At 64.4% G+C, this 230686-nt stretch carries 202 protein-coding genes, 2 tRNA genes and 1 riboswitch (2 of these 205 cut by a window edge); of the genes, 112 read left to right on the top strand and 92 right to left on the bottom strand.

Going from position 1 to position 230686, the window contains the following annotated elements:
* The 3 genes from AAFG13_RS33735 to AAFG13_RS33745 form a co-directional block, all read left to right on the top strand.
* A protein-coding gene (locus tag AAFG13_RS33735; protein ID WP_212313290.1) for a DUF4231 domain-containing protein crosses the window boundary here: on the top strand, window positions 1–735 show its 3' portion. 159 nt of this gene lie to the left of the window's left edge; only the last 735 of its 894 coding nucleotides appear in the window; its start codon lies beyond the left edge, outside the window; it ends in the stop codon at window positions 733–735.
* 84 nt (window positions 736–819) lie between these two features.
* Window positions 820–1626: a lytic murein transglycosylase gene (locus AAFG13_RS33740; protein WP_212313288.1), complete on the top strand. Its 807-nt coding sequence runs from the start codon at window positions 820–822 to the stop codon at window positions 1624–1626.
* 115 nt (window positions 1627–1741) lie between these two features.
* Entirely contained in the window at window positions 1742–2587 is an 846-nt protein-coding gene (locus tag AAFG13_RS33745; protein ID WP_342709451.1) for an FRG domain-containing protein, read from the top strand.
* A 177-nt stretch (window positions 2588–2764) separates the two neighbouring features.
* Here AAFG13_RS33745 and AAFG13_RS33750 read toward each other — a convergent pair whose 3' ends face one another.
* Window positions 2765–3631, bottom strand: a complete 867-nt coding sequence (locus AAFG13_RS33750; protein ID WP_212313284.1) for an SDR family oxidoreductase — start codon at window positions 3629–3631, stop codon at window positions 2765–2767.
* Window positions 3632–3791: 160 nt separating this feature from the next.
* Between AAFG13_RS33750 and AAFG13_RS33755 the strand changes: the two genes are divergently transcribed.
* The 8 genes from AAFG13_RS33755 to AAFG13_RS33790 all read left to right on the top strand — a co-directional run bounded on the left by AAFG13_RS33755 (window position 3792) and on the right by AAFG13_RS33790 (window position 11669).
* Window positions 3792–4193, top strand: a complete 402-nt coding sequence (locus AAFG13_RS33755) for a response regulator (protein ID WP_212313282.1) — start codon at window positions 3792–3794, stop codon at window positions 4191–4193.
* 119 nt (window positions 4194–4312) lie between these two features.
* Window positions 4313–5206, top strand: a complete 894-nt coding sequence (locus AAFG13_RS33760; RefSeq protein WP_212313280.1) for a dienelactone hydrolase family protein — start codon at window positions 4313–4315, stop codon at window positions 5204–5206.
* 51 nt (window positions 5207–5257) lie between these two features.
* On the top strand, window positions 5258–5869 hold the full coding sequence (locus tag AAFG13_RS33765; RefSeq protein ID WP_212313278.1) for a LysE family translocator: 612 nt from the start codon (window positions 5258–5260) through the stop codon (window positions 5867–5869).
* A 636-nt stretch (window positions 5870–6505) separates the two neighbouring features.
* Complete coding sequence (locus AAFG13_RS33770; protein ID WP_342709452.1) at window positions 6506–7720, top strand: GGDEF domain-containing protein; 1215 nt, start codon at window positions 6506–6508, stop codon at window positions 7718–7720.
* Between the two features lie 36 nt (window positions 7721–7756).
* Window positions 7757–8374, top strand: coding sequence for a peptidoglycan recognition family protein (locus tag AAFG13_RS33775; protein ID WP_342709453.1), 618 nt, complete (start codon window positions 7757–7759; stop codon window positions 8372–8374).
* A gap of 223 nt (window positions 8375–8597) precedes the next feature.
* Window positions 8598–9383: a L,D-transpeptidase gene (locus AAFG13_RS33780; protein ID WP_342709454.1), complete on the top strand. Its 786-nt coding sequence runs from the start codon at window positions 8598–8600 to the stop codon at window positions 9381–9383.
* Between the two features lie 210 nt (window positions 9384–9593).
* Entirely contained in the window at window positions 9594–9974 is a 381-nt protein-coding gene (locus AAFG13_RS33785; protein WP_212313261.1) for a hypothetical protein, read from the top strand.
* Between the two features lie 1089 nt (window positions 9975–11063).
* Window positions 11064–11669: a CarD family transcriptional regulator gene (locus tag AAFG13_RS33790; RefSeq protein ID WP_212313257.1), complete on the top strand. Its 606-nt coding sequence runs from the start codon at window positions 11064–11066 to the stop codon at window positions 11667–11669.
* A gap of 554 nt (window positions 11670–12223) precedes the next feature.
* Here the strand turns inward: AAFG13_RS33790 and rpoH are convergent.
* Both rpoH and AAFG13_RS33800 read right to left on the bottom strand, forming a co-directional pair.
* The gene (gene rpoH / locus AAFG13_RS33795; protein WP_021077401.1) at window positions 12224–13120 is read right to left on the bottom strand and encodes an RNA polymerase sigma factor RpoH; all 897 of its coding nucleotides are present in this window, start codon (window positions 13118–13120) and stop codon (window positions 12224–12226) included.
* A gap of 217 nt (window positions 13121–13337) precedes the next feature.
* The gene (locus tag AAFG13_RS33800) at window positions 13338–14318 is read right to left on the bottom strand and encodes an RluA family pseudouridine synthase (RefSeq protein WP_342713448.1); all 981 of its coding nucleotides are present in this window, start codon (window positions 14316–14318) and stop codon (window positions 13338–13340) included.
* Window positions 14319–14381: 63 nt separating this feature from the next.
* Between AAFG13_RS33800 and AAFG13_RS33805 the strand changes: the two genes are divergently transcribed.
* The 3 genes from AAFG13_RS33805 (at window position 14382) to AAFG13_RS33815 (ending at window position 17289) form a co-directional block, all read left to right on the top strand.
* Window positions 14382–14717 (top strand): hypothetical protein, encoded by a 336-nt coding sequence (locus tag AAFG13_RS33805; protein WP_050402671.1) that lies wholly within the window; start codon window positions 14382–14384, stop codon window positions 14715–14717.
* A 126-nt stretch (window positions 14718–14843) separates the two neighbouring features.
* Entirely contained in the window at window positions 14844–15491 is a 648-nt protein-coding gene (locus tag AAFG13_RS33810) for a Rieske (2Fe-2S) protein (RefSeq protein WP_342709456.1), read from the top strand.
* 67 nt (window positions 15492–15558) lie between these two features.
* Entirely contained in the window at window positions 15559–17289 is a 1731-nt protein-coding gene (locus AAFG13_RS33815; RefSeq protein ID WP_342709457.1) for a methanol/ethanol family PQQ-dependent dehydrogenase, read from the top strand.
* Window positions 17290–17445: 156 nt separating this feature from the next.
* Here the strand turns inward: AAFG13_RS33815 and AAFG13_RS33820 are convergent, their stop codons facing one another.
* The 4 genes from AAFG13_RS33820 to AAFG13_RS33835 all read right to left on the bottom strand — a co-directional run bounded on the left by AAFG13_RS33820 (window position 17446) and on the right by AAFG13_RS33835 (window position 21690).
* The gene (locus AAFG13_RS33820) at window positions 17446–17718 is read right to left on the bottom strand and encodes a hypothetical protein (RefSeq protein WP_212313249.1); all 273 of its coding nucleotides are present in this window, start codon (window positions 17716–17718) and stop codon (window positions 17446–17448) included.
* 34 nt (window positions 17719–17752) lie between these two features.
* Window positions 17753–18701, bottom strand: a protein-coding gene (locus tag AAFG13_RS33825; RefSeq protein WP_342709458.1) for an IS630 family transposase whose coding sequence is annotated in 2 segments (ribosomal slippage) — window positions 17753–18364 and window positions 18366–18701 — 948 coding nt in all. Because the reading frame shifts where the segments join, the coding sequence is not laid out codon by codon here.
* A gap of 207 nt (window positions 18702–18908) precedes the next feature.
* Window positions 18909–21236, bottom strand: a complete 2328-nt coding sequence (locus tag AAFG13_RS33830) for a molybdopterin cofactor-binding domain-containing protein (RefSeq protein ID WP_342709459.1) — start codon at window positions 21234–21236, stop codon at window positions 18909–18911.
* A 1-nt stretch (window position 21237) separates the two neighbouring features.
* Window positions 21238–21690, bottom strand: coding sequence for a (2Fe-2S)-binding protein (locus AAFG13_RS33835; protein WP_092124185.1), 453 nt, complete (start codon window positions 21688–21690; stop codon window positions 21238–21240).
* Between the two features lie 288 nt (window positions 21691–21978).
* On the opposite strand from AAFG13_RS33835, the gene AAFG13_RS33840 reads away from it, so the two are divergent.
* From AAFG13_RS33840 to AAFG13_RS33850, 3 genes are all read left to right on the top strand, one after another.
* Window positions 21979–22107 carry a hypothetical protein gene (locus AAFG13_RS33840; protein WP_342709460.1) on the top strand — a complete coding sequence of 43 codons (129 nt, stop codon included), beginning with the start codon at window positions 21979–21981 and terminating at the stop codon, window positions 22105–22107.
* An 81-nt stretch (window positions 22108–22188) separates the two neighbouring features.
* A tRNA-Glu gene (locus tag AAFG13_RS33845) sits at window positions 22189–22263 on the top strand.
* Between the two features lie 223 nt (window positions 22264–22486).
* On the top strand, window positions 22487–25270 hold the full coding sequence (locus AAFG13_RS33850) for a UPF0182 family protein (RefSeq protein ID WP_342709461.1): 2784 nt from the start codon (window positions 22487–22489) through the stop codon (window positions 25268–25270).
* Between the two features lie 137 nt (window positions 25271–25407).
* On the opposite strand, the gene AAFG13_RS33855 is transcribed toward AAFG13_RS33850, so the two are convergent.
* The 3 genes from AAFG13_RS33855 to AAFG13_RS33865 form a co-directional block, all read right to left on the bottom strand.
* Complete coding sequence (locus AAFG13_RS33855) at window positions 25408–25761, bottom strand: hypothetical protein (RefSeq protein ID WP_212313103.1); 354 nt, start codon at window positions 25759–25761, stop codon at window positions 25408–25410.
* A gap of 75 nt (window positions 25762–25836) precedes the next feature.
* The gene (locus tag AAFG13_RS33860; protein WP_342709462.1) at window positions 25837–30669 is read right to left on the bottom strand and encodes an NAD-glutamate dehydrogenase; all 4833 of its coding nucleotides are present in this window, start codon (window positions 30667–30669) and stop codon (window positions 25837–25839) included.
* A 360-nt stretch (window positions 30670–31029) separates the two neighbouring features.
* On the bottom strand, window positions 31030–32325 hold the full coding sequence (locus AAFG13_RS33865; RefSeq protein ID WP_342709463.1) for an MFS transporter: 1296 nt from the start codon (window positions 32323–32325) through the stop codon (window positions 31030–31032).
* Window positions 32326–32419: 94 nt separating this feature from the next.
* Between AAFG13_RS33865 and AAFG13_RS33870 the strand changes: the two genes are divergently transcribed.
* Entirely contained in the window at window positions 32420–33016 is a 597-nt protein-coding gene (locus AAFG13_RS33870) for a TetR/AcrR family transcriptional regulator (protein ID WP_342709464.1), read from the top strand.
* Window positions 33017–33207: 191 nt separating this feature from the next.
* On the opposite strand, the gene fabF is transcribed toward AAFG13_RS33870, so the two are convergent.
* From fabF to AAFG13_RS33895, 5 genes are all read right to left on the bottom strand, one after another.
* Window positions 33208–34470: a beta-ketoacyl-ACP synthase II gene (gene fabF / locus AAFG13_RS33875; RefSeq protein ID WP_342709465.1), complete on the bottom strand. Its 1263-nt coding sequence runs from the start codon at window positions 34468–34470 to the stop codon at window positions 33208–33210.
* Between the two features lie 618 nt (window positions 34471–35088).
* Window positions 35089–35610 (bottom strand): hypothetical protein, encoded by a 522-nt coding sequence (locus tag AAFG13_RS33880; protein ID WP_342709466.1) that lies wholly within the window; start codon window positions 35608–35610, stop codon window positions 35089–35091.
* A gap of 7 nt (window positions 35611–35617) precedes the next feature.
* On the bottom strand, window positions 35618–36058 hold the full coding sequence (locus tag AAFG13_RS33885; RefSeq protein ID WP_342709467.1) for a helix-turn-helix domain-containing protein: 441 nt from the start codon (window positions 36056–36058) through the stop codon (window positions 35618–35620).
* A 272-nt stretch (window positions 36059–36330) separates the two neighbouring features.
* Window positions 36331–36597 carry an HGGxSTG domain-containing protein gene (locus AAFG13_RS33890; RefSeq protein ID WP_342709468.1) on the bottom strand — a complete coding sequence of 89 codons (267 nt, stop codon included), beginning with the start codon at window positions 36595–36597 and terminating at the stop codon, window positions 36331–36333.
* Complete coding sequence (locus tag AAFG13_RS33895; protein ID WP_342709469.1) at window positions 36594–37253, bottom strand: hypothetical protein; 660 nt, start codon at window positions 37251–37253, stop codon at window positions 36594–36596. The genes AAFG13_RS33890 and AAFG13_RS33895 overlap by 4 nt, the downstream gene beginning before the upstream one ends.
* A gap of 416 nt (window positions 37254–37669) precedes the next feature.
* Here AAFG13_RS33895 and AAFG13_RS33900 point away from each other — a divergent pair, with 416 nt between their 5' ends.
* The 3 genes from AAFG13_RS33900 (at window position 37670) to AAFG13_RS33910 (ending at window position 42041) form a co-directional block, all read left to right on the top strand.
* On the top strand, window positions 37670–39991 hold the full coding sequence (locus tag AAFG13_RS33900; RefSeq protein ID WP_342709470.1) for a molybdopterin guanine dinucleotide-containing S/N-oxide reductase: 2322 nt from the start codon (window positions 37670–37672) through the stop codon (window positions 39989–39991).
* A gap of 103 nt (window positions 39992–40094) precedes the next feature.
* Window positions 40095–41138, top strand: a complete 1044-nt coding sequence (locus AAFG13_RS33905; protein ID WP_342709471.1) for an alpha/beta hydrolase — start codon at window positions 40095–40097, stop codon at window positions 41136–41138.
* A 27-nt stretch (window positions 41139–41165) separates the two neighbouring features.
* A complete protein-coding gene (locus AAFG13_RS33910; protein WP_342709472.1) occupies window positions 41166–42041 on the top strand; it encodes a PhzF family phenazine biosynthesis isomerase in 876 nt (291 codons plus the stop codon).
* Between the two features lie 13 nt (window positions 42042–42054).
* On the opposite strand, the gene AAFG13_RS33915 is transcribed toward AAFG13_RS33910, so the two are convergent.
* Window positions 42055–42567, bottom strand: a complete 513-nt coding sequence (locus tag AAFG13_RS33915; protein ID WP_176529401.1) for a helix-turn-helix domain-containing protein — start codon at window positions 42565–42567, stop codon at window positions 42055–42057.
* A gap of 208 nt (window positions 42568–42775) precedes the next feature.
* On the opposite strand from AAFG13_RS33915, the gene AAFG13_RS33920 reads away from it, so the two are divergent.
* The 12 genes from AAFG13_RS33920 (at window position 42776) to AAFG13_RS33975 (ending at window position 55246) form a co-directional block, all read left to right on the top strand.
* On the top strand, window positions 42776–43414 hold the full coding sequence (locus tag AAFG13_RS33920) for a 2-hydroxychromene-2-carboxylate isomerase (protein WP_212313061.1): 639 nt from the start codon (window positions 42776–42778) through the stop codon (window positions 43412–43414).
* A gap of 49 nt (window positions 43415–43463) precedes the next feature.
* The gene (locus tag AAFG13_RS33925) at window positions 43464–45011 is read left to right on the top strand and encodes an AMP-binding protein (protein WP_342709473.1); all 1548 of its coding nucleotides are present in this window, start codon (window positions 43464–43466) and stop codon (window positions 45009–45011) included.
* Window positions 45012–45059: 48 nt separating this feature from the next.
* A complete protein-coding gene (locus AAFG13_RS33930; RefSeq protein ID WP_092116714.1) occupies window positions 45060–45797 on the top strand; it encodes an SDR family oxidoreductase in 738 nt (245 codons plus the stop codon).
* 12 nt (window positions 45798–45809) lie between these two features.
* Window positions 45810–46991: an acyl-CoA dehydrogenase family protein gene (locus AAFG13_RS33935; RefSeq protein WP_342709474.1), complete on the top strand. Its 1182-nt coding sequence runs from the start codon at window positions 45810–45812 to the stop codon at window positions 46989–46991.
* A 71-nt stretch (window positions 46992–47062) separates the two neighbouring features.
* Window positions 47063–48193, top strand: a complete 1131-nt coding sequence (locus AAFG13_RS33940) for an acyl-CoA dehydrogenase family protein (RefSeq protein ID WP_342709475.1) — start codon at window positions 47063–47065, stop codon at window positions 48191–48193.
* A gap of 15 nt (window positions 48194–48208) precedes the next feature.
* Complete coding sequence (locus AAFG13_RS33945) at window positions 48209–49396, top strand: acetyl-CoA C-acyltransferase (protein ID WP_342709476.1); 1188 nt, start codon at window positions 48209–48211, stop codon at window positions 49394–49396.
* A 21-nt stretch (window positions 49397–49417) separates the two neighbouring features.
* A complete protein-coding gene (locus AAFG13_RS33950; RefSeq protein WP_342709477.1) occupies window positions 49418–50428 on the top strand; it encodes a nitronate monooxygenase family protein in 1011 nt (336 codons plus the stop codon).
* 12 nt (window positions 50429–50440) lie between these two features.
* Entirely contained in the window at window positions 50441–51214 is a 774-nt protein-coding gene (locus AAFG13_RS33955) for an enoyl-CoA hydratase-related protein (RefSeq protein WP_342709478.1), read from the top strand.
* Between the two features lie 41 nt (window positions 51215–51255).
* The gene (locus AAFG13_RS33960; RefSeq protein ID WP_342709479.1) at window positions 51256–52416 is read left to right on the top strand and encodes an iron-containing alcohol dehydrogenase; all 1161 of its coding nucleotides are present in this window, start codon (window positions 51256–51258) and stop codon (window positions 52414–52416) included.
* Between the two features lie 26 nt (window positions 52417–52442).
* On the top strand, window positions 52443–53249 hold the full coding sequence (locus AAFG13_RS33965; RefSeq protein ID WP_342709480.1) for a glutathione S-transferase: 807 nt from the start codon (window positions 52443–52445) through the stop codon (window positions 53247–53249).
* A gap of 39 nt (window positions 53250–53288) precedes the next feature.
* Window positions 53289–53990: an SDR family NAD(P)-dependent oxidoreductase gene (locus tag AAFG13_RS33970; protein WP_212313045.1), complete on the top strand. Its 702-nt coding sequence runs from the start codon at window positions 53289–53291 to the stop codon at window positions 53988–53990.
* A gap of 53 nt (window positions 53991–54043) precedes the next feature.
* Window positions 54044–55246 (top strand): ABC transporter substrate-binding protein, encoded by a 1203-nt coding sequence (locus tag AAFG13_RS33975; RefSeq protein WP_342709481.1) that lies wholly within the window; start codon window positions 54044–54046, stop codon window positions 55244–55246.
* 29 nt (window positions 55247–55275) lie between these two features.
* Here the strand turns inward: AAFG13_RS33975 and AAFG13_RS33980 are convergent, their stop codons facing one another.
* Together AAFG13_RS33980 and AAFG13_RS33985 are read right to left on the bottom strand one after the other, a co-directional pair.
* Window positions 55276–56832, bottom strand: coding sequence for a hypothetical protein (locus AAFG13_RS33980; protein WP_342709482.1), 1557 nt, complete (start codon window positions 56830–56832; stop codon window positions 55276–55278).
* 15 nt (window positions 56833–56847) lie between these two features.
* Window positions 56848–58038: a glycosyltransferase family 4 protein gene (locus tag AAFG13_RS33985; protein ID WP_342709483.1), complete on the bottom strand. Its 1191-nt coding sequence runs from the start codon at window positions 58036–58038 to the stop codon at window positions 56848–56850.
* A gap of 277 nt (window positions 58039–58315) precedes the next feature.
* On the opposite strand from AAFG13_RS33985, the gene AAFG13_RS33990 reads away from it, so the two are divergent.
* Complete coding sequence (locus tag AAFG13_RS33990) at window positions 58316–60421, top strand: GumC family protein (protein ID WP_342709484.1); 2106 nt, start codon at window positions 58316–58318, stop codon at window positions 60419–60421.
* Between the two features lie 85 nt (window positions 60422–60506).
* On the opposite strand, the gene AAFG13_RS33995 is transcribed toward AAFG13_RS33990, so the two are convergent.
* Window positions 60507–61853 (bottom strand): polysaccharide biosynthesis C-terminal domain-containing protein, encoded by a 1347-nt coding sequence (locus tag AAFG13_RS33995; RefSeq protein ID WP_342709485.1) that lies wholly within the window; start codon window positions 61851–61853, stop codon window positions 60507–60509.
* A gap of 485 nt (window positions 61854–62338) precedes the next feature.
* Between AAFG13_RS33995 and AAFG13_RS34000 the strand changes: the two genes are divergently transcribed.
* Window positions 62339–63559 carry an FAD-dependent monooxygenase gene (locus tag AAFG13_RS34000; RefSeq protein WP_212313028.1) on the top strand — a complete coding sequence of 407 codons (1221 nt, stop codon included), beginning with the start codon at window positions 62339–62341 and terminating at the stop codon, window positions 63557–63559.
* 28 nt (window positions 63560–63587) lie between these two features.
* Here the strand turns inward: AAFG13_RS34000 and AAFG13_RS34005 are convergent, their stop codons facing one another.
* Window positions 63588–64718: a GNAT family N-acetyltransferase gene (locus AAFG13_RS34005; RefSeq protein WP_342709486.1), complete on the bottom strand. Its 1131-nt coding sequence runs from the start codon at window positions 64716–64718 to the stop codon at window positions 63588–63590.
* 495 nt (window positions 64719–65213) lie between these two features.
* On the opposite strand from AAFG13_RS34005, the gene AAFG13_RS34010 reads away from it, so the two are divergent.
* The 4 genes from AAFG13_RS34010 (at window position 65214) to AAFG13_RS34025 (ending at window position 69820) form a co-directional block, all read left to right on the top strand.
* A complete protein-coding gene (locus AAFG13_RS34010; RefSeq protein WP_212314277.1) occupies window positions 65214–66026 on the top strand; it encodes a WecB/TagA/CpsF family glycosyltransferase in 813 nt (270 codons plus the stop codon).
* Window positions 66027–66100: 74 nt separating this feature from the next.
* Entirely contained in the window at window positions 66101–67390 is a 1290-nt protein-coding gene (locus AAFG13_RS34015; protein WP_342709487.1) for an O-antigen ligase family protein, read from the top strand.
* A complete protein-coding gene (locus AAFG13_RS34020; protein WP_342709488.1) occupies window positions 67387–68412 on the top strand; it encodes a cellulase family glycosylhydrolase in 1026 nt (341 codons plus the stop codon). The genes AAFG13_RS34015 and AAFG13_RS34020 overlap by 4 nt, the downstream gene beginning before the upstream one ends.
* A 118-nt stretch (window positions 68413–68530) precedes the next feature.
* Window positions 68531–69820 (top strand): MFS transporter, encoded by a 1290-nt coding sequence (locus AAFG13_RS34025; protein WP_342709489.1) that lies wholly within the window; start codon window positions 68531–68533, stop codon window positions 69818–69820.
* A 9-nt stretch (window positions 69821–69829) separates the two neighbouring features.
* Here AAFG13_RS34025 and AAFG13_RS34030 read toward each other — a convergent pair whose 3' ends face one another.
* The 5 genes from AAFG13_RS34030 to clpB all read right to left on the bottom strand — a co-directional run bounded on the left by AAFG13_RS34030 (window position 69830) and on the right by clpB (window position 75078).
* On the bottom strand, window positions 69830–70021 hold the full coding sequence (locus AAFG13_RS34030) for a hypothetical protein (protein ID WP_097672779.1): 192 nt from the start codon (window positions 70019–70021) through the stop codon (window positions 69830–69832).
* An 85-nt stretch (window positions 70022–70106) separates the two neighbouring features.
* Entirely contained in the window at window positions 70107–70922 is an 816-nt protein-coding gene (locus AAFG13_RS34035; RefSeq protein WP_342709490.1) for a family 1 encapsulin nanocompartment shell protein, read from the bottom strand.
* Entirely contained in the window at window positions 70915–71976 is a 1062-nt protein-coding gene (locus tag AAFG13_RS34040; RefSeq protein ID WP_342709491.1) for a Dyp-type peroxidase, read from the bottom strand. The genes AAFG13_RS34035 and AAFG13_RS34040 overlap by 8 nt, the downstream gene beginning before the upstream one ends.
* 117 nt (window positions 71977–72093) lie before the next feature.
* Window positions 72094–72363 carry a DUF2171 domain-containing protein gene (locus tag AAFG13_RS34045; RefSeq protein WP_050628119.1) on the bottom strand — a complete coding sequence of 90 codons (270 nt, stop codon included), beginning with the start codon at window positions 72361–72363 and terminating at the stop codon, window positions 72094–72096.
* 102 nt (window positions 72364–72465) lie between these two features.
* A complete protein-coding gene (clpB, locus tag AAFG13_RS34050) occupies window positions 72466–75078 on the bottom strand; it encodes an ATP-dependent chaperone ClpB (protein ID WP_342709492.1) in 2613 nt (870 codons plus the stop codon).
* A gap of 655 nt (window positions 75079–75733) precedes the next feature.
* Here clpB and AAFG13_RS34055 point away from each other — a divergent pair.
* From AAFG13_RS34055 to AAFG13_RS34075, 5 genes are all read left to right on the top strand, one after another.
* Window positions 75734–77137: a hypothetical protein gene (locus AAFG13_RS34055; RefSeq protein ID WP_342709493.1), complete on the top strand. Its 1404-nt coding sequence runs from the start codon at window positions 75734–75736 to the stop codon at window positions 77135–77137.
* 86 nt (window positions 77138–77223) lie between these two features.
* Window positions 77224–77406, top strand: coding sequence for a hypothetical protein (locus tag AAFG13_RS34060; RefSeq protein WP_092116659.1), 183 nt, complete (start codon window positions 77224–77226; stop codon window positions 77404–77406).
* Window positions 77407–77529: 123 nt separating this feature from the next.
* Complete coding sequence (locus AAFG13_RS34065; RefSeq protein WP_212319352.1) at window positions 77530–78432, top strand: J domain-containing protein; 903 nt, start codon at window positions 77530–77532, stop codon at window positions 78430–78432.
* Window positions 78429–78704 carry a chaperone modulator CbpM gene (locus tag AAFG13_RS34070; RefSeq protein ID WP_092116655.1) on the top strand — a complete coding sequence of 92 codons (276 nt, stop codon included), beginning with the start codon at window positions 78429–78431 and terminating at the stop codon, window positions 78702–78704. Before AAFG13_RS34065 ends, AAFG13_RS34070 begins: the two co-directional genes overlap by 4 nt.
* 40 nt (window positions 78705–78744) lie before the next feature.
* The gene (locus tag AAFG13_RS34075) at window positions 78745–78969 is read left to right on the top strand and encodes a hypothetical protein (RefSeq protein WP_021081495.1); all 225 of its coding nucleotides are present in this window, start codon (window positions 78745–78747) and stop codon (window positions 78967–78969) included.
* 5 nt (window positions 78970–78974) lie between these two features.
* Here the strand turns inward: AAFG13_RS34075 and AAFG13_RS34080 are convergent, their stop codons facing one another.
* Together AAFG13_RS34080 and ybaL are read right to left on the bottom strand one after the other, a co-directional pair.
* The gene (locus AAFG13_RS34080) at window positions 78975–79208 is read right to left on the bottom strand and encodes a hypothetical protein (protein ID WP_212319354.1); all 234 of its coding nucleotides are present in this window, start codon (window positions 79206–79208) and stop codon (window positions 78975–78977) included.
* Between the two features lie 39 nt (window positions 79209–79247).
* On the bottom strand, window positions 79248–80981 hold the full coding sequence (ybaL, locus tag AAFG13_RS34085) for a YbaL family putative K(+) efflux transporter (RefSeq protein ID WP_342709494.1): 1734 nt from the start codon (window positions 80979–80981) through the stop codon (window positions 79248–79250).
* Between the two features lie 115 nt (window positions 80982–81096).
* On the opposite strand from ybaL, the gene AAFG13_RS34090 reads away from it, so the two are divergent.
* The 9 genes from AAFG13_RS34090 to AAFG13_RS34130 all read left to right on the top strand — a co-directional run bounded on the left by AAFG13_RS34090 (window position 81097) and on the right by AAFG13_RS34130 (window position 90715).
* Window positions 81097–81762, top strand: coding sequence for an HAD family hydrolase (locus AAFG13_RS34090; protein WP_342709495.1), 666 nt, complete (start codon window positions 81097–81099; stop codon window positions 81760–81762).
* 9 nt (window positions 81763–81771) lie between these two features.
* Window positions 81772–82725: a sugar-binding transcriptional regulator gene (locus tag AAFG13_RS34095; RefSeq protein ID WP_342709496.1), complete on the top strand. Its 954-nt coding sequence runs from the start codon at window positions 81772–81774 to the stop codon at window positions 82723–82725.
* A 396-nt stretch (window positions 82726–83121) separates the two neighbouring features.
* Entirely contained in the window at window positions 83122–84435 is a 1314-nt protein-coding gene (locus tag AAFG13_RS34100; protein ID WP_212319362.1) for a sugar ABC transporter substrate-binding protein, read from the top strand.
* Between the two features lie 135 nt (window positions 84436–84570).
* Window positions 84571–85443, top strand: a complete 873-nt coding sequence (locus tag AAFG13_RS34105; RefSeq protein ID WP_171947724.1) for a sugar ABC transporter permease — start codon at window positions 84571–84573, stop codon at window positions 85441–85443.
* Between the two features lie 4 nt (window positions 85444–85447).
* On the top strand, window positions 85448–86278 hold the full coding sequence (locus AAFG13_RS34110) for a carbohydrate ABC transporter permease (RefSeq protein ID WP_092116645.1): 831 nt from the start codon (window positions 85448–85450) through the stop codon (window positions 86276–86278).
* 16 nt (window positions 86279–86294) lie between these two features.
* Window positions 86295–87302 carry an ABC transporter ATP-binding protein gene (locus AAFG13_RS34115; RefSeq protein ID WP_212319364.1) on the top strand — a complete coding sequence of 336 codons (1008 nt, stop codon included), beginning with the start codon at window positions 86295–86297 and terminating at the stop codon, window positions 87300–87302.
* A gap of 11 nt (window positions 87303–87313) precedes the next feature.
* Window positions 87314–88087, top strand: coding sequence for an SDR family oxidoreductase (locus AAFG13_RS34120; RefSeq protein ID WP_212319366.1), 774 nt, complete (start codon window positions 87314–87316; stop codon window positions 88085–88087).
* 27 nt (window positions 88088–88114) lie between these two features.
* Window positions 88115–89767 (top strand): FGGY-family carbohydrate kinase, encoded by a 1653-nt coding sequence (locus tag AAFG13_RS34125; protein WP_342709497.1) that lies wholly within the window; start codon window positions 88115–88117, stop codon window positions 89765–89767.
* Between the two features lie 9 nt (window positions 89768–89776).
* A complete protein-coding gene (locus AAFG13_RS34130; protein WP_342709498.1) occupies window positions 89777–90715 on the top strand; it encodes a carbohydrate kinase in 939 nt (312 codons plus the stop codon).
* A gap of 27 nt (window positions 90716–90742) precedes the next feature.
* Here the strand turns inward: AAFG13_RS34130 and AAFG13_RS34135 are convergent, their stop codons facing one another.
* The gene (locus AAFG13_RS34135; protein WP_342709499.1) at window positions 90743–91627 is read right to left on the bottom strand and encodes a LysR substrate-binding domain-containing protein; all 885 of its coding nucleotides are present in this window, start codon (window positions 91625–91627) and stop codon (window positions 90743–90745) included.
* Window positions 91628–91749: 122 nt separating this feature from the next.
* On the opposite strand from AAFG13_RS34135, the gene AAFG13_RS34140 reads away from it, so the two are divergent.
* The 8 genes from AAFG13_RS34140 to AAFG13_RS34175 all read left to right on the top strand — a co-directional run bounded on the left by AAFG13_RS34140 (window position 91750) and on the right by AAFG13_RS34175 (window position 101476).
* Window positions 91750–93180 (top strand): amidase, encoded by a 1431-nt coding sequence (locus AAFG13_RS34140; RefSeq protein WP_342709500.1) that lies wholly within the window; start codon window positions 91750–91752, stop codon window positions 93178–93180.
* 76 nt (window positions 93181–93256) lie between these two features.
* Complete coding sequence (locus AAFG13_RS34145) at window positions 93257–94207, top strand: ABC transporter permease (RefSeq protein ID WP_212319376.1); 951 nt, start codon at window positions 93257–93259, stop codon at window positions 94205–94207.
* A complete protein-coding gene (locus AAFG13_RS34150) occupies window positions 94204–95097 on the top strand; it encodes an ABC transporter permease (protein WP_342709501.1) in 894 nt (297 codons plus the stop codon). Before AAFG13_RS34145 ends, AAFG13_RS34150 begins: the two co-directional genes overlap by 4 nt.
* Before the next feature lie 2 nt (window positions 95098–95099).
* Window positions 95100–96104 (top strand): ABC transporter ATP-binding protein, encoded by a 1005-nt coding sequence (locus tag AAFG13_RS34155; protein ID WP_342709502.1) that lies wholly within the window; start codon window positions 95100–95102, stop codon window positions 96102–96104.
* Window positions 96101–97135, top strand: a complete 1035-nt coding sequence (locus AAFG13_RS34160; protein ID WP_342709503.1) for an oligopeptide/dipeptide ABC transporter ATP-binding protein — start codon at window positions 96101–96103, stop codon at window positions 97133–97135. The genes AAFG13_RS34155 and AAFG13_RS34160 overlap by 4 nt, the downstream gene beginning before the upstream one ends.
* Before the next feature lie 56 nt (window positions 97136–97191).
* Complete coding sequence (locus AAFG13_RS34165; RefSeq protein ID WP_342709504.1) at window positions 97192–98682, top strand: ABC transporter substrate-binding protein; 1491 nt, start codon at window positions 97192–97194, stop codon at window positions 98680–98682.
* 428 nt (window positions 98683–99110) lie between these two features.
* Entirely contained in the window at window positions 99111–100820 is a 1710-nt protein-coding gene (locus tag AAFG13_RS34170; protein ID WP_342709505.1) for a PQQ-binding-like beta-propeller repeat protein, read from the top strand.
* Window positions 100821–100909: 89 nt separating this feature from the next.
* Window positions 100910–101476: a c-type cytochrome gene (locus tag AAFG13_RS34175; protein WP_342709506.1), complete on the top strand. Its 567-nt coding sequence runs from the start codon at window positions 100910–100912 to the stop codon at window positions 101474–101476.
* Window positions 101477–101591: 115 nt separating this feature from the next.
* On the opposite strand, the gene glyA is transcribed toward AAFG13_RS34175, so the two are convergent.
* From glyA to bla, 3 genes are all read right to left on the bottom strand, one after another.
* A complete protein-coding gene (gene glyA, locus AAFG13_RS34180; RefSeq protein WP_342709507.1) occupies window positions 101592–102869 on the bottom strand; it encodes a serine hydroxymethyltransferase in 1278 nt (425 codons plus the stop codon).
* A 34-nt stretch (window positions 102870–102903) separates the two neighbouring features.
* Window positions 102904–102989, bottom strand: a riboswitch (ZMP/ZTP riboswitch).
* 83 nt (window positions 102990–103072) lie between these two features.
* A complete protein-coding gene (locus AAFG13_RS34185; protein WP_212319390.1) occupies window positions 103073–103987 on the bottom strand; it encodes an ankyrin repeat domain-containing protein in 915 nt (304 codons plus the stop codon).
* Between the two features lie 96 nt (window positions 103988–104083).
* Window positions 104084–105001, bottom strand: a complete 918-nt coding sequence (bla, locus tag AAFG13_RS34190) for a class A beta-lactamase (RefSeq protein ID WP_342709508.1) — start codon at window positions 104999–105001, stop codon at window positions 104084–104086.
* A gap of 99 nt (window positions 105002–105100) precedes the next feature.
* On the opposite strand from bla, the gene AAFG13_RS34195 reads away from it, so the two are divergent.
* The gene (locus AAFG13_RS34195; RefSeq protein ID WP_342709509.1) at window positions 105101–106075 is read left to right on the top strand and encodes a LysR family transcriptional regulator; all 975 of its coding nucleotides are present in this window, start codon (window positions 105101–105103) and stop codon (window positions 106073–106075) included.
* A gap of 169 nt (window positions 106076–106244) precedes the next feature.
* Here the strand turns inward: AAFG13_RS34195 and AAFG13_RS34200 are convergent, their stop codons facing one another.
* The 6 genes from AAFG13_RS34200 to AAFG13_RS34225 all read right to left on the bottom strand — a co-directional run bounded on the left by AAFG13_RS34200 (window position 106245) and on the right by AAFG13_RS34225 (window position 113891).
* Window positions 106245–107213 carry a dipeptide ABC transporter ATP-binding protein gene (locus AAFG13_RS34200; protein ID WP_342709510.1) on the bottom strand — a complete coding sequence of 323 codons (969 nt, stop codon included), beginning with the start codon at window positions 107211–107213 and terminating at the stop codon, window positions 106245–106247.
* The gene (locus tag AAFG13_RS34205) at window positions 107210–108190 is read right to left on the bottom strand and encodes an ABC transporter ATP-binding protein (RefSeq protein WP_092116610.1); all 981 of its coding nucleotides are present in this window, start codon (window positions 108188–108190) and stop codon (window positions 107210–107212) included. Before AAFG13_RS34205 ends, AAFG13_RS34200 begins: the two co-directional genes overlap by 4 nt.
* The gene (locus AAFG13_RS34210) at window positions 108187–109104 is read right to left on the bottom strand and encodes an ABC transporter permease (protein ID WP_212319396.1); all 918 of its coding nucleotides are present in this window, start codon (window positions 109102–109104) and stop codon (window positions 108187–108189) included. Before AAFG13_RS34210 ends, AAFG13_RS34205 begins: the two co-directional genes overlap by 4 nt.
* A complete protein-coding gene (locus AAFG13_RS34215; RefSeq protein ID WP_212319398.1) occupies window positions 109070–110026 on the bottom strand; it encodes an ABC transporter permease in 957 nt (318 codons plus the stop codon). The genes AAFG13_RS34210 and AAFG13_RS34215 overlap by 35 nt, the downstream gene beginning before the upstream one ends.
* Before the next feature lie 244 nt (window positions 110027–110270).
* A complete protein-coding gene (locus AAFG13_RS34220; RefSeq protein WP_212319400.1) occupies window positions 110271–112061 on the bottom strand; it encodes a peptide ABC transporter substrate-binding protein in 1791 nt (596 codons plus the stop codon).
* A gap of 411 nt (window positions 112062–112472) precedes the next feature.
* Window positions 112473–113891: a M20 family metallopeptidase gene (locus AAFG13_RS34225; RefSeq protein ID WP_342709511.1), complete on the bottom strand. Its 1419-nt coding sequence runs from the start codon at window positions 113889–113891 to the stop codon at window positions 112473–112475.
* Between the two features lie 315 nt (window positions 113892–114206).
* On the opposite strand from AAFG13_RS34225, the gene AAFG13_RS34230 reads away from it, so the two are divergent.
* Complete coding sequence (locus AAFG13_RS34230) at window positions 114207–115568, top strand: metallophosphoesterase (RefSeq protein ID WP_342709512.1); 1362 nt, start codon at window positions 114207–114209, stop codon at window positions 115566–115568.
* A gap of 54 nt (window positions 115569–115622) precedes the next feature.
* Here the strand turns inward: AAFG13_RS34230 and AAFG13_RS34235 are convergent, their stop codons facing one another.
* The 4 genes from AAFG13_RS34235 to AAFG13_RS34250 form a co-directional block, all read right to left on the bottom strand.
* Window positions 115623–115835, bottom strand: coding sequence for a hypothetical protein (locus tag AAFG13_RS34235; RefSeq protein ID WP_212319406.1), 213 nt, complete (start codon window positions 115833–115835; stop codon window positions 115623–115625).
* Window positions 115836–116331: 496 nt separating this feature from the next.
* Window positions 116332–116706, bottom strand: coding sequence for a LuxR C-terminal-related transcriptional regulator (locus AAFG13_RS34240; protein ID WP_342709513.1), 375 nt, complete (start codon window positions 116704–116706; stop codon window positions 116332–116334).
* The gene (locus AAFG13_RS34245) at window positions 116703–117569 is read right to left on the bottom strand and encodes a S1C family serine protease (protein ID WP_342709514.1); all 867 of its coding nucleotides are present in this window, start codon (window positions 117567–117569) and stop codon (window positions 116703–116705) included. Before AAFG13_RS34245 ends, AAFG13_RS34240 begins: the two co-directional genes overlap by 4 nt.
* A 97-nt stretch (window positions 117570–117666) precedes the next feature.
* Window positions 117667–118680, bottom strand: coding sequence for an AraC family transcriptional regulator (locus tag AAFG13_RS34250; RefSeq protein ID WP_342709515.1), 1014 nt, complete (start codon window positions 118678–118680; stop codon window positions 117667–117669).
* 263 nt (window positions 118681–118943) lie between these two features.
* On the opposite strand from AAFG13_RS34250, the gene AAFG13_RS34255 reads away from it, so the two are divergent.
* Window positions 118944–119393 (top strand): cupin domain-containing protein, encoded by a 450-nt coding sequence (locus tag AAFG13_RS34255; RefSeq protein ID WP_342709516.1) that lies wholly within the window; start codon window positions 118944–118946, stop codon window positions 119391–119393.
* A 115-nt stretch (window positions 119394–119508) separates the two neighbouring features.
* Complete coding sequence (locus tag AAFG13_RS34260) at window positions 119509–121002, top strand: NAD(P)/FAD-dependent oxidoreductase (protein ID WP_342709517.1); 1494 nt, start codon at window positions 119509–119511, stop codon at window positions 121000–121002.
* Here AAFG13_RS34260 and AAFG13_RS34265 read toward each other — a convergent pair.
* Window positions 120999–121724, bottom strand: a complete 726-nt coding sequence (locus tag AAFG13_RS34265; protein WP_342709518.1) for an alpha/beta hydrolase — start codon at window positions 121722–121724, stop codon at window positions 120999–121001. The genes AAFG13_RS34260 and AAFG13_RS34265 overlap by 4 nt on opposite strands.
* Before the next feature lie 153 nt (window positions 121725–121877).
* On the opposite strand from AAFG13_RS34265, the gene AAFG13_RS34270 reads away from it, so the two are divergent.
* Both AAFG13_RS34270 and AAFG13_RS34275 read left to right on the top strand, forming a co-directional pair.
* Window positions 121878–122858 carry a helix-turn-helix domain-containing protein gene (locus AAFG13_RS34270; RefSeq protein ID WP_342709519.1) on the top strand — a complete coding sequence of 327 codons (981 nt, stop codon included), beginning with the start codon at window positions 121878–121880 and terminating at the stop codon, window positions 122856–122858.
* Between the two features lie 20 nt (window positions 122859–122878).
* Window positions 122879–123946, top strand: a complete 1068-nt coding sequence (locus tag AAFG13_RS34275) for a maleylacetate reductase (RefSeq protein ID WP_342709520.1) — start codon at window positions 122879–122881, stop codon at window positions 123944–123946.
* Window position 123947: 1 nt separating this feature from the next.
* On the opposite strand, the gene AAFG13_RS34280 is transcribed toward AAFG13_RS34275, so the two are convergent.
* Window positions 123948–125402, bottom strand: a complete 1455-nt coding sequence (locus AAFG13_RS34280) for a GH1 family beta-glucosidase (RefSeq protein WP_342709521.1) — start codon at window positions 125400–125402, stop codon at window positions 123948–123950.
* A gap of 246 nt (window positions 125403–125648) precedes the next feature.
* Here AAFG13_RS34280 and AAFG13_RS34285 point away from each other — a divergent pair, with 246 nt between their 5' ends.
* The 6 genes from AAFG13_RS34285 (at window position 125649) to AAFG13_RS34310 (ending at window position 136112) form a co-directional block, all read left to right on the top strand.
* Window positions 125649–128315, top strand: a complete 2667-nt coding sequence (locus AAFG13_RS34285) for a M1 family metallopeptidase (protein WP_342709522.1) — start codon at window positions 125649–125651, stop codon at window positions 128313–128315.
* Window positions 128316–128393: 78 nt separating this feature from the next.
* Complete coding sequence (locus AAFG13_RS34290) at window positions 128394–130046, top strand: acetolactate synthase large subunit (RefSeq protein WP_342709523.1); 1653 nt, start codon at window positions 128394–128396, stop codon at window positions 130044–130046.
* Between the two features lie 138 nt (window positions 130047–130184).
* Window positions 130185–131825, top strand: a complete 1641-nt coding sequence (gene pgm, locus AAFG13_RS34295; RefSeq protein WP_342709524.1) for a phosphoglucomutase (alpha-D-glucose-1,6-bisphosphate-dependent) — start codon at window positions 130185–130187, stop codon at window positions 131823–131825.
* Window positions 131826–131848: 23 nt separating this feature from the next.
* A complete protein-coding gene (locus AAFG13_RS34300; RefSeq protein WP_342709525.1) occupies window positions 131849–132805 on the top strand; it encodes an NAD(P)-dependent oxidoreductase in 957 nt (318 codons plus the stop codon).
* Window positions 132798–133673, top strand: coding sequence for a dihydrodipicolinate synthase family protein (locus AAFG13_RS34305; RefSeq protein WP_342709526.1), 876 nt, complete (start codon window positions 132798–132800; stop codon window positions 133671–133673). The genes AAFG13_RS34300 and AAFG13_RS34305 overlap by 8 nt, the downstream gene beginning before the upstream one ends.
* Before the next feature lie 111 nt (window positions 133674–133784).
* Window positions 133785–136112, top strand: a complete 2328-nt coding sequence (locus AAFG13_RS34310; protein ID WP_342709527.1) for a xanthine dehydrogenase family protein molybdopterin-binding subunit — start codon at window positions 133785–133787, stop codon at window positions 136110–136112.
* 123 nt (window positions 136113–136235) lie between these two features.
* Here the strand turns inward: AAFG13_RS34310 and AAFG13_RS34315 are convergent, their stop codons facing one another.
* The 3 genes from AAFG13_RS34315 to AAFG13_RS34325 are packed head-to-tail and all read right to left on the bottom strand — an operon-like array spanning window position 136236 to window position 139454.
* Window positions 136236–137432 carry an acyl-CoA dehydrogenase family protein gene (locus tag AAFG13_RS34315; protein WP_212319434.1) on the bottom strand — a complete coding sequence of 399 codons (1197 nt, stop codon included), beginning with the start codon at window positions 137430–137432 and terminating at the stop codon, window positions 136236–136238.
* 13 nt (window positions 137433–137445) lie between these two features.
* Window positions 137446–138591 carry an acyl-CoA dehydrogenase gene (locus AAFG13_RS34320; protein ID WP_342709528.1) on the bottom strand — a complete coding sequence of 382 codons (1146 nt, stop codon included), beginning with the start codon at window positions 138589–138591 and terminating at the stop codon, window positions 137446–137448.
* A 5-nt stretch (window positions 138592–138596) separates the two neighbouring features.
* Window positions 138597–139454 (bottom strand): enoyl-CoA hydratase, encoded by an 858-nt coding sequence (locus AAFG13_RS34325; RefSeq protein WP_342709529.1) that lies wholly within the window; start codon window positions 139452–139454, stop codon window positions 138597–138599.
* A gap of 159 nt (window positions 139455–139613) precedes the next feature.
* Between AAFG13_RS34325 and AAFG13_RS34330 the strand changes: the two genes are divergently transcribed.
* Genes AAFG13_RS34330 through AAFG13_RS34340 form a run of 3 tightly spaced genes read left to right on the top strand, consistent with a single transcriptional unit; the run spans window position 139614 to window position 141649 of the window.
* On the top strand, window positions 139614–140228 hold the full coding sequence (locus AAFG13_RS34330) for a LemA family protein (protein ID WP_342709530.1): 615 nt from the start codon (window positions 139614–139616) through the stop codon (window positions 140226–140228).
* Window positions 140229–140250: 22 nt separating this feature from the next.
* Window positions 140251–141147: a YgcG family protein gene (locus AAFG13_RS34335; RefSeq protein ID WP_342713449.1), complete on the top strand. Its 897-nt coding sequence runs from the start codon at window positions 140251–140253 to the stop codon at window positions 141145–141147.
* Window positions 141148–141151: 4 nt separating this feature from the next.
* On the top strand, window positions 141152–141649 hold the full coding sequence (locus tag AAFG13_RS34340) for a TPM domain-containing protein (protein ID WP_212319442.1): 498 nt from the start codon (window positions 141152–141154) through the stop codon (window positions 141647–141649).
* Window positions 141650–141847: 198 nt separating this feature from the next.
* Here AAFG13_RS34340 and AAFG13_RS34345 read toward each other — a convergent pair whose 3' ends face one another.
* From AAFG13_RS34345 to AAFG13_RS34355, 3 genes are all read right to left on the bottom strand, one after another.
* Window positions 141848–142462: a glutathione S-transferase family protein gene (locus AAFG13_RS34345; RefSeq protein ID WP_342709531.1), complete on the bottom strand. Its 615-nt coding sequence runs from the start codon at window positions 142460–142462 to the stop codon at window positions 141848–141850.
* Between the two features lie 152 nt (window positions 142463–142614).
* Window positions 142615–143424: an MBL fold metallo-hydrolase gene (locus AAFG13_RS34350; protein ID WP_342709532.1), complete on the bottom strand. Its 810-nt coding sequence runs from the start codon at window positions 143422–143424 to the stop codon at window positions 142615–142617.
* Window positions 143421–143795 (bottom strand): cyclic nucleotide-binding domain-containing protein, encoded by a 375-nt coding sequence (locus tag AAFG13_RS34355; protein WP_212319448.1) that lies wholly within the window; start codon window positions 143793–143795, stop codon window positions 143421–143423. The genes AAFG13_RS34350 and AAFG13_RS34355 overlap by 4 nt, the downstream gene beginning before the upstream one ends.
* Before the next feature lie 204 nt (window positions 143796–143999).
* Between AAFG13_RS34355 and AAFG13_RS34360 the strand changes: the two genes are divergently transcribed.
* The 3 genes from AAFG13_RS34360 (at window position 144000) to AAFG13_RS34370 (ending at window position 146964) form a co-directional block, all read left to right on the top strand.
* On the top strand, window positions 144000–145061 hold the full coding sequence (locus AAFG13_RS34360; RefSeq protein ID WP_342709533.1) for a hypothetical protein: 1062 nt from the start codon (window positions 144000–144002) through the stop codon (window positions 145059–145061).
* Between the two features lie 90 nt (window positions 145062–145151).
* Window positions 145152–146699, top strand: a complete 1548-nt coding sequence (locus AAFG13_RS34365) for a hypothetical protein (RefSeq protein ID WP_342709534.1) — start codon at window positions 145152–145154, stop codon at window positions 146697–146699.
* A 100-nt stretch (window positions 146700–146799) separates the two neighbouring features.
* A complete protein-coding gene (locus AAFG13_RS34370) occupies window positions 146800–146964 on the top strand; it encodes a hypothetical protein (protein ID WP_342709535.1) in 165 nt (54 codons plus the stop codon).
* A gap of 4 nt (window positions 146965–146968) precedes the next feature.
* On the opposite strand, the gene AAFG13_RS34375 is transcribed toward AAFG13_RS34370, so the two are convergent.
* Window positions 146969–147613, bottom strand: a complete 645-nt coding sequence (locus AAFG13_RS34375; protein WP_342709536.1) for a glutathione S-transferase family protein — start codon at window positions 147611–147613, stop codon at window positions 146969–146971.
* Window positions 147614–147831: 218 nt separating this feature from the next.
* Here AAFG13_RS34375 and AAFG13_RS34380 point away from each other — a divergent pair, with 218 nt between their 5' ends.
* A complete protein-coding gene (locus AAFG13_RS34380) occupies window positions 147832–148428 on the top strand; it encodes a TetR family transcriptional regulator (protein WP_342709537.1) in 597 nt (198 codons plus the stop codon).
* Between the two features lie 154 nt (window positions 148429–148582).
* Here the strand turns inward: AAFG13_RS34380 and AAFG13_RS34385 are convergent, their stop codons facing one another.
* On the bottom strand, window positions 148583–149788 hold the full coding sequence (locus tag AAFG13_RS34385) for a CoA transferase (protein WP_342709538.1): 1206 nt from the start codon (window positions 149786–149788) through the stop codon (window positions 148583–148585).
* A 304-nt stretch (window positions 149789–150092) separates the two neighbouring features.
* Window positions 150093–153104: a bifunctional proline dehydrogenase/L-glutamate gamma-semialdehyde dehydrogenase PutA gene (gene putA / locus AAFG13_RS34390; RefSeq protein WP_342709539.1), complete on the bottom strand. Its 3012-nt coding sequence runs from the start codon at window positions 153102–153104 to the stop codon at window positions 150093–150095.
* Window positions 153105–153239: 135 nt separating this feature from the next.
* Here putA and AAFG13_RS34395 point away from each other — a divergent pair, with 135 nt between their 5' ends.
* Both AAFG13_RS34395 and AAFG13_RS34400 read left to right on the top strand, forming a co-directional pair.
* Window positions 153240–153704, top strand: a complete 465-nt coding sequence (locus AAFG13_RS34395) for an Lrp/AsnC ligand binding domain-containing protein (protein WP_212319462.1) — start codon at window positions 153240–153242, stop codon at window positions 153702–153704.
* 175 nt (window positions 153705–153879) lie between these two features.
* A complete protein-coding gene (locus tag AAFG13_RS34400) occupies window positions 153880–154446 on the top strand; it encodes a hypothetical protein (RefSeq protein WP_342713450.1) in 567 nt (188 codons plus the stop codon).
* Between the two features lie 316 nt (window positions 154447–154762).
* Here AAFG13_RS34400 and AAFG13_RS34405 read toward each other — a convergent pair whose 3' ends face one another.
* The 5 genes from AAFG13_RS34405 to AAFG13_RS34425 all read right to left on the bottom strand — a co-directional run bounded on the left by AAFG13_RS34405 (window position 154763) and on the right by AAFG13_RS34425 (window position 159113).
* Window positions 154763–154963: a cold-shock protein gene (locus AAFG13_RS34405; RefSeq protein ID WP_021079749.1), complete on the bottom strand. Its 201-nt coding sequence runs from the start codon at window positions 154961–154963 to the stop codon at window positions 154763–154765.
* 281 nt (window positions 154964–155244) lie between these two features.
* Entirely contained in the window at window positions 155245–155556 is a 312-nt protein-coding gene (locus tag AAFG13_RS34410) for a cytochrome c (RefSeq protein WP_212319466.1), read from the bottom strand.
* Window positions 155557–155567: 11 nt separating this feature from the next.
* Complete coding sequence (locus tag AAFG13_RS34415; RefSeq protein ID WP_342709540.1) at window positions 155568–156767, bottom strand: molybdopterin-dependent oxidoreductase; 1200 nt, start codon at window positions 156765–156767, stop codon at window positions 155568–155570.
* Window positions 156768–156986: 219 nt separating this feature from the next.
* A complete protein-coding gene (locus AAFG13_RS34420; protein WP_176529489.1) occupies window positions 156987–157214 on the bottom strand; it encodes a hypothetical protein in 228 nt (75 codons plus the stop codon).
* 162 nt (window positions 157215–157376) lie between these two features.
* A complete protein-coding gene (locus tag AAFG13_RS34425) occupies window positions 157377–159113 on the bottom strand; it encodes an adenylate/guanylate cyclase domain-containing protein (RefSeq protein WP_212319470.1) in 1737 nt (578 codons plus the stop codon).
* Between the two features lie 226 nt (window positions 159114–159339).
* Between AAFG13_RS34425 and AAFG13_RS34430 the strand changes: the two genes are divergently transcribed.
* Entirely contained in the window at window positions 159340–160857 is a 1518-nt protein-coding gene (locus AAFG13_RS34430) for a glycosyltransferase family 39 protein (protein ID WP_342713451.1), read from the top strand.
* 115 nt (window positions 160858–160972) lie between these two features.
* Here AAFG13_RS34430 and AAFG13_RS34435 read toward each other — a convergent pair whose 3' ends face one another.
* Both AAFG13_RS34435 and AAFG13_RS34440 read right to left on the bottom strand, forming a co-directional pair.
* The gene (locus tag AAFG13_RS34435) at window positions 160973–162004 is read right to left on the bottom strand and encodes a TIGR01620 family protein (RefSeq protein ID WP_212319472.1); all 1032 of its coding nucleotides are present in this window, start codon (window positions 162002–162004) and stop codon (window positions 160973–160975) included.
* A complete protein-coding gene (locus tag AAFG13_RS34440; RefSeq protein ID WP_212319474.1) occupies window positions 162001–163464 on the bottom strand; it encodes a YcjX family protein in 1464 nt (487 codons plus the stop codon). Before AAFG13_RS34440 ends, AAFG13_RS34435 begins: the two co-directional genes overlap by 4 nt.
* 182 nt (window positions 163465–163646) lie before the next feature.
* Between AAFG13_RS34440 and AAFG13_RS34445 the strand changes: the two genes are divergently transcribed.
* Both AAFG13_RS34445 and AAFG13_RS34450 read left to right on the top strand, forming a co-directional pair.
* Window positions 163647–164339: a hemolysin III family protein gene (locus AAFG13_RS34445; RefSeq protein WP_212319476.1), complete on the top strand. Its 693-nt coding sequence runs from the start codon at window positions 163647–163649 to the stop codon at window positions 164337–164339.
* A 248-nt stretch (window positions 164340–164587) separates the two neighbouring features.
* A complete protein-coding gene (locus AAFG13_RS34450; protein ID WP_212319477.1) occupies window positions 164588–165382 on the top strand; it encodes an SDR family oxidoreductase in 795 nt (264 codons plus the stop codon).
* 166 nt (window positions 165383–165548) lie between these two features.
* Here AAFG13_RS34450 and AAFG13_RS34455 read toward each other — a convergent pair whose 3' ends face one another.
* Complete coding sequence (locus tag AAFG13_RS34455; RefSeq protein ID WP_342709541.1) at window positions 165549–166169, bottom strand: helix-turn-helix domain-containing protein; 621 nt, start codon at window positions 166167–166169, stop codon at window positions 165549–165551.
* An 81-nt stretch (window positions 166170–166250) separates the two neighbouring features.
* Between AAFG13_RS34455 and AAFG13_RS34460 the strand changes: the two genes are divergently transcribed.
* Window positions 166251–167798 (top strand): 4-hydroxyphenylacetate 3-hydroxylase N-terminal domain-containing protein, encoded by a 1548-nt coding sequence (locus AAFG13_RS34460; protein ID WP_342709542.1) that lies wholly within the window; start codon window positions 166251–166253, stop codon window positions 167796–167798.
* A 107-nt stretch (window positions 167799–167905) separates the two neighbouring features.
* Here AAFG13_RS34460 and mdlC read toward each other — a convergent pair whose 3' ends face one another.
* The 4 genes from mdlC to AAFG13_RS34480 form a co-directional block, all read right to left on the bottom strand.
* Window positions 167906–169534, bottom strand: coding sequence for a benzoylformate decarboxylase (mdlC, locus tag AAFG13_RS34465; RefSeq protein ID WP_342709543.1), 1629 nt, complete (start codon window positions 169532–169534; stop codon window positions 167906–167908).
* Between the two features lie 301 nt (window positions 169535–169835).
* Window positions 169836–170723 (bottom strand): BJP family subclass B3 metallo-beta-lactamase, encoded by an 888-nt coding sequence (blaBJP, locus tag AAFG13_RS34470; RefSeq protein WP_342709544.1) that lies wholly within the window; start codon window positions 170721–170723, stop codon window positions 169836–169838.
* A 129-nt stretch (window positions 170724–170852) separates the two neighbouring features.
* Window positions 170853–171236: a tautomerase family protein gene (locus AAFG13_RS34475; protein ID WP_212319487.1), complete on the bottom strand. Its 384-nt coding sequence runs from the start codon at window positions 171234–171236 to the stop codon at window positions 170853–170855.
* 115 nt (window positions 171237–171351) lie between these two features.
* On the bottom strand, window positions 171352–171849 hold the full coding sequence (locus AAFG13_RS34480; protein ID WP_342713452.1) for a helix-turn-helix domain-containing protein: 498 nt from the start codon (window positions 171847–171849) through the stop codon (window positions 171352–171354).
* 122 nt (window positions 171850–171971) lie between these two features.
* On the opposite strand from AAFG13_RS34480, the gene AAFG13_RS34485 reads away from it, so the two are divergent.
* The 4 genes from AAFG13_RS34485 to AAFG13_RS34500 are packed head-to-tail and all read left to right on the top strand — an operon-like array spanning window position 171972 to window position 174978.
* Window positions 171972–172577, top strand: coding sequence for a VOC family protein (locus tag AAFG13_RS34485; RefSeq protein WP_342709545.1), 606 nt, complete (start codon window positions 171972–171974; stop codon window positions 172575–172577).
* A gap of 57 nt (window positions 172578–172634) precedes the next feature.
* Window positions 172635–173285, top strand: a complete 651-nt coding sequence (locus AAFG13_RS34490) for an isochorismatase family cysteine hydrolase (RefSeq protein WP_342709546.1) — start codon at window positions 172635–172637, stop codon at window positions 173283–173285.
* Window positions 173282–174649 carry an epoxide hydrolase family protein gene (locus AAFG13_RS34495; protein WP_342709547.1) on the top strand — a complete coding sequence of 456 codons (1368 nt, stop codon included), beginning with the start codon at window positions 173282–173284 and terminating at the stop codon, window positions 174647–174649. Before AAFG13_RS34490 ends, AAFG13_RS34495 begins: the two co-directional genes overlap by 4 nt.
* 35 nt (window positions 174650–174684) lie before the next feature.
* The gene (locus AAFG13_RS34500) at window positions 174685–174978 is read left to right on the top strand and encodes a putative quinol monooxygenase (RefSeq protein ID WP_212319495.1); all 294 of its coding nucleotides are present in this window, start codon (window positions 174685–174687) and stop codon (window positions 174976–174978) included.
* Between the two features lie 35 nt (window positions 174979–175013).
* Here AAFG13_RS34500 and hisC read toward each other — a convergent pair whose 3' ends face one another.
* The 4 genes from hisC to AAFG13_RS34520 form a co-directional block, all read right to left on the bottom strand.
* On the bottom strand, window positions 175014–176066 hold the full coding sequence (hisC, locus tag AAFG13_RS34505; protein ID WP_342709548.1) for a histidinol-phosphate transaminase: 1053 nt from the start codon (window positions 176064–176066) through the stop codon (window positions 175014–175016).
* Between the two features lie 103 nt (window positions 176067–176169).
* On the bottom strand, window positions 176170–177024 hold the full coding sequence (locus AAFG13_RS34510) for a MaoC family dehydratase N-terminal domain-containing protein (protein ID WP_342709549.1): 855 nt from the start codon (window positions 177022–177024) through the stop codon (window positions 176170–176172).
* A 27-nt stretch (window positions 177025–177051) separates the two neighbouring features.
* Entirely contained in the window at window positions 177052–178152 is a 1101-nt protein-coding gene (locus AAFG13_RS34515; RefSeq protein ID WP_342709550.1) for a CaiB/BaiF CoA-transferase family protein, read from the bottom strand.
* An 11-nt stretch (window positions 178153–178163) separates the two neighbouring features.
* The gene (locus tag AAFG13_RS34520) at window positions 178164–179333 is read right to left on the bottom strand and encodes an acyl-CoA dehydrogenase family protein (RefSeq protein ID WP_092116491.1); all 1170 of its coding nucleotides are present in this window, start codon (window positions 179331–179333) and stop codon (window positions 178164–178166) included.
* 152 nt (window positions 179334–179485) lie between these two features.
* On the opposite strand from AAFG13_RS34520, the gene AAFG13_RS34525 reads away from it, so the two are divergent.
* Window positions 179486–180409 carry a LysR substrate-binding domain-containing protein gene (locus AAFG13_RS34525; RefSeq protein ID WP_092116489.1) on the top strand — a complete coding sequence of 308 codons (924 nt, stop codon included), beginning with the start codon at window positions 179486–179488 and terminating at the stop codon, window positions 180407–180409.
* A 13-nt stretch (window positions 180410–180422) separates the two neighbouring features.
* Here the strand turns inward: AAFG13_RS34525 and AAFG13_RS34530 are convergent, their stop codons facing one another.
* The 4 genes from AAFG13_RS34530 to AAFG13_RS34545 form a co-directional block, all read right to left on the bottom strand.
* Window positions 180423–181016, bottom strand: a complete 594-nt coding sequence (locus tag AAFG13_RS34530) for a thiamine pyrophosphate-dependent enzyme (protein ID WP_342709551.1) — start codon at window positions 181014–181016, stop codon at window positions 180423–180425.
* Window positions 181016–181576, bottom strand: a complete 561-nt coding sequence (locus AAFG13_RS34535; protein ID WP_212319506.1) for a thiamine pyrophosphate-binding protein — start codon at window positions 181574–181576, stop codon at window positions 181016–181018. The genes AAFG13_RS34530 and AAFG13_RS34535 overlap by 1 nt, the downstream gene beginning before the upstream one ends.
* Window positions 181577–181841: 265 nt before the next feature.
* A complete protein-coding gene (locus AAFG13_RS34540; protein ID WP_342709552.1) occupies window positions 181842–182645 on the bottom strand; it encodes an isocitrate lyase/phosphoenolpyruvate mutase family protein in 804 nt (267 codons plus the stop codon).
* A 69-nt stretch (window positions 182646–182714) separates the two neighbouring features.
* Window positions 182715–183614, bottom strand: coding sequence for an alpha/beta hydrolase (locus tag AAFG13_RS34545; protein ID WP_342709553.1), 900 nt, complete (start codon window positions 183612–183614; stop codon window positions 182715–182717).
* Between the two features lie 106 nt (window positions 183615–183720).
* On the opposite strand from AAFG13_RS34545, the gene AAFG13_RS34550 reads away from it, so the two are divergent.
* Window positions 183721–184230 carry a MarR family transcriptional regulator gene (locus AAFG13_RS34550; protein ID WP_342709554.1) on the top strand — a complete coding sequence of 170 codons (510 nt, stop codon included), beginning with the start codon at window positions 183721–183723 and terminating at the stop codon, window positions 184228–184230.
* A 238-nt stretch (window positions 184231–184468) separates the two neighbouring features.
* Here AAFG13_RS34550 and AAFG13_RS34555 read toward each other — a convergent pair whose 3' ends face one another.
* The 4 genes from AAFG13_RS34555 to AAFG13_RS34570 form a co-directional block, all read right to left on the bottom strand.
* On the bottom strand, window positions 184469–186304 hold the full coding sequence (locus AAFG13_RS34555) for a methyltransferase domain-containing protein (RefSeq protein ID WP_342709555.1): 1836 nt from the start codon (window positions 186302–186304) through the stop codon (window positions 184469–184471).
* Window positions 186305–186363: 59 nt separating this feature from the next.
* On the bottom strand, window positions 186364–187638 hold the full coding sequence (locus AAFG13_RS34560) for a cytochrome P450 (RefSeq protein ID WP_212319516.1): 1275 nt from the start codon (window positions 187636–187638) through the stop codon (window positions 186364–186366).
* 30 nt (window positions 187639–187668) lie between these two features.
* Window positions 187669–188940: a cytochrome P450 gene (locus AAFG13_RS34565; protein ID WP_212319518.1), complete on the bottom strand. Its 1272-nt coding sequence runs from the start codon at window positions 188938–188940 to the stop codon at window positions 187669–187671.
* Between the two features lie 239 nt (window positions 188941–189179).
* Window positions 189180–189539: a hypothetical protein gene (locus AAFG13_RS34570; protein ID WP_342709556.1), complete on the bottom strand. Its 360-nt coding sequence runs from the start codon at window positions 189537–189539 to the stop codon at window positions 189180–189182.
* A 302-nt stretch (window positions 189540–189841) separates the two neighbouring features.
* Between AAFG13_RS34570 and AAFG13_RS34575 the strand changes: the two genes are divergently transcribed.
* From AAFG13_RS34575 to AAFG13_RS34585, 3 genes are all read left to right on the top strand, one after another.
* Window positions 189842–191002, top strand: a complete 1161-nt coding sequence (locus tag AAFG13_RS34575) for a DUF898 family protein (protein WP_342709557.1) — start codon at window positions 189842–189844, stop codon at window positions 191000–191002.
* Window positions 191003–191107: 105 nt separating this feature from the next.
* Window positions 191108–192232, top strand: a complete 1125-nt coding sequence (locus AAFG13_RS34580; protein WP_342709558.1) for a M48 family metallopeptidase — start codon at window positions 191108–191110, stop codon at window positions 192230–192232.
* Between the two features lie 29 nt (window positions 192233–192261).
* Complete coding sequence (locus AAFG13_RS34585; RefSeq protein ID WP_342709559.1) at window positions 192262–192507, top strand: hypothetical protein; 246 nt, start codon at window positions 192262–192264, stop codon at window positions 192505–192507.
* A gap of 296 nt (window positions 192508–192803) precedes the next feature.
* On the opposite strand, the gene AAFG13_RS34590 is transcribed toward AAFG13_RS34585, so the two are convergent.
* Window positions 192804–193952 (bottom strand): ABC transporter substrate-binding protein, encoded by a 1149-nt coding sequence (locus tag AAFG13_RS34590; protein ID WP_342709560.1) that lies wholly within the window; start codon window positions 193950–193952, stop codon window positions 192804–192806.
* A 356-nt stretch (window positions 193953–194308) separates the two neighbouring features.
* On the opposite strand from AAFG13_RS34590, the gene AAFG13_RS34595 reads away from it, so the two are divergent.
* On the top strand, window positions 194309–194521 hold the full coding sequence (locus tag AAFG13_RS34595; RefSeq protein ID WP_342709561.1) for a hypothetical protein: 213 nt from the start codon (window positions 194309–194311) through the stop codon (window positions 194519–194521).
* Window positions 194522–194530: 9 nt separating this feature from the next.
* On the opposite strand, the gene lspA is transcribed toward AAFG13_RS34595, so the two are convergent.
* The 5 genes from lspA to AAFG13_RS34620 form a co-directional block, all read right to left on the bottom strand.
* Window positions 194531–195238, bottom strand: coding sequence for a signal peptidase II (lspA, locus tag AAFG13_RS34600; protein ID WP_342709562.1), 708 nt, complete (start codon window positions 195236–195238; stop codon window positions 194531–194533).
* On the bottom strand, window positions 195169–196164 hold the full coding sequence (locus AAFG13_RS34605) for a LysR family transcriptional regulator (RefSeq protein ID WP_342709563.1): 996 nt from the start codon (window positions 196162–196164) through the stop codon (window positions 195169–195171). Before AAFG13_RS34605 ends, lspA begins: the two co-directional genes overlap by 70 nt.
* A 77-nt stretch (window positions 196165–196241) precedes the next feature.
* The gene (locus tag AAFG13_RS34610) at window positions 196242–197273 is read right to left on the bottom strand and encodes a MerR family transcriptional regulator (protein ID WP_342709564.1); all 1032 of its coding nucleotides are present in this window, start codon (window positions 197271–197273) and stop codon (window positions 196242–196244) included.
* 425 nt (window positions 197274–197698) lie between these two features.
* Window positions 197699–198499 (bottom strand): DUF2927 domain-containing protein, encoded by an 801-nt coding sequence (locus AAFG13_RS34615; protein WP_342709565.1) that lies wholly within the window; start codon window positions 198497–198499, stop codon window positions 197699–197701.
* A 93-nt stretch (window positions 198500–198592) separates the two neighbouring features.
* Complete coding sequence (locus AAFG13_RS34620; RefSeq protein WP_212319538.1) at window positions 198593–199171, bottom strand: L,D-transpeptidase; 579 nt, start codon at window positions 199169–199171, stop codon at window positions 198593–198595.
* Window positions 199172–199492: 321 nt separating this feature from the next.
* On the opposite strand from AAFG13_RS34620, the gene AAFG13_RS34625 reads away from it, so the two are divergent.
* Entirely contained in the window at window positions 199493–201037 is a 1545-nt protein-coding gene (locus AAFG13_RS34625) for an acetolactate synthase large subunit (RefSeq protein WP_212319540.1), read from the top strand.
* A 195-nt stretch (window positions 201038–201232) separates the two neighbouring features.
* Window positions 201233–201769, top strand: coding sequence for a hypothetical protein (locus AAFG13_RS34630; RefSeq protein WP_342709566.1), 537 nt, complete (start codon window positions 201233–201235; stop codon window positions 201767–201769).
* Window positions 201770–202156: 387 nt separating this feature from the next.
* Here the strand turns inward: AAFG13_RS34630 and AAFG13_RS34635 are convergent, their stop codons facing one another.
* Complete coding sequence (locus AAFG13_RS34635) at window positions 202157–202387, bottom strand: hypothetical protein (protein ID WP_342709567.1); 231 nt, start codon at window positions 202385–202387, stop codon at window positions 202157–202159.
* A 180-nt stretch (window positions 202388–202567) separates the two neighbouring features.
* On the opposite strand from AAFG13_RS34635, the gene AAFG13_RS34640 reads away from it, so the two are divergent.
* A complete protein-coding gene (locus AAFG13_RS34640) occupies window positions 202568–202708 on the top strand; it encodes a hypothetical protein (RefSeq protein ID WP_171947715.1) in 141 nt (46 codons plus the stop codon).
* A gap of 67 nt (window positions 202709–202775) precedes the next feature.
* Here the strand turns inward: AAFG13_RS34640 and AAFG13_RS34645 are convergent, their stop codons facing one another.
* Window positions 202776–203147, bottom strand: a complete 372-nt coding sequence (locus AAFG13_RS34645; RefSeq protein WP_097677242.1) for a DUF4118 domain-containing protein — start codon at window positions 203145–203147, stop codon at window positions 202776–202778.
* 180 nt (window positions 203148–203327) lie between these two features.
* Here AAFG13_RS34645 and AAFG13_RS34650 point away from each other — a divergent pair, with 180 nt between their 5' ends.
* Window positions 203328–203627, top strand: coding sequence for a hypothetical protein (locus tag AAFG13_RS34650; protein ID WP_342709568.1), 300 nt, complete (start codon window positions 203328–203330; stop codon window positions 203625–203627).
* A 515-nt stretch (window positions 203628–204142) separates the two neighbouring features.
* Window positions 204143–205474, top strand: a complete 1332-nt coding sequence (locus AAFG13_RS34655) for an integrase arm-type DNA-binding domain-containing protein (protein WP_342709569.1) — start codon at window positions 204143–204145, stop codon at window positions 205472–205474.
* Here AAFG13_RS34655 and AAFG13_RS34660 read toward each other — a convergent pair.
* Window positions 205471–205788, bottom strand: a complete 318-nt coding sequence (locus AAFG13_RS34660) for a hypothetical protein (protein ID WP_342709570.1) — start codon at window positions 205786–205788, stop codon at window positions 205471–205473. The genes AAFG13_RS34655 and AAFG13_RS34660 overlap by 4 nt on opposite strands.
* 128 nt (window positions 205789–205916) lie before the next feature.
* Here AAFG13_RS34660 and AAFG13_RS34665 point away from each other — a divergent pair.
* Window positions 205917–206033: transfer RNA gene (locus tag AAFG13_RS34665), tRNA-Glu, on the top strand.
* A 27-nt stretch (window positions 206034–206060) separates the two neighbouring features.
* Here the strand turns inward: AAFG13_RS34665 and AAFG13_RS34670 are convergent.
* A complete protein-coding gene (locus tag AAFG13_RS34670) occupies window positions 206061–206858 on the bottom strand; it encodes a tyrosine-type recombinase/integrase (protein ID WP_342709571.1) in 798 nt (265 codons plus the stop codon).
* On the opposite strand from AAFG13_RS34670, the gene AAFG13_RS34675 reads away from it, so the two are divergent.
* A complete protein-coding gene (locus AAFG13_RS34675) occupies window positions 206838–207299 on the top strand; it encodes a hypothetical protein (protein ID WP_342709572.1) in 462 nt (153 codons plus the stop codon). The genes AAFG13_RS34670 and AAFG13_RS34675 overlap by 21 nt on opposite strands.
* Window positions 207300–208022: 723 nt before the next feature.
* On the opposite strand, the gene AAFG13_RS34680 is transcribed toward AAFG13_RS34675, so the two are convergent.
* The 4 genes from AAFG13_RS34680 to AAFG13_RS34695 are packed head-to-tail and all read right to left on the bottom strand — an operon-like array spanning window position 208023 to window position 216188.
* Window positions 208023–209240 carry a TIGR02679 family protein gene (locus tag AAFG13_RS34680; RefSeq protein WP_342709573.1) on the bottom strand — a complete coding sequence of 406 codons (1218 nt, stop codon included), beginning with the start codon at window positions 209238–209240 and terminating at the stop codon, window positions 208023–208025.
* Window positions 209237–213367 carry a TIGR02680 family protein gene (locus AAFG13_RS34685; protein WP_342709574.1) on the bottom strand — a complete coding sequence of 1377 codons (4131 nt, stop codon included), beginning with the start codon at window positions 213365–213367 and terminating at the stop codon, window positions 209237–209239. The genes AAFG13_RS34680 and AAFG13_RS34685 overlap by 4 nt, the downstream gene beginning before the upstream one ends.
* Complete coding sequence (locus AAFG13_RS34690) at window positions 213364–214671, bottom strand: TIGR02678 family protein (RefSeq protein WP_342709575.1); 1308 nt, start codon at window positions 214669–214671, stop codon at window positions 213364–213366. Before AAFG13_RS34690 ends, AAFG13_RS34685 begins: the two co-directional genes overlap by 4 nt.
* On the bottom strand, window positions 214668–216188 hold the full coding sequence (locus AAFG13_RS34695; RefSeq protein WP_342709576.1) for a TIGR02677 family protein: 1521 nt from the start codon (window positions 216186–216188) through the stop codon (window positions 214668–214670). The genes AAFG13_RS34690 and AAFG13_RS34695 overlap by 4 nt, the downstream gene beginning before the upstream one ends.
* Window positions 216189–216718: 530 nt before the next feature.
* On the opposite strand from AAFG13_RS34695, the gene AAFG13_RS34700 reads away from it, so the two are divergent.
* From AAFG13_RS34700 to AAFG13_RS34715, 4 genes are all read left to right on the top strand, one after another.
* Window positions 216719–217702, top strand: coding sequence for an ATP-binding protein (locus tag AAFG13_RS34700; RefSeq protein ID WP_342709577.1), 984 nt, complete (start codon window positions 216719–216721; stop codon window positions 217700–217702).
* A gap of 14 nt (window positions 217703–217716) precedes the next feature.
* The gene (locus AAFG13_RS34705) at window positions 217717–220176 is read left to right on the top strand and encodes a S8 family peptidase (RefSeq protein WP_342709578.1); all 2460 of its coding nucleotides are present in this window, start codon (window positions 217717–217719) and stop codon (window positions 220174–220176) included.
* A gap of 366 nt (window positions 220177–220542) precedes the next feature.
* The gene (locus tag AAFG13_RS34710) at window positions 220543–221655 is read left to right on the top strand and encodes a hypothetical protein (protein WP_342709579.1); all 1113 of its coding nucleotides are present in this window, start codon (window positions 220543–220545) and stop codon (window positions 221653–221655) included.
* A gap of 727 nt (window positions 221656–222382) precedes the next feature.
* Window positions 222383–223291, top strand: coding sequence for a tyrosine-type recombinase/integrase (locus tag AAFG13_RS34715; RefSeq protein ID WP_342709580.1), 909 nt, complete (start codon window positions 222383–222385; stop codon window positions 223289–223291).
* Between the two features lie 740 nt (window positions 223292–224031).
* Here AAFG13_RS34715 and AAFG13_RS34720 read toward each other — a convergent pair.
* Window positions 224032–225342 carry a type II toxin-antitoxin system HipA family toxin gene (locus AAFG13_RS34720; RefSeq protein WP_342709581.1) on the bottom strand — a complete coding sequence of 437 codons (1311 nt, stop codon included), beginning with the start codon at window positions 225340–225342 and terminating at the stop codon, window positions 224032–224034.
* Window positions 225342–225593, bottom strand: coding sequence for a helix-turn-helix domain-containing protein (locus AAFG13_RS34725; protein ID WP_342709582.1), 252 nt, complete (start codon window positions 225591–225593; stop codon window positions 225342–225344). The genes AAFG13_RS34720 and AAFG13_RS34725 overlap by 1 nt, the downstream gene beginning before the upstream one ends.
* A gap of 870 nt (window positions 225594–226463) precedes the next feature.
* Here AAFG13_RS34725 and AAFG13_RS34730 point away from each other — a divergent pair.
* The 5 genes from AAFG13_RS34730 to AAFG13_RS34750 form a co-directional block, all read left to right on the top strand.
* A complete protein-coding gene (locus AAFG13_RS34730; RefSeq protein WP_342709583.1) occupies window positions 226464–226670 on the top strand; it encodes a hypothetical protein in 207 nt (68 codons plus the stop codon).
* Window positions 226671–226909: 239 nt separating this feature from the next.
* Window positions 226910–228010, top strand: coding sequence for a dimethylsulfone monooxygenase SfnG (sfnG, locus tag AAFG13_RS34735; RefSeq protein ID WP_342709584.1), 1101 nt, complete (start codon window positions 226910–226912; stop codon window positions 228008–228010).
* 16 nt (window positions 228011–228026) lie between these two features.
* The gene (locus AAFG13_RS34740; protein ID WP_342709585.1) at window positions 228027–228944 is read left to right on the top strand and encodes an ABC transporter ATP-binding protein; all 918 of its coding nucleotides are present in this window, start codon (window positions 228027–228029) and stop codon (window positions 228942–228944) included.
* Window positions 228944–229834 (top strand): branched-chain amino acid ABC transporter permease, encoded by an 891-nt coding sequence (locus AAFG13_RS34745; RefSeq protein ID WP_342709586.1) that lies wholly within the window; start codon window positions 228944–228946, stop codon window positions 229832–229834. Before AAFG13_RS34740 ends, AAFG13_RS34745 begins: the two co-directional genes overlap by 1 nt.
* Before the next feature lie 3 nt (window positions 229835–229837).
* On the top strand, window positions 229838–230686 hold the 5' portion of the coding sequence (locus tag AAFG13_RS34750; RefSeq protein ID WP_342709587.1) for a branched-chain amino acid ABC transporter permease. It continues 192 nt past the right edge of the window; 849 of the gene's 1041 nt are visible here — the first part of the coding sequence; it begins with the start codon at window positions 229838–229840; the stop codon falls past the right edge of the window.

Below are 230686 nucleotides of genomic sequence, written 5' to 3' on the forward strand. Positions count from 1 at the left end.
ACGGCGCCGCGCACCACGGTTGCGATCGCAGGCGCCGTGAGCCTTGCCATCGCGACCTTCTTCACCCAGCGGCTGCTCGGCGCCGATCGTATCTCGTCCTGGGTGCGTGCGCGCGCGATCTCGGAGCGTCTGAAGCGGGAGGCCTATCGCTTTGCCGCCAGCGCAGCCCCCTATGACGACGCAGCCAAGGCGGACGCCTTGCTTGACGATGAGGGTCGAAAGATCGAGGCCGATGGCGAGGACCTGCTGCCGCAGCTGGTCCAGGCCGCGGGGCAGGGGTCGCTGCCCCGCCAGGGCCTGCAACAGCAGCAATACATCACGCAGCGCGTGCAGGGGCACATCGGCTGGTTCACGAAGCGGGCCGCCCGCTATCAGGTCATTGCATCGCGCCTGCGGCACGTCGAATTCGCGCTCGCCGCACTGGCAACCCTGCTTACCGCGGTTGCCGGCGTGGAAGCCAAGCCTGTGATAGCCGGTGTTCCGTTCGACATGGTCGCCTTCACGGCCGTGCTGACCACGCTCGGCGGTGCCGTGCTCGCCCATGTCGAAGCTTCGCGCTACGATTTCCTGGTCACCACCTATCGTGCCACGGCGCGGCGGCTCGAGGACTGCACCAATCGGCCGCGCTCGTCATGGTCGGACTTCGTCAACGAATGCGAGAACATCCTCGCGACCGAGAACATGTCCTGGATCGCCAAGTTCACCGGCAAGCCCGGGGCGACGTCGAGCCCGTGAGAGGTCAAGTGGCGGTGCCGACGCTTTGACTGCTTCGTTTGCTCCGTGGCATGATCGGCCATTCGAAGCAGGAGGGATTGTTGCATGCTGAGGTGTCGTTTGGCGGTTGTGTTCGGCGCCTTGCTGCTTGCCACCCCCTCTTATGCCGCCCGCTGCGGCGGCAGTTTCCCGACCTTCGTCCAGTCGTTCTCGCAGGAGGCGGCCGCGGCTGGCATCCAGCAGGACGTGATCGCGCAGGCGCTTGGCGGCGTGCAGCAGGATGGCGGGGTGCTCGCCTTCGACCGGCGGCAGCGCTACACCTTCAACAAGACCTTTGAGCAGTATGTCGCGACCCGTGTCGGCTCCGGGCGCATCAATGGCGGCCGCGCCATGTTGCAGCGGCATGCCGCGCTGCTCTCGAAGATCGAGCAGCAATACGGCGTGCCGCGCCAGATCCTGGTCGCGATCTGGGGACTGGAGACCGATTTCGGCAAGGGCGACATGGGCAAGCTGCCGGTGTTCCGCGTGCTCACCACGCTGGCGCATGATTGCCGCCGCACCGAGCTGTTCCAGGGCGAGCTGCTTGCCGCGCTCAAGATCCTGCAGCGCGGCGACCTCAGGCTCAACGACATGATCGGCGCCTATGCCGGCGAGATCGGCCAGACGCAATTCCTGCCGTCGTCCTACATCAAGTATGGCGTCGATTTCGACGGCGACGGCCATGTCGATCTGCGCCACTCGGTGCCGGACGTGCTGGCCTCGACCGCGAACCTGCTGCATACGAGCGGCTTCAAGATGGGCGCGCCCTACGGCGAAGGCAGCGCCAATTTCGAGGCGATGCGCGAGTGGAACAGGGCGGTGATCTATCGCAAGACCATCGGGTACTTTGCCGATCAGCTCATTGGGCGGTGAGGGCTCTTGCAGGGCGGATTAGCGTAGCGTAATCCGCCGCCATCCCACGCGCGATCGGCGGATTACGCCTTCGGCTAATCCGCCCTACGTTCTGACCGCTTGATGCGGAGCCCCCATGGAAACGATCGGCAGCCAAAAAATCTGGTCGTTCTTCGACCGCCGTGGCTGCCAGATCGCGAAGAACGCGGCGGTGCGGGAGGGGCCGGGCCATCGCGTCGCCTCCTATCTCGAGCTCGCGACCAAGATCGCCGAGCTGCAATTCCTCAACCGCGACCATGTGCTGCTGTTTCGCGGCCAGGGCGCCGACTTCAGGAACGTCAAGCGCAACTCGTCGCTGAAGCCGACGCTGTTCCGCGCCGGCCGTGGCAATCCGGACCGCGAGACGCTGGCGGCGCGGTTCGCGGCGCTGGCCCGCGCCGAGCAGATCCTGATTGCGGACTACGCGAAAGCAAAGCTGCTCGGGCTGGAGCGGCTGAAGCGGCATCGCATCCTGCGCTGGTCGATCCTGCAGCATTACGAGGTCTGCACCACGCCGCTGCTCGACGTCACCCATTCGATCCGGATCGCCGCGTCGTTCGCTTCGCTGGCGGAGACCGGCACCGCCTTCCTCTATGTGCTCGGTGTGCCGAACCTCAGCGGCGCGATCACCGCGAGCGCCGAGGCCGGCCTGCAGATCGTGCGGCTCTCCAGCGTCTGCCCGCCGGCGGCGGTGCGGCCGCATATCCAGGAGGGTTATCTGCTCGGCGAATATCCTGAAGTATCCGGCACCGACGAGAGGGAAAACTATTTCCCCTACGAGATGGATTTCGGCCGGCGGCTGGTCGCAAAATTCTCGTTCGCGCCGGCCTCGTTCTGGAAGAACGACAATTTTCCGCAGGTGACGCGAAGCGCGCTCTATCCGTCGGAGCGGAGCGATCCGCTGTTCCAGCTGGCGCTTGGGGTGAAGAAGCAGTTGGGGTGATCCGGTTTCGCAGGGCGGATTGCGCCGAGCTTGTTCTCAATCACAGCTGTCATCGCCCGGCTCGACCGGGCGATCCAGTCCGCCGCGGCCCTTCGATTCACGCACAGACGCCTCTGGAATACTGGATCGCCCGCTTTCGCGGGCGATGACACCCGATTACCCCGCGACGCCGCACATTCAACCGGCCCTCGCCGCCTCGCGCGCCAGCCGCCGCGCCGCCGTCTTCTCCATCAGCCGCTGCATCACCTTCCAGTAAGTCGCAGGACGGAAGCGTTGCAGCAGGTCCATGAAGCGGGCGTCCTTGCCGATCAGGATGCGCGGCTGGTTCTTCTCGATGCCGGCGATGATGCGCTGCGCGGCTGTGGTCGGCGTGGTCCTGGCCAGCGCGTCGAAACGCTCGATCGCTTCGGAGCGGCGGGCATTGTCAGTGATGCCGGTGCCGGTGCGTGAGTTGCGCGCGATGTTGGTGGCGACGCCGCCGGGATGCACGACGGAGAGCCGCACCGGGCTATTCGCCACCGCAAGCTCGTGGCGCAGGCTCTCCGAGAAGCCGCGCACCGCGAACTTGGCCGCGCAGTAAGCGCTCTGGCCGGGCGGCGCGAGGATGCCGAAGATCGAGGAGATGTTGACGATATGCGCCTCGCGCTGCCGCGAAAGCAGCGGCAGGAAGGCGCGGCTGCCGTGCACTACGGCCCAGAAATTGATGTTGAACAGCCACTCCATCTGCGCCTGCTCGATCTCGTCGAACTGGCCGAGCAGCGCGACGCCGGCATTGTTGACGACGATGTTGAGCCCGGGATGGGCGGCGCCGGCGGCCTCGGCAAACGCCGTGATCTGCCCGGGCTCGCTGACATCGAGGCGATGCACCGTGACCTTGCGCGGGCTCGCCTTGGCGATCTCGGCGGCGGCGGCCTGCAGGCCGGCCTCGTCGCGGTCGGCGATCGCCAGATCGCAACCGCGCAGCGCCAGTTCATGCGCGAGCGCGCGGCCGATGCCGCTGGCGGCCCCGGTTACGGCGGCGGCAGATCCAGAGATCGCGGTCATGTCAGGTCAGCTCCATCTCAACGAGGGGTGGCGGGAGCCGTGAGGAACACGGCCGGTTTCCCCAATTTTCTCAGATTGGAACCGAACTATCCAGCGCCCAGGTGTTTGACCTTCGTCACACTTCTCAAACCGAGGCATTCAATCCAAGGGAGGCCCAGCCATGGGACAATCGAGACCCTGTCGTGCGAAGGCCCTGGTTGTCGAAGACGACCCGATGCAGCGCGAGATGATCGAATTGCTGCTTGCGGAGAGCGAGTTCGAGGTCATCTCCTGCGAGAGCGCGGAGGCCGCAGAATTGGTGCTGCGGAGCAACGGCGACAGCGTCGTGCTGATGTTGACCGATGTCGAGCTGGCCGGAAACATGACCGGCGTCGAGCTCGCCTATGTCGCGAAGAAATACAGCCCCGATCTCGATGTGATCGTGACCTCCGGCAAGCCGCTGCGGCAGCGCCTGCCTGACGGCACCCTGTTCTGGCCCAAGCCCTGGGCGCCGCTGGACGTCATCCGCGTCGCCGAGATGAAGGCGTCGGAGCTGTCGGGTCGCGGGTCGCGCAGGTCCTGACACGGCAGGGGCTCGCGTAACTGAGCTGTCAGCGCGGCCGAAACGCGGACCGCCGGCGGCTGCTTCCGCCGGCCCGGGCACGGCTTCCGCCGACCCGGGCACCGTGATATTGGCGGCTTATGCCCCGCCCGTGGTCGGCCATCGGATTGGTCTGGTTCACGCTCGCGACCGCAATGGCGGGCGCGGCCGCGGTGCCTGCCGCGGCGGAGACGTTGGTCAATTTCCCCTCGCTCGATGGGACGACTGACCTGATCGGTCATCTCGACCGTCGCGAGGGCGACGCGCCGCGGCCGGCGGTGGTGCTGATGCACGGCTGCTCCGGTCTCAACGACAACAAGGGCCGTATGTTCGGCCTCTATCGCGCCTGGGCGCGGGCGCTGGCGGTGCAGGGCTATGTCACGCTGATCGTCGACAGCGCGACGCCGCGCGGGTTCGGCCAGACCTGCTCGAGCGGCCCCGACAGACTCCGGATGTGGCGCGAGCGGCCGAAGGATGCCTACGGCGCGCTGCAGTATTTGCAGGCGCAGCCGTTCGTGAGGCCCGATCGGATCGCGCTGATGGGGTGGTCGCAGGGCGGCGGGGTGGCGCTGCTTTCCATCAATGACAAGAGCATCGGGCGGCCGGCCGCGCTGGCGCAGGATTTCGCCGTCGCGGTGTCGTTCTATCCCGGCGCCTGCGCCGAGATCTACCAATCGAGGCCCTTTACCAATGTGGAGCCGAACAGCTGGACCACCAGGGTGCCGCTGCTGGTGCTGATCGGCGAGGCCGACGTCTGGACGCCGTTCAAGCCCTGCGATGCCTTCATCGCGGCGGCCAAGGCGCGCGGCAACCCGGTCCAGCTGAAGAGCTATCCCGGCGCGGTGCACGCCTTCGACGCGCCCAATCTGCCGCGCACCGAGCTGCCGGCCTATACGATGCGGGACAGCGCCATTCCCGTGATCGGGACCGATCCCGAAGCGCGCAAGGATGCATTTCCGCGCGTGCTGGACTATCTGAAGCAGCATCTGCAATGACGCGCCCCCAATGGACGTGCCCCATGACGTGCTCCCCTCCGAGGATTTGAAATGACCTGGTCCTTCCTGCTGACCACCCTGATCGTGGTCGCCTCGCCCGGCACCGGCGTGCTTTATACCCTGGCGGTGGCGCTGACCCGGGGCTCTCGCGCGAGCGTGGCGGCGGCGTTCGGCTGCACGCTCGGGATCGTGCCGCAGATGATCGCGGCGATGCTCGGCCTTGCCGCCATCCTGCACACCAGCGCCATGGCGTTTGCGGCGCTGAAATGGGGCGGCGTGGTCTATCTGCTCTATATGGCCTGGCAGGCGCTGCGCGAGCGCGGCGCGCTCGCCGTCGACACCGAGATCAAGCCGCGCTCGAGCGGGCGGGTGATCGTGACCGCCATCCTGATCAACATCCTCAATCCAAAGCTGTCGATCTTCTTCCTGGCCTTCCTGCCGCAGTTCATCGCCGTCGACGAACCCCACCCGCTGGCGCGGATGGTCGAACTTAGCGGTGTGTTCATGGCGATGACCTTTGCGGTGTTCGCGGTCTACGGGCTGTTCGCGGCGTCGGTGCGCGACCGCGTCATCACCCGGCCGAAAGTGATGGCCTGGCTGCGGCGAAGCTTTGCCGCGGGCTTTGCCCTGCTCGGCGCCAAGCTCGCCTTCGCGGAGCGCTGACGTCGCATTCCTTCGCGCCTTGCGGCAGGCAATAAAAAAGCAGGCCTTGCGCCTGCTGCCTTGCGTCCCTGCCTGGATGGTCCGGATCGGGTGCCCGGGCAGGGCAGGAGCCGCTACCCGGGCGAGAAAATTGGTTACTTCTTGGCGGCCTTCTTCTTGGTGGCCTTTTTCGCCTTCGCCTTCTTCGCCTTCTTCGCTTTCTTAGCCATAGTATCCTCTCAGGGTTTAATGGATTGAACGCGACTCCGAGGCATGCTTGGCGGAGGGCCAGCCTCGCAACATCCTCAGTATCAAACTCAGCAGATTCGGAGGCTGCTGCCGCGTGCTGTCACTGCGCTGTCATCGTGTTATCCACAGCTGTTACGTGTTTTCGCCAGTTTTTCGCCAGTGCGCGCGCGTCACGCGTCGCGGCGGCGTCGCATCCGTCATGCTTAACGACGCGCAAACGGCCGGTGCGCGGATCTTCATCAATTCAAAACCACAGCGCGGATTGGCGCGTGGCGGGTGAGAGTCCGTTAAGCGGCGCGGCCGCATCCTGTCCCGCAAGGCAACGGGGATTGCCATTGGGAGAAACGCCCCAGGGGCGGACGGTCATTTCAGGAGAGGCGAGGCCGATACGGGTCTCGAACAGGGGCGATGTTGAGCGTTCCGACGCTTTGGACGGTATTCGTTATCAATTTTCTCGCGCTCGGCCTGATCTGGGCCTATGTCGCGCGCAGCTATCCAGCTTTCGGTGCGGCGCGGTTCTGGACCGCGTCCACCTTCGTCGCGTCCGCCGGCGCCGCCTGCGCGATGCTCCGCGTCATGATGACGGACTCGCTGCTGCCGCTGCTTGCGGCAGGGACGCTGATGGTGTTCGCCGCCGGCCTTGCCGCGATGGGCATCGAGCGCTTCTACGGCAAGCCGGTCGGCTGGCGCAGCACCGCGCTGTCCACCGCATTCGCCTGCGTCGGCCTCGGCGTCTTCATCTTTGCCTACGACAGCATGCCGATGCGCATCCTGGTCTACACCATAGCCCAGGTCACGCCGCTTGCGTTGACGCTGAAGCTGCTGCTGTCGCCCGAGAACGGCCGCGTCAACCCCGGCGCGCGGCTTGCCGGCATCGTCGCCTCCGTGCTGATCGGCATTTATGGGCTGCGCCTCGTCGGCGCCTTGCTGCAGCCCGGCGAGTTCTCCTTCGTTCGCTTCAACGCGGGCCAATCGCTGGTGATCCTGCTGATGATATTCCTGTCGATGGCGCTCAATTTCGGCTTCCTGCTGATGGCGATCGACCGGCTGCGCAACGAGGTCGCCGACCTCGCGCTGCTCGACGATCTCACCGGCGTTGGCAACCGCCGCCATCTGTTGCAGCGGCTGACCGAGGAATGCGCGCGCTCCGAGCGCAACGGCGAGGCCTTCGCGCTGCTGGTGATCGACCTCGACGGCTTCAAGGGCATCAACGACACCCATGGCCACGCCGCCGGCGACGCCTGCCTGCAGCACTTCACGCTGATGGCGCAGACAAGGCTCCGCCCGGGCGATATGCTGGCCCGCACCGGCGGCGACGAGTTCTGCATCGTGCTGCCGTCCTCGACGCTGCGCGAGGGCGCGATGATTGCCCGCCGCGTGCTGGAAGTCTGCCGCGCCGACGCCGAGCAGTGTACCGGCAACGACATTCCGATCGCGGTCTCGATCGGCGTCGCGCAATGGACCCGCGAGATCGGCCAGCATCCCGACCGCCTGGTCGCCGCCGCCGACCATGCGCTCTACGACGCCAAGAAGGGCGGCAAGAACGGCTATGCGACCTATGAGCCGAAGCTGCCGCCCGAGATGGTCGATGTGCTGGAGGCGACCCTGCGCAAGCGCGCCTGAGCATGCTAACGAGGGGCGATACTGGATACTTCCGCGATGACGCCTCGCCTGCTCACCATACTCCTTGCGCTCGTGCTGTCCTCCGCCGTATCAGCCGAAACCGATCTTGCAGCGATCGCGCGATCGCAGGGCACGCCCGAGATTCCCGGGTTGAAGATGGTGTGGCTGTCGCCTTGGGGCGATGTCGCCAAATCCCACCCGTGGCGCAACATCATCGTGCACCAGACCGAAGGCCCGGCCGGCTCGGCACGAAATGGGGCCGCCGAGCAGCACAAGAACCCGACCCGCCGCGGCGTGATGGTCTGGGTTGAGACCGACGGCACGGTCTATTGGGCGGTCGCCGACAATCTGATCCCAACCCATACCGACGGTGCCGACCGCAACGACAACAAGTACATCAACAACAGCAAGACCTATCGGCAGGTGAACAAGGACACCTCGATCGGCGTCGAGTTCGCCGGCAACTATCCCGACGTCACCAAGGGACCGACCGATGCGCAGATCGCCGCCTGGCGCGTTCTGGTGAAGCTGCTGCGCGCGCGTTACGGCATCCCGCTGGAGCGGGTCTATGCGCACAACTGGATCGACTTCAAGGACGCCCGCTATTGCGAAGGCTGCGCGCTCGCGACCATGGCGCGAGAGTGGGGTGAGTAGGGCGGGTAGTCGTCATGCTTGGACGAGGACGCTCGGCCCAGCAGACAGCTGTCATCGCCCGGCTTGACGCCGCCGCGTACCGGGTTCCCCGCTTTCGCTGAGCCTTTCCAGAACCAGCGCCGGCGTTAACGACGCTTGGCGATTTCCGGCCTGAACGAAATCGCTTCGAAGCTTGTTAAAATTTGCTGGGTACCTGTTCGAAGCACAGGGATCGGGGGAAGACATGGCAAAGCGGGCCAAACGTAGGAAGACTGAAGCGCTCGCGCTACCGGTGGCGGGAAGAGTTGCAATTGGCGCCGTGGCGGCTGTCGCATTGGGGTACGGCTTGCTGTGGCGGCCGGCGAGCGTTCAACCGATACGGAAGCAAGCCGCGCACCAGGTCCCGGCGCCATCTAGTCCTACGCCGTCGACTCCCGCACCATCGACTCCTATTCACGTATCGGCGCCAGTGCAGGCACCAGCGCCAGCTCCGGTTCCAATTCCGGTTCCAGCGCCCGCGCCCCGGATCGAAACACCAAAAGCCGCTGACGCTCCCGGAAGATTTGTTCGGCAGGTGGTTGATTACGCCAGCCACCAGACGCCGGGCACCGTCGTCATCGATACCGGAAACACATTCCTTTATCTTGTTCTGAACGACGGGCAGGCGATGCGCTACGGCATCGGCGTTGGCCGCGAAGGTTTCACATGGTCCGGTGAACAGACCGTGGCCCGCAAGACAGAATGGCCGGACTGGCGTCCGCCGGCAGAGATGATTTCGCGCCAGCCTTATCTGCCGCGGTTCATGGCAGGGGGCCCCGGCAATCCGCTCGGCGCCCGGGCGATGTATCTGGGCGATACCGAATATCGAATTCACGGCACCAACAAGCCCGATACGATCGGGAAGCGGGTTTCGTCCGGCTGTATCCGGCTGACCAATGAGGACGTCGTGGACCTCTACGATCGGGTGAAGGTCGGAGCGAAGGTGATCGTGCTTCCGGCACAAGCTGCCCCCATCCTGGCCGAAAAATGAAACGTTCGGCTCTCCGGCTTGGACTGGAAGTCCCCCGGTTCGGTCGCTATGAGCGGCTTTTGACCCGCCGCCGACATTCGTTGCTCTATCGCGTTCGATCAGGCTATGGGTGGTCATCGAACTTGGCGGCGCTCGATGCTTCGATGGTTTTGGATTTGTACCGCGATACTGTGCGCTTTGGCTTCCCCTGCGTGGTCGGCAGGGTCGTCCGTGCCGTTTGCCGACGGTGGCTACATTCCGGACTTCTTGAAGATCGTTCGTCAATACAACGCGAGCGGCGATGAATTTCGCATCGAAGGGATTTGCAAATCAGCTTGCACGCTGTTCCTTGGCATCCGGAATGTCTGTGTTCAGCGCGATGCTCAACTGATGTTTCACGCTGGCCACGACCTCGCGGAAAACCGTACCGGTCCCGATACGCTTGCGAGCCGTGCGCTACTTTCCCAGTATGACGAAGGATTGCGGCGCTATCTGCTCGAAGGCCATCATATGGATAGCGATGCATTCCATATGCTGGAAGGTCACGTGCTGATTGAGCGCTTCGGCTATCGGGAGTGTCCACCGAGCGAGGGGACGCCCTCAACCCGATAGGCAGAGCGGGCATGCCTGCGGCTGCTTCTGGCCCTTGGCCGACATGGCCAGGAGCGCATCGGGCGAGCGGCGAGGGTGGGCCGAAGCACGCCTGAATCCGCCCACGGCTCCCCACTTTCGTCAATTTTGATCGCCATGTCAGATGTGGAATTTTTGCCGAAGCGTGGCGATCGCAGCCACGTGATCAATGTTTTCATTCCAAATGATTTGCAGGACGGGTTATGAAGAACGCAACACTGTTTGCCCTTGGTTTGTTGGCGGCGGGAGTTTGGTCACAAGACGGCGCGCGATGTCAGACCTCGCTTTCTCCTCCGCTTTCGATTGCGCCGCCGCCGTCGAATGAGGGAACGGCATCTACGGCCGCAACCAACAGCGTCTGGCCATCGCCGGCGACCGCCAAGAATTCGGCGCCCCGTGCCGCTAAAGATTTGCCGCCACGCCCGACTGCCCCACGATCTGCCACTGTCGAGCACACGCCGTTAGAGCCCGACAGCGTTTCGCAGGCACAAGTGATCGACAGGTCGCGGCCGTCGGCTAGACCTGTCCCCGATTACGATGGTTTTAGCGTCGGCATCGAGGACGACACGTCAAGCCGGCCGACGCGACCCGCCAAGTCGCACCGGGCAAAGCATCCCGCGCTCGATCAAGAAGCTGATCGAGTCTCTGACCACCAACCGGTCGATCCCGGCGACGATGACAAGCTAAAGAGCAAGCTTACGATTTGCCGCGGCTGCAAGTAACAGGTGACACTCCGGGCGGACGTTTTGATCGGCCCTTCATTCTTCTGGAAGTCTTGCGGAGCGAGAACTATCGCCCGCAGCAGATTTCTGAAGCTGCCACCGGGCGTCGCCTGTTGACCCAAAGGAGATCCGTTGATTCCTCGATAGGGAACAAGTTGCCAAGAAACCACAGCTATCGAAGGGAATGCCAGCTGATCGCATTTCTCGTGGCGACGCTCTCGCTCGCGGCCTATTAGTGAGGGACTGCAATTTATGATTTTGAGTCGAGCATTTTGGTTCTGACGTACTGATTGATCACGGCGGGAAATGGCGGTGGAGCCATTCCTAGAGCTGCGGGGCAAATCGCGAAATGAATTTTAGCGATCAAGCGCAATCCAATCGTTCGAATCCTGCGCATTCCATACCGGTACCCTCCGTCGATCAAACGAGTGGGAGCCGTTGCATCGAGACGCGCTTTGGATTCAAGGCAACCGATCTGATCGTGTACCCGGCTCACGGCGTCGGGCAGATTGTCGCGATCGAGGAACAGGCGGTGGCAGGAGCTCAGCTTGAGTTCTTTGTCGTCTATTTTGCGAAAAGCAAAATGACGCTGCGAGTTCCGACAAGAAAGGCGGCAAGTGTCGGGATGCGTGAGCTTTCCGATCCGGCGGCCATCCAGCAAGCGCGAAGTATCCTGAGTCAAGCGCCTCGCAGAGCGCGTGGTAATTGGTCCCGGCTTGCTCAGGAATATGAGAGCAAGATCAAGTCGGGAGATATTCTCGCCATCGCAGAGGCGATGCGCGATCTCTATCGGCCGGAGTTCAATTCCAGCCAAAGCTACAGCGAACGACAGCTCTATACGGCTGCGCTCGAACGCCTTTCGGGAGAGGTTGCCGTTGTCGACGGCGTCACCGAAGAAGCGGCCGTCAGAGAGCTTGAAAGTCTGATGATGACTACGGCAAGGCGAGGCGCTTAGAGCAGTCTGTGGAGATCGGGACGCTTCTGGCGAATCCTGCGAGACGGTCCGCCGGGGCTTGGGAGTGCGCTGGAGCTTAGCGGCGAGGCGGCTCATGGCTCTGCGATACTTCCGGCGTGCACGCGCTCCTCACACGAGACAAGCTTCGCGATGCTGATCGCTTCTCACTTGTCGAGCCTTGTCTCGGCCGGGTCCATCTTGCCGCGCACCGGTTACGACCAGGGCACAACGCCGCCCGCTTAAAATACACACGGGCAGCGTTGGCTCTAGCCCCAGGATGTAAAGTGCAAAATCCTGACGAATAGAAAACTGCGTTGTCCTGCAAACGTTGCTTACCCAGAAGGGGTAGCGGGGCGATCGTGAGATGCGACCAGTGCTGCCTTCGAAGCGCCAGCGCGCCAGCACCACCTGCATGTCAGCATTTGCCCCCTAGCCGACATGGCCAAGAGCGCGGCAGGATGCCGGGTATCGCTGCGCGCCACCCATCCTGCAGACAAAAACAAAAAAGCCGGCGTTGCCGCCGGCTTTCGTGTCTGTGGCTTGCCGCCGCGCGATCAGTGCGCGGCTTCGAGTGCGGCTTCCTGCCGGGCGATCGTGCCCTTGACGGCCGACTGCACCTTCTCGAACGCGCGGACCTCGATCTGCCGCACGCGCTCGCGCGACACGCCGAACTCGGCGGCGAGGTCTTCCAGCGTCATCGGCTCATCGGCCAGACGCCGCGCCTCGAAGATGCGGCGTTCGCGCGGGTTGAGCACGCCGATCGCACCGTTCAGGGCCTGGCGGCGATGATCGAATTCCTCGCTCTCGGCCATCAAGGCTTCGGCGTTGGGCGAGTTGTCGACCAGCCAGTCCTGCCATTCGCCGGCTTCGCCGTCGTCGCGGATCGGGGCGTTGAGCGACGCGTCGCCACCGAGGCGGCGATTCATGTCGACCACGTCCTGATCGGTCACGCCGAGGCGCTTGGCAATCAACTTCACCTGGTCGGGGTGGAGATCACCCTCTTCCAGAGCGGAGATCTTGCTCTTCGCCTTGCGCAGGTTGAAGAACAGCTTCTTCTGGTTCGCGGTGGTGCCCATCTTCACGAGCGACCAGGAACGCAGAATGTACTCTTGTATTGACGCCTTGATCCACCACATGGCGTATGTGGCGAGACGGAAGCCCTTCTCGGGCTCGAATCGCTTCACCGCCTGCATCAGGCCGACATTGCCTTCCGAGACGACCTCGGAAATCGGCAAGCCGTAGCCGCGATAGCCCATGGCGATCTTGGCCACGAGCCTGAGATGGCTGGTGACAAGCTTATGCGCCGCGTCGCGATCGTCATGCTCGCGCCAACGCTTAGCGAGCATGTACTCCTGCTGGGGCTCCAGCATGGGGAACTTGCGGATCTCGGCGAGGTAACGTGAAAGGCCGGATTCTCCATTGAGGACCGGCAACGTAGCTGTACGGGCCATTACTTGCGCCCTCCAGTGGTTCAGGCCCCCGATAGCGGCGGGCCCGGCAGGTGGCCGCTGGGTTAAAGCCGGCCAGGCTGCGATGTTCCGCGTTGGATATTCAACGCAGGTGCAACATACACCAAACTGTCCGTGATAGGGAAGGATTGCTGACGTCACGTCCCCGTGTGGCAGGTATAACCTGTTGTCATAACGGAGCTTTTCCGGGAGGGGTGCGTCATACCGCCGCTGCCAGCGCCCGCTGCAGGAGAAGCAAATCCTCCGGCAAGGCCGACTCCCAGTGTAAAAGTTCCCCGGTGCGGGGGTGTTCCAAAGTCAGCAGATAGGCGTGCAGGGCCTGCCGGTCGAGCGCGGTAAGTGCGTGCTTACCTTCCACACTCAGCTGTCCGGCCTTGGTCTTGAAGTGGGCGCCGTAAACGCTGTCGCCCATCAGGGGATGGCCGAGATGGGCGAGGTGGACCCGGATCTGATGGGTCCGCCCGGTCTCGAGCCGGCAGGCCAAGAGCGAGGCGACCGCCTTGCCGTCGCGGCCGGCAAAACTCTCTCGCACCTCGAAATGGGTGATCGCCTCGCGGCCGCCCTGGCGCACGGCCATCTTCTCGCGGGCATGCGGGTGGCGGTCGATCGGCGCGTCGATGGTGCCGTGGGGCCGGTTCGGCACGCCCCAGGCGAACGCCATGTAGCCGCGCTCCATCGGGCCGGTGCGGCCGTGGTCGGCGAATTGCGCGGTCAGCGACTGATGCGCCTGGTCGTTCTTGGCAATCACCATCAGCCCCGTGGTATCCTTGTCGAGGCGGTGCACGATGCCCGGCCGCTTGACCCCGCCGATACCCGACAGGCTCGAGCCGCAATGCGCGATCAGCGCGTTGACGAGCGTTCCCGTAGCATGGCCGGCCGCGGGATGCACGACGAGGCCCCTCGGCTTGTTGATGACGATGATGTCGTCGTCCTCGAACACGATATCGAGCGCGATGTCCTCGCCCTGAGGCTCGGCGGGCACGGCCTCCGGCACGTCGATTATGATCGTATCGCCCTTGGCGACATGATAAGCGGGGTCGCGCACGATGGCGTCCTTGACGGCCACGGAACCGGCGAGGATCAGCGCCTTCAGCCGGGACCGCGACAGCTCCGGCGTGCGCTGTGCGAGCACGCGGTCAAGCCGGGCCGAGCCCTCGTCGCCTGCGACGATGACCTCCAGCTTCCGACCGCCATTCGAAGAAACCTGATTCAAATCGACCTGTTGCAAAGATAGAGCCTTGTGATGACCGACACCGCTGTGACCGAACCGACCCCCGACCAGGCCGCGCTGATCGCGCGGGTGCGGCGCATGATGCTGATCGCGGGCCTGACCTCGGCCTTGGCCGTGGCCGTCGTGTTGATTGCCATCGGCTACCGCCTTTATCGCAGCGAGGGAAGCCCCGTTTCCGTCTCCGACGTCACTGCTGCGCTGCCGAAGGGCGCCCGTATCGTCGCAACCGGCGTCGCCGGCGAACGGCTGGTCCTCACGCTCGATATAGGCGGTGCAACAGAGATCCGCACATTTGATGCAAAGACACTGAAACCTGTCGGCAGGCTGAGCTTCGTCAACGAGCCCTGATCGAAGCAATCGCGAAGCGGTGCGGTCGATCAACCAAAAGCTGCAGCGTATTTTTTGCGCATGCGTTCGCGCATCGAGAATGTGTGCCGCCATCTTTTCGGCTGAGTTGCACGCTCAGCTTGCGCCATGTCGGAGTCCAACCCCAGCGCTTCCGTCGAACAGAGAGTTGAATCCGATGCATCGGGTTCGTTCGCGGACCCGACGCGTCGCGCGGTGTTGACCGCGCTTGCGGGCTGCGCCTGTCTCGCCGCGATCGAACCCGCAGCCGCCGACGATGAAGACCAGCCCGGCGCCAGTGAGCGACCGCAAAAAGCCGACGTGCTGGTGCGCGCCGAAGGCGACAAGGCCGGCCAGGTCATCAAGTCGGATGATCTGAAACTCGGCGGACCGCCCATTCGCGCCTGGCCGCAGGACCCGAAGACCTCGGTCGTCCGCAAGGGCTCGCGGCTCAACGAGGTCGTGATCGTCAAGCTCGATCCGAGCGAACTCGACGATGCCACGCGCGCCCGCGCGCCTGACGGCATCGTCTGCTACTCGGTCATCTGCACGCATGCCGGATGTCCGATCACTGCCTGGTTGAAGGAAGAGCAGGGCGACAAGAACGTTCTGAAATGCCTCTGTCACAACTCCGAATACGATCCGCGGCAGAATGCGCAGGTCGTGTTCGGGCCGGCGCCACGTCGCCTCGCGGCATTGCCGCTGACGGTTGCCGACGGCGCGATCACGGTCGCAGCGCCATTCGTCGGGAAGGTGGGTGCTCAGCAAGGAGGATGAGGCCACACCGGGATTTCTGCATGACCTAAACTGAAAAAATCAAAACAGAGCAGGGAGGTAGCATCTCATGACAAGCAAGCAGTGGTTACTGTCGAGTTGTGTCGCATTCACATGCCTCATTTCGACCTATGCCGTCGCGGGGCCGATCGAAAACTACAGTTCGGTGACCTCAGCGCGTCTCGAAAATCCCGAACCCGGCAACTGGATGCTGTATCGCCGCACCTATGACGGACAGGGGTACAGTCCGCTCAACCAGATCAACACCTCCAACGTCAAGGACCTCAAGCCGGTCTGGACTTTTTCGACCGGCGTCATCGAGGGCCATGAGGCGCCGCCGATCGTCAACAATGGCGTGATGTTCGCCGCGACCCCGATGGGGCAGGTGATCGCGCTCAACGCCAAGACCGGCGAGGAATACTGGCGTTACAAGCGGCAGCTTCCCGACGATCTGTTCCAGTTGCATCCGACCAGCCGTGGCGTCGGCCTGTGGCAGGACAAGGTCTACTTCGCTACCACCGACGACCATGTCGTCGCGCTCGACGCCAAGACCGGCAAGGTGGTCTGGGACACCAAGGTCCAGGACTACACGAAGGGTCAATATCTGACGCTGATGCCGCTGGTGGTCGACGGCAAGGTGATCGTCGGCGGCTCCGGCGGTGAGTTTGGCGTGCGCGGCTATGTCGTCGCCTATGATGCCGAGAGCGGCAAAGAGCTCTGGCGCACCTTCACCATCCCCGGCGAAGGCGAGCCCGGGCACGAGACCTGGAGCGGCGACGACTGGAAGTCGGGCGGTGGATCGGCCTGGATGACCGGCACCTACGACAAGGACAACAAGACGATCCTTTGGGGCGTCGGCAACGCTGCGCCGTGGCCGGGCTCGGCTCACGCCGGCGACAACCTCTACACCAGCTCGGTGATCGGCCTCGATCCCGAGACGGGCAAGATCAAGAAGCACTTCCAGTATCACCAGAACGATTCCTGGGACTGGGACGAGGTCGATGCGCCGATGCTGGTCGACCTGCAGCGTGACGGACGCTCGTTCAAGAGCCTGATCCACCCGGGACGCGACGCGATCTTCTGGGTGCTCGAGAACAAGCCCGACAAGATCAACTACGTGTCCGGCTGGCCGTTCGTGAAGACCAATGTCTGGAAGGGCATCGAGGCCGAGACCGGCCGGCCGATCGTCGATCCCGAGCACAAGCCGGTGATCGGCAAGCGGGTCGAGTTCTGCCCGTCGCTGTGGGGCGGCAAGGATTGGCCGTCGGCGGCGTACAGCCAGAGCACCAAGCTCGTCTACGTTCCCGCCAACGAGAACTTCTGCGGCGGCTTCACGGGCGAGAAGCAGCCCTTGGTTCCCGGCCAACTCTGGCTCGGCACCAAGCCGGAGGACATCGGGCTAACGCCGGCACCGAACGCCGATCATTTCGGCGAGTTGCAGGCGTGGGATCCGGCCACCGGCAAGAAGGTCTGGCAGCACGACTTCAAGACTTCGCAGCTGTTCGGCTCGGTGACGGCGACCGCGGGCGACCTGGTTCTCGCTGGCGGCACCAATGACCGGATGTTCCGCATCTTCAACGCCAAGACCGGCGAGCTGTTGTGGGAGCAGAAGACCAACTCCGGCATCATGGCGATGCCGATGTCCTATGAGGTCGACGGGACGCAGTACATCGCGGTCCAGTCGGGCTGGGGCGTCGACGCGCAGCGCATCCAGGACGCGCTCGCCGGCAAGGTTGCGGGCTTCGAGAACAACGTCCCGCAAGGCGGCGTGATCTGGGTGTTCGCGCTCGACAAGAAGTAGGGCGCACGATCAGAGCTTCGGTTCCATTGAAGCAGAACCGAAGCTTTAGAAAACGCGCCAACCGATAGGGGGCGATGCGATCGGGAAGCGGCGGTTGGGGAGACCGCCGCTTCCCGGTCCGCCTTGGCTTTCAGCATGATCCTTCCGGATCATGCGCTATTTGCCCTTGGTGTCGACCTTCTGCTTCTCGTCCTCGTTCATCTTCTTGATCGTGGGATCACGGGTGGCCTCGCCTGTGGTTTGGCCCGTGGTCGAAGGTGGGCCGCTGCTCGGAACCGAGGTCTGGTCGGGCAGCACTTTCGCTGGACGCGTCGCGGTCGTGCTCGGCGGCGAGGCGGTCTGCGCAAACGCTGCCTGAGTCGCAAAAAGCAAGACGCCCGCGGACAAGATCGCCGCGGGCGTCTGGAATTTTCGAGGTGGGGTTCTCATCGATCTGCTCCTCTAAAGCGCGATCTAGAGCGTTTCATTTTTTGATGGAAGCGTATCCGGCATTAACGAAGTAGTTGCTGCATTCGCCGGGCAGAACGCTTCTGACAATGTGGCCGATGTGGTCGCAAGCGTCGTCGATCGTGCGTTTCTGTGCGATGCGCATCCAGTGCTTGATCTTGGCGAAGACTTGCTCGATCGGGTTGAGGTCGGGTGAGTACGGTGGCAGGTACCACAGCCTTGCGCCGGCTTTCCGGATCATCTTGCGGACGGTCGGCGACTTGTGGCTACCAAGATTATCCATGACGACGATGTCGCCCGGTTTGAGCACTTTGACGAGTTGCTGTTCGACATAGGCGCGGAAGCTTTCGCCGTTGATCGGTCCGTCGAATACGCAAGGCGCAGTGAGCTGGTCGGAGCGTAGGGCACCGAGGAAGGTCAGAGTTCGCCAGTGACCGTGCGGCGCAAAGCCGCGCAACCGCTCGCCCTTGGATCCCCAGCCGCGCAGCGGGGCCATGTTGGTCTTGATCCAGGTCTCGTCGATGAACACCAGGCGGTTTGGATCGAGGCGATCCTGCAAGCTGCGCCAGCGCTGCCGCCGCCGCGCGACGTCGGCGCGGCCCTGCTCAAGGGCGAACAGTGTTTTTTTTGAAGCTGAGACCTTCGCGTCGCAGGAAGGTCCATACCGCATGGTGCGAGACTTTCACGCCTCGCGCGGCAAGTTCGTCCTTCAGCCCGTGCAGCGTTAGATGTGGCGTCTGCCTGATCCGCTCCACGATGAACGCTCGATGCGGTTCCAGAACCGGCTTACGGTGACCGCCCATCTTGCCCGGCGCCACCGAACCCGTCGCGCGATAGCGCTGCCGCCACTTCACGACGGACGACACTGCAACATCGAACCGGGCCGCCACAGCATGGCAACTCTCGCCGGATTCCACCGCTTTTACGGCTCGCTCACGCAGATCATTCGAAAGAGGTCGGACCATCCGATACTGGCCTCCGATCCAGCCAGCATCTTGAATCACAAACCGCCGCCCGACGGAATCCCTCCCGATTCAATTAATCGATGAACCGCTCTAGATCGCGCTTTAGCTGATTTGCTGGGGCATGATCTTCTCGGAAAACCGCTTCGCACTTTTCCGGATCATGCCTCGGATCGATGAGAACGGCCCGCTTCAGCTAACGTTCCTGTCTCACGTCTCCAGCTGCTTGCCGATCGGAAGGGCGCGGATGCGCTTTCCGGTGGCGGCAAAGATCGCGTTGCTCAGGGCCGGTGCGAACGGCGGCACGCCGGGTTCGCCGACGCCGCTGGGCGGGGTGTCCGCCCCAGGCGGCACGATGTAGACGTTGGTGATCACAGGCGACTCGTCGATCCGGATCACCGGGAAGTCGTCGAAATTGCTCTGCTGCACCTTGCCGTCCTTGAAGCTGATCTCGCCATATTTGGCGAGGCTCAGCCCCATGATCGCAGCGCCTTCGATCTGCGAGGCGATCCGCTCCGGGTTGACGTAAGTGCCGCAATCGATCGCGGTGTCGACCCGCGGCACCGTGAGCTTGCCCTTGTCGTCGATCGCCACCTCGACGATGGTCGCGATGTAGCTGACGAAGGAACGATGCACGGCGATGCCGAGACCATGGCCTTTCGGCACGGTACGGCCCCACTCGCCCTTCTCGGCGACCAGTTCGACCACCTTGCGCAGCCGCGCGGTGTCGATCGGATAGCTGTCATAGGGCTCGCCGTAGTTCCAGGGATCCTTCACCGAGGACAGGTTGACGATCCGCGGGCTTCCGATCAGCTCCAGCAGCATCTCCTTCTGGTCGCGACCCGTCGCATGCGCGATTTCCCCGACCATGGATTGCACAGCGAAGGCGCGCGGGATGTTGGAGACCGAGCGGAACCAGCCGATCCGCGTGAACGCGGCCGCTTCCGGATTCTCGCACTGCAGATTGGCGATCTCGAACGGGTTGTCGATCAGGCCCATGCCGAGCTCGAACGGCGCTTCGTGGTTGGCGCCGGCGGCGAAGGTCGAGGCGATGGTCGGCGCCACGCTGCGGTGCCGCCACGCGATGACTTTGCCGCTCTTGTCGAGACCGGCCTCGATCCGTTCCACGGAGACGGTGTGCAGGAAGTCGTGATGCACATCGTCCTCACGGGTCCACTGCACCTTGACCGGCGCGCCGAGTTCCTTCGACAGCAATGCCGCCTCGAGCGCGAAGTCGCATTTCGACTTGCGGCCGAAGCCGCCGCCGAGCAGTGTCACGTTGACGGTGACATTGTCCTCGGGGATGCCGAGCGTCTTGGCGACATCCTCGCGGGTGCCGCCGGGGCTCTGCACCGGCGCCCAGATCTGGGCCTTGTCGCCCTTGACGTCGGCAACCGCGACCGGCGGCTCCATGCTGACATGGGCGAGATGCGGCAGATAATATTCGCCCACGATCACCTTGTCGGCGCTCTTCAGGGCCGCATCGACGTCGCCTTCCTTGCGCACCACGAGGCCGGGCTTGCGCGCGGCCTCTTCCAGTGAAGCACGATACGTGACGGAGTCGTACTTGCCGTTGGCGCCGTCATCCCAGACGATCTTCAGCGCGTCGCGGCCCTTGATCGCAGCACCGGTGTTGCGCGCGATCACGGCCACGCCGCCGAGCGGCTGGAACTTGGACGGCCAGGGCCAGCCCTTGACCTCCATCACCTTCTCGACGCCGGGCACTTTCATCGCCGCGCTGTCATCGAATGACTTGACCTTGCCGCCGGTGACCGACGGACGGGCAATGACAGCATATTTCAGGCCGGGCAGGCGGGTATCGGCGCCGTAATGCGCCTTGCCAGTCGTGATGTCGTGCAGGTCGACGATCGAGACCTGGCCCTTGCCGAGATAGCGGAAGTCCTTCGGGTCCTTGAGCTTGAGGCCTTCAACGCTCGGCACCGACTCCTTGGCGGCATCGCCGGCGAGATCGCCGAAGCCGATCTTGCGTCCACTTGAGCTGTGCACAACCTCATGGTTCTGCGCCTTCACCTCGGTCACCGGCACGCCCCATTTCTTGGCGGCGGCGGCTTCCAGCATTGAACGCGCGGAGGCGCCGATCTGGCGCATCGGGATCAGATAGTGCCGCGTGCTGCGCGACCCGTCGGTGTCCTGGTTGCCGAACTTGACCTCGTCGCCATGCGCCTGCTGGACATGGACGCGCGACCAGTCGGCCTCCATTTCCTCGGCGACGATCAAGGGCAGGCTGGTGCGGACGCCGGTGCCCATCTCGGCGCGGTGCGCCAGGATAGTGACGACGCCATCGGGGGCGATCGCGACGAACACGCGCGGGTCGACCACGACGCCGTGCGGCATCTTGCCGGCGCCGGTCTCATAGGCGAACGCCTGGCGCGTCATCACGGGCGCGGCGAGCACGAAAGAGCCGGCGATGCCGAGACCCTTGAGGATGCTGCGGCGCGAAAGGTTCTCGACCTTCACGTGCTTCTCGAAGCCGCGGAGCTTGCGAGAATTGGTCGGTATGTTGGTGCGGATGTTCATGTCACACTCCCGTCGATGCGAGATGGACGGCATTCTCGATCCGCTGGTAGCAGCCGCAGCGGCAGATGTTGCCCGACATGGCTTCGCGGATCTGGTCGTGGTTGGGCTTCGGGTTCTGGTCCAGCAGCGCCGCGGCCTGCATGATCTGGCCGGCCTGGCAATAGCCGCACTGCGGAACATTGACCTGGCGCCACGCCTTCTGCACCGGATGGTCGCCGGTCGGGTGCAGCCCCTCGATGGTGGTGACCTCGCGGCCGGCGACGTCGGAGACCGAGGTGATGCAGGCGCGCACCGCCTCCTTGTCGATGATCACGGTGCAGGCGCCGCACAGCGCCTGGCCGCAGCCGAACTTGGTGCCCGTGAGCCCTGCTTCGTCACGGAGATACCAGAGCAGCGAAAGATCCGGGTCGCCGTCCCAATTCTGTTCCTGGCCGTTGATTTTTAGTTTGATCATGGTCTGTCCTCGCTCTGCTTAAGCTATTGACCGGTGCGGGCAGGGCGGAACGTCTTCCATGGCCTGCGGCCGCGTTGATGTTTGTTTTTGCCAAGATATTCGTGAGCCAAATTATCGTGCCTGCGGGCTTGCGCTTTGTTCCAAGCACTCCTCTCGCGTCTCGAGCGCCTTGCCCGGCGCAGCATGGTGAAGAGCTGCGATGTTAGCAGAGGCAGGCCGTCGGGTGACTTCACAGCCAGGTGTTTTGCATTTCCGTTTGGCGAAAGCAGGGCCGTGCACGATGCAGACATGACATCCGCAGGTGGCCATCATGCGCACGGCGCGGCCGCATCGCTGGTCCGTGCGCTGAAGCCCCGCAGGGCGCAGGGGGCGTTCCGGGGCCGCTCCGGTGCCGAAATCGCCGGCACGGCATGGTAAGCATGGATGACAAAATCCCTGCCGCAGCGCACAAGCCATCTTGCGGCAGGCCGATTTCAAGGCTATTGCCTTCCCCTCAACGCTCCCTTCGTCTAGCGGTTAGGACGCGGCCCTCTCAAGGCTGAAACAGGGGTTCGATTCCCCTAGGGAGCGCCAAATGTTCGCTTTTCCGCGACATTGTACGACGCGACTCCGTTCGCGAGCGTCCTCCTGCTCGATAGCTGATTGATCGTGCCGGCCTGTATCAGCTGAGTTTGGCGCTTGTGCTCATTGGCGGTCCCGGCGACGGAGCTTTGAGCATCCGCGTCGCCCGCCTTGGCGGGCAGTTCGGCCCGTAAATCAAGCGGCGAGCGTCCCTGATTTCCGCTATGATCAAGCCATGACGATCGGGATTACCGGACCCGGCCGGAAGGTACCACGGCAAAGTGGCGTGGTCAGGCTGATCGTTGCGGCCGTCGTCATCACGATTTGCCTGATCCTGCTCTCGTTCGCGAGCGACTTCCTGGTCGATTGGCTTTGGTTCTCCTCGATCGGTTATCTCGAGGTTTTCCTGACGGCGATCGGCGCCAAGGCAATCGTCTTTTCCGCGGTCTTGACGGCGACCGCCGTCGTCCTCTGGCTGAACGGAGTGCTGGCGGCGCGGTTTGCCATGCAGCAGCCGCGACGGATTCCGGCTGCCCCGTGGAAGGTGGCCGGTGTTACGCCGCCGCCCGATCTGTCCGCAATGCTGCGCGATCGACTAACACGGCCGTGGTTTGTCGCGCTCGGTGCGGGTTTGCTCGGTGTGCTGGTTGCCGCAGGCGAAGCCGGCAACTGGGGCATCTTCCTGCAGTTTCTCTACCATGTGCCCTATGGCGCGGAGGATCCGCTCTACAACAGGGACATCGGCTTCTATCTCTTTGCACTACCCGCCTATCTCGCGATCAAGAACTGGATGCTGCTCGCAATCGTCCTGAGTGCGCTGTTTGCCGGAGCGATCTACTGGGCGCACGGCGACATCGAGTACGATGTTCACAACCGATCAATCTCGCCGACGGTCATCGCACATGGCTCGGCGCTGGTTGGCCTTCTGTTCGCGGTGAAGGCCTGGTCCTATGGGCTCGACCGCTATCTGCTGCTCTACGGCGACAATGGTGTCGTGGTCGGGGCAAGCTACACCGATGTCCATCTGGGGCTGCCGGCGCTGTGGCTGATGATCGGGCTTTCGATTATCGCGGCGTTCATCGCATGGGCCAATTTGCGCGCCCGCACCTACCGGCTTCTTGCCGCCGGGTTCATCCTCGTCGGCGCCGGCTCTGTCGTGCTGTCGAGCGTCGTCCCTTCGCTGTTCCGGCACTTCGTCGTCAAACCGACGGAGTTGCAGCTCGAGAAGCCGTACATTGAACGCAACATCGCGCTCACCAGGCAGGCCTACAATCTCGACCGGATCGCAGCCAAGCCGTTTGCCGCCGAACAGCGGCTGACGTTCAAGACGCTGGAAGCGAACAAGGCCACCATCGACAATATCCGGCTCTGGGACTGGCTGCCGCTGTCGAATACCTACGCGCAACTGCAGGAGATCCGTACCTACTACAAATTCCACGATCTTGACGTCGATCGCTACTGGCTCGACGGCTCCTACCAGAGCGTGATGCTCTCGGCCCGCGAACTGCGGGCCTCCCTGCTGCCGGCAAACGCCCAGACCTGGGTCAATCGCCACGTGCTGTTTACGCACGGCAATGGTGCGGTGATGAGCCCGGTCACCCGCAAGAGCCCAGAAGGACTGCCGTTCTTCTATTTGCGCGATATTCCGCCGGTTGCGGACGGCGGTCCCAAGATCGAGGAACCGCGCATCTACTTCGGCGAAGAGAGCGACGACTACGTCATCGTCAAGGCCAGCATCCCGGAGTTCGATTATCCGAAGGGGAAAGACAACGTCTATGCGGCCTATGACGGCAGTGGCGGTGTTCCGATCGGAGCATTGGGATGGAGAACGCTGTTCGCCTACTACTTCAATGACGCGAATCTGGTCCTCTCAAGCTACATCACGGCCGACAGCCGGATCATGATCCGGCGCAATATCACGGAACGCGTGCGCACGATCGCTCCATTCCTCAGGCTCGATCATGATCCCTATCTGGTCGTCAGCAACGGGCGGCTGTTCTGGATGCAGGACGCCTACACCACGAGCTCCTATTTCCCCTCCGCGCAGCCCGTGCCGGAGCTCGATCTCAACTACATCAGGAATTCGGTGAAAATTGTTGTCGATGCCTATAACGGGACGGTTGATTTCTATCTGATCGACCCACGCGACCCCATTGCAGCGACCTACCAGCGTATCTTTCCGAGCCTGTTCAAGCCGTTCACGGCCATGCCGGCGGATTTGCAGAAGCACATTCGCTATCCGGAGGATCTGTTCCTGATTCAGGCGCGGCTCTATCAAACCTATCACATGGAGCAGGCCGAAACTTTCTATAACCGAGAGGACTTCTGGCAGTTTCCGCGACAGCCGGGCGGCGATGGCACCTCGGTGATGACCCCCTATTACATCATCATGCGGCTGCCCGGCGAGCCGCAGGCCGAGTTCTTCCTCATGCTTCCCATGGTGCCGAGTCGTCGCGACAATATGATCGCGTGGCTCGCTGCGCGTTGCGACGCCCCCGACTACGGCAAACTGATCGTCTACGAATTCCCAAAGGACAAGCTTGTCTACGGGCCGTTTCAGATCGAGGCGCGGATCAACCAGAACACCGAGATCTCGCAACAACTCACGCTGTGGAATCAGATGGGCTCGCGGGTGATACGCGGTGCGAACCTGCTGGTGATCCCGATCGAGAACTCGATCCTTTATGTCTCGCCGCTCTATATGCGCGCCGAGCTTGGACACCTGCCGGAGCTGAAACGCGTGATCGCAGCCTACGGTGAGCATGTCGTGATGAAGGAGACGCTCGCTGATGCCCTGGCCGCGTTGTTCGCAGAGCCCGGTGCGGTGCCGGCGGTTTCAAACGCAACGGACGCGGTGTCCCCTGCGGGCGGGGCGGCGAGCCCGGCGCAGCAGGCGCTCGATCGCTACAATCAGGCGGTGGAGCGATTGAAGGCCGGAGACTGGAAAGGTTTCGGCACGCAGTTCGATGCCCTGCGCGAGCCCCTGGAGGAAATGAACCGACGCTCCGTCGGTCACTGATGGCCGAGGGGAATTGAAAGCGCGGACGCGCGCCTCAATCGTATTGCTAAAGGTTGCATTGCAATTTCGATCGCACAGGGGCTCGCTGTTCTGTTCCGGGTGGCGCGCCACTTCCGCTTCGCGTGCGATACCGCCGATCAATCGTCGCAATTGCTGGTGCCTCCCGTGGCGTTCCGGATCCTTGCCACAACCTCCGGCCGGTTGCTCTCGAGCCAGGCCACGGCGTCGGGTCCATCGACAACGCACGCGAAGGTTTCCCAGGTTGGGTCCTCCAGGGATTCCGGTTGCAGTCGCTTCGCCGCATACTCAACGAGGTCGTGCAAGCGTTCATAGCCTCGTCGGCGCTCAAGGGAATCTGCAATCGCGGTGCTGGCCCATCCTCGCTGGGCCAAATCGATGATGCTCGGAGCGTCAGCCTCGCTGAACCAGGGTGTGGCATCGAACTCGATGCAGCGGACATTATCGGCGGTATGGCAAGTCGCGTGGATCATTGGATTCCTCCGTTCGCCGGCTAACAACCTGCGCCAGCATTGCTCCTGGAGTTTCACATCGCCGCCTCGCACGCCTCAGGCTTTGACCAGGTCCCCCAGCAGGTTCGCCGCCACCGTCAGCTTGGCGAGCGTCAGGCCGCTGGCCGCGATCTCCTCGACCGAGCGGCGGATGCGCGTCGCTTCGGGGTGGGCCGCGAGCCAGGTCTCGACAGCGTGCTGGCCGGACTGCCCGGTCGCCAGCATGTCCGCGGCCAATCTTCTCTCGGCGCCAGCGATCTGCTCAACGGCGCGATCAATCGCCATACGTTCGAAATAATCGTTTGCCGGCACGCTGCGCGCGGCGGCGACGATGCGGTCGAGGCGGAAATTCGCTTCGGCGGCGAAGAAGGTCGCGGCGGCGTCGCCGATGGGGCGGGCGGTGCGCTCGGCAACCGTCACGATATCGGGTGCCGGGACCAGAGCATCGAGATCGGCGAGTTCGCCGGCGAGGCCGGCCGGGACACCGGCATCGGTCAGGTCCTGTCGACGCTTGGCACGTGCGGCCTGCAAGTCCGGCGGCAGCGCGGTGTCGAGCCCGGCGACGACCTGGCGGATAGCCGGGCCGAAGCGCGCGACGACGGCCTCCAGCCCGTCCTTGAAATCGACATTGCGCACGTACCAGACCATGCGGGAGAGCAGGAGGTCCTGGACAGAAGCGTAGAGGGACAGCTGCACCCGCCCGTCGATGCAGGTATCGAGTGCATCGATCGCGTCACTGAGCCACTTGAGCCCGTAGCATTCATCGACCGCCACATAGGCCATGACGATGGTCGGGATATCGGCGTCCGTCTCGTCGATCAGCCGCACGACACAGGCCGGGCCGCCGCGGTTGATCACCGCATTGGCGAGGCTGGTCGCGATGATCTCCCGCCGCAGGCGATGGGATTCGATCGCTCTCGGGTATTTGTCCTGAACCTCCCGGGGAAAATACCGAGATAGTTCCCGGGCAAGATAGGGATCATCCGGCACGCTGGTGACGAGCAGGTCATCGTAAAGCGTCAGCTTGGCGTAGGCGAGCAGCACGGCAAGCTCGGGCCGTGCGAGGGACTGGCCGCGCCGTGTGCGCTCGGTGAGCGCTGCGTCGTCGGGCAGGAACTCCACCGTGCGGCTGAGCAAATCGCGCTGCTCGAGCGACTGCATCAGGCGCGTGAGGAAGCCGGTCTCGGCCACGCCCTTGCGTTCGGCGAGCGAGAGCGCCAGCGACTGCAGATAGTTGTTGCGTAGCACCAGCGTGCCGACCTCGTCGGTCATCGCGGCCAGCAGGCTGTTGCGGTCAGCGGGGCTGAGCCGTCCCTCGCGCTCGAGCCGCGCCAGCGCGATCTTGATATTGACCTCGACGTCGGACGTGTTCACGCCGGCCGAGTTGTCGATGGCGTCGGTGTTGAGCTTGACGCCCTTCTGCGCCGCCTCGATGCGGCCGCGTTGGGTGACGCCGAGATTGGCGCCTTCGCCGATCACCCGGGCCCGCACGTCGCTGCCCGTGATGCGGATTGGATCGTTGGCGCGGTCGCCGGCCTGATCGTCGCTTTCCGCGGCGGAGCGGACATAGGTGCCGATGCCGCCAAACCACAGCAGATCCGCGCGCGCCTTCAGGATTGCCGTCATCACCTCGAAAGGCGTCGCTTGCGGCTTGTCGAGATCGAGCAGGGCGCGTACCTCCGGAGCGAGCGGGATCGCCTTGAGCTGGCGCGAGAACACGCCGCCGCCCGCCGAGATCAGCGACTTGTTGTAGTCCTGCCAGCTCGATCGCGGCAGGTCGAACAGACGCTTGCGCTCGGCGAGGCTGATCGCAGGATCAGGCGAGGGATCGATGAAGATGTCGCGGTGATCGAAAGCCGCCACAAGCTTTGTCGCTGGCGACAGCAGCATGCCATTGCCGAAAACGTCGCCGGACATGTCACCCACGCCGACCGCGGTGAACGGCATGGTCTGAATGTCGGTGCCGAGCTCGCGGAAGTGGCGCTTGACCGCTTCCCAGGCGCCGCGCGCCGTGATCCCCATCTTCTTGTGGTCGTAGCCCTGGCTGCCGCCGGAAGCGAAGGCATCGCCGAGCCAATGGTTTTTCTCGGCCGAGATCGCGTTGGCGATGTCGGAGAAGGTGGCGGTGCCCTTGTCGGCGGCGACAACGAGGTAGGGGTCGTCGCCGTCATGGCGCACGGTGGATTCGGGCGGCACGACGATGTCGCCGTCGAGATTGTCGGTGAGCTCCAGCAGCGAGCGAACGAAGATGCGATAGGCTTCGGTGCCTTCCGCGAGCCAGGCGTCACGATTGGAAGGTGGCGGCAGGCGCTTGGGCACGAAGCCACCTTTGGCGCCGACCGGCACGATCACGGCGTTCTTGACCTGCTGCGCTTTCACGAGGCCGAGGATCTCGGTGCGAAAATCCTGCGGCCGGTCGGACCAGCGCAAGCCACCGCGCGCAACCTTGCCGAAGCGCAGGTGAATACCTTCGACACGAGGTGAATAGACGAAGATCTCGTAGAGAGGTCGTGGAGCCGGCAGGTCGTCGATCCGGCGCGCGTCGAACTTGAAGGAGATCACGGGACGCGGATGTCCATCCTCGCCGATCTGCCACAGATTGGTGCGAATCGTCGCCTGCACCAGGTTGGTGAAACGGCGCAGGATGCGGTCTTCGTCCAGCGAGGCGACGGATTTGAGTTGCTCCTCGACCTCGGCAAGCAGGGCCGTCTCGCGTGCCGAGCGCTCGGCTTCCGTGGAGGCGAGGCGCGGATCGAGGCGGGTCTGGAACAGCGCGACGAGGCTGGCCGTGATCGCGGCGTTCTTGCGCAAGGTCTCCCACATATAATCCTGGGTGAACGGCGCGCGGATCTGGTGCAGGTAGCGGGACAGTGCCCGGATGGTCGAGACTTCCCGCCAGCCCAGGGCGGTGCGCAGGATCAGGCCGTTGTATCCATCGGATTCGGCGTGATCGCGGACCACGGCCATGATCGAGGCTTCAAGGCGATGGCTGAATTCGGGGCTGATCGTGATCGGCTGGCCGTCGCTGGTCTCGATGGTCATCTCGTGGAGCCAAACCGGCGGAGGCGTCGGCGTGGCGCGCGGCGCGATCTGATAGGTGCGTTCGTTGACCACGTGCAGGCCGTGATTTTCGATCACGGGCACGCGGTAGGACAGCGACAGGGGCGCGCCGTGCGAAAACACCCTCAGTCCGAAGCGCTTGGGATCGGCCTCGCCTTCGTCACGGTAAACCGAAATCGCCACGGGGCGGGTTGGCGTAAGCTTTTCGATGGTGGCGATGTCGGTGATCGCCCGTTCCGCGCTGAACACCTCGGTATAGCCGCCGCTAAACGCCTGGGCATATCGGTTGGTGAGCATGCGTGCCCGCATGCCGTCGGTGGAGGCAGTGAGCGCGGCCTTCAGCTTGTCGGCCCAGGTCGCGGCAATGGCGCTGATCCCGGCTTCGAGCGTGGTGCGTTCGACGACGGGAGTTTTGCCGTCATAGCGTCCGATGATGTAGTGGACGCGCACAAGCGCCCCTTCAGGGAAGGAAACGTAGGAGGCCGACAGCGTTCCCTTGTAGACCTGCGACAGGAAGGCCCCGACGCGGGTGCGGACGCTCGTGTCGTATTTCTCGCGCGGAATGAAGGTGAGGATGGAGACGAAGCGATCGAACTTGTCCACCCGCGCCAGTGCGCGGACGCGCGGACGCTCGTAGAGGATCAGGATCTCCATGACGAAATTGTAGAGCGTGTCGACGTCGACCTGGAATAGTTCGTCACGCGGATATTCTTCGAGAATATGCATGAGGGCCTTGCCCGAATGGCCGTTCGGGTCGAAGCCGGCGCGTTGCAGCGCGCGCGTCACCTTGTGGCGGACATAAGGGATCTGGCGTGCGGAGCGGGTATAGGCGCCCGAGGTGAACAGGCCGACGACCCGCAATTCGCCCTCCAGCCGGCCGTCGGGCGTATAGAGCTTGATGCCGACATAATCCATGCGAATGCGACGATGAACGCGGCTGGAGACGTTGGCCTTGATGACGATGAGCAGGGTGGGGTCGTGCATGAACTCGCGTATTTCCGACGTCATCACCACCATTTCGCTTCCGCGGCGCAGCACCTTCGCATCCGGATCGCGGAGGACGCCGAGGCCTTTGCCGGTCGTGATGTCGTCGGATGCATCGCTGTCGGGCGAGAAGCGATATTCGCGCACGCCGAGGAAGGTGAAATTGTCCGCGCACAGCCATTGCAGGAACTGGTTGGCCTCGGCGACCTCGTCGATCGGCAGCGGCGGCGGATTGGAAGAAAAGGTCTTGATCGCGTCCTCGACCCGGTCGCGCATGGCACGCCAGTCGGTGACGCAGGCGCGGACGTCGTTCAACGTCCTGGTGAGGCCGTCGATCAGCTTCTGGCGATCGGCATCGGCGTCCAGGCGGGTGATGTGGAGGTGAATCAGGCTTTCCCGCGTGCCGTTTACTCCCTCCGGCAGCGCTTCGCCGTGGAAGCGCAGGAGCTTGCCTTGGCTGTCGCGCTCCACCGCGAGGATCGGGTGAGCGACGAGGGTGACTTCGATGCCTTGCTCGGCCAGCTCCGCCGTCGTGGAATCGAACAGGAAGGGCATGTTGTCGTTGAGAATCTCGAGCACGGAAATCTCGCGCCCGTCCGGCATCATCGGATTGACGACACGGATATCGGCGCTGCCGGCCGTACGCTGCTGCACGTGCTCCCAGGCTTGTTCCGCCAGGAAGGCCAGCGACTGGGCATCGTGATTGGCGAGGTCCTCGACATTGGTGTAGCCGAACAGAAGTTCGGCAAAGCTCCGGGGCGCCTTGCCCGGCTGCACGCTTCCCGCTGCATCGCGGATCAGGATCGAACGGGCCTTGTCGTCACGCCAAGCCATCATGTCCTCCATTTGCCGCGCCGTCCGATCGCAGCCGCGATCATCAGCTTGATTCTGGAGTGCATCGCTTCGAGCGCCACAGCCTTGACCGCGATCGAGCGCGTCCGCGAAATCCCCGGTCTCAAAGTTGCGACAACTCCCGTCGACAATACTCCGATCCCAAAGCTATCCAAGGCGCATGCTGTCGGGAGAAGTATTGAGATGCCCTGCTGCAGCGCGTGAGGCCGAAGCCGGCGCTGGCGGCCGACGGATCATGGGGTCAGACAAAATCACAAGCAATTTCAATTGTATATGAGTTCGCAATTGTATTCCGGGGTAGAGCGCCAGCCCACCCCGGACATGCTGCAGGGTCGCATCGAGGTCAGCGCGTGCTTACGCTGCGACCAGGACTGGTTGCGCCGGCCGCCGGGTGATCGTCAGTGACAGCACGGCCGCGACGATGCCGGTTAAGCCTGCGATCATGAAGGCCTGCAGATAATCGCCCTGGGCCGAGCGCATGAAGCCTGCAAAGAACGCGGCGCAGGCGGCGCCGAGCTGATGGCCTGCGACCACCCAGCCGAACACCAGCGGTGCGTTCTTGTCGCCGAACGCCTCGTTGGCGATGCGCACGGTCGGCGGCACGGTCGCGATCCAGTCGAGACCATAGAACACCGCGAACACCGACAGGCTCACCAGCGAGAAATCCGAGTAGGGCAAATAGATCAGCGACAGGCCGCGCAGCCCGTAATACAGGAACAGCAGCTTGCGCGGATCGAAACGGTCGGTGAGCCAGCCCGACAGCGTGGTGCCGAACAGGTCGAAGAATCCCATCAATGCCAGCAGGCTCGCCGCCTGCACCTCGACGATGCCATGGTCGCCGCAGAACGCGATCAGATGGGTGCCGACCAGGCCATTGGTGGTGAAGCCGCAGATGAAGAAGGTCGCGAACAGGAACCAGAACGCCCGCGTCTTCGCGGCGCGCGCGAGGTTGCTGATGGCGGCGACGAACGGGTTGCCTTGCGCCGGCGGCGCCGCGTGATCGTCGTGCGGGCTGCCGAACGAGCGCAGGCCGACCGAGGCGGGCCGCTCGGGCACCAGGAAGTACACCAGCGGGATCAGCGCCGCGCAGCACGCGGCCACCGTCAGCACCACCGGCTGCCAGCCGCCCCATTCCACCAGCGCCGCGAGGCCCGGCATGAAGATGAGCGTGCCGGTCGCGGTGCTGGCCGTCAGCAGCCCCATGACAAGGCCGCGATTGGTGGTGAACCAGCGATTGACGATGGTGGCGCCGAGCACGTTGGCGACCGCGCCCGAGCCGATGCCGGAGAGCAGTCCCCAGCTCATGAACAATTGCCACGGCGCGGTCATGAAGTAGCTGGCGCCGGTCGAGGCCGACATCAGCACCAGCGCGCCCAGCACCGTGCGGCGGATGCCGAAGCGCTGCATCACGGCCGCGGCGAACGGGCCGGCGAGGCCGTAGAGGAAGATGCCGACCGCGGCGGATGAGGAGATCACGCCGACGTCCCAGCCGAACGCCTTTTGCAGGGGCAGCATCAGCACGCCCGGCGTTGAACGCAGGCCGGCTGACGCGAGCAGCGCGAGAAAGATCACGGCGACGACGACGAAGGCGTAGTTCTGGCCGAATGGCCGTCTCGACACGGGGGCGGGTTGAATGGAGGCATTGGGCATGTTACTTACCGGTACGTATTGCGATGCGGTGTGTATACGTACCGGTCAGTAACATTGTCAAGCGTGCCGTGTGTAAAATCGGGAGGGAGCCGTCATGAAGAAAACCGCCGAACCATCCGCGGAACGCCCTGTGCGCGCCGCCGACCGGATCCGCGCGTCCGCGGCCGAGCTGTTCTATCGCGAGGGCATCCGCGCCGTCGGCGTCGACGAGGTGGTCGACCGGGCCGGCGTCACCAAGCCGAGCCTCTATCGCAGCTTCGCATCCAAGGACGATCTCGCCGCTGCCTATATGCGCGACTACGAGCTGGACTTCTGGGAGAGGTTCGAGAAGCCCGGCGGAAAATCCTATTCAGATGCGCGCGAACACGTGCTCGCCTACATTCGTGAGCTGTCGACGCGCGCCGTGCGCAAGGGCTATCGCGGCTGCGGCCTCAGCAATGCGACCGTGGAATATCCGGCGCGGGACAATCCCGCGCGGCAGGTCGCCGAAGCGCACAAGAAGCTGTTTCGCAAGCGCCTGCGCGAGCTCGCAGCCGGCATGGGCGCGCGTCACCCCGCCGTGCTCGGCGACGCCCTGCTGCTGCTGATCGAAGGCATCTACGTCACCGGCCAGCAGTCGGAGGAGGGGCCGGCGCAGTCGGCGCTCGCGGTGGCGAAGCTCGTGATCGATGCGAGCGTAGCGAAGGCGTGAGGTGCATGAGACGTTGGAGCTGCGTCGAAGGTCCACCTCTCCCTTGGGAGAGGTCGGCGTGCAGCGCCGGGTGAGGGGTTACGGTCCCTCGTGAGACCTGCGGCCCCTCACCCGATCTGCTCCGCAAATCGACCTCAGAGCGAGCTTCGCTCGTCTCGACCCCGCCGGGGAGAGGTGAGCCGCAAGTCGGTTCAAGACCACCGTCGAAAGACGACGCTGGCATTGACGCCGCCAAATCCAAAGCCGTTCGAGATCGCGTGTTCGATGGCCATCGGCCGCGCAACGTTTGCGACGAGGTCGATGCCCAGCGCGGCCGGATCGGCGTTCTCCAGGTTGAGCGTCGGCGGCGCGACCTGATCGCGCAGCGCCAAGATCGTGAAGATCGCCTCGACGCCGCCGGCAGCTCCGAGCAGATGTCCGGTCGCCGACTTGGTCGCACTGACGGCAATCCTTCCCTCGCGCCCGAACACGCGCTTGATGGCTTCGAGTTCGGAGAGATCGCCGACCGGCGTCGAGGTCGAATGCGCGTTGAGATGCTGGATCTCATCGGGCCGCAACCCGGCCTGCCGCAGTGCCGCCTCCATCGCCCGTCGCGCGCCCTCGCCGTCTTCGGGACCCGCGGTGATGTGATAGGCGTCCGCCGTCGTGCCGTAGCCGGTGAGCTCGGCGATCGGCCTCGCGCCGCGCCGCAGCGCGTGGTCGAGCTCCTCGATCACGAGCACGCCCGCGCCTTCGCCCATCACAAAACCGTCGCGGTCGCGGTCGAACGGCCGCGACGCCCGCGCCGGCGTGTCGTTGAACGACGTCGACAGCGCCCGCGCCGCCGCAAAGCCGCCAAGGCTCACCGGATCGATGCAGGCTTCACTGCCGCCGCAGATCGCAACGTCGGCCTCGCCCGACCTGATCAAGCGCGCGCCATCGCCGATCGCCTGGACGCTCGCCGCGCAGGCGGTCACCGGCGCGCCGATCGGACCCTTGAAGCCGTAGCGGATGGTGATGTGCCCGGCCGCGAGATTGGCCAGGAAGGAGGGAACGGTGAACGGCGACAGCCGGCGCAGCCCGCTTGTCTCCGCGGTGCGCACGGCATCCGCGATCGCGGGAAACCCGCCGATCCCCGATGCGATCACGGTCGCGGTGCGCTCCTGCGATCGCGCCTCGGCCGGCATCCAGCCGGCCTGCGCCACCGCTTCCGCCGCGGCCAGCAGCGCGAACAGGATGAACCGGTCCATCTTCTTCTGGTCCTTGCGCGGCGCCGCGAGATCGGGATCGAACCCGCCCTCGGCATCTGAGGCCTTGTCAGGGACCTGTCCTGCGACGCGCGCCGGCAGCGCCGCCGCCCACGCCGGCAATGCCGCAAGCCCGGAACGCCCCGCAAGCAGCCTCGACCAGACCAGTTCGGTACCACAGCCCAGCGGGGACACCGTCCCCAGGCCTGTCACAACAATTCGACGCATGGTTCTCCTGTCGCGCCCTTGGTGTGAACCGGCAGGGCCGGGACGCGAGACTGCCCGGGCGGCGGGTCATTTTATATGATGAATATCATCTATTATCTCGACCGGCCGGACGTCAAGATATTGACTCCGTCTGAACGGTCCCTTTGTCTCGCGGCTAAGGTGCAGCCCCTCAGGGCGGAAACAGGGGTTTGATTCCGGTAGGGAGAGCCAAGCCTACGCTTTTCGAACGGGTCTCTGAGAGGGCCGAAGGCTGTCCCTGCGCAGGTGCATTGCTTCTCGCTTTCCCAAAATGACTAATTCTAAAGGCCCGCAGTCTTCATAAAAACTAGGCGTTACGGTGACAGTGCACTCAATTGATGCCTGATACCATTGCTTGTAACGCGGTCATCCCGCCTCGCAAGTGTCGTCATTCCTGACTGACCGAACCGCGTCGCTTTGCGCGGCAACGCCACGCGCGGACGATTCCGAGAATGGAAACTAAGGGCACTCTCACCGTAACGCAGAGGGAGAGGGTTGCGGTGGCATTGGGGAAGAAGGGCGGGAAGGCGAGGGCAGAAAGCCTATCTGCCAAAAAACAAGAGCAATCGCACAGCTTGCGGCCAAAACGAGATGGCGCCGCTAAGCTTCCGAGTCCTTAGAACGCATGTCTTTTGCGGTCACCACGAACGACATGACGGGCAGAGGCCGAGACCCTAGGTTCGCAGACCAATCAAGCTGAGCGTACAGCGCTCGAAAGTATGCATAGGTGGCTGTTTTACCTACGTGGTCGATAAACCTTTTTATGATGTCTTCTGAGAAGTCTTTTAGGTCGTAGTAAAAGACCACATAGCTCGCCTTGCACCACGCGACCTTTTTACGCTTGTCGCGCAGAACTATGTCCCAGCTAATTGTAGCGATGCACTCGCCATCGGCGGGGTCATAGCGCAGTAATTCAGTTTCAACGTTCAACTCGCGCTTTAACGCGGCCGCCTCAACGCGAAGGGCGGCCGGTAAGACCCGGAAATCAACCTTCTCCAAGACAATTGAAGACAGCTTCGCGAGTCGCGTAGCTTTGTTGTACTGGCGAATGTTCTCGGTTACGGCCCCATCGAGCACCGGCGTTCCGGGCGCCAGCGCTTCGATTTTCTCAATGTCTGGCATTGTCTTCTTAAGCGGCTTTCAGCTTCAAAGAGCGCACGCTTCCGTCAACGGACATGTAATTGTCATTGGAGGCGCCAGACCAGTCGTTGCCGCGCTCGCGGGCGCGCGCCAATTGCCGGGCCGGAAGACGGGCCTCTTTAGACACATGACCGATCTCCCACTGCCCGTCACCTCTTTGTTGCGGGACGGAGGCGGGGTCGCTTCGATGGGAGGCAATTTTCGGCTCCACTTTTACGCCCAGGGCGTGAAAGAGACGCGCAAACGTCTTGACGCTGGGATTCGCCTCAGCACTCAGGATTTGGGAAAGGCGCGCCTTGCTAATCCCGGTCCGTTTGGCGAGTTCGGTCTTCGAAACGCCCTTCGCGTTAAGAACGTCCTGCACAAGGAACTGAAAATCGATGAGGAGGTCCTCTTCGGCTTCCACAAAATCGATGATGTCCTGGCTCATGTCGTTCTTCCTCTTACTCCCGGTATTCGATCAATTCGGCGATGTCGGCAGCGGCTATCCTAGCACCTGAAGCCAATTTCAGTTGAGCAGCGCACGATGAATTGCAGCTCTCACAGTAGAGTTTCCCCATCGGAACTACGGTGACAATGCACTCAAATATCTGTCGTCGCTGTGATCCATCTCAATCACAACTTCGCAACACATGCGGGGGTGAGCACACTCGGATTTACCTCTCACTTGCGCAAATTATGTTGGTGCACCGAACCGCAACATCACGTCATCCCCTCCAGCACCTTCCGCACTTCCCCCAGCAACGCCCGTATCTCCCTCCGCTCTTCGATCGCATCCCTCGTGAACAGCCCGTGCTTGCGCGCGTTCCGGTTTGCCCTTGGCGCGCCGGATCCCTCGGCGCCACCATGCATGCGACAGCGCGTCTTGCCGTGCACCGCCGGCGCGCGGCACGAACCGCCCGAGCGGATTTTGGCGCCGCAACGCGGGCTCGCCAGCATCGGACCGGTGGTTCTGGTGTGATCGTTCATGCCTGTGCGTCTTGCCTGGCATCGGCGGCATCATGCCGTCTCCTGGCGCCCGCGGGCCTCAATGCCCGCGCCGCGGCTGCCGGGGTCTGGTCGGAGACGATCACGCTCGCATGCTGGGTGACGTTGCCGACGATGGCGTTGCCGCCGTCCTCCACCTTCACGTTCTGCACGGTGATGGCGGGCTCGCGCTGGCTGCGATAGCGGGTCAGCGCGTCGATCTGGGCGGGAAAGGTGCGGGTGAGCCGGCCGAGCGCCCGCGCGGCGCTGTCGTGCTGGGCGAGGTCGTCGGCATGCGCGAGGTGATGGGCGCAGCGCATCGCCATCACATGCACCGACACCATCTGCGCCACCAGCATGGCCTCGACGGAATCCCGCGGGCCAATGCTCTTCACCATCGAGATCATGAAGGCGAGGTTGACCTCGCAGGGCTTGCCGCCGCTCACGCTGGCCTTGACCAATTGCCGCAGGATGCCGTCCATCGCGTCGCGATCGGCGGCGCCCAGCGCGTTCGCCATCAGCGCTTCGCCGAGCTTCCGGTCGGGATGGTCGATCGCGAATCCGCGCCGCGAGAGTTTTATGCGCGGCGTCGCGGTGGCGTGGCTCGGGGCGGTTGTGGCGGCCGTGGTCGGCGCGGTGGTTTCAAGCGCAGGTGTCATGTCGACGGTCTCCGGAACACGCGCGGCACGCGCAGGCGATCGCTCGCTGCGGGAGCCGGTGCGATGTCAATTGTGGGGAGGGGGTCGGTCGCAAGTGCATCCGTCGCGCCCGCTGTTGCGGGCGAAGGGGCGCTTGCACGATTTCGGAATATTGGAAATGTACCCCTGAGTTGCCCGACGTGTCAAGTTGCCTCGTCGAGCGTCGGCAGCCACCGCCTACTGTGCATGGGGTTGTTTTCGATATTTTGGCTGCGCGCCCCTGCGGCGGGTGCTCCGCCACCGTCGCCGCAGTTATGCCGGCAAGGCACGGGGCGATATCCGGTCAGCGGGTACCGCGCGCCGATTGGATCACTATACTGGCCGACGCGTTGCGACCGGCGTGGCCTGACCGCCGGCCCGCGGATGAAGGAAACTCGATGAGCGAAACCATTGGTTACCCCGATCCCGGCCTCGATCTGTCCGATGGTTTCAAGCCGCATACCTCGCATTGGGGCGTGTTCTCGGCCCGGCTCGGCAAGCAGGGTCTCGAAGTCCGGCCCTATCGCGGCGATCCCGATCCGAACGGCATCATCAACAACTTCCCCGGCGCGCTGCGCCACCAGGCGCGCATCGCCCAGCCTGCGATCCGCCGCGGCTGGCTCGAGCGCGGCCCTGGTCCCGATGATCGTCGCGGCCGCGATGAGTTCGTCTCGGTCAGCTGGGAAAGGGCGATCGACCTGCTCGGCGGCGAGCTCGCGCGGGTCCGCGACACGATCGGCCCGGGCGCGGTGTTCGGCGGCTCCTATGGCTGGTCCAGCGCAGGCCGCTTCCATCACGCGCAGAGCCAGGTGCATCGCTTCCTCAACATCGCACTCGGCGGCTATGTCCGTTCGGTGAACTCCTATTCCTCGGGCGCGTCCTCGGTGCTGCTGCCGCAGATCCTGACGGGCTACGAGGACATCACCAAGCGCAACGTCACCTGGGAGCAGATCGCTGCCGAGACCGACATCGTGCTGGCGTTCGGCGGCATGGCGTTGAAAAACTCCATGGTGGCCGGCGGCTCGATCAGCAAGCATGTCGAGCGCGGCGCGATGGAGGCGGCGCAGCGGCGCGGCTGCCAATTCATCCTGGTCAGCCCGCTGCGCGACGATCTGCCCGTCGAGGCCGGCGCCGAATGGATGACTGCCGTGCCCGGCACCGACACCGCGCTGATGCTCGGCATCGTTCACACCCTGGTCAGCGAAGGCCTGCACGATCAGGCCTTCCTCGATCGCTACACCGAGGGCTGGCCGGTGTTCCTGCGCTATCTGACCGGCGAGGCCGACGGTGAGCCCAAGAGCGCCGAATGGGCCGCCGCGATCTGCGGCATCGAGGCCGACGCGATCAGGACGCTCGCCCGTCGGCTTCCTGGCCGGCGCGCGCTGATCACCGTGTCGCATTCGCTGCAGCGCGCCGAGCATGGCGAGCAGCCGGTGTGGATGGGCATGGTGCTGGCGGCAGCGCTCGGCCAGATCGGCCTGCCCGGCGGCGGCTATGCCTATTCGCTGGGCGCGATCGGCTATTACGGGCGTCGCGTCAACGCGGTGCCCGGACCGACGCTGGGGCAAGGCCGCAACGGCGTCGCCGACTTCATTCCGGTGGCGCGCATCGCCGACATGCTGCTCAATCCCGGCACCACCTATCGCTACAATGGCGAGACGCGGACCTATCCGGATATCCGGCTGGTCTATTGGGCCGGCGGCAATCCGTTCCACCATCATCAGGACCTCAACCGGCTGCGCAAGGCCTTTGCGAAGCTCGATACGCTGGTGGTGCACGAGCTCGCCTGGACCGCCACCGCGCGCCACGCCGACATCGTGCTGCCCGCGACGATGACGCTGGAGCGCGAGGACATCGGCTATTCCAGCAACGATCCGCTGATGGTCGCCATGCACCGGATCGCCGAGCCATTCGGCCTCGCCCGCGACGACTACGACATCTTCGCCGATCTCGCCGAGCGGCTTGGCGCCCGCGAGCCCTTCACCGAAGGGCGCACGTCGCGGCAATGGCTGGAACATCTCTATGAGCCGACCCGCAAGGCGCTCGCAGCGCGCGGGCTCGAGGCCCCTCACTTCGAGGAATTCTGGGAGCGTGGCAGCCTGGTCGTGCCGCAGCATCTCGACGACGGCGGCTCGCTGCGCCGCTTCCGCGAGGACCCGGTGGCGCGGCCGTTGCCGACACGAAGCGGCCGCATCGAGATCTTCTCGCAGAAGATCGCGGATCACGGCGATGCCGATTGCCCGGGCCATCCGGTCTGGCTCGAGAAGACCGACACGCCAAAGCCGGATACGCCGTTCTTCCTTGTCGCCAACCAGCCGGTGACGCGCCTGCACAGCCAGCTCGATTTCGGCGGGCACTCGCAAGAGGCCAAGCATCGCGGCCGCGAGGTCGCGCGCATGAACCCGCGCGACGCCAAGGCGCGCGGCATCGTCGACGGCGACATCATCCGGATCTTCAACGCCCGCGGCGCCTGCCTCGCCGCGGTGCATGTCACCGACGGCATCGCGCCCGGCGTGGTGCAGCTGCCGACCGGCGCCTGGTACGACCCGATGGACCCGGAGGAGGAGGCGCCGCTCTGCGTCCACGGCAATCCGAACGTGCTGACCCGCGACATCGGCACGTCATCCTTCGCGCAGGGCTGTACCGGCCAGCTCACGACTGTCGAGGTCGAGCGTTTCAACGGCAATCTGCCGCCGATCCGGGCGTTCGATCCGGCGTAATTTCACCACCGGATCACGAACAAATCATCGCTGGGCGCTGGATGGCGCCCGACCGTTCGGCTACGGCATCACGACGTCGTCCCCGAGTTCTGGATTTGCCGAGATGCACCTGAAAGCCCTGTTTCATCTTGCCGTCGCCGCGACCGTCGCGCTCGGTTCGTGCAGCGCGTCGGCGCAATCCGCGGCCGAGCCGGCCTACGGACCGGAATTGCAGGGCTTCGACTATCCCTATCCGGTCGAGCATTATCGCTTCAGCTCGCAGGGGCAGGAGCTCGACATGGCCTATCTCGACGTCAAGCCGGCGACGCCGAACGGGCAGACCGCGGTGCTGCTGCACGGCAAGAATTTCTGTGCCGCCACCTGGGACGGCACCATCAAGGCGCTCAGCGGCGCCGGCTATCGCGTGATCGCGATGGATCAGATCGGCTTCTGCAAATCCAGCAAGCCGGAGCGTTATCAATTCACCTTCCAGCAGCTCGCCGGCAACAGCCGCGCGCTGCTCGCTTCGCTTGGGATCGAACACGCGATCATGGTCGGCCACTCGACCGGCGGAATGCTGGCGATGCGCTACGCGCTGATGTATCCGGAGGCCACCGACCGCCTGGTGCTGGTCGATCCGATCGGGCTGGAGGACTGGAAGGCCAAGGGCGTGCCGTGGCTCAGCCTCGACGGCTGGATGCAGCGCGAGACGCGCGTCACCGCGGACAGCATCCGGGCCTATGAGCGCGCCACCTATTATGCCGACACCTGGGATCCGTCCTACGAGACATGGGTGCAGATGCTGGCCGGCATGTATCGCGGGGAGGGCCGCGCCGCGGTGGCGTCGAGCTCGGCGCGGCTCTACGACATGATCGCGACCCAGCCGGTGTTCTACGAGTTCGAGCAGATCAAGCCGCCGACGCTGCTGTTTGTCGGCGACAAAGACACCACCGCGATCGGCAAGGACACCGCGCCGCCGGAAATCCGCAAGACGCTCGGCAATTATCCGGTGCTGGGCAAGGAGGCCGCGAAGCGGATTCCGCATGCGCAGCTGATCGAATTCCCCGACCTCGGCCATTCGCCGCAGATCCAGGCGCCGGCGCGCTTCCACGCGGCGCTGCTCGGCTGGTTGCAGCATCCGGAAACCGGCGCGACGCTGGTCAAATAAGAGTTGGTGGGACAAGCGAACGACATCATGACGACAGCCGAGATGGTCAGCGTATTCACGGTCGATGGGCAGGGCGGCAATCCCTGTCCGATCGTGGCCGATGCAAGCGGCATGAGCGCGTCCGAGATGCAGGACGTTGCCCGCCGCCATGGTCACGAGTCCGGATTCGTGTTGCCGGCGCAGAGTGACGATTTCGACGCCACGTTCCGTTTCTTCGTTCCGAACCACGAAATGGAGATGTGCGGCCATGCAACCATCGGTGCGCTTTGGCTGCTGGCGCGCCATGCAAAGCTGCCCGGCGACACGGTCCGGATCTCGACGCGCAGCGGCCCCGTCACCGGCTTCATCAGCCGGGATCGCAGCGGCGAGCCCAGTGTCGAGATCACCCAGCCGGCGGGGAAGACTGTTCCGCTCACCGATGCGCAACGCGATGACGTGCTGCGGGCGCTCGCAATCGGGCCGGATGCGATCGGCGGGGCTGCGCCCTGCAATGCGGTCACATCGCGGGTCAAGACCTTGATCCCGATGCGCTCACCGGAGGCGCTGAATGCGCTGGATCCGTCGGCTGATGCCGTCGAGGCGGTCTGCGGCCGGATCGGCTCGACCGGGCTCTATCCGTTCGCGCTGATCGACCGCGAGGCGCGTCTGTTCGAGGCGCGGCAATTCCCGCGCTCGTCCGGTTATCGCGAGGATGCCGCGACCGGCATCGCGGCCGCGGCGCTGGCATTCGGCTTGCTCGACAACGGCCTGGTCGCGCCGAACGACGAGGAGATTCGAATCCTGCAGGGCAGGGCGATGGGGCGTCTGTCGGAAATCCGCGTCCGCATCGGCTTTGCCGGTGGCCGTCCTGTCGGTTGCCTGCTCGGCGGCAATGTCGTGCTGATGGCCGCGCCGTCACACTGAAGCGAGCTGATCTCTAGGTCGATTCGGCGGCGCGCTTGGCGCGCTCCCGCGCGCTGGCGTGCACCGGCGACGATTTCCGAGCACCGGGGCCTGGATGCACATGGACCGCCTTCGCGCTCAGCGGCTCGCCGCATTCCGAGCAGACCATGACGGGATCGAACATCTTCCCACAGGTCTTGTGTTCGTGCAGCAACGGCCGGCCGCGGGCGTCGACCATATGGACGTTGCCCCAGTGCACGATCGACATGATGATCGGATAGAGGTCGAGACCCTTCTGCGTCAGGATGTATTCGTAGCGCTTCGGCGCTTCCTGATAGGGAATCTTGCGCAGCACGCCGAAGCGCACCAGCTTCTTCAGCCGGTCGGCGAGCAGATGCCGGGTGATCCCGAGCGATGCCTGGAAGTCATCGAACCTGCGGATGCGCAGGAAACACTCGCGCAGGATCAACAGACTCCAGCGGTCGCCGATCACAGCGACGGTGCGGGCCAGCGAGCACGGCTCCTCCTCGAGGGTATCCCATTTCATCGGCGTCTCCTGCGATTTGCGACGGCATCGCATATAAAATTCTAAAACAGAACTGACGTCATTTCAATAGGATGCCTGCGCGGTGGCTGCCGCACGGTCATTGGATGACAAATATCATATTGACAGTTCTAAAATAGAACTTATGGTCCGGACCACGATCAACCGGCGGCAACAGGCGATTGCCGCCCATCGAAGGGAAGGGCGTTCCATGGCTGCTCCGCTCAAGGTCGAATTCCACTTCGATTTCGGAAGCCCCAACGCCTATCTCGCCGAACTCGCGCTGCCCGGGATCGAGAAGCGCACCGGCGTCAAGTTCGACTACATCCCGGTGCTGCTTGGAGGCGTCTACAAGGCGACCGGCAACATGTCGCCCGGCGAGTCGCTGCGCGGGATCAAGAACAAACCCGAATACAACGCGCTCGAGACGGAGCGCTTCCTGCGCCGCCACAACGTCACGAAGTTCACCATGAATCCGTTCTTTCCGGTGAATACGCTGGCGCTGATGCGCGGCGCGGTGGCCGCGCAGTTCGAGGGCGTGTTCGAGCCCTATTTCCGGGCTGCCTACAACCACATGTGGGTTGAACCCAAGAAGATGGACGACCCGCAGGTCTTCCGCGAGGCATTTCTGTCCTCGGGTATCGACATCGATCGTCTGATCGCCCGCGCCCAGCAGGATGACGTCAAGAAGAAGCTGATCGACAACACCGGCGATGCGGTCGCGCGCGGCTCGTTCGGATCGCCGACGTTCTATGTCGGCAACGAGATCTTCTTCGGTAAGGACAAGGTGCGCGAAGTCGAGGAAGAGATCGTCGCGCAGCTGGCTGCGGGGCAGCGCAAGACCGCCTGAGCGGAAATTCCTCAACACAAGCCCGAAGGGCAGCGACAGGGAGGTTTGAGTGCAGGCGCCGATCCGGATTATCGAAGGAAGTGTGGAAGGCTTGCCGAACCGCCTCCACGAGGTGATCGATCACCACGTCGCGGCGACGCCGGATCATCCGGCGCTGATCGACGACAAGGGGCGGCTGACCTATCGCGAGCTCGATCGAACGGTCGGCCGTGTCGCCGAGGCCTTGCAGGGGCTCGGCATCCGCGCCGGCGACCGCATGATGATCGTGAGCGAGAATTCGATTCCGCTGGCCTGCCTGCTGCTGGCGGCGAGCCGGCTGGACGTCTGGTCGATCGTGGTCAATCCGCGGCTGTCGCCGCGGGAGCTGGATCAGATCAGGGATCACAGCGGCGCCCGCCGCGTGCTGCTGACTGCTGACGTCTCGCAAGAGGCGGCCACCCATGCCGCGCGCTATGAGGCTGCCGTGCAGGATGTCGGCCCGCTCCGTGGCGTTGCCGTCACCGGCCTGAATCTCGCGACCACGGCCGAGCCGGTCGAGGCCGACGGCGCCAACCAGGTCGCGGTCCTGATCTACACGTCCGGCACCACAGGCACGCCGAAGGGCGTGATGCTGACTCATCGCAATCTCCTGTTCAGCGCCCGGGGCACCGCGGGCTTCCGCAAGATGGCGGCCGACGACGTGCAATATTGCGTGCTGCCGATCTCGCATATCGTCGGCATCTCGCTGCTGACGATGACCCTGATGGTCGGCGCCACCGTGCGCCTGGTCGCCAAGTACGATCCGGCCGCGCTGGTCAGGGCGATGGCCGAGGAGGGCATCACGATCCTGAACGGCGTGCCCGCGACCTATCAGCGTCTGCTCGAATACCGGCGCAACGCCGGCCTGCCGAAGCTCGATCGCGGCCGGTTGCGCGTGATCTCGGTGGCCGGCGCGCCACTCGATCTCGAGCTCAAATCCCGAGTCGAGCAGGAACTCGGGCTGCCGCTGCTCAACGGCTACGGCATCACCGAATGCTCGCCCGGCATCTCCGGCGTCCGGCCCGATAACCCGCGGGCCGACCACGCGGTCGGCACCGTGATGCCTGGCCTCGAGGCGAAATTGGTCAGCCGCGACCTCAAGCCGGTTGCATCGGGCGAAGTCGGCGAGCTGCATGTTCGCGGCCCTAACGTGATGCGCGGCTATTACCGCGCGCCTGATCTGACCGCCAAGGCGATCGATCCCGACGGCTGGTTCAACACCGGCGATCTGGCGCGCTTCGAGAATGACGTTCTCTACATCGTCGGGCGCACCAAGGAGATGATCATCCGCTCCGGGTTCAACGTCTATCCGGCCGAGATCGAGGCTGTGCTGAGCACGCACGACGCCGTTGTGCAGTGCGCCGTGGTCGGCCGGCCGGTCGAGGGCAATGAGGAAATCATCGCGTTTGTGCAGCTGATCAAGGGTTCGACGGCCACCGTGCAGGACCTGATGGCCCATATTGCCCCGCAACTCACCTCGTACAAGCGCCCATCCAAGATTATCCTGATGGACGCGCTGCCCGCGACATCGACGGGCAAGCTCCTGAAGCACAAGCTCGCGGAGTCGCTGCGCAGCTGAGGCTGAGCCGCCGCAAGCCAGTTCACTCAAACAAGACCGGAGTACACCATGCAGAAGAGAAACAAGACGGTCGCCGTCATTGGTGCCGGTGATTTCATCGGCGGCGAGATCGCCAAGAAGTTCGCCTCCGAAGGCTTCACGGTCTTCGCCGGCCGCCGCAACGGCGACAAGCTCGCGCCGCTGGTCAAGGAGATCGAGGCCGCCGGCGGCGAGATCCACGCGCGTTCACTCGATGCGCGCAAGGAAGAGGAGATCATCTCCTTCCTCAACGACGCCGACAAGCATGCGCCGCTGGAGGTCTGCATCTTCAACATCGGCGCCAATGTCAACTTCCCGATCCTGGAGACCACCGAGCGCGTGTTCCGCAAGGTCTGGGAGATGGCCTGCTACTCCGGTTTCCTCGCGGGGCGCGAGGCGGCGCGGCTGATGACGGCGCGTGGAGAGGGCAACATCTTCTTCACCGGCGCGACCGCGTCGCTGCGCGGCGGCAGCGGTTATGCCGCCTTTGCCAGCGCCAAGTTCGGCCTGCGCGCCGTGGCGCAGGCGATGGCGCGTGAGCTTGGACCGAAGAACATCCACGTCGCGCATCTGATCATCGATTCCGGCGTCGACACCGAATGGGTGCGGCAACGCCGCATCGAGGCGCTCGGCCCGAACGCGCTCGACAATCCGGACCTGCTGATGCCGCCCGCTTCGGTCGCCACGTCCTACTGGCAGCTCTACCAGCAGCCGAAGAGCGCCTGGACCTTCGAGCTGGAAATCCGGCCCTTCGGCGAGAAGTGGTAGGGAGCACGGCAGATGGAGCTCGCGCTATCTCCTGAAGACGCGGCGTTTCGCGACGAAGTCCGCGCATTCATCAAGGACAATTATCCGGCGGAGATGCGCGTCCCCAATCCGGAGACCGATCTCTCCAAGGAGCAGATGCTGCTCTGGCATCGCATCCTGCACGAGAAGGGCTGGATCGCGCCGCTCTGGCCCAGGGAATATGGCGGGCCCGGCTGGTCGATCACCCGCCGCTTCATCTTCGAGCAGGAGACGACGCGCGCCGGCACGATGCCGCCGCTGGCGTTCAGCGTCACCATGGTCGGCCCTGTCATCTACACGTTCGGCAACGATGCGCAGAAGAAGAAATTCTTGCCGCGCATCCTGTCCGGCGAGGACTGGTGGTGCCAGGGCTATTCGGAGCCGGGCTCCGGCTCCGACCTCGCCAGCGTTCGCACCAAGGCGGTGCGCGACGGTGACCACTATATCGTCAACGGGCACAAGACGTGGACCACGCTGGCTCAGCACGCCGACTGGATCTTCTGCCTGGTCCGCACCGATCCGGCCGCCAAGCCGCAATCCGGCATCTCGTTCCTGCTGATCGACATGAAGTCACCGGGCGTGACGGTGCGCCCGATCATCACCATCGATGGCTCGCACGAAGTCAACGACGTCTTCCTGGAGGATGTCCGCGTTCCGGTCGAGAACCTGATCGGCGAGGAAAACAAGGGCTGGACCTACGCCAAATTCCTGCTCGGCAATGAGCGCACCAGCATGGCCGGAATCGGCCGCTCGACGCGCTACATCGCGCGGCTGAAGAAGATCGTGAAGGCCGAGATCCCGGAAGACGATCCGGCGCATCTCGAATTCATCAGGGATATCGCCCGCGTCGAGCTCGACGTGCTGGCGCTGGAGGCGACCGAGCTTCGGGTCGTCGCGCAGATGGCCCGCGGCATCGATCCGGGGCCAGCGGCCTCGCTGTTCAAGATCCGCGGCACCGAGATATTCCAGGACATCACCGAGCTGACGCATCGGGCGATCGGCAATGACGGCCTTGCGATCCGCGAGCATCCGGTCAGCGCCAATCACTTCATGCCGGGTCCGGACTACGGCCACACGGCGTCGGAGAAATATCTCAATTCGCGCAAGCTCTCGATCTACGGCGGATCGAACGAGATCCAGCGCAACATCATCGCGAAGGCGGTGCTTGGTCTCTAGAGCATGAAGCTTGGACAGGGAGCCAAAGCGCATCGCATCGCGCTTTAGCAACAGCGGCACGAGAGGATCGGATGGATATCCAGTTCACGGAAGAGCAGGAATTGTTGCGGTCCAGCGTGCAGCGGCTGCTGCGTGAACGGTATGACTTCGATGCGCGCCGCAAGATCGTCGCGAGCGAGGACGGCTTCAGCCGCAAGCATTGGGCCGAGTTCGCCGAGCTTGGTCTGTTCGCCGCGCCATTCTCCGAAGCCGTCGGCGGGCTCGGCGGCGGGCCGCTGTCGACCATGATCATCATGCAGGAGTTCGGTCGCCATCTCGTGGTCGAGCCGTTCGTCGAGACTGTTGTCGTTGCGGGTGGATTGCTCGAGCAGGCAGGTTCCGACGCGCAGAAGCAGGCCTACATCGCCGACATCATCGCGGGGACCAAGCTTTGGGCATTGGCGTGGACCGAGAGGGGCTCGCGCTTCGATCTCGCCACGGTCACCACGACAGCGCGCCGCGACGGCAACGACTATGTCCTGACCGGCGAGAAGACGGCGGTGATGGCCGCACCCTGGGCGGATCACCTGATCGTCTCCGCCCGCACCTCGGGCCATCGTCACGATCGCGGCGGCGTCAGCCTGTTCGTGGTCGATCGCCGCGCCGCCAACCTCGATCTGCAGAGCTTCAAGACGATCGATGGCCGCCGGGCGGCCGAGATCAGCCTGCGCGGCGTACGCGGAGAATTGCTGAGCAGGGAAGGCGAGGGCGTCGCCGCGCTGGAAGCCTGCCGCAACCGCGCCATCGGCGCACTCTGTGCCGAAGCGGTCGGCGCGATCGGCGAGCTGAACGACGCGACGCTCGACTACTCCAAGACGCGCAAGCAGTTCGGCGTCACGATCGGTAGCTTCCAGGTGCTGCAGCACCGGATGGTCGACATGTTCATCGCGCATCAGGAGGCGCTGTCCCTGATGCAGCATCTCAGCCTCAGCCTCAGCGACGACGAGGCGGGAATCTCCCGGCTGGCGTCGGGCGCCAAGTCCAAGATCGGCTATGCCGGCAAGTTCGTGGCTGATCAGGCGGTACAGCTGCACGGCGGCATGGGCATGACCGACGAGCTCAATGTCGGCCACTACTTCAAGCGGATTTCCTCCATCAACATCCAGTTCGGCGATCCCGCCTATCACGTGCTGCGCTTCGCGCAGCTCGACGCGGTCGCATAAGCCAGAGAGGCAAGCATGTCACAGGATGCAGTCATCGTTTCCACCGCGCGCACCGGCGTCGGCAAGGCCTATCGCGGCGCGCTCAACAATACCGACGGCCCGACCCTGGCCGGCCACGTGATGGCCGAAGCCGTCAAGCGCGCCGGCATTGCGCCCGGCGAGGTCGAGGACGTGGTGATGGGCTGCGCCATGCAGCAGGGCACCATGGTGATGAACGTTGCGCGCAAGGGCGCCATCCGCGCCGGACTTCCGGTGACGGTTGCCGGCACCACCATCGACCGGCAATGCGCCTCCGGCTTGCAGGCGATCGCTGTCGCGGCGCGTTCGGTGATATCAGACGGCGTCGAGATCGCGATCGGCGGCGGCATCGAGTCGATCAGCCTGGTGCAGAACGAGCACATGAACCGGTTCCACGCCGTCGACGACGAGCTGATGGCGATAAAGCCCGAGATGTACATGTCGATGCTGGAGACGGCCGAAGTCGTCGCCGAGCGCTACGGGATCGGCCGCGACAAGCAGGACGAGTACAGCCTCGAGTGCCAGCGCCGCGTCGGCGCCGCGCTGCAAGGCGGCCGCTTCAACGACGAGATCGTGCCGTTCGCGACCAAAATGGCCCTGGTCAACAAGGACACCAAGGAAGTCAGCTTTCAGCAAGTGACACTGGCGAAGGACGAAGGCCCGCGGCCGGATACCACGGCGGACGGGCTCGCCAAGATCAAGCCGGTGTTCGAGGGCAAGACCATCAGCGCCGGCAATGCCAGCCAGCTCTCTGACGGCGCCTCGGCCTGCGTGATCATGAGCGACAAGATTGCCGCGCAGAAGGGGCTGAAGCCGCTCGGCATCTTCCGTGGCTTCGTCGCCGCCGGCGTCGAGCCGGACGAGATGGGCGTCGGCCCGGTCGCCGCGATCCCGCGGCTGTTGAAGCGGCATAATCTGAAGATCGACGACATCGATCTCTGGGAGCTCAACGAGGCCTACGCGGTGCAGGTGATCTATTGCCGCGACAAGCTCGGCATCGATCCGGACAAGCTGAACGTCAATGGCGGCTCGATCGCGATCGGCCATCCCTATGGCATGACCGGCGCGCGGCTCACCGGCCACCTCCTGATCGAGGGCCGGCGGCGCAAGGCGAAATACGGCGTGGTGACCATGTGCATCGGCGGCGGCATGGGCGCGGCGGGCCTGTTCGAAATCGTCCACTGATCGGAAACGCGGGAGAGACTTGTGAAGACAGCAATCACTGAACTGTTCGGCATCCAGCATCCGATCATCCAGGGCGGCATGCATTATGTCGGCTTCGCCGAGATGGCGGCCGCGGTGTCCAACGCCGGCGGCCTTGGGATCATCACCGGCCTGACCCAGCGGACGCCGGAGCTGCTGGCGAAGGAGATCGCGCGCTGCCGCGACATGACGGACAAGCCGATCGGCGTGAACCTCACCTTCCTGCCGAGCTTCACAGCGCCGCCCTATCCCGAATATATCGCTGCTATCCGCGAGGGCGGCGTCAAGGCGGTGGAGACCGCGGGCCGCAGCCCGGAGCAGTACATGCCGGCGCTCAAGGCCGCCGGCATCAGGGTGATCCACAAATGCACCTCGGTGCGGCATTCGCTGAAGGCCGAGAAGATCGGCTGCGACGCGGTCAGCGTCGACGGCTTCGAGTGCGGCGGCCATCCCGGCGAGGATGACATCCCGAACATGATCCTGCTGCCGCGCGCGGCGGACGAGCTGACGATCCCGTTCGTGGCCTCGGGCGGTATGGCGGATGCGCGCAGCCTCGTCGCGGCGCTATCGATGGGCGCGGCCGGCATGAATATGGGCACGCGCTTCATCGCGACCAAGGAAGCGCCGGTCCATGCCAATGTGAAGCAGGCGCTGCTCGATGCCGACGAGCTCGATACGCGCCTGGTGATGCGGGCGCTGCGCAACACCGAGCGGGTGTTGAAGAACAAGGGCGTCGATGAGCTGCTCGAGATCGAGCGCGAGAAGGGCGCCAAACTGAAGATCGAGGACATCCACGAGCAGGTCGCCGGGGTCTACCCGAAGGTGATGATCGACGGCGAGATGGATGCCGGCGCCTGGAGCTGCGGCATGGTGGTCGGCCTGATCCACGACATCCCGACCGTCAAGGAGCTGATCGACCGCATCATGACCGAGGCCGAAGCGATCATCCGGCAGCGGCTGACCGGCTTCCTCGACGGCAGGTTTGAAACCACGGCGGCCCGCGCGGTCGCCTGACGGGAGCGTGCCATGACCGAGCATGTCAAAGTCGAAATCGCTGCCGGCGTCATGACGCTGACGTTGCAGCGGCCCGAGAAGAAGAACGCCCTGACCGGCGCCATGTATGACGCGATGTCGAACGCGCTGAAGCAGGCCGAGGCGGATCCAGCCGTCCGCGTGATCCTGTTCCAGGGCGACGGCGACAGCTTTACCGCGGGCAACGACCTAGCCGACTTCGCGAGCCAGGCGCGCGGCGAAAGCGCAGTCGATAGCCCCGCGCATCGCTTCATCGAAACCATCAGCAAGGTCGGCAAGCCGCTGGTCGCGGCCGTGCAGGGCAATGCGGTCGGCGTCGGGACCACCATGCTGCTGCATTGCGACCTGGTCTATGTCGCCGAGACCGCGCGGCTGATCACGCCCTTCGTCAATCTCGCTCTGGTGCCGGAGGCGGCGTCGAGCTGGCTGCTGCCGCTCAGGATCGGGCATGCGCGCGCCTATGCGATGTTCGCGCTCGGCGAGCCGATGGATGCGGCGGGCGCGCTGGCATCCGGCCTCGCCAACGCCGTGGTGCCGCAGGCCGATCTGCGCAAGAAGGCGCATGACGCGGCAGTTGCGCTGACCAGGCGGCCGGCCGGTTCGCTCAGCATGACCAAGCAGCTGATGCGCGAGCAGCAGCGGATCGCGGCCCAGATCGCCGCGGAAGGCGTGCTGTTCAAGCAGCGCCTGACGACGCCCGAAGCGCGCGAGGCCTTTGCCGCGTTCGCCGAACGGCGCCAACCGGACTTCACAAAACTGTCGGCCTGAAGCCGCCGGGAGTTCACGGATACATCGAGGGAGTGGAAAGCATGGGCGTCGTCGGCAGCCATCAATATCCCAGCATGGAATCCGTGATCTACGGCAAGCCGGCAGCCGAGGCGCTGCGCGAGGAGGCCGAACGGCTGGGCGCGAAGCGCGTCTATCTGATCGCCAGCCGGACGCTGAACACCACGACCGACGAGATCGAGAAGATCCGCAAAGGACTCGGCGATCGCCATGCTGCGACCTTCGACGGCGTGCCGCAGCACACGACGCGCGATGTGGTGACGCAGATCGCGCGGCAGGCCAGCGAAGCCAAGGCGGACCTCGTGGTCGCCATCGGCGGCGGCTCGGTGGTCGATGCGGCGAAGATCGTGCTGATGTGCATGGAGCACGAGATCTTCGAACCTGATGGCCTCGACGGCTTCGAGACCACGCCGGACCGCCGGTTCGGACCGTTCCGCACGCCAAAAGTCCGGATGATCGCGATCCCCAGCACGCTTTCGGGCGGCGAGTACAATTCCGGTGCGCTGGTCACCGACACCAGCCGCAAGCTGAAGCAGATTTTCAATCACCCGATGATGATGCCGCGCAGCATCATCCTCGATCCCGCGATTACCAAATATACGCCGGAGAAGCTTTGGCTCGGCTCCGGCACGCGCGCGATGGACCACGGCATCGAGGCGATCTGCTCCAGCCGGCCCAATGTGCTGGTCGATGCGGTGTGCCAGCAGGGGCTGCGCTATCTGCATCACGGCCTACTACGCACCAAGGCCAATCCCGACGACGAGGCGGCGCGGCTGAGCTGCCAGCTCGGCTCGTGGCTGTCGGCCTTCGGCTTGCAGTCGCGGGTGCTCATGGGTGCAAGCCACGCCATCGGCCACGTGCTCGGTGGTACCTGCGACGTGCCGCATTATTTCTGCACGGCGGTGATGATGCCGAGCGTGCTGCGCTACAACCGTCCCGCGACGGAAGCGGCCCAGCAAGCGATTGCCGCCGCGCTCGGCGCGCCCGGTCGCGACGCGAGCGAGGCGTTCGCCGGCTTCATCGCGGAGCTCGGCCTGCCGCGGCGGCTTGCCGATGTCGGAGTCGGTGAAGATCGCTTCGAGCTGATCGGCCGGAACGCCATGTTGTCGATCTTCACCCGCGCCAACCCGCAGCCGATCCGCGAGCCAGGCGACGTCGTTAAGATCCTGCAGTTGGCCGCCTGAAGCAACAGCACCTGGAGGAGCCCACCATGGCCGCCTTGCGCATCTTCTCCTATCTGCCGAACCCGCGGGTCTGGAAGGCAACCATTGCCGCGCGGTTCTGCGGCGTCGACGTTGAGGTCAGGGGCGCCTCCGGCAAGGAATTGCGCGACTGGCTGTGGGATTACGATGCCCATCCTCTTACCGAGCAGGAACGCGCTGCGCTGTCGTCGTTGGCGCGAACCGGCCGGGTCGGACTGACGGGCGCGCAGCTCTTCAAGACCGATGCGTTCATGGAAGCGCAGCCGTTCGGTAACGTGCCGGCCGCGTTCGGCGCCGATGGCAAGGTCGGGATCTTCGAATCGAACAGCATCATGCGCGCGGTGGCACGGCTCGGTGAGGCGGCGTTCCCGCTCTACGGACGTGACGCCTATGAGGCGTCCAGGATCGACAGTTTCCTCGATGTCAGCCTGGTCTTTGCGCGGGATACGCAGATCTATCTGCTGGCGTTGTCGGGCGGCACGGTCGATGCCGCTATTCACGCGCGCGCAAAGGACGCGTTCGCGATCTATGCCTCGGGGATTGAGCAGGCATTGTCGCCACGGCGAGAGGCGCTGGTCGGGAACGGCATCTCGATTGCCGACATCTGCCTTGCCGCCGAACTCGCACTGTTCATGAATGAGCATGCGCGGACCGAGCAATTGCGCAAGCAGGGGTTGGAGAGAATTCTGCACCCGGGGGTAAGGGATGAATATCCGCTGATGTTCGCGCACTTCGCCCGGCTGGTCGGGCACGAGCACATCAGGCCGGACCTCAAGCCTTACGTCGAGAAGTTGCTGTCGAAGGCAGCGGCCTGATCTCGAGAACGATTGGCCGCAACGCGGAGGATTGACTGCATGACCGCACCCGTCTGTCTGATATCCGGCGTTGGGCCCGGCACCGGTTCGGCGCTCGCCAGGAGGTTCGCGGAAGGCGGCTATCGGGTCGCGCTTCTCGCCCGGAACGAGGAGCGCCTCGCCGGGCTCGAGAAGCAGCTGCCGGGGGCAAAGGCCTATCGATGCGACGTGTCAGATCCGGTGCAGGTCGAGCTGGTGGCATCGGCGGTGGAGCGCGATCTCGGCCATCCCATTGTCGTGGTCCACAACGCCGTCGGCGGCGCGTTCGGCACTTTCCGCGAGATCGATCCGCAGATTCTCAATCGCAACTTCCAGGTCAACACGATGGGCCTGTTGTACCTGGCGCGGCGGTTTGCGCCGGCGATGATCAGCGCCGGCAAGGGCGCCATCGTTGCGACCGGCAACACCTCGGCATTGCGCGGCAAGGCCGGCTTCGCGGGATTCGCGCCGACCAAGGCGGCGCAGCGCATTCTGGCCGAGGCAATGGCGCGTGACCTCGGGCCGCAAGGCGTCCACGTCGCCTATCTCGTGATCGACGCGGTGATCGACCTGGAATGGACGCGGAAGCGCTGGCCGGAGCGGCCGGACGACTTCTTCATCAAGCCGCGGGCGATTGCGGACGAGGTCTGGCACGTCGCCCATCAGGACCGCAGCGCGTGGTCGTTCAACGTCGAGATCAGGCCGTTCGGCGAAGCCTGGTAGACGTCGCGCGGCGGTCGCAAGCGCCGTTCAATTCATAAGCTCAGGGGGAATTCATGTCGTTGAAGCCGTTTGCTGTGTCGATTGCGTTGCTCGTGGCCGTTGCCGCCACTGCGGTCCGCGCCGAAACGCCCGGCGTCTCGGAATCGGAAATCAGAATCGGGGCGACATTCCCGTTCAGCGGCCCGGCATCCCCGCTCAGCAATACCGGCAAGGGCCTCATCGCCTACGTCCATTCCGTCAACGATCGCGGCGGCATCAACGGCCGCAAGATCAACCTCATCACCTATGACGATGCCTATTCGCCGCCCAAGGCGGTGGAGCAGACCCGCAAGCTGATCGAGAGCGACGAGGTGGCGTTCCTGTTCAGCCCGCTGGGGACGCCCGGCATCGGCGCAACCATCAAGTATGTGACCGCGAAGAAGGTGCCGCACCTCTTCGTCGTCAGCGGTGTGACCAAGTTTGCGAACTTCGCCGAGTTTCCGCTGACGACCACCGGGCTGCCCAGCTACAACACCGAGGGAAAGATCTACGCCAGGTATATTGCTCAGACGGCGCCCGACGCGAAGATCGCGATCCTCTACCAGAACGACGATCTCGGCCGTGACTTCGTGGCCGCGTTCAAGGAAACCCTGAAGGGCGAGTTCGACAAGAAGGTGGTGACATCTCCGTATGAGGTCACCGAGCCCACGATCGAGTCACGCGTCGTGACGCTGAAGGCGTCGGGCGCCCAGGCATTCCTGATCGCGGGTACGCCGAAATTCGCCGCGCAAGCGATCAAGAAGGCGAGCGAGATCGGCTGGTCACCGCTCACCATCGTGAATTACGTGTCGAGCTCGGTGTCCTCGACCATCGTGCCGGCCGGAGCGGACAAGGCGGTGGGCGTCGTCGTGGCGACGATCGCGAAGGATCCGAACGACAAGAGGTGGGCCGACGATCCCGGCATCAAATGGTATCGCGCTCATTTCGAGAAGTATCTTCCCGGTGCCGATATCGGCGACAGCAACTATCTGTTCGGGACCCAGCAGGGCCAGATCCTGGAGCAGGTGCTGAAACAGTGCGGCGACGACCTGTCGCGCGAGAACATCGTGAGGCAGGCGCGCAACATCAAGGGGCTTGTGCTGCCGACGCTGATGCCGGGCATCACGGTCAACACCGGGCCGGACAACAGCATGGCCTATACGCAGCTTCAGCTGCAGCGCTGGACAGGGAGCTCGTGGGAGCAGTTCGGCGGCGTGCTGAGCGCCGAGCCGAACTGAGCCGTCACCGGGATAACCAACGCATCGCGCTAGTGGAGCCGTCGTGCGATCGGCTTCGCCAGCGGGCTATGCCAGCCCCATTGCGATGAGCGATCGCTCGACCGCAGGCTCGCCAGCAACGCCGTGGTCTTCGGCTGCACCCGCGAGCCGTCGATCACCTCGAGCTGACCGCACCGGTTGAGCGTGTGCAGCTTGCGTCCGCTCCATAGCGGCCCGGGCCTGAGCAGATGCCGGACGGCCTGCTTGTAGGTCGTCGGCGACAATTCGAGCACTTCCGCGAGGCCGAGTGCCGCGCCGTATCCGTTGGTGCAGTCCTGCACCGGCCGCCACAGCTTCCCATTGACGGTCACGAAGTTGCCCGCCGGCCGCGTGGTCGCGCGATCCATCAGGATCGGATTGGCCGCGTGCGGTTCCCAGGGGCCGAGCAATTGCCCGGCGTAATAGATCGCGAGCGTGTCGGAGTATCCGCCGGTGCCGTCGCGCCAGGCCCCGAACATGTAGTGGAGGCCGTTGTGCTGCGTGATCGTCACGTCGGCAAGTTCGAGACCGGACAGCAGCGTTGAGTGCCGCTCCCACTTGTCCGGAAAGCGGATGCATTTGTAGATCGGAACGTCCCGATGCGCGGTGCTTTCCGGGATCATCCAGAGCTCGCCGCTATCCTCGATCAGGAACGGGTAGGACAGATGCCAGGGCTCTTCGAGCACGGGCATCACCGTGCCGATCGGCCCGCTGCCGTCGAATTCGATCGCGGAAATGATGCCCTTGCCGGTCCGGTGGTCGAGGTCTTCGAAGAACACGAACGTCCTGCCCTGCCATTTCACCGGGACAGGATCGGCATAAAAGTGGTTGCCGGCATCGCCGAGCACGTTCCAGGCAGGTCCCGACAGGTCGCCGGTGCGCCAGATATCCGTGTTGTCGGCAAAGCGCCAGCCGACATGCCAGTGCGGCGCGTAGCAGCACAGGCGATAGATTTCCTTCGCGATCGAAGTCGCCACGCCACGCATGACAAAGGGCGCCGGATTTCGCGGTACGCTGCCATTCGCCGAGGCAGCCAATTGCGGCACCAACCGCGGAGCCCCCGACAGAATCGGCGGCAGCATCGACAGGGTGCGTGCCATCACCGTTTCGAGCCCGCCGCTCAGGCCGGCCGCGATTTCAGCCGAGGGATGACCGCGGTCCAGCACCGAGCCGTCGAGCTCATTGACGATTTCGATCACCGGCAGATCGCCGGCGAGAATGGCCGAAAGTACTGCACTTTCTCCCGCGTGCCCGTTGAACCGTGGACGGAGATAGAGCTTGGCGGAGCAGTTCGGGTCCCGTGCGGCACTGGTGAAGTCGACCACCACGTCGGGGTTGCCGGCGCGCGGACGCTCCGGGATCGCCTTCAGCCGGTCGGCTTCGCCGGTCTTGCCCTTGCGCAGGACGATGCGTTCGAGCTCGAACAGCATGTCGAGGCCGGCGGGTCGAGGCTCCGGCGTCGTGGTCCAGGCGATTTGAACGGGAATATCTTGATCGTTGACGCGCAGCGACTCGCGGCTCATCCAGAGCCGCGGCTGCGCGCGATCGCAGCGAAACTCGATAATCATGGCCAGCCCAACTTCCTAGTGCGCGTCCGCCCCCACAGCGTCGCCGAGAATGCGGACGTATTCCTCTATCATGGCATCCAACGAATAACGCGACTTCAGGCCCACGGCGCTTTGCCGCAGCTGAGCGCTCAACACACGATCTGTCAGGACCTTCGACACGGCCGCTGCGAATTCGGCCTCGTTCGAAGCGTCAACGAACACCGCGGCAGGCTGTCCCTGGTAGGACAGCACCTCGCGCAGCACGGGGAGATCGTTGACGACGCAGGGAATGCCGGCGCTCGCGGCTTCGACCGCGGCAAGGCCGAAGGTTTCGGCCTGCGTGGGGAATACGAAGACGTCGAGGCAGGCCAGAAAATCGGCCATCTGGCGCGGCGCAATCTCGCCGATGATGTGCAGCCGGTCCGAGACATCAAGCTCGTCCGCCAAGGCTCTCAGCCGCCCTTCATCCGCGCCCTGGCCGGCGAGCGCAAGGTGCCAGGATGGATCGGCAGCCAGCAGGCGGATTGCCGCATCGAGCCGCTTGTGCGGGTGCAGCCGTGCCGCGCAGCCGAGCAGGGTGCGGTCCGGCGGCAGCTTGAACTGTTGCCGCGCAACGTCCTTCGGCAGGCTGTGCGACTTGTCGTCGAAGCCGTGCGGGACGTGCTTCATGCGCGATCGGTACGGAGCCGGATAGCGCGCATATTCGCGCTCCATGTCCCGCGAGTTCAGCGTGATGCAGTGGAAGAAACCGGTAGAGCCCATGATGATGTCGGCAGCACGCACCGGCATGCTCATCGACAGCGCCGAGGATACCTGGTTGGCGATCACGGGGGCGCGGCTGACGAGGCGCGACACGCCTCCGCCGATCACATTGCCGAAGTGCTGGAAGGTCAGCACGACATCGGGTCTGACGGTCCTGAGATGGCCGGCGAGCGCCCACAGCATGCGCAGCAGCGCCACCGGATTTCCCGGACGGGTCTGCGCGCAATAGAACGTATTGGGCGGCTCGTCGAAGGAATCCGATTTGCGGAAGAAGAACAGGTTGGCGACGTCGTAGCCGCGCGCGGTGAGGCCGGCGCCGAGCAGCCGCGAGATCTCCTGCGCGCCGGCGTTCTCGGCCTGGGTCTGCACCAGGACAACACGCAGCTTTCGCTTGCTCTCGTTCGGTTGATCGCGTGATGCGGTCGATGCCTCGCGCAATTCTGTGCTTGGCGTGTGCTGGAGCACGGAGTCCTCACCCGTCGAAGGGGTGGATTGGTCCCCTTCATTTTTGCGCGCGTAGCTATCACGCGAGGCGCGCTCGTGCATCGAGTAGCGCGTGTTGAGGTTACTGCTCATTTAGCAATCAGACATGTGTCGGCAATCGAGAGCTATTATCTCACAGATAGGGTACAGCCGGCTCGTTAACTAATTGGTTACGGCAACGCGAAGAGGGGGTAACCGGCGATTAACCATGGATATTTACGTTGGCGCAGTACTGTCAGTTGAATTCGAGTCAGAACCCATGAAGTTCGGTAGCCGGATAGGCCCGAGACGTTCCGAAGTCACGGAACCCGCAGCGTCGTGGGAAACTGCCGGCGTACCGGCTGGCCAATCCTCCGCGGAAACCACCAAGGGCGTGCTTAGCATTCCGGGTGTGGTGGCCTTTTTTCGCGAGAAGGGTCAACGCATCCTGATGCTCGCCGCGGTCATCTTCGCGGTCGGGGTGATCCTGTTGATGTTGATTCCGGCGCGCTACGCCGCGACGGCGCTCGTCGTGCTCGATCCGCGCGAGCAGCGCGTGACCGCCGACCAGGACGTCTTGCCCGGCATCGGTCAAGATGCCGCAGCTCTGCAAAGCTACGTCGAAATCGCCAAATCCGATGGATTTCTCGGGCCGCTGATCGATCAGCTCAAGGTCGCAGAGGACAGCGACATCGCCGGCGGCAGGACCGACGCCACGCGCCTGCTCGACCGGTTTCGCAACCGGCTCGATATCTCGAGGCGCGGGTTAACCTATGTTATCGCCATTAAGTTCACGTCCAATAATCCGCAGCGCGCTGCGTACTACGCCAATGCGGTGGCCGAGGCGTTCGTCGCCAGCCAGCGCGGGACGCGCAGTGTGGCAACCGACGAGGCCGCCGATTGGCTGAAGAGCCGGCTCAAGACCTTGAACGACCGGCTGCGGTCATCGGAAGATGCCGTTGCCAAGTTCAAGCTCGAGCACCGGATCGTCAACGCCGGCAAGGAATCCACCACGCAGCAATTGCGCGTTACCGACCTGACGCAACAGGTCGCCGCGGCGCGCGCCCGTGCCGAGGAGGCCAAGTCGCGCTATGAGCAGCTGCAACGCGACCTGAAGGCCAATGTCGACGGCCCGGTCAAGCAGGACCTGCTGAGCGCGCTGCGGGCCCAGCGCTCCGCGCTCAACGACCAGATTGCGCAGAAGCGCGGCGTGCTCGGCGATCGTCATCCCGACCTCGTGATGGCGCTCAGCCAGTTGAGCGATCTCAACCGGCAGATCGAGATCGAGCGCAAGAAGAACATCGAAACCGCGAAGTCGGAATACGAGGCGCAGCGCGATCAGCAGAAGGCGCTCGAAGACCAGCTGAAGGCGGCCGAGCAGCAGATTCTTGTCGATGGTCAAGCGCTCGTCAAGCTGCAGGAATTGCAGCGCGATGCCGATGCCAACAAGAATATCTACGAGCAGTTCCTGTCGCGCTACAGGACGACCGACGAGCAGCGCGGTCTTCAGAACTCGCAGACCAAGGTGGCATCGCCCGCGACGCCGCCGGTGCGTTCGACGCTTCCGCCGCTGCCGCTGTTGCTCGTCGCGCTCGCGATCGTCTCGCTGCTGACGTCGACGGCGATCGTCGCCGTGCCTGGTCTCGATCTGAAGCAGCTCCCGATCAAAAGCATTGCGCCGATTCGCCGCGCCGAGGCGCCGGCACCGGCCCCGGCCGCGCCGCAATCTGCGCTCCCGCCGGGCTTGCCGGTGCTGGCCCGCATTCCCAACATGGTGTCGTCAGATGCCGTCAGGAGCGTCTGGCAGACTCCGATTTCGACGGCGGCCGAGCCCGATCTCAGTCCGCATCTTCAATTGCTGATCGAGAACATCGAGCAGCTTCCGGGTGAGCACGGCAAGGTGGCGCTGCTGCTGTCGGTCGAGACCGGTGCGGGCGGCAGCACCGTCGCACGGTCGCTCAACCGGTCCGCCGTCAAGAACGGGATGCTCAGCGTCCTGATCGAGATGGAAACCAGGCGCGCCGAAGCCGCGCCGCCGCAAGGCTCAGGGATCATCAAGGCCGATCTGCCGTCGGTCGTCGAACTGCTGGGCGCCAGCAGCAAGGCGCCGCCCTATCCCCAGGACGACATTCGCGCCGATTTCGGCCTGATCATCGTCGACGCATCGTCGCTTGCCATGCAGCCGGCCGCGGTCGCGCTGGCCGCCCAGGCTGACCTGGTGATCCTGGTGGTTCGCGAGGGCGCCGCCGACCCGGCTGCGATCGGCAAGGCGCGGACCGATCTGTCCGGCTTCGGTTCGGTCCCGATTGCGCTCGTCGTCAATCGCGTGGCGGCCAATGCCGCGGTCAGCAACCCTCAGCGCGAAGCCCTGGGATTGGCAAGCTGAAGGTCTCTTGTTTGACGGGTTTTCTTCACGCGAAGCGGCGTCCATCCCGCATCAAGTGCGGGACAGGCTTTCGGTTGAAGACGCTCTAGTCCTTGGTATCCGCAACGCGGACTGCGTAAGCGCCAGCCTTCGACGACGACAGATGCGACAGCACCAGAATTGACGGGTCGACGCCGGTCCGCCGGCGGCACAGCACATTGAGCGCGATGGTGGCGAGCACCAGAGAAACCGTCGCCGAGATCGCCGCCCCGAGCACGCCGAGCCAGGGGATCAGCACGACAAATCCGATCAGCCGCAACGCCACGTTGGCGGCGACAACAGGAACATAATCGCGCTCATGCCCCGTCAGCTGCAGGACCGCGGCGGACGGCCCGCCTGCCGCCTGGAAGGCCGTTCCGATCGCGAGCACGATCAACACCCACTGCTGCGCGGCGAAATGCGGTCCGAACAGACCGAGAAGGTAGGGAGCGCCGACCCAGACAATGACGAGCCCGCTGAGCACGCAGAGCGCGGTCACCTCGGCCATCAGCTTCAGCGTATGTTCGAGCTCGCGGTGATTCTTGCTGAAATACAGCGACGGCAACCGGCGCGCGCCGAACGTGTAGAGCGCAGCGGAAAGCATCGCGAAGATGTTCGCCAGACGCGAGGCGGCGAAATAGACGCCCGCAGTGGCTGGATCCAGCATCCAGTAGACCAGGATGACGTCGAAATATTGGTTCGCTGCTTCGAGAATCGAGGCGAGCCAGAAGCGGAACGCGCTGCGGTTCCAGCGCGATGTCTCGAAGAGCGCCGTGACCGTGCGCAGGTTCGGCAGCACGCGCACGATCGACACGATCTGCACGATCAGCCCCAACGCCATCGCGACCGTCATCGCGGTGAACAGTTCGGCCGGGGTAAGCTGGCGGTGGCCGAACAGCGCCGCGATCAGGACCAGGACCACAGCGACCCGCCAGAAGAATTCGCGATTACCTTCGCCCATCAGGATGCTGACCAGTGATCGTGCGATCTGGCTGCCGAGCATCAACCCGGCATTGACGGCGGTGAACGCCGAGACCGAGAGGATCAAGAGCCACCATTCGCCGCGAATGCCTGCCACCGCGGCGATCGCGGCGATCGAGATCAGCATTCCGATCGCCGAGTACTTCAGGCTCGACAGCAGCACGCCCTTGGTCAACTCGGCCTGGCCGCGCACCTCGTACTCATTGAGAAAGCGAACCAGCAGCAGCTCCTGACCGACCAGGCCCACGACCGCCGCGATCTGGGCGATGGAGAGCAAGGTTGCGAAGTCTCCGAACGCGTCAGGCGTCATCGTCCGCGCCGCCAGCGAGAACAGGGCGAACGCGAGCCCGCCGCTGCCAACCTTGAGGAGGATGGTCCCGGCAACGCCGCGCGTCACATCGCGCCGTAGCATTTGGAGAACAGAGGCAATCACAAGAGACGTCTCAATATCCTGTCGGACTACTGACCTTAGCAACCGGTGAGGTCTGGAGTGTTAATGTTCTCTTGCTAAAATTCCGTTCCTTCCAGCGGGGCTTGAGGCGCTACGGCCAATATGTCGCGCTGCTCCATTCTGGAACGCTGCCGTCCTCGCTGTGTCCAAACGGCGCAGATCGGATTTTTTGCCTGGCGCCCGGTTCGACAGCGTGGGCCGCGCTGGTTGAAGCCGCGTTAGCGCGTCAACGGCATCCGTCGAAGCTCCATGGCCTGGCAGTTGCCCCGCCAGCCTGCCGTGGAGCGCCCAAAACGTCGGTTTCATGACCGCTGTGGCTGCAAGCCATGTGCCGGGAACGGGCTGATCGCGGTGGGGGCGGTGTCGTTAACCTCAATACTGGAACTCGTCGTGCCCGTCCTGCGCAGCGGCAGTGCAGGCAAGGAAATTGCAGTTCCGTGACCAATTAGCCGTCGGAGCGGACAAAGATGATTGCCGAGGAAAGCATGGCCCAGCCAATCGCAACCTGCGAGGCTGAAACGATCGACGCGGATGTAGCCATTGTCGGCGCCGGTTTGGCGGGCTCGCTCGCGAGGGCCGTCCTCTCCCGGGCTGGCTATCGGGTCGTCCTGATCGACAAGCGCTCGATCCCGCCGGATGAATTCCGCGTCGAAAAGATCGCCGGGCGGCAGATCGATATCTTCCGCCGCCTGGGGTTCATCGACGACGTCGAGGCCGTCGCCTCGTCCTATGACCGGGTGCTCAACATCAGGGACGGCAGACTGGTCGATATCGGCGTCGGCCGGTCCTACGGGGTTTCCTATGCCAACCTCGTTGACATGGCCCGCGGGCTGACGCCTGATACATCCAGCTTCCTGCTCGACCAGGTGATCAATGTCAGCTGCAGCGAGGATCGTCAGCAACTGACGCTGGCCTCCGGAAAACGCGTCGTCTCGCGCCTGGTCGTTCTGGCGACCGGCATGGCGGGCGCGCTTGGCTACAATCTCGGAATGCGCCGGCAGATGATCGCCGCGCGCCACTCGGTGACGTTCGGCTTCACGATCGCGCGGCCGGATAACGCGCCATTCGGCTTCGACGCGCTGACCTGCTACGGCAAGCAGGCGGCTGACGGCGTCGACTATCTCAGCCTGTTTCCGATGTCGGGCGGCATGCGCGCGAACCTGTTCATGTTCCGCGATCCGACCGATCCGATCATGCGTGAGCTGCGCCGCGACACCCGACGGACGCTGCTTCGCCTGATGCCGGGATTGGAGCGCTACCTTGGCGATTTCCAGATCGTCGGCCAGGTGCACAATTGGGTCATGGACCTGTCCGTGACCGAGGGCCATCTGCAGCCGGGCGTCGTGCTGATCGGCGATGCCTACCAGACCAACTGTCCTGCGGCCGGAACCGGCGTGAGCCGCCTGCTGGTGGACGTCGAGCGTCTTTGCACCGAATATGTGCCGCGCTGGCTCGAGACCGACGGCATGGGTACGGAGAAGATTGCGCAGTTCTATTCCGATCGCGACAAGCTCGCCGCCGACCTGCATTCGCTGCAACTGGCGCGCTTCCGCCAGGCTTTGACCTCCAACACCGATGTGCGCTGGACCATGCAGCGGAAGCTGCACTTCCTGCGTCGCATGATCACGCATCAGGTGGACCGGATTCATCCGGGATGGGTCATGCGCGTTCGTAGCGCGCTCCGCTAAGCGGCAGTAAGGCTTTTCCCAGGCGGCATTACCGCGTGCCGGTCGAGGTGCGGACCGGCCTGAGGTCGGTCACCCGCTTGGCGGCCTGCTTGATCCAGGGCGCCTGCTTCAGCGCAAACAGTGCAAGCGATCCGGCCGCGCTGCCGGCCTGCGTCATGCTCGACATCGGCGTGGGCTGGCCTCCGAACTGCATCTTGTAGGGTTCGTCACCGATGGTGAAATCCAGCACCCGGTCGCCGCGCTCGATGCAGTCCTTGGCAACACTCTCGAACGTCAGCGCGCCGATCGACTGGCTCTTGTATCCCTCGATGTCGAAAGCCGTCATGACGACGAGCAGGCTGCCGCGGTGAGCCAGCCCAAGGGCGGTGGCGATGACCTCGTCATCCATCTTCATGGCGTAGAGCCGGGTAAACGAGCCCATGCCGCGAAGCGCCACGCTCGAGTAGAAATCGAAATATTCCGGACGCTGCAGCAGGTCACCGTCGCCGTGTGCCTGGAAACGCGGGCCGCGAAACTTCCTCATCACGTCCATGGCTTCGCCGATGGAAGCGCTGTCGTTGCAGCATGCGAAGGTGAGCGTGCCCTTCTTGTGGATCTGGCGCCATTTCTTTGCCAGTTCCTTTTGATAGGATTTTCCCAGCGCGTTGAGCTCCCATTGCTCGAACGGCGCGGACAGGACCGTCGCATAGGCATTGGTATCCATCAGGCTGCGGTGAGGCGCCCCGAGCAGATTCTCGATCGGCATCCTGGCATCGAGCAGCTTGGGTATGCGCAGCAGATCGAATGGCCGGACCAGTTTGCGAAGCTGCTCGCAGGCCTGCCGGTCCTGCAGCACGTCGGCGAATGTCGTGGCGGCGCAGACCGGCGACAAATAGTCGGACACGCGAAGGTCCGCGAACTCGATCGTGCGCATCGGGCCGCGCCGCACGCGGAGCAGCGGGAGCACGGCCGCAAGCGCGCCGTTCGCGCGATGACGGACGACGACGACCAGCGGCTTCGCTGCCGCGGCGGGAGCGAGCTTGCGATAGAGGCTGTCGAGCCACAGCGGATGCTGGAAGGCGGTCGCGTCCGAGCCTTCGAACAATGTCGCGTATTCTTCAGACAGGAAGTCGAATGCGTCGTCGATGCAAACACCGAACGCGTCATCATTCTTATTCATGTGAAACCAAACAAACGGGTTTTCAAAGCGCCGGTCGAGCCGCCGTGATCTCCTTATAGCAAAGGCTGATGATCTCGGGCACCGGTAGATTACGATTTGTATTAATGTAGTCCCTCGACCTTTGCGCAGTGTTGCTGCTCAAACGTCGCCGGCCTTGCGGAATCTTGTGTGATGCTGTCGCTCCGCCCAGCGCCGGCATCGTTAACCATCCCTTACGGTCCGTCTCACGTCACGCTGCCGCGTGATATCGCATCCGTCTGGACCGGATATTGCAGTTAGGTGCACGTAAGCACTGGAGCCCCTGCTGAAATGTTGACTAACAGCCAAAAAGCCCGCGTTTCCGACGCAATCTCGCCCCTGCAGGCCGATCGCGAGCGGCCGCGGCGTCTCGATTCGGATATGGCTGCTCCAGCTGTCCGGATTTGCAACACTTCGAGCGCCGGGCAGCCGGTTTCCTTCGCGGATGGGCCAGCCGAATCAACGATGCCGAACGGCGTGCCGGAGCGGCGCACCAATCCTGTCGGCAGGGCTGCGACCGCCAGCGTTGCTCGCGCTACGATCGGCGGGCTACGGCTCGCCGTGCTCGATCGCGAGCAGACCGCGGATTTCATGGTCGAGGCGGTGTATCCGAACCGGCGTATCAATCGGCCGCTGTATCTGACGTCAGCCAATGGCGAGGTGCTGTCGCGCTGCTCCACCGAGCCGATGACCGATCGGCTGTTCCGTGCCGCCGACCTGATCAATGCCGACGGGCAGCCGCTGGTCATGGTCTCGAAGCTGCGCTCGCCGAACCCGCTTCCCGAGCGCGTTGCGACCACGGATTTGTTCCACGACGTCGCGCGCAAGGCCGAAGAACTCGGGCTGACCTTCTACCTGTTTGGCGCCAACGAGGTCGAAAACAAGGCGGCCATCGCCAATGTGCGCCGGGCCTATCCGGCTCTCAAGATCGTCGGCCATTCGCACGGCTATCTGCGCGGCGACGCGCTTCGGGCCAAGGTGGATGAGATCAACGCCCTGGCGCCGGACTTTCTCTGGGTCGCGCTTGGCGTGCCCTACGAGCAGGCCTTCGTCGACGAATTCATGTCGCAGCTTGGTAATGTCGGCGTCATCAAGACGTCGGGCGGATTGTTCAACTTCCTGTCCGGATCGCGGCCGCGCGCGCCGAGATGGATGCAGATCGTCGGGCTCGAATGGGCCTGGCGTCTTTGGCTCGAGCCGCGCCGGCTGTTCTGGCGCTATCTGACGACCAATCCGCACGCTCTCTATCTGCTGTTCAACCGGACCCGGTCCTCGGCGACCAGGGACTGAGTCCGTACCGAGTGCAATGTGCCGCTCCGATCCACCGGAGCGGCGAGCTCATCAATGAGCGGAGTACAACTGATATGGACGGTCGAGCAGTCGATAGCTCGGTCTGGCGGGCGCCGGGCGTTGATGCGGAAAATTTCGCGCGAACCGTCGTCAATTGGTCGATCACGGTCAACGTGATCATGTCGATGGGGACGTTCCACCCCGCGCTGCTTCCGACCGAGGTGACGCTGGTTCAGCAGGCCGTCGCCCTGCTGATGTGGGGCCTGCTGATCTATGCGAGCCTGTTCATCCGTCCCTGCCTGCGGCTGGCGTTCAATCTCGACACGCTGGTGATCGTCGCATTCTACGCGTTCGCCACGATTTCGGTGCTCTGGAGCAATTTGGACGCGGCGGCCCTGATGAAGGCCGCGGCGCTCGCGGTCACGACGCTGGGCGCGTTCTGCATGGTCAGCCGCGTCGACATCGACGACATCGTGAAATCGACCACCCGCGGCCTCTTCGTCCTGATCGCGGGCTCGGCGTTTTGTGCGGTCGCACTCCCGGACATCGGCGTGGACCAGACCTGGATGCACAATGGGCAATGGCAGGGTGTCTTCGAGTCGAAGCAGACCCTGGGCTTCGCTGGCGCCTATCTCATGTTCTTTGCCTGTTATCGAAAGACAACCGGACAGGGATGGCTGCCGTTCCTCATCACGTTCGCGCTCGCTTCGACCTGCGTCGTCTTTTCGGAGTCGCGCGGCGCCGGCGCCTTGTCGCTGGTCGCTTGTGCGCTGTTGCTGACCTCCTTGTGGTCGGTCAAGTGCATGCGGGTCTACGCGGTGCTGCCATGTGCCATGTGCGTCGCTGCCGTGTTGCTGATGCTGTACTTCTATGCGACCGGATACGACTCGATCCACGTGTTCGACACGATGATCAATTTTACCGAGAGAACCTTCATCTGGCATTACGCCATCAGCCATTTCGATGATGCGCCGCTGTTCGGATTTGGCATCAACGGGTTCTGGACCAGACCGGAGATCTACGACTATTTCAACCAGAACCACGGCTGGGTGCTCGACAATTACCACAACGGCTACATCGCCATTCTCGTCGAAACCGGATTCCTGGGCTATTTCCTGTTCATGGCGAGCGTCTTTCTGTTTTCCTACAAGATGCTCTGCCTGATCGCGGAGCGGGCGATCGACCGGCTGCATTGCGCGCTGATCGTCGGGTTCGTCTTCCTCAACTGCCAGACCAATTTTACCGAAACGGTCTTCCTGCGCTCGACGATGTTCACATCGGTGCTGTTGATCGCCTTTTTCCTCGCCGCTTGCCGCTCGTTGCCGTCGCAGCGCCTGCAGCTGCGCGAGCTGGAGCCGTCATGACCGCGTTTCGTTTTGTTCCGCAAAGAGCCTTAGGCGTGCTGCTGGCGGCGGCGCTTTCTGCCGTGCTGATCTCGCCCGCGCGTGCGGCCGGGCAGGGGGCGTCTCCGGACGCCGCGGCGTTGGGGCGCGGCATCAATATTCTTGGCTATGACGGCATCTGGGACGGTTACCCGAACGCGCCCTTTCGCCTGGAAAACCTCACCGCCATCCGCAAGGCAGGCTTTTCACACGTCCGGATCAACTTCTTCGGCTTCAAGCACATGGATGCCGGCAACATTCTGGATGACGCCGTCTTGCGGCGCCTCGATGCCGTGATCGAGCAGGTGCTGGCGAGCAAGCTGATCCCGATCCTCGATGAGCACGACACCGATCTCTGCCAACGCGACGTGTCGGAATGCACCGCAAAGCTCAAGGCGTTCTGGCGCCAGATTGCGTCGCGCTACGCGGGCAAATACCCGGCGCTGGTGTTCGAGATCCTGAATGAGCCCGGCGGGAACATGACGTCGGCCGAGTGGAACGCGCTGCTCGGCGAATGCCTGGCCATCGTCAGGGGCACGAATCCGAAGCGCAATGTGGTTGTCGCCATCCTGAACACCGAGCAGCTGCCGGTCGAGCAGCTGACGCTGCCGGCCGGCGACAGGAATCTCGTCGTCACGTTCCACTATTATTTGCCGCTGCAATTCACCCATCAAGGCGCGCCGTGGTCGGCGACTTTCTCGAAGATCGGCCCGCTGAGCTGGGGCTCGGCGGAAGACGAAGCCAAGGCCGCCGCGGATTTCGACAAGGTCAGGTCCTGGTCGGAGAGGGAGCAGCGCCCGATCTATCTCGGCGAGTTCGGCGTCTACGAGCACGCGCCGGCGGAGAGCCGGGCGAAGTACCTGTCGTTCGTGGCGAGGCGCGCTGAAAGCTTCGGCTGGGCGTGGGCCTATTGGCAATTCGATCACGATTTCGCGGCATTCGACGGCGCCCGGCAACGCTGGAACAGGGACATCCTCCGCGCGATCATTCCTCCGGCTCGATGAACCCATGCGGCCCTTGCGCGGCCTCTGATTCAGGATCGCGCGGAACGCCATGCCTTGCCTTGCATGGCCCGAGGAATGATACTCGCTCCGGACAGCCAAGCCTAAGGAATCGAGAGCGTTGCCGGACATTGCGAGCAGGGAACAGTTCGATGTCAAGCGTGCAGCCTTTGCCGCGACCATCGGCAACATGCTGGAGTTCTACGACTTCATCACCTACAGCTTCTTTGCAACCGAGATCGGGCGCACCTTCTTTCCCGCGCATAGCGAATACGGCAGCCTGATGCTGTCGCTTGCGACCTTCGGCGCCGGCTTCCTGACGCGGCCGATCGGCGGCATCGTGCTCGGCATCTTCTCCGACCGGGTCGGCCGGCGGCCGGCGATGCTGCTGAGCTTTGCGCTGATGGGTGGCGCGATCCTGACCATCGCGTTGACGCCGTCCTATGCCGCGATCGGCGTCGTGGCTCCGATCATCGTGATCCTGGCGCGGATGGTGCAGGGCTTCGCGCTCGGCGGCGAAGTCGGACCGACCACGGCCTATCTCATCGAGATCGCGGCACCCAGGAATCGCGGCCTGGTGGTGGCATGGCAGCCCGCCAGCCAGGAGGTCGCAGCGACCGTCGGCGCCCTGGTCGGTGTCATCCTGAGCAGCACGATGGCGCCAGACATGCTGCAGGCGTATGGATGGCGCGTCGCGTTCCTGCTCGGGGCGGTGTGCCTGCCGTTCGGCATATGGATGCGCCGCACGCTGCCGGAAACGGTCCCTCACGGCGAGCGCGATGCCGCAAGCGTCGAGCGCTCGAACCATGTCATGCTGGCGCGCCGGCATCTTCGGGTGATCGTGCTGGCCGTGATGATCCTGGCCAGCGGCACGATCTCGACCTACGTGACGCAATACATGACGACCTATGCCAAGAATACGCTGCATGTGTCGCCGTCGCTGGCGTTCACCGTCTCGCTGGTGAGCAACGGACTTCAGATCATCGGCGCGGTGCTGGGCGGCTGGCTTGCCGACCGGCTCGGACGCAAGCCTGTCATGATCTGGCCGCAGCTGGTCGTGCTGGTGCTGACCTATCCGGCCTTCCTGTGGATCGTCCGGGACCCCGGCGCGTGGTCGTTGCTGTTCGGCTTCGGCATCCTGTCATTCATCGGATCGCTGCCGTTCACGGCATTCTATGCCGCCTTCACCGAAGCGCTGCCGCAGAACATCCGCGGCGGCGTGTTCGCCACGATCTACGCGGTCGCGATCGCGACCTTCGGCGGCACCGCGCAACTCGTGGTCACATGGCTGCTTCATGCGACAGGAGATCCGCTGGCGCCGTCCTGGTATCTGCTGCTCGCGGCAGCGGTCGGCATCGTGGCCATGAGCTTGATGCCCGAGACCGCCCCGGTGAAGGTCGGCGAGAAGTAACCGCTGGGCTCAGTCCATGTCGCGAAAGGCGTGGCCGTTGGCCTCGATCTCCTTCACGAGCTGCGGCGGCAGATTGGCCTGCGCCGAGGTGCCGTCGAACACCCAGTCCTTGGCGTCGCCGAGATCGGGAAGGCCGGCGCCCTTGCGGACGTAGAGTCCGACCGACGCCTTCTTCGGGTTGATGTAGAGATCGTAGTCCATTGCGCGCCTCCTCTCCGTTGAAGTTCAACGGAAGCTCCGGCACAGATTGGCCGGAGGCTTCCTGGAAGAGTCTACGCCGGCGGGTCTAGGCAGGTTTCTTCGCCTCCGGCGCAAGCACCACCGACGCTTCGCTGGTCAGCATCAGGAAGGTGATGGTCTCCTGGAAATACAGCTGGACCGAGGTCGCCGAGTGGCTGAGATAACCGATCGAAAGGTCCTGGCCGATCGAGAGCTGGAAATCGCCGCCGCGGGTGGTGAGCAGGACGCCGCCCTCGATCGCAGGCGCCCAGATGATCTTGCCGTCGATCAGGCGCTGGATGTGTTGCAGGACCGGGTAGCCGTCGTCGGTCGCACCGCCGATCGCGGTGTAGGGCTCGGTGCCGAGCAGGAGCGTATAGGGACCGTTGACGCCGGCGAGCCGCAACTGGCTGACCGCTTGCGCGACCACGGCGGGATAGTTCTTGATGCTCGACGGCAGCTTCAGCACCGGGTTGCTGGTGCCCTGACGGATGCCCTGAATGCCGGCAGCCGTGTAGCCATCGAACACCGCGCGATCTTCGGCGAAGGCGATCTTTCGCGCGGCTTCCTTGAGCGGATCCCAGTCGGAATCATTGGAGCCGCGTTCGACGTCGTCGATCGCCTGGCGCGAGAGCTCGAACGGCACACGCAGCTCGACCAGCGCGCGGACGTCGCGCTGCGTCGCCTCGACCCCGTCACCGGGTGTCGCAATTTTCTTGAGATGGCCGGTGCCGACCGCGGAGAAATCCGTGCCCTTCGGACCATCGACGTCGACGACACGGCGCGCCGCCAGATGGCGCTTCAACGTCCGCGAGGCTTCCTCTTCGATCTGGGCCCATGCCGCGTCCGAGATGGGGGCCAGTCCCCGATGAAGATTATTCATGTCCAGCCTCTCCTTTGAGTGAGCCGATCCCGAGCGATCCGTCGGACGGCGGTATTTTTTGTGCAGGGGTCTCGTCAGCCCCGGCGTCATCCAGCGACGGCTCAGCCGGCGCGGCCGCAGGTGGCTCGCTGGTGACTTCCTCCAGGAAGGTCGCCGACGGAATGAAGAACAGCATGCCGGTCACGGCGCGGCTGAAGTCGAGCAGGCGGTCGTAATTGCCCGGCGGCTTGCCGACGAACATGTTCTCCAGCATCTGCTCGATCCGGTGCGGGGACTTGGCATAGCCGATGAAATAGGTGCCGAACTCGCCCTTGCTGATGTTGCCGAACGGCATGTTGTCGCGGACGATATCGAGCTCCTCGCCATTCTCGACGATCGTCGTGAGGGCATTGTGCGCGTAGCTCGGCTTCACCGCATCGTCGAGCTCGATGTCGGACAGTTTGGTCCGGCCGATGATCTTTTCCTGCATCTCGACCGGCAGCTCGTTCCACTTCTTCAGATCGTGCAGGTATTTCTGCACGATTACATAGCTGCCGCCGGCGAAGGCTAAATCCTCGTCGCCGATGATCGTGGCCTCGGTCGCCGCCTGGTCCTCCGGATTTTCCGTGCCGTCGACGAAGCCGAGCAGGTCGCGCTCATCGAAATATTTGAATCCGTGCACCTCGTCCGAGGTGGCAACCGCATCGCCGAGCCGTGACATGATCTGTGTCGCGAGCTCGAAGCACAGGTCCATCGGCACGGCGCGGATGTGAAACAGCAGGTCGCCCGGCGTTGCGACGGCGTGGTGAACGCCGTTGATCTCGCGGAACGGATGCAGACCTTGCGGCTTCGGCGCACCGAACAGCCGGTCCCATGCCTCCGAGCCGATGCCCATGACGCAGGACAGCCGGCCCTCGAGATCGCGGAAGCCGACCGCGCGCACCAGCGCAGCCAGATCGGCACACAGCGACCGCACCACGGTATCAAATTCCGGATTGGGCTTGATCGTGACCGCAAGGAAGATGGCCGCGCGCGTCAGCTTCGCAGCGACCGGTTGCGGAACGGCTGATGGCACGCATCTCTCCTTAACTAACGGCACTTTCACGCGAAAAAGGTCTCGACTGGACGCCGGATCGACGTCCAGACAGGGCAGAGGAGCATGCCATCGGAGCCTTTACAAGAGCCCGGATCGCTAGGCTTCCGCGGACGGACCAACCGGCTTGCCGGACTTCTCCTCCTCAAGGGTCACGGCAATGGCGGCGTTGGCGGAGAGCCGGACCTTGGAGCCTTCGACACCGGCGACGAAGCCGAGCTCGATATAGTGGTGATGGCCTTTGTGGAAGCCGTCGCTCTCGCTCTTCTTGAGCTTGATGCGGTTGCCTTCCACGTGATCGACGGTGCCGACATGCACGCCATCGGCGCCGATGACCTCCATGTTGTCCTTGATGTTCTGCTGCGTCATGGCGCTCTCCCTGGTTGCAGGTCGGCTTGTATATTCAGCTTGCATATGATGCGCCCGGACGACGCGGCGATGACGGCGCGCCGTTGGCAATCCGGGCTTCTCTCACACCGGTTCGAATTCGTCTGCGGCAGCGTTCTCGGGCTTCTTGCCGTTGAAGGTGAGGCCGGCCTTGGTGGCGGAGAGCTTCACCCGCGAGCCGTCGCGGACGTCGCCGGCGAGGATCATCTCGGCGAGCGGATCCTGCACGCTGCGCTGGATCACTCGTTTCAGCGGACGGGCGCCATAGGCTGGATCCCAGCCCTTCTCCGCCAGCCAGTCGCGCGCCTTCGGGTCGAGCTCCAGCTCGATCTTGCGATCCTCGAGCAGCTTGCGCAGGCGCGAGAATTGAATCTCGACGATGCGGCCCATGTCGCTCTTCTGCAGCCGGTGGAACAGGATGATCTCGTCGATGCGGTTGAGGAACTCGGGCCGGAAATGCGCCCGCACCATGTTCATCACCTGCTCGCGCACCGCGCTCGTGCTCTGGCCCTCCGGTTGGTTGACGAGATATTCCGCGCCGATATTCGAGGTCATGATGATCAGCGTGTTGCGGAAATCGACGGTGCGGCCCTGGCCGTCGGTGAGACGGCCGTCGTCGAGCACCTGCAGCAGCACGTTGAAGACATCGGGGTGCGCTTTTTCGATCTCGTCGAACAGCACGACCTGGTAGGGCCGGCGCCGCACGGCTTCGGTCAGCGCGCCGCCCTCGTCGTAGCCTACATAGCCGGGAGGTGCGCCGATCAGCCGCGAGACCGAGTGCTTCTCCATGAACTCGGACATGTCGAGACGGACCATCGCGGTCTCGTCGTCGAACAGATATTCGGCGAGCGCTTTTGCGAGTTCGGTCTTGCCGACGCCGGTCGGACCTAAGAACATGAACGAGCCGATCGGCCGGTTCGGGTCCTGCAAGCCGGCGCGGGCGCGGCGCACCGCGGTCGACACCGCACGCACGGCCTCGGCCTGGCCGACGACGCGCTTGCCGATCATCTCCTCCATGCGCAGCAGCTTGTCCTTCTCGCCTTCGAGCATCTTGTCGACCGGCACGCCGGTCCAGCGCGACACCACCTGCGCGATATTGTCGGCGGTCACGGTCTCGCTGGCGGACGAGGTCTCGCTGGCCTCGACGGCAGCGAGCTTCTTCTCGAGCTCCGGAATGCGGCCATAGGCCAGCTCGCCCGCCTTCTGGAATTCGCCCTTGCGCTGCGCGTTGGCAAGCTCGGTGCGCAACTGCTCGAGCTCACCCTTCATCTTCTGCGCGTCGGAGAGCTTGCTCTTCTCCGACCGCCATTTCGACGTCATGTCCGCCGACTTCTTCTCGAGATCCACGAGATCCTTCTCGAGGGTTTGCAGACGGCTCTTGGAGCCGAGATCGGTCTCCTTCTTCAGTGCCTCCTGCTCGATCTTGAGGCGGATGATCTCGCGGTCGAGCGAGTCGAGTTCCTCAGGCTTGGAATCGACCTGCATCTTCAGTCGCGCCGCGGCCTCGTCCATCAGGTCGATGGCCTTGTCGGGCAAGAAGCGGTCGGTGATGTAGCGGTTCGACAGTGTGGCGGCAGCCACCAGCGCCGAATCCGCGATGCGCACGCCGTGATGCTGCTCGTATTTGTCCTTGAGGCCGCGCAGGATCGAGATGGTGTCCTCGACCGTCGGTTCGGAGACGAACACCGGCTGGAATCGCCGGGCCAGCGCCGCATCCTTCTCGACATGCTTGCGGTATTCGTCGAGCGTGGTGGCGCCGATGCAGTGCAACTCGCCGCGAGCGAGCGCGGGTTTCAACAGGTTCGATGCGTCCATCGCGCCGTCGCCCTTGCCGGCGCCGATCAGCGTATGCATCTCGTCGATAAACAGGATGATCCCGCCCTCGGCGGACGTCACCTCCTGCAGCACCGCCTTGAGCCGTTCCTCGAACTCGCCGCGATACTTTGCACCGGCAATCAGCGCGCCGAGGTCGAGCGCGAGCAGCGCCTTGTCCTGCAGGCTCTCCGGTACGTCGCCATTGACGATGCGCAGCGCCAGACCTTCGACGATCGCGGTCTTGCCGACGCCGGGCTCGCCGATCAGGACGGGATTGTTCTTGGTGCGGCGTGACAGAACTTGAATCGTGCGCCGGATCTCCTCGTCGCGGCCGATCACCGGATCGAGCTTGCCGTCTCGCGCGGCCTGGGTGAGATCGCGGGCATACTTCTTCAGCGCGTCGTAGGCGTTTTCGGCGGTCGCGCTGTCGGCGGTGCGGCCCTTGCGCAGCGCATTGATCGCTGCATTCAGGTTCTGCGGACTGACGCCGCCCTTGGCGAGCAGCTTGCCGGCCTCGCTGTCCTTGTCGGCTGCCAGCGCCTGCAGCAGGCGTTCCACCGAGACAAAGCTGTCGCCGGCCTTGTCGGCGGTCTGTTCCGCCGCGGCGAAGGCGCGCGCGGTCTCGGGCGCGAGGTAAATCTGTCCGGAGCCGGCGCCGCTCACCTTCGGCACCTTCGCCAGCGCGTCTTCGGTCGCCTTGAGGATCGCGCGCGAGTTGCCGCCGGCGCGGTCGATCAGGCCTGCTGCGAGGCCTTCACTGTCGTCGAGCAGCACCTTCAGGACGTGGAGCGTCGAGAACTGCTGGTGTCCTTCGCGCGTCGCGAGCGATTGTGCCGACTGAATGAAGCCGCGGACGCGATCGGTATATTTTTCTATGTTCATCGTGGCACCTCAAGGCAGCACAGGCTCGTCGAGATCCAATATGCCACGCATTGCCGCCGGCGACAGATGGCGGAACGATGACATCCATCATGCGACAGGCGTCCAATCGTGCCTGGCGGAGAACCGCGGGCCTGACGCCACCGCTGCTCGCATCGTGTGGTCGTTTCAGGGGAGTGTCAATCGCGGAGCGCGGCCGCCGGCATACCGCTTTTGAGGTGTTGCGACTGCCAGTGTTGGCTTCTGGCACTCATCCGGAGGCACTGCTACGGACGCGCCGACAAACCGGGGTCCGGCATCACGCCGACGGCGGCTCGGCTGATCGTGATGCTTGCGGAATGAGCGGCCCGACGAGCCCGGATGGTTGCAATCATGCGAGAGCCGAAGTCATGTTCGCGATTTCAGTAACTGTGATCTCGCACCTCGCGGAATGCACGCGATGATGCAGACGTGCGTCGCGCTGTTCCACTGAATCGCGCGATGATGAGTCACTGCACACTCTGAACCGTCGATGAATGGCTGCGTGATGCGTTTGGCGCTGTTTCAGGTTGATGTAAGGTCAAGGCGCTAGCGATGAAAGTGTGTCGGTGCGTTGCCGATGCACGGAACTTTTGTTCCGGTTCTCACGTTGAACGTGCTCATCGAAGAGGCTCCCCCAATGATCACTCGTCTTCTTTCGACCGCGTCGTGCGCTGCGATTGCCACGGCGCTGTTCACTGCGACCGCCGTGCCGGCAATCGCGCAGGATGCGGCATGCGCGCCGGTCGCTGCCGTCGAGACCGCGCCGCCGCCGTTGCCGACCTACGATCAGCCGCCGGTGCCGGGGCCCGGTTACATGTGGTCGCCGGGCAATTGGTCGTGGGACGAGGATCGCGGCGATTATTACTGGGTGCCGGGCACCTGGGTGCAGCCGCCGCGGGTCGGCTTGCTGTGGACTCCCGGTTATTGGGGCGCATTCGGCGGCGGCTTCATTTTCCATCAGGGCTACTGGGGCGATCGCGTCGGCTTCTACGGCGGCATCAATTACGGCTTCGGCTACGGCGGTTCAGGCTATGAAGGCGGCCGCTGGGATCACGGCAACTTCTTCTACAATCGCTCCGTGAACAATCTGCAGGGCGCGCGTATCACCAACGTCTACGAGAAGAACGTCACGATCAACCAGACCACCATCAACAACGTCAGCTACAATGGCGGCCGCGGCGGCATCGAGGTGCGGCCGACTCCGGCCGAACGTGCGGTCGCCAAGGAACAGCATTTCGCGGCGACGCCGTTGCAACGCAAGCAGGTCGAGACCGCAAGCCAGGATCCGAGCCTGTTCAAGCGGACCAACAACGGCGTTCCCGCGGTCGCCGCAACGGCGCGGCCCGGCGAGTTGAAGGGACCGGGCGTGGTCCGCGCGCGGCCGGCCGGTGAGGTGGTGCCTGCCAACGCTGCACGGCCGGCAGCCGGGGAGCCGGCGCGGCCAGGCGCCGCAACCGCACCGGCTGACTCCCATGCGCTCCCCGTGCCGGGCAAGGAGCTTCCGGCGGCGCATCCGTCCGCTCAGGAGACCAAGCCTGCGGCCGAGGAGAAGCGCGCAACTCCCGAGACGAAGGTTGAGCCGCATCCCGCTGCACCGGCGCCTGCCGAATCCCATGCGCTTCCGGTCCCCGAGAAGGGGATTGCGGCGCATCCGCCCGCCGAGGTGAGCAGGCCTGCGGTCGAGGAAAAGCGCGCAGCGCCTGCCGCCGAGCCGAAGGTTGAGCCGCGGCCTGCAACGGAAGCGGCGCGTCCTGCCGCACCGGAGAGGCGGCCTGAAGAGGTGCGCAAGGAGGAGCCGCGGCCCGAGCCTGCCGCGAAGCCGGTCGCGCGGCCGGAGCAGGTAGCAAGGCCTGAAGCACGACCGGAGCCTGCGGCAAGGCCGGAAGCGCGGCCGGAGACCATGGCACGCCCTGAGGCGCATCCGCAGCCGGCGGCACGGCCGGAGCCGCACGTTCAGGCCGCGCCGCACGTTCAGGCGCCGCCGCATGCTGCGCCGGCCGCAGGTCACCCCGCAGAGGAGAAGCGCCAGGAGCAACGCTGAGGTAAGATCGCGCTCCGCCGGCTCGTTCCGGCGGAGCGCGCACTCTCTTCTGCCCGCGCGCAGGCGATCATCACTGGAGGTCGGTCATGGCACAGAGTCACGGTGGCAGCGGACAGCTTGACGACGGCAAGCCACGCCTGAGCGAGGACGATATGCAGCGAGCCCTGCTTGGCCCGCGGGGTGTGCCGGGCAAGCCGGATCCCGCCAGGATGACGCCGCAGCAGAAAAAGAACATGCCGAACTATCTCGATCCCGGACATACCTCGTAGCGGGCCGCGATCTGAGCGCATGCTGCGTCGCCCATTGCCGGGCGATGTGCGAGCGCACTTGCAAATCGGCTGCTTTTGCGCCCTCATGATTGCAGGTGCACTCACGGTGTTGCGGAGCAGGTTGTGAGAAATCCGTACGAGGTTCTTGGCGTTGCCCCGACGGCGTCCTCGGCCGATATCCAGAAGGCCTATCGAAAGCTGGCGAAGAAGCTGCATCCGGATCTCAATCCGGGTGACAAGGCGGCTGAAGAAAAATTCAAGGAAGTAGCTGCGGCGAACGATCTGCTCTCAGATGCCGACAAGCGCAAGCGCTTCGACGCCGGCGAGATCGACGCTGATGGCACCGAGCGGCCGCAGCATCGCTACTACCGGGATTTCGCCACCGCGGATGGGGGGCATTCCTACGCCGACAGTTCCGGTTACGCCGATTACATGGACCAGGACGACGCGTTCGCCGAGCTGCTACGCCGCACCGAGCAGGCGCGTGCCAACCGGCGCGGCCGCGACCTGCACTACAGCCTTGTGATCGATTTCGCAGAATCGATCGCCGGCGCGAGCAAGCGCCTGGCGCTTCCCGATGGCGGCACGCTCGATGTGACGATCCCACCGGGACTGATCGACGGTCAGGTCATTCGTCTGCGCGGCAAGGGCATGCCCGGCACCGGCAAGGGCGGCCCCGGCGACGCGCTGATCGAAGTGGAGATCAGGCCCGATCCGCGCTTCACCCGCGAGGGCGATGACATTTCGCTGGAATTGCCGATCTCGCTGTCAGAGGCGGTGCTCGGCGGCAAGGTCAACGTTCCGACGCCGACCGGCGCCGTGACTATGACGGTTCCGAAAGGCTCGAACACCGGCACGACGCTGCGGTTGCGCGGAAAGGGCGCGCCCCGGGCCGGCGGTGGTCATGGCGATGAGTTCGTCAAACTCAAGGTGGTCCTGCCCAAGGGACCCGATCCCGCGCTCGAGGCGTTCGTGTCGAACTGGGATCGCAAGGGATTCAATCCACGCGATGATGGTGCATCATGAACAAGCAGCAGTTCCTGATCGATGCGGGTCTGGAGGTGCAGACCCTGGAGTTCTGGATCGAGCAGCAATGGCTCGTTCCGGACGAGACGACGCACGAGATCAGCTTTTCCGACACCGACCTGGCGCGCGCGCATCTGATCCGGGATCTGAAAGGTGATTTCGGCGTCAACGACGAGGGGATCGACGTCATCCTCCATCTGGTCGACCAACTGCACGGCCTGCGCCGGGCGTTCGAAGAGTTGCACAAGGATATCGCGTCATCGCCGCGCTAGCCGCCTCGCTTACGGCGAACCTCGGTCCCGGGAGACCATCATGACGGACAAGCCGACGCCGCTGGCTCATGGCGAGATCGACGTTCTGATTTTGCAGGCGCTGGTGCGTAAGCTGATCGCAAAGGGCGTGCTGACGCCGGACGACGTCCGCGCGATGTTGTTCGAGGCCGCGAAAAATCTCGACCTTGTCGGCAGCGAGCTGACGACGGAAGCCGCCAACATCATCGTGCAGGAAGATCTGGCGCCGGCATTCCTCGGCGGTTGATTTCGTCAGGTCTGGCCGCTGCGGTTGGAGACCAGCCGGATTTGCGTGATCTGGTCGGCATTGCCGGCAAGATAGGCCTGCGCGTCGCGCACGAGACGCTCGATCGCCGCGGCGTCATAGCTCGGATGACGGGTGTTCAGATGCAAATCGGTCTCGATCTGCATCACATTGGTGGTGGCCTCGGCGCCGAGCTCGATCGAGAACGACACCAGCGAAACGTGCGGGCTCTTGAACGCCATGTCTTGATCTCCTTTCGTCGCGCAGCGGGCGCCGTTACCTTAGGCTGCGGAATCTTCCCTTGCGCTCGCAGCATTTTGCGTAACCGCACCAGAGTGTTTGCGGTCGAGCTCCTCGATCATGCCGCGGGCAATCTCGCGCTCGCCCATGATCACGATGTCGGCCCCGAGGCCCTTCAGATGATCGACCTCGGCGTCGGAATGCGCCCGCGCGATGATCTGGATGGCGGCATTCGCCGCGCGCGCCTGCTCGACGATCTGTCCGGCCTCGAACGCCTCGGGAATGGCGATCACCAGCGATCGGGCGCCGGCCGGATTGGTTGCGCGCAGCACGCTGGCGCGCGCGGCGTTGCCCATCAGGGCTTGGATGCCGCGCTGCCTGAGCTTTGCGACCATGTCGTCGGATGCCTCGACCGCGAGGAACGGCGCGTTGCGCTGATGCAGCGCATCGCCAACGATGCTGCCGACCCGGCCGTAGCCGACCAGGATGGTGTGATCCTGCAAGTCGGTGATCGGGATCGGTTCAGCGGTTGCAACGGTTGGCGAGGAAGCCTGCGGCTTCTCGAGCCGCGAGGTCAGCCAGTCGACCACCGCGAACACCAGCGGGTTGAGCATGATCGAGAAGATCGCGCCGGCCAGGATCAGGTCGCGGCCGGCCTTCGGCAGCAGATTGAGCGCAACGCCGAGCTCGGCCAGGATGAAGGAGAATTCGCCGATCTGGGCAAGGCTCGCCGAGATCATCAGGGCGGTCGCCATCGGGTGACGGAACAGCAGAACGATCACGAGCGCGGCGAGCGACTTGCCGACCACGATCACGAACAATGTCGCGAGAAACGGCCAGGGTTCGCGCACCACGCTGAGCGGATCGAACAGCATGCCGACCGAGACGAAGAACAGCACCGCGAATGCGTCGCGCAGCGGCAGGGTCTCCTGGGCGGCGCGCTGGCTCAGCGGCGATTCCCGCAGCATCATCCCGGCAAAAAAGGCGCCGAGCGCGAGCGACACCCCGAACAGCTTGGTCGCGCCGAACGCGATGCAGAGCGCGATCGCAAGCACGGCCAGCCGGAACAGCTCGCGCGAACCGGTATGCGCGATGTAGTGCAGGGCCCATGGGATCAGCCGGCGTCCGACCACCAGCATCAGCGCGATGAACACGGCGATCTTGACCAGCGTCAGCACCAGCACGCCGGTCAGCCCAAGCCCGAAGCGGGTGGCGAGCGGGTCGGAGGTGAGGGCCGCGCCGTCGCCGCCCTGGAAGCTCGCGACCGCCGGGAACAGCACCAGCGCGAGCACCATGGCGAGGTCCTCGACGATCAGCCAGCCGACCGCGATCTTGCCGCGTTCGGTGTCCATCAGGCGGCGCTCCTGCAATGCGCGCAACAGCACGACGGTACTTGCGACCGACAGCGCGAGCCCGAACACCAGCCCGGCACCGACGGTCCAGCCCATCACCAGCGCGAGGCCGAGGCCCAAGAGTGTGGCGACCGCAATCTGCGCAATGGCGCCGGGCACCGCGATCGCGCGCACCGACAGCAGGTCGTTCAGCGAGAAATGCAGGCCGACGCCGAACATCAGGAGAATGATACCGAGCTCCGCGAGCTCGGTTGCCAGCGCCTGATCGGCGACGAAGCCGGGCGTGAACGGACCGACGGCGACACCCGCGAGCAGATAACCGACCAGTGGCGGAACCCGAAAGCGCTGGGCGATGGTTCCGAAGACGAAGGCGAGTCCGAGGCCCGCGACGATGGTCGCGATCAGAGGTGTGTCATGCGGCATTTCGCCTTGTCGCACAGCATGGTTGACGGTGCACCGCGACCATTTGAGGCGCGGCATTCCGCGCGCGGAATGGTGATCTATTGCTCATGGCGTGAGCATATGATCTCATGCCGAGATGGATCCGCGGCTGCCCAAGACCGATCTGGTCATCTTCGACTGCGACGGCGTGCTCGTCGACAGCGAGGAGTTGAGCTGCCGCTGCCTCGCCGGGGCGATGGCGAAGGCCGGCATCGAGATGAGCACCGAGCGGGCGCTCGAACTCTTCCTCGGGCGCAGCACCACGGCCCTGATCGATTATTGCCGGGGCGTGGGCAAGCCGTTGCCTGCGACCTTCCTAGCCGAATTGGCGCACCAGGTGCGCGAGACCTTCCGCTCGCGGCTCAAGCCGATTGCGGGCATCGCCGCCGTGCTCGCGGAATTGCACCTGCCGTATTGCGTCGCCTCATCGAGCGATCTTGACCGCGTGAGGTTCTCGCTGGAGCTGACCGGTCTTGCGGCGAGCTTCGGACAGCGGCTCTACACCGCGCAGATGGTCGAGCGTGGCAAGCCGGCGCCGGATCTATTCCTGTTTGCCGCCGGCAAAATGGGAGCCGAGCCGCGCCGCACGCTTGTCATCGAGGACAGCGTCAGCGGGGTGACGGCGGCAAAGGCCGCTGGCATGAAAGTGTGGGGATTTGTCGGCGGCGCCCACTATCGGTTGACGGACGGCAGTGCTCTGCTGAAGCAGGCCGGGGCGGATCGAATCTTCGCCGCGATGACCGATTTCTGGAACGAAGGCTGACGTACGATCATGGCTGCGCCCGACAACGAAAAGTCTCGCCTTGACGATGCGGCGCGCGCCGGCTGGCTGTATTTCATCGCGGGCCACACCCAGGACGAGATTGCAAAAATGCTGCAGGTGTCGCGCGCCTCGGCGCAGCGCCTGGTGTCGCTGTGCCTTGCCGAACGGCTGATCACGTTTCGTCTCGAGCACCCCATTGCGGCCTGCATGGAGCTCGCGTCCCGGCTGAAGGAGCGGTTCGATCTGGTGCATTGCGACGTCGTGCCATCGGATCCGGCGGCGCCGCTGTCGAATGCCGGGATTGCGGAGCGCAGCGCCAATCTGCTGGAGCTGACGCTGCGCTCGGAGACGCCGGTCATCGTGGCGCTCGGCACCGGCCGCGCGGTGCGCGCCGCGGTCGAGCGGGTCTCGCCGATCGAGCGGCCCGATCATCAGATCGTCTCGCTGGTCGGCAACATCTCCGCCGACGGCTCGGCGAGCTTCTACGACACGGTCGGACGGCTCGCCGACCGCACCGGTGCACGCCATTACCCGATGCCGCTGCCGTTCCTGATGTCGAGCGAGGACGAGCGCAACCGCATGATCCGCATCGATCCGATCGCGCGGGTGAGGGCGGTCGCCGCCAAGGCCGATCTGCGCCTGATCGGCATCGGCCAGATGGACCAGAAGGCCCAGGTCCATGTCGACGGCTTCGTCACCCGCGAAGAATTGCTGGAGATGATGCGGCTCGGCGCGATCGGCGAGGTGACCGGCTGGGCCTATGACGCCAAGGGCCGCCTGATCAAGGGCGGCACCAACAAGCGCCTGACCAGCATTCCGCCGCAGATCCCTGCGGTGTCGACCACGATCGCGGCGGCCGTCGGCGCCGCCAAGGTGCCGTCGATCAAGGCTGCGCTGGCGGGCCGGGTGATCAACGGCCTCATCACGGATGAGGCCACGGCGCGCGCGGTGCTGGATCGCTAGAGCGCGCTGCATCAGTTCATTTGAACGAACCACGCGCTACGCTTCGCCTCGCCCCGCGCGCGGGGAGAGGCCGGAACGCATCGTCAGATGCGTTCCGGGTGAGGGGGAGTCTCCGCGCATTCCTTTGATTTCGTATGCGCGGAGAGAGCCCCTCACCCCAGCCCTCTCCCCGTAAGAACGGGGCGAGGGAGCGCCGTCCCGTTGCCGTCGCGATGCGAGCCGCATTCCCAGGCGCTGTCGCCTCCCTTCACCTCCGCACAAACCTCCATCCCAGGCTGCAGTGGAACCCGCAATCGCGCGGGACGGCGTAGTCGCGTGCTTGACAAATTTTAACGACGGGATGAACATACGCTCAACACGTGGGCATATGCTCAACGTGACATAAGGGAGGTCACCTTGAAAAACGTCCTTTGCGCCGTTGCGGGCGCGGCTGCTCTTTTGATCTCTGCCCCCTCGATCGCCCAGACCACGCTGACGGTGGCGACCGTCAACAACAGCGACATGATCCGCATGCAGGGGCTCACCAGCGAATTCACCGCGAAGAATCCCGACATCACCGTGAAATGGGTGACGCTCGAGGAGAACGTGCTGCGCCAGCGCGTGACCACCGACATCGCCACCAAAGGCGGCCAGTTCGACGTGCTCACCATCGGCACCTACGAGGTGCCGATCTGGGCCAAGAAGAGCTGGCTGGTGCCGCTCGACAAGCTCGGCGCTGACTACGACGTCAACGACCTGCTGCCGAAGATCAAGGATGCGGTCTCGGTCGACGGCAAGCTCTACGCCGCACCGTTCTACGGCGAGAGCTCGATGGTGATGTACCGCACCGACCTGTTCGACAAGGCCGGCTTGAAGATGCCGGAAAGCCCGACCTGGGACTTCGTGGTCGATGCGGCCAAGAAGCTGACCGACAAGTCGGGCGGCGTCTACGGCATCTGCCTGCGCGGCAAGGCCGGCTGGGGCGAGAACATGGCGTTCCTGACCGCGATGTCCAACTCGTTCGGCGCGCGTTGGTTCGACGAGAAGTGGGAGCCGCAGTTCAATTCGCCGGAATGGAAGAAGACGCTCACGACTTATGTCGACCTGATGAAGCAGGCCGGACCTCCCGGCGCCTCATCCAACGGCTTCAACGAGAACCTCGCGCTGTTCAGCGCCGGCAAATGCGCGATGTGGATCGATGCCACGGTGGCGGCGTCCATGGTGACCAACCCGAAGGATTCCAAGGTTGCCGACAAGGTCGGCTTCGCGCTGGCCCCGAACACCGGGCTCGGCAAGAACGCCAACTGGCTGTGGGCATGGAGCCTCGCGATCCCCGCCGGCTCGAAGAAGGTCGATGCGGCCGAGAAGTTCATCGCCTGGGCGACCAGCAAGGATTACACCAAGCTCGTCGCGTCGAAGGAAGGCTGGTCCAACGTGCCGCCCGGCACGCGCACCTCGCTGTACAAGAACCCCGATTATCTGAAGGTCGCGCCCTTCGCCAAGCTGACCCTGGCCTCGATCGACGCCGCCGATCCGAACAAGCCGACGGTGAAGCCGGTGCCATACGTGGGCGTGCAGTATGCGGCGATCCCTGAATTCCAGGGCATCGGCACCCAGGTCGGCCAGCAGTTCTCGGCCGCGCTGTCCGGCTCGACCACCGTCGATGCGGCGCTCACCGCTGCGCAGTCCGTGACCGAGCGCGAGATGAAGCGCGCGGGCTACATCAAATAAGCCACGCCCAGACAAAGCCAGGGCGCAGCACGCGCCTTGGCCGCCCGACCTAGCTCAAACCTCCCGAGCTGGGCTACTTGCGACCATCCTGTCCCGCAGCGGGATGGTCGCTCCTTTCGAGAGAAGGAGGCGGGGATGGCGACCCAGCAGACCCAACTGCTCGCACGCACGTTGCTCACGCCCGCCGTGGCGCTGCTGTTCATCTGGATGATCGTGCCGCTGGCGCTCACGATCTACTTCGCGACCCTGCACTACAACCTGCTCGATCCCGGCTCCGAATCCTTCGTCGGGCTGGAGAACTTCCGCTACTTCCTGACCGATCCGGCTTTCCTCGCCTCGTTGCAGAACACCCTGGTGCTGGTCGGCTCGGTGCTCGCGATCACGATCATCCTCGGCGTGCCACTGGCGCTGTTGCTCGACCAGCAGGTGGTCGGGCTCTCGATCGTCCGGCTGATGGTGATCGCGCCGTTCTTCGTGATGCCGACGGTGAGCGCGCTGGTCTGGAAGAACCTGTTGATGCATCCGGTGTCGGGCCTGTTCGCCTGGATCGCGCATCTGTTCGGGCTGCCGGCGATCGACTGGTTCAACGATGCGCCGCTGTTCTCGGTGATCCTGATCGTCTCCTGGCAGTGGCTGCCGTTCGCGACCCTGATCCTCTTGACCGCGCTGCAATCGCTCGACGAGGAGCAGAAGGAAGCGGCCGAGATGGACGGCGCGAGTGCGATCTCGACTTTCATCTACATCACGCTGCCGCATCTGGCGCGCCCGATCACGGTGGTGATCCTGATCGAGACCATCTTCCTGCTCACGGTGTTTGCCGAGATCTTCGTCACCACCGGCGGCGGCCCCGGCCTGCAGACCACCAACATCGCCTTCCTGATCTATTCGCAGGCGCTGATCCAGTACGACGTCGGCAGCGCCTCGGCAGGCGGCCTGGTCGCGGTGGTCCTCGCCAACATCGTGGCGTTCTTCCTCGTTCGCATCGTCGGCCGGAATCTGGAGGCGTAACGTCATGGCGCGGATGGTCACGACACGGAACAAGGTGATCTCGACGGCGGCGGCCTGGCTGGTCGGCTTCCTGATCTTCTTCCCGATCCTCTGGATGGTGCTGGCGAGCTTCAAGACCGAGCTTGAGGCCTTCGCCATCCCGCCGTCGTTCCTGTTCTTCCACTGGACGACGGAGAACTACGTCACGGTGCAGGAGCGCAGCGACTACCTGCACCACGCGCTCAACTCGATCATCATCGCCGGCGGCTCGACGCTGATCGCGATGCTGATCGCAATTCCGGCCGCATGGTCGATGGCGTTCTCGCCGACCAAGCGGACCAAGGATGTGCTGCTCTGGATGCTGTCCACCAAGATGATGCCGCCGGTCGGCGTGCTGGTGCCGATCTACCTGATCTACCGAACGTTCGGCCTGCTCGATACCCGAAGCGGCCTGATCTTCATCCTGTGCCTCGGCAATCTGCCGATCGTGATCTGGATGCTGTTCACCTATTTCAAGGAGATCCCGAAGGACATCCTCGAGGCGGCGCGGATGGACGGCGCCACGATCGGGCGCGAGCTGATCTATGTGCTGACCCCGATGGCCGTGCCGGGGCTCGCCTCGACCTTGCTGCTCAATCTGATCCTGGCGTGGAATGAGGCGTTCTGGACCCTCAATTTGTCGACCCTCGAGGCCGCGCCGCTCACCGTGTTCATCGCATCCTATTCCAGCCCGGAAGGATTGTTCTGGGCAAAATTGTCGGCGGCGTCGACGCTCGCGATCGCGCCCATTCTCGTGCTCGGCTGGTTCAGTCAGCGGCAGCTCGTCCGCGGCCTGACCTTCGGCGCGGTCAAGTAGCAGAAAGGCTTTCGCCATGGGTCAGATTACGCTGCAGGGTGTGCAAAAATCATTCGGGCCGGTCCACATCATCAAGGGCGCCGACCTCGAGATCACGGACGGCTCCTTCGTCGTCTTCGTCGGTCCGTCGGGTTGCGGCAAGACCACGCTGCTGCGGCTGATCGCCGGGCTCGAGGATGTAACCGGCGGCGCCATCCTGATCGACGGACGCAACGTGGTCGATGTGCCGCCGGCCAAGCGCGGGCTGTCGATGGTGTTCCAGTCCTACGCGCTCTATCCGCATATGAGCGTGCGCGGCAACATTGCGTTCGGCCTGAAAATGGCCGGGGTCGCCAAGGACGAGATCAACCGCAAGGTCGAGGCCGCCGCGGCCACCCTCAACCTGACGCCCTATCTCGAGCGCAAGCCGCGCGAGCTCTCCGGCGGCCAGCGCCAGCGCGTCGCGATCGGGCGCGCCATCGTGCGCGAGCCGAAGGCGTTCCTGTTCGACGAGCCGCTGTCGAATCTCGACGCCGCGCTGCGGGTGCAGATGCGGCTCGAGGTGACGCGATTGCAGAAGCAGCTCGGCACCACGGCGATCTACGTCACCCACGACCAGGTCGAGGCCATGACCATGGCCGACAAGATCGTGGTGCTGAACGGCGGCAAGATCGAGCAATATGGCTCGCCGCTCGAGCTCTATGAGAAGCCTAACAACCTGTTCGTTGCAGGCTTCATCGGCTCGCCGAAGATGAATTTCGTCACCGGCGAACTCGCCAAGCAGCAGGGCGCGACCACCATCGGGGTGCGGCCCGAGCATTTGAAGGTCGAGCGCGACGGGCAGGGCGGCTGGCAGGGGACGGTGGCGGTCGCCGAGCATCTCGGCAGCGACACCTTTCTCTACGTCGATGCCGGACCGCTCGGGATGCTGACCGCGCGCTATGTCGGCGAGCTCGACCTGCATCCCGGCGACAAGGTGTCGCTGATCCCGGATCCGGCGCGCATCCATCGTTTCGACGACAGCGGAAAGTCGATCCACGCGTAAGGAAGAAGAAAATGTATCTCGAGAAATTCAGGCTCGGCGGCAAGACCGCCATCATCACCGGCGCCGGTCAGGGCATCGGGCTCGCCTGCGCCGAGGCACTGGCGGAGGCCGGCGCCAAGGTCGTCATCGGCGACCGCGACGCCAAGGCGGCCAATGACGCGCAGGCGGCGCTGAAGGCCAAGGGTTTCGACGCCGATATCGCGCTGATGGACGTGACGGATTCCGGGCGCGTCTCCGCGGTCGCCGACGAGCTGGTCCGCAAGTACGGCAAGGTCGATATCCTCGTCAACAATGCCGGCATCGCGCGCAGCGAGACCCCGGCCGAGACGGTGACCGACGAGCACTGGCTCAACGTCATCGATGTCAATCTGAACGGCACCTTCTGGTGCTGCCGCGCGTTCGGCAATCACATGCTGAAGGCGAAGTCCGGCACCATCGTCAATGTCGGCTCGATGTCCGGCTTCATCGTCAACAAGCCGCAGGAGCAGTGCTTCTACAATGCATCCAAGGCCGCGGTGCATCATCTGACCAAATCGCTCGCCGCCGAATGGGGCGCGCGCGGGGTTCGCGTCAACGCCGTGGCGCCGACCTATATCGAGACCCCGCTGAACGCCTTTGTGAAGAACAGCCCGCGAATGTACGACGCCTGGATCGGCGGAACCCCGATGGCGCGGATGGGGCAGGTCGACGAGATCGCCTCGGTGGTGTTGTTCCTGGCCTCCGAGGCGGCGAGCCTGATGACCGGAAGCATCGTTCTGGTCGATGGCGGCTACACTTGCTGGTAAGCTTGCGCCGGAAATAACGGAGCGGCCATGCGGCAAGCCTATATCGGGGTGGACGTCGGGAGCACCAGCGCCCGGGCGGGGGTATTCGACGAGGCCGGCGAGCTACTGGGTTCGGCCCGGCATCCGATCCGGGTCTGGCACGAGCCGGGCGATATCGTCGAGCAATCGTCCGATGACATCTGGGCGGCCTGCGTGACGTCCGTGCGTCACGCGATGCGGGAGGCCGCGGTCGCCGCCGAGCAGGTCAAGGGCATCGGTTTCGATGCGACCTGCTCGCTGGTCGTGCTCGACAGAGCAGGCCGGCCGCTCACCGTCAGCCCGTCCGGCGACTCCGCGCGCAACGTCGTGGTCTGGATGGACCACCGCGCGATGGATGAGACCGAATTCGTCAACGCGACCGGCGATCGCGTGCTGCGCTATGTCGGCGGCGCCATCTCGCCGGAGATGGAGATCCCGAAGATCCTCTGGCTGAAGCGGCATCTGCCCGCGACCTTCGAGGCCGCCGGGCATTTCTTCGATCTCGCCGACTATCTCTCGTTCCGCGCCTCCGGCTCGCTGGCGCGCTCGACCTGCACGGTCACTTGCAAATGGACCTATGTGGCGGGTGAGGGCGGCTGGAGCGAATCGTTCCTGAAGCGGGTCGGGCTCGAGGCGCTCGCAGCGGATCGCTTCGCCCGGATCGGCACCGAGATCGTGCCGCCGGGCTCGCCGCTCGGCCGGGGTTTGTCGGAAGATGCCGCGCGCGATCTCGGCCTGGTGCCGGGAACCGCGGTCGGCGCCTCGCTGATCGATGCCCATGCCGGCGGCGTCGGCGCGATCGGCGGCCGTGATGGCTCCGGCGCCGACGTCGATGTCTGCCAGCGATTGGCCTACATCATGGGGACGTCGGCTTGCATCATGGCGACGACCGTCGATCCTTGCTTCGTGCCCGGCGTCTGGGGCCCCTATTTCGAAGGCATGGTGCCGGGCTTCTGGCTGAACGAGGGCGGTCAATCCGCGGCGGGTGCCGCGATCGATCATCTGCTCAAATCGCATCCGGCGCATGCCGAGGTTTTACTTGCCGCGAAGCACGACGGCGTCGATGTCATCGAGTACCTCGAAAAGCGCATCCTGGCGCGCAGCGGCAATGCCGGCGCGGCCGCGCTCCTCGCGCGCAACGTTCACGTTCTGCCGGAATTTCTCGGCAACCGGTCGCCTTACGCCGATCCCGGCTCGCGCGCCGTGATCGCGGGGCTCGATCTCGACACCGATGTGTCGGCGCTGGAGCGGCTGTTCATCGCCGGCCTGTGCGGGCTGGCCTATGGCCTCGCCGACGTCATCGAGGCGCTGCAGGCCCACGGCGTCAGCGGCAAGACCATCGTGATCGGCGGCGGCGCCAGCCGCAGCCCCCTGGTGCGCCAGATCATGGCCGACACCACCGGTTACACGGTGGCGTTGCCGCAGACCCAGGAACCGGTTCTGCTCGGCGCCGCGATGCTGGGTGCGGTCGCCAGCGGTGCGCACAACTCGATCAATGCGGCGATGGCCGGCATGTCGGCGCTCGGGCGGTTGAGCGAGCCGACCAGGCCCGAGCTTGCCGATTTCCATCGCAAGAAGCGCGGCGTGCACAAGATGCTGCGTCAGCTTGATCGCGACAGCCGCGAGGCGATGAAGCGGGCGCCCGGTGCGGCGCCGGGTTGAGGTGTTTGCATGCTGCTGAGTTGCGGAGATGCCTTGATCGATTTCCTGCCGTCGCGGACGGCGGATGGACGCGAGGCCCTGACGCCCGCCGTTGGCGGCTCCTGTCTCAACATCGCGATCGGCGCCGCCCGGCTCGATGTTCCCACCGGCTTTGTCGGTGGCATCTCTACCGACACGTTCGGCAGGATGATCGCCGATCATGCCACGGATTCCGGCGTCGATCTCAGCCGCGCGACGCGCAGCGATCGCCAGGCCACGCTCGCCTTTGCCCGCGTGACCGGCACCGAGACGCAATACGCGTTCTATGACGCCGACACCGCATCGCGGAACTGGACCTATCGGCGTGAGGCGATCGCGCTTGACGGCGTCACGTGCCTTCATACCGGCTCGACCACGCTGGTCCATGACAAGGGCGCAGCCGAGACGCTGGCCTTTATCGAAGATGCGCGGACGAACGCGACGATCTCACTCGATCCGAACTGCCGGCCGAACCTCGTCAAGGACAAGGACGCCTATCGCGCCCGCATGCTGGCATTCTGCGGCAAGGCCGACATTGTAAAAATGTCCGACGTCGACTTCGCCTATCTGTTCGGCGATCAGGCCTATGCTGCGCGGGCCGAGGCGCTGCTGTCCGGCGGGGCGTCGCTCGTCGTCATTACGCGCGGCAATGATGGCGCCTGTGCCTGGCATCGCGAGGCCGGACCGATCGAGGTCGCATCGCCGGCCGTAAAGGTCGTGGATACAATCGGCGCCGGCGACAGTTTTCAGGCCGCGCTGCTCGCCGCATTGCATCGGCTGGATCGGATCGCGCGACAACGTCTGCGCGAGATCAGCGCGGCCGAGCTCACGCGCGCGCTGTCCTTTGCCTGCAAATGCGCCGCCTTCACCTGCACGCGCGCCGGCGCTGATCCGCCGCGGAGCCGGGAGTTGCCCGCGGACACCTGGTAGCTGCTCCACAGCAGAAAAGACCTCGCGTCACAGCCGCGCAACGACCTTCTCGGCGCTCTTGAGGAAATTTGGGATCAACGGGCTGGAGGAATCGCGCCGCCAACAAGCCGCGATCTCGATCGTGTCGGCGATGTCGACAAAGCGCCGGAACGCGATGCCGGGTGGCGCGCCGAGCTTGGCGCAGGCCGGCAGGATCGCGAGCCCTTCGCCGGCGAGCACAAGGCTGAGCGCCGAGTGCACGGTCTCCACCCGGCTGACGATCGGCATCACGACCTGATGCCGGCGCAGCATCGCCGATACCGCCGACGAGGTGGGCTCCTCCGGCCGCGGCAGGGCGATGAGCGGACGTCCCTGCAATCTGCTGACCGGTACCGCAGGGAGGCGGGCGAGCGGCGAGCGGGCCCGCATCGCCAGCATCAGCGGCTGCGTGCCGATCTGGGCGACCTGGATTTCCGGGTGATGGATTGCTGGCATGCACAGAGCCACGCTGACGGCGCGGTCGAGCAGCAGCGTCTCGCGGGTCGATGCGGAAAGCTCCACGAAATCGAGATCGACGCCGGGCAGCGAGCGGCGCAGCTCTGGCACCAGGCGCGGCAGCACCGCGCTCGCCAGCACGAACATGTAGCCGACCGAGAGCCGTCCGCGCTGTCCGGAGGCGATCGCGCGCGCCGCCTCGACGCCTTCCTCGGCCAGCGCCAGCGCCTCGCTCGCCCGCGACAGCAGCGCGAGACCGGCCTCGGTCAAATCCATGCCGCGCGTGCCGCGACGGAACAGCGGCGTGCCGAGCTCGGCCTCGAGCTTGCGGATCTGCACCGACAGCGGCGGCTGGGCCATCCGCAGCCGCTCGGCAGCCTTGCCAACGCTGCGCTCCTCAGCCACGGCCACGAAGTAACGAAGCCGACGCAAATCCATAGGCATACCGAAAATGTATGAGTTGGCCTTTAAATTCGTATTGGACGCCGAGTTAACATGGGGGGCATTCTGCCTGTCAACGCGGTCGAACGTGCTGGCCGGCTTTTGGAGCGTGTTTGGGGATGAGCGGAGATCCGTGTTTGCTCCCGGCGATCGAATTGCGCGCGCGCATCGGCGCCAGGGAAATATCTCCCGTTGAGGTGACGGCTGCGGTGCTGGCCCGCGCCGAGCGGCTGCAACCCGAATTGAACTGCTTCATCACGCTGTGCGCCGACGAGGCGATGGCGCAGGCGAAGGCCGCGGAACGCCAGATCATGGCCGGCGAGCCGCTCGGCCTGCTCCACGGTATCCCCTTCACCGTGAAAGACATCGTCAGCACCAAGGGCGTGCGCACGACCTTCGGTGCGGTGCCGTACCGGAACAATGTGCCCGATCATGACGCCGTGGCGGTAGCCCGGCTCCGTGCGCAGGGCGGAATATTGATCGGCAAGACCACGACGCCGGAGTTCGGCAGCAAGTGCCTGACCGACTCGCCGCTGTTCGGCCGCACCCGCAATGCGTGGAGCGCCGATCGCTCCAGCGGCGGTTCCAGCGGCGGCGCGGCGGTGGCGGTCGCAAGCGGCATCGCGCCGCTGGCGGTTGCGACCGATGGCGGCGGCTCGACCCGGATTCCGGCGGCCTGCAACGGCGTGGTCGGGATCAAGCAGAGCAACGGCGTGATCCCGCACAGCCAGGTGCAGGACGCCTTCGGCAACCAGACCTATGTCACGCCAACCACCCGCACCGTCGCCGACACCGCGTTGATGATGCAGGCGATGGCCGGCGAGGATCCGTCTGATCCCTGGTCGATTGGCGTGCCGGTGCCTGACTATCTCGATCGCGCGGCGCCGCGCGGCGATCTCCGGGGCAGGCGGGTGCTGTACTGCCTGTCGCCGCCGGGCCGCCCGGTGACATCGGACGTCGCCGCGGACTTCAAGGCGAGCCTCGACCGGCTGGCCAGCCTCGGTGCTGAACTCGAGGAATTCTCCGGTGAAGGATTCGACATCGAGCCGATCTGGCGAGCCATCAATCACACGGTCTGGCGCACCCGCTTCGAGAAGCTCGCGGCCGATCATCCCGATGACCTCAGCCCCACCTTCCTGAAGCAGCTCGCGCTCGCCGCAAAGGTCAGCGGCGTCGAATACCAGCAGGCGATGTTCGACCGCACTGCGCTGTTCCGCCGCGTGCAGTCGCTGCTTGCGCGCGGCGACCTGCTGGCGATGCCGACCCTGACCCGCACGGCGCTGCCGATCGATCAGGATCTGTTCGGCACCATCGACATCGATGGCCAGAGCTTCGACAGCGTGCGGCCGCACTGGTTTCCCTGGACCATGCTGTTCAACATGACCGGGCATCCCGCGGTCAGCATTCCCTCCGGCTTCGGCCGCGACGGCCTGCCGATCGGCCTGCATCTGGTCGGCCGCTTCCGGGCCGACGCGGACCTGCTGCGCGTTGCGGCGCTGTTCGAAGAGGCGAGCGATCTGCTCGGCCGCTGGCCGGCGCTGAAGTCATGAATGACGCGGCGAAGGGCTTGCATTCGTTCGCGAACATGTTGAAACCTGCGGCCTGTTCCTTACCCTTCGGGCGGGCATGAGCGTATTCTTCCTGCGGCGGATCCTGACCTTGGTGGCGACGCTGTTCGCGGCCTCGCTGATCATTTTCCTGGTGCTCGACGCGTTGCCGGGCAATGCCGCACAGATGCTGATGGGCGCCGACGCCTCGCCCGATGCGGTGCGCGCGCTCACCGTCAAGCTCGGGCTCGACCAGCCGCTCACGGTTCGCTATTTGCTCTGGATCAAGGGCATGGCGGTCGGCGATCTCGGCAACAGCTATGTCTATGGCACGCCGGTGGCCGGCCTGATCGCGGAGCGGCTGGTGCTGACCATCCCGCTCGCGATCATGTCGATGCTGATCACGGTGGTGCTGGCGCTGTCCGCCGGCATCTACACCGCGGCCAACCACAACAAGATCGGCGACGTCGGCGTGATGTCGCTGACCCAGATCGGCATCGCGCTGCCGAATTTCTGGTTCGCGATCCTCTTGATCCTGCTGTTCTCGGTGAAGCTGCAATTGCTGTCCGCCGGCGGATTTGCCGGCTGGGATGACGGCATCTGGCTCGGGATCCGCTCGCTGCTGCTGCCCGCGATCTCGCTCGCCGTGGTGCAGGCCGCGATCCTGGCCCGCGTCACCCGCTCGGCGGTGCTGGAGGTGCTGCGCGAGGATTTCGTCCGCACCGCCCGCGCCAAGGGGCTCGGCAAGCGCGAGGTCTTGTGGCGCCATGTGCTGCGCAACGCCATGATCCCGGTCATGACTGTCATGGGCCTGCAATTCGCCAATCTGCTGGCCGGCACCATCGTGATCGAGAACGTGTTCTATCTGCCCGGCCTCGGCCGGCTGATCTTCCAGTCGATCGCCAACCGCGACCTGATCGTGGTGCGCAACTGCGTGATGCTGCTCGCCGCGATGGTCGTGACAGTCAATTTCGTGGTCGATGTGCTTTATGCCTTCATCGATCCGCGCATCAAGGTCGCCAACCTGTGAGCGCGCCGCTGACCGCATCCGCCACAGCGGCGATCGCACCGGGCGCGCGGCCGGCGACCGGCTTCTGGCGCCGCGCGCTGCGCCATCGCAGCTTCGTGCTTGGTGCGGTGCTCAGCCTGCTCGTGCTCGGCGCGGCGCTGCTGTCGCTGGTCTGGACGCCGTGGTCGGCCTACGACATCGACGTCGCCTCGAAGCTGCACGCGCCGTCGGCGGCGCACTGGCTCGGCACCGACGTGCTCGGCCGCGATATCGTCTCACTGCTGCTGGTCGGCGCGCGCTCCACCATCATGGTCGGCGTCATCGCCGTCGGCATCGGCCTGACTTTCGGTGTTGGCCTCGGCCTGATCGCGGCGGCACGCAAGGGCTGGACCGAGGAGCTCATCATGCGGATGAGCGACTTCACCTTCGCTTTCCCGGCGGTGCTATCGGCCATCATGCTGGCCGCGGTCGCGGGCCCCGGCATGGTGACCTCGATCACCGCGATCGGCATCTTCCAGATCCCGACCTTCGTCCGCGTCACCCGCGGCTCGGCCAATGCGATCTGGGCCCGCGAATTCGTGCTGGCCGCGCGCGCCGCGGGAAAGGGCTCGGTCCGCATTACCATCGAGCATGTGCTGCCGAACATCCTGTCGATCCTGATCGTGCAGGCGACGATCCAGTTCGCGTTCGCGATCCTCGCCGAGGCCGCGCTGTCCTATCTCGGGCTCGGCACCCAGCCGCCGCAGCCGTCCTGGGGCCGCATGCTCAACGATGCGCAGACCCTGCTGTTCCAGTCGCCGATGCTCGCGGTCTATCCCGGTGTTGCGATCGCGATCGCGGTGCTCGGGCTCAACCTGCTCGGTGACGGGTTGCGCGATCTGCTTGATCCCCGTCTGGCGCGGGAGCGTTGAGCATGCGTGAGGTAGGCGTGCCGCTGATCGAGGTGAAGGACCTGGGTGTCCGGCTCAACACCAGCCGCGGCCCGGCGCAGGCCGTCCGCGGCGTCAGCTTCGCGCTTCGCCGCGGCGAGACGCTAGGCCTGGTTGGCGAATCCGGTTGCGGCAAGTCGGTCACGGCACTGGCCCTGATGGGGCTGCTGCCCGACAGCGCTGTGATCAGCGGCAGCATCCGGCTCGAAGGCGCAGAGCTCGTCGGCCTGCCTGACACGGCTTATTGCAAGCTGCGCGGCAACCGCATCAGCATGATCTTCCAGGAACCAATGACCGCGCTCAATCCGATGCACACGATCGGGCACCAGGTCGCCGAGCCGCTGCGGCGTCATACCGGTGTCTCGGCAACAGAGGCGCGGCTGGAAGCCATTGGCTTGCTCGATCGCGTCGGGCTGCCCGATGCAGCGAAGCGGGTCGATGCCTATCCGCACCAGTTTTCCGGCGGCCAACGCCAGCGCATCACGATCGCGATGGCGCTCGCCTGCCAGCCCGACGTGTTGATCGCCGATGAGCCGACGACCGCGCTCGACGTCACGATCCAGGGCCAGATCCTCGATCTGATCGCCGATCTCGTCGCGGAGCGCGGCATGTCGATGATCCTGATCTCGCACGATCTCGGCGTGATCGCTGAGAATGTCGAGCGCATGATGGTGATGTATGGCGGCACCGTCGTCGAAAGCGGCGCCACCGATGCCGTGTTCACGCGGATGGGCCATCCCTATACGCAGGGCCTGTTCCGCGCCCGCCCACGGCTCGGCGCGCGCAAGGGGACGCGGCTCACCACCATCGCCGGCACCGTGCCGGAGCTGGCTGACCTGCCCGCGGGATGCACCTTCGCCGATCGTTGCGCGATCGCCGAGGCGCGTTGCCGCGCGGCGCTGCCGGCCGTGGTCGATGTCGGCGCGGCGCATGGCGTGCGCTGCATCAGGACCGACGTCTCGATGACCGCCGGAGGCGTCGGCACATGACGGTGCGCGATCAGCCCCAGCCCGCGCCCGTGACGCCGTTGCTCGAGGTGACGGACCTCGCGCAGCGCTACACCCTGCCGCGTGAAAGCCTGTTCAAGCCCGCAGCGCAGGTGCATGCGCTCAATGGCGTCACGGTGCGGGTCATGCCGGGCAAGAGCCTCGGCGTCGTCGGTGAGTCCGGGTCGGGCAAATCGACCTTTGCGCGGCTGGTGATGGCGCTGGAGCGGCCGTCGTCGGGGCAAGTCGTCATGATGGGCCGCGACCTCAACCGGATGCCGCCGGACGAACTGCGCCACGCGCGCCGCGATTTCCAGATGGTGTTCCAGGATCCCTATGGCTCGCTCGATCCGCGGCAGACCATCGCGCGGATCGTGGCCGAGCCGCTGACTGCGCTCGGGCGGATCGATCGCGGCAGCCTGCGCGAGCGCGTCGCCACGGCACTGCGGCAGGTCGGATTGCGCGATGCCGACATGGACAAGTTCCCGCACGAATTCTCGGGCGGTCAGCGCCAGCGCATCGCGATCGCGCGGGCGCTGATCACCCAGCCGAAGCTGATCGTTGCCGACGAGCCGGTCTCGGCGCTCGATGTCTCGGTGCAGGCGCAGGTGCTCAATCTGATGCAGGACCTGCAGGACGAGTTCGGCCTGAGCTACATCCTAATCAGCCATGACCTCGCGGTGGTCGATCTGCTCTGCGACGAGATCGCGGTGATGTATCTCGGGCGGATCGTCGAGCAGGGCCGGCCTGCCGATCTGTTCGCCCACAGCGCACATCCTTACACGCGCGCGCTGCTGGATGCGGTTCCGCGCGCCCGGGCAGGTGGCGTCCGGCGCCGCCGCGGCGCGCAGGCGATCGGCTCGCAGGCGTCCGCTGTGACCGGCTGTCCCTACGCGCCGCGCTGCCCGCTCGCCGACCAGCATTGTCGCGAGACCGCGCCTGCGCTACGCAGCGTGGGAGACGCCCATCTGGCTGCCTGCCATTACGCCGAATCCGTGATGACGTTGCCGCCAGTGGTCGCGGAGGCCGGTTAGTCTATTGTGCGGGACCAGCCCAGGCTGATGAAATAGCACGTCCGGGGAGCAGACCAATGTTGAGGAAATTGTGCGTCATCGCGGCCGCTGCCGCACTCGCCGCAGCGCCGCTGCCGAGCCTCGCGCAAGGCAAGAAGGACAGCGTCGTGATGGGCATGACGCTGGAGCCGCCGGGACTCGATCCCACCAACGCGGCGGCTGCGGCGATCGCCGAAGTCACGCTCTACAACGTCTATGAGACGCTGACCAAGATCAACGAGGACGGCTCGGTGTCGCCGCTGCTCGCCGAGAGCTGGCAAGCGTCGCCCGATCTCAAGACCTACACCTTCAAGCTCCGCAAGGGCGTCAAATTCCACAACGGTGAGCCGTTCGATTCCGCGGCGGTGAAGTTCACGTTCGACCGCGCCGCGGCGCCGACCTCGACCAACAAGGACAGGAGCCTGTACCAGGCCTTCGCGTCGGTGACGGCGCCCGACCCGGAGACCATCGTCGTCGCGTTGAAGTATTCCGAGCCGAACCTGCCGTTCCTGCTCGGCCAGGCGTCGGGCTCGATCGTCGAGCCGAAGAGCGCGCCGACCGATGTGACGCAGCCGGTCGGCACCGGGCCCTACACGCTCGGCAGCTGGGCCAAGGGCTCGTCGATCACGCTGGTGAAATGGCCGGAGTATCGTAACGCCGCCGCGATCAAGCTTTCCAAGGTGACGATCCGCTTCATCGGCGATCCCGCCGCGCAGGTCGCCTCCTTGCTGTCGGGCGACGTCGACGCGTTTCCGCGGGTTGCGGCGGCGCGCAGCCTGGCGCAGTTCAAGGCCGATCCGCGCTTCAATGTCCTGATCGGCGGCTCGCGAACAAAAACCATCGTCGGCATCAACGAGCGCAAGAAGCCGCTCGACGACGTCCGCGTTCGCCGCGCCATCCTGGCGGCGATCGACCGCAAGGCGATGATCGACGGCGCGGTCGACGGCTTCGGCACGCCGATCGGCAGCTTCTACGCGCCGGGATCGCTCGGTTATGTCGATACCACCGGCATAAATCCCTACGATCCTGAACTCGCCAAGAAGCTGCTGGCCGAGGCCGGCGTCAAGACGCCGCTTGAACTCAGCCTGAAACGGCCGCCGCCGTCCTACGCGCGACAGGGCGGCGAGGTGCTCGCGGCCCAGCTCGCAAAGATCGGCATCATTGCCAAGATCGAGAACGTGGAATGGGCGCAGTGGCTGTCGCAGGTCTTCACCGGCCCGCACAATTACGACCTCACCATGGTCGCGCATGTCGAGCCGTTCGACCTCGTGAAGCTGACCGAGCCGGATTACTATCTCGGCTACAAGTCCGAGGCGTTCAACGCGCTCTATCAGCAGATCATGGCGACGCCTGACGAAGCCGGCCGGGCCAAGCTGCTCGGCGACGCGCAGCGCATGCTGGCAACCGATGCGGTTGCCGGCTTCCTGTTCCAGCCGCAATTGATCACGATCGCCAGCAAGAAGCTGAAGGGCGTGTGGAAGGACGTGCCGCAGTTCGAGAATGATTTCTCGACCTGGGCTTGGGAGTAATCCGGGAGGAAGCGATCGCGCCGGTGGAGACCAATGGCCTCAGCCGGCGCCGCCCCTCGCGCGACGCCGTCGCTTGACGCTTAGTCTCATTTTGCGTGCTGCGCCTGCGAAGGCGAATGTGTCCGGCGATGCGCGAAGGCGCCGGAAGCCACCGATATTGCTCAGGTTGATGCAAGCCCGCGGTCGCAGCACTTCGGGCGCGCGACCGCATGCTGTTGCGGTTTCGCATTGAGCGCATCGGTTGTCTTTGTGAAGGACAGCGCTAACATGGAACCCGTCCATCGATACCTGTCGTTGTCTTTTTTGATCACCTATTGTAGCGCAACCAAGGGCCACCACGGTGTGCGCTCGCTACGGCGGCCAGGCCTCGAGGGGGAAGTAGCAAACATCATCCCTGATACTGCAACCAAGAAATAACGGGGGAGACTATGTACGTGAAATGGCTTGCGGCATTCGCCGCAGCGGTCGGCGTTGGCCTGTTGTCCGGTGCTGCCATCGCACAAGAAGTCAAGCAGGAGAAGCAGTCGGTCCTGGGTAACGCCAATGTGCCTCCAGTGACCCAGGAGCAGCTCAACGCCGCCGACAAGAACGGCAAGGACTTCCTGCTCACCAACGGAAATTACGCCCAGACGCGGTTTTATCCGGGCAAGCAGATCGGCCGGGACAATGTGAAAAACCTGCACGTCGCCTGGATTTTCCAGACCGACGTCAAGGAGTCGCTCGAGACATCGCCGATCGTCGTCGACGGCGTGATGTATGTCACGACGTCGTTCAGCCATGTCTATGCGCTAGACGCCAAGACCGGCCAGCAGCTCTGGCACTATGCCCACAAGATGGGCCCGATCACCGTCTATTGCTGCGGTCCCAACAATCGCGGCGTCCAGGTGCTCGGCGACCGGGTCTATCTGGCGACGCTGGATTCCAAGCTGATGGCGCTGAACGCCAAGACCGGCGAGGTGGTCTGGACCACCAACATCGCCGATCCCGAGCTCGGCTACAGCGAGACGATGGCGCCGACCGTGGTCAAGGACAAGGTACTGATCGGCACCAATGGCGGCGAATACGGCATCCGCGGCTTCGTGCGCGCCTATGATGCCAAGACCGGCAAGCAGCTCTGGAATTTCGACACCATTCCGGAGAACTCCGTCGGCGTCTGGGCGACCAAGGACGCCACCGGCCGCGACATGCATCGCAATATCCAGGCCGAGAAGGACATGCTCGCCAAGATCGGCGATCCCTATGCCAAGCTCGGCGGCGGCGTGTGGCAGAATCCGTCGGTCGATCTGGCGACCAACCGGATCTACTTCGTCGTCGGCAATCCGTCGCCCGACCTCGATGGCTCGAACCGGCCCGGCGACAACCTCTACACCAACTCGCTGGTCTCGCTCGATCTCGATACCGGCAAGTATGTCTGCCACTTCCAGTACATCGCCCATGACGTCTGGGATCTCGACGCGGTCAGCCCGACGGTGCTGGTCAATGTCAAGGACAAGGACGGCAAGACCATTCCCGGCGTCATCCATGCCGGCAAGACCGGGCACATCTATGTGCACGATCGCAAGGACTGCAGCCTGATCCGCTTCTCCGAGGCGATGGTGCCGCAGGAGAACATGTGGGTGCTGCCGACCAAGGAAGGCGCGCGCATGCTGCCTGGCGCCAATGGCGGCGTCGAATGGTCGCCGATCGCGACCGATCCGGGACAGGAGCTGGCCTACGCCATCAACCTGCACCAGCCGATGACCTACCACGTCGAAAGCTCGGCCTATCCAAACGGCAAGCTGTGGCTGGGCGGTGCCTTCAAGGTGATCCCGAGCGAGAAGCAGTCGGGCAACATCACCGCAGTGAACTACAACACCGGCAAGATCAAATGGCAGGTCAAGACGCCCGAGCCGATGATCGGCGGCATCCTCGCCACCGCCGGCGGCCTGGTGTTCACCGGCGAAGGCAACGGCAAGTTCGCGGCCTATAATTCGTCGAGCGGCAAGGAGCTGTGGAGCTTCCGCGCCGGCGCCGGCGTCAACGCGCCGCCGTCGAGCTACATGATCGGCGGCAAGCAATACGTCGTGGTCGGCGCCGGCGGCAACACCCAGCTCGATTACAAGCGCGGCAACAACATCATCGCCTTCACGCTCGACTGAGCCGGGGCGGGATGCATCATCGCGCGTGCAAGCACTGACGGCGAGGCGGGACCGGTTCGGTCCCGCCTCTGTTTTCTTCGGATGGGCCAATGTTCGGTAAATTGATGATGTGCGGCGCCGCGCTGCTGCTGATGGTGGCGCAAGCGCGCGCGGAGACGATCGAGGAGAAGGTGCAGGTCTGCACCGGTTGCCACGGCGAGAACGGCAAGCCCGTCGACAAGACCATTCCGACGATCTGGGGCCAGCAGGCCGGCTATCTCTACATCCAGCTCCGCGATTTCAAGCGCGGCGATCGCAAGAGCGAGATCATGCAGCCGATCGCGACCCAGTTCGAGCGCGACGACATGCTGGCAATCGCGGAGTATTTCTCGCAGAAGCCATGGCCTGACCTCGGCCAGCCGCGCGCGCCCAAGGACGTCGCAGCGAAGGCGCTCAGTGCCAGCGCTTCGGTCGGCTGCCCGGCCTGCCACCTCGATCGCTTCCAGGGCGACGGCACGGTGCCGCGGCTCGCCGGGATGGGACGGGATTACCTCGCCAAGACCATCGCCGATTTCCGCACCCGCGCGCGCGGCAACAATCCCGGCATGTCGGACCTCATGATAGCGACGTCGCCGGACGACCTCGCCGCGCTGGTGGACTACCTAGCGGGGTTGTAGCGGCGGGCAGGTTGACCCTCACGCGAGCGCAAGGCTGTCGCATATGCGTATTTGGCGGTCGGGTCGGGCGCGAGCGCCCGACCCCGTTCCGCGTATCTGAGCGTCAAAGTTCCGGTCAGTTCGGTCGAGACCCGGACACCACGCCTGGAACGGGAAAAGCACGGCACATCTCGATGCACTCCGACCTGATACGCGCGACGACCGCCTCGTCTCCGTTCGCCTGCAGAGCCCCCGCAATGAACTCGGCGATACGGCGCATTTCGGGGTCTCCCATGCCACGCGTGGTCGCCGCCGGTGTCCCAAGGCGAATACCGCTTGGCCTGAGCGGCGGGCGCGGATCGTCTGGAATAACCTGCTTGTTTGTGGTGATGGCGATGGCATCGAGCACGTCCTCGGCTGCTCGCCCGTCCAGTCCGACGGACGCGACCGTATCGACGACCATCATGTGATTATCCGTCCCGTCCGTGACCAGCTTCATCCCGCGATCCATCAGCGCGCCGGCAAGAACCTTCGCATTGCGCAGAACCTGCCGCGCGTAAACCTGGAAGTCCGAGGTCGCCGCCTTCTTGAGCGTCACGGCAATCCCGGCCACGACGTTCATGTGAGGTCCGCCCTGCAAACCTGGAAAGACGGAAGCATCGATCCGACCGGCATTCTCCTTCCGGCACAGGATGATCCCGCCGCGGGGGCCGCGCAGTGTCTTGTGGGATGTCGTCGTCATGACGTCGAAGCCGGCATCAAGCGGATTGCGCATGACGTTCGCGGCAACCAATCCGCCATAGTGGCTCACGTCAGCCATCGTGAGCGCGCCAACTTCGTCGGCGATACTCTTGAACGCTCCATAGTCCAGGTCGCGCGGATAGGAGCTGTAGCCGCACAACACCATCTTCGGACGTGCTTCACGCGCAATCGCGCGCAGCTCATCGAAATCGATCGCGCCGTTTGACGGGGCCGTCTTGTAGCGAACGAAGTTGAACAAACGCCCCATGTGGGACACCGGCGCGCCGTGGGTGAGATGACCGCCGTGGGACAGGTCCATGGCGAGAATCGTGTCGCCGGGCTGCAACAGGCCGAGATAGACGGCCTGATTCATCGGTGATCCGGAAAGCGGCTGAACGTTGGCGTGCTCGGCACGAAAAAGCGAGCAGGCCCGCTGGCGTGCGAGGTTCTCGATGCTGTCGGTATATTGCTGGCCGCCGTAGTATCTGCGTCCCGGATAGCCCTCGGAGTATTTGTTGGTGAAGACCGATCCGAGCAGCTCAAGCACCTCCGGGTAGGTGTAATTCTCGGACGGAATCAGTTCGACGCCGTCCTGTTGACGGCGCTCTTCCCCTATAAGGGCGGCAGCGATCTCTTGATCGTTGATGAACAGTTCGTTGTAAAATGACGGCATGCTCGGGCTCCTCAACACGCTGATTTTCCAGCAGATTGGTTGCCCAGGCGATCGGCGTTGAAACCCTTCGCGCTTCCCCGTGGTCGATTCCACGTTAGCTCGCCAGTCGCGCGATAGGACGAATGAGCACGGAGACTCTTCGTAGAGGAGAATTTAGCCGACCTGCGGACCTTCCGCAACTAATGAGTCCATCGCGTCATGCTTCAGCGCGGCGTCAGCTCCTCGCGCAGCGCGGACAGGACGGTGAGATCGGCGGCGTGCTTGCCGGCCTTGTCGGCCAGCGCCGCGTCGGCGCCGTGAGCGAGCAGCGCTTTCGCGATCGCCGGGTGGTTGCCCTCGGCGGCGATCATCAGCGCCGTGCGTCCCCGCGCGTCGCGTTCGTCGACCCCGGCGCCCGCGTCCAGGAGATACGCGACAACCTCGAGCGCCTGCGCCTCCGGCACGGTCTCATCCGGCCCGGCTGCCCACATCAGCAGCGTGAGGTCATTGGCGTAGCGGGCGTTGATGTCGATATCGAGCGCGAGCAGTTGCTTGACGATGCCGATCTGGCCGCCGGCGGCCGCATACACGACCGGCGGCTTGCCAGTGTCATCGGCCTTGCGGCCGTCGGCGCCGCGGGCCAGCAGCATGCGCACCACCATGTCCCGGCCGGCATAGGCGGCGGCCGCGACCGCCGATGCGCCGCTGCGTCCGGTGAGATTGACGTCGGCGCCGCGGTCGATCAGGCGCTGCACGATCGCGACATGACCGCGCTCGGCGGCAAGATACAGCGCGGTCGATCCCGCGAGGTTGCGCGCATCGACCGGCGCGCCACGGGCCAGCAGCAGGTCGACCATGTCGAGATGGCCGGAACGGGCGGCGTGGCTCAGCGGCCTTGCGCCGAGCCGGTCGCGGGCATCGACCGAGGCGCCGCCATCGAGCAGCTCGGTGGCGAGATTGATGCAATCGGCATTGGCCGCCGCGAACAAGGTCAGCGAGATCTCGACCGCGCTGAACTGCGCCTTGTCGGTTTCGTATTTGCGGATCAACTCGCGGCAGCGTGCCGGGTCGGCCGCAGCAAAGCTGCTGTGAACGTGGCCCGCAACAAGCAGCACGGCGAGAGCGATGCGGCGAAACAATACGTGTCCTCCGTATGGTCTGCTGACAGGTCGGCCATTCCGATTGAGCGTCGCATGATCCTTGGATGCTGCCAAGCCGCGCGGCGTTGTGCCACTCTAGCCGGTCTGCCCGGTGCTCGCATTGGCAACGGCGCGCGCGACGTTGGCAATCACCTCGTTGCACTTCTCCATCGGAGCACTTGCCCCAGTCAGGTAGACCGTCACCACGATCGGCTTGCGGCCGGGCGGCCAGAACACGCCGATATCGTTATAGGTGCCGCGTTCGCCGGTGCCGGTCTTGTCGCCAACCCGCCAGTCGCGCGGCACGCCGGCGCGCAGCCTCGTGTCGCCGGTCTTGTTGGCGACCATCCAGTCCACGAGCTTCTGGCGCGAGGCGGCCTTCAGGACATCACCGATCACCACGCGCTGCAAGCTTTTCAGCATCGCAACCGGGCTCGTGGTGTCGCGCAGATCTCCCGGCACGGCTTCATTCAGCGCCACCTCCCAGCGATCGAGTCGGCTGACATTATCGCCGATGGTGCGGAAGAAGCTGGTGAAGCCGGCAGGCCCGCCGATCTCGCGCATCAGCAGGTTGGCGGCGGTATTGTCGCTGAGAGTGATGGCGGCCTCGCAGAGTTCGGACAGCGTCATACTCGATCCGACGTGTTGCTTGGCCACCGGCGCGTAGGCCAAGATATCCTTGGCCTCAACCTGCACGCGCTGGTCGAGGCTGGATTCGCCGCGGTCGACCCGGTGCAGCACCGCGGCCGAGGCCAGCGCCTTGAAGGTGCTGCACATCGGGAACCGCTCGTCACCGCGCCGGCTCGCGCGCAATCCGGTCTCCATGTCGAGCGCGGCGACGCCGAGCCGGCCGCTGGTCGCGAGCTCGATGCGTGCAAACTCCTCCTGCAGCCGTTTTGCCGGTCCGCCTGGTCCCGCCGCTGCGCTCTGTCCGGCCGCTGCGCCTGACCGCGGCAAAGTGCAGGAAACTGCAAGGCCCAGCGCGCGCAATCCAAATGTCCGTTTCGTCAGCATCTCTCGTCTCCGTTGGCGGCGCGAACCTGCCGGGCGGCGTGACGGAGCACAAACAATCATTTATACAACGAGGCATGAGGAAAACTTGGTCATGACGCCGTGCGCCGGCACCTCCCGCTGAACGCGTTGCGCGCCTTCGAGGCCTCTGCGCGGCTATTGAGCTTCACCCGCGCAGGCCTGGAGCTGCGCGTGACGCAGACCGCGATCAGCCACCAGGTCAAGCAGCTCGAGGATCTCCTGGGCGCGAGCCTGTTCCGCCGCCTGCCGCGCGGGCTGGTGCTCACCGACGAGGGGCTGGCGCTGCTGCCGGTGCTGTCAGACGCGCTCGACCGGATCGGTGCGGCGATCGACCGCATCGAGGCCAAGGGCACGCGCGAGGTCGTCACCGTCGGCTGCGTCACGACGTTTGCGACCGGATGGCTGCTGCAGCGGGTCGACCGGTTCAAGCGCGCGCATCCCTATATCGACCTGCGCCTGCTCACCAACAACAACCGCGTCGACATCGCGGGCGACGGGCTCGATCTTGCGCTGCGCTTCGGCGACGGCTCCTGGCACGGCACCGAGGCGATCCATTTGCTGTCCGCGCCGCTCTCGCCGGTGTGCTGCGCTGAGGTGGCGGGCCGGCTGCGCAAGCCATCCGATCTCACGCAGGAATTCCTGCTGCGCTCCTACCGCGCCGAGGAATGGCCGCTGTGGTTTGCGGTGGCCGGCGCGCCGTGCCCGAAAATCCAGGGACCGATCTTCGACAGTTCGGTTGCGATGGCCGAGGCCGCGGCGCGCGGCGTCGGCGTCGGGCTGGTGCCGACTGCGATGTTTGGCAATGAGCTGGCCTCCGGCCGGCTGGTGCGGCCATTCGCGGCCGAAGTGCCGGCGGGGTCCTATTGGCTGACCTGGCTGAAGTCGCGGGAAGTGACGCCAGGCATGCGCGCCTTCCGCGACTGGCTGCTCGACACGCTGCGCGCGGAGGTGAGTGAGGTGGACGACGTGAGGGATGCGCCGCACGTGCCTGCCGCGCGGCCCAAGCCGAAAGCCAAAGCGAAGGCCAAGACAAAGACTGCGACGAAGCGGCGGTGAGCAAAGGCTTTTGTCCGTCATCCTGAGGTGCGAGCGCAGCGAGCCTCGAAGGATGCACGGCCACCAGTCGGGCCGTCGACCCTTCGAGGGCCGCTGAAGAAGCGGCCACCTCAGGGTGACGGTGAGGGAGTGGGGCGCGCCGATACCTCGATCGTCGCAGGCGCGCCACCTACGCCAGATGGCACGCCACAGAATGCCCGTTGCTGCCTTCGCGCAGCTCCGGCGCGGTTTGCCGGCAGCGCTCTTCGGCGATCGGGCAGCGGGTGTGGAAGTGGCAGCCCTTCGGCGGATTCATCGGGCTCGGCACGTCGCCCTTGAGGCGGATGCGCAGTTTTTTCGCCTTGGGATCCGCCACCGGCACGGCCGAGAGCAGCGCCTTGGTGTAGGGATGCTGCGGATTCCGGTAGAGATCGCTGGCCTTGGCGAGCTCGACGATGCGGCCGAGATACATCACCGCGACGCGGTCGGAGATGTGTTCGACGACAGAGAGATCGTGGGCGACGAACAGGTAGGTTAGGTTCAGCTCGGCCTGCAGATCTTCGAGCAGGTTGATGACCTGGGCCTGGATCGAGACGTCGAGCGCCGAGACCGGCTCGTCGCACACGATCAGCTTCGGCTCCAAGGTCAGTGCGCGGGCGATCGCGATGCGCTGGCGTTGGCCGCCGGAGAATTCATGCGGATAGCGCCGCATGTGCTCGGCCTTCAGCCCGACCTTGACCAGCAGGCGCGCGACGCGGTCCTCGCGCTCGCTGGCCGAGGTCACGAGGTTATGGATGATGAAGGGTTCGGCGAGGATTGCGCCGACCGTCATGCGCGGATTGAGCGAGGCGAACGGGTCCTGGAAGACGAGCTGCATGTTGCGCCGCATGGCGCGCAGGTCGCCGCCGCCAAGCCCGATCACGTTTTGGCCGTCAAACACGACTTCACCCGAGGTCGGCTCGATCAGCCGCAGCACGCAGCGGCCGGTGGTCGACTTGCCGCAACCGGATTCGCCGACCAGTCCCAGCGTCTCGCCGCGGTTGACCGCAAACGACACGCCATCGACCGCATAGACCTGGCCGACCTCGCGCGACAAGAGGCCGCCGAGCACCGGAAAGTGCTTCTTCAGATTGCTGACGCGCAGCAGCGGTTCGCTCATGACGCGTCTCCGAGGTGGCAGGCCATGCGATGGCCGGGCGCGATCTCGCGCAGCCGCGGCTCCTGCTCGGTGCAGATGCTCATGGCGTGTTTGCAGCGGGAAGCAAAACGGCAGCCGGGCGGCGGGTTGATCAGGATCGGCACCGAGCCGCCGATCGCTTCCAGCCGGGTCTTGTGCTCGGCGTCGAGATCGATGCGCGGGATCGAGCGGATCAGGCCCTGGGTGTAGGGATGGCTCGGATTGCCGAACAGTTCGTCGACCGGCGCTTCCTCCACCACCTTGCCGGCATACATCACGACGACGCGCTGCGCGGTCTCCGCGACCACGCCCATCGCGTGGGTGATCAGCATCACCGCCATGCCGAGGCGCTCCTTCATGTCCTGCAGCAGGTCGAGGATCTGCGCCTGGATGGTGACGTCGAGCGCGGTGGTCGGCTCGTCCGCGATCACGAGCTTGGGCCGGCAGGCCAGCGCCATCGCGATCATCACGCGCTGGCGCATGCCGCCGGAGAACTGGTGCGGATAGTGATGCACGCGGCCTGCGGCATTTGGGATCTGCACGAGCTGCAGCATCTCGATGGTGCGCTCGAGCGCCTGCTTCCTGGTCACCGCCTCGTGCCGGCGCAGGCTCTCGGCGATCTGCTCGCCGATGGTCAGCACCGGGTTGAGCGAGGTCATCGGCTCCTGGAAGATGAAGCCGATCTCCTTGGCCCTGATCTCGTCGAGCTGATGGCTGGTCAGCGGTGCCAGATCGCGGCCCTCGAACATGATCTCGCCGGCGACGATCTTGCCCGGCGGCATCGCGATCAGCTTCAGGATCGACATCGCGGTGACGGTCTTGCCGCAGCCGGATTCGCCGACCACGCAGAGCGTCTCGCCGCGGTTGATGCTGATGTCGACGCCGTCGACCGCCTGGACGATGCCGTCGTCGGTGGTGAAATGGGTTTTCAGGCCCTTGATGTCGAGCAGCGCCATCAGATCACCTTGCGCGCGTCGAGCGCGTCGCGCAGCCCGTCGCCGATGAAGTTGATGGCGACGACCGCGATGAAGATCGCGCCGCCCGGAAACAGCGCCCAGTGCGGGCCGATATCGAGAAAGTCCTTGGCGTCATAGAGGATGCGGCCCCAGGTCGGCGTATCAGGCGGGAAGCCAAGGCCGAGGAACGACAGCGTCGATTCGGCGATGATCGCGGCGGCGACATCGATCGTGCCGGCGATGATCACGGGTCCCAGCGCATTGGGCAGGATGTGGCGCACCACCTGCCGCGTCGGGCTCGCGCCGAGCGCGCGCGCGGCCTCGACGAATTCCTTTTCGCGCAGCGACAGGAATTGGGCTCGCACCAGGCGGGCGACCGGCATCCAGCGCAGGCCGCCGATCACAAGCACGATCAGGATGAAGATGCCGCCCTCGGGGCCGAACATGGCCTTGAGCCCGTCGCGGAACAGATAGATCAGCATCAAGAGCAGCGGCAGTTGCGGCAACGACAGGAACAGGTCGGTCAGCCACATCAGCGCGTAGCCGAGCGGGCCGCGCGACATGCCGGCGAGCGCGCCGATCAGCGTGCCGACGAACACCGAGACCAGCATCGCGGCGAGGCCGACCGCGAGCGAGATGCGGCCGCCATAGATCATGCGGGCAAGCAGGTCCTGGCCGAGATCGTCGGTGCCGAACGGATGCGCCAGTGAGGGGCCCTGCATGCCTGCCACCACGTCGATGTCGCTGATCGAGACGCGCCAGATGAACGGGCCGATCACGACGGCCGCGATCAGCAGCAGCAGCAGCACGGCGCTGACCACGGCAGGCCGGTGCCGGCGGTAGCGCCGCCAGGTTTCGCGCCAGGGCGAGTAGCCGCGCCGCTCAGCGGAAGGAGATGCGAGGGTCAAGCCAGCCATAGAGGACATCTGCAATCAGGTTGAAGAGCACCACGAGACACGCGAACACGAAGGTCACGGCCATCACGACCGGCGTATCGTTGGCGAGGATGGAGGAGATCAGGAGCGAGCCGATGCCGGGAATCCGGAAGATCTGCTCGGTGACGATGGCACCGCCGAACACGGCAGGCATCTGGAGCGCGATGAGCGTGACCACCGGGATCATCGCATTGCGCATCACATGCTTGACGATCACCTTGGCCTGCCCGAGCCCCTTGGCGCGGGCGGTGGTGACATAGTCGAGTCGGATCACGTCGAGCATCGCAGAGCGCACGAAGCGGGTCATCGACGCCGCCTGGAACAGGGCGAGTACCATCACCGGCATGATGGCCTGCCGAATCATCTCCAGCAGCCAGGGGATGCCGCTGCCGGGCACGTCGGTGTAGACGAAGGGCAGCCAGTCCAGCTTCACCGAGAACACCAGGATGAACAGGATGCCGGTGAAGAAGGTCGGCAGCGAGAAGCCGATGAAGGCGAAAGTGTTGGCGAGCTGGTCGAACAGCGAATAAGGCCGGGTGGCGGCGTAGACGCCGACCGGGATCGCGATCAGCAGCGCCAAGAGCTGCGCCGAGCCAATCACGTACAGCGTGGTCGGCAGCCGCTGCAGGATCAGCGTGTCGACATTGATCCGGCTGACAAAGGAGAAGCCCCAGTCGCCCTGCGCCATCGCCGATAGCCAGTGCAGGTAGCGCAGATAGATCGGGTCGTCGAGGCCGAACTTGGCGCGCAGCGCGGCCTGCACCTCGGGCGGCACGTTCGGATTGGTCGCGAGCTCGCTGAACGGATCGCCCGGCGCGAGCGCCAGCACGACGAACAGCACGAGCGAGATCCCGAGCAGGCTCGGGATCGCGATCATCAGACGGCGCAGGATATACTGACTCATCGGGAGATCATCTGACTAACGCTTGCACCTTGAGAGCACGTTGATTTTGCTTCCAATCGAAAGGCGACCTTCACCTCACCCCGCGTGCGGGGAGAGGTCGGAATTCAAGCACAGCTTGAATTCCGGGTGAGGGGCACTCTCCACGAACTCACCTTCCAATGCATTTGCGGATAGAGCCCCTCACCCCAACCCTCTCCCGATAAGAACGGGGAGAGGGAGGAGCAATTCCCGAGCCCGTGACGTCTCAGGTTTCACGATACCAGTCTTGCAGATTGTCCGTCTGGTTGGCCCAGCCGGACAGCGCGGGCCGCAGCGTGTTGGAGCAGGCTTCGACCGCGAGGCGATGCATCACGGGGATCATCACCGTGTCCTGCCACATCAAATCATTGCCCTTGATATAGAGGTCTGCCCGCTTGAGCGGATCGGTCTCGATCTCCGCCGCGTCGATCGCGGCGTCGAAATCCTTGTTGACCCAACGCGGGAAGTTCGGACCCTGCCACTTGTTCTCCTTGGTGGCCACGTTGCGCGAATGATAGCGGCGCATGTGCAGTGCGGGATCGGGTTGGGTCATCGGGATCTGGAACATCTCGATGTCCGCATAGAAGTGGGAATAGGTGTCGGGGTTGGCGACGTCGGAGGAGAAGAACACCGACGCCACCACCGATTTCAGCTCGACGTCGATGCCGGCTTTCTGGCAGGCCTGCTTGACGATCGCCTGGGTCTTCTGGCGCGGGCCGTTGATCGAGGTCTGGTACAGGAACTTCAGCTTCTTGCCGTCCTTCTCGCGGACGCCGTCCGAGCCGACTTTCCAGCCGGCCTCCTCGAGCAGCGCGCTCGCCTTCTCGACCGAGAACTCCCATTTGGTGTTCTTGGAGACGAACTCCTCGGGGCCGTTGAGATAGTTGGCGGTGGCGCGGCCGGCGCGGCCGTAGATCACCTTCTTGATGGATTCGCGGTCGACCAGCAGCGCCAGCGCCTTGCGCACGCGCGGGTCGGACAGGATCGGATGCTTGGTCTTGATCGACGAGCGCTCGCCGTCGACCTCGGTGTTCGGGTCGGTGAAGTTGACCGCGATGAACTCGATGTCGCCGCCGACCGCGAACAGCGACTTGCCCTTGCCGCCCTTTTCCAGGCGCAGCAGCACCTCGTCTTCGACCTGGATGTTCCAGGCGAAGTCATATTCGCCGGTCTGGATCACCGCCCGCGCCGCCGAGACGGCATCGCCGCCGCCCTTCATCTCGATCGTGTCGAAGGATGGCCGGTTGGCCATGTGGTAGTCGGGGTTGATCTCGCCGCGGATCAGATCGCCCGGTTTGAATTCGACGAATTTGTAGGGGCCAGTGCCGACCGGCTTCAGATTGTTCGGCGCTTCGCGGGATTTGCCGCCTTTGTACTCCGCGAACAGATGCTTCGGAATGATGCAGCCATAAGCGCCGACAAAGGCGTTGGCCCAGAACGGTGTCGGCTTCTTGAAATTGATACGGACCGTGAGGTCGTCGACCTTTTCGACGGTGAGGCCGCTATAGGTCTCAATCGATACGGCCGCGGTCGCGGGATCGCTGGCATATTCCCAGTTGAACACGAGATCGTCGGCGGTCACCGGCTTGCCGTCGTGCCATTTGACGCCGGGTTTGAGTTTCCAGACCACCGATTTGGCATCGGCGGCGAGTCCGCCGTTTTGGATCGAGGGGATCTCGGCGGCGAGGATCGGGTTGAGATGGCCGTCGACGTCCCAGCTGGCCAGCGGCTCGTAGAAGATGCGCGAGCCGTCCTGGTCCTTGGTGCCGGTGGCGAAATGCGGATTGAGCAGGGTCGGGCCCTGCCACCACAACAGCTTCAGCGGACCGCCGCCGCCGCGTTTGGTCGGCTTGTAGGGGTTGGGGCTCTGCGCCATTGCGACGCCGCCGATCGCCAGAATCTGGTTCGCCAACGGTGCGGTGAGGCCGACGGCAATCATTCGCTTGACGAAGGCGCGGCGGTCCATCCGTCCGTCCCTTACGTCGTCGATCATCCCGCGCAGATTGTTGTCGAACATTGTCCCCTCGGTCCGGCTCACGTGTGATTGCGGCGGGCCTTGGAACCGGCCGCCGTGCTGGCGGCAGATGGCACACCGAATGACCGCGCAGGTCAACGCCTCCCGAGGTTCAGCGACTAGATCTTTTGGCTATCGCTTGTGCAGAACCGCTCCGCGCCGCACATCGGTTCGGCATTTCGGCGCCAAAGCGCGCCTGCGCACGCCTCGCAGTGCGGAAAATTTGTTCGTTATCCTTTGTTCCGAGATGCTTTTTTGTCACGCGCGCGCGTTTTCGAGCGGAGCGGACGCCGGTTCGCGTGGCGAAAGCGCGTCAAAGCAAAAATGCAGAGCCCTCGCTCCACTCCAATCGGATCAGAATAGGCGCTGGCCGGGCCGCGCATCGACGCGCAGGCCCGGCCGCAGATGCGGCGCTCAGGCGACCGACATGTCCAACGGCGGTGCAACATTCGCCGGCAGCGGACTGACATAGGGCGTTCGGGTGGTCCGCTTCTTGAGGTCGGCCTTGGCGGCCGCGATCAGCTCCGGCTCCATCAGCGCCTTGACGCCGAGGCCGGCCATCGCCTTGGCGGCCTGCACCATCGCCTTGTGCGCGGCCGGCGTCTTGCCCTGCGCCACAACCTGCCAGGTGTGGAACGGCGTGCCGATTGCAACCGTCGGTGCATGGACCTGCACCGTTGGCACCACCCAGCTGACGTCACCGACATCGGTCGAGCCGATCAGCGGATTGCGCTTGGCGTCGATCGGCACCAGGAAATCGGCCAGCGGCCGGTCGGTCGGATCCATGCCGATCGCGTAGTAGACCGAGGCGATGTCCTTGTCGGTCAGCGTCGCGCGGATCTTGCCGGCGAAATCCTTGTCGGCATCGTCGAAATGCGGCGGGCCGAGATCTTCCATGATCTGGTGCAGGGTCTGCTCCAGCGGGGTGTTGGGCAGGATGTTGGAGACCGCGGAGATGATCTTCATCTCCATCTTGGTCTCGGTCATCAGGGCTGCGCCCTGTGCGATCTTGTGCACGCGCTCGACCAGCTCGTTCATGCCGGGCAGGTCGCGGGCGCGGATCGAGTAGCGCACGCGGGCATGGGCCTGCACGACATTGGGCGCAATGCCGCCGGTGTCGAGCAGCGCGTAATGCACGCGGGCATCGCTCGGCATGTGCTCGCGCATGTAGTTGACGCCGACATTCATCAATTCCACCGCATCGAGCGCGCTGCGGCCGAGATGCGGCGAGGCCGCCGCATGCGAGGTCCGGCCGGTGAAGATGAAATCGGCGCGGGTGTTGGCGAGCGACGGCGTCACCGCCACCTCCCAGAAGCTGTGCGGATGCCAGGTGATGGCGATGTCGGCGTCCTCGAACGCGCCACACCGCACCATGAAGGCCTTTGCCGCGCCGCCTTCCTCGGCGGGACAGCCGTAGTAGCGCACCCGGCCCGGCACCTTGTTGGCAGCAAGCCAGTCCTTCACCGCGGTCGCCGCGAGCAGCGCGGAGGAGCCGAGCAGATTGTGGCCGCAGCCGTGGCCGTGGCCGCCGCTCTCGACCGGACGAGGTTCGGCAACGCCGGCCTCCTGGCTGAGGCCGGGCAGGGCATCATATTCGCCGAGGAAAGCGATGACCGGGCCGCCCTCGCCCCATTCGCCCATCACCGCGGTCGGAATGTCGGCGAGGTTCTCGGTGATGCGAAAACCCTGGTGGCGCAGTTCGGCCAGATGTTCGGCGGATGAGCGCGCCTCGGTGTAGCAGACCTCGGGCATCGCCCAGACCCGGTCGCTCAATTCGATGAAACGCGGCTTGATCGTGTCGACGCCGCGCCAAACATCATTACGGTTGTCCATTTGCTTCGGTTCCTTGGCTCGCTGGAGCATGATCAGGAAAAGTGTGAAGCGGTTTTCCGAAAAGATCATGCCCAAACAATGAGCCAAAGTGCGATGACGATTCATCGCGCTTTGGCCAATCTGAAGCGCAAAAGGCTAGCAGCTTGGCGCGCCGCCGCCTAGCTTGTGCCGGCAGACCAGCTTTTCCGCAGCGTCGCGTCTTGGTGTGTCCGGTCGCAGAAGCGCTGGCCGGCCACGATCTTGCGCGCAAGTGTCTGTCTTGAGCGATCGGCCTGCCTTCCTCTATGATGTGGCTCGCGAGGACGTGGTCCGACCATGCATGATGCAATTCCGTCTCTGTTGCCGAGAAATTCGGGCCACCAGTTCGTGATCTATGCCGACGCCTGCTCGGGGGTAGCAGGTGCGCTGCATGAGCGTACCTTCGCGTCGGTGAACAACGTGGTTCGCCGGCTGCACCCTGCGCCCGAATTCATTCTCTTCCCCGGCGACGAGATCATCGGCCTCACCGCCGATGCCGACGCGTTGCGGGCGCAGTGGCGGCATTGGCTCGACACCGAAATGGGCTGGCTCGACCGGCGCGCGGTGCCGCTGTGGCACACGACCGGCAACCACACCACCTATGACGAGATGAGCGAGGCGGTGTTTCGCGAGGTCCTCAAGCTGCCACGCAATGGTCCGCCGGGTCAGGAGGGCCTGTCCTATTGGGTCCGCCGCGACGATCTCCTGATGGTGTTCGTGCACACGCTGTGGAGCGGGCTGGGCGGCGAGGGGCATGTCGAGACCGACTGGCTGCAAGCGGTGCTCGAACAGCACAGGGATGCCCGGCACAAGCTGGTGCTGGGTCATCATCCCGTGTACCCCATCAACGGCTTCAGCGGCAGCTATCAGCGCGAGATCGGCCACGAATACAGCGCGCGCTTCTGGGAGATCCTGGTCGGCGCCGGCGTGACCGCCTATCTGTGCAGCCACATTCTCGCATTCGATGTTCAGGTCCATCGCGGCGTGCTGCAGATCTGCACGGCGGGTGCGGGCACCGCACACCGGATGCCCGAAGGCGTCGAGTATCTGCATTGCGTGCAGGCGGCGCTCGATCGGGATGGTCTTCGCTATCAGGTGCTCGACACCGAAGGCGCCGTGCGCGAGCAGCTCGCATGGCCGTTGCCATCTCTCGACCGCGCCGCGTGGTCGCCATTGCCGCACGGGACCAGCTCCGCGCCATTGTCCGGAATGCCGGCGCCCGCGACGGTAGTCGCCCTGAAATTATCGGGCCGCACCGCCGCGGCAAGCGCCGCGCCGCAAACGCTGCTGTGCACGCCTGTGCCGGACATGATCGCACCGCTCTGGCTCGGCCTGCGCGGGCCGAACCAGACGCTCACCCTGATCCTCGGGCGCGAGCCCGGGCGTAGTCCGCATTACTGGGTCGGTCCCGATCTCGGCGATGAGCGGGATTTCGACCTCGACATCGCCTTCTATCCGGACATGGGACCGGGCGGCGTGCTGTGGCGATGCCGCGGTGACATCAGCTGGACGTCGTTCGCCGCGATATCGGCGACGGGGCTCGAGCGGTTCTCGTGGCCCGCGCTCTGGAGCGTCGGGTGCGGACAGCATGGACCGGACGACAGGCGATATGCCGGACCACGGCTCGACGTCGCTGCGGCCGTGTTCGCTTTGTCATGAGCCAAAGTCGGCGGCGCCCGCCCGGCCGAGAAGCGGGGCCAGGACGCAGGTGGCCTAGTCAGGCTTCTTCGGCTTGTCGCGTTCCGCGCTTTTCAATTCGCGATCGATCAGCGTGCAGACCCGCCGCTGCGCCAGCAGGCCGAGCCGCGCGCGTGTGGTGCCTTGCCTGATCTTGCCGTTGATTTCGAATGACCAGCTCCAGAGGTCGGGTTCGATGTTGGTGAGCGTGTATTGAATGTCCCGATGACGATCGATCAGCTTCTTCATGCCGTTTCTTTTTGTTGGCTGAAGATTGCATAACCAGATCGAGGAGGCGTCTGTATCCGGACGACTACCTACGCAATTGGTCTAAGTGTCCGCATCACGGAATTTTCGCAATCACTAAGTTGGGGTCGTTGTCCAGTGGTTGCGCGATCATGTCGCGAGAACGCTGAGGTGTATCCCCATTCTCATATGTCATCGCCCGGCTCGACCAGGCGATCCAGTACGCCGCGGCCTCTCGGCTCAAGCACTGCTGCCTCTGGAATACTGGATCACCCGCATGCGCGGGTGATGACACCGCGCTGTTCGACATGAATCGAGAACCATCCTCATCGTCGTCCTGGCGAAAGCCAGGACCCATTACCCCAAATCTCAATTGGTGCGTGACGGTTGGCCGCAGTTCGGTTCATCACCGAATACGGTGGTTATGGGTCCTGGCTTGCGCCAGGACGACGGAGGGATAGGTCTCAATCCGCCAGCATCAACCTTGTACGTCCCGCCCTCACAAATTGATCACCCCGCGCCGCGCCGCATGCGCCACCGCATCGGTGCGGCCGGTGGCGTCCAGCTTGTCGAGCAGGGAGCCGACATGAAACTTGGCAGTGTGGACTGAAATCCCGAGCCGCTGCGCGATCATCTTGTTGGATGCGCCTTCGGCGAGCAGCGCCAGCACGTCCAGCTCGCGCGGCGTCAGCTCGAAGTCGCCGCCGCCTGTGGTGTCCCGGTTGCGTGCGACGAGCGTCGCCGTTGCCTGTTCGCCCGGCGCGGCAAGCCGCAGGCCGGCGACGCTGCCGAGCAACGTCGCCAGCCGGTCGGCGAGGGCGGGGTCGTCGATCTCGAGTGCGATGATGATGTCGGAGGCAGGCTCGCTGCTCACGTCTCGGGCCTTTCGCCGACCGTCACCTTGAAGTTCAACGGCTCGCCGCCGCGATGCACGGTGAGCTCGACCACGCTGCCGACGCTCTGCGGCCCGAGGCCGCGCGACAGCGCCCGCACGCCCGACAGCTTCTCGCCGTTGACGGCAATGATCACGTCGCCCTGGCGGATGCCGGCGGCAGCCGAGGGGCCGGCCTTGTCGACGTTCATCACCATTGCGCCGAGGCCGTCGTCGAGACGAACCGGCTGCAGCCCGACGCCGAGATATCCGCGCGCGATGCGGCCGCTCTTCTCGAGCTGTGCTGCGACCCGCTCGATGGTCGCGGCAGGGATCGTCAGCACGCGGCGCGGGCCGAGCACCGCCATGCCGAACGGCACGCCCGCGGCATTCAGCGCCAGCCCGCCCTGCTGGCTGTGCCGCAACCGGACGTCGAGCTCGATCCGCGCGTCGATCTCGCCGCCGCGCAGGCTGCGCCAGGCGGCGCCGGACCGCGAGACCATGCCGAGCCGCGCGATCGGCGCGCCGCGGTCGGCCGCGACGATCACCGCGAGCGATCCGAGCGCGGGGATTTCGGTCGACAGCTTGATCGGCGCGACGTCGCCGTCGACGCGCAGCAGCGCGATGTCGGTGGTGTGGTCGCGCCCAGCGACGGCAGCTTGCCTGCGGCTGCCGTCGGCAAACTGGATTTCGATCTCGCCCTCGTCGGCGAGCGCTTCGTCCGCAGTGACGACGAGGCCGGTCTTCCAGACAAAGCCGGAGGCGCGCGCGCGGTGCGAATGCACGGAGACGATTGCCGGCGCAGCGCGCGCAATGGTCTCGGAAAGGGCTGATGACAGCGAGGCGAGAGTGGTCGGTTCGGTCATGGGAAACTCCGTTGGCTTCCCTCAATCTGGGATGTTGCGGCCGGCGGTGAAACTGGCCGGATGGGCAGGGCGCGGCCCCGCCGATCGGAACCGCAGCTCAGCTCAGCCGATGCAGGGTCGCCTTCGGGCTCTCGCCGAACTTGGCGCGGTAGGCGCTCGCCATTCGGCTCAGATGGGTAAAGCCGAGGTCGAATGCAATATCGACGATGCGTTCGCCCGTCCGCGCCGTCTTGAGGCGGGCGTTGAGATGGGCGAGGCGGATGTCGAGCAGCATCTCGGAAACGGTGGTGCCGAAGTGACGGCGGAAGCCGAGTTGCAGCGCGCGGACGCCGGTTCCTGCGATCTCGGCAAGCTCGGCGAGATCCAGCGGTTCGGTCGCGCGGGTCTCGAGATAGGCCCGCACGCGCTTCAGCGCCGCAGGCTGGGCCTCAGCGCGGCCGTTGAAGACATCGATCGCCGAACTCAAGGTGTGCCGCTGCTCGTTGAGCAGGACATTGAGAAACGACTCGCGCCAATCGGCCGCCACGACCGCTGACAAGCTCTTGTGCGGCCCGATCTGCTCGGCGGTCGTCACCAGTTGCTCGATCCTGGCCGAGAGCGTCTGCCCGAGTGGCCCGCTCAGTGCAACGGCCGGATCGAACTCGACCGGCCGGACCGCCACGCCGCCAAGCGCTGCGGCGCGATGCTCGACCAGCTTGCGGTCGAGCAGCAGGATGAGCTGGGCGCAGTCGCCGCGCCAGGTCATTTCGGTCGGAATCGTCGGTGACAGCAGCGAGGCACAGTGTCGTGGTCCGGTGGTGAGCTCGCGCGCGGCGGTCCGCACCGTGGCCGAGCCGGACAGCGGCATCTGCAACAGGAAGAAACGGTCGAGGTAACCCGGGTTGATCGCGACCGATCCGCCATAGGCGACATAGTTGACCGAGAACCCGTCGAACCCGGCGCAATTGTGGTGCGCCGAGAAAGCACGCTCAGAACGATCGACCGGCGTCAGCTCGTGTGGACAGAAGATGCGGCCGATCGCTTCAGCCGCGTCGTCGACGCGCGCCGTCGCGACGCGCGCGAAATCCTTGAGCCTTCCTCTTGCCGAAACCTCGTTGCCAACAGCAGTCACGCCGGCCGTCCGGAGTTGTTTGAGGTCTAAAACATCATGCAGCCTAGTGCATCCACCGGCAAAGGGGAACGCCGTTTCGTCGCGCAATCTGCCCGATCGGCGCGCAGGCGGATGCGGCAGCATTGGGCAGAAGCCGCGGGCTCGACGCTCCCGCATTGCAGCATGATCGTGCCGGCTGCGGATTCGTTTATCGGCTAGACAGCCCTTCCAGCTGGCGACAGGCTCCGTGTCGGCAATACGCATCCAAAACTGGAGAGGCTGACATGGGCACGCTCGAAAAAGGCATTACCCGAACCGGCACCGGCTACGGCGGCAAAACCTGGAATATCCTGGGCCAGGTCTACTATCCGAAGGCGGTCACCGACTCCACCTTCGCGTTCGAGACCAACAGCGATCCCGGCCAGTTCGTGCCGGTGCACGTCCATCCGACCCAGGACGAATTCATCCTGGTGCAAGAGGGCGTGCTCGACCTCAAGCTCGACGGCGTCTGGGTGCAGGCCAAGGCCGGCGACCTCGTGCGCATGCCGCGCGGCATCCCGCACGGCTATTTCAACAAGTCCGACAAGCCGGCGCGGGCGCTGTTCTGGGTGTCGCCGATGCAGAAGCTCGAGGCGCTGTTCGACAAGCTGCACAATCTGCAGGACCCCGTCGAGGTGGTGCGCATTTCCGCCGAACACGAGGTGGATTTCCTGCCGCCGGAAGCCAACGACTAGGCCGGAGCACACAGACAGCGCACCCGAGACAGCGATCGCCGGAGTTGGCTCCGGCGATGACGGGGACGCGTGCGCTTAGGGAAATGGGCCTGTTCATTCATCGCGGAGACGTTTCATGGTCAAGCAGAAGCATGTGTGCGTCATCGGCGCCGGCATTTCCGGGCTCGCCGCCGGCAAGGCCTTTGCCGGTCGCGGCCACAAGGTGACCATCATCGAGCGCAGCGGCGATCTCGGCGGGGTCTGGGAGCCGGCGCGCTCCTACCCCGACGTCCAGACCCAGAGCCCGAAGGAGCTCTATCGCTACACCGACAAGGCGATGCCGGAGTCCTATCCGGAATGGCCGAAGGGCCCACAGGTCCATGCCTATCTGCGGGACTATGCCCGCAGCCACGGGCTCGACGGTGCGATGCGGTTCGATACCAGGGTCGAGAGCATGACGCGCCGCGCCGATGGCAGACCGGGCTGGACGCTCGAACTGCGCTCGACCGACGGCGCCACCGGCCACGAGGATTTTGACTTCGTCGCCGTCTGCACCGGGCAATTCAACGAGCCGCACTCGCTGCCGCTTTCCGGCGAGGACGGCTTCAAGGCGCAGGGCGGCCAGATCCTGCACTCGTCGCAGTACAGCGATCCTGATCTCGCCAAGGGCCGCAAGGTGGTGGTGCTCGGCGGCTCCAAATCGGCGACCGACATCGCCGTGAATGCGGTCAATTCCGGCGCCAGCGAGGTCACCATCGTGTTTCGCGAGCCGGTCTGGCGGATCCCCTATTTCGTCGGCGGCCTCGTCAACTTCAAGCGCATCCTCTACATCCGCGCGCAGGAGCAGATGTTCGCGAGCTGGGGCATCGGGCCGATGGCGCGCCTCGCGCATGTCGTGGCCAAGCCGTTCGTCTGGGCGAACTGGCGCGGGCTCGAGAGCATGCTGAAGATGCAGCTCAAGCTGAAGCAGTGCGGCATGGTGCCGAAGGAGCGGATCGAAGACGGTGTCAACTGCTCGGTGCCGATCGCGACCCCCGGCTTCTATCCGATGGTTGCCGACGGCCGGATCAAGGCGGTGCAGGGCACCTTCGATCATTATGAGGGCAAGACCATCGTGATGAGCGGCGGCCAGCGTGTCGCGGCCGACGTCGCGGTGCTCGCGATCGGCTACAAGCTCGGCGTGCCGTTCCTGCCCGAGGAGTATCAGAACAAGCTGGTCGAGCCCGACGGGCAGTACCGGCTCTACCGGCTGATCGCCAACCCCGATCTGCCCGACATGGGCTTTGTCGGCTTCAATTCGAGCTTCTGCACCGTGTTGTGCGCCGATCTCGCCGCCAACTGGCTGGTGCGCTACGCCGACGGCCAGCTCGCGCGGCAGCCGAGCGCGGCCGAGATGCACGACAACATCGCGATGATGCTGAACTTCAAGCGCGTCGAGCGGCCGGCGGCGGGCGTCTATGGCGGGCTCTGCGTCGCGCCGTATCACTTCAAGCATTTCGACGAGCTGTTGGCGGACATCGGCACCAAGGCGTCGCGCCGCAACCCGTTCGTCGAAAAATTCACGCCGCCGGACGCGGACGCCTATGCGCGCTTCCTTGCGACCGCGCCTATGTACGAGGCCGTGGCCTAATCGCGGCCGGCGTCGAGGAAGGCTTGCGCCAGACGCTCGGGATTGGAGAAGCAGAGCTCGTGGCTACCCGGCACCTGGACCAGGCGGAATAGCCCGAGCTTCTCCGACAGCCGCGGATGCCAGGGCAGGCCGTGCGGCATCGCCGTGTCCTCGGTGCAGTTGACGTAGGATTTTGCGATCGGCATCTCGGCCGGATTGCTGCGCAGCGCGATCCTGTCCTGGAAGGTCTTGAGCGGATGCGGGTTGAGCTTGTCATAGGCCCGCTGCGCCGTCTCGAGGTCGGCGTCATTGATGAAGGCCTCGCGCCAGATCGGGAACGGCAGCACCACCGAGCCGTCGCCGCGCTCGGCATAGATGGCATCGAACAGGTCGACATAGTGCGGCGGCACCATGTCGTTGAGGCTTTCGCCGTTGTTCGGCACGAACGCATTCCAGTACACCAGCCGCCGGATGCGATTGGCGGCGACGTCGGCAACACCCGTGATGACCATGCCGCCATAGCTGTGGCCGACCAGCACGATGTCATTCAGATTGTGCTCGGCGAGATAATCCACGATCGATTGGATGGCCTCGGCAAGGCCGGAGTCCTTGCGGTCGCCGGGCCGGTTGCCCTTGATCGTCGGGGTGTGGACGACGTGGCCGGCCTTGCGGATGGCGGCCGCAACCGGCTCAAACTCGGCGCCGGTATGCCAGGCGCCATGGACGAGAACATAGGTCGACATGTTGTACCTCCCTGTGTGGTTTGCGAGATCGGCCACCGCGCCCCTGAAGGCCCGGGATACGCGCCGAGCTCAACCAATTCCTGATGGATATTGACCCGGGGCCACGGAACGCGCTTGGCTGTAACCGAACCGGATTGGGCTCGGAGTGAACTGATGCAGCAAATCGCCGCCGCGGATCGCTCGCGCAGGCTGAGCTGGAATACCGCGGACACACGGCCGGGCGAGCAGTTCGCCTATTATCGCGAGGCGATCTGCCAGGCCTTCATGAACTTGACGCCGGAGCCGCCGGCGACGCCGGGCTTCCTGGCCCGGGTCGAGACCGTTGGGCTCGGCGACGGTGCGGTCAACCGGGTCAGTTTCCCGGAGCATGTCGTGCGGCGCTCGACGGCCGATATCGCGGCGTCCAGCCGGCGCTGTTATTATCTCAATCTCAAGCTCGCCGGCCGCTGCCGTATCCAGCAGGCTGGGCGCGAGATCAGCCTTTCGCCCGGGCAGGTCGGTATCTTCGACAGCGGGCAGCGGTTCTCGCTGCTGCACGACCGCGGTCCCGCGCTGCAGGTCGCCTCGTTGTGGGTGCCGGCCGAGGCGCTCGATGAGCGGCTGCCGTCGGCGCCGGAGGTGGCCCCGGCGCGGGTATCAGACGATCCGTTCGTCGGCCATCTGATCGCGGAGACGGCGCAGGTGCTGAACAATTCGGCACTCAGGGCGTCCGATACGGACAACGCCCGGCTGTTCGGCGTGCTGCTCGATCTGGTCGCGCTCAGCCTGTCGCGGTCCGGTCGCGCTGGTGTTGCCGAGAGTGCGGGTCTTGCAGATGCAACCTGGCTTGCGCTGCGCCGTGCCGTGGACCGCAGGCTGCGCGAGCCCGGGCTCGGCGTGGCCGCCGTCGCCGCTGGGATCGGCATCAGCGAGCGTTACGTCCACAAGCTGTTCGAGCGGGCCGGCACCACATTCGCAAGCTATGTGATGGACCGTCGCCTCGATGGCGCGGCGCGCGATCTGAAGAATCCCGCGATCGCCGGGCGCGCGATCGGCGACATCGCGTTCGATTGGGGCTTCTCCGACCTGTCGCATTTCACCCGGCGCTTCCGGCATCGCTTCGGCTGCACGCCGCGCGACTGGCACCGGAGCTAACGCAAAGTTCGGAAGTCACGATGTCACAATCATTCACCTATCAGGTCAGCCCGATGCGGGTCGTGTTCGGGACCGGCACGGTTGCCGCGCTGGCGGACGAACTCGGCCGGCTCGGCATCAGCCGCGCGCTGGTGCTCGCAAGCCGGCGGCAGCAGGTCGAGCTCGGCGATCTCCGAGGCTTGACCGGCGGCCGCATGGCTGGCGCGTTCGACGGCGCTGTTGTGCACACCCCTGTCGCGGTCACCGAACGTGCGATGCAGATGGTCCGCGAGTTGAAGCCCGACGGCGTGGTTGCGATCGGCGCGGGTGCCGCGACTGGCCTCAGCAAGGCGATTGCGTTGCGCACCGACCTGCCGCAACTGATCGTCCCCACCAGCTATGCCGGCTCCGAGATGACGCCGGTGCTCGGAGAGACCGTGGACGGCGTCAAGACCACCCAGTCCTCGCCAAAGATATTGCCCGAGGCCGTGATCTACGACGTCAACCTGACCCTCTCGATGCCGGCAAAGTTCTCGGCGATATCCGGCCTCAACGCGATCGCGCATGCGGCCGAGGCGCTGTATGCGCGGGACGGCAATCCGATCACCTCGCTGATGGCGGAAGAGGCGATCGCAAAACTCGCGACATCGCTGCCGAACGTGATCGCGGGGCCGCACGACCTCGACGCGCGGTCCGATGCCCTGTATGGCGCCTGGCTGTGCGCGGTCTGTCTCGGCACCGTCGGCATGGCGCTGCATCACAAGCTCTGCCACACCGTCGGCGCGCTGTTCGACCTGCCGCATGCCGAAACCCATGCGGTGCTGCTGCCGCACACCATCGCCTATAACACGCCGGCGGCACGCGATGCGATCGGCCGCGCCGCGCGGGCGCTCGGCGTCGCTGATGCGGCCGATGGCCTGTTCGATCTGTCGGCAAGGCTTGGCGCGCCGCGTTCGCTCGCCGAGATCGGCATGCCCGAAGACGGCATCGCAAAGGCGGCCGCGCTCGCCACCAAAAATCCTTACTGGAATCCGCGGCCGATCGAGGAGCGTGGCATCAGCGACTTGCTGCGGCGCGCGTGGTCGGGCGCGCGACCGCAGGCCGGATAGATCACACGCCGATGGCGTTGCGCGCGATCACGTCGCGATAGAATGCCGCGCTCAGTTTCGGCACCCGCGCCTGGGTCTCGAAATCCACGCGATAGAGGCCGAAGCGCTTCTCGTAGCCGAAGATCCATTCGAAATTATCCATCAGGCTCCACAGGAAATAGCCGTGGATCGGGACGCCGTCGGCGGTCGCGCGCTGCAATTGGGCGAGGTAGTTGCGCAGGAACATGATGCGGTCGAGGTCATAGATCTGCCCGTCCGGCTGCACCTTGTCCTCGCCGGACGTGCCGTTCTCGCTGATATAGATGCTCTTGATGTTCCAGAGCTTGGCCGCAATCCGCGGCGCCCAGTAGATCGTCTCCGGCGCGATCCGGAGCCAATCCGAATTCATATGCGGGAAGGAGCCCGGCATCGGCAGCGGCTTCCAGCCGGGGGCAGTGTCGGTGGCGAGGACATAGCAGTGCGGCGCGTAGATGTTGAGCCCGACGAAATCGTTGGGCTGCGCGATGATCTTCAGCTCCTCGGCGGTGAATTTGGGCGCGTCCGCACCGGCATATTGCAGGAAGCCCTCGGTGTACTTGCCTTCGAGGAGGACGCCGAGGAAACCCGCATTGAGCTCGCGTGTCGCGGTCTCGGTGGCGCGAATGTTCTCCGGCGTGTTGACCGCGGGCACGCAGGCGGTGATGTTCTCGGCGGGACCGACCCGCGTGCCGGGGCGGCCCTTGGCGCGGATCGCCTGCACCGCGAGCCCGTGCGCCAGCGCGACATGGTGGCGCGCCTGGTTCACCTCGGCCGGCGGCAGCGTCAGGCCCGGCGCGTCAACGCCGAGTGCATAGCCGAACGGGAGGAAACGCCCGACCTCGTTGAGGGTGAAGATGTTCTTGACCCGGTCGGTCAACCGCTGCGCCACATAGCCGGCGTAATCGCCAAATGCCTTCGACGTGTCGCGTGAGCGCCAGCCGCCGACTCGGTCCTGCAACGCCTGCGGCAGGTCCCAGTGATAGAGCGTGGCGTACGGCTCGATGCCGTTCGCGAGCAACTCGTCGACCAGGCGGTTGTAGAAGTCGAGGCCCTTCGGGTTCGGCGTGCCGGTGCCATCGGGGAACACCCGTGGCCAGGCGATCGAAAAGCGATAGGCCCTGGCGCCGAGATCCTTGATGAGGCGGACATCGTCCTTGTAGCGGTGGTAGTGCTCGTTCGCGCGATCGCCGGTAGAGCCGTCCTCGATCTTGCCCGATGTGTGGGTGAATGTGTCCCAGATCGACGGGCCGCGGCCGTCCTCCTTGACCGCGCCCTCGACCTGGTAGGACGAGGTCGCAGTGCCCCAGACGAAGCCGGCGGGAAAGTTCGCGCCGTCAGGCCGCGGAGCGTGGTTCGCGGCCTCGGCAGGGCCGGTCAAACCGAGCGCCGAGAGGCCTGCAAGGCCCGCAAACTGCCGGCGCGAGAACTTTCCGAACATTGTTGTCTCCCGTCGCCGGATGCCGCGGCTGGAATGCCAGCCGCAGGTTAACCTTCCACCCCGCGGTTGAGCAACAAGGCCGCGAGGTCGAGCCGCGGTAGCGAGCGGCGCACCAATCGATGCGACCCGTTGCGATGTCGGATGTCGCGGAGTTGTCAGTTTTGTGGCGACATCTTCTCTACTAGATTGCCTGCTACGTCCTTCCGCAATGACATCCCAAATCCCGAGAACCCGGTGAGCTGCGCGATGAACAAGCCTGCGACCCATGTCCGAACCGCGCTGCTGCGTCGTCTTGCCACGGCAATCGGCTTGCTGCTGGCGACGGCCGCAGGCGCGCAGGCCGAGCAGACATTTTCGTTCGACGGCACACCTGGGAAGCTGCCGAAGACGGTTGTCCCGTTGAGCTACGCGATCGAGCTGACGCCCGATATCACCAGCCTGGCGCTGCCTGGCGTGGAGACCGTCGACATCGAGGTGCGTGAGGCTACGGCGCAACTAACGCTGAACGCGATCAACACGACATTCGCCGAGGCCACGATCGATGACGGCGCGCAGCGCGCGGAGGTCGTGACCGACGCCACCGCGCAGACCGCGACGCTGACCTTCGCCAAGCCGCTTGCGGTGGGCCGGCACAAGCTCCGCATCGCGTTCACGGCGCAGATCAACAAATTCGGCACCGGGCTGTTTGTGGTCGACTATCCGACCCCGACCGGGATCAAGCGGTTGATCTCCAGCAAGCTGGAGCCGGCCGATGCAAGGCGGATCTTTCCGTGCTGGGACGAGCCGTCGTTCAAGGCGAGCTTCGCGCTGACCGTCGTGATCCCGCGCAATCTGCTCGCGGTCGGCAACATGCCCATCGCGGGCGAGGAGCCGGCCGCCGGCGATCTTAGGAAGGTCACGTTCGCGCCGACGCCGAAAATGTCGAGCTATCTGTTCGTGCTCACCGTCGGCGAACTTGAGCGGGTCACGGCGGATGCCGGCGGCGTCACCATCGGCGTGGTGACGACGGAGGGCAAGAGCGGGCAGGGCCGGTTCGCGCTCGACAGCGCGGTGAAGCTGCTCGCCTATTACAACGACTATTTCGGCGTCAAATATCCGCTGCCGAAGCTCGATTTGATCGCGGTTCCCGGCGGGTTCGGCGGCGCGATGGAGAACTGGGGCGGTATCACCTTCTTCGAGAGCCGACTGCTGTTCGATCCCGCGACCAATGCCGAGACGGCGCGGCGCGGCATCTTCGGCATCATCGCGCACGAGATGGCGCATATGTGGTTCGGCGATCTCGTCACCATGGCGTGGTGGGACAATCTCTGGCTCAACGAGGGCTTTGCCAGCTGGATGGCGACCAAGGCCTCGGAGCAGTTCTATCCGCAATGGCAGAGCTGGCTGAACGGCTACGGCGCGAAGCAGTTTGCCATGGCGCTCGATGCGCGCCGCACCTCGCATCCGGTGCAGCAGCCGATCGCCGACCACAGCGAAGCCGTCACGGCGTTCGACGCCATCACCTACAACAAGGGCCAGGCGCTGATCCGCATGCTCGAGAATTATCTCGGCGAGCAGGCGTTCCGCGACGGCATCCGCAAGTACATGGCCGCACATGCCCACAGCAATTCCACCACCGCCGATCTCTGGCAGGCGCTCGAGACGTCCGGCGGCAAGACGATCACCGGCATCGCCGCCTCCTTCACGGAGCAGGATGGCGTGCCGCTGGTCATGGCCGAGACGGCCTGCGATGGCACCGCGCAACGCCTGACGTTGCAGCAGGACCGTTTCGTGATCGCCCCGGCCAACGATCCGCCGCTGCCGGCCCACGACTGGCCGATCCCGGTAGCAGCTGGACCTGCGCAGGGCAAGCCGTTTGACGAGATCCTGCTGAAGGGTAGTACAGATATTCCGGCCGGCGCATGCGGCGATGCGATCAAGGTCAATCTCGGCGATGTCGGCTATTTCAGGGTCGAATACGGCCCCAAGAACCGTGCCGCATTGTTGAACGCCTTCCCGCAAATGCAGGTTGCCGACCGGCTCAATGTCGTCACCGACAGCTGGGCGCTGGTGCAGGCGGGCCGCGCCGAAGCGCCGTCCTATCTCGCGCTGCTCGACGCGCTTGATGCCGGCGACCATCGCGCGGTGTGGGACCAGGTGATCTCGACCTTTGCCACGCTCAACCGCCTGTCGCGCGACCGCAGCGAGCGGGGTGTGATCCAGGCCTATGCCCGCGCCAAACTGCGCCCGGTGTTCGACCGGATCGGATGGGATGGCGGCGGCTCGGGTGACGACGACACTGCGCTGCTCCGCGCGAGCCTGATCTCGACGCTTGGCGACCTCGGTGACGCGGCCATCATCGCCGAGGCGAAGCGGCGCTTTGCGGCGTTTCTCGATGATCCCAAATCGCTGCCGACCACGCTGCGCGATGCGGTCACCCATGTCGTCGGCATCACGGCCGATCGGGCGACATATGACAGACTGCTGGCGCTCGCACGCAACAGCACGGCGACCAATGAGCGGCTGCGCTATTATTTCGCCGTGGCCAGCGCCCGCGATGCTGAGCTGGCGCGCGCGACGCTGGGGTTGACGCTGACCAACGAATTGCCCGACACGATCGTCACAGGGATGATCAATTCGGTTGCGTCCGCAGGCGAGCATCCGCAGCTCGCCTGGGACTTCGTCCAGGCCAATTTCGATACGTTGCTGGCCAGGCAAGGGCCGAATTTCCGCGACCAGTTCGTGCCGAACTTCATGATCAATTTTACCGATCAGGACCACGCGGCACAGCTCGCCGCGTTTGCCCCGTCGCAATCGACCAGCGGCGGGCGGGTGACGGTGGCGCGCTCCTTGCAAGCGATCGCGATCTCGGCCGATCTCGCCGCGCGTGTGCTGCCCGTGGCCGACGCCTGGATCAGGGCGCACAAGCCGTGAGATCGCAAGAGAGTTTCCGGCGGCGCGCGATGCGGCTATGCTCCGCGCGCGGCATGCAATCAACGATGCGAGGCTGATATGGTCAAAGGTTCCGATTTGCTGGTCGCGGCCCTCGAGAATGAGGGCGTGGAACGGGTGTTCGGCGTTCCCGGCGAGGAGAATCTCGACGTCGTCGAGAGCCTGCGTAAATCCTCGATCAAGCTGATCGTGACCCGGCATGAGCAGGCGGCGGCTTTCATGGCGGCGACCTATGGCCGCCTGACCGGAAAGCCCGGCGTCTGCATGACGACGCTGGGTCCCGGCGCGCTCAACCTGACCACCGGCGCCGCCTATGCGCTGCTCGGCGCGATGCCGATGGTGATGCTCACGGGCCAGAAGGGCATCTTGAGCAGCCGGCAGGCCAAGTTCCAGATCGTCGACATCGTCAACACATTCCGTCCGCTGACCAAGCTGTCGCTGCAGATCGTCAGCGGCGCCACCATTCCGACGCTGGTCCGCGACGCCTTCCGGATCGCAACGCAGGAGCGGCCGGGGCCGGTGCTGCTCGAATTGCCGGAGGATATCGCGCGCGAGGAGATTGCGCCGGTCGAGATCGTGCCGCCGCACCCGATCGAAATTCCGATCGCGCATGCGGCCGCGCTCGACCGCGCCGCCGACATGATTTTGAAGGCGCAACGTCCGCTGATCATGCTCGGCGCGGCGGCATCGCGCCCGCGCTCGACCGCCGGCATCGGCGACTTCGTGCGGCGGACCAAGATCCCGTTCTTCACCACTCAGATGGGCAAGGGCACGGTATCCGGCGGCACCAATCAGTACATGGGAACCGCGGCGCTGAGCGAGCGCGACTATGTGCATGAGGCGATCGACCGCGCCGACCTCATCATCGCGATCGGGCACGACACGATCGAAAAGCCGCCTTTCATCATGGGCCCGAAGGGGCCGCAGGTGATCCATGTCAGCTATACGGCGGCGAATGTCGAACAGGTCTACTTCCCGCAATGCGAGGTGATCGGCGATGTCGGGCCGAGCCTCGAACTGCTGGCCGATCGGGTCGCGGGAAAGCTGCCGTCGGCCAGCGCGCTGCTCAGCCTGCGTGAAGGCATCCTGGCGAAGATCACCGATCGCGCCACCGAGGGTCGTTGGCCGCCGACGCCGCAGCGCATCGTGCACGATGTGCGGCAGGTTATTCCCGAGGACGGCATCGTCGCGCTCGACAACGGCATGTACAAGATCTGGTTCGCGCGCAACTACCGCACGCTGCTCGCGAACTCGCTGCTGCTCGACAACGCGCTCGCCACCATGGGCGCCGGCCTGCCGTCGGCGATGATGGCGGCGATGCTCTATCCGAAGAACCGCGTGCTCGCGGTCTGCGGCGACGGTGGCTTCATGATGAATTCGCAGGAGCTCGAGACCGCAGTCCGCCTCAAGCTCAATCTGGTGATCCTGATCCTGGAGGATTCAGCCTACGGCATGATCCGCTGGAAGCAGGCGGTCGACAATTTCCCGGATTTCGGCCTCACCTTCGGCAATCCGGATTTCGTCAAATACGCCGAAAGCTACGGCGCCAAGGGCTCGCGGATCGAGAGCACGGAGGCGATCGTCCCGACCCTGGAGCGCGCCTTCTCCGGCGGCGGCGTGCATCTCGTGGTGGTGCCGATCGACTATACCGAGAACAAGCGGGTGCTGGTCGACGAGCTGCGCGAGAAGGTGCAGCAGATCGATGTGTCGTAGAGCATAGCTGCGTTTCGCAGGGAACGAAAAGTCCTCGGCTTGATTGAACGTAAGCCGCCATGGTAGCACGCCAGGATGTTACGCAATGAGTATCACTCGTTGTGCGGATGGTCGGCGATACCAGATCTGAGAGGTCACGTGACTGCACCAAATCCTGCCGCCGGCAAACCCATCGATCCCTCAGCGCTTGCCAATGTGCCGCGGCTGGTCACGGCCTATTTTGCCGGCAAGCCCGACGCCAGCAATCCCACCCAACGGGTTGCCTTCGGCACCTCCGGCCATCGCGGCTCGTCGCTGAAGAATTCCTTCAACGAGGACCACATCCTCGCCACCACGCAGGCGATCTGCGACTACCGGCGCGAGAAGGGGCTGACCGGGCCGCTGTTCATCGGCATCGATACCCATGCGCTCGCCGAGCCGGCATTGGCCAGCGCGGTCGAGGTGTTCGCGGCGAACGGCGTCGAGATCATGATCGACGGGCAGGGCGGCTACACCCCGACGCCGGTGATCTCGCATGCAATCCTGAGCTACAACAAGGGACGCAGCACGGGCCTTGCCGACGGCGTCGTCATCACGCCGTCACACAACCCGCCGGAGGACGGCGGCTACAAATACAATCCGCCGCATGGCGGTCCGGCCGATACCGATGTCACCGCCGTGGTTGAGAAGAACGCCAACCGTTACATCGAGGCGGGCCTCAAGGGCGTCGCGCGGTTGCCGTATGATCGCGCGCGCAAGGCCGCGACCACGCATCTGCACGACTACATTACCCCTTATGTCGCCGATCTCGGCAACACCGTCGATCTGGCGCTGATCAAATCCGCCGGCGTCAAGATCGGCATCGATCCGCTCGGCGGCGCGGCGGTGCATTACTGGCAGCCGATCATCGCGCGCTACGGCATCAACGCTACCGTCGTCAATGAGGCGGTCGATCCCACCTTCCGTTTCATGACCGCGGACTGGGACGGCAAGATCCGGATGGACTGCTCGTCGCCTTATGCGATGGCGAGCCTGATCGGGATGCGCGACCGGTTCGACGTCGCCTTTGCCAACGATACCGACGCCGACCGCCACGGCATCGTCACCCGTTCGAACGGGCTGATGAACCCGAACCACTTCCTCGCCACCGCGATCGCCTATCTGTTCGCGCACCGGCCGCAATGGAGCGGGACCGCAGCGATCGGCAAGACCATCGTGTCGAGCTCGATCATAGATCGAGTGGCCAAGAAGCTGAACCGCAAGCTGGTCGAGACGCCGGTCGGCTTCAAATGGTTCGTCGAAGGGCTCGGCAGCGGCGGCTTCGGCTTTGCCGGCGAGGAGAGCGCCGGCGCGTCGTTCCTGAAGCGCGACGGCTCGGCGTGGACCACGGACAAGGACGGCATCATCCTCGGCCTGCTGGCGGCGGAGATCATCGCCAAGACCGGTCGCGATCCGAGCGAGTTGTTCAACGAGCTGACCGCCGAACTCGGCGTTCCCTATTACGAGCGCATCGATGTCGCGGCGACGCCGAAGCAGAAGAATGCGCTGAAGGCGCTCGGGCCCGAGCAGCTCAACATGACCGAGCTCGCCGGCGATCCCGTGCGCGCGGTCAGGACCAAGGCGCCGGGCAACGATCAGCCGTTCGGCGGCATCAAGGTCGAAACCGAGGCCGGCTGGTTTGCCGCGCGTCCGTCCGGCACCGAGGATGTCTACAAGATCTACGCCGAGACCTTCCGCGGGCCGGATCATCTGAAACAGATCCAGGGCGACGCGCAGGCCGCGATCGCCAAGGTGTTCTGAGAGCACAAGGCCGGGCGGAATTCATGCGCGTATTGTTGACCGGCTCTTCCGGCTGGCTCGGCCGCTTCCTTGCGCTGCGGCTTCGACAGGCCGGCCATGACGTGACTGGCCTCGACGTCGTCCCGGGCGAGGCGACCAATGTGGTCGGCTCCGTGGTCGACCGGTCGGTGATCGATCGGGTGTTCGGCGATCACGGCATCGAGGCCGTGATCCATGGCGGCGCGCTGCACAAGCCCGACATCGCGCGGTTCGCGCCGCAGGCCTTTGTCGACGTCAACGTATCAGGCACGCTCAATCTGCTGCAGGCGGCCGCCGCCGCCGGCCACGACCGCTTCGTGTTCACCTCGACGACCTCGCTGATGATCTCGCAGGCGATCCGCGACGAGGAAGGCCATGCGGCGGTGTGGCTTGACGAGGCGACAGGGCCGCTCGAGCCGCGCAACATCTACGGGGTGACGAAACTTGCTGCCGAGGGGCTGTGCCGGCTCTTCAGCCGCGAGCATGGGCTGAACTGCGCGGTGCTGCGCACCAGCCGCTTCTTCCCCGAGGACGACGACACGATCCGCGATATCCACGGCGAGAACCTGAAGGCGACCGAGCTGCTGTATCGCCGCCTCACGGTCGAGGATGCCGCCGATGCCCATGTCGTGGCGCTGGAGAAGATCCGCAGCTTCGAGGTCTTTGTGATCAGCGCGCCGACGCCGTTTGCGCGCAGCGACGTCGCTGATCTGAAGACGGACGCCGCCGGCGTGATCGCGCGCCATTTCCCCGATGCTTCGGCGCTGTTCGAGCGCCAAGGCTGGCATTTGCCGCAATCGATCGGCCGGATCTACGATGCGAGCAAGGCCGAACGGCTGCTCGGTTTCCGCGCCGTAACCGACTTTGCCGCGGTGCTCGGCGCCCTGCGCAGCGGCGAGCCGCTTCCCTTTGCGCACGATCCCGATTATGTCTCGCCGTCAACGAGGCTCGCAAATGGCTGACTTTCACGGCGTCTTTCCGTATCTGGTGTCTCCGGTCGATCCCGCCGGCCATGTCCGCACCGAGGTGCTGGGCCGGCTCTGCGACGATCTGGTCAAGGCCGGCGTCCATGGGTTGACGCCGCTCGGTTCGACCGGCGAGTTCGCCTATCTCAACAATGCGCAGCGCATGCAGGTGGTGGCGACCACGATCGAGGCCGCGCAGGGCCGCGTGCCGGTGGTCGCCGGCGTCGCCTCGACCTCGACGGCGGATGCGGTGGCACAGGCCAAGGCCTATCAGAAGCGCGGCGCTGCCGGCATTCTGGTGATCCTGGAGGCGTATTTTCCGCTCAGTGACGCCCAGGTGGAATCCTATTTCCGCGCTATCGCCGACGCGGTCGACATTCCGGTCGTGATCTACACCAATCCGAATTTCCAGCGCTCCGACCTCACGCTCGACGTCATCGCGCGCCTCGCCGCGCATCCGCGGATCGGTTACATCAAGGACGCCTCGACCAACACCGGCCGGCTGCTGTCGATCATGAACCGCTGCGGCGACAGCCTGAAAGTGTTCTCGGCGTCCGCCCATATTCCGGCCGCGGTGATGCTGATCGGCGGCCATGGCTGGATGGCGGGACCTGCCTGCATCATCCCGCGGCAGAGCGTCGAGCTGTACAATCTGTGCCGCCGCGCCCGCTGGGACGAGGCGATGGCCTTGCAGCGCAAGCTCTGGCGCATCAACGAGGCGTTCGCCCGCTTCAACCTCGCCGCCTGCATCAAGGCCGGGCTCGCGAGCCAGGGCTACGACGTCGGCGACCCCGTGCCGCCGCAGGCGCCGCTCACCGCCGAGCAGCGCAAGGTCGTCGAGGCCGCGTTGCGCGATCTCGGTTGAAGCTGGCTTGCGCGTTGCATAAGGCGCATTACCTCGTCGTTTCCGGGCGTGTTGTCTCGCGCCGAAAATCCGTTAAAACCCGCCGAAATTTCTGAAATCAAGGATCCTCCGATGAACATTCTTCCCGGCAATATGCGTTTTGGTGCGGGCCAGCCGGTCAAGCGTCTGGAAGACCAGCGGCTGCTCACCGGGAAGGGGCATTTCATCGACGACAAGCCGCAGGACGGCGCGCTCTGGCTGCACGTGCTGCGCTCGCCGCATGCCCACGCCAACATCAAGTCGATCGACGCCAGAGCGGCGCTCGAGATGCCCGGCGTCAAGGCGGTCTATACCGGCGCGGACCTTGTGAAGGACGATATCGGCACGCTGCCGACGCTGGCGATCTTCAAGCGCCCCGACGGCTCGCCGATGACCGTGCCGCCGCGGCGCCTGCTGGCGCATGAGGTGGTGCGTTATGCCGGCGAGGGTGTTGCGGCTGTGGTCGCGACCTCGCGCGTGCTGGCGCAGACGGCGGCCGAGGCGATCGAGGTCGATTATGAGGTGCTGCCCTCGGTGGTCGATCCGGTCGAGGCGATCAAGCCGGGCGCGCCGGCGGTCTGGCCGGAGGCGCCCGACAACATCGTGGCCGCGATGAGCTATGGCGACGCCGCCAAGGTCGAGGAAGCCTTCGCCAGCGCCGCGCACAAGGTGTCGCTCGACCTGGTCAGCCAGCGCCTGGTGCCGTCGGCGATGGAGCCGCGCTCGACCATTGCCGAGATCGAGAAGAAGACCGGCCGGCTGATTCTCCATGTGCAGTCGCAGACCCCGGGCTCGACCCGCGATCTGCTGGCGGAATCGATCCTGAAGCGGCCGAAGGACAGCGTGCGCGTGTTGGTCGGCGATATCGGCGGCGGCTTCGGCCAGAAGACCAGCCTCTATCCCGAAGACGGCATCGTCGCCTATGCCGCGACCAAGCTGAACGAGAAGATCCGCTGGCGCGGCGACCGCACCGACGAGTTCGTCGGCGGCACCCATGGTCGCGACCTGACCTCGACCGGCGAGTTCGCGCTCGACGCCAAGGGCCGCGTGCTGGCCTATCGCGTGCGCTCGATCGGCGGCACCGGCGCTTATTCGTCGGGCACCGCCAACATCATTCCGCTGGTGCTCGGCCCGTTCGTGCAGACCGGCGTCTACGATCTGCCGCTGGTGCATTTCGAGGTGAAGTCGGTGATGACCAACACCGCGCCGGTCGGCGCCTATCGCGGCGCCGGCAGGCCCGAGGCGGTGTTCATCGTCGAGCGGTTGTTCGATGCCGCGGCGCGCCAGATCGGCATGGACCCGCGCACCATCCGCAAGGTCAACTACATCAAGCCGGCACAACTGCCCTACACCAATGCGGTCGGGCAGGTGTATGACTCCGGCGCCTTCGCCCACATGCTGGAGCGCGCGTCCGATTTGGCCGACTGGAACGGCTTTGCCGCGCGCAAGAAGGCGGCGAAGAAGAAGGGCCTGCTCTACGGCCGCGGCCTGACCAGCTACATCGAATGGACCGGCGGCCGCGCCCACACCGAAAACGTCTCGCTGCATGCGACCGCGGAAGGCCGCGTCATCCTGCATTCAGGCACCATGGCGATGGGGCAGGGCCTCGCCACCACTTACACCCAGATGATATCAGATACGCTCGGCATTGCCATGGACAAGATCGACGTCATCCAGGGCGACACCGATCTCGCCACCGGCTTCGGCAGCGTCGGCTCGCGCTCGCTGTTCGTCGGCGGCACCGCGGTTGCAGTCTCGAGCAATGACTTGATCAACAAGGCGCGCGACAAGGCCTCCCACCTGCTCGAAGCCTCCGTCGGGGACATCGAGTATCGCGACGGCTTCCTCACCGTGGTCGGCACCGACAAGCGCATCAGCCTGTTCGAGATCGCAAAGAAGGAAAGCGGCGCCAAGCTCTCGGTCGAGAGCGAGGGTAATGTCGACGGCCCGAGCTGGCCGAACGGCACCCATATCTGCGAGGTCGAGATCGATCCCGAGACCGGCGTGACGCGGGTGGTGCGCTACACCACGGTCGACGACGTCGGCGTCGCCGTCAATCCGATGCTGGTGACGGGGCAGGTGCATGGCGGCGTCGTCCAGGGCATCGGCCAGGCCCTTTACGAAGGCGTGGCCTACAGCGAGGAAGGTCAGCTTCTGACCGCAAGCTATCAGGACTATTGCATCCCGCGCGCCTCGGACGTTCCGCCGATGTCAGTGACGCTCGATCCCTCCGCGCCGTGCAAGACCAATCCGCTGGGCGCCAAGGGTTGCGGCGAGTCGGGCGCGATCGGCGGCCCGCCCTGCATCACCAACGGCGTGATGGATGCGCTGAGCGAGGTCGGGATCACCCAGCTCAACACGCCGCTGACGCCGGTGAAGATCTGGCAGGCGATCCAGGACGCGAAGGCGGGGGCGGCTTAGGTTTCTGTCATCCCGGGGCATCGCGAAGCGATGAGCCCGGAATCCATCGGGCCGCACGTTGTGCGGTGAAATGGATTCCGGGCTCGCGCTATGCGCGCCCCGGAATGACGGAGAGTGTGACCGTTACAACCCCAACACCATCTTCGCGATGATGTCGCGCTGGATCTCCGACGAGCCGCCGAAGATCGTATAGGCCCGCCCGTTGAGATATTCCGGCACCACCGGGAGCAGCTCTTCCGGGATCGCCGGCTCGTGGTTCAACCGGTAGAACGGCCGCGCCGGTTCGACAGCAAGGCCGTCCTGGCCGATCACGTCGACACCAAGCCGCGTCACGGCCTGGCGGATCTCGCTGACCCGCAGCTTGATCAGCGACGACACCGCGCCGGGGTTCTGCCCGGTCTGCAGCGCCGACAGCACCCTGAGCTCGGTCATTTCGAGCGCATCGATATCGACCTCGACCTCCGACATCCGCATCGCGATATCAGGGTCCTCGATGGCGCGGCCGGTGACCTCGGAGCCGGCGAGATCGGAGATCGTTTTCAGCGCCTCGCGCAGCTTGGCCGACGCAATGCCGGAGCCGCGCTCGAATTCGAGCAGATATTTGCCGTAGGTCCAGCCCTTGCCTTCCTCGCCGACGCGATTGGCGACGGGCACGCGAACGTCGTCGAAGAACACCTGGTTGACCTCGTGGTCACCGCCGATGGTCAGGATCGGGCGCGTGGTGATGCCCGGCGTCTTCATGTCGATCAGGATGAAGCTGATGCCGTCCTGCTGCCGCTCGCCCTCATTGGTGCGCACCAGCGCGAACATGCGGTTGGCGTGGTGCGCATGCGTGGTCCAGATCTTGGTGCCGTTGATGACGTAGTCGTCGCCGTCGCGCACCGCGCGAGTCTTCAGCGACGAGAGATCGGAGCCCGAACCCGGCTCGGAATAGCCCTGGCACCAGTAGTCTTCGCCGGAGAGGATCCGCGGCAGATAGAAATTCTTCTGCTCCGGAGAGCCGAAGCCGATGATGACCGGGCCGACCATCTTGACGCCCATCACGTTGACATTCGGCACGCCGGCGCGGGCACATTCGGCCTCGAAGATCCAGCGCTGCGCCGGCGTCCAGTCCGGCCCGCCATGGTCCACCGGCCAGCCGGGCGCGCCCCAGCCCTTCTTGTGCAGCGCGCGCTGCCAGGCCATGCCGATGTCGGGGTCGGAGAACACCGACGGCGTCAGCGCGGTGGCGCGCTTCATTTCCGGCGTCAGGCTCTCGGCGATGTAGTCGCGGACTTCCTTTTCGAAAGCACGTTCCTCGGCGCTGAAGGTGAGATTCATCTTGCGCTCTCCATTAGGCGTGGGCGCGGCCGCTCAACGCGGCGTGGCGGCGATAATGATGGGCGCTGCCGCCGAACAGCGTGTCGAAGGCGAGCAGCCGCTTGAAATAGGCGCCGATGTCGAGTTCTTCGGTGACGCCCATCGCGCCGTGCAGCTGCACCGCCTGCTCGGCGACAAAGCGCGCGCATTTGCCGATCTTCGCCTTGGCGCCGGACGCCGCACGGCCGCGGGCCACTGGCTCGGCATTGGCCATCAGCGCAGCGCGCAGCGCCATCGAGCGCGCCTCGTCGACCTGCATCGCGACGTCGGCGAGCCGGTGGCGGATCACCTGGTTGGCCGACAGCGGCCGCCCGAACTGTTTTCGAATTTTGGTGTATTCGAGCGTGGTGTCGAGCAGCGTCTGCATGATGCCGACCGCCTCGGCGCCGAGCGCGGCCATCGCGTGGTCGACCACCGTTTCGATCGCGGGCAGCACATCCTGGCCGTCGCCGAGCAGCGCATCGGCGGGCAATTGCACACCCTTCAGATCAAGATTGCAGCCGCGCCCGCCACCAAGCCGCGCGTAGTCGCGCAGGGTAAGGCCGAGCGCACCAGCTGGCACCAGGAACAGGCCGAGCTTGCCGGATGCGCCGTTGGCATTGGCAACGCGGGCCGAGACGATGATCTGGTTGGCCGATGCGCCGTCGAGCATCGCGATCTTGCTGCCGCTCAAAAGCCAGCCGTCGGCAGTTTTCGTCGCCGCCGCGTCAACATGGCCGAGGTCGAACCGCGCGGCGCGCTCCGAATGCGCAAAGGCGAGCGTGCACGCGCCCTCGGCGACCTTGGGCAGGATCGCCTGCTGCTGCGCCTCGGTGCCGCATTCGGCGACCAGCGCAGCACCAATCACGACGGTGGAGAGGAATGGCTCGGACACCAGGCCGCGGCCGAATGCCTCCATCAAGAGCCCGATCTCGATCGCGCCGCCGCCAAGCCCGCCATGGGCTTCGGCGATCGGCAGCGCCAGCCAGCCGAGCTCGGCAAACTCTTTCCAGATCGCGGGCGAATAACCCAGCGGATCGTTCGCCGATTTCTTGCGATGCTCTGATGTAAAGGTCTCCGCCACGAAGCGGTCGGCACTTTCGCGCAGCAGGCGCTGCTCGTCGCTGAGAGTGAGGTCCATCTGGTCTACTTCACGTTGGCGGTTTTTCTGACGGAGGGATGCAGACCCGCGGGGTCCACCACCATTCCGAATTCCTGCAGATTATGGGCGTGGCAGAGCTGATGCAGCGCGAAGGCCTGATCGATCGCGGCGGGCTGGCCCATGATGTCGATCGAGCGGTTTACCGCCTCCTTGGACAGCTTCAGCGCAAAGGCGGGTTTGGCTGCGATTCTGCCCGCCAGCGCCAGCGTGAAGGAGGAAAGATCGCCGCGCGGCACCACGTGATTGACCATGCCAAGGCGATGCGCCTCGTCGGCGCTCCAGACGTCGGCGGTGAACAGCATCTCCTTGGCCTTGCGCGCGCCCAGCTCCCAGGGATGCACGAACCATTCGACGCCGCAGACGCCCATCGTCACCACGGGATCGCAGAACTCGGCATCACTGCTCGCGACGATCAGGTCGCAGGCCCAGGCCAGCATCAGCCCGCCGGCGATGCACTTGCCATGCACCTCCGCGATCGTCGGCTTGGCGAGATTGCGCCAGCGCCTTGTGATCTGCAGGTAGATCTCCTGCTCGCGTGCGAAGCGCCCATGCGCATTGGGTTCGGCGAAGCCGCCCCAATTTCCGACTGGCGGGAAATCGACGCCCGCCTGGTTCTTGCCCACTGGCCGCAGATCGTGACCGGCAGAGAAATGCGGGCCGTTGCCGGCGAGGATGATGACCTTGACCGCGTCGTCCTGCACCGCCTGGTCGAAGGCGGCATTGAGGTCGTAGGTCATCTGCAGATTCTGGGCGTTGCGGGCCTCGGGGCGGTTCATCACGATCCGCGCGATCGCGGGCTCGGGCCGTTCGACGACAATCGTCTCGAATTGTTCAGACGCCAATGGACCCTCCCAGGATCGATTTTCTTGGCATGATGAACGGCGCGGGGAGGGATAGGCAAGGGCCATCATCGGCAAAATCCGCCGCGAATCCCGCCACGCGGGATTGTCGGGCGAAAATCTGTTACCGTGACGAGAGAATCCACCGGGAGGACCATCTTCATGCGCAAGCTTTGGACCGTGCTGGCAGCGCTGGCGACATTGAGCCTGACCAACTGCGGCTACAACGCGATCCAGACCAATGACGAGACGGTCAAGTCGAGTTGGTCGGAGGTGGTGAACCAGTACCAGCGGCGCGCCGATCTGGTGCCGAACCTCGTCAACTCGGTGAAGGGCTTTGCGCAGCAGGAAAAGGACGTGCTGCTCGGTGTCACCAACGCGCGCGCCAAGGTCGGCAGCATCCAGGCGACGCCCGAGGTGCTCAACGATCCGGCCGCGTTCCAGAAGTTCACGCAGGCGCAGGGTGAACTGACCAGCGCGCTGTCGCGGCTCCTGGTCGTGACGGAGAACTACCCGCAGCTGAAATCGGACGCGCTGTTCCGCGACCTGATGGCGCAGCTCGAAGGCACCGAGAACCGCATCACCGTGGCGCGCAACCGCTACATCAAGGCGGTGCAGGACTATAACGTCGGCATCCGCACCTTCCCGAACAATCTGACTGCGATGGTGTTCGGCTACAAGGAGAAGCCCAACTTCTCGGTCGAGAACGAGAAGGAGATTTCGACCGCGCCGAAGGTCGATTTCAATCCGGCGCCCGCGCCCGCGCCGGCGAAATAGCGCCGGCGTGCCCACCAACGCGATGACAGCCGCCCGCGTCTTCCTGCTGGCCTTCCTGCTGGGCTTCGTGTGCCCGGCGCGGGCCGAGGTCGCGGTGCCTCAACTCACCGGCCGCGTCGTCGATCAGACCGGGACGCTGTCGGCGAGTGACGTTGCGTCGCTGAACGACAGGCTGAAGGATCTGGAGACCCGCAAGGGCAGCCAGATCGCGGTCCTGATCGTGCCGACCACGGCTGAGGAAACGATCGAGCAGTTCTCGATCCGCGTTGCCGAGGCCTGGAAGATCGGGCGCAAGAAGGTCGACGACGGCGCGCTGCTCGTCGTCGCCAAGAACGACCGGCATTTGCGCATCGAGGTCGGCTACGGCCTCGAAGGCGTGCTGAGCGACGTCGTCACTCACCGCATCATCGACGAGGACATCACGCCGAAATTCAAGGCCGGCGATTTCGCCGGCGGTATCTCGGCCGGCGTCGACCGCATGATCCGCCTGATCAATGGCGAGCACCTGCCGGCGCCGGAGCCCGAGCATTGGCAGGGTCCCAATCTCGTCGATCTCGCCAATCCGGTGACGATCTTTGTCGTCATCATCGTGGCGAGCGTGTTGCGCGCGATGCTGGGGCGGCTGTTGGGCTCGGCCGCCACCGGTGGCATCGTCGGCGTCTTCGCCTGGATGGTGGCCGGCTCGCTCGCCACGGCCCTGGTGGTCGGGCTGTTCGCCGCCGTTGCGGCGCTGATCTTCGGCGGATTGAATTTTGGCGGTCCGGCGGCCGGCTCGGGACCGTACCGGCGTGGCGGCGGCTATTCCGGAGGCTGGTCCGGCGGCGGGGGCTGGAGCAGCGGCTCGAGCTCGAGCGACAGCGGTGGCTTCAGCGGCGGAGGCGGCAGCTTCGGCGGCGGCGGCGCTTCGGGGAGCTGGTAGGCACATGGGCATCAAGCGCATCGGCAAGCATCTGCTCGAACACCGCTGGCGCGTGCGGCGGGAGTTTCCGCCGCGCGTGCTCGATGCGATCGAGCAGGCGATCAAGGCCGGCGAGGCCACGCATTCCGGCCAGATCCGCTTCGTCGTCGAGGGTGCGCTCGACGGCGTGCCGCTGTTCCGCGACCAGCCGGCGCGGGAGCGGGCGCTCGACGTATTCGCGCACTTGCGGATCTGGGACACTCATCACAACAATGGCGTCCTGATCTATCTCTTGCTCGCCGACCGCGACGTCGAGATCGTCGCCGATCGTGGCATTGATGCGAAGGTCGGCCGCGCCGGTTGGGAAGCGATTTGCCGCGCGATGGAAACCGACTTTCGGGCGGGCCGGTTCGAGCAGGGCGTGATCAAGGGGATCGCGGCGGTGTCGCGGGAACTGGCGCAGCATTTCCCGCATGTCGCCGGAGGCCCGAACGAGCTGCCCGACAAGCCGGTGGTGATTTGAGCGACCAACGGTTGGTCCGGTGCTCCTCCCCTGGAGGGGGAGGATCGACGCGAATGCAATGAGCGGCGAGGTGGGGTGAAGGTCTCTCCGCGTGAACGCTGCCCGAGTGGAGAGATCACCCCACCTCGGTTCGCATTGCGCTGCGCTTCATGCAAACCGATCCTCCCCCTCCAGGGGAGGATAAGAATAAGAAGACCCCTACGCCTTCACCGACGGCCGCGCGCCGACGCGGTTGAACCAGGCTACGATGTTGGCGTTCGCCTGGTCCAGCGGCTGGCCGACCTGGTTGCCGAAATCGAGCCAGCAATAGAGCAGCATGTCGGCGAGCGTGAAGCGCTTGCCGCAGATGTAGTCGCGGCCGTCGGCCATCTGGTCATCAAGCCATTTGATGCGGTTGGCGGCGATCATCTTCAGCCCGGGCGAGGCCTCAGGGGCGACCGGAATGCGCTTCTCGAAGAACTTCAGCGCCTCGCCGAAGCGATAGCCGTTGGCGAGCGGCTCGGCGATGTTGAGATCGACGCGGCGCGTCCACATCCGGCATTCCGCGCGCTCTTCCGGCGTGGTGCCGATCATGGCGGGCGAGGGGTGCTTCTCCTCGAGATATTCGCAGATCGCGGTGATCTCCGAGAGGTAGTTGCCGCAGTCGAGCTCGAGCGCCGGCATCTGGCCGTGCGGATTGCGCTTCAGATGCGCTTCCTCGCGGTTCTCCCCCTTGCGCAGGTCGACGGTCTCTTTGGGCATCTCGATGCCCTTCTCCGCCATGAACATGCGCACGATGCGCGGATTGGGTCCGATCGAGTCGTAAAGCTTCATGGTCCTCGCTCCCCGTTCTTCAGCGTCATTCTTGCAGTTGTTGAACAGGCCACCCGCGGATTTGTCAAATGACTTGCTGCCGCGTGGGCTCACGCAGAGTTCGGGCAAGGCCTGGAATGAAGGCAAAGTCACGCGCCCCGTCACGTGCGGAGTTAGTCGTCGAGCTTGTTGAGGTCGCGCACCGACTGCATGATCGGCTCGAAATTCGAGCGCGCATCGAGTGCGTCGAACAGTTGCGCGGTGTCCTCGAGCAGGGCATGCGAGCGTTGCAGTGCGATCCGCACATCGTCCTGCGGCGTGTCGGACAGCCGGCCATGACCTGACAGCAGGATCTTCGAATTGAGGCCCTTCAGCCGCTCCAGCGACTGGATGTAGTCGGCGATCGAGCCGGAGCCGAACACGCCGCCCATCACCCCGCCGGGCATCAGCGTGTCGGCGGCGAACAACAGCCCCTTGTCCTGATCGAACAGCGAAATGCAGGCCGAGGTGTGGCCCGGCGTGTACATCACGTTGAGGCGGAAATTGCCGAGATCGATCAGATTGCCTTCCTCGAGCCAGATGTCGATGTCGATCGGCACGTTCGGCTCGTTGAACATCTTGCGCAGCATCGAGAAGTCGTCGCGCAGCATGATCTTGTTGGCGGCGAGCCGGTGCGCGGCGATGTAGGCGCTGCGGTGGAAATGATAGGCCGCGCCGATGTGATCGAGATGCTCGTGGCTCAGCACCACCATGTCGATCATCGCGGGCGTGATGCCGAGATGGTTCAGACAGGCGACCAGCGATGGATAGTTGGTCGACAGCCCGACGTCGATCATGATGGTCCGCTTGCTGCCGCGCACGAGATAGGCATTCGCCGCACGGTTCTTGAAGCGGATCTGGTAGACGTCGTCGGCCGCCTGGATCAGCGTGGCGACGTCGGCCTCGAACAGCGTCTTGAACGGGCTCGGTTTGCGCTCGCTCATGGGGTGGCCGCCGCTCGGTAGGTGACGGCGTTGGATGCGCGCAGACGTTTCGAGAGCGCATCCATCACCATCAGCGCGAACGCCGGCTGCTGGCTGACCAGATAGACGAAGCGGGCGTGGTTGATCCGCATCACTCGCGTCGCGGGCGCGGAGGCAATCGCGGTTGCCGAGCGCGCCGAGCCGTCGATCACGGCCATCTCGCCGAAGAACTCGCCCTTGCCGAGGCTGACGATGACCGTCTTGTTTCCGCCATTGATCTTGGCGATGTCGACGGTGCCGTCGAGCACGACAAACAGCTCGCGGCCGCTCGAGCCTTCCTCAAAAATGACGTCATCGACATCAAATTCGTTGATGCACTTCTCGATCGTCATGGCGCTCTCCTGCCTTCTGGCTGGAAGACGCCGGTATGTTAATCGGGAAACCGCCGCGCGCAAACGGAGCTGATGCAGATTGCCGCATGGCAACATCGCCTAAATCCGGCCCGGAAAACTCCCTAAAATTTAGGTAATGGCGGAGCGGGGTAACCATTTCGCAAGCAATAAAAGTTACCGAATTGTCAACCCAGTCTGGAGACTTTGAACGTGAGTGAGCAGCAGAGCGAGCCGGTCAACGGTCAAGCCGGCGCCGAGACGGCGGCGAAGAGCGAGCCCGTGATGGCCGCGGCCGTTGTCGAGGCTGTCAGGCTTGCGCCCGAGCAGGAAGAGACGTCGCCAAAAGCCGACGCGCCCAGGATGGACGCGCCGAAGGTTGAATCCCCGAAGATTGAGCCGTCCCGGCTCGATCCCATGATCGAGGCCAAGATCGACGCCAAGATCAATGCCAAGATCGAGCCGACCAACATGGACGTGCCCAAGGTCGAGACCGGCAAGCGTGAAGAGCCGCGTTTCCCGGGCAAGCTGATGATCATGGCGCCCGGTGACCGGACCTGGGACCAAGAGGCATCCGCCTCCAAGCCGGGCGCCGAGCAGGCCGCCAAACCGGCCGGCACGCGCCGGTTCGGGGCCATGGCCGCGGTCATTGCGCTGGCGACCGTGGCAGGAGCCATCGGTGGCGCGCTCGCGACCGCCGGGCTTGGCCATCTCGCCGCCCCTGCCGCTGCCTCTGTCAGGGCTGCCCAGGATGCTGCCAAGGACGCCGCCGCCAAGGAAGCGGCCGACGCCGCGCTCGCCCGGCTCGAATCCGAGGTCACTGCGCTGAAGGCCAGCGTGGAGCAGACCGCCAAGGCCGGCCAGGCCCAGTTCAGCAAGGCCAGCGACCGGATCGAGAAGGTCGAGAAGGCCCAGGCCGAGCCGATCGCCAAGCTCAACAAGCTCAGCGAGACCGTCGACAAGCTCCGCGCCCCGCAGACGACCGTCGCTGCTGCGACGCCGGCCCGCGAGGTGACCGGCTCGATCCCGCCGGCGACTGCCGCGGCAGCACCTGCGGCCCCCAGGCCCGAGGTCGGCCGCATGCCGGTGGTCGACGGCTGGGCGCTGCGCGACGTCGGCAATGGCGGCGCGCTGATCGAGGGCCGCGGCGGCATCTACGAGGTTTATGCCGGCGATCCTGTCCCCGGCCTCGGCCGCGTCGACGCCATCCGCAAGCAGGACGGCCGTTGGGTGGTCGTCACCAGCAAGGGCCTGATCGTTTCGCGTTGATCGGCGAAACACGACGATACCAAGGCGCTTCACTGCGATGTGAAGCGCCTTTTTTCTTGAATAGGGTTTGCCGTGCGGTGTTAGTGGGGCATGAGCCGCGCGCTGAAATGCCTCCTGGTGATGTCCGTTCTGCTCGGTGGCGCCGTGCCGGCACGCGCCGCGGAGGATCGCGCGCTCGAGCGCGGCGCGGCGGTGATCGATCCCGCGATCCTGCGCGAACTCGATCATGGCCGCCTCAGTCTCGGCCGGATGCTCGCGCCGGAACGTTCCGCCGACACGCCGCTGTCGAACCGCGATCTGTTCGGGTTGCCTGCGATGGTGCCGGTGCGCGAGGCGCTCGATCGCGAGTTCAATGGCTATGTCGGAAAGCACAAGGCAGGCCTGCCGAACGAGAGCATCGGCGTCGGCGACGGCTTTGCGTTCCAGCTGTTCGATCGCGCGCTGTTTGAATCCCCTGACGTTCGCTTCGTGCTGGCCGGCATCGTCAACCGCATGGACCGCGCCTATGTGGCGCCGAACAGCTGCGGCGAGATCCGGCTGATCTATCGGCTGACCCGCACCGACGTGCCGCTGATCGGCGAGAACGCGGTGTCGCAGCGGCTGCCGATGACGCTGAACCTGGTGCTGAAGGCGAAGGGCAACGGTAACGAGCCGTCGCTCAGCTGCCGCGAGATCGCGCGGCGCTGGCTCGCGACCGCCGGCACGCCGCCGGCGATGGACAGACTGTTCGGCAAGGACGGCCCGCTCGACCTGATCGATGCAGGGAATATCGATCGGATCGAGACCAATTTGCAGATCGCGCACGCGCCGAAATCCGCGGTGCGCGACTTCCGCACCGACTATGTCCTGAAAGTGTTCGACTATGACGGCGCGGCAAAACGCTTTGTCGAGGCGCCGCTGGAGAACCAGATCGATCGTGACCGGATTCTCGCCGACGAGGCGCTGAAGCGCGACTTCAAGGCGTGGCTGCTCGATCCCAGGCATTTTGCCGAGCTCGATCGCGGCACCGTGTTGATCCCCGACAAATTCCTCGCGACCGGTGCGGTGGCGCCGACGCCGACCGGTTTCGACGTCAGCGACCTGGAGCCGGAGTTCGGGATGGTGCAGGGCGAGGGGACGCCCGGCACAGCGGTGTTCTCGGAAGGTGACGTCGTCGGCGCGTTGCAGAAGGCCGCGGCCGACGGAACGAAGCTGCAAAACATCCAGTCGCTGGCCGGCTTCGAGCGGCGCCTCAACGACGTCACCTGCGCCGGCTGCCACCAGACCCGCGGCATCGGCGGCTTCCATTTCCCCGGCGTCGACTGGATGGCGGCAAAACCGTCGAACTCCACCGTGGTGCCGGCCTCGCCGCATTTCTTCGGCGACCAACCACGTCGCCGCGATATCCTCGCAAGCTTCCGCGACGGCAAGGCGCCGGACTTTTCGCGCGGCTTCTCCAACCGGCCGCAACTGCGCGCCAGCGCCGAGCTTGCCGGCACCGAATACAGCGACGGCTGGGGCGCGCATTGCTATCTGCCGGGCGCCAGGCCGGCCGAGACCGACCGCAGCTTTCGCGGCTGGACCTGCGCCGAAGGCCTCGCCTGCCAGGTCGCGGGGAAGATCTCACGGATGGGGATGTGCTTCGTGAAGGGCCGGTAATTCCGGCCGGAACCGAAGCGGCTGCGCGTCATTATTTGATGCTACATTGCGGTTCGCGACCACGACCCGAACAGCCCAGCCCTTGAGCGGAGACCGGCGGATGAGTGCTCCCGAGCAGGACAAGCAGCGCAACCGCGAGATCGCGGCCAACGAGGCCGAGCGTCAGGCGGTCAGCGCCGTCCGCGTCAGCAGCTGGGCGATCGGGCTTGCGGTCATCATCGGCATTATTGTCGTGGCCCTGGTCTGGTCCTGGCTGAAGCGCTGATCCCTTAGGTGTAGTGCTTCAGGCGCGGGCCGGGCAGCAAATCATAGGCCGATTTCCACCCGGGCAGCGCGGCGATGCGGCCGAGCCAGGCGCTGATGTTGGGATGGCTGGTCGCGAAATCGTAGCCGGTCTCGCTGCTCGGATAATGCAGATAGGCCATCATCGAGAAATCCGACACCGTCGGCCGCGCCCCGATCATGAAGGCGTTGTTGCCGACATGCTGGTCGAGGATGCCGAGGAAATCGTCGAGCCGCGCGCGGAAATACTTCAGCACCTTCGGATCGGCTGACGGCGTGAAGGTGCGCATGAAGCGATAGGTCGCCATGTAGCCGGAGAGCTTCTGGTTGTCCCAGAACAGCCAGCGCAACAGCTCGAATTTCTCCGCAGGCGTTTCGCCGCCGAATTTTCCGTATTGTTCGGCAAGCTGCAGCAGGATCGGCGCGGTCTGGGTGCGGCGCTCGCCGTCGACCTCGAGCACCGGGATCTCGCCCATCTCGTTGACGGTGGAGCGCCATTCCGCGGTCCGCGTGACGCCGCCGCCGAAATCGGTCCACACCGGCTCGAACGTCTCGCCGCACAGCGTGAGCATTAGCGCGAGCTTGTAGCTGTTGCCGGATTCCGGGAAGTAGTGCAGGCGGTAGCGGGGCATGTTGGACGCCTTCCGATGATGGAGAACTCGCGGACCAGGTAGCCCGGATGCAGCGCAGCGGAATCCGGGGGCAGGTCTTGCAAGCCGATCACGCAATCCCGGATTTCGCTTCGCTCCATCCGGGCTAGATCCTTGTCGACTTACTCGACGATACGTATAATCCGCAAAACAGAACATTTGTTCTGTCGATTCTGCATGGCAGGACTGAGCGGCAATCGATGAAGCGGAGCGAACCGGAGAGTGGAGGCCGCGAGCGTCCGGTGATGGAGGCGACGCTCCGGATCATCGGGCGCAAGGGCCTCGACGGCGTGACCCACCGGGCGGTGGCGGTCGAGGCCGGCCTGTCGCTCGGCGCGATCACCCATCACTTCAAGACGCGCGACGCGCTGATCGATGGCGCCCTTCGTTTTGCCCTGGCTCGCGAGACGGGCCGCCTGCAAGCGCTGGCGCTCAGCCTGCAAGGCAAGGCGTTCGATGTCGAGGCGTGGCTGGAATCCCTGGTGGGCTGGTACGATCACGAGCTGAAGACGAGGGCCGAGATCCACATCGCCTGTTACGAAGCCTTCCTGGCCGCCGCGCGCAGCGAGCGCTACCGGACCGTGGTCGAGGGGTGGTTCGGCATCTGGCGGCAAAGCGCCGAGCTCGCCTTGCGCGCGGGCGGCTCCGCGGAGCCGCGCCGGCATGCGGAATTGTTCGTGTCCGCGCTGATCGGCATGCTGCTGCAGCAGCTCGCAACGCCCCGCCGCGGATTTCGGCGAGAGATGGCAGCGAGCCTGCTTGCGTTGATCAGGGGCCTGATCGGCGCAAGGGCTTAGCTACGTAGCCCGGATGGAGCGAAGCGCAATCCGGGGCAGGTCTCGCAAGCGGATCATGCTTTCCCGGATTTCGCTTCGCTTCATCCGGGCTACGGATGTCGTTGTGCGGAGCGATCGCGCGCATCGCTCGCAATGACGACCAGGTTCGATTTGGCTACGCCACCGCGCCGGACGCGCGCAGCTTCTGGATCGCGGCCTCGTCGTAGCCGGCCTGGCGCAGGATCTCATCGGAGTGCTCGCCGACCTCGGGCGGCTTGCGCGGCTGCACCTTCCTGGCGCCGTCGATGAAGATCGGGCTGTTGACGGTCAGCATGGTGTCGTTCTCGAAGCGCACCAGCACCTCGTTCTCGATCATCTGCTTGTCGTTCGGGATGTCGTCGAGGATGCCGACGACGCCGAACACCAGGCCGTTGCCGTCGAGGATCTCGCGCCATTCGGCGAGATCCTTGCCGGCGAACACCGCGTCGAAGATCTTGATCAGCTCGACCGAGCGCGCATGGCGGTCCGCCTTGGTGGCGAAGCGCGCATCGGCGAGGAGGTCCTCGCGGCCCATGCAGCGCGCCAGGGTCGGCCACTGCCGGTCCTCGTTGAGCAGCGACAGGATCAGCCAGCGGCCGTCCTTGCACTTGTAGTGGTTGGTGACGGCATTGAGCGCCTCTTCGCGCGGCTTGCGCTTCTTGAACTTGGCGCCGGCGAGCTTGGCCTGCGCCAGCACGCCGTTGGCCCAGACGCCGTTGGCCATCAGATTGGTCGAGACATGCGAGCCCTTGCCGGTCTTCTCGCGCTGGAACAGCGCGGTGACGATCGCGCCGTAGAACGCCATCGCGCAGGGATGATCGCCCATACCGGCGACCGAGCGGGCCGGCGTGGTATCCTCGTCGGCGCGCACCAGATCCATCAGGCCGGAGCGGGCCCAATAGGCGTTGGAGTCGAAGCCGGGCTTGTTGGCCTCTTCGCCCTTCTCGCCGTAACCGGTGAAGGAGGCATAGATCAGCCGGTCGTTGAGATGGGCAAGATGATCGTAGGTGATGCCGAGCTTCTGGCGCACCTGCGGCGGCATGTTGGTGATGAACACGTCGGCCTCGGCGACGAGCTTGTAGAGCACCTCGCGCGCGTCCGGCTTGGTGAGGTCGAGCGCGAGGCTCTTCTTGTTGCGGGCCTCGAGCATCCACGCGAAATTGTGCTCGCTTGCAGGATAGCCGGGCAAATTGGGCAGATTGCGGTAGGGGTCGCCGGCGCCCGGCGGCTCGATCTTGATGACGTCGGCGCCGAAGTCGGAGAGCACGGTGGCGGCCGCGGGCGCCGCGATGAAGCTCGCGCAGTCCAGGACCTTGAGCCCGTCAAAAATGCCTTTTTCCATCGTGCCGTCGCTCCCGTGGCGCTTGTTGGTGTTTTTCCGGTAGCTGGAATTATCGCGTGCGATGATCCCGATCGGACCGCCATTTGACCCATCTCGGGGGCACGATGCAACGGCACTTTCTTACCCTCCCTTTCACCCTCCCCTGGAGGGGGAGGGTCGGTTCGCATGGAGCGAAGCGCAATGCGAAACGGGGTGGGGTGATCTCTCAACACGGGCGGCGTTCGAGTGGAGAGACTGTCACCCCACCCCGCCGCTCATTTCATTCGCGTCGACCCTCCCCCTCCAGGGGAGGGTGCGCACCCACTTACTCCACCCCCGCCATCAGCGCGGCATTGCCGCCCGCGGCGGCGGTGTTGATCGTCACCGTCTGCTCGGTCGCGAAGCGCGTCAGGTAATGCGGGCCGCCGGCCTTGGGGCCGGTGCCGGAGAGGCCGCTGCCGCCGAACGGCTGCACGCCGACGACCGCGCCGATCATGTTGCGGTTGACATAGATGTTGCCGACCTGGAGGCGGTCGATCACGTGCTCGATCGTGTCGTCGATGCGTGAGTGGATGCCGAGCGTGAGCCCAAATCCAGTCGCCTCGATCGCCGCCAGCACGTCGCCGAACCGCTCGGCACGGTAACGCACGACATGCAGGATCGGGCCGAACACCTCCTCACGCAGTTGGCTTGCGGCCGAGAGCTCGAAGATATGCGGCGCGACGAAATTGCCTGCCGGCGCCTCGCCGGCGAGATGCACCCGTGCTTCCTGCTTCATCCGCGCGATATGCGCGTCGAGCCGCTGCTTGGCCTCGGCATCGATCACGGGTCCGATATGCGTCGACGGTGCGGAGGGATCGCCGATCTTCAGTTCGCGCGCGGCGCCGGCGATCATCTCGATCATGCGGTCGGCGACGTCGTCCTGCACGAATAGCAGCCGCAGCGCCGAGCAGCGCTGGCCGGCGGAACGGAACGCGGAGGTGACGACATCGTCGGCGACCTGCTCGGGCAGCGCAGTGGCATCGACGATCATCGCATTGATGCCGCCGGTCTCGGCGATCAGCGGTACGATCGGGCCGTCCTTGGCCGCCAGCGTCCGGTTGATCGAGCGCGCCACGTCCGTCGAGCCGGTGAAGACCACGCCGGCGATGCCGGGATGGCTGACCAGCGCGGCGCCGGCCGCGCCGTCGCCCTGAACCAGATGCAACGCCGTTGCCGGCACGCCGGCCTGATGCAGCAGGGCGATGGCCTCGGCCGCGATCCGCGGGGTCTGCTCAGCCGGCTTTGCGATCACCGCGTTGCCGGCCATCAGCGCGGCCGTCACCTGGCCGAGGAAGATCGCGAGCGGGAAATTCCATGGCGAGATCGCGACGAAGGCGCCGCGGCCGCGCAGCTCCAGCATGTTGCTTTCGCCGGTCGGCCCGGGCATCGCCTCGCCTTGCCCGAACAGCTTCCGGCCGAGCGCTGCATAGTAGCGGCAGAAGTCGATCGCCTCGCGCACCTCCGAGAGTGCGTCGTCGAGCGTCTTGCCGCCTTCGCTCTGCAGCAAGGCGAGGAAGCGCGCGCGCCGCTGCTCGAGCAGGTCCGCGGCCTTCTCAAGGATCGCCGCACGTTCGGTGGCCGGGGTACCGTTCCACGCCTTGAAGCCGCCGCGGGCGGCGGCGACCGCGGCATTCGCCTGTTCGACCGTCGACGTCGCGACCATGCCTGACGCCGCCTTGGGTTCGATGGCAATCGAAGACGTCAGCGCGTCGAGCGCCTTTCGTTCGCCGAACTCGATGCCGTGCGAATTCTCGCGCTGCGGCCGATAGAGATCGGCGGGCAACGGAATTCCGGAGTGAGCAGCATTGTTGTCGACGCCGATGATCTCGGCCGGGCGGCGCAGCAGGTCCACGATGGATACGCGATTATCCGCGGCCAGCGCCACGAAGGACGAGTTGGCGCCGTTCTCGAGCAGCCGGCGCACCAGATAGGCGAGCAGGTCGCGGTGGCTGCCGACCGGCGCATAAGTGCGATGGGCGATCTCCGGCCTGTCCTCGTCGAGCTGTGCGTAGAGCGCCTCGCCCATGCCGTGCAGCCGCTGGAATTCGAAGCTCGCGGGATCGTCTGACAGTTCGAGGATGGTCGCGACCGTCAGCGCGTTGTGGGTGGCGAACTGCGGAAACAGCCGCGGCCGCAGCGCGAGCAGCTTTCGCGCGCAGGCGACATAGTTCAGGTCGGTCATCGCCTTGCGGGTGAACACCGGATAGCCGTCGAGCCCGCGCTCCTGCGCGCGCTTGATCTCGGTGTCCCAATAGGCGCCCTTGACCAGGCGCACCATCATCCTGCGGTTGAGCGCGCGCGTGAGTGCATCGATATAATCGATCACCTCAGTGGCGCGCTTCTGATAGGCCTGAATCGCAAGCCCAAAGCCGCTCCAGCCGGCGAACGACGGATCGGCGAACGCGGCTGCGATGACGTCGAGCGACAGCTCCAGCCGGTCGGCTTCCTCGGCATCGACGGTGAAGTTGAGGTCGAACGCCTTGGCGCGGCGCGCAAGATCGATGAGCTGCGGCACCAGCTCGGTCATCACCCGGGCGTGGCTGACCGCCTCGAAGCGCGGATGCAGCGCGGAGAGTTTGACGGAGATGCCGGGCCGGTCGGGCAGGGCCTGATCGCCGGCCGCCTTGCCGATCGCGTCGATCGCGCGGGCGTAGGATTCGAAATAGCGGCGGGCATCGTCGGCGGTGCGGGCGCCCTCGCCGAGCATGTCGAAGGAATAGCGCGAGCCGCGCGCGGTGTGTGATTGCGCCCGCGCCAGCGCCGCCTCGATGGTCTCGCCGAGCACGAAATGGCTGCCCATCAGCCGCATCGCCTGCCGGGTTGCGGCACGCACTGCCGGCGCGCCGAGCCGCTTGGTCAGCCGCCCGATCGTGCCCTGCGGCGTCTCGCCGGGCTGGATCACGCGGGCCGACATGCCGAGCGCCCAGGCCGAGGCGTTGACCATGAACGCGCTCGATCTGGTCTCGTGGTTGACGAAGTCGCCCTGGCCGAGCTTGTCCTCGATGAACTGGTCGGCGGTGCGCGCGTCGGGCACCCGCAGCAGCGCCTCCGCCAGTACCATCAGCGCCAGGCCCTCCTTGGTCGACAGCGCAAACTCGCGAAGCATGTCCTCGACCCCGCCGAGCGGATCGTCGTTGGCCCTGATCGCCTCGATCAGGCGCCGCGCGGTGCGGTCGACCCCGGCCTCCTGGTCCGCGCCAAGCCTGGCGTCCTGGCGCAGGCGGCCGGCGATCGCGGTGTCATCGGGGGCGTAGGGCGCGCTGAACGGGGGCGGGAGCGGGGACGGGTCTGGCATGGCGGTTCCTTGGCGGTCCTTGGCGATTCCTTGGGGTTGCACGGGAACACCTACGCGCGGTCGCACCGTAGTTCGATAGACAAATTAGCATATTTGCCTTAGAAAATAAGGATCAAGTCAGGTATTGCCTTATATATGACAGAGATAGACAAGATAGACCGCAAAATCCTCTCGATCCTGCAAGGGGATGGCCGGATTGCCAATGTGGAACTGGCCGAGAGGATTGGCCTGTCGCCGACCTCGGTTGGCGAGCGGTTGAAGCGCTTGCAGCGCGACGGCTTCGTCGAGGGCTATGGCGCGCGGCTCAATCCGCACCGGCTCGGCCTCGGCCTCCTGGTGTTCGTCGAGGTGCTGCTCGACAAGACCACGCCCGATGTGTTTGAGCGCTTCGCCAAGGCAGTCCAGATCGCGCCGGAAGTGCTGGAGTGTCACATGGTGGCCGGCGGCTTCGACTATCTGGTCAAGGCGCGCGTCGCCAACATGACCGCCTATCGCAGGTTTCTCGGCGAGACCCTGCTGGCGCTGCCGGGCGTGCGCGAGACGCGAACCTACGCGGTGATGGAGGAAGTCAAGCGCGACGCGCCGCTTCCGGTCGGCTGATGGGCTCCGGATCTGATCCACAGCCATGCGCAGGATGTCTTGGCATCGCGACGCACCCGCGATAATTCTGCCCTCAGTTGGGGGCCGCAACATGGACGATGCCAATCAGCCGATAGGTGCGAAGCGAACCGGGGTTGCCGGCGCGTTATGCGCAGCCGTCTTGTCCCTCTCCGCGATGACGCCGTCCCGCGCGGCCGAGTTCAGCTCCGGCATCATGCAGCTCTATACATCGGTCTCGATCTATCCACCGTCGGCCTCGGCGATGACGGTGTGCTACGGCTTCGTCTGCCGGCGCCGCGAGATGCTCGACTTCAGCGGAGCCGACCGGGCGGCCTTGGCCAGGATCATGGCCACGGGCCGCGCCAACGCCGCCGCCGAACGCGCGGCCGTGCAGAAGGCCGTGATCTGGTTCGACCGTCGGATGGGGCCGATCCTCGGCACCGACAAGCGCGTGGCGAAAGCGGACTTCCGCGCCAACGACGACAAGCACAATTACGATTGCTGGGACACGACGCGCAACACGACCAGCCTGATGCTGGTGATGCAATCGTGGAACCTGTTCAAGTTCCATGACGTCGGGGATCCCCACTATCGCGGATTTTCGCTGGGCCAAACGCCGCACAACACCGCCGTTCTGCTCGAACGCGCCACCAAGGTGGAATGGGCCGTCGATCTCTGGCCCCGCGGCTATCTGCAACCGCCTGACGTCATGACCGTCGCCAAATGGGTGACGGAAGATTGAGCGGCTGAACGTTCCCGCCGCGCGCGTTGCGTTCACGGCGCAGCATTTTCCGTCACCGCCCGGGCATGATGGAGAGAGACACATCCCGCGATTGTCTGTGAGGCTGACGTGCGGCCGGCCACAGCAATGGGGCAGTGCCGGATGTAATGGTCAAATGGCCAATAGCGGCACGCGATCGGTGGCGGCCGAAAAAAGTTCAACGCCGTGGCGCGCGGGCGCCGTGCCCGCTCCGCCGAACGTCACGTCGTGTGATGTTGGATCGGCCCTCACTCCCGGATCGTGTCCGAGAGTGCGCCGCTGGATCTTGCGCGGTGCGCTAGACCTTGAGGTTCTCGGCTGATGTCTTGCCGCGATTGGCAATCTCTTCGTATTCAACGGACTGGCCTTCGTTGAGGCTCTGAAGACCGGCCTTCTGAACTGCTGAAATATGAACGAAAATGTCCTTGCCGCCTGTTGCGGGCTGGATGAATCCATAACCCTTGGTCGGGTTGAACCACTTCACTGTACCTTTGGGCATTCCAGTCGTCTCCACGGAATCAATCGAAAACAGACCAGTCGGTCCCCGCACAAACCGGCTTGTCCGTACCGCACAGGATAGCAGTTTGAAAAAAGCTGGGTAGATCAAACCACGGTGTGTTTTTGCCCGGAAACAACCCGCTTTGCAGGTTTTGGCGGCGGATTGCCTGTTTCGTGGTCAATTGATGCGCTGCAAAAAAGGTCGTTCCACTGAACCAAATTGGATCAATAGCCCCGCGCGCGGGCGTTCGGCCGGCGCGCGGGGGATGGATCAGCCGCGTCTCAATAGGTCGCGGAAAGATACTCGACGATCTTGCCGACGTCGGCCTGGTCGATCGGCGCGCCGTAGACCTTGATCATCTTGGTCACCTCGGCCTGCCAGAAGTCCTTCTTGAACTTCTCGCCCTGCGGCTGGGTCTTGATGTAGTCGGCCGAGTGGCAGGCGGTGCAGTTGTTCTGCACCAAGTCGAGGTTGGGACCGGGCTTGAAGGTCGCAGTCTCCTCGGGAAGCGCGTAGTTGACGGGCGCGGCAACAGCTGTGCCGATCGACAGCATGGCGATCGCGGCGAGGGAGGGAAGCAGCTTGCTGGTCATGATGCTTCTCCTCACGCCGCGGTGACGCGCACGGTTTCGACGACGTTGCGCAGATAGCCGGCGGGATTCCACAACGGATCCATCGGCTGGCTGTCGCCGGCATTGTTGGTGGCGCGCACCTTCAGCTCCGAGGCGCCGGCCGGAAGTGCCACTTTCAGCTTCCATTCACGGAAAGCGTATTTGCCGAGATCCTTGCCGAGCTTGGCCGGCGTCCAGCTCTTGCCGCCGTCGATCGAGACCGCGACCTCCTTGATGCCCTTGCCGCCGTCGAAGGCGATGCCGCGCAGCGTGGTGCGGCCGGCCTTCAGCTTGGCGCCGTCGGCAACGCTGGTGATGAATGAACGCACCGTGAAGCGGTTGATCGGGATCGTCGCCTTTGGTGCAGTGCCGGGCTCGACCGCATTGTTCGGCGTGTCCGGAATCCGGTAGGCCGACTTCATCCAGAAGCCCTCGAAGACGTTGTCGATCACGGTGATCTCGTTGAGGTGCTTCACCCAATAGGTGCCGTAATAGCCGGGCACCACGAGGCGGAGCGGGAAGCCGTTGAGGAACGGCAGGTCCTCGCCGTTCATGCCCCAGGCCAGCATCACCTCGCCGTCGCGCGCATGGTCGATGTCGAGCGCCTTCACGAAGTCGGGCGTCGTGTCCATCACCGGACCGTCCATGCCATTGAAGGTGACCTGCTTGGCGCCGGCCTGCACGCCGGCCATGTCGAGCACGGTCTTCAGCGGCACGCCGTGCCAGCGCGCGCAGCCCATCGCGCCGTTGCCGAGCTGACCGCCGGCGACGCGCGGATTGAAGAAGCCGCGGCTGTTGCCGGAGCACTGGTTGACGGCGACGAGATCGGTCGCCTTCAGCTTCCGGATCTCCTTCAGCGACAGCCTCACGGGCTTGTCGACCTTGCCCTTGATCTCGAGCGTGAAGGTGTCCGGATCCAGATCGTAGGGGATGCCGGCGAGGTGATAGCGGACGAAGAACGCGTTGTTCGGCGTGAGCGGACCGTCGTTGAAGATCGCAAATGGCGTTTCCAGCTGCGGTGGCCGGGCGGTCAGGCCGATCATCGGGCGCTTCAGCGGGTAGCGCACCAGCGGGCGTTCGCCATTGCCGAAGGGCAGCGTCACGGTGTCGAGGGCGAATGCGCCCCTTGATCCCAGCCCCGTCACCAAAGCGGCCAACCCGGCGCGCTTCATCAAGTCTCGTCGATCGAGCATTCCGCTTCCTCCGAAGCTGTTCTGTCGTGAGCTGGTCATCACCAGGCTCACCTTGGCTTGCGCGCCTACGCATCATGGAATGCGCGCGGCGACAAATGTCGCATCGGGCAACTGCAAGTCAATTGAGCTTTCGCAGCGTCCACTGCCGCTGCGTCGCAACAACGAAAAGCCCCGGCCGCATCAGACGACCGGGGCATTTCCGTCGAGAAGAAGGTTCGATCAGTAGCAGACGTTCACGGTGCGATAGCGATAGCCGTAGGGCGTCATCACCAGGCGGGTGACGTAGCAGCCGGAGTCGACGAAGCCGACGGAGATGCCGGGGCCGCCCCAGAAGTGATGGTGGTACGGATGCCAGAAGAAAGGCTTGGCCGAAGCCGAGGTCGGCGCCAGCGCGGCGGCAGCAAGCGTTGCGGCAGTCGCGAGAGCAAGCGTGACTTTGCGAAGCATGGTCGTCTCCTTCAGATGCGCGTTGAACTCTGTCGCGGCGCGGTTGCAGTGTTACCCATCGCCAGTCAGTCGCATCCGGCACCGGGCACGTTCGAGCATCTCTGCTGAACGCAGCTTCGGATGTGCGGCAGGTCACATTCGGTGAAGAGGGAGATGAACTGGTCAGGCCGCGACAGCGTGCCGGTCATCGACCAGCGTGGACAGGACGCGCGTCGCCTCGACGGTGCGCACGGTCATCGGCGCGTTGCGGCCGCGGATCGCGACCTCCTGCGCCGGCAGGGCATCGTCGGCGAGCCCTGCGGTGACGCGCACCTCGTCGGAGATCACCGCCTCGCAGGCCAGCGCTTTCGTCATGTCCTGCAGCCGTGCCGCGACGTTGACGGCGTCGCCGAGCGCGGTGAACACCATGTGGTCGCGATAGCCGATGTCGCCGACGATCACCTCGCCGCCATGGATGCCGATGCCGAAGCGGATCGGCTCGCGCAAATCGTGGCTGAGAAACTGGTTCAGCTCGTCGATATTGGCTGCGATCAGCGCCGCCGCGCGCAGCGCCTGGCGGCAGGCCAGCTGCCGGTCGGTGCTGAGCCCGAACAGCGCCAGCATGCCGTCGCCGATGAACTGGTTGGGCCGGCCGCCGGCTTCCAGCACCGCCTGCGACACCGCGCCGAGGAAGCGGTTGACGATGAACACGGTGTCGAACGGCAGCCGCTTCTCGGCAAGCTGCGTCGAGCCGCGCATGTCGACGAACATGCTGACGAGATAACGCTCCTGGCCGACCCGCGTCGGATTGGAGGCGTGCGTATTGGCCGACATCGTGTGCGGCAGGAACAGCTGAAAGAAGGCCAGGTCGGTGGTCGGCCGTAACTGGCAGGCCAGCCGGATCGACGGATCGTCGGTGCCGACCCGGTGCAGCACGAAGGCTTCGCGCGGGGAAGGCTCGGGGAGGGCGGCGTGATCGCCGATGATGCGGATGCGGCAGGTCGAGCAGCGCGCACGGCCGCCGCAGACGCTCGCATGCGGCACGTTGTAGCGCAGGCTCGCCTCCAGCACGCTCAATCCCTTTGGCACCCGCAGCGTGCGGCCGTTGCCATAGGACAGCGCGATCATGCCGCCGCGGCGCTCAAGCAGGGCACGCGCGCCCCGCGCCAGCAGCACGAGGCCGAGCAGGGCGAGATAGCCGGATGTCAGGCCACCTGTGATCTTCTCGAGCGTGGCAGCCTGGGCCGCCGTGCCGAGCTTCTGCACCGACAGCTCCTCGCGCCGCCAGTCGGGATCCTGATAGTCCTCCATCGTGGCGCGGCCGCCCTGATAGATGCCGAGCATTGCCAGCGTCGGGATCAGCACCGCCGTGGCCAGCAGGAACGGCGCAGCCCACCGGAAGAACGCGCGCAGCCGCAGCCAGAAATACAGCCCGATGCAGCCATGCACCCAGGCGATCAGCAGCACCGCAAACATTAGCCACAGCCGGGCCGGCGAGGCGATGAAGAAGGTATAGAGCTCCTGCGGGTAGAGCTTTTCGTGCCCGTACAGGGTCTGGCCTAGCCGCACGCCGACGATGTGGATGATGATGAAGACCGGGATGCTCAGGCCGAGCACCAGCTGCAGCGGCTCGATCGCCTTCCAGTGGAACTCGCGGCGCTGATACAGCGCCCAGATGCCGAGGCCGGTGTGCACCAGGCATGCAGAATAGAACACGATCGCGACCGGCAGGAACTGCCAGAACTCGGTGTGGTAATGCACCCCGATCGCCATCGCCTCGGTCGAGATATTGCCGAGCGCATGGTTGAGGAAATGGCTGATCAGGTAGGCGAACATGATCGCCCCCGTGACCAGGCGAACCTGCCGCTGGCCGATGCCGCGGGCCATGTCCTGCAAATGTTCGCGCGAGGGGGAGGCCATGTGATTCATATCAGCAATTCTAGTGCTTAATTCCCGAGCTGAACACCACCGCGGGTCCGGGTGGGCCGCGGTAGCTGGCCGTGCGGCACGTTGACACTCCGTTAAGAGTCGAACAAAAAGCGCCGTGACGATAGCCCCAGCCCAATCCGGAGCCGATAACATCAGCGTTAAGCCGGCCCGTTCGCGCGCGCCGGATTGGCGTGGCGTCATCGCCGTGATCGTCGTCATGACTGCGATGCGGCTGGTCTATGCCCATGCGCTCGATCTGCGCACCGACGAGGCCTATTACTGGACCTGGTCGAAGGAAAACGTGCTGTCCTTCCTTGACCATCCTCCGATGGTCGCCTGGTTCATCCGTTTTGGCACAGCGATCCTCGGCGACACTAATCTCGGCGTCCGCCTCGGTGGCATCGTGGCGATGCTGGCCACCCAGCTGCTGCTCGCCGACATCGTCCGCCGCGTGACATCCAACAATGTCCGCGCCGTGATGCTCACGCTGCTGCTGCCGGAGGCGGCGCTCTATTACGGATTGTTAATGGCCAAGGTCGCGCCCGACACGGCGCTGATCCCGTTTTCGGTTGCGATGCTGTGGTCGCTGGTGCGGCTCGCGCAAAGCAATGACGGGCGCTGGTGGCTCGCCGCGGGGCTGTTCGCCGGGCTGTCGCTGCTGTCGAAATTCACCGCGATCATGTTCGCGCCGGCGGTGCTCGCCTTTGCGCTGGTGCCGGACTGGCGCTGGCGCTGGCTGCGCAGTCCGTATCCCTACCTCGCCGCGCTGATCGCGATCGTCGTGTTCTCGCCGGTGCTGATCTGGAATGCCGAGCATGACTGGGCCTCGTTCCGCTTCCAGGCGGTGCGCGCCACCGTCGAGCGCGATCTCACGTTCCGTACGCTCGGCGAGTTCATCGGCATGCAGTTCGGCCTGGTCGGCTTCGTGCTGCTGCCGGTGACGCTGTTCGGGACAGTGCTGACGGCATGGCGCGGCTATGTCAGGCGCGAGCCGGTCGCGATCCTGCTCGCAACCACGGTGCTGGTGCCGTTCGTATATTTCCTCTGGAAATCGCTGACCTTGCGGGTCGGCGACACCTGGCCGATGTTTCTGTGGCCGGCGGGCTTTGCGGCGGTTGCCATCAACGTCACGCGGATGCCGTTCGAGGGCTGGTCGGTCGGGCTCATCAAGTCGACCGTGTCCTGGGCGCGGACTGCGATCACATCGGGCATCGTCTTCGTCGTCTGCGTCTTCCTCTATTACATGTTCGCGCCGTGGAATCTGATCGGCCGTACCGATCCGATCGGCACTGAGGCGGGCTATGATGTAGTGGCTGCGCATACCATGGCGCAGGTGCAGGCGACCGGCGCGACCTGGGTCGCGACCACGGATTACCGCACCTATGCGATGCTGCGCTGGATGCTGCGCGGGCGGGTGCCGGTCGTCGAAATCAACGAGCGCGGCCGCTTCCAGGGCTTTGCTGATCCCGGCATGAACTTGATGAGGGATCACGTCGGCATCTATGTCGGGCGCGAGCCCGAGAACAACCTGCCGCTGTGGAGCGAGACATCGGCGGTGCGCCAGCCGCTGGAGCGTGTGACGCGAAGCTGGCGCGGCATGGTGATGGACACCTATGCGCTGGAGAAGATCAGCGGCTGGACACCCGATCTGTCGCCGCCGCCGGACACGACGTTCTTCCGCTGGCGCGTGCTGGCCTTCTCCTTCTCCCCGCCTGCGCGGAGAAGGTCGGGATGAGGGGGAGTCTCCGCAGTGACGGTGAGGGACAGACTCGTGGAGACTCCCCCTCACCCTGATCGCATCTGGCGATGCGATCAGGCCTCTCCCCGCAAGCGGGGCGAGGCGAAGACCCCTATTCCTCTTCCTCGCGCTTGCGGATCAGGTCTTTCGCCAGATCGGTCAGCGCGGGGCGCGGCAGCGCGTTGAAGGGGAGCGGGCGGGTCACGTCGATCGCGGCGAGGCCGAGGCGCGCGGTCAACAGGCCGTTGAGCATGCCTTCGCCGAGCCGCTGCGAGAGTTTTGCCGCGATGCCGTGGCCGAGCATCTGCTGGATCAGGCTGTCGCTCGCGGCCATGCCGCCGGTGATCGCCAGATGCGCGATGACGTGACGCAACAGGCGGATCATGCCGAGCGCGCCGGGCCGGCCGCCATACAGCCGTGCCAGCTGGCGGATCATCCGCAAGCTCGCCACGAACACGAACAGCACGTCGATCATCGCGCGCGGGCTGACCGCGGTGACGACGGAGACGCGCTGCGCCGCCGTCGACACCAGCCGCCGCGCCTCCTCGTCGAGCGGCGCCATCAATTCCCGCTCGGCGAGGCGGATCATGTCGGCGCCGTCGATGATGTCGTCGGTGTGGCTCTGCAACGCGCTGCGGGCGCGGGCGAGCTGCGGGGTCTGGTGCGCGAGCTTGAGCAGGTCGGCGACAACAGCGCGGCTCGCGGCGCGGTCGTCGCTGATCAGCACCTCGGCGGCGCGCAGATGCAGCTTCTCGACGGTCGCCAGCCGCGCCAGGCCGACCAGCTCGCGCATGGTGACGACCGCGAGCGCCACCGTGGCGATGACCGCGAGCCCGAGCCCGAGGACGCCGAGGCCCTCGTTGCGCGCGAACAGATCCTCGACCAGGTTGATGACGCCAAGCCCGGTGCCGAGCACCACGAGGCCCGCGACCGCGCTCCAGAACAGCGTGCCCCAGCGGAAGCCGCGGCGTGCCGGCAGCAGCGGCGTATCAACCGGCACCGGCAGCTGCGCGGGCTCGGCCTCGGGCACGATCTGGATCGTGCCGCGGGTGAGGCGGCCGCTGTCGTCCGGATCCATCACGACCACGCCGGGATCGTCGAGCTTGAACGTCGCCGGCCGCCGCGGGGGCGTCTTCTCGTTCATTGCAGTTTGTCTCCGATCAGGAACTGGAGGGCGCGGTCAAGGCGGATGTGAGGCAGCGTCGGTTCCGCGTCGCCGCCTCGTTCCAGCTTCGGCGGCCGGAAGCGCAGGAAACGATAATCGGCGGCCTCGGCGCCGGCGCTCGAGAGGCCGCGGAATCCGCCGTTGAACAGCTCCTCCGGATTGTCGGGCAGGTCGCCCGGAAAGGTCGCAACTTCAGTTTCGCCATCCAGTGTCCCGCCATTGGCGACCTCGCCCCGCGCCGGCGTGCCGAGGATCGAGGGCAGCCGGTCGCGGCCGCGTGCGACCTGCGCCTCGCGCGTGGCGCGCACCGCGGCGAGCGCCACCACGTCGATGGCAGCGCCGGCATATTCGGCGCGCTCGGCAGCCTTGGCCACGATCCGCCGCAGCACGGCTTCCAGCCGGTCGTGGCTCTGGTGATGCAGATGGTCGGCCTTGGTCGCCGCGAACAGGATGCGGTCGATGCGCGGCCGGAACAGCGCGCTCAGGATCGTGCCGCGGCCGATCCGGAAGCAGTCGAGGATGCCGGCGAGCGCGGCCTCGAGATCGTGCAGCGCCTCGGGGCCGGCATTGAATGCGGCCAGCGCATCGGCCAGCACGATCTGGCGGTCGAGCCGCGCGAAGTGATCGCGGAAGAACGGCCGCACCACGACGTCCTTGTAGGCCTCGTAGCGCCGCCGCATCATTGCCCATAGCGAGCCGTCGGGCGCGCTGCCGTCCACGGGCACGTCGAGCGGCGCAAAGGTCAGCGCCGGTGTTTCGGCGAGATTGCCCGGCATCAGGAAACGGCCGGGCGGCAGCAAGCTCATCGCGAAACGCTCGTCGCGGCAGGCGCGCAGATAATCGGTGAACAATCTTGCTTCGGTGCGTGCGGCCTGCTCGTCCTCTTTGGCCTCGGGCTTCAGCGTTGCGAGATGGGTGTGCCAGGGCGCCGCGAGCTTTGCGCGCAACGGCTCGCGCGACAATGCAAGGCTCTCCGCCGACCATTGCTCGTAACTCTTGTTCAGCAGCGGCAGGTCGAGCAGCCACTCGCCGGGGTAGTCGACGATGTCGAGGGTCAGCGTGCGGTCCGCGCCATTTTGCCGCTGATACTCGATCACGAGGCGAAGCTCGGAGATGTCGGTGGTCGAGCTCGGCCAGCTCCGCTCCTCGATCAGGGTGCGGACATGATTCTCGTAGGCGAAGCGCGGCACCGCATCGTCGGGCTGCGGGGCGAGATAGGCGCGCGCGATCCGCCCCGAGGTATAGGCCTCGAACACCGGGAAGCGGCCGCCACGGGTCAGGCCGTGCACCAGCGCGGTGATGAACACGGTCTTGCCGGCCCGCGACAGGCCGGTGACGCCGAGCCGCACCGTCGGCTTGAAAAGGCCCTCGCTATAGTCGAGCAGCGCCCGCGCCGACAGACGCGCTTCCTCGACGATATCAGAGAAGCGGGGGGGCATGGAGGGTTAACGAAAAGACCTGGCAGGAGGAGCCAAAAAAAGGCGGGCGATCACCCGCAAGTTGGCGATTATCGAGCCAAAATCAAGCTTCACATTTCCGGCGCCTTTGCAGGCGAGGGATTGCAGGGGGATTGAACGCGTCACGCTACCCCATGGTCAAATCGGCACACCGGAAAGCCTGCATGACGGTCTTTCGCCTGAAGCAAATCTCGACCTCGATCCACGCGGCCGGCGCCGCGCTGTGGAACTACGACCGCGCCGAGCTGATCGCCGACGGTGTCGTCCATCTCGTCGGTGTCTGTTTCGGGCTGGTTGCCGCCACCGCGCTGATCGTGCTGACCGCGGTCTATGCCGGCCCGTTCGATATTGCCGTGGTCTCGGTCTACGTCGCGGGCCTGCTCGCGATGCTGACGCTGTCGGCGACCTATAATCTCTGGCCGGTGTCGCGCGCCAAATGGGTGCTCCGTCGCTTCGATCACTCCGCGATCTATCTGTTGATCGCCGCGACCTACACGCCGTTCATCGTGGAACTGAAGGACAGTTATTTTGCCATCGCGCTGCTGATCGGCGTGTGGTGCGTGGCAATCGTCGGGATCTGGCTGAAGCTCGCCTATCCCGGCCGCTTCGACCGGCTCGCGGTCGGGCTTTATCTTGCGATGGGCTGGAGCGGCGTCATGCTCTACGACGCCGTCGTCAAGGCATTGCCGGCGAAGGCGCTCGGCTTTGTGCTGGCGGGTGGCATCCTCTACAGCTTCGGGGTGATCTTCCACTCCTGGCGGCGGCTGCGCTTCCAGAATGCGATCTGGCACGGCTTCGTGCTGCTTGGGGCCGCCTGTCACTACACGGCGGTGTTCGACGTCGTGCTGGCGAGCTGAAGTTTCTCGCCATCTGCGGCGGATGGGCTATCATAAGTCCGCAGGCCCGTCCTGCTCTCTCCCGTCACCCCCGCGCAACGGCGAAGCCGTTGTCGCTGGAGGAGCGCGGTACGCGCGTCTCGAAGGGGCGACGCCACCAGCCGGGCCGTGCATCCTTCGAGACGCGCTCCACGCTCCTCAGGATGACGGGATAGATAGATGGGTGAGCAAAGCGACAGTGTGCAAGCAAAGATATCGGGAGGATGGCCATGCAGGTGGCAGGTAAGGTCGTGGTGGTCACCGGCGGTGGCAATGGCATCGGCAAGGCGCTGTGCGAGGCGTTCCACGCCGCGGGCGCATCCAAGGTCGTGGTGGTCGACCTCGACCATGCGGCGGCCGAGCAGGTCGCGGCCTCGGTCGGCGGCGCCGCGTTCAAATGCGATGTCGGGCAGGAGAAGAACATCCTGCACGTGATCGACGAGACCGAGCGCATGTTCGGCCCGATCGCGCTGTTCTGCTCCAACGCCGGCATCGGCGGCGGCTTCGATCCGCTGTCGAAAAATGCCGGCGGCACCTCGGACGAGCCGTGGTCGCGGAGCTGGGCGATCCATGTGATGGCGCATGTCTATGCCGCGCGGCATCTGGTGCCGCGCATGAAGGCGCGCGGCGGCGGTTATTTCCTCAACACGATCTCCGCGGCGGGCCTGCTGTCGCAGGTCGGCAGCCCGGCCTATTCGACCACCAAGCACGCCGCGGTCGGCTTTGCCGAAAACCTCGCGATCTCGCACCGCGCCGACAACATCAAGGTCTCGATCCTCTGCCCGCAGGGCGTCGACACCAACATGCTGCGCTCGATCCCGAAGGGTCCGCAATCCGGCGACGGCGATCTCACGGCGGAGCAGGTCGCACAGGACGCGCTGAGGGGTATCGAGCAGGAGACCTTCCTGATCCTGCCGCACCCGCAGGTGCTCGGCTACATGCGCAAGAAGACCGAGAACTACGACCGCTGGATCGGCGGCATGGCCAAGATTCAGGCCAAGATGCGGGAAGCGCAGGGGAAGTAACCGAAGGTCATTCCGGGGCGCGAAGCGAACCCGGAATCTTGGGATCCGTAGCCCGGATGGAGCGCAGCGTAATCCGGGTCGAGCGTGCACGCGTGAATCCCGGATTTCGCTCCGCTTCATCCGGGCTACGAAACTTCCGCCGGTGTCATCCTCACGTGAGGTGGCCTCACACCCTCGCGAGTTGCGCAATCTTGTCGCGCAGATACGCGTCCATCAAATCGGGCGCGGAGGCGCCGAACATCCTGATGCGGCCGGTGTGCAGCAACAGCAGCAGGCCCGTGGCGTGGGCGAAGCAATCCACCATCACGGTGTTTGCCTTCTGTCTGGACGCCCCGAGCGCCTCGGCGGCTTCGGCGATCGGATGTAGCGCCGCCTCCAGCGCGGCGTTCAGCTCGTGGTCGCGGTCGTGGCCCAGCCCGGCCGGCTTCATGCCGCCGCGGAACAGATAGAAGCCGAGATCGAGGTCGCGCGGGTGGTCCGCATAATAGCGGAAGAAGCCCATGCCGGCGGCGTGCAGCCTCTGTTTGGCGCCGCGCGTCGTCGCGACCGCCGCGCTGACGGCTTCACCGAGCGAGGCCAGCGATTGCCGCAGCACCTCGGCATAGATCGCTTCCTTGGAATCGAAGTGGAAATACAGCGCCGCCGGGGTGTAGCCGGCCCGTGTCGCGATCGCCCGCAGGCTCGCACCCTCGAGCCCTTCTTCCGCGAACACGCTTCGCGCGGCATCCAGGATCAGCTCCCGCTTATGGCGACTGACCGCTTCCTTCCTGCTCTCGCGCATCTGCATCGGCGAATCCGTTCTTGACTCAATTCTAACAGCGTTAGATAATTTAACGATGTTAAAATAAATGAGCAAGGGAGAAATGCCATGCTGATGACGGCCGCGGACTACCGGGAATCCCTGCGCCGCTACAAGCCGCGCGTGTTCGTCAATGGCACGGCGATCGCGAGCGTTGCCGACGAGCCGTTGCTGGCGCCGGGCGTGGCCGGCGTCGGCGTGACCTACGATTTCGCGCATCGCGCCGAGCACGTGCCGATCATGACAGCGCGGCAGGGTACCTCGGGCAAGACCGTCAACCGCATGCTCCACATCAATGAGAGCTCGCAGGACCTGCTGTACAAGCTCGAAGCGGTGCGGCTGGTGTGCAGGACGTCGGGCTGTGCCCAGCGCTACCTCGCCCACGATGCGCTCAATGGCCTCTATCAGGCGACCAAGCTGGCCGACGATCGCCACGGCACCGACTACAGCCAGCGCTTCCTCAACTATCTGCACGAGGTGCAGGACCAGGACCTGACGCTCGGTATTGCCATGACCGACGCCAAGGGCGACCGCTCCAAGCGCCCGGGCCTGCAAGCCAACCCGGACGTCTATGTCCACATCAAGGAGCGGCGCCCCGACGGCATCGTGATCCGCGGCACCAAGGCGATCGTCACCGGCGCGCCCTACATGCACGAATTCCTGGTCATGCCCTGCCGCACCCATGTGCCCGATGACAGGGATTTCGCGGTCTGTTGCGCCGTGCCTGTCGATGCGCCCGGCGTCACCATCGTCGCGCGCCCGGCGGGCCGGCCCGGCGATGCATCGGCGAAATTCTCGGCGAAGTATGGCCAGTCGGTCGGCGTCGTGATGTTCGACGACGTGTTCGTGCCGCATGACCGCGTCTTCCTCGCCGGCGAGACCGAGGAGGGCGGTTTCCTCACCACGTCCTACGCCACGCATCACCGCCACTCCTGCATCGGTGCGCGTGCCGGCTTCGGTGATCTCCTGATCGGCGCCGGCGCGCTGATGATCGAGGCCAACGGGCTCGATGCCGAGAAGCACGCGCATATCCGCGAGGCGATGGTCGAGCTGATCACCATCACCGAGAGCTTCTATGCCTGCGGCGTCGCGTCCTCGGTCTATTGCACCAAGGATCCGGCCGGCTCGGTGATGCCCGATGCGGTATTCTCCAACATCGGCAAGCTGCTGCTGGCGACCAAGATCTACGACATGCACCGCGTCGCGCACTACGTCTCCGGCGGGTTGATCGTCGCGCTGCCGGGTCCTGACGAGGACCACAATCCGGAGACGCGCGCCTCGCTCGCCGCTGTCATGGGCGGGCGGCCCGATATTCCGGCCGAGCAGCGCGCCGAGGTGGCGCGGCTGATCGAGGACCTCACGGTGTCGCACGAAGCCGGCTGGTACTCGGTGATCTCGCTGCACGGCGGCGGCTCGCCGGAGGCGATGAAGCGCGAGATCTGGCGCAACTATCCGGTCATGGAGAAGGCCGAGCTGGTCGAGAATCTGCTCGGCCGCGGCCTTGTCGACGAAGGACAGCGGGTCTCGAAGCAGCCCGGCCGCTGCTGCGCCACCGGCTGCGAGGTGCCGGCGCCATCGGAGCGGGTGCTGGAGGAGCAACACGTACTCTCGTCGTAGTCTCGTAGGATGGGTAGAGCGAAGCGAAGCCCATCAATTTGCATCCGCGGCGCAGATGATGGGTTTCGCTGCGCTCTACCCATCCGACGGATCGGCCTTCTCGCCACTCAGCTCTTCTGCGCGTAGAGCAGCGGCACCGCGGAATCCACCATCACCTCGATCAGGCTGGCGCCCTGATGCGAGAGGGCGCGCCGGTAGGCGCCCGGAAGCTCGGCCGATTTCGTCACCCGCATTGCATCACAGCCCATGCCTTCGGCGAGCTTGACGAAATCGATGCCGGGCAGGTCGAGGCCCGGTACGTTGCGCACCTGCATTACCTGGCTGAACGAGCGCATCGCGCCGTAGCCGGAATTGTTCATCACAACGACCGTCAGCGGCAGCTTGCGCTGCGCGGCAGTCCACAGCGCCTGGATCGAATACATCGCCGAGCCGTCGCCGATCAGGCAGACCGTGCGCCCCTCGTGGCGGCCGAGCGCCATGCCGACCGCAGCGGGCAGGCTGTAGCCGAGGCCGCCACTCGCCATGGTGTAGAAGCTGTCCTGGCCGCGCATCGGCATCGCCTTCTGCATCAGCGGGCGATGCGACGGCACCTCCTCGACCAGCGCATCGTGCGGTCCCATCGCGACCGAGAGTGCATGCAGCGCGTATTCGGCAGGGATCGGGTCGCCGGCCGCGGGCGCTGGCGGCAGGACGCGGCCCGGCGATGCGGTGCGCCTGGTCTCGGGCAGCATCTCGAGCAGCGCCGTCAGCGCCGGCTTCATGGTGGCGACGATGCTGTGGCCGGTGGGCGTCATCGCGGCGGCATCGGGATCGTCGGTGATCTGGAAGATCGTGGTCGTGCCGTGGAAGATCGCGGCATGGCCCTCGACATGGAAGGTGAAGACCGGCGCGCCGACCACGACGACAAGATCGTGATCGCGCAAGGCATCGGAGAGCTGGCCCGGTGCGGCATGCAGGAAGCCGGCAAATTGCGGATGCCGCTCGGGGAACGAGCAGCGCGCCGAGAACGGGCTGGCCCAGACCGCGGCCTTCGTCTTCTCGGCGACGTCAACCATGAGGCCGACAGCCTCGGCGCGATCGACGGCGGGGCCGATGACGAGGGCAGGGCGCTTGGCCTCACCGAGCGCGGCCACCAGCGCCTGCATCGCGGCCGCATCGGGGCCAACCTCGCGGCTGACCTGGCGCGCGTCGAGCGGCTGCGTCGCATGCGCCCAGTCGTCGATCGGCACCGAGACGAAGGTCGGCCCGCAGGGCGGCTGCATCGCGACGTAATAGGCGCGCGCGATCGCGGCGGGCACGTCTTCGGCGCGCGCCGGCTCGACCGCGAATTTCACGTAAGGCCGCGGGAATTCGGAGGCGCGTTCGGCATAGAGGAAGGCCTGCAGCGGCATGATCGAGCGCGCCTGCTGGCCGGCGGTGATCACCAGCGGGGTCTGGTTGCGATAGGCGTTGTAGATGTTGCCGAGCGCGTTGCCGACGCCGGCCGCCGAATGCAGGTTGACGAAACCGGCATTGCGCGTCGCCAGCGCATAGCCGTCGGCCATCCCGACGACGGAGGCCTCCTGCAGGCCGAGCACGTAGTCGATGTCGTCGGGCCAGTCGCTCAGGAACGGCAGCTCGGTCGAACCGGGATTGCCGAACACCTTTTTGATGCCCCACGCGCGCAGGAGGCCGAAGGTGGCGTCCTTGACGGTGACGGTCTTGCCTTTGCTGGCGGCGGGTTTGCGGGACGACATCGGGCGGCTCCCATTACTGTCTTGTTACGTTCCGTCATTGCCCGGAGCAAAAGCGGAAAGGCAATCCACCTCTCGATGGATTGCCTGACGATGTCAAGCCGCCGCACCCATAGTTGCCGCGGCAACGGCTGAAAAACTGCGGCGCGTGTTCCACATCGTCCCCGCGCAAAGGCGTCGCCATTGTCGCTGGAGGTGCGAGCGGAGCGAGCCTCGAAGGATGCGTGGCCTGAGTGGGGCCGTCGATCCTTCGAGACGCGCTTCGCGCTCCTCAGGATGACGGGATGGTGTTTCGCTGTGCTCCCTAATTGGCCTTCTGCAACGCAGCGGTCTGCTTGGCGAGTTGCTTGTCGAAATCCTGCTCCAGCCCAGCCACATAGCTGGCGTTTTCGCCCGGCTTGACGAACGGGTTCGGTGCGCCGTCCTTCATCTCCGCGCGCTTGGCCTGCATGTCGTAGACCTCGGGATGCGGCCCGAGCAGCACGTCGACCTTCATCGCCTTGACCTTGGCGAAGGTCGAGCGGTAGTCGTCGACGATGCCGGGATAGGTCGGGCGGCCGACCAGCCGGTTCAGTGCCACCGTTCCGCTGCAGAAGAACAGCACGTTGCGTTGCTGGTTGCCGTCCTTGACTGTCATCTCCCAGCTCGTGCAGCCGGGCGAATGGCCGGGTGTCGTGTGCGCGGTCAACGTCACGTCGCCCAGTGTCACCTTGTCGCCTTCCTTGACGGTGCGGTCGACCTTGACCGGTGCAAAGGCAAGATCGGCGTTGTTCTCGTCGCCCGGATAATAGCCGCCCTCAAGCAGGGGCTTGTCGCGCTCGCCGGCGATCAGCTGCGCGCCGGTCTCCTGCTTGATCTCGGCAAAGCCGCCGGTGTGATCGAGATGGGCGTGGGTGTTGAGGATATATTTGATGTCGGCGACCTTGAAGCCGAGCTTGGCGATGTTGTCCTTGATCATGCCGGTCGACTGCTGCATCGCCGTATCCATCAGGATCAGGCCTTGCGACGTCTTGATGATATAGACCGCGATCCCGTCAGTGCCCACGTAGTAGATATTGTCGACAAGCTGGAACGGTTCGAATGGCGCGGTCCATTTCTTCATGACAACAGCCATGAAATCCTTGAGCGTCTGTGCTTGCGCACCGGTTGCGATCAGCGCGAGCGCGCACAGCGCGGCTGCGATCGTCCTCATGGTTGCCTCCCGATTTGTTGTTGTTTGTGCACGGAGGCGCACTATGCGTGCCGGCAAGGCCGATCGCAAGCCGCGGACAGTAAGCCGCCGGACATGCCACTGCCTGTCCGGCGCATGCCTGTTCCGCGTTCAGCTCGCGTATTGTGCGATGCCGTTGCCGAACGACCAGTTTTCCTTGGCGACCTCGACCAGGCTGATGAAGATGTCATCCGGACGTCCCTGCAGCTGGCTCTGGAAATCGTCCACGATCCGCTTGTAGAATGCCTTCTTCATCTCGACCGTACGCCCGGCATTCAGCGTAATCTGGATGAAGATGAGATCGTCGCTGTAGGTATTGCCGAGATAGCTTTCGGCGTAGTTCAGGTTGCCGCGGTCGTGCTCGGTGATGATCTGAAACTTGTCATTCTCGGGCACGTTGATCACCTCGCGCATCGCCTTGTAGACGATCTCGCCCAGGGTCTTGCGATACTCGGCGGACTTGCCGCGCTTCAAATCGATACGAACGAATGGCACGGTGGTCTCCTTTGTTATGCGGGGCTCGGCCATGAGAGACCCGCGTGATGGAAATGGTTCAGCAGTGTGACAGCAATTGCGTTGTCCGCTTCGTCGGCGGCGGCGCCAAAGGGGCTCAGCGGCTTGCCTTGAAGGCGTCCCATCGCGCGTCGCGCTCTTTTTGGTACTTGGGCGTCCGCTCGCCCACCATGTCGGCGCGGCGGACCGGCTCGCCGCAGGACTCGCAGACCGGACCGAGCCCGGCCGGCTTGCCGCAGACGAGATGGGTGTAGTTCATTGCGCGGCCTTCCCGCGGTGACTTGCACCACGTCTCGCCCCAGGCACGTAGCGCCATCAACACCGGAAAGAACGCTTCGCCCTTCTCGGTGAGATGATACTCGTGGCGCAACGGGCGCCTGTTGTAGACGCGCCGTGTCACCAGACCGTCCGCTTCCAGCTTTTTCAGCCGTGCCGTGATCATCTGCGGTGTGCCGCCGGACTGCGCCTGGATCTCCTCGAAGCGATGATTCCGCGCGAACAGTTCGCGCAGAACAAGTACTGTCCAGCGGTCGCCCACAACGGTTTCGGCGCGAGCGACAGGGCAGAGCGTCTGGTCAGCCGTGTTGTCCTTCATTTTGGTCATCACGTTTTCTTCATCAGGCTTGCTACTATGATTTTCATAGTAATATGGCCCGGCATCATCGCAAATGCAATGGGCCGCTGATGGCCCGGTCTGTCATCACTAAGGAGCGAGCCATGACCACCGAACAGAGGCCGACAGCGGCCAAAGTCGATTTGAAGCTCGAAGTCGTCGTCATTCCGGTCTCGGATGTCGACCGCGCCAAGCGCTTCTATCAGGACCTGGGCTGGCGGCTAGATGCCGACTTCGTCAGGCCCGACGGTTCGCGCGCCGTGCAACTGACGCCGCCGGGTTCGCCGACCTCGATCCATCTCGGCTCGGAATCCGCGCTGCCGCGCTTCCTGATCGTCCATGATATCGAAGCGGCACGCGCCGAGCTGATCGCGCGCGGCGCCGATGTCAGTGAGGTGTTTCACCGCGGCGCGGAAGGCCGCATCAAGGGGCCGGACCCGGAACGGCCGAGCTACGGGGCGCTCGCCACGTTCAACGATCCCGACGGAAACGTTTGGCTGCTGCAGCAGGTGACGCAACGCCTGCCCGGGCGGGTCGACGGCAACAGCACGAATTTCTCGTCATCGGCCGATCTCGCTGCCGCGCTGCGCCGCGCGGCAGCAGCCCATGGCGAGCATGAGAAGCGGACCGGCGGCCACGATGCGAACTGGCCCGATTGGTACGCCGAGTACATCGTCCGCGAACAGGCCGGCAAGCCGCTGCCCGAGTGAACGGAGCGCGACATTGAAGTCAATCCAACCGGCCCCCTGACGGCCAAGGAGCGAGCGATGTCCCAGATCACCTATCCACGCGAGCGAACCGCGCTGCTTCTCGTCGATCCCTACAATGATTTCCTCTCAGAGGGCGGCATGGTCTTTCCGCGCATCAAGCCGATCGCCGACGAGGTCGGGCTGCTCGACAATCTGCGCCAGCTCGACGGCGCGGTCCGGGCCGCCGGCATCCAGGTGGTGATCGTCCCGCACCGCCGCTGGGAGCCGGGCGATTATGAGGATTGGGACCATCCCAATCCAACCCAGCGCTTGATCATGCAGCGCCATAGCTTTGCGCGCGGTGAATGGGGCGGGGATTGGCATCCGGACTTTGCGCCCAAGCCCGGCGATCTGATCGCCCAGGAGCATTGGGGGCAGAGCGGGTTCGCCAACACCAATCTCGATTTCCTGCTGAAGCAGAAGGGCATCACGCATGTGATCGTGGTCGGGCTGCTGGCCAACACCTGCATCGAGTCGACCGCCCGCTTCGCGATGGAGCTCGGCTATCACGTGACGCTGGTGCGCGATGCCACCGCCGCCTTCTCGCACGACATGATGCACGCCGCTCACGAGTTGAATGGCCCGACCTACGCCCATTCCATCCTGACAACCGCCGAGGTGATCGCGGCGTTGCCGGCGGCCTCTCTTTCCAAGGAGACAGTCAAATGACCACGACGTCGAAGGCACCAGTTGCAATCGCGATAGGCCAATTGAACCAGGACGCCATCGACCAAACCCGGCGCAGGCTGCTGACGGGCGCGGCGCTGGGCCTGGCTGCTGCCGGTGCTGCCAGCCTGTTCCCCTCGCATCCCGCCGCGGCGGCCACCGGTGATGCGATCCGCCCATTCCGCATCAACATTCCCGAAGAAGACCTTGTCGACCTTCGCCGCCGTTTGACCGCGACCCGATGGTCCGACAAGGAGACCGTCGATGACGACTCTCAAGGCGTTCCGCAGGCGATGCTGCGCGATCTCGTGCGCTACTGGCAGACCGACTACGACTGGCGGAAGGTGGAGGCGCGGCTCAACGCCCTGCCGCAATTCATCACCGAAATCGACGGGCTGGACATCCATTTCATTCACGTTCGTTCGAAGCACGACAATGCATTGCCGCTGATCGTCACGCATGGCTGGCCGGGTTCAGTCATCGAGCAGATGAAGATCATCGACCCCCTGACCGATCCCACCACGCATGGCGGCAGCGCGTCGGACGCGTTCCATCTCGTGATCCCGTCGATGCCGGGCTACGGATTCTCCGGCAAACCGACCACGGTCGGCTGGGATCCCCAGCGCATCGCACGGGCCTGGGTTCAATTGATGAAGCGGCTCGGCTACAGCAAGTTCGTGGCGCAGGGCGGCGACTGGGGTTCGCCGGTCTCCAATGAAATGGCCAAGCTGGGTGCGCCGGAGTTGCTCGGCATTCACGTCAATCTGCCCGGCGTCGTTCCGCCCGAGGTCGTCAAGGCGGTCAGCACCGGCGGCCCTGCGCCGGACAATCTGTCCGCGGAGGAGCAGCACGCGTTCGACCAGATCAAGCTTCAATTCGCGAAACGGCGCGCCTACGCGCAGATCATGGGCACGCGCCCCCAGACGCTTGCGGCCTTTGCGGATTCGCCGGCGGGCCTCGCCGCCTGGCTGCTCGATCACGGCGACGGCTATGCCCAGCCGGCCTCCGCGATGCAATCAGCCGTGCTCGGGCGCGCAGTCAATGGACATTCCGCCGGCGCACTGACCCGCGACGACGTGCTCGACAACATCACGCTCTACTGGCTGACCAACACGGCCGTCTCTTCGGGCCGCCTGTACTGGGAGAACAAGACCAACCTTTATCTGCCCGCCAATGTCGCGATCCCGGCCGCCGTCACCGCGTTTCCCGGCGAGAGCTTCGTGGCGCCGCGAAGCTGGGCGGAAAAGGCCTACCACAAGCTGATCTACTTCCATCAGGCCGAAGCCGGCGGCCACTTCGCCGCCTGGGAGCAACCGGACATCTTCAGCCGAGAGGTTCGGGATGCGTTTCGACCGTTGCGCAGCTGATCTGAATATTCAAAACAACCGCAGGAGTATCCATCATGGCCAAGCTTGCAATCGTTGCCACCATCGAGGTCGCGCCTGGCAAACGGGATGAGGTGTTGCCGCTGTTGCTGGCGCACCGCGCCCGTTCGCTGAGGGATGAGCCGGGCACGCTGCAGTTCGATGTCCTGGTGCCCCGCGAGGACGCTTCGAAGCTGCTGCTCTACGAGGTCTATCAGGATGACGCCGCATTCGCGGCGCATCGCAATGCGCGATCGATCGCACAGTTTCGCGAGGAGACCGCGGCACTCGGCGTCAAGGTTGCCGGCACATGGTGCACGCCCGCCGAGTAGACCTTGTCGCCGGCGTCGTCGTCGCAGCTGCGGGATCAGACCATCTGACGCAACAAGCCGATCAGGCGGCCGCATTCATCGTCCGTGCCGACCGTGATGCGCAGGAAATCCTCGATCCGCGGCTTCTGGAAATGCCGCACCAGCACGCCGCGCTCCCGCAGCTTCGCGGCGAGATCCGCACCGCGATGGGCGCCATGGCGGGCGAACACGAAGTTCGCATGCGATGGCAGCACTTCGAAGCCGAGCTCGGTGAGGCCGCGGGCCAGCGCCTCGCGGCTCCGGATGATGCGTTGCCGGGTTTCTTCAAACCATGTGTCGTCCTCGATCGAGGCGACGGCACCCGCGATCGCGAAGCAATCCAGCGGATAGGAGTTGAAGCTGTCCTTGACGCGCTCCAGCGCCTCGATCAGCGGGCGCTGGCCGATGGCGAAGCCGACCCGCAATCCCGCCAGCGCGCGCGACTTCGAGAGCGTCTGGATCACCAGCAGATTGTCGTTGCGCGCGACCAAAGGCACGGCGCTCTCGGCGCCGAAATCGACATAGGCCTCGTCGACCACCACGAGACGGTCGGGATGCTCGGTGACCAGCGCCTCGATCGCGGCGCGGGGCAGCGCGATGCCAGTCGGCGCGTTGGGATTGCACAGCAGGATGGCGCTGGCCGGCCGCCGGTAGTCCGCAAGCTGTATCCGCATCGCGGCATCGAGCGGGACCGTCTCGTAGCCGACACCATAGAGGCGGCAATAGACCGGGTAGAAGCTGTAGGTGATGTCGGGGAACAGCAGCGGCGCGTCGTGCTTCAAAAGCGCCGGAAAGGCGTGGGCCAGCACCTCGTCCGAGCCGTTGCCGACGAACACTTCGTCAGACGTGACGCCGTAGCGCGTCGCGATCGCCTCACGCAGGGCGGATGCGCGCGGGTCCGGATAGAGCCGCAGGCGATCCGTGGTCGCGGTGATCGCCGCTACCGCGCGGGGCGACGGCGGGTAGGGATTCTCGTTGGTGTTGAGCTTGATGAGGCCGTCGATCTTAGGCTGCTCGCCGGGCACGTATGGCGACAGATTGTGGACGACCGAACTCCAGAAGCGACTCATGATCTGCGATCCAAGGGTGAATGCGATCACAATACGGAATACGAGGCGCCGATGAAAGCGCCTCTTTATTTCTTCGCATTCTGATCTGCGTCGGGCTCGCGACCTACCAGGTCGCCGTGCCCTTCATGGTCGGCTGGCCCTCGGCATTCGCGGTCCACAGCTCCATACCGCCGTCCTTGTCGTTGGCGTTGATCGAGAACTCGCTGCCCTCGAACAGCGGCTGCACGCCGCGATAGGTGAGCTTCTTCGGCGGCTTGCCGCCACGGAGCTTGGCGGCGAGCTCGACGATGAAGGAGGCCTGCAGCGGGCCGTGGAAGATCAGGCCCGGATAGCCCTCGACCTTGGTGACGTAGTCGCGATCGTAGTGGATGCGGTGGCCGTTGAAGGTCAGCGCCGAATAGCGAAACAGCAGCACCGGATCGGAGACGTGGCTCTCGCGATGCTGCGCGGCCGGCGGAGGCGGCGGCGCCTTGGCAGGCGCCGAACTCTGCGTGCTCGTCATCTCGCGATAGACGATGTCCTGTCGCTCGCGAACCGCAACCCCGCGCGAGGTCGTCACCTCGTGATTGACCGAGACGAAGCACAGCGTGCCGGTCGAGCCCGATTTCACCGTGACGTCGGCAATCTTCGAGGTGCGCTTGGCTTCATCGCCAATGCGCAATGCGTCGAAGAATTCGAGCTCGCCGCCTGCCCACATCCGGCGCGGCAGCGGCACCGGCGGCAGGAAGCCGCCGCGGGTCGGGTGGCCGTCGGGGCCAAGCTGCGACATCGGAAACACCGGCTGCGCCAGGCACCAATGCGTGGTCCACGGCGCGGCGTCGCCGGCCTTCGGCTCGCCGATCTCCTGGAACAGCGTCGCGCGCAGTCCCATCACGAGATATTTGGTGACGACGTCGGAGGCCTCAGTGCTGCGGCCGATCCACTGGCGGAGATGATCGAGGTCGAGTTTATCGGTCATGACTGGATTGCCCGGGCAGGAGGGATTTCAGGGTCGTTTGATGCGCTCGCCGATCGCGGGCACCTTGCCGTAGTGCCTGTCCTCGCCGACCACGATCGCGGCCGGCGCCGGATAGCTGACACGTCCGTTCGGCGTGTCGACCTCGATGCGGCGCAGATGCGGATGCCTGGCGAGGTCGTCCATGCTGTTGACCTCGGCAAAGGCGATGTCGGCCTCGGCGAGCTTGCCCAGCAAGTCCTCGCGCGTGAGCCTGCCGAAACTGTCGCTAACGATCTGGTCGGTCAGCGCGCGGTTGCGCACGCGCTCAACCATGTTGGCAAAGCGCGGATCGTCGGGCAGGCCGGGCTGGCCCAGCACCTTGGCGCACAGCGTCTTCCACTCGCGCTCGCTCTGGATCGAGATCAGGATCTCCTTGCCGTCCTTCGAGCGGAACACGCCGTAGGGCGCGATCGAGGGATGGGCGAGGCCGATCCGCTTCGGCGACTTGCCGTCCTCGGCATTGAGCAGCGGCACGGTGAGCCAGTCGGCCATCACGTCGAACATCGAGATCCGGATGTCGGCACCGTCTCCGCTGCGGCCGCGGCCGATCAGCGCTTCGAGGATCGACGCATGCGCGGTGGCGCCGGTCGCGACATCGACGATCGACATGCCGACGCGCGAGGCGCCCTCGGGGCCGCCGGTGATCGAGGCGAGACCGCTCTCGGCCTGGATCAGCAGGTCATAGGCCTTGCGGTCGGCATACGGGCCGGTATCGCCATAGCCGGTGATGGTGCACATGATCAGCTTCGGATAGGCCGTGCGCAGCCGTTCACGCGAGAAGCCGAGCTTGTCCATCGAGCCCGGCTTGAGGTTCTGCAGCAGCACGTCGGCGCCCGCGATCAGCTCCTCGAGCTGTGCGCGGCCCTCCTTGGTGGCGAGGTCGACCACGGCGGAATCCTTGCCGCGGTTGAGCCAGACGAAATAGCTGCTCTGGCCCTTCGCCGCGGCGTCGTAGCCGCGAGCGAAATCGCCCTCGGGCCGCTCGATCTTGATGACATGAGCGCCGGCATCGGCCAGGCGTGACGAGCAGAACGGCGCAGCGACCGCCTGTTCGACGGCAATGACGGTCAATCCCTCAAGCGGCAGCATGATCCGAGAACTCAGTAGGAGCGGGGCATGCCGAGCACGTGCTCGGCGACGAACGACAGGATCAGATTGGTCGAGATCGGCGCAACCTGATAGAGCCGGGTTTCGCGGAACTTGCGCTCGACGTCGTACTCCTCGGCGAAGCCGAAGCCGCCATGGGTCTGCACGCAGGCATTGGCCGCTTCCCAGGACGCATCCGCTGCCAGCATCTTGGCCATGTTGGCCTCCGCGCCGCAGTCGAGGCCGGCCTCGTATTTGCGGGTGGCTTCCTTCACCATCAATTCGGCGGCGCGCATCGAGGCATAGGCCTTGGCGATCGGAAACTGGATGCCCTGGTTCTGGCCGATCGGCCGGCCGAACACGCTGCGTTCCTTGGCGTAGTTGGTCGCCTTCTGGATGAACCACTTGGCATCGCCGACGCATTCGGCGGCGATCAGGATGCGCTCGGCATTCATGCCGGACAGGATGTAGCGAAAACCCTTGCCTTCCTCGCCGATCAGGTTCTCCGCCGGCACCTTCATGTCGGTGAAGAACACCTCGGTCGTGGCGTGATTCATCATGGTTCTGATGGGGCGGATCTCCAGCCCCTTGCCCTTCACCTCGCGCATGTCGACGATGAACACCGAGAGCCCGTCGGTGCGCTTCTTGGACTGCTCCTTCGGCGTGGTGCGCGCCAGCAGCACCATCAGGTCGGAATATTCGGCGCGGCTGGTCCAGATCTTCTGGCCGTTGACGACGTAGTGGTCGCCCTCACGTCGCGCGAAGGTCTTCAGCGACGAGGTGTCAGTGCCGCTGGTCGGCTCGGTGACGCCGAACGCCTGCAGCCGTAATTCGCCGGTCGCGACCTTCGGCAGATATTTCGCCTTCTGCGCGTCGTTGCCGTGCCGCAGCACGGTGCCCATCGTGTACATCTGGGCGTGGCAGCCGCCGCCGTTGCAGCCGGCGCGCTGGATCTCTTCGAGGATCGCCGCCGCCGCCGACAGCTTCAGACCGGCGCCGCCATATTCCTCGGGGATCAGCACCGAGAGATAGCCGGCCTCCGTCAGCGCATCGACGAACTCCTTCGGATAGGCCATCTGGCGGTCGAGCTTGCGCCAGTATTCGCCGGGAAACTGCGCGCAGAGCTTTGCGACGGCGTCGCGGATGTCTGTGTGGTCGTCGGTGTGCTGTTCGTGTGCGGTCATGATTTCGTTTTGCCGAGAGGTTGCGCCAGAGCGTTGTCGAGCGAAGCGGAAGCCGGTTCGCGTGAGGAAAACGCCCGCTGTTGTGGGGTCCCGGTAAACTCCCTATGCTGTTTTGTTATAGCGTATGAACCTGCCTTCCAGGATTGGCAAGTATGGATTTCCGCCAGCTTAGGACCTTTGCGTGCGTCGCGGAACTCGGGAGTCTGAGCAAGGCATCCGATACCTTGCGGGTCGCGCAGCCGGCGCTGAGCCGGCAGATCAAGCTCTTGGAGCACGAGCTGCGCACCGAACTGTTCACGCGCAACGGCCGCGGCATGGTGCTGACCGATGCCGGCCGGCTGCTGCTCGCGCGCACCGGCGGTATCGTGCGGCAGATCGACCAGATCCGCGACGACATCCAGTCCGCGGGCGGCGCGCCATCCGGGCGCGTCGTGCTCGGGCTGGTGCCGACGGTGAGCTGCGTGATCTCGGCGCGGCTGGCGCGGCGCACGGTGGAACGCTATCCCGGCATCTCGCTCTGCATCGTCGAAAGCTACAGCGGCCACCTGATCGAGTGGCTGCATCGCGGCGAGATGGATCTTGCGGTGATCTACGGCCCGTCGGTCGATCTGCACCTGGCGGTGCAGAGCCTCGGCCGCGACTCGATCGTCGCGGTCGGCCCGCGCGGCAGCGGGCTGAAGCAGAAGAAGCAGGTCGATATCGGATGGCTGCTGCGCCAGCGCCTGGTGCTGCCAAGTCATTCGCACGGGCTCCGCGCCATGATCGAGCATGCGGCAGCGAAGAAGAAGGTCACACTCGACGTCAAGCTCGAGGCGGATTCGTTCCGCGTGCTGACGAGTTTGGTGGAGGAGGGGCTCGGATACACCATGCTGCCGCCGTCCTCGGTACGCGGCGAGGTCGCCGACGGCCGGCTCGAGACCGCGCCGATCGCGCGGCCGGCGCCGCGGCGCGAGCTGACCCTGGCCTCGCCGGTCGAGCATCCCGGCTCCAACGCCATCACGCTGATCGCCAAATTGCTGCGTGATGAGGTCGCCGCGTGCCGCGCCGAGGGGCTCTGGGATATCCAGCTCGCCTGAGCGCGGCGTCGCATCATCTCACCTGGAAGCCGAGATGGCCGCGGAAGCGGTTCTTGAGATAGGTGCCGTCGCGTGGCGGCAGCGCGCGTTCGACTTCGCCGGCCGCGATCCGGATGCGCGCCAGCCGCGGACCGCCGCCGAGATCGCGCAGGCTCGCGCGGAAGCGTTGAATGCCGGCCATGTCGGTGATGTCGGAGACATGGCCGATGCCCGCGCCGCTCGCGATCACCTCGAGCCTGGCCCCTAAGCCGGAATGGCTGAGCTGCATCCCGGTCTCGCCGAAATGGCCGTTGTCCAGCACCGCGATCGAGAGATTGCCGGGCTGCTTGGTGGCGATGGTCAAGAGGCTGCCGATGCCCATCAGCTGCTCGCCGTCGCCGGTGATAACAAGCACCGGGCGCTTCGGCTGCGCCAGCGCAAGGCCGAGCCCGACCATCGCGGCGCCGCCCATCGCGCCCCAGAGATAGAAATTGCCGGGATGCTCGCCGGCATCGAACACGTCGTAGGACGAGGAGCCGAGCCCGGAGATCACGAGCAGGTCGCCACGGTCGGTGAGCAGCGCCTTCACGGCGGCGCGGCGATCGAGAGTGCCTGTTGGCGCTGACATCAATGCGTCTCCTTCGTCCACTTCTTGCGGCCGATCATCCGCTGCGAGATCAGCACCGCGACCTGCTGATCGCCGTCATAGGCGAGCGAGGCGGCGGCCGAGATCACCTCCTCGGCGTCATCAGGGTTCTCCAGCCGCAGCACGGTGGTGCCCATGATCTCGAAGGCCTGCGGCGTCGCGCGGCCCATCGGGATCTGCCAGGGATTGAACTCGGCCCATTCGCCGCGCATCGTCACCAGCGTGAGCAGCGGAAAGCGGCAGCTCGCCATCAGCGACAGCATGTTGACGCAATTGCCGACGCCGCTCGATTGCATCAACAGCACTGCGCGATCGCCGCCGAGCCAGGCGCCGGCGGCCATCGCCACGCCTTCCTCCTCGGTGGTCAGCACCGTAGTCTTGATGTCGGCATCGGCGTGCGACAGCTTGATCAGCTTCGAGTGTCCGGCGTCGGGGACGTAGGACACCTGCGCCACGCCAAAATCCTTCAGCGTGCGGTAGATCGCAACCGGCCAGTCGGTGCTGGTCGCGCTGTCCTGGTGAACGGCAATCTGGTCCATCATGGCCTCGGCTAGGGGCGCGCAGTGGCGCGTCCTCACCGAAGCCATAGCGCGTGAGGACGTTTAGCTCCCGTCGCATCTGTGTCGCGCAGCTATGCCGGAATTGTATATCCCGTCATTGCGAGCCAACGGGTCGCGCGAACGCGCGCCCGATGACAGGCTCCGCGAAGCAATCCATCTCTCCGCATGCGTGGAGGGATGGATTGCTTCGTCGCTTCGCTCCTCGCAATGACGAGTTGCGGGATCAGGATGGCTAGTGTCTTCGAACTCAGGCGTTCGGCTGCAGAAACGTGCCGTACTGCTTTCTCGTGACCACCGCGTCAGCGGCCTCTCCGATGACGCGCATCGCCGCCATCATCGGCCACGGCCCAAGGCTGACCCGGCGCACGCCGGCGCGGGCGAGCTCGCCGATTTCGGGAACGCCGCGCGTCACCATGATGTTGACCGGCAGCGGCGTCAGCTGAACGAGCCGCTCGATCAGCGCCAGGTCGGTGAGCCCCGGCACAAAAATGCCGTCGGCGCCGGCCTCGGCATAGATTGTCGCGCGTCGCACGGCTTCATTGAGGCATTGCTCCGGCGAGCCGAATTTCAGCAGGAACGGATCGGTCCGCGCGTTGATGAAGAGGTGAATGCCGAGCTGCTGCGCGGTGTCGCGCACCGCCCTGATCTTGGCGGCATGCTGTTCGGGATCGACGAGCTGGCGCTTGCCGCCCAAAAGCCCGTCCTCGATATTGATGCCGATCGCGCCGGCCTTCAGGATCCTCGCCGCCGAACGCGCGGCGGCGTCCGCGGTGTCGCCATATCCGGCCTCCAGATCGATCGATACCGGAACCGGGACGGAAGCGGTCATCCGCGAGACCAGGCCCTCCACGATGTCGAGCGGGGCATCTTCGCCGTCGGCAAAGCCGAGCGCGGACGCCACCGCGCCGCTGCTGGTCGCGATGGCCGGCGAGGTCTTCGCGATCGCCTTGGCGGTCGCGACGTCCCAGGCATTGAACAGGATGAGCGGGTCGCCCGTCCTGTGAAGACCGTGAAACGCTTCGGCGTGTTGCTGCTGTGTCGTGGCGTCCATTGCGCGCACTCCTGTTCAGAGAGAGATTGAAAGACTTCGTGACGTGGTCGCTGGTTGCAGCACGGCTGTTCAGCCGGCGGCGTGGGTCTTGAACCAGTCCATGATCAGACCAGTGACTTCGGCCTCACGCTCGAGGTGCGGGAAGTGCCCGACATCGGGCAGGACAACGCGCTGATGTGGCCCCTTGAAGAGCGGCTCTTCCTTCATCGAGTACCGCGCCGTCGGATCGTTGCCGCCATAAATCGTCAGCGTCGGCGTATGCATGTCGTTGATCGGCAGCCGGCCCGCAACTCCCGCATCGACCAGGCCACTGTAGTATTTCAGCGCCGCCTTCATGGTGCCGGGAGAGCTGAGCGTCTCCTTGACCGAGCGGAGATGCTCGTCGTTCTCCAGGGTTGGCGACCACAACTTCCAAAGGTAGTCGACGAAGGGAAGTCCCTCGATGTTGACCGCCGAGTGAGCGCCAGGCACCGTAAAGAAATAGACATGGAAGACCGATCGAACGGCATCGGGATCGCTCCTGAGGCTCGCGATCGTGATCGGGTGCGCGGTGTTCATGACAACCGCGGCCTTGATCGCCGACGGCGCCGTGGCCAGCACCTGGAACGTTGACGTGCCGCCCCAATCCATGCCGACGACGCGCGCCTGTCCATCGTCGCTCAGCGCCGCGATCAGCGCTTCGAGATCCTGGCCCAGCGCGATCGGATCGAAGATGCCGTCGGCCGGGATCTCGGTCGGCGCATAGCCCCGCAGGAACGGCGCGACCGCGCGATACCCGGTATCCGCGAACACCTGCAGCTGCTTGCGATACGACCAGGCGTTGTCGGGAAAGCCGTGCATGAACATGACAAGCGGCCCGCTGCCCTGTTCGAGATAGGCAAACCGCACGCCGTTGGCCTGCACGTATTTCAGCGTGGGTTCGCTGCCAGCGGCGTCAGGCATTGCCAATGCGGTGCTTCGGATCGTCATCGCTGCTCTCCATCTTTTGTCGTGGTCACTCTCCGGACAAATATGTGCGTAGCGCACATATCAGGTCAAGTTGTTTTTTGTGCGCAGCGCACATATTATTCCCCGCATGGAACACGGAATCGCCAATCTGCTGGGTGCGCTGTCGCTCGCCGTCATGGATCGTATCGAGCAAGGTGCGCGCGAGGTGGTCGGCCGCGGCGGCGAGACACCCGCGGCCCTCATCGTCATCGGCTACGGCCAGGGCATGACCAATGACAAGCTGAGGCGGATCCTCGGCCTGTCGCATTCCGGAACTGTCCGGCTGGTGGATCGCCTGGTTTCGGATCGGCTTGTCGAACGTCGCCCCGGAAAGGACGGCCGCGAGGTCGCCTTGCACCTGACGGCGTCAGGCGCTGCATCCCGCAACGAACTGCTGGCGTCCCGGATATCGGCGGTCACGTCATTGCTCGATGTGCTGTCGTCGGCCGAACGGAAGCAGCTTGCGACATTGATCCGCGAGCTGCTGGCAAGGCAGGATACCTCGGAGATGGACCGCTTCACGATCTGCCGGATGTGCGACGACCGGGTCTGCACCAATTGCCCGTTGCCGACGAACAAGAGCCAGCACGTTCGCTAGAGGGATGACCCTACTCCGAGTCGAGCGGCAGGCTCCGCTTCACCTCGCCCCGCGTGCGGGGAGAGGTCGGAACGCATCCTTGGATGTGATCCGGGTGAGGGGGAGCCTCCGCAAGCACAACTATCGCCGGATACGCGGAGACGGCCCCTCACCCCAACCCTCTCCCCGCAAGAACGGGGAGAGGGAGCGCAGTGCCATCGCGGTCACTGCTCGACCTTATGGCGCTAGCGCCTTGCCGTCAGCTTGCGGTCTTGCCGACCGTGAAAACGTACATGTCCCAGAACGTCTCGGGATGATCGACCTCGAAGCGGCGCCACTGGTCCAGATTGGTCTCGTCGGCCGCGCCCGGAAACTGTTTGCGGAATTGGTCGAGCACCGTCGGATCGTCAAACGGCTCGAAGCCCTGGAACGTTAGACCGTGTTCGTTGAGGAATGCCGCGATCTCGGGAATCGCGAGGCGGTGTTCCATGACATTGAACAGCAGATCGCGGCAGCCGCTCATGCTGTAAAAGTCCTTGGCGCCGATCAGCGGCTTCCATTGTCCAGCCTCGCGAAAAATGTCCCGCCGGCACCGTCGGATGTCGGCGGCGGTGGCGCAATAATTGCGTGCGGCGATGCGGGCCCGGGCCTCCACGATGACGCGCCGCGCCAGCTCGCTGTACAGGCCGATGCGCATCGTGCCGCCCGGCCGCAGCAGCGAGACCAGCACGCGCCAGCCGGCAAAAGGCTCGGCAAGATGGTGCAGCACGCCGACCGACTCGATGCTGTCGAAGGTGCGGTCGATCGCGCCCAATTCCAGGATATCCGCCTGCGCATATTCGATGTTGGTCAAGCCCAGCTCGCGCGTCTTGCGGCGCGCATAGGCGAGGCTGGTCATGCTGATGTCGACCGCGAGCAAGCGGGCGTTCGGGTAGACCTGCGCGATCTGGATCGCGTGTGAGCCGGTGCCGCAACCCGCGATCAGGATATCCTGTTCGGCTTGCTGTTCCGCTGTCGCGACGGTTCGGCCCCGCGCCCGATCGGCCGCGAATGCCGTGAGCGGGTTGACGGTCCAGCGCGGATAGGGATTTTCCTCGTATTGGCGCATCACCTCGACGGATACGTCGTTCTTGATCGGGGTGAGCGTCGCAATGGCGCTGCGCTCTTCGATTTCCTCGCGCGGCTCGCGCAGCTGCACCCGCAACAGGCCGGTTGTGGTCGCAGGCCAATCCCGGCGCAGCAGCGCGTCCGCCTGCGGGAGCGCATGAAGCGGGAAATAGGCTGCAACGACCGCGAGCGTGAGCGGCGCGATGGCGACATCTGACGCCAGGTCTTGCAGTAGTCGATCGCGCAATGCGCCCGCACGTTCGCCTTCCACCGCAGTCTGTCCACAGGCATATTCGTTGATGAAGCATTGCCGGGCGAGCGCGCAGGCAAAGGCGACGATCTCGTCGTCCGCTGCGTCCCGATTGCTCGCGAGCCGCAGCAGTTCGGCCCGCGCATGTCCCAGCAGCACCTCGAGCTGCATGTTCGCCAGTGTCGTCGCTTCCATCGCCGAGCGCAGGAACAGGTCGCGCGCAAGCGGGGCGACGCTGTCAGTGCCAAACAATTCGGCGTTCGTCACCGGCAGCGGCCACTTGCCGGCGATCCGCCCGACATAGCTGGTGACGGTTGGACTCTGCAGGATGAAGCCGACGGCCCTTGCCTCCATGCCGAGCGCGAGCGCCTTGCTGAAATGCGCGGCCGCCTTGGCGCGATTGCCCAGCGCCTGGTAGGAATTGCCGGCGTTGTAGTGGCAGGCGGCGTTGACCTCGTCGGAGGCAATGGCCTTTGTGAACATCTTCGCGGCGCCGCGGTGATCGCCGGATGCCTGCGCGATCAGGCCGACAAGGTTCAGGCTCTGCACATGACCGGGCTCACGCGCGAGAATTTGCCGGCAGATCTCCTGCGCTTCGTTGAAGCGGCGCATCCCGTAGAAGCGGCTCGCCTCAGCGGCAAGGCCGGCGATGCTGACGCCCGCGGAGCCGAAAGCGGGAGCGCTTCCGGCGGACTCGTCCCGTCGCTTGCCGGCCGCACGCCGTTCTTTTCGGTTCATGTTCCGTCAACTGGCCCACTGCAAGATGCTGCCGGAAAGCGCGCCGATCGGCTCCAGGCTCAGCCCGGGATCCGCACCGGCAGGTTCTCGATGCCGCGCACGAAGCTGGAATAGACCCGCTTCGGCTCGCCGACCACCTCGATGCGGTCGAAGCGCTTCAGCATCTCCTGCCAGACGATCTTGAGCTGCAGCTCGGCGAGCCGCATGCCGACGCAGCGGTGGATGCCAAAGCCGAACGACAGATGGATGCGCGGCCGGGCGCGATCGATAATGAACTCGTCGGGGCGGTCGATCACCTCGTCGTCGCGGTTGCCGGAGACGTACCACATCACGACGCGGTCGCCTTTCCTGATCGTCTTGCCGCCGACCTCGGTGTCCTGGAGCGCGGTGCGCCGCATATGCGCGAGCGGCGTCTGCCAGCGGATCACCTCCGGCACCATGGTGTCGATCAGCGCGGGGTTCTCCTTCAGCTTCCTGAACTGGTCGGGATGCTCATGCAGCGCCAGCACCGAGCCGCTCATGGTGTTGCGCGTGGTGTCGTTGCCGCCGACGATGAGCAGGATGATGTTGCCCATCAGATTGTCGGGGTCCATGTGCCGGGTGGCGTCGCTGTGCGCCATCATCGACAGCAGGTCGTTCCTCGGCGGCGCGTTGACGCGCTCGTTCCACAGCTTTGAGAAAGTGGCGTAGCACTCGTCCATTTCCTGCCGCCGCTGTTCCGGCGAGTCGACGACGCCGCTCTTCGGTAGCGCGGTGGAGACGTCGGACCAGCGCGTCAGCTTGCGTCGCTCTTCCCAGGGGAAGTCGAACAGCGTCGCCAGCATCTGGGTGGTCAATTCGATCGAGACGCGCTCGACGAAATTGAAGGTCTCGTTGCGTGGCAGATTGTCGAGCACGCTCGCCGAGCGCTGGCGGATCAGCTTCGCCAGCTCGTCGAGATGATTAGGCGTGAACATCGGCGAGACGGTCTTGCGCTGGTGGGCGTGCTTCGGCTGGTCCATCGCGATGAAGCTCGGATAGTCGTAGCCGGGCGGCACGTCGCGGATCGAGATGCCGCCGAGCGTGGAGTCCGAGGAGAAGATGCCGTGGCTGGTGTCGACATGCATGATGTCGTTGTACTTCACCACAGACCAATAGGGCTCGATCGGCGAATTGGTGCAGTAGTGCACCGGCTCTTCCTTGCGCAGCCGCTCGAACCACGGCCACAACGTGTCGTTCTGGAATAGTTTTGGCGCGCCGGGGTGAAAATCCCTGAGGGGCGTCGCATAGGCTTCCTCGCGCGCCTGGCGCAACAGCTCGGCCCGGTCGGCACGGATGGCGGTCTGGACGTTCATGATTCTTGATCCCGGTTGGCTCGCGATGCGTCAGGCGGCAATGCGCACGGGCAGCGTCTCGTAGCCCTTGATGAAGCTGGAATACACCCGCTGCGGCTCCTCCACCACCTCGATCGTGTCGAAGCGCTTGAGGATCTCCTCCCAGATGATCTTGAGCTGCAGCTCGGCGAGACGCAGGCCGACGCAGCGGTGGATGCCGAAGCCGAAGGAGATGTGGGTGCGCGGCCGGGCGCGGTCGATCAGGAACTCGTAGGGTTTTTCGATCGCCTCCTCGTCGCGGTTGCCCGAGACGTACCACATCACGACCTTGTCCCCCTTCTTGATCTGGCGGCCGCGGAACTCGAAGTCGGCCAGCGCGGTGCGCCGCATATGGGCGAGCGGCGTCTGCCAGCGGATCACTTCGGGCACGAAACTGTCGATCAGCGCCGGGTTCTCCTTGAGCTTGCGATACTGCTCCGGATGCTTGCTCAGCGCGTAGATGCTCCCGGACAGCGTGTTGCGCGTGGTGTCGTTGCCGCCGACGATCAGCAGGATCAGGTTGCCGAGGAAATTCTTCGGGTCCATGTTCCGCGTGGCGTCGCTGTGCGCCATCATCGAGAGCAGATCGCTCTTCGGTGGCTGGTCAGCTCGTTCCTTCCACAGTCTTGCGAAATAGGTCGCGCATTCCATCAGTTCGGCCTGCCGCTCGTCCTCGGTGGCGACCAGGCCGCCAGCGCCGGGCAGGGTGGTCGCGACGTCGGACCAGCGCGTCAACTTGCGGCGATCCTCCCAGGGGAAGTCGAACAGCACCGCGAGCATCTGCGTGGTCAGCTCGATCGAGACCTTGTCGACCCAGTCGAACACCTCGCCGCGCGGCAGATTGTCGAGGCACTCGGTCGAGCGGTTGCGGATATTGATCGCGAGTTCGTCAAGGTGCGTCGGCGTGAACATCGGCGCCACGGTCTTGCGCTGCGCCGAGTGGCGCGGCTGGTCCATCGCGATGAAGCTTTCGCGGCGCAGGTCCGGCGGCACGTCGCGGATGGTGATGCCGCCGAGCGAGGCGGCCGAGGAGAACACCGCGTGGTTGGTCTCGATGTCCATGATGTCGTTGTAGCGGGTGATCGACCAGTACGGACCGAACATCGAATCCTTGCAGTAGTGTACCGGATCCTCGCGGCGCAGCCGGTCGAAATACGGCCAGAAGGTATCGGTCTTGAACAACTCGGGATGGCCGGGATCGTAATCCGCGAGAGCAAGCGTGTTGGCGCGTTCGCGTGCAGCGTCCAGATTGGTGTCGTCGACCAGATCGATGGTCCCGTGCATGAGCGGCTCCTCAACCGTTTCGCTGCCGGGGCATCGCCGGCGCGACATGTTTTACCGAATTACATTCTCATTCCGCGGTTTGCGCAAGGGCTCATAACGCGCATTTGGCCGCATTGATGTCAGGTCAAAGCGGCCGAATCCGGGCTTTTCGCCGGTGGAGGGGGCAAGGCGGCGACCAACGCTGTTTGAAACGGCGTTTGATTTGGTTAGGCGGCAGGTGCGAACGGTGCGGGGACTGTCTATTCGGTGCCGGGCTTTTCGCACGGGTAGGTGTCCTGCATGCCCCACAGCAGCAGGAGAGCGATCACCATCTCGCCTTTCGCGGACCGCTTGTCGGCCGACTTGAGCATGATCTCTTCGGTCTGCTCGCTGGTCAGCGCGAGATCGTTGGGCATGCAGAACAGCAATTGTCCGCCATGCCGTTTCAGCCAGGCATTGGAAGCCATCAGGCCGCCCCTGACGCCGTCCAGGTACATATGATTGAAGATGCGAAAGTTCTCATTCTTCGGATTGCGATAGGAATCCAGCCGTATGTCGACGGCAGCGGCGGGAGCTGCCGTCAGCGCCAGGAAGCACACCGACATTATCCACTTGCTCATCGCTACCCTTCCTCGCTTGTCCGGCGTGTTCCTTTGTCACCTGATCCGTAAGTATCTCATTCCCGCGATGGGGTTCGAAGCTCGCGCTCGACGAGGGTGGGATGGCGGCCGCTTTGCTCCGACCCGGGGGCGACCCCGGCATCGAGGACTGCGCTGTTTCCGGCGATGCCGTTAAGGCATGGCCAACCGCACCCCGGCAAAAATCGGCCGGCGATCTCGACCTTGTGTGAAACCTGGATCACACTCGCAGCGACAAACCTGTGCTTTTGATACGCAGAGATTGTCTCGCCTGGAGTTAACCCGTGAACGACATGAGCTGGACCCCGCTGGGGCCGCCGCAGCCGCCCCCGCAACCGGTTCCGCCGCCGATGCCGGTGGCGTTTTCAGGGAACCGGAAGGAGTTTTTCCGGCTGGTCGCGCGCGGCGCCGGGCTCGAGCTCGTCACGCTCGGCTTCTACCGGTTCTGGCTCACCACCGACATCCGCCGTCACCTCTGGTCGAACACCCAGATCGACGGCGACGCGCCGGAATATACCGGCCGCGGCAAGGAGCTCCTGATCGGCTTCCTGGTCGCGCTCGCGATCCTGGTGCCGATCTATCTCGGATATTTCCTGATCGGCATCGAGGCCGAGCATCTCAAGGCGTTCGCCTCGCTGCCGCTGGTCGCCTTCTTCTATCTGTTCGGCCAGTTCGCGATCTATCGCGCGCGGCGCTACCGCCTGACCCGCACGGTGTGGCGCGGCGTCCGCTTCTGGATGAGCGGCTCGGGCTGGATCTATGCGCTGAAGGCCTCGCTATGGGGCGTGCTGGTCGTGATCACGCTCGGCCTCGCGTTGCCATGGCGCGAGGCGGCGCTCGAACGCTACAAGATGCGGCATTCCTATTACGGCGACCTTCAAGGCTCGTTCGAGGGCCGTGGCTGGGAGTTCTTCAAGCGCGGCTGGTGGCTCTGGCTGCTGATGCCGTTCGCGCTCTACAGCACGATCTTCGCCCCGTTCGCCTATGCAGCGTTCAAGGCGATCGAGTGGCGCTGGTGGCTGTCGGGCATCCGCTTCGGCGAGGTCCGGCTGGAATCCACCCTGCGCCGCAGCGCGCTGATCGGCCTGTACTGGAAGGTGATCGGCTGGGTCATGCTGCTCGGCATGGTGTTCGCGGCCTATCTCGTGCTCTGCACCTTCTTGGTCGCCAGCATGGACGGCTCCTCGATCGAGAGCTTCTTCAAGACCGAGGCGTTCGCCAAGAGCATTCCCCTGATCGTGCTGCTCGGCATCGGCTATCTCGCCTTTGCGCTGGCGATGAACGTGGTGATGCGGGTCTATCTGATGCGCGATCTCTGGGTCCGGGTGCTGTCCTCGACCATCGTGCACAACATCGGCGCGGCCGCCGACGTCGCCGCGCGCGGCGATCTCGCCAATGCGCTCGGCGAAGGTTTTGCCGACGGCCTCGACGTCGGTGGTTTCTAAAGCATGATCCGGAAAAGTGCGAAGCGGTTTTCCGAGAAGATCATGCTCAAAAAAGGAGCTAAAGCGCGATGACGATTCAACCCAATCTCGCCGCGCTTTAGCGACATGGACTCCGGTACCAGCGAGACCAGCTCCGCGGCGGCGCCTGCGCCGGGCGCGGTGTTCTTCGACGGCGCATCGAGCCGCCGGCGCTTCGTCGCGCTCAAACTGTCCGATGCGCTGGAGATCAGGGAAGACGGAACGCTGCTCGCGCGCTGGGCGTTTGCCGACATCCGCCGCGCCGACAGCCCGTCCGGTCTGTTGCGGCTGAGCTGCCTGACCGCGCCGGCTCTGGCGCGGCTCGAAATCCGCGACGCGCAGCTGATGGCGGCGCTTGTCGCGCGCTGCGACGCGCTCGAGGCGGATTTGCCGAACCGCCGGGGCGTCGCCGCGATCGTCGGCTGGTCGCTCGCGGCCGCGGTGTCGATCGTGCTGGTGGTGCTGTTCGGCGTGCCGCTGGCTGCCGAGCGGCTGACGCCGCTGGTGCCGGATTCCTTCGAGCGGCGTCTCGGCGACGTCGCGGAAGCGCAGGTCAAGGTGGTGTTCGACGGCAAGCCGTGCAGCAACGCGGCCGGCCAGGCGGCATTCGAGAAACTGGTCGGCAAGCTGCGGGAGACCGCGGGCCTCGACACCTCGGTGCAATCGGGCGTGCTGGCGACCTCGGTGCCGAACGCCTTCGCGCTGCCGGGCGGCAAGGTCTATCTGTTCGAGGGGCTGCTGGAGAAGGCGGAAAACCCCGACGAGATCGCCGGCGTCCTGGCGCATGAGCTCGGCCATCTTCGCCATCGCGACAGCATGCGCGAGCTGATCCACAATGGCGGCACCTCGTTCCTGATCGGGCTGCTGTTCGGCGACATCACGGGGTCCGGCGCGCTGGTCTTCGCCTCGCGCTCGCTGGTGACTTCATCCTATTCGCGCGACGCCGAGACCAATGCCGACAGCTTCGCGATCGAGACCATGCACACGCTCGGCCGTCCGGCGAAGCCGATGGGCGAACTGATGTTCCGCGTCACCGGCAAGGAAGGCGGCAAGGGGCTCTCGATCGTCGCCAGCCATCCGCTGACCGAGGATCGCCTCGCGCGCATGGACAAGGCCGACGCAGCCGGCCGGACCAGCGGCCAGCCGCTGCTGTCGTCGGCCGAATGGCAGGCGCTGAAGGGCATCTGCGGATCGGGCAAGGGCAAGGTGTGAAGCAGGGGATTTCGGACTGGAGCAGTCCCATGCCGCGTGACGTCAGATACTGGTTTCCCGCCAAGCGTTACGGCTGGGGCTGGGGACCGCCGAACAACTGGCAGGGCTGGTCGGTGGTCGCCGGGTTTGCCGCCCTGATCGCCGTTGGTGCCGCAACGATCCTTCCGCACTCTCGCCCTGGCTTCATCGCCTACGTCGCCGTGCTGTGCGTCCTGCTCACCGGCGTGTGCTGGTGGAAGGGCGAGCCGCCCCGCTGGCGCTGGGGCGGCGACTAGAGCATGTTGAGATCAGTTCGAACGGCGACCGCAACGGCGCTGCGCTCCCTCGCCCCGTTCTTATGGGGAGAGGGTTGGGGTGAGGGGCTGCCTCCGCGTATCCGGTGATAGCCGCATTTGCGGAGACTCCCCCTCACCCGGAACGCATCTGACGATACGTCATAGCCGAAGCACTGCTTCGGCGTTCCTGAGAACGGCCGCCGAAGGCGGCCTGTGCCTCTTCCCGCACGCGGGGCGAGGTGAAGCGGTGTCAGCTGCTCGATTCAGCGCAAAGTCATCATGACCTAGCGCAACCCCTACTTCACCAGCCTGAACTTGCCGCCCTCGACCTTGATCAGGAACGCCGACCGCTCGTCGTAGCCATTGTGGTCGGTCGGGCTCATCGTCGAGAGGCCGTTGTTCAGATAGACGTCCTTGCCGCGCTCGAGCTCGTCGCGTAACGCGGCGCGGAATTCCGGCGTGCCGGGCTTCGCCGTCTTCAGCGCGCTCGCCGCCGCCCGTTTGAACAGCGTGACGGCGTCCCACAGATGGGCGCCGAAGATGTTCGGCTTTTGCCCGTTGACCTTCTCGTAGGACGACACGAACTCGTCGCGCGCCTGGCGGAACGGATCGCCCGCCGGCAGATCGTCGGCGATGGTGAAGGCCTCGCCGGTGAAGATTGCGGCCTCGACATTGGCGCCGCCGAGCTTGATGAATTCCTCCGACGCGACGCCGTGGGTCTGGAAGATCTTGCCGGCATAGCCGCGGCTGCGCAGCGCCTCCTGCGGCAGCACCGCCGGCGTGCCTGCGGAGGCGATGAACACCGCCTCCGGGTTGGTCGCGATCACCTTCAGCGCCTGGCCCATCGCGCTGGTGTCGGCGCGCGCATAGACCTCATGGGTCGTGACGGTGAGGCCGAGCGTGGGCGCCAGCCGTGACACCTCGTTGTAGTAGCCTTCGCCATAGCCGTCGGACACGCCGATATAGCCGAGCGTCTTGATGCCGGATTTCGCGATGTATTTCAGGATCGCCGCCGCCATCAGGTCGTCGTTGGGGACCACCTTGAACGCCCAGCGGCGGCGTTCGTCCATCGGCCGCACGATCGCGGTCGCAGCCGCGAGCGAGATGATCGGCGTCTTGGATTCGAAGGCGACGTCGAGCATCGGCATGGTCACGGGGGTCAGCGAGGAGCCGATCAGGATATCGACACCGTCCTGGATCACGAGGCGGCGGGCATTCTGCGTGCCCTTGGTCGGGTCGGACTCGTCGTCGAGCGCAATGTAGACCACCTTCTCGCCGCCGATCTCCTTCGGCAGCGCGGCGATGGTGCGCATCTGCGGCTGGCCGAGCGCCGAGCCCGGCCCGGATGCGGACACGACGACGCCGACCTTGATGTCGGCACGCGCGTCCGGCGCAACCAACAGCGCGCCCGCGAGTATCCAGAGTCCGGCCATGGCCAGCTTCATTGCAATTCCTCCCAGCAGGTTCTTTTTGTGTCAGTGCGGCCAATGATAGCCGACCGGCGTCCGGTTTCGCATCTTATTGATTCCGCCTGATGCGTCTGTCCCCCTGATTGGGGACATCCGGGCCTCGGCTGCGGCCCGGTCGTGAACCTGACGTTTACCAATCCCCTAAAGGCCGCAGGAACCAGTTTCCCTAATCGGGCGGCAATGTCCTGCTGTTATTGAAGGACAGGAAAAGGGACTACGAACCATGTTCAGCATTGTTCGGATCCTCGTCTTGATCGCATCTCGATATGCGGGATCCGTGGTTGCAGGCGTGCAGTTGGACGGCGCGCAGCCGTCGCAAGCGGTCCACGTCCATGATTGAGCATCATCCGATCGCGCCCGAGCACGTGCGCGCCATCTGCGAAGAGATCGGCGAGCGACTGCGCTACGTGCTGCGCGACGACTACGCCGATTTGCCGCCAAGGCTGCGCGAACTTGTCAACGAGATCGCTCTGCAGGATTGCGAGGCGCCGTCGCTGGTGCCGGCAATGGCGGAGATGACGCGGCCGCTGGTCGTCGCGGCCTAGGATATCAGCCTAGTTGTTGCCGTGGTCTGTCTTGGGCGCTTCCAACGACGGCAGGAGCGCGGCCAGCAGGACAAGCGCGATCCCTAAGTCGATTGAAACGTCGGCGACGTTGAAAATCCAGACAAATCGAAGTTTCGAGGCATCGAACAGATCGACGACGGCTCCCAATCGAAGACGATCGATCGCATTTCCGGCGGCTCCGGCGCCGATCAAGGCGAATCCGAAGGCGTTGATGGTCGACGTCGATCGCCGCAGGATGGATCCGAGCAGGGCCGTCGCTGCGGCAAGGCCGACGGACGCCAGCGCCCACTGCGACAACGCACCGTAGTCGGGAATGAGCCCGAATGCGTTGCTGCGATTGAACACGAGGGTGAGATCAATCGGGCCGGGCAGCTCGACGGTGGCGCCGGTTTCGAGCGATCGAAGGGCCCAAAGCTTTGTCAGCTGATCCAGCGCCAGCATCGCGAGTGCGACGCAGAACGCGACGATGCGCGAGCTTCGATATCTTCTCACGAAACCGTCTCTCGCTCCCCGGCCGCCATGGGCAACAACCCCGGTGTCACACCATAGTGTGATGGGCCGTAACGGCCAATATCTCCGACCGTATTGCACCAGACTGGCTTTGAAGTGAGGAGCACAAGTTCGCGTCAGACGTTCTTCGCGACCTTCCGCGTTCGCGTCGGTCCGGCGCCAGCGATCGCCGGCTTGATATTCCACACCGCGCGCACGGCCGCGAAGGCGTGCGCGATCACCGGCTCCCGACGGCGGGCGGCAAGGCAGGCGAACGAGAGATCGCAGGTGAGCTTCACCCGGTCGGAGACCACGAACTGATGCGGGCGCGCCATGCGTGGCGCCAGCACGCTGTCGCGCGCGAGGCTGAGGCAGAGGCCGGATTCGACGAAGTCGATCATCGCCTCTTCCTGATCGGTGTAGCCGACGCGTTTCGGCAAGGCGCCGAGCGGACGGAAGATGTCGTCGAGCATCCGGCGATGACCGGAATGCGGCGGTGTCGCGAGCCAGGGCAGTTCGGCAAGCTCCGCCCAGTCCTTGCCGATCACCCGGTCCCGCCAGCCGATCGGCGCGATCACGCGGTAGTGGTAGCTGAGCAGCGGCGCCAGCTGGTAGCGGCCGTCGGCGATGGTTCGCTCGGCGAAGCTGTGATGGTTGAGCTGCTCCGGCGGCGTGGCGTCGACATAGTAGCCGACGTCGAGCTCGCCCCGGCCGACCTGCGCCAGCACGTCGTCGCTGACGCCATGGCGCAGAAACACTTCGGTGCGTTGCGAGGACATTGCAAGGCTGCGCACGAATGGCCCGAGCCGGGTGAATTCGGGGTCGAGGATGGTGCCGACGCGCAGCGTGCCGCGCTGCGCCTCGTTCAGCGAGTCCGCCATCGCCTTGAAGTCGGATGCCGCGGCCACCGCCCGGTGCGCCAGCGGCAGCAGCGCGGCGCCGGCCTCGGTCAGCGTGAAGCCGCTGGGTGTGCGGTTGAACAGCTGCAGCCCGGTGCTTTCCTCCAGCGCCTTGAGTTGCAGGCTGACCGCCGGCTGGGTCAGTTTCAGCATCGCTGCAGCGCGCGATACAGTGCCCTCACGGGCAACCGTGATGAAGCAACGCAAGGCCTGGGTACGGGGAAGCTCGGTCATTGTGTGAGCTTATAGCACACTTTTCCTGCCGCGCATCCGACCTTGTCGCGTGATTATAATACAACCAATACGAGAAATCAGGATGGCTGCCACGCAACCATGCCTTCCGTGCGTGCGCGCACCTCCGGCGAGGCAAGGCAGGTCGCGACCGCTTCATAGCCCACCGCACCGGGCACCGGCGTGGCGCAGATCGGCACGCTGTGATTGGCGGGGCACAGGATGATCGCTTCATCGTCGCCGACCGCGTCGAGGTCCAGGATCGCGTTGGAGCGTGTGAGGAAGAACAGCGGCCGCGCCTCGGGCCCGCGGCGGCGCAGATGCGCGATCACGGCTTCCTGGCTGGCCGCATCGAGCCCCTGCTCGAGCATGTCGATCACCAGGATGCTGTCGCCGTCGGCCTCGAGAGCGGCGAGCAGGGTGGTCAGTGCGGCTGAGTCCACCGCGCCGTCGGCGAGCAGGGCGGCAAGGCTCGCCTCGACCCTTGCCTTGTGCGCCGGGTCGGCATCGAGCCGCGCACGAACGGAAGCGCCGCCGTCGGCGGTGCGGTCCAGCCCCACGAATCTGGCGTCGGGCAGCACTTCGGCGAGCCGCTGTGCGAGGCGCGTCTTGCCGCTGCCGAGCGGGCCGACGATGTAGTTCAGCAGCTTGATGTCACGCAGTTCGAAGCGCTCGCCGCCCCACGGCCACGGCAGATCGAACGCGACGCCGATCGCCGGCCGCGCCCTGACCGCACCGATGAGATCGCGCGTCGCGGGCATCTTGCCGCGGCCGAGGTCGGCGCGCAGCCGGCGCACCCTGGCGATGCTGTCGCCGGATTGGCGCATCCGTGCTTCGAGCGTGGCCTCGTGCGCGGCCAGCACGCGATCGAGGATCACGGCATCGCCGCTCAGGATTCGCGCCACTTCATTGATGCTGAGGCCGAGCGCGCGCAGCGCGACGATTTCGGCGCCGCGCGCCATCTCGGCCGCACCATAGGCGCGCCATCCCGCCGGCGTGCGGCCGGGGGCGATCAGGCCGCGCTCCTCGTAGAGGCGCAGCGCTTTCGCCGAGATCCCGAGCTGCCGTGCAGCTTCGGACGGACTGAGGAAACGGGCAGCAGGAGCATTCATCGAATCACCTCGCGTCGTCTGACCGCGCTTCTATGGAGGCGGCCGCAGGGGCAAGGTCAAGCGGGGAGGGTGGTGATTTCGCATCGGGTGGAGTGAGGTGAGCACGCTGCTGAGGCTCCCTCTCCCGCAAGGGGGGAGGGAATCCTACCGCCGGTGCGTCCCTTACGCGCGCGTTGCGCGAGAATGCGAAGCTGCGTCCTCATCCACAACTGTCATCGCCCGGCTCGACCGGGCGATCCAGTACGCCGCGGCTTCTCGGCTCAAGCACTGCTGTTTCTGGAATACTGGATCACCCGCATGCGCGGGTGATGACACCGAACAAGCTGTTTGACGGTGGAGTCGAGACCTATCCTCATCGTCGTCCTGGCCTTCGCCAGGACGACAGCGGTGTTTCTGGCGAGCACCATCACCGATCGCAGCCACCCTCACTCCAGATGGTTCACCTTCGCCACCCAGGCGCGGACGTCGGTGAGCACTTCGGGCAGCGCGGCCTTGACCTCCTGCACGTTCATGCCGGGCTTGATGCGGGGGTCGTAGAGCAGGTTGAGCAAATATTGGTCGTAGACGTCGAAAAAGCCCATCGAGACGCTGTCGTTGAACATGGTCCACGGCACGGTCGCGGTGTCGTTGATCGGGCCGAGCGACTGCAACAGCTCCTCATAGGCGCAGTCGAGGAAGACGAAATCGCCATTGTCTACGGTGAGGATGACGTCGGAATGCTCGATCTCGTAATTCTCGTTCTTGCGGAAGCCCGACAGGCATTGCGGATCGAGCGAGGCGCGGATCTCCTTGGCGCGCTCCTGGCCGTAGAAGGTCGCGATCGTGCGGTAGAGCTCGCGGTCGCGCACCAGCTTGACCACGACATTGGCCGCGTCGTTGTTATCGGTCATCGCGATGTCGAGATGCTGCACCTTGGCTCGGATGTCGGCGATGACCTTGGAGAGCTGGACCTTGCGGTCGGCGCGGTTGCCGTCGGCGAACACGCGCACCGGTCTGTCGTATTTGCGGATGCGGTCGACCCGACCGGCGAGATGATATTCGGCGCCGAACGCGGTTTTCAGAAAGCCCTCGACGATCTCGGCGTCGGTAAAGACCTTCTTCTCGTTGCGCTGGCGCGAGGTGATGGCCGGAATCTCTGCACCCGTCGCCGGTACGATGGCGTCGGTGAGCGAAGTGGCGAGCGCCGCGGCGAGCAGCAGCAGGATAAGCGAGCAATGTTGGCGCATTCGAACCACGCTGCCGCAATGCGCCCGGCAGCGCAAGGCAAGATCAGCGATCTCGCCGCATGGAAGCGCCTGGTTCCGTTGAAATCGACGCGATCAGTTCTTCACCACTACTGTGGCGCCGACCGAGACGCGATCATAGAGGTCCTTGACGTCCTCATTGGTCATCCGGAAGCAGCCCGACGAGACCGCCTGGCCGATCGTCTCGGGTTCGTTGGAGCCGTGGATGCGGTACAGCGTCGAGCCGAGATACATTGCGCGCGCGCCGAGCGGGTTCTCGATGCCGCCGGCCATGTGGCGCGGCAGATCGGGGCGGCGGCGCAGCATGTCCGAGGGCGGCGTCCAGGACGGCCATTCCTTCTTCGCGGAGATGCGGTGCACACCGCTCCAGCGGAAGCCGTCGCGGCCGACGCCGATGCCGTAGCGCAGCGCCTGGCCGTTCGCCATCACCAGATAGAGCCGGCGCTCGGCGGTGTTCACCACGATGGTGCCGGGGGCGTAGTTGGTCTCGTAGTTGACGGTGGTGCGCGGGATCGGGCTTGCGCCGCCACCGCCGAAGAAGCTCGGGGCTTCGGACTGGTAGCCGCGGGAATCGAAGAACTGGGCGTGGGCCTGGCCGGCACCTGCCAGGATCGTGAGCGCGGCAAACATCAAGGCAATCGGGCGCATCGTCATCGTCCTCGCGAACAATCAAATATGCAGCCAAAAAGGCCACAATCGCCGGCCTTTCGCAAGCGACGAAGCTGTGACATCAGCCATTTTCCGACAACACGGTTTAAAAAGGCAACAGACCGTAAGCGATAGCTGCATTGTCCCGCCAAACCTTTGACGAAGCGGCTGAAGAATGGTTGATCTGGAGCGTTTTCAAGCGAAGTGGGGACCGGTTCGCGTCAAGAAAACGCGACCAAACAAAAGGATGAGAGCATGATCCGATTCAATCGGATTGGATCATGCTCTGAAGCGACCTCAAGAACATCTCGAAACGGGAGCGTGAGCATGAACGGTGCGGAAAGTCTGGTGCGGACGTTGGTCGCGGGCGGCGTGGACGTCTGCTTTACCAATCCGGGCACCTCGGAGATGCATTTCGTCGCAGCACTGGACAAGGTGCCCGGCATGCGCTGCGTGCTCGGCCTGTTCGAAGGTGTGGTGACCGGTGCGGCCGACGGCTACTTCCGCATGAAGGGAACGCCGGCCTCGACGCTGCTGCATCTCGGGCCCGGCCTTGCCAACGGCCTCGCCAATCTGCACAACGCCAAGAAGGCGCATTCCGGCATCGTCAACATCGTCGGCCAGCACGCCACCTATCACATCGAATACAACGCACCGCTGACGTCCGACATCGAAGGCCTGGCACGGCCGATGTCGGCCTGGGTGCGCACCTCGCCGGACGCCAAGTCGGTCGCCCGTGATGGCGCCGCCGCGATCGCCGCGGCCAGCGGCGCGCCGCCGCAGGTTGCGACCTTGATCCTGCCTGCCGACACCGCGTGGAACGAGGCCGACGGGGTGGCCCAGGTGCCTGTGGAATCGCAGCGCCGGAACTATTCGCCACAGGCCGTCGAGAGCGCCGCCAAGGTGCTGCGCAGCGGTGAACCGACATTGCTGCTGATGACCGGCAGCGCGGTGACAGAGCCGGGGCTGGCGCTGGCGGCGCAGATCGCCGGCAAGACCGGCTGCAAGGTCATGGGTCAGCTGGCGAGCCCGCGGATGGCGCGCGGGCGCGGGCGGTTTTCGATCGAGCGGGTGCCTTACGTGGTCGAGCTGGCGCTCGCGGCGCTGAAGGGCTTTCGGCACATCGTTCTCGTCGAAGCCAACGAACCCGTCGCGTTCTTCGCCTATCCGAACAAGCCGAGCCTGCTGAAGCCGGAGGGATGCGAGGTGCATCGCATGACCTCGAGCGGGGAGAATTCGGTGGCGGCGCTGCAGGCACTGGCCTCTGCGGTTGGCGCCAAGCCGGCCGATGTGAAGCCGCAGGCGACCGTCGAACTGGTGAAGCCGACCGGTGCCTTGAACCACGCGTCGATCGCCCAGGCGATCGCGGCTGCGGTTCCTGACAATGCCATCCTGGTCGACGAATCCATCACGACCGGGCGCGGTTTCTTTCCGCTGACGGCGAGCGCCGCTCCGCACGACTGGATTCAGAACCTGGGCGGCTCGATCGGCTATTCGACGCCGGTCGCGACCGGCGCCGCGATCGCCTGTCCGGACCGCAAGGTGATCTGCATGGTCGGCGATGGCAGCGCGATGTACACGATCCAGTCGCTGTGGACGCAGGCGCGCGAAGGGCTCAACATCGTCACCATCGTGTTCGCCAATCGCATGTACCAGATCCTGCGCGGCGAGTTCGATGGCGTCGGCGCCGGCGAACCGGGCAAGCGGGCGCAGGACATGCTGAGGATCGACAGCCCGACGCTGGATTTCGTCGCGCTCGGCAAGAGCATGGGCGTGCCGGGCCGGGCGGTGACCACCGCGGACGAGTTCAACAAGGCCTTGGCGGAAGCCATCGCCGAGCCGGGCCCGCGGCTGATCGAAGTGCAGGTGTAGCAGCGCTGTTGCGGGGCTGCGGCGGCGGCCGAGCATGATCCGGACGGGAACGGCCGCGTTAGCGCAAAGTGCGAAGCGGTTTTCCCTGCGACAAACGCGATGCGTTTGCGCGGAGATCATGCTCAAACAAAAGAGCTAAAGCGCGATGATGGATCAACCTGACCTCATCGCGCTTTAGTCCAGTCGGAGGCGTCAATGCAGACCGAGCTGAACAAGGTGATCGCCGCCGTTAAGGAATTCTACGCGCAGGAGACGTTTCTGCTGGAGCGCGATCTCGGCGAGCGAACGCTCACTCACCGGCTGGCGGTCTATGTCGAGCGGCAGTTTCCCGGCTGGCAGGTCGACTGCAACTATGATCGGCTCGGCGAGCGCACGCTGCGGCTGCCGCGCGGCTCGGGGAGCTCGACCGACGACCATCTCGGCAAGTCGATCTATCCCGATATCGTCGTGCATCAGCGTGACATCCCGAACAATCTCCTGGCCATCGAGCTGCGCAAGGACAGCAACCACCAGCCGCTCGAGCACGACCAGCGCAAGCTGCAGGCGCTGACCGATCCGAATGTCTGGTTTGCCTATGCAATGGGCGTTCTGGTGATCGTCGGACAGCACGGCGTGAGCCATTCCGAAATCTATGCCGGCGGCGCCGTCGACAGCGCCACGTCGCGCTGGTTTGCGGAGCGCCTACGCGAGAGCGGGCTCGCGGGCAGGCGCGACGATGGTGCCCAGCATTGACTCTATCGCGATGAATCTTGCTCTGCATCGCAGTGATAGCCCGTTTGGATCATGCGTTGCCGCTGCACGCGCGTCACAACAGAAGGCGCGGGAGGTGGAGCAATTCCTGGAGCTGGTGGTCAATTTTCAGAACGATCCGATGGCGGTGCGGATTATCGGCTCTGCGCCTCTTTCGCTCCCTCTCCCGCACTTGAATTCGCTGGTCCAATTCTCACGGCCCCAACACTCACTGCCCCAACAATCACCGCCCCAAGCGGTCGGCGCATTTGATTGCGACGTGACGGGCGAGGCGGCATCCGCACCGAGACAGCAAGCAAAAAGGCCGCCTTCGGGGCGGCCTTTTCCGTGATCGCCAGATCCGTGATCGGCTACCGCGACTATTTCTGTTTATTGCTTGGCCGCATCGTCGCCGGTCGTGGCGCCAGCCTTGGTACCTCCCTTGACGCCCCCCTTGGCGCTCGATTTCTTGGCGGTCTTCGCTTTCTTCTTCGGCGCCATTTTGGTCGCCTCGCCCTTGGTCGCCGTGTCGCCGCTTTGCGCTGCGGGGGCCTTGTCCTGCGCGAGTGCGGTGGACGAGACGAAGGCAAGCGCCGTGGCGGCGAGGATCAGTGTTCGCATCGGATGGTTCTCCCAAGTTGGTTTCCGGCGCCCCTCAACGGGACAGAATGTCGCAGGTTCCGCGACCCCGATCAGCAGTCCGTGAGCTGTGCGTGAACGGCGCTGCCGCTTCGAGATGGGCGGAACCGGCAACCGCGAGCCGCGTTATGTCGCTGGGCAGGAGTTCCGAGGAGAGACGCCATGCGCTGGCGGTCAATGACGGAAACCACCAACACGGTGCTCGACACCGCCCCCGAGGATACCTTCTACACGGTGGGCTGGACCATCAGCGGACTGGCGACACTGGCCACCATCGTCGCGGTCTGGATGTTCGGGATCTGAGGCGAGCGATCCGTGCGGGCAACCGGCTTGCCGGAGCCGGCAGGCGGTCGCGGCCTGCGCCGGTCAGCTATTTCCGCAAAATGGCCAGCGCTTCCCGGTAAAGCTGCGAGAAACCGAGCAGGAGCGCGCTCGACAGCAGGAACGTCGCGATGCTGTCATAATCGTCGGCCGTCGGCCAGGCGAACTCGAAATAGGGGGGCATGAACACCCACCAGACGATCGGCACCGTGATGATGGTGGCAAAGGCGCCGGCCGGTGCGCCGCCCATCAGCCCGGCGATCAGGATCGCCGGCACGAAGGCCGCGAAATAGAACTGCATGCCGAAGCTTGCGAACATCTCCTGCGTCGCGGTGGCGAGCACCACGGCCAACAGGGCGACGACGAACGTCGACAATGACCAAGGCCGCAGCTTCAGAATGTAGTCGTTGCCCTTGCGCATCGAGACGTCCCGGCCTCCGCGAGTTCCGGGAAGGTAGCCGAGGAGGCCTGCAAACAAAACCCCGTAGGACTCCGAGGGTCAGCGTTGTGCTCGGCACAGTGAAAAGGAGCCGTCCCGGTCAAGCCGCCGCCGCATTGTCGCGCTTATTGCATTGCGGCAGGGTGATGGTGGGACGACACAATGCTGGAATTGCTGCTTGTCGTGCTGGTCACCGGGATCGGCTTCGTATCGGGGTACGGCGTGCGCGCGCTGATCTCGCGCCGCAGACGGCGGTCTCCGCCGCGGGTTCACGCGCCCGACGTCCGCGCCGCGAATGACGACATCTCCGCCCGCGGCTGGTATCGGCCGACCGTCACGCAATCCGCCGATCAAGCCACCCCGCCGCCGGACGAACTCGACGGCGCGGTTCGCGACCTGCTCGGCGAACTCGGCCGGCGCAACACCAAGCCGTCATCCGCCCCGCACCGCCGCCGGCAGTGAGCCGGAATGGCGCGACGAACGGCGGTCAAGCGCCGCTACGGCTTGCGTCGGCTACTTTGCATGGGGTTGTTTTCGACATTTTTGATGAGGCGCGGTCCCGAAGGGCAGCAGAATGTCGACAATCGTCCGCAACCGACGGTTCAGGAAGGGGAATGGTGGACGCACAAGGGATCGAACCTTGGACCTCTCCCGTGTGAACCACAATCCGTAGATCCAAGCTGGCCACACGCAGCCACAGTTTTGTCTGAATAACTCATTATGTTACAGCTAGTTATGGTAATTTAAGCCTCAGGAGGCCATAAGAGGCCATACTGCATTTTGTGTGCCCCTGTTGTGCCCGCCTCAGATTTTCCCTTGGGGCACAAAATGAGCGGAGGTCTGAGATCCGGTTCTGTCGGGTCTCTCGGTCCTTCGTTCTGGGGCACAGGATGAGGGTAAGCTCTGAGAGCCGGTTCCGATCGGCGACGATTGCCTCCTCGCGGGGCACACCGGGGCACAAACGCGGGGAAGGAATGATGACAGAGCCGACCAACCAGCTGACACTCACCGATGCGGCGATCCGCAACGCCGTGCTGCCGCCCGGCAAGGCGCAGCATTATCTCCACGACGACAAGCTGCCCGGCCTCGCCCTGCGCATGCGTGCCACAGGCGGTCGGACTTGGGTTTACCTCTTCACCAAGCCGGGGGTGAGGGGGACCCAGCGTAAGACCCTCGGCCCTTGGCCCAAATATAATGAGAAAGCGGCGCGCAAGGCCGCCACCATCGCCGCAGGCGAGGTGATCAAGGGCATGGACCCCAACGACGCGAAACGCGAGGCGAGGCGGCAGCAGGCAGCCGAGAAGCAGCGCACCACGCTGGCGGACCTCGTCGTCGTAGATGGTCCCTACCAGATGTCCCTGACCGGTCGTCAGGTCGTCAACTGGAAGCCGGCAATTTCGGCGTTGCGGCGCGGGCTCAAGGAGCATGCCGAGGGCGGCGTGGGGGAGCTGACGCGGCGGCAAATCATGGCGGCAGTCGACCGGGTCGCCAAAACCGGCAAGCGTGGTGCGGCCAAGGACCTACGCAAGCACACCCACACCTTCCTCGAATGGTGCGTTGGCGAGGGCTATGTCGACCACAATGTGCTGGCTGGCTACCGCGAGCCCAAGGAAACCCGTGCGCAAAGGGTTGGACGTCGAACGAAGGGTCGTGCCCTGACCGATGAAGAAATCATCAAGGTTTGGCACGCATCCGGCAAGCTTGGGACCTTTGGCCTCCTGACGAGGACGTGCCTACTCGGTGGACCGCGACGTAGCGAGCCAACCCTGATCGAGTGGCAAAAGAACATCATGGACGACCGCATCACCTTCGATGCGGCCTGGACCAAGATGGGTTTGCACCACGATGTACCGCGCACGCACCTCGTTGATGAGGTGCTCGCGGCCGCGAAACATTTTCAACGGGCAACATCCGACTATGTCTTCCCGTCACCGAAGACCGGCGGCCTGTTGTCGGGCTTCACCAAGATGGTCAATCGTTTGGTCAAGGAAGCGGGTGTTGACAAGTTCACCATGCATGACCTGAGGCGCAGCTTACGCACGATCATGTCACGCTGCGGCTACGACAACGAGATCCAGCGGCTCTGTGTCGGGCAGAAGCCAAGTGGAATCGATCAGGTCTACAATCACGACGAACAGTGGATCATTCGTAAGATGGCGTTCGAAGCGGCGCATGACTACATCGCGGAATTGATCGGCGCGGCACGGATGGGCAAGGTCGTGCGCTTGCAGCGGACGAATCCGCTCGACCCCATTAAGGCTGAGTTGCTCGGTCGTCTCCGCGAGCACTATGCGGCTGGGACGGTCTAGGTGGTTTTGTAGCAGCCGGCGAGATAATCGCGGACCGCATCGACGCGGTAGAGCGGGCGACCATCGACGTAGCGCCATTTCAGCAGGTGGTTCGGATCGCGCCGCCACTGTTCGAGCGCTCCGGGCGTGCGCCGGATGACTGCTGCCGTCTCCAAGGCGGTCAAATTGGAGCTGCCCGGCAGGGTATCGATATCGAAAGTTGCGGGCGGCGGCATGCCACGGTTCTTGCGGGGGTGCTTCGCGGCGCGGGATATTTTCCGGCTATCTGGCGACCCAAACGCCGTGGCGTCACTCTCTTCGTCCTTCCCGCGCATCCCTCACCCCCGAACTACGATCGCTCTTCGATCCACTAAGATCGAGGCTTCTCCAGCAAGATAGAGATCTAAAGCGCAGGTTCGGCGGCTGAGTAGCTGTGGCGTACAAATAGGACGAATGATCCGCGAGCTCGAAGTGATTGTCTTTCAGTCGCCGATCCCCTTTTTTGCGATTAACATCAAACGGATCGGAGCTTGGCCCTCTCGAGGCTGAAACAGGGGTTCGATTCCCCTAGGGAGCGCCAGCCGGGCTCTCCGTGCGTTGATCTCTCTCAGCTTTTTGACGGTTTCCCCAAACCTGCAGAACGGGTTTGGGGCATTCTGTTCGCCTTGTGGTCCTCGAGTTTCACGATCGCGCGGCGACCACCGCGACGCCGATCGGCCTCGCGCGTGTAGCGTTCAGCTTCAGCAAGAGTGAGATGGCCCATCGCTGCCATGATCTCGTGTGCAGTCGCGCCAGCATCGGCGAGGAGGCGACCAAAGGTCTTGCGCAGGCCGTGCGGCCGGCAGTCGAGCGGCAGGCCAGCCTCGTCCATCGCGTCACGCATCCAGCCGCTAAAGCCGTCGACGGTGAATGGCTTGCCGTATTCCGTCGTGAGAATACAAACGTGTTTGCGTGGCAGCGCATCTAGCGCCTTCTTAAGCGATATCGCCTTCTCAACGACGACGGGAACGCCAGTCTTGCGCCGGGTGTATTCAAAGTCATCGGCATCGGCCTGCACCCAAGTGGTCAGGTGCGTATCGCCGCGTGCAGTGCCGACGTTCAGCATTAGCTCGTATGCCGCGCGCTGTTTGGTGCCGAACTTCCAGCGCTTCTCATAAGCGGCCATCTCGGCATCGCGCCACGCGCGAATTTCTTTCGACTTGCCACGCTTGATGCCCTCCGATGGATTGATCTTGAACCACTTCAGATCGTCTTTAGCATGGCGGATGAGGATCCTCAGCTTTTTGAGCGTATCGATCTTCGCGCCGGGCAGGTTGTGAAGCGGCTTGAGAATTACTTCCTCTATACGTTCCTTCGTCAAACCGATGGCTGATCGGTGCCCGTGGTGACGTTTGACCTGATCCATGCGGCTCCGATATCCGGACTGCTGCCTTCTCCCAGAGAGAGAAAAGCGATCGCTCCCCAAGTAGGACGTGATCAGCGCGCCGATAGAGTGTGGAATGTCTTTCGGGAGTTTTGGTTTGCGCTCGATCGCCCCGATGATCGCAGCGGTACCGGCTTCGCTATCGCCAACGAGCAGTCGCTCTGGATTGATCCGATGGATTACCGCGAGAGCCTTTCCGAAGGTGTTCACATTTTGGCGGCCACTGGCATGACCGTTTCGGTCTACAATCTTCCACGATGTGTGCTTGACGTCTCTATTTGGCCTCACGCAGTTCAATCGATTTCAGATTGGAAGAATGGCTATACTGAAGAGTGCAATAAGTGTGTTGAGAAAAGCAGGTGCGGCGGATTGTTTACATCCGGACGCCCGCGCTGGAGTCGCGGCATTGCGGCGATTCAATAAGCTCAAGGCTTTTGGCTTCGTAGTTTCACGCCTGCTCTGTCAACGTTGGCTGGAACATCCTCCCTTGATAGCCGCCGCGCTTTTCCTGGCTTGTACGCTTGCGCATGCCCAGAGCGCGCTATCTGACGCGGAACGCGGAGCAATCGAAAAATCCCGCGAGTTTTGCATCGAGGCTCTTGGGGGACGTGACCGGCTGAACCGCCGAATCTTCTTCGGAGACAGCGACACTGCGAACTCCCTTCACGCGCGGGTGGACGAGTGCGTCTTGCGAACACTGCCTCGCTACCAGCCTCCCGCGAGCCGGGGAACGCGATGAGGACCTTTCCTCTGGCGCCATGACTCGCCAGCCCCGTCATCCCTTCGGGCTCTTCAGCCTTACCCCCTTCAGGCAATATATATGACCTGCCACCGAACTTTCATCCGGCGGCGGTTAGAGTCTAGGGGTTCTGTGCAGCGAGACCGAACTTTGGACCACCCGGTAGCCCTGCTCGATGACGTCGTGCAACGGCTTAACCCATGTTTTCAACTTTAGCCTCGTACTACGCGAGCCTAGCGTTGCTCGCCTCTGCATCTCCGCTTCCTTGAAATCGCCATAAGCATGTAAATCGGTGAGGAGCAATCGCGTGCGCGGGAGTCTCCCTTGGGGCCGAACCGATGAGATCTGCTCCACCGTCGACGCACTCGCGGTCGATCGTCCGGACAGGAGTGCGTTCTCGGATCTAGTCAGGCGTGTAGCGACTCTTTGCCCAAAAGGTCAACGATCCGCTCGGCGATGGCCTCCTCCTCGATCTTGATTCCGGTCTTTTCCATGGCCGTGGTGAGCTCAGCATCCCATGAAGCGATGACGGGCCGTCCGCTGAGCGCTATTGCGAACTGAGGAGCGCTGTTGGCGGCGGCGACGTAGTCTGCCGCTGAGAAATGCCATGGTACGGCGTCGTATTTCGCAATCACGTAGTTGGCGATCGAAATTCCTGGCCAATCGTAGTCGCCATGGTATCGCAGATTTGCTCCCGATTCTTTGAGCTGTTTGAGAATGGTCCGCTGAGCCGCCCCGAGGTGGCCGTCGACGCAAACGACCGGAGGGCAAGCGGTCCTGAGCTGGTCGGCGAGGATTGCGACGAGATTCGGGTTCTCGCACACCAAAATGGATCTGCTCGCCACCGTCCATTCCGGCGGCCGCCGTGCGAGAAGCCGCAGTGATGCGTATTGTGGTTCTCCTGGCGAGATTGGCAATCCGCTGCACGGCACATTCAAGAACAGGGCAGGCCTGGCGAGTTCGTTCACCAGGATGCCGACCGCAGCCCATGTATCGCGGTCATCGCCTGTGTCTGTCGATGAGCGGCTTCGAAGGACGGCGAGCGTGAGAGTGGCGACCGGGCGGGCGCTGTCCAGTCCGTGAGCGTCTCCGAGATGCTCCGCCGCAATTTGAGCGCGCGGTACTCCCGCAGCGGGAAGCCGTCTGAGGATGTCTTCGGTTTGTCTGCAGATAAGGGACGCGGAATCCGGTTGATTGCCTGATAAGCGCTTTAGGACGCCAAAGTTGAGCGGCGAGGCCAAATAGGCGATCAGATCGGCGTGCGAGCAGCCGGCCAGAACGGCCGCCCAACTGTCGCGAATCCTGTTCAATTCAGTTTCTCGGTGGGGGATCGGACCGTCAAGAAGTTCGAGCGCAGTTCGAAGGGATGGTGCGATACCGGCATCGGAGAGCGCTCGGTCGACTGCGCTGACGTCGATGGAGATTGAAGCTGCCACGCCGCCTTTGCGGCCGACCAGGGACGCGAGTGCGGCGCGTTCCGCTTCATTCAGCTTGCTGACCTGGATCGATGGGAGCTTGCCGTCGGCCGGTCCGAGCTCGTAACGCCTGCGCAGCCGCGCGCGCAGATCGGAAAGCTCGGCGCCGCCGAGGAGCCGGACCAGGCGTTCGTCTATGGCCGACGTCATGCGCTACGGTTCAACATCAGCCGCGCCGGTTCTTCCATCCTTGAACGCGTCTTTCCGTTCCATCGCCAGCGGGAGACGTGAATGGCGTCGAACGTGTCGTGTCTCTGGAGTTGGCAGATCGCGACGCCCGGCAGCGTCTTGTAGCAGGCCCATTCGCGTTCGCTCGTGATAACGAAGTCCAGATCGAACTCGTGGATCAGGCCCATGCAGTGCGCCCGGACGCCGTCGTCGATGCCGGCGTACGCTTCATCCAGCAGGACAAGGCGCGGCCGGGTGCTGTGCTCGTCGCCGTAGAAGCTTGCGACGGCTGCGAACATGGGAATGGTGAGACCCAACGCACGTTCGCCGCCGGAGGCGGGCTGAGAAATGGAAATCCACCTGCCCATTGCGTTGCGCTCGACGACGAAGCGGTGCCACTGGCGATAGTCGAGGGCGGCGGAAAGCTGCTCGCGGAGACTGCTGCCGCCAGACTCTTCGGCCTTCAGCCGCTCTTCCTCAATGCGTCGCTGCAGCATGGCCCCGATGGCTTGCCTGTCATTTTCGGTCCACAGATCCGCGTTCGTCTTGAGGAGACGTTTGCGGGCGTCCTCCAGATCGGCAGGAGCACCTTGCGCTTCAGTGAGCGGGATCCACCTCAGGCGGAAATAGGTGCCCGTTGAGGTCGGACGTTTCTCGATTTCTGCGTTGACCCTTTCGACATACTGTTCGGCGTCCTGAATGAGATTGCGGATTTGGACGGACATCTCCGACTGGAGGTGGTCCTCCAGAATCTTCGTCTCGCTTTCGGTGAGAAGGGTCCGACGCTGCGTGATCTCGGTGTCGACCTGTGCAAGGACCTCGGCAGGTGACAGTCCGCTCTTGTTCTGGACCGCGATGGTGACCACCAGACCGAATCCCTCGACATTCTTACTGTCGGGGACGTATCCCAGTTGAGCGAGTGCATTCTGGAGATCGACGTATTCGCCGTAGATCTTGGACTGCAGGCCATCCCACTCGTTGTCGCGGATGTCGCTGAGCGCTTGATTCAGATCTGCGGCAAGCCCCCGCGTCTCGTCGACCGTCCATGTCCGGCCAGTGTCGGGGAACAGTACGTTGGGGGCGCCGGCGGCCATCAGACCTGTTGCTGCGAGCGTTTGCAGATTGCTTGCCGCTCGCTGCCGTTCCTCTACGCGCATCGCCAGAGCCTGGGTCGCAGTTTCGTGTGCACCGACGGCCTGGGTATGCACGGCCACCGCCGAGAGCCGGCGATCGTCCGTGCTGTCCACGTCGGCCTTGGCATCCTCGAGCCGCTTTTGCGCACCAATGAGGCGACGTTCCCACTGTTCGGAGGACGCTCCCACGCTTTCCTTGAGAGCATCGTATACGGCGCGCGCGGACGTCGCAGATATCGCCGCGACCTTGACGTCCTCTGCTGCGGCGTGATGGCGAACGCGGGCGCTTTCCACACGCTCGTTGGTGTCTTGAAGGCTTTGCGCGGCGCGGATGGAATTCGAGCAATGTTCGACGACGATGAGGTGCGCGTCGCCGAGGGAATCGCAAGCGATGCGGGCCTGTTCGAGAGCTCGCTTGTCGCATGGAAGAGCGGTGTCGAGTGCCGCCTGCTCGGCGGACTCCCTGCACGCGTGCAAAGCCTGTCGTGCGACCGCGGTATCGTTTGCCCTTGTTCTGACGTTTTCAGTTGCCCGGTGCAGATCGTTGGTTGCCGAGCGCACGGTGTCGTGCGACTTGCGGAGATTGGTGTCCGGCGGGCAGGTCCTTTCCACCTGTTCGATGGCCTCGGTCGTGGCGCCATTGCTCGTAATCGCGGTTTCGAGACCGGCAAGTTGCTCGCTGAGGTCGGTCGCAGTGGCTTCGAGCTCTTCGATCCTTTTCAGTCTGGCTCTCTCCCGAGCCGAATGACCAATGTACGTGGCGCGGGATTTCTCCCATGTGCCCGAGAGTGCGCCGAGGCGGAAATGGCCGGCCGGCGATACCCACATCTCGGCGCCGTCGTCGGTGTCGGTACAGGAGACTGCGCACAGAAAAGTCTCGACGGCATCCTGGACCGACGGCTCGCCAGAGTAAACAAGCCAGTCGGCGAGGGTCCTGCCGGTGACCAAGGGCCTCGAAACAAGCGACACGTCATGCTCGATCTCGCCGATGAACATCCTGCCGTCGGGGAGGATCCACGCGTCGAGAAGTCCGGATGCCTCAAGTGCGGCTTCGAGGCCGGCCCGAACGCCGTCGTCGGCCTCCGATACAAAGTCGACGGCCTGCCACAAGGCCTGCCCCGGGCGGCCGTTGCGATCAGCCTTGCGTGTGTACGGGATGGCAGGACGCTCGAATGAGCCAGTCTGCAGATCCGCGATCTGCTTTGCCACGGCGTCCAGTTCGGCGCGTACCGCAGCCTCCTGATGTTTCAGCTCGGCCAGCGCCTCGGTGAGCCGTTTGTATGCAAGTCGACACTTGGCGATGAGCTCGCGCGCGGCCGGGTTTTCGCCTTCGAGCGAGTGAGCCCATTCGACGAGGGCACCCACGACTTCCTCGGTCGCTATTGCCATGAGATGCCCGCAGTCCCCGAGATGGCGGCGCCACGCCGCGCCGAGAGCTTCGATCTCATCGTTCAGCGCATTCTCGGCGGCGGCGAGAGTCTTGCCGGCTTCGTCACGGAGGCCACGGGCCGCATTCTCGTCGCGCTCCGCGTTCGCCAGCACCGAAATCTTGTTGTCGACTTCGCGAAGCAGCTCGATAACCGCATCGATGCTGCTTCTGCGGCCCCTGATCGCGGTCAGCAGACTACCACGCTCGGATTGGAGAGTGGTCTGCCCATCGTGCACAAGCTCGCTTGGCAACGCGGAGTAGGACTTCGCATGCTCAAACTGGGCGACCATGCCGACGGATCTGGCGAGATCGAGCGCCTTTCTTCGATTGACGGCAAAGGTTTCCATCGCACGGTCAAGGTCGGCCCTTGCCGCTTGCTGGCGTTCGGACTCTGTCTTCAGATCTGCAGCCGCCGTTGCGGAGCGTTTCTCGGATACAGTCAGCCGCCCCTCAGCCTCTTCCGCCAGGATCCGTTTGGTCGCAAGATCTGCCGCCTTGAGGCCGTCGGGATGTTGAAGGATGCCCTTGTATGCCGCATCCGCCGCTTCGGCTTCGCGTTTCGCGTTGATGTTGGCGGTTTCAGCCGATGTCGATTCTTGAAGCGCAGAGGCCAATTGCGCGGCGGCTTTGTTTACCTCCGCGCTTGCCTCTTCGAACTTGGTTCTTGCGGCTCGGACCTCGCGCGCAAACGTACGAATCCGAGCGCCAGCATAGCGGCGATAGGTTCGCTCGAATTTTCCGATGGCGGCGTGGACCAATTCATAGGATTTAAGCTGGTTGCGATCCTCTTCAAGGCGGCTCATGGCTTCCGCAATGGTGTCGATCATTTCGGCCGCGACCGGAGGTAGGGCGGCAGTCAGGGCGTTGGAAAGACGCGTCTCGTCGGGGGTCTTTGTAAGCTGCGGATGGCGAAGCTGAATGAGGGTGTCGACCAGGATGCGGTAACGTTCCTCTCCGAGTTGGAAAAGTCTTTGATCCACGGCACGGCGGTAATCGTCGGCACGGTCAAAGAAGTGTCCGCCTTTGTCAGCGAGCTCATCTTTCAGCTGCGTTCGGCGAAGCACCGCTCTTTCAGGCGTGATGAACGAGCAATCCTGACCGACGCGGCTTCCATCGATGATGAAGAACCAGCTTTCCACGTTCGCGCGGTCTTCGACCGCTTCCAGTCCACACGCAAGCGTGACGAACTGGTTGTTGCCTTCCTCGTCGACGCGCCCGAACTCGACCCAGACATATCCGACGCGGCGCTTGTGCCTCCCCATGAGGAGATTCCACGCCATCTTCTTGGTTCGATCGCCATCCGGCTCGACGCGGAACGGGCTCAGATTGGCATCGAAGAGGAATGGTAGCGTGAGTGCCAAGAGTTTGGACTTGCCAGCGCCGTTGTTGCCCCGATACACGATGTGTCCGTCGATGAACCAGAATTCCTCCACGTCATAGAAAAATATCTCCACGACGCCGGTCCGCAAAGGCTGCCAGCGCTTTTTGCCGGGAAGGGGCAGGACGGGGCCGGTGCTTTGTGGGTTGAAAGGAAGAACGGAGTTCATTCGTCGGCCTCCTCGGAAACGTCGGGCAGCCGATCGCTGTCATCGCGATGCTTGATGTCCGGTTCGCCCAGTTTGTAGCGAGAAAGCGCCGGCAGAACCTCGATGCTGTCGCCTTCGATGGTGATGAGCTTGAGTTGACTAAGACGGTGGATGGCAATCGCCGTCAGCTCCCGCGCGCCGGCTTCGCCCTGGGCGCTGCGCCGCCAATATCGGCCGTACCGCTTGGCCGATTGAGCCACGAACCTTTCGATTTGCAGGCGATCGGGAACGCCGCTCTCGGCATGTGCCAAGTGGTCGGCCACAAGGAGCGTGACGTGGGCATCGGTGCCGTCCGCTGGCATCGCGACGTCACTACAATTGCCGTCTGGATCGCAAAGTGCAAGGCCCTCGGAACGGAGTTCGACGACAAGGCCGGTGCCAAGCGCGAGGCGGTTCGCCATCGCGCCGCGCTGATTGATGAAGTATTGCATGTCGGCCTCGTCGATTGTGCCGTCGTACACAACGGGATCGTCGAGAAGGCGCCTTGAGATGCGGTGCCGGCTGACATCGCGGCGGCCCTCGTCGGTCTCCGGCTGAATGTCTGCCGTAATGGCCGAGATCCGATCGATGGTCGTCTTAGGTGCATCGTTCTCGGGCCACGTGGATGGCCCCCGCACGCATGCAAGAATGCTCGCAAGCGGTCCGCGATTGACGTCGTAGAGGACGTCGCGGGACCGATCTTCCGACTGCCCGGACTTGACGAACGACTCGGCGTCTCCATCGATGGCGTTGAGTACGCCGAGTTCGCCGAGCGCGACGCAGGCCGATGCAAGGTTGCGTCGGTCGTGGATGTCCGCCATGTCGAGAATGAAACCGCGGCTGAGGAGATCGGTATCCTTTGCAAGGGACAGGATTTGGTCACCCAGGGCTGAAAGGGTGATCTGCGGGTCGCTCCGCGCGAGCACCGCGCATACCAGGCAGAAGATCGCGTAGCGCCTGCGGTTGAAACTTGCCCATCCTCGCGTCGGATCGCTTGTGTCGCTCGGGCGTTTCCACAGCCTGGCGTAGTCGCGCTCCACGCGCAGCGGCCATCCGGCCTCGCGGGCGAACCACTCCCTGAGGTATGCGGAGTGACGTCGCACCAGACGGAGAGCCTCTCTTGCTTCGGCGGTTGCGGGCGTCAGTAACGGGCGCATCAGGAGCGCGCGAACGGCCTCCCTGCGCTCGGCGTGTTCCTGCGTCTCCTGCTGGCGCAGGATCTCGCGTCCACCAGGGCGGCCGGTCTGTGCGGCCGCATCATTCCGCGTGGACGAGGCGGCGCTCATGCGGCATCCGTCGGCGTGATGGTGATGCGGTGGTCGCGGCCGCAAAACAGGCCGTCTTCGGTGACGATCTCGGCTTCCGTGTCCGCGTCGAGCGGTTCAAGCCGGATGAGATAGAGGCCGTCGTTGGACTGGATCTCGGTGACGCCATCGTCGCCGGCGGCCTTGGTCGCGATGGCTTCGCCCAAGAGATCGAGGAAAAATCGGAACTCGTGCGAGTTTAGACGCCATAGCTCCGAGAGGAGCAGGGGGCACCCGGTTGCGAATTTTTGTCTGGCTGCCTCGATCTGCGCATGCTCTTCACCGACCTGCGCTTCGAGCTTCTTGCGTCCGGCGCTTCGATCATGAACGTGCGGGAGCCGTCCGCGGGGCATGCTGTAGCCAGTCTCGCGGAGCCGCAGCGGAACGACGATGGACGGCGCCTTATGCCACGGAATGACACCGGTAACGTCAGCAGCTGCGGTGTTTTCGGCATAATGACGCGCCGGGTTGAGCGCAAACGCGGCTCGTGCAAGTCGGTGGGCGTCTTCGTCGCCGTCGCAGTCGAGGAACCAGTGAGCAAGGCTTTTGAAGTCCGCCGAGCGGTCGCTGCGGCCGCTTCGGCGTTCGTTGATCGCGATGATCGCTGCAAGCAGTTGCGGAATCGCGGCGCGGGCGCGACTTCTGAGCTGTTCGCTCTGGGACCGCTCGCCGTTCGACCCGCCGACGAACCACATTCGCAGGCCCTGCCACCGCTCGTCCCACATCTTCAATTCGGCTTCGTAGGCCGCCTGCTCTTCGCCCGGAGGTGCGTTGCGTGCCTGACGGCGAGCGACAGACTGGAGCATCGCGTCGATACGCAACTGAAGGGCATTGATGTCTTCCGAAATCGCACCGCTTCGGCTAACCAAGTCGCCGACGAATTGGCGGATGTACTCGATGAGACGCTGCTTGTAGTTCAGCACGGCGTCCACGTCGCCGTCCTGCAAATCGACACCGCGGAGGACGCCGGCCATGAAGGCTCGCGCGGTCTCGGCCATGTTGTTGAACACCGTCATCAGACCGTTGAGGGTCTCGTAGATCTTGGCGACGTCAGGATCGTTGCTTCGGCCGAGATGGATCAGCGTGAGGAGGCTCTTGCCGATGTCTTCAAGCGCGACCGTCTGCAGTTCGCCGCGGCGCTGCATCTCCTTGGCGAAGGCGCTGAGCGCCATCTCGACGGAGACGCCGCCCTTCGAAAGCCGGTAGAGCATGCGGCGGCGATAGAACCCGCTCAACGAGGTGACGCGCGAGTTGTCGGCCTGGCAGTCGAGATTTCCCCACTCGGTCAGCTTGTCGAGGATGGTGTCCAGTTCGGACGGGGTTGGCGGCTCGCCCAGCCACTTTGCTTGCGCGAGAATCTCGGAAGGCCGGACGTAAAGCAGCAGTTGACGTTCAGCTGCCGCGCACACATCCAGGACGCACCGGTACAGCGCCGCATTATCGGCGGTGACGTGACGGAAAAGGTCCTGATGAGTGGCGATCTCGAATTGACCGCTCATGCATGCCCCATAACTACTTGAAATACCTCGCAATGGTGGCCCGGTGAGCGGCGTCCGTCAAAGCAAATTAGCCCTAGACGACCGCTAAACACAGGAAGGCCGATATCGGTGATGCATGGTTTGGCATGGACCTTCTGCAGCCGACGGCTACCCATGATTATTTACGCCGACCTCCCAAGAGGCATTTAAGCCGTACCCGCAGTGGGCATTTGGCCAGCGCAATCGTTGCTGGTGTTCTTGACCGAAGACGACCAATGGATATAATGTTCATGTTATGTTCTGTCATCGCGGAAGGTGCATATTTCTGCTCGCGGCAGGTCAACCGCGTGCCGTCCAGGGATGGGATCCGAAACACTTAACCACTCATTGGTAGACTGGTGATCAGGCTCAAAGCCTGCCGGGGTCGCCGAATCCTGTGAAATCAGGGCCGGGTCGAATAGATGTGAGCTCTTTTGTCCGATACAGCCCCACGCTCGATCGTTAGTGTCAGTTTTGGAGGAACTCCAGACTGGAACCAGAAGTAGGGAATAATGTCGACCGCTCGCCACATCGTCGCGTTGCTGCGCAGCCATATCGATGGAGATGAGGACCGCTTCCTCTCCGTGGCGACGCAGCTTGCCGCGCACGAGGCGAGGCAAGGACACGGCAAACTCGCCCAGGAACTGCGCGAACTGATCGACGCGGCGAAGGGCAAGACCACGCATGTCGGTCGGCGCGGGGCCGGTCCCGTTCCTCTAGCGCAGCCAAAAGGCGAACTCAGTAGCCTGCTGGCGGCGCGATATTCGGATATTCGGCTGAACAGCATGGTGTTAGGACCACACCTGAAAGAGCGCTTAGCACGCGTTTTGACCGAACAACGCCAACAGGCGCGCCTGCGCGCTCGCGGCCTGATGCCTCGACGGAAGCTGCTGTTGATTGGGCCTCCGGGCTCAGGCAAGACCATGACGGCTTCCGCTCTCGCCGGCGAGTTGAAGCTGCCACTATTCACAGTTCTCTATGACGGCTTGATCGGCAAGCTCATGGGCGAAACGGCGACGCGCCTTCGCCTGGTGTTTGATGCTGTTGCAGTTCAGCGCGGCGTATACTTCTTCGACGAGTTCGATGCGATTGGCTCACAACGATCGCACACGAACGATGTCGGCGAGATCCGGCGCGTGCTCAATTCATTTCTCCAGTTTTTGGAAAACGATGACGGCCCAAGCCTGATTGTTGCTGCGACCAACCACCCGGAGCTGCTGGATAAAGCCGTTTTCCGGCGTTTCGACGACGTCATTGTTTATGGATTGCCGGACCCGGAGATCGCTCGCGGCATATTGGAATCACATCTGACGGGATTTGACCTCTCGGACATCGATTGGTCATCGATTTTAGAAGCCACTGTGGGTTTGAGCCAGGCGGAAGTATCACGGGCTGCCGACGAGGCGGCGAAGATCGCCGTACTCGAGGACAGAAGCGAGATCAGCACGCCAACGCTGCTCTCGACATTGGCGGAACGCAGAGCCGCCACGAGTTGAGGCGCAGACGATAGATGGCACGACCGCCGCGCAATCGGCCGCATTTTCATGTTGAGGGTGGCGGTGAAGCAGAGCCGTACACATCACCTCGCATTGTCATCACGGGACTGCCTCCCGCGCGGATAAGAGCGCAGCACGCAGAGAAGCTCGGCCACGCGATCGGTGCCGCCGTCCAACAGGCTCGGCAGAAACTCGGAACCCGCGACCAAACGGTCGCTGAAGGCGAGAAAGGGTTCTATCTCGAATTCGAGATCCCGGCGGCGGAGCGGGACGCTGTTGAAGGTCTTGAAAATAAGCCAGCCGAGATTGAGCTCGTCGCCGTCAGAGCTGTCGCCGATAATCAGGAGATGGTTTCGGCCACCGTGTTCGTGCCCGAACGTTCAGCCGAGTTCTTTGCGAAAAAGGTCGAGACGTATCGCGACAAGAACACGAAGTCGGGAAAGCCGAGGAACGAGGCTCTGGTCGCTCGAATCGAGGATGTCCGCCTTGGAGCTGTTCGTTCGCTCTTCACGGACGACATATCCCTTTTTCTGACGGCTGGTCGTCAAGCATGGTGGGAGGTATGGGTTCGCGATGGTCGCCTGGAGACACTTAGGCATGTCGCACAACGCCTCAATGTGACCCTGAAAGAACATGCCATCAGCTTTCCCGAGCGCGACGTGATCCTGGCGCTCGCCAACGAAGAAGCGATGGCGAGGCTCGTCGACAATAGCGGCGCCGTAGCTGAACTGCGTATTGCAAAGGACACGCCGACGCTTTTCCTCGAGATGCGGCCAGTCGAACAGGCAGACTGGGCGGGTAATCTTGTTGACCGGGTTGACACCCCTGATGCTGTGGCCCCGGCAGTCTGTCTTCTCGACAGTGGAGCGACCCGGGTGCATCCCTTGATCGAGCCTGGCTTGGATGCAGTAGACCAGCACGCCTATGACAACGATTGGGGCGTAGGTGACAGCTCTTACTGGAACGGCCACGGCACGTCGATGTCAGGCGTCGCCCTCTATGGCGATCTTGAAGCGGCGCTTAGTCATGGTGGTCAGGTTGACCTGCGCCATCGGTTGGAGACGGTCAAAATCCTACCGCCGGCTGGCCAGAACGATCCTGAGCTTTATGGAGCAATAACCGAGGTCGGCATCGGCAAGGCTGAGGCACAGGCTCCGCGTCGTCGGCGCGTGTTCTGCATGGCGGTGACAAGCGAAGTCGGTCTTGGTCGCGGTCGCCCTTCTTCCTGGTCGGCAGCTGTCGACCAGCTTTGCTATGGAGGTGGCGACCGTCGGCGCCTCATGGTGCTCGCTGCCGGGAATCTGCGAGGTGACATTTCAGCTCCGGACTATCCAGACCGCAACGACCTTGAAGAAGTCGAGAGCCCTGCTCAGGCGTGGAATCCTCTAGTTGTCGGTGCTTACACCGACAAGATCGGCATCTTTCATCCCGACTTCAACGGCTGGCAGCCGGTGGCCCCAGCCGGCGAACTATCGCCGGCGAGCCGAACGTCCGGTATCTGGGATCGTCAGTGGCCGATCCGACCGGACGTCGTGTTCGAAGGTGGCAACTTTGCCCATGACGGTGTCAATGCAGCTTCAGCGATTGATGATCTTCAACTCGTAACAACGCACTATCGTCCACAAATGCGTCTCTTCGAGACTTTTGGCGATACAAGCGCGGCCGCGGCATTAGGCTCGCATCTCTGCGCCAGTATCCTGGTGGCTCGGCCCCAGCTCTGGCCAGAGACCGTGCGAGCTCTCGCGGTGCACTCGGCCGAATGGACGCCTGCGATGCGCGCGAGGATCGAGGGGGCTGCTCAGGCGCAGAAGGCGGCCATGCTTCGCCGATACGGATGGGGCGTACCTGATATCGGTCGCGCAGTGATGAGCGCGACAGACGATGCGACCTTGATGGTCGAAGATGCCCTTCTCCCGTTCCGAAAGGATGGTTCGACCATCAAGACTCGCAGCATGAACCTCCACCGCTTGCCGTGGCCCCGAGACGAGCTGCTAGCGTTGGGGGAGCAAGATGTTGAGCTGCGGGTCACCTTGTCCTATTTCGTCGAGCCTAACCCCGGGGAGCGGGGATGGACGAGACGACACCGCTATTCATCTTACTCGCTGCGTTTTGCAGTGAAGCGGTCATTGGAGAGTCTTCAGCAGTTTCGCCAACGTATCAACAAGGCTGCGGAGGCGGAAGAGGAGGGGCAGGCTGGAGCCGCGGCAGGTGGCGACAATTGGGTACTCGGCACGATTCGCGATAAAGGATCGATCCACTCGGATATCTGGCGCGGAAGTGCGGCAGAACTAGCTGAGCGCGATGCCATCGGGGTGTTTCCCATCAGTGGCTGGTGGAAAGAAAAGCCTGCGCTTCAGCGTTGGGATCGCTCGGCGCCGTATGCCCTGATCGTTTCCGTGAGAGCGCCGGGAGCCAACATCGACATCTACACGCCGATCGCCAACATGCTCGAAATTCCAATACCTGCTTCATGACCAGTGGCGGCGCGAATACAGGGCTATTGCAAACGCTACCGACCGACGGATAGCGGTGGCCATTTCGGGGGTGCAAAGCGTTCGCTTACTCCGCTGCGCGCGCGAGGTCGAACGCGTATTCTGCGGGGGAGAACTAGGCCCTGTGAGAGATCTTGCTGTTGGTCCGGTAAGGCTGTGACCTGTGGCGGGCGAAGGCCAGCCCGAGACTTGGCGGCTAGACCCAGACGTTCATTGGTATCAAGTCCTGAGGGGCAGACAATTCCCATTTACCAGTGGTTGTTCTATTGCCTTTTCCTCGCGGATTACTAGTATCGGTGCTTTCGGAGCGGCCAATTCGGCATCTCTAACAGCACATAACTCGGAATTATGCGCAGAGTTAAAGCTTCCTTCGAGCTCAGGCTTCTGGATCCGACGCCCGCTGATCGCGCGGACGTAGACAAGGCGCTTGCCATCTTTATCCAAAATACGTCGCCACTGCTCCGAACCAAAACCAATCAGATAAGACAGAAAATCGGCGACCCAACAACGCCAGAGGGGACGTTCTATTTCGCGGGCTTGCTCCGCTCCAAGAGCATCATCGGGTTCGCGATGTTCGGTTACTACCCGAATTCCAAGCTTGTCGTCGTCGATCATATGGTGATTGATCGTGATCACCGCGGAGATGCCGCGTTCTACATCTTTGCTCAACTCCTTCACGACACGATCCAAGGCCTTGATCTTGAGATTGACTTTACGGCCGTCGAACTCGAGGACGGGAATGAGTATGGGTCTGAGCAAACGGGCGGAAACGAGTTAGTGCGGCTGCTCGGTCAGGTGGGGTTTGGAAAAGTTCATGCCGACTATTTCCTGGCCAACATCGAACCCGTAAATTACGAGGCGAAATACCCTGGGATCTTGATGCTGCGCGGAAGCCAAAAGCTCTACCGGATTAGGAAAGAGGACCTTCTTCAAATTTCCCGTGGAATCTTGTTCGAGCACTATCTTCCCTGGTACCGGGATTTCTTTGGCACGCAAACAGGAGCGTATCAACGATACCTGGAGCACCTGCACCAAGACTTTGCGAACCGTCTTGGGAACCAGCCAACCGTTAAGGTCAATGGTCCAGAGGCCGACGCTTTAATCGCGAGCCCAGCAAATGTCCCGGTTCGCTCGAACGAGTTTCGGGTTGGACAGTACATAGCAATGTTTGCTGCTGTTGCGTTCATCGCAAGCACGATCATCTACGAACTAAGTGTGCCTCCGCACTGGGCTATTCCGTTGCTGATTGCCTTCGTGGCGGTTTTCGGAGGCATTGTGGCGATCAGCAGCGGCAGATCTCTTGAGGTCTTCGAAGCAGCTATTCAATTTCTACGCGGCGGCAGACAAAAATCGCGCTATCCGCAAATTCGGCCATCTTCCAAAGACGCCGAACAAACACGTCGACAATTGAGAAATAGGAAGAAAGATTTGGCGATCGGGACAGGCGATACACAAGACTAGACAAGATGTGGAAGTATCTGACCCTCTCGATCTTGAACCCATATGCAGCAAGGAGCCGCCGTACGAAACCGTTAGAGTACACCCAATACTGTTCGGGGCCCTTATAGAAAGTCGTAACAAAGGCGGCATCTGCTTTATAGTCTCTGGAGCCAAGGAACTCGAAGCTGTTGCTAAGCTCAACGTGAAGCACCAAAAGTCCCCGGTTCTTCGTCACTGCCGCAAGCTCACTCAGTGCTTCTTCCAAGGAACAATAATTAACGACCGGACCGACGCAGATAGTGAGATCGGAAATTCCGGGCGGGAGCGGCAGCCGCTCCGCACTCGCACAAACCGGCCATTTTGATTGCCGCAGGCGAGCTTCAGCAATATCTATCTCGACCCGATCGTGCGATGAATCGAAGTAGGAGTAGCCGCCTGACCCTACGTCGACGATAAGGCAGCGATCATCGCGAGGGACCAATTGCTCAGCTACCGTGAGCATTTCCTCTTCGATCTGTCGCCTACTCCACGCATGCCAACGGTCTGTCTTGTCCCAAACCTCGTCAATCTCGTTATACTTCTTGCGAACGCGGGACAAATAAGCAGACTGAGTGCGCATAATTCCGAGTTATGTGCCTTTCAGCCGCAAATTGTGATCGCGTTTACCATGAAGGAGTTTGAGCCCATGCCAATTCGGGCCGTCTTTGCGATAGAGACTGGCTGAATTGTGTAATGGAGTGTGCTTCTGATGCTGATCAGCTCAGCAGTTACCGACTACTTGCGGTATTGTACGATCGAACGGCAGCTGTCCACGCACAGCCTCGAAGCCTATGCTGCGGATCTGAACGATTTTCATCGCTTCTTGGGTGCAGACCGTTCGGTGTCCTCAATAGTCAGTGCGGATCTCGGCGCTTACCTCTCCGATCTGTTGGAGCGTCGAAGGCTTTCGATTTCAACTGCGCGTCGACGCTTCGCTTGTCTGCGCACATTCTTTCGACGGACGGCCGCTTTGGCCCAGGCGGCAGATCCGTTTCATGGATGGCGTCTTGAACTTCCGCGCCGCAAGGGACTGCCCCGCTGTCTCTCGCGCTCAGAAGTTCGAGGCGTATTGTCAAGCTTGGCAAGCACACGCGGGAAGGTCACCAGTTCCATCAGGCCGGTTCTAATCGGGGCTCGCCTAATGATTGCAACCGGCATAAGAGTGGGTGAGCTTTGCAAGATACGCATTTCTGATATCGCCCCAGAAGGAACGCGCGTTAGGATTCGCGGCAAGGGAGCGAGAGACCGGCATGTTTATGTCTCCGATGCGGTGCTTCAGTCTGAGCTCGTGCAGCTGCTGGAGTGTCGCGCGAAAGAGCGGAGCAAGGTTGCGCATCTGTTTTTGAATCGACTTAAGCGGCCGATGAGACCCCAATCGATTCGAAGAGCGCTTCGTCGTTATTCTGAAGTATCAAGCAACAGACGTCGTATCACGCCGCACATGTTACGCCATACGGCCGCAACTCTATTGATCGAGCGTGGCGTTGATATTCGGTTCGTTCAAAAGCTACTTGGACATTCGAGCATATCGACGACCGAAATTTATACCCATGTGTCAGATGAAGCGTTAAGAGCTAGTTTGGAAAGGGCTGATGTGCTGGCCAATCTGGTAACATAGCCCGTCGAAGCGCGGAGGGGATGTAGTCGCCAAACGATTGAAAGTGTGCGGCTATGTTGAGGCGCCAGATCATGGGCGTTCATCATTGGTTTCGGCGAAGCACTGCTTCCACTTTCGCCGCGCCGGTGGGCGCGCAGTGATGGGGTGAAACCGTAATAATACACCCGCGGCCCATCCTTAGAGGCTATCTTCCGGTTGTCTACTGCCATGTGAGACGTTGGCTCGACCGCGTTGCGCTCGAGGAGGCGGGCGTCCATCTCAGCTCTCAACGCACCGGTGTCGGCTAGGTGTCGGGAGGACGATCATAGGGGCCGCCCCCCGCGCGGGGCAGGGTCGGATGCTTACCAAAGAATCGATTACGGCGCGGCGTCGACGGCTAGACGGGCGATCGGCCTGAAGCCCAAGCTATCATTACGAGATCCGATCTGTGCCGCATCATCGCACCTGCCCGAGCCTCGCCGCGCTGTTCGGCTCAGACGACGGCCCGATCTTCGGAGGCATAGAGCAGCTCTCGGCATTTCTGTGAGCTCTGGAATCGCTCGCGTGGTCGGCGAAAGTGACCCGCTGCTGGTGTCGGCGATCTTGGCCCGACCGAATCGACTGGATCCCGGCGGCCGATATCTGAACCGTCCCGCCAACAACCTGTAAACGGCTTTATGTACTGGGATCCCCAGACGCACACCAGCTTCGGCCAGCGCATCACCATAGAGCGGGCGGTCATCGACCGGCGGTCGGCCAGCCTAGTTCGCTTCGTTGATGAGTTTGATGCGATGCAGAGCCGCGATCCGGATCGACTCCGTGAGTTTTCTCGGGAAGCCTGTAGGCAGAGCTTTGACGACCTCCTCGAAGTTCGCCTCGAATGTCGCGGTTAAATCATCAAAAATCGTGCGCACGACGGCGATCCCGACGCCCGACATTTCTGCCGTCTGGACGAAGTGCCGCGGCAGCACCTCATTTACGGTATAGTGGCGGCTCTTGCCGACCGACATGGCGAGTTTGAATGCCTTGGGTTGGATTTGCTTTGCATCGAGGCTCGGCTGCGCACTCAACACGTCATAAAGGGGCGTGAGACGGAAACGTCCGCCGGGATAGAGGAAGACGCTGAAGTTTTTGCCGTGGGCATCCGTCGCGCCGATCAGCCAAAATACGATCCCCGCGCGCATGAAGACCGCGATATCTTCAGCGGGAGAATCGCTGCCTTTTAGCAGATCAAAGATTTCCTTCATGCCGGGACCGCCGTCGGATTGATATTTTCGCGTCGGCGGGACGGAAAGCGCTTGGCAGCAGTCTTCTTGCGGAAGCCGGAGCAAACGTTTGTCCTGAGTCCAGCGGCGGTCAAAGCGCTCGACGATGAGTGTGCGCCGGCCGCCGAAGTCGGCAATCTCTGCATTGGCAGCCGGTATGCCAAGCGCCTTGATCAGCTTGAGACAGAAATACTCGTTCTCGACGCTGTTTGAGAGATCAACCCCATTTGGTAAGCGACCGATCTGTGGCTTCAGAATATGGGTTGTCGCCGTTGTCCCGGACGGTTTGTACCATTTGCCGCTTCGGCGCAGCAGAGCCGTCTTTTCTTGAGCGCCAGCCAGCGAGATACGAAAATCCTCGTCCTCGCCGAGGCCAAGCGGCGCTGTGGCCAGGTTTTGAATGAGTTTGCCAATGTCCTCATCGCTCACATATGTGCCATCGGTCTTTCCGGCCGGGCCCGGATCGATGCCTTCCGGCAAGAATTGGAGCGCGCCAACGCAGTCGTGGCCGAGGGACGAAAGCATGCTGTAGGCGTCGGTACCATTGGCTCCGACGCGCTCCGCAACACGCCTGCGTATTTGCTCGCTATCCGGCAATAGATTGTCGAAGACACTGGTCACCACTGCGCCGATGTACCGATCTTCACGAAGCGGCAATGACAGCGAAATCGGGAAAGTCGATTGCCAGGCGAGCCAGGCTGGATCGTATCGGAAATCGATAGCCCCGCTGGACTCGCGGTTGAGTACCCCTGCCTGGCGTCCGTTCACGAACACGTTCAACGGCTCATTGGCTCGCGGACGGGCCATCAGAAGATGTCCTCGATATCGGCTGCACTGGCTTTGCTCCGCGGGCGAACGACCAGCTCAAGATCAAGCGCGGCCAATGCTTCCATGACGGTGTGCAGTTGAATGGCCGGTGCCCCTCCTTCGAGCCGGGACACCGTCGCTTGGCGCAGATGTATGACTTTCCCGAGATCGGATTGCGTCAGCCCGGCCTTTTTGCGAGCCCGGCGCAGGATGGCGCCGAGCTGCTTTTCTGTTCGTGCGATTTGGGTCATATGCGCCTCCTGGACAAGATATACGCAATCGCGCATAAATCGTCAATATTCGCGATCGCGTATAGACGCCGCCTATGCGCAATCGCGTATAAATCCGCTATATACGCGATCGCGGATATGGCGCCTCCAGCTGAACGGGGGGAACTGCTCTAAAGCCGCCGACGTCAAAGTTGAAGAGGGCGTCCTCGATCAACGCGCACAGGCGCCGCGATAGCGCTGTCGCCGCCCCCATGGTCGGTCGCCCGACATATCCAAATGAAGAAGCTTTACCGAATTTGCTGGCTCTAAATCTCGAAACTCGAAACGAGCCGGCCTCCAAGAAAAAGTCAGCCGATCGTTTGGGACGAATGTCGACGAGCGTCGCAGTTCAAGCGGCCTATCCCGGGCAAAGAGGCCAAGGAGAACTCTTCGAGCGATAAGATATCCAAGAAGGACCATTCAGGTTGACACAAATCCACGATCGGGACGTCGCCGGAAGTCTGGTAGGCGGTGTTTCTCAAGCTTATCGGAGAAAATCACGATCGTTGAAAGGGCAGCTTGTCTTGGTGCCTTTTTCGCGCTCCGCTTCAAAAGCGCTTACTTTGATAGACATGCTTGTGATCTCTTGGTCATCAGGTCACGGCGAGCGACGGCAGGGCGCAAGCTGGGCACGCCATCTCCCTGACATTGACGCGCGTCCGGTCCGGTTGGCTTCCGCAATTTTCCTGGCTGAGCGCAGTCGAGCCGTCACAAGAGATAAATCTCCATGACGACACGCGCTGCCGTGTGATTTCACATCTACGCTGTCCAGCGTGCGGGAAAGAATCGCTTCGAACATCAGAACGATCCTCTCCTTCATCTCAGGGGAGCCGGCATGTTACTGCAAGTCGCATGATCTCGCCGCACAGGCGCGCCGATACGGATAGAAATTCGGCCGCTCAGCATCAAACGATGCGTTTTGCGTCAACAAAAGAATACCGCTTTCCCGGCACCGCCGAAAAAGAGATTGCCTTGGACTCGCTCGTCTCTGCTTTCTCTGAAAATATTGATTGCTCGCCGAATGGTGCTTGCGAGGGGAATGCGGATGACTTGCACTGACCTGTTTGACCGATCTCGAACCCGCGTCGCGCCGCTGACGTCGTGCCACACGGCGTGTTGTTGACGTTCCGGGCGTTTGCCGGCGCGGATCAGGAACGCTGATCGCGCCAACCTTCCCGTAATTCAAAATCCGCCGGCGGCCCGCATGAGCCGCGTCGTAACCCGCTGGCCCGGTGCCGCGCGAACGCTTCCTGCTGCCTGCGTCACGTCCTCCACGTCCAACATTTGAGGTAATTCCAATGACCGCCAGCCATGATCAGATCAAGTTCGCCTATTGGGTGCCCAACGTCTCCGGCGGGCTCGTCATCAGCAAGATCGAACAGCGAACCGGTTGGGACATCGACTACAACCGCCGCCTGGCGCAGATCGCGGAGGCGAGCGGCTTCGACTATGCACTGAGCCAGATCCGCTTCACCGCCGGCTACGGCGCCGAACTCCAGCATGAGCCGGTCGCCTTCAGCCACGCCTTGCTCGCGGCGACCAAGAAACTGAAGGTGATCGCGGCGCTGCTGCCCGGGCCATGGAATCCGGCGGTGGCGGCCAAGCAGATCGCGACCATCAGCCAGCTCACCGAAGGCCGCGTCGCCGTCAACATCGTCAGCGGCTGGTTCCGCGGCGAGTTCACCGCGATCGGCGAGCCCTGGCTCGACCACGACGAGCGCTACCGCCGCTCGGAGGAATTCATCCGCGCGCTGCGCGGGATCTGGACGCAGGACAATTTTAGCTTCCGTGGCGATTTCTACCGCTTCTCGGATTACACGCTGAAGCCGAAGCCGGCCCATTCATTGCCCGAGATATTCCAGGGAGGCAGCTCGCGAGCGGCGCGCGACATGGCCGCGCGGGTATCGGACTGGTACTTCACCAACGGCAATTCGGTCGAGGAGATCAGGCGGCAGGTCGAGGACATCCGCGCCAAGGCGCGCGCCAACAATCATTCCGTCAAGATCGGTGTCAACGCCTTTGCGATCGCGCGCGAGAGCGAGGCCGAGGCGCGTGCGGTGCTCGACGAGATCATCGTCAAGGCCGATCCGGAGGCGGTCAATGCCTTCGCGCATGAGGTGAAGAATGCCGGCAAGGCCTCGCCGGAAGGCCAGGGCAATTGGGCGAAATCGAGCTTCGAGGATCTCGTCCAGTACAATGACGGCTTCAAGACCAATCTGATCGGCACGCCCGAGCAGGTCGCCGAGCGCATCGTCGCGCTGAAGGAGGTCGGCGTCGATCTCGTGCTGCTCGGCTTCCTGCACTTCCAGGAAGAGGTCGAGTATTTCGGCCGCCGCGTCATTCCGCTGGTCCGTGCGCTGGAGGCGCGGGCCGCGGCGCACGCCCAGGCTGCCGAGTGATGGGGAGGCTGGCGACGTGACCGCGGTGGCGACGAATGCCGGTGTCCTTGCGCTGGAGGCCGCTCCGGGGGAAGGGAAGGCGCGTGCAACGGCGATTGCCGATGCCCCCACACGGGTGCTCGCGCAGGCCGGCGATCGCGCGGCACGGCCGGTGCTGGCGCTGAGCGAGATCTCGCTCACATTCGGCGGCGTCGCGGCGCTGCGCGACGTCGATCTGGAGGTCGCACCGGGCGAAATCCGCGCGGTGATCGGCCCCAATGGCGCCGGCAAGAGCTCGCTGCTCAACGTCATCAGCGGGCTCTACCGTCCCGATCGCGGCCGGGTCTGGCTCGGCGAGCGCGCGTTTGTCCAGGTGCCGACGGCGCATCTCGCCGCGCATGGTGTCGCGCGCACGTTCCAGAATCTTGCGATCTTCAAGGGGCTGTCGGTGTTCGACAATGTCCTGATGGGCCTCGCGCACCGCGTCTGCGCCGGTTTCCTGCGCCAGCTCATCGGCTCGCCGCTGGCGCGCCGGATCGAGGCGGAGAACCGCGCCGCCGCCGAGGATGTCATTGGCTTCCTGCACCTCGGCGACGTCCGTAAGCGCGCCGCCGGAACCTTGCCCTACGGCTTGCAGAAGCGGGTCGAGCTGGCGCGGGCGCTGGTCGCGCGGCCGACCTTGTTGTTGCTCGACGAGCCGTTCGCGGGCGTCTCCTTGAGCGAGAAGCGCGAACTGTCCGAGCATGTGCGCAATGCGCGCGACAGCTATGGCGCCACCATCGTGCTGATCGAGCACGACATCGCCGTGGTGATGGGATTGTCGGACCGCATCGCGGTGCTCGACAACGGCGGCAAGATCGCCGACGGCACGCCCGACGAGGTGAGGTCCGACCAGGCGGTGATCGACGCCTATCTCGGTGTTGCGCATCACGACGTCACGGAGCTCGCGGTCTGATGTTCGATTATCAGTTTCTGCTCGAGGTGCTGGTCGGCGGCCTGCTGTCGGGGGTGATGTACTCGCTGGTCGCGATCGGCTTCGTGCTGATCTACAAGACCTCGGGCGTGCTCAACTTCGCGCAAGGCGCGATGCTGCTGTTCGCCGCGCTGACCTTCGTCAGCCTGGTCGAGCGCGGCCTCTCGTTTCCGCTCGCGTTCCTGATCACCCTGGCGATCATGGTGGTGCTCGGCGTGACCGTCGAGCGCACGGTGCTGCGGCCGCTGGTCAACCAGCCGCCGATCACCCTGTTCATGGCAACCCTCGGGCTGTCCTACGTGATCGAGGGCGCCGCGCAGCTGTTGTGGGGCACCCAGGTTCACGGCCTCGACATCGGGATCAGCGACGTGCCGCTCGACATCGCCGGCGTCTTCATTAGCCGCTTCGATCTGTTCGCCGCCGCGGTCGCGGGAAGCCTGGTGGCGCTGTTCGCGCTGTTCTTCCGTTACACGCGGACCGGGCTCTCGTTTCGCGCCGTCGCCGACGATCCGTTCGCGGCGCTCGCCGTCGGCCTGCGCCTGCCGCGGGTCTGGGCCAGTGTGTGGACGGCGTCCGGCATCGTCGCGCTGGTCGCCGGGCTGTTGTGGGGCGCACGTCTCGGCGTGCAGTTCTCGCTGTCGCTCGTGGTGCTGAAGGCGCTGCCGGTGCTGGTGCTCGGCGGCTTCGATTCGATCGCCGGCGCGATCGTCGGCGGTCTTTTGATCGGCGCCATCGAGAAGCTCGCGGAAGTCTATGTCGGGCCGCTGTTCGGCGGCGGCATCGAGGCCTGGGCCGCTTATGTCGTGGCGCTGGTGCTGCTGCTGGTGCGGCCGTCGGGGCTGTTCGGGCAGAAGCTGGTCGAGAGGGTCTAGGCGATGAGCGCAGCAACCTCGACAGCACAGCACGGCGGCGTAGAGACCATCGCAATTGCCGTCGCAGCCGTGATCGCCTTTGGCGTGATCCCGTTCTTTGGCTCCGACTATCTGCTAGATGCGATGCTGACGCCGTTTCTCGCGCTGGCGCTCGCCGCGGTCGGGCTCAACGTTCTCACCGGCTATGCCGGCCAGGTGTCGCTGGGCTCCGCCGCGTTCCTCGCGGTCGGCGCCTATGCCACCTACAATCTTCACCTCCGGCTGCCGGAGTTGCCACTGCTCGTCGATCTGGTGCTCGCCGGCCTGATCGCGGCCGCGATCGGCATTGTGTTCGGGCTGCCGAGCCTGCGGCTGCGCGGGTTCTACCTCGCGGTCTCGACCCTGGCCGCGCAGTTCTTCGTGCAATGGGCGCTGACCAAGTTCGGCTGGTTCTCCAACGACAATCCGTCCGGCGTGATCGATGCGCCGGTGCTCAGCGTGGCCGGTTTCACGTTCACCAGCCCGGCCGGACGCTACGTGTTCTCGCTGAGTGTCGTGACGGCAGCGACGTTCCTGACGCTGCGGCTGCTGCGCTCGCAGAGCGGCCGCAACTTCGTCGCGGTGCGCGATCATGAGCTCGCTGCCAAGGTGATCGGCGTACCGCTGTTGCGCACCAAGCTGCTCGCGTTCGGCGTCTCCTCGTTCCTGATCGGCATTGCCGGGGTGTTGTGGGCCTTCGCCTATCTGCGCACGGTCGAGCCGGCCGGCTTCAATCTCGATCGCTCGTTCCAGATACTGTTCATCATCATCATCGGTGGATTGGCCTCGCTGCGCGGCGCCTTTCTCGGCGCCGCCTTCATTGTGGTGTTTCCG

This window comes from Bradyrhizobium sp. B124 (assembly GCF_038967635.1).
Classification (GTDB): domain Bacteria; phylum Pseudomonadota; class Alphaproteobacteria; order Rhizobiales; family Xanthobacteraceae; genus Bradyrhizobium.

Coding starts and splice junctions, on each gene's coding strand:
- AAFG13_RS34710 (WP_342709579.1), top strand. CDS start 220,543: ATGCGCAGAGTTAAAGCTTCCTTCGAGCTCAGGCTTCTGGATCCGACG.
- AAFG13_RS34265 (WP_342709518.1), bottom strand. CDS start 121,724: ATGTCGACCTATGTTCTCGTCCATGGCGCCTGGCATACCGGCGCCGAG.
- hisC (WP_342709548.1), bottom strand. CDS start 176,066: ATGAGTCGCTTCTGGAGTTCGGTCGTCCACAATCTGTCGCCATACGTG.
- AAFG13_RS34335 (WP_342713449.1), top strand. CDS start 140,251: ATGACAGCCGCCCGCGTCTTCCTGCTGGCCTTCCTGCTGGGCTTCGTG.
- AAFG13_RS33745 (WP_342709451.1), top strand. CDS start 1,742: ATGGAAACGATCGGCAGCCAAAAAATCTGGTCGTTCTTCGACCGCCGT.
- AAFG13_RS34045 (WP_050628119.1), bottom strand. CDS start 72,363: ATGACGCAGCAGAACATCAAGGACAACATGGAGGTCATCGGCGCCGAT.
- AAFG13_RS34430 (WP_342713451.1), top strand. CDS start 159,340: ATGACTGCGATGCGGCTGGTCTATGCCCATGCGCTCGATCTGCGCACC.
- AAFG13_RS34435 (WP_212319472.1), bottom strand. CDS start 162,004: ATGAACGAGAAGACGCCCCCGCGGCGGCCGGCGACGTTCAAGCTCGAC.
- AAFG13_RS34630 (WP_342709566.1), top strand. CDS start 201,233: ATGCAGACCGAGCTGAACAAGGTGATCGCCGCCGTTAAGGAATTCTAC.
- AAFG13_RS33855 (WP_212313103.1), bottom strand. CDS start 25,761: ATGATCCACGCGACTTGCCATACCGCCGATAATGTCCGCTGCATCGAG.
- AAFG13_RS34355 (WP_212319448.1), bottom strand. CDS start 143,795: ATGACGATCGAGAAGTGCATCAACGAATTTGATGTCGATGACGTCATT.
- AAFG13_RS34035 (WP_342709490.1), bottom strand. CDS start 70,922: ATGAATAATCTTCATCGGGGACTGGCCCCCATCTCGGACGCGGCATGG.
- AAFG13_RS34280 (WP_342709521.1), bottom strand. CDS start 125,402: ATGTTCGGAAAGTTCTCGCGCCGGCAGTTTGCGGGCCTTGCAGGCCTC.
- AAFG13_RS34000 (WP_212313028.1), top strand. CDS start 62,339: ATGATTGCCGAGGAAAGCATGGCCCAGCCAATCGCAACCTGCGAGGCT.
- AAFG13_RS34565 (WP_212319518.1), bottom strand. CDS start 188,940: ATGCACGGGACCATCGATCTGGTCGACGACACCAATCTGGACGCTGCA.
- AAFG13_RS34030 (WP_097672779.1), bottom strand. CDS start 70,021: ATGGACTACGATCTCTACATCAACCCGAAGAAGGCGTCGGTCGGACTC.
- AAFG13_RS34705 (WP_342709578.1), top strand. CDS start 217,717: ATGGCACGACCGCCGCGCAATCGGCCGCATTTTCATGTTGAGGGTGGC.
- AAFG13_RS34640 (WP_171947715.1), top strand. CDS start 202,568: ATGCGCTGGCGGTCAATGACGGAAACCACCAACACGGTGCTCGACACC.
- AAFG13_RS33990 (WP_342709484.1), top strand. CDS start 58,316: ATGAAGTTCGGTAGCCGGATAGGCCCGAGACGTTCCGAAGTCACGGAA.
- AAFG13_RS34115 (WP_212319364.1), top strand. CDS start 86,295: ATGGGTCAGATTACGCTGCAGGGTGTGCAAAAATCATTCGGGCCGGTC.
- AAFG13_RS34400 (WP_342713450.1), top strand. CDS start 153,880: ATGACGCCGTCCCGCGCGGCCGAGTTCAGCTCCGGCATCATGCAGCTC.
- AAFG13_RS34515 (WP_342709550.1), bottom strand. CDS start 178,152: ATGCTGCCGCTTGAGGGATTGACCGTCATTGCCGTCGAACAGGCGGTC.
- AAFG13_RS34015 (WP_342709487.1), top strand. CDS start 66,101: ATGGACGGTCGAGCAGTCGATAGCTCGGTCTGGCGGGCGCCGGGCGTT.
- AAFG13_RS34095 (WP_342709496.1), top strand. CDS start 81,772: ATGGCTGCGCCCGACAACGAAAAGTCTCGCCTTGACGATGCGGCGCGC.
- AAFG13_RS34290 (WP_342709523.1), top strand. CDS start 128,394: ATGGTCAAAGGTTCCGATTTGCTGGTCGCGGCCCTCGAGAATGAGGGC.
- AAFG13_RS34625 (WP_212319540.1), top strand. CDS start 199,493: ATGAACGGTGCGGAAAGTCTGGTGCGGACGTTGGTCGCGGGCGGCGTG.
- AAFG13_RS34285 (WP_342709522.1), top strand. CDS start 125,649: ATGAACAAGCCTGCGACCCATGTCCGAACCGCGCTGCTGCGTCGTCTT.
- AAFG13_RS34620 (WP_212319538.1), bottom strand. CDS start 199,171: ATGACGATGCGCCCGATTGCCTTGATGTTTGCCGCGCTCACGATCCTG.
- AAFG13_RS34690 (WP_342709575.1), bottom strand. CDS start 214,671: ATGAGCGCCGCCTCGTCCACGCGGAATGATGCGGCCGCACAGACCGGC.
- AAFG13_RS34255 (WP_342709516.1), top strand. CDS start 118,944: ATGGGCACGCTCGAAAAAGGCATTACCCGAACCGGCACCGGCTACGGC.
- AAFG13_RS33975 (WP_342709481.1), top strand. CDS start 54,044: ATGTCGTTGAAGCCGTTTGCTGTGTCGATTGCGTTGCTCGTGGCCGTT.
- AAFG13_RS34080 (WP_212319354.1), bottom strand. CDS start 79,208: ATGGCGTTCAAGAGCCCGCACGTTTCGCTGGTGTCGTTCTCGATCGAG.
- AAFG13_RS34420 (WP_176529489.1), bottom strand. CDS start 157,214: ATGCTTCGCAAAGTCACGCTTGCTCTCGCGACTGCCGCAACGCTTGCT.
- blaBJP (WP_342709544.1), bottom strand. CDS start 170,723: ATGAGGACGATCGCAGCCGCGCTGTGCGCGCTCGCGCTGATCGCAACC.
- AAFG13_RS34135 (WP_342709499.1), bottom strand. CDS start 91,627: ATGGATTTGCGTCGGCTTCGTTACTTCGTGGCCGTGGCTGAGGAGCGC.
- AAFG13_RS34610 (WP_342709564.1), bottom strand. CDS start 197,273: ATGAATGCTCCTGCTGCCCGTTTCCTCAGTCCGTCCGAAGCTGCACGG.
- AAFG13_RS34055 (WP_342709493.1), top strand. CDS start 75,734: ATGATCACTCGTCTTCTTTCGACCGCGTCGTGCGCTGCGATTGCCACG.
- AAFG13_RS34535 (WP_212319506.1), bottom strand. CDS start 181,576: ATGATGGACCAGATTGCCGTTCACCAGGACAGCGCGACCAGCACCGAC.
- AAFG13_RS34695 (WP_342709576.1), bottom strand. CDS start 216,188: ATGAGCGGTCAATTCGAGATCGCCACTCATCAGGACCTTTTCCGTCAC.
- AAFG13_RS34550 (WP_342709554.1), top strand. CDS start 183,721: ATGGAACACGGAATCGCCAATCTGCTGGGTGCGCTGTCGCTCGCCGTC.
- AAFG13_RS33895 (WP_342709469.1), bottom strand. CDS start 37,253: ATGACACCTGCGCTTGAAACCACCGCGCCGACCACGGCCGCCACAACC.
- bla (WP_342709508.1), bottom strand. CDS start 105,001: ATGCTGACGAAACGGACATTTGGATTGCGCGCGCTGGGCCTTGCAGTT.
- AAFG13_RS33915 (WP_176529401.1), bottom strand. CDS start 42,567: ATGAAATGGGATACCCTCGAGGAGGAGCCGTGCTCGCTGGCCCGCACC.
- AAFG13_RS34725 (WP_342709582.1), bottom strand. CDS start 225,593: ATGACCCAAATCGCACGAACAGAAAAGCAGCTCGGCGCCATCCTGCGC.
- AAFG13_RS34655 (WP_342709569.1), top strand. CDS start 204,143: ATGACAGAGCCGACCAACCAGCTGACACTCACCGATGCGGCGATCCGC.
- glyA (WP_342709507.1), bottom strand. CDS start 102,869: ATGCCGTCATTTTACAACGAACTGTTCATCAACGATCAAGAGATCGCT.
- AAFG13_RS33980 (WP_342709482.1), bottom strand. CDS start 56,832: ATGATTATCGAGTTTCGCTGCGATCGCGCGCAGCCGCGGCTCTGGATG.
- AAFG13_RS34060 (WP_092116659.1), top strand. CDS start 77,224: ATGGCACAGAGTCACGGTGGCAGCGGACAGCTTGACGACGGCAAGCCA.
- AAFG13_RS34670 (WP_342709571.1), bottom strand. CDS start 206,858: ATGGATCAGGTCAAACGTCACCACGGGCACCGATCAGCCATCGGTTTG.
- AAFG13_RS33770 (WP_342709452.1), top strand. CDS start 6,506: ATGTTGAGCGTTCCGACGCTTTGGACGGTATTCGTTATCAATTTTCTC.
- AAFG13_RS34105 (WP_171947724.1), top strand. CDS start 84,571: ATGGCGACCCAGCAGACCCAACTGCTCGCACGCACGTTGCTCACGCCC.
- AAFG13_RS34375 (WP_342709536.1), bottom strand. CDS start 147,613: ATGCCCCGCTACCGCCTGCACTACTTCCCGGAATCCGGCAACAGCTAC.
- AAFG13_RS34310 (WP_342709527.1), top strand. CDS start 133,785: ATGAACATTCTTCCCGGCAATATGCGTTTTGGTGCGGGCCAGCCGGTC.
- AAFG13_RS34070 (WP_092116655.1), top strand. CDS start 78,429: ATGAACAAGCAGCAGTTCCTGATCGATGCGGGTCTGGAGGTGCAGACC.
- AAFG13_RS34090 (WP_342709495.1), top strand. CDS start 81,097: ATGGATCCGCGGCTGCCCAAGACCGATCTGGTCATCTTCGACTGCGAC.
- AAFG13_RS34165 (WP_342709504.1), top strand. CDS start 97,192: ATGTTGAGGAAATTGTGCGTCATCGCGGCCGCTGCCGCACTCGCCGCA.
- AAFG13_RS34175 (WP_342709506.1), top strand. CDS start 100,910: ATGTTCGGTAAATTGATGATGTGCGGCGCCGCGCTGCTGCTGATGGTG.
- AAFG13_RS34395 (WP_212319462.1), top strand. CDS start 153,240: ATGACAGAGATAGACAAGATAGACCGCAAAATCCTCTCGATCCTGCAA.
- AAFG13_RS33815 (WP_342709457.1), top strand. CDS start 15,559: ATGACAAGCAAGCAGTGGTTACTGTCGAGTTGTGTCGCATTCACATGC.
- AAFG13_RS34500 (WP_212319495.1), top strand. CDS start 174,685: ATGGCCAAGCTTGCAATCGTTGCCACCATCGAGGTCGCGCCTGGCAAA.
- AAFG13_RS34425 (WP_212319470.1), bottom strand. CDS start 159,113: ATGGCCTCCCCCTCGCGCGAACATTTGCAGGACATGGCCCGCGGCATC.
- AAFG13_RS34210 (WP_212319396.1), bottom strand. CDS start 109,104: ATGGCTGGCTTGACCCTCGCATCTCCTTCCGCTGAGCGGCGCGGCTAC.
- AAFG13_RS34730 (WP_342709583.1), top strand. CDS start 226,464: ATGATCTCGCCGCACAGGCGCGCCGATACGGATAGAAATTCGGCCGCT.
- AAFG13_RS34595 (WP_342709561.1), top strand. CDS start 194,309: ATGATTGAGCATCATCCGATCGCGCCCGAGCACGTGCGCGCCATCTGC.
- AAFG13_RS34220 (WP_212319400.1), bottom strand. CDS start 112,061: ATGTTCGACAACAATCTGCGCGGGATGATCGACGACGTAAGGGACGGA.
- AAFG13_RS34445 (WP_212319476.1), top strand. CDS start 163,647: ATGACGGTCTTTCGCCTGAAGCAAATCTCGACCTCGATCCACGCGGCC.
- AAFG13_RS34685 (WP_342709574.1), bottom strand. CDS start 213,367: ATGAACTCCGTTCTTCCTTTCAACCCACAAAGCACCGGCCCCGTCCTG.
- AAFG13_RS34075 (WP_021081495.1), top strand. CDS start 78,745: ATGACGGACAAGCCGACGCCGCTGGCTCATGGCGAGATCGACGTTCTG.
- AAFG13_RS34440 (WP_212319474.1), bottom strand. CDS start 163,464: ATGCCCCCCCGCTTCTCTGATATCGTCGAGGAAGCGCGTCTGTCGGCG.
- AAFG13_RS34230 (WP_342709512.1), top strand. CDS start 114,207: ATGCATGATGCAATTCCGTCTCTGTTGCCGAGAAATTCGGGCCACCAG.
- AAFG13_RS34605 (WP_342709563.1), bottom strand. CDS start 196,164: ATGACCGAGCTTCCCCGTACCCAGGCCTTGCGTTGCTTCATCACGGTT.
- AAFG13_RS33930 (WP_092116714.1), top strand. CDS start 45,060: ATGCAGAAGAGAAACAAGACGGTCGCCGTCATTGGTGCCGGTGATTTC.
- AAFG13_RS34450 (WP_212319477.1), top strand. CDS start 164,588: ATGCAGGTGGCAGGTAAGGTCGTGGTGGTCACCGGCGGTGGCAATGGC.
- AAFG13_RS34155 (WP_342709502.1), top strand. CDS start 95,100: ATGCGTGAGGTAGGCGTGCCGCTGATCGAGGTGAAGGACCTGGGTGTC.
- AAFG13_RS34555 (WP_342709555.1), bottom strand. CDS start 186,304: ATGAACCGAAAAGAACGGCGTGCGGCCGGCAAGCGACGGGACGAGTCC.
- AAFG13_RS34410 (WP_212319466.1), bottom strand. CDS start 155,556: ATGACCAGCAAGCTGCTTCCCTCCCTCGCCGCGATCGCCATGCTGTCG.
- AAFG13_RS33840 (WP_342709460.1), top strand. CDS start 21,979: ATGACATCCGCAGGTGGCCATCATGCGCACGGCGCGGCCGCATCGCTG.
- AAFG13_RS33775 (WP_342709453.1), top strand. CDS start 7,757: ATGACGCCTCGCCTGCTCACCATACTCCTTGCGCTCGTGCTGTCCTCC.
- AAFG13_RS33755 (WP_212313282.1), top strand. CDS start 3,792: ATGGGACAATCGAGACCCTGTCGTGCGAAGGCCCTGGTTGTCGAAGAC.
- AAFG13_RS34140 (WP_342709500.1), top strand. CDS start 91,750: ATGAGCGGAGATCCGTGTTTGCTCCCGGCGATCGAATTGCGCGCGCGC.
- AAFG13_RS34365 (WP_342709534.1), top strand. CDS start 145,152: ATGAGCCGCGCGCTGAAATGCCTCCTGGTGATGTCCGTTCTGCTCGGT.
- AAFG13_RS34490 (WP_342709546.1), top strand. CDS start 172,635: ATGTCCCAGATCACCTATCCACGCGAGCGAACCGCGCTGCTTCTCGTC.
- AAFG13_RS34380 (WP_342709537.1), top strand. CDS start 147,832: ATGAAGCGGAGCGAACCGGAGAGTGGAGGCCGCGAGCGTCCGGTGATG.
- AAFG13_RS33900 (WP_342709470.1), top strand. CDS start 37,670: ATGAGCGAAACCATTGGTTACCCCGATCCCGGCCTCGATCTGTCCGAT.
- AAFG13_RS33870 (WP_342709464.1), top strand. CDS start 32,420: ATGAAGAAAACCGCCGAACCATCCGCGGAACGCCCTGTGCGCGCCGCC.
- AAFG13_RS34305 (WP_342709526.1), top strand. CDS start 132,798: ATGGCTGACTTTCACGGCGTCTTTCCGTATCTGGTGTCTCCGGTCGAT.
- AAFG13_RS34745 (WP_342709586.1), top strand. CDS start 228,944: ATGTTCGATTATCAGTTTCTGCTCGAGGTGCTGGTCGGCGGCCTGCTG.
- AAFG13_RS34345 (WP_342709531.1), bottom strand. CDS start 142,462: ATGAAGCTTTACGACTCGATCGGACCCAATCCGCGCATCGTGCGCATG.
- AAFG13_RS34585 (WP_342709559.1), top strand. CDS start 192,262: ATGCCGCGTGACGTCAGATACTGGTTTCCCGCCAAGCGTTACGGCTGG.
- mdlC (WP_342709543.1), bottom strand. CDS start 169,534: ATGTCGTCCCGCAAACCCGCCGCCAGCAAAGGCAAGACCGTCACCGTC.
- AAFG13_RS33780 (WP_342709454.1), top strand. CDS start 8,598: ATGGCAAAGCGGGCCAAACGTAGGAAGACTGAAGCGCTCGCGCTACCG.
- AAFG13_RS33810 (WP_342709456.1), top strand. CDS start 14,844: ATGTCGGAGTCCAACCCCAGCGCTTCCGTCGAACAGAGAGTTGAATCC.
- AAFG13_RS34260 (WP_342709517.1), top strand. CDS start 119,509: ATGGTCAAGCAGAAGCATGTGTGCGTCATCGGCGCCGGCATTTCCGGG.
- AAFG13_RS34660 (WP_342709570.1), bottom strand. CDS start 205,788: ATGCGCGGGAAGGACGAAGAGAGTGACGCCACGGCGTTTGGGTCGCCA.
- AAFG13_RS34120 (WP_212319366.1), top strand. CDS start 87,314: ATGTATCTCGAGAAATTCAGGCTCGGCGGCAAGACCGCCATCATCACC.
- AAFG13_RS33850 (WP_342709461.1), top strand. CDS start 22,487: ATGACGATCGGGATTACCGGACCCGGCCGGAAGGTACCACGGCAAAGT.
- AAFG13_RS33790 (WP_212313257.1), top strand. CDS start 11,064: ATGAATTTTAGCGATCAAGCGCAATCCAATCGTTCGAATCCTGCGCAT.
- AAFG13_RS34215 (WP_212319398.1), bottom strand. CDS start 110,026: ATGAGTCAGTATATCCTGCGCCGTCTGATGATCGCGATCCCGAGCCTG.
- AAFG13_RS34315 (WP_212319434.1), bottom strand. CDS start 137,432: ATGAATCTCACCTTCAGCGCCGAGGAACGTGCTTTCGAAAAGGAAGTC.
- AAFG13_RS33910 (WP_342709472.1), top strand. CDS start 41,166: ATGACGACAGCCGAGATGGTCAGCGTATTCACGGTCGATGGGCAGGGC.
- AAFG13_RS33885 (WP_342709467.1), bottom strand. CDS start 36,058: ATGAGCCAGGACATCATCGATTTTGTGGAAGCCGAAGAGGACCTCCTC.
- AAFG13_RS34405 (WP_021079749.1), bottom strand. CDS start 154,963: ATGCCCAAAGGTACAGTGAAGTGGTTCAACCCGACCAAGGGTTATGGA.
- AAFG13_RS34460 (WP_342709542.1), top strand. CDS start 166,251: ATGCTGATGACGGCCGCGGACTACCGGGAATCCCTGCGCCGCTACAAG.
- AAFG13_RS34510 (WP_342709549.1), bottom strand. CDS start 177,024: ATGACCGATAAACTCGACCTCGATCATCTCCGCCAGTGGATCGGCCGC.
- putA (WP_342709539.1), bottom strand. CDS start 153,104: ATGCCAGACCCGTCCCCGCTCCCGCCCCCGTTCAGCGCGCCCTACGCC.
- AAFG13_RS34415 (WP_342709540.1), bottom strand. CDS start 156,767: ATGCTCGATCGACGAGACTTGATGAAGCGCGCCGGGTTGGCCGCTTTG.
- AAFG13_RS34700 (WP_342709577.1), top strand. CDS start 216,719: ATGTCGACCGCTCGCCACATCGTCGCGTTGCTGCGCAGCCATATCGAT.
- AAFG13_RS34225 (WP_342709511.1), bottom strand. CDS start 113,891: ATGGACAACCGTAATGATGTTTGGCGCGGCGTCGACACGATCAAGCCG.
- AAFG13_RS34275 (WP_342709520.1), top strand. CDS start 122,879: ATGTCACAATCATTCACCTATCAGGTCAGCCCGATGCGGGTCGTGTTC.
- AAFG13_RS34650 (WP_342709568.1), top strand. CDS start 203,328: ATGCTGGAATTGCTGCTTGTCGTGCTGGTCACCGGGATCGGCTTCGTA.
- AAFG13_RS34485 (WP_342709545.1), top strand. CDS start 171,972: ATGACCACCGAACAGAGGCCGACAGCGGCCAAAGTCGATTTGAAGCTC.
- AAFG13_RS33740 (WP_212313288.1), top strand. CDS start 820: ATGCTGAGGTGTCGTTTGGCGGTTGTGTTCGGCGCCTTGCTGCTTGCC.
- AAFG13_RS34005 (WP_342709486.1), bottom strand. CDS start 64,718: ATGAATAAGAATGATGACGCGTTCGGTGTTTGCATCGACGACGCATTC.
- sfnG (WP_342709584.1), top strand. CDS start 226,910: ATGACCGCCAGCCATGATCAGATCAAGTTCGCCTATTGGGTGCCCAAC.
- AAFG13_RS34110 (WP_092116645.1), top strand. CDS start 85,448: ATGGCGCGGATGGTCACGACACGGAACAAGGTGATCTCGACGGCGGCG.
- AAFG13_RS34160 (WP_342709503.1), top strand. CDS start 96,101: ATGACGGTGCGCGATCAGCCCCAGCCCGCGCCCGTGACGCCGTTGCTC.
- AAFG13_RS33905 (WP_342709471.1), top strand. CDS start 40,095: ATGCACCTGAAAGCCCTGTTTCATCTTGCCGTCGCCGCGACCGTCGCG.
- AAFG13_RS33765 (WP_212313278.1), top strand. CDS start 5,258: ATGACCTGGTCCTTCCTGCTGACCACCCTGATCGTGGTCGCCTCGCCC.
- AAFG13_RS33940 (WP_342709475.1), top strand. CDS start 47,063: ATGGATATCCAGTTCACGGAAGAGCAGGAATTGTTGCGGTCCAGCGTG.
- ybaL (WP_342709494.1), bottom strand. CDS start 80,981: ATGCCGCATGACACACCTCTGATCGCGACCATCGTCGCGGGCCTCGGA.
- AAFG13_RS34480 (WP_342713452.1), bottom strand. CDS start 171,849: ATGAAGGACAACACGGCTGACCAGACGCTCTGCCCTGTCGCTCGCGCC.
- AAFG13_RS34545 (WP_342709553.1), bottom strand. CDS start 183,614: ATGACGATCCGAAGCACCGCATTGGCAATGCCTGACGCCGCTGGCAGC.
- AAFG13_RS34020 (WP_342709488.1), top strand. CDS start 67,387: ATGACCGCGTTTCGTTTTGTTCCGCAAAGAGCCTTAGGCGTGCTGCTG.
- AAFG13_RS34635 (WP_342709567.1), bottom strand. CDS start 202,387: ATGCGAACACTGATCCTCGCCGCCACGGCGCTTGCCTTCGTCTCGTCC.
- AAFG13_RS33955 (WP_342709478.1), top strand. CDS start 50,441: ATGACCGAGCATGTCAAAGTCGAAATCGCTGCCGGCGTCATGACGCTG.
- AAFG13_RS33965 (WP_342709480.1), top strand. CDS start 52,443: ATGGCCGCCTTGCGCATCTTCTCCTATCTGCCGAACCCGCGGGTCTGG.
- AAFG13_RS33920 (WP_212313061.1), top strand. CDS start 42,776: ATGGCTGCTCCGCTCAAGGTCGAATTCCACTTCGATTTCGGAAGCCCC.
- clpB (WP_342709492.1), bottom strand. CDS start 75,078: ATGAACATAGAAAAATATACCGATCGCGTCCGCGGCTTCATTCAGTCG.
- AAFG13_RS34145 (WP_212319376.1), top strand. CDS start 93,257: ATGAGCGTATTCTTCCTGCGGCGGATCCTGACCTTGGTGGCGACGCTG.
- AAFG13_RS34520 (WP_092116491.1), bottom strand. CDS start 179,333: ATGACCGCACACGAACAGCACACCGACGACCACACAGACATCCGCGAC.
- AAFG13_RS34370 (WP_342709535.1), top strand. CDS start 146,800: ATGAGTGCTCCCGAGCAGGACAAGCAGCGCAACCGCGAGATCGCGGCC.
- AAFG13_RS34720 (WP_342709581.1), bottom strand. CDS start 225,342: ATGGCCCGTCCGCGAGCCAATGAGCCGTTGAACGTGTTCGTGAACGGA.
- rpoH (WP_021077401.1), bottom strand. CDS start 13,120: ATGGCCCGTACAGCTACGTTGCCGGTCCTCAATGGAGAATCCGGCCTT.
- AAFG13_RS34270 (WP_342709519.1), top strand. CDS start 121,878: ATGCAGCAAATCGCCGCCGCGGATCGCTCGCGCAGGCTGAGCTGGAAT.
- AAFG13_RS33865 (WP_342709463.1), bottom strand. CDS start 32,325: ATGCCCAATGCCTCCATTCAACCCGCCCCCGTGTCGAGACGGCCATTC.
- AAFG13_RS34540 (WP_342709552.1), bottom strand. CDS start 182,645: ATGGACGCCACGACACAGCAGCAACACGCCGAAGCGTTTCACGGTCTT.
- AAFG13_RS34495 (WP_342709547.1), top strand. CDS start 173,282: ATGACCACGACGTCGAAGGCACCAGTTGCAATCGCGATAGGCCAATTG.
- AAFG13_RS34330 (WP_342709530.1), top strand. CDS start 139,614: ATGCGCAAGCTTTGGACCGTGCTGGCAGCGCTGGCGACATTGAGCCTG.
- AAFG13_RS33890 (WP_342709468.1), bottom strand. CDS start 36,597: ATGAACGATCACACCAGAACCACCGGTCCGATGCTGGCGAGCCCGCGT.
- AAFG13_RS34645 (WP_097677242.1), bottom strand. CDS start 203,147: ATGCGCAAGGGCAACGACTACATTCTGAAGCTGCGGCCTTGGTCATTG.
- AAFG13_RS34300 (WP_342709525.1), top strand. CDS start 131,849: ATGCGCGTATTGTTGACCGGCTCTTCCGGCTGGCTCGGCCGCTTCCTT.
- AAFG13_RS34615 (WP_342709565.1), bottom strand. CDS start 198,499: ATGCGCCAACATTGCTCGCTTATCCTGCTGCTGCTCGCCGCGGCGCTC.
- AAFG13_RS34580 (WP_342709558.1), top strand. CDS start 191,108: ATGGACTCCGGTACCAGCGAGACCAGCTCCGCGGCGGCGCCTGCGCCG.
- AAFG13_RS33750 (WP_212313284.1), bottom strand. CDS start 3,631: ATGACCGCGATCTCTGGATCTGCCGCCGCCGTAACCGGGGCCGCCAGC.
- AAFG13_RS34340 (WP_212319442.1), top strand. CDS start 141,152: ATGGGCATCAAGCGCATCGGCAAGCATCTGCTCGAACACCGCTGGCGC.
- AAFG13_RS33820 (WP_212313249.1), bottom strand. CDS start 17,718: ATGAGAACCCCACCTCGAAAATTCCAGACGCCCGCGGCGATCTTGTCC.
- AAFG13_RS33970 (WP_212313045.1), top strand. CDS start 53,289: ATGACCGCACCCGTCTGTCTGATATCCGGCGTTGGGCCCGGCACCGGT.
- AAFG13_RS34530 (WP_342709551.1), bottom strand. CDS start 181,016: ATGTCAGCGCCAACAGGCACTCTCGATCGCCGCGCCGCCGTGAAGGCG.
- AAFG13_RS33945 (WP_342709476.1), top strand. CDS start 48,209: ATGTCACAGGATGCAGTCATCGTTTCCACCGCGCGCACCGGCGTCGGC.
- AAFG13_RS34570 (WP_342709556.1), bottom strand. CDS start 189,539: ATGAGCAAGTGGATAATGTCGGTGTGCTTCCTGGCGCTGACGGCAGCT.
- AAFG13_RS34525 (WP_092116489.1), top strand. CDS start 179,486: ATGGATTTCCGCCAGCTTAGGACCTTTGCGTGCGTCGCGGAACTCGGG.
- AAFG13_RS34590 (WP_342709560.1), bottom strand. CDS start 193,952: ATGAAGCTGGCCATGGCCGGACTCTGGATACTCGCGGGCGCGCTGTTG.
- AAFG13_RS34350 (WP_342709532.1), bottom strand. CDS start 143,424: ATGAGCGAGCGCAAACCGAGCCCGTTCAAGACGCTGTTCGAGGCCGAC.
- AAFG13_RS33830 (WP_342709459.1), bottom strand. CDS start 21,236: ATGAACATCCGCACCAACATACCGACCAATTCTCGCAAGCTCCGCGGC.
- AAFG13_RS34245 (WP_342709514.1), bottom strand. CDS start 117,569: ATGACCGAACCGACCACTCTCGCCTCGCTGTCATCAGCCCTTTCCGAG.
- AAFG13_RS34385 (WP_342709538.1), bottom strand. CDS start 149,788: ATGGAAAAAGGCATTTTTGACGGGCTCAAGGTCCTGGACTGCGCGAGC.
- AAFG13_RS34320 (WP_342709528.1), bottom strand. CDS start 138,591: ATGGACCTCACTCTCAGCGACGAGCAGCGCCTGCTGCGCGAAAGTGCC.
- AAFG13_RS34130 (WP_342709498.1), top strand. CDS start 89,777: ATGCTGCTGAGTTGCGGAGATGCCTTGATCGATTTCCTGCCGTCGCGG.
- AAFG13_RS33835 (WP_092124185.1), bottom strand. CDS start 21,690: ATGATCAAACTAAAAATCAACGGCCAGGAACAGAATTGGGACGGCGAC.
- AAFG13_RS33805 (WP_050402671.1), top strand. CDS start 14,382: ATGACCGACACCGCTGTGACCGAACCGACCCCCGACCAGGCCGCGCTG.
- AAFG13_RS34680 (WP_342709573.1), bottom strand. CDS start 209,240: ATGACGTCGGCCATAGACGAACGCCTGGTCCGGCTCCTCGGCGGCGCC.
- AAFG13_RS34200 (WP_342709510.1), bottom strand. CDS start 107,213: ATGAGCGAACCGCTGCTGCGCGTCAGCAATCTGAAGAAGCACTTTCCG.
- AAFG13_RS34560 (WP_212319516.1), bottom strand. CDS start 187,638: ATGAACGTCCAGACCGCCATCCGTGCCGACCGGGCCGAGCTGTTGCGC.
- AAFG13_RS33760 (WP_212313280.1), top strand. CDS start 4,313: ATGCCCCGCCCGTGGTCGGCCATCGGATTGGTCTGGTTCACGCTCGCG.
- AAFG13_RS33880 (WP_342709466.1), bottom strand. CDS start 35,610: ATGCCAGACATTGAGAAAATCGAAGCGCTGGCGCCCGGAACGCCGGTG.
- AAFG13_RS34235 (WP_212319406.1), bottom strand. CDS start 115,835: ATGAAGAAGCTGATCGATCGTCATCGGGACATTCAATACACGCTCACC.
- AAFG13_RS34125 (WP_342709497.1), top strand. CDS start 88,115: ATGCGGCAAGCCTATATCGGGGTGGACGTCGGGAGCACCAGCGCCCGG.
- AAFG13_RS34715 (WP_342709580.1), top strand. CDS start 222,383: ATGCTGATCAGCTCAGCAGTTACCGACTACTTGCGGTATTGTACGATC.
- AAFG13_RS33960 (WP_342709479.1), top strand. CDS start 51,256: ATGGGCGTCGTCGGCAGCCATCAATATCCCAGCATGGAATCCGTGATC.
- fabF (WP_342709465.1), bottom strand. CDS start 34,470: ATGCGTCGAATTGTTGTGACAGGCCTGGGGACGGTGTCCCCGCTGGGC.
- AAFG13_RS34170 (WP_342709505.1), top strand. CDS start 99,111: ATGTACGTGAAATGGCTTGCGGCATTCGCCGCAGCGGTCGGCGTTGGC.
- AAFG13_RS34455 (WP_342709541.1), bottom strand. CDS start 166,169: ATGCAGATGCGCGAGAGCAGGAAGGAAGCGGTCAGTCGCCATAAGCGG.
- AAFG13_RS33935 (WP_342709474.1), top strand. CDS start 45,810: ATGGAGCTCGCGCTATCTCCTGAAGACGCGGCGTTTCGCGACGAAGTC.
- AAFG13_RS33860 (WP_342709462.1), bottom strand. CDS start 30,669: ATGGAGGACATGATGGCTTGGCGTGACGACAAGGCCCGTTCGATCCTG.